This window comes from Mycobacterium sp. 852013-51886_SCH5428379 (assembly GCF_001665575.1).
GTDB lineage: Bacteria > Actinomycetota > Actinomycetes > Mycobacteriales > Mycobacteriaceae > Mycobacterium.
The window spans coordinates 1-228,869 of record NZ_LZSU01000017.1; the positions used below are offsets into that span (position 1 = coordinate 1).

Below are 228,869 nucleotides of genomic sequence, written 5' to 3' on the forward strand. Positions count from 1 at the left end.
GAGTCTGCGGAAGAGGCCCACGAGGCTGCGGTCGAGCGTGCTGAGGAGGCCGACGCCGTCGCGGAAGAAGTCGCCGCTGGGGACGCCGCCGAGCCGGTGGGCGAGGTGCCCGAGGTGGCCGCCGAGCCGTCCACGGCGCCTGGTGATGTCGAGGGCGACGAAGCGGTGGCCGCTGAGGAGTCTGCGGAAGAGGCCCACGAGGCTGCGGTCGAGCGTACTGAGGAGGCCGACGCCGTCGCGGAAGAAGTCGCCGCTGACGATGCCGAGGGTGAGGAAGCGGCAGCCGCTGAGGAGTCTGCAGACGAGCCGGTGGGCGAGGTCCCCGAGGTGGCCGCCGAGCCGTCCACCGCGCCTGGTGATGTCGAGGGCGATGAAGCGGTGGCAGTCGAGGAGTCAGCGGAAGAGGCCCACGAGGCTGCGGTTGAGCGTGCCGAAGAGGCCGACGCCGTTGCGGAGGAAGTCGCCGCTGACGATGCCGAGGGTGAGGAACCGGCAGCCGCTGAGGAGTCTGCAGACGAGCCGGTGGGCGAGGTCCCCGAGGTGGCCGCCGAGTCGACCACCGCGCCCGGCGACGTCGAAGGCGACGAGGCGGTGGCAGTCGAGGAGTCAGCGGAAGAAGCGCACGCGGCTGCGGTTGAGCGTGCCGAGGAGGCCGACGCCGTTGCGCAAGAGGCAGTCGCCGAAGAAGCCACGCCGCCTCGCAAAACCCCCTCGGCGGCCGACGACACGACCGCCCTGCCGCTCAGCTTCCGAAGCAAGTGGTGGCGTCGTCGCCGTAAATAGTTGGTCACAGTGGTGCGCAGCGGATCACCGCTGACCGCGGCAAGCCGCCTCTAGCCGCGCGCGCGGTAGCGGCGCTCAGGCCGACCCACGCCGCCATACTGCAGCCGCAATTCGAGTTCGCCGCTGTTCAGGTAGTGCTCGAGGTACCGACGTGCACTCACCCGTGAAATGCCGACCAGCTCAGCGCATTCCGCCGCCGAAACCTCGCCCGCCTCCCGAACCGCGTCCAGGACCAGGCGCCCGGTCTCCGCACCGAGACCCTTCGGCAGCACCGTAGCGCGGGCGCCGGCGCCGGGACGTCCGAAGAGCGCATCGATGAGGGTCTGGTCGGCACCCTGCGCGGACTCCAGCGCGTCGGCGCGGGCGGCGAACGTCTCCAGTTTGGTTCGCAGCTGCGGGAATTCGAACGGTTTGATCAGATAGTCCGCCGCGCCGCCATCCAGTGCGACACTCACCGTGTCCAACTCTCGCGCGGCGGTGATCATGATGACGCCCACCCGGTCACCCGACGATCGCAGGCGCTGCAGCACCTCGAGCCCCGTCATATCCGGCAGGTACACATCCAGCAGAATCAGCTGTGGTTGCAGGTCCCGCGCGGCCAGCAGCGCGTCCGCCCCCGTCCTCGCCACCCCGACCGCACGGAACCCGTCGACGCGGTCGACGAAGCGGCGATGTATGTCGGCGACCCGGAAATCGTCGTCGACCACCAGCACGTCACGCATGGGCCGCCACCCGGGTCGACGGCAGATGCACCGCGAACACCGCCCCGCCGCCCGGCCGGTCCGACACCTCGACGGTTCCGCCGTGCTGCGCCGTCACCAACCGCACTAACGCCAGCCCGATTCCTCGCCCTCCCGGCACCGACGACTTCGACGTCACTCCCCGGGCGAAGATGGCTTCCCGAAGATGTTCCGGCACACCGGGCCCCGTGTCCGACACCGTGATCGCCAACCCGTCCGCATCGGAGATGCCGACCACCACCCGGGCTGCGCCAGTGCCCACCGAGACGTCCACCGCGTTGTCGATCAGATTGCCCAACAACGTGATCACGTCCGTGGCCAGTGCCGGCTCCAGCGCACCCAAACGCGACGTGTCCGCCACCTCCAACGTCACGCCGCTCTCGGCCGCCAGCGTCGTCTTGGCGATCAGCAGCGCCGCCACCGCCGGATCGGCGATCCGCTGCGTCACCGCGTCGCTGATCGCCGCCCGCTGCCGCGTCAATTCACCCACCAGATCCCGGACCGCGTCGTACTCCTCCAACTGCACCAGCCCGGAAATCGTGTGCAGCTGGTTGGCGAACTCGTGCGTCTGCGCCCGCAGCGTGTCGGTCACGCTCTTGTGCGACGACAACTGCGCCTGCAGCGCCGCCAACTCCGTGCTGTCCCGCATCGTGGTGACCGTACCGATCTGCTCTTCACCGCTGGACGCCGCGCGCCGATTGAGCGCCAATACTCGGGCCCGCGTCGCGATCACCACATCCCGCCCGTCCTCACCCGAGAGCAGGAAATCGACGACTGCAGGATCCAGGCCCACCGCGTCGACCGGGCGGCCGACCGCCGACCCCGGAAGGTCGAGCAGTTCCTGTGCACTGTCGTTGAGCAGGGTGATCACCCCGTGGGTGTTCACCGCGACCACACCCTCACGGATGCTGTGCAGCAGCGCTTCTCGATGGTCGGCCAGACCCGCGATCTCCGCCACCTCCAGCCCCCGGGTGTGCCGTTTGATCCGCCGCGACAACAGCCACGACGCCAGCATTCCCAGCGCCGCGCCCAGCCCGAGATACACCAGCAACCGTTCGCCCGCGCCGCTGAGCAACTCCCACACCGACGGATAGCCCTCGCTGACCGACGCGATCGCCAGCACCTCACCCCGGGGCGACAGCACCGGAACCTGCCCGATCAGGCTGTGCACGCCGCCGATGTCCTCGTCACCGAACCATGCTCGCCCCTCGTCGGCACGCGATGTCAGCAGATTGACCCGCTGACCCACACGTGACGGTTCCGACGAGACCCGCACCACCCCGGTGGGGTCGAGGATCTCGGCGAGATCAGCCCCCGACAGCGCCACCGCGCGATCCACCTCCGGCGCCAGCAGTCGCGCGGCGAATGGATCGTCGAACCGGTCCCGCACGATCGGTGTCGACGCCACGTTCTCGGCAACGGCGATCATGCGCTGGCCGCGGACATCGCGGAACTCGCGGGTCGACTGCGTCACCGACACCGCCCCCACGGCCAGCAGCACGACCGCGACCACCAGGAGCTGGAAGACCAGGAACTGGCCCGCCAGGCTGCGACGGCTGAACACCCGTGAACTCAACGACCACAACCTTCTTTGCGTTCGAATGGGTGACTTGCGTCACTGTCGGTGTCCAGTATTGCTGAGAACCACACTGCGGCGATGGGGGACGACGGTGCACCGACTACGAGCCGGCTCGGCGAAGGCGCTGGCCCTCGCCCTGGCGGCCATGCTGCTCATCAGCGCCTGCGGCGTCACCCGCGGCGACGAATCGCAAGGGCTGCACCGTCTTCGCATGATGGTGCCCAACAGCCCCGGCGGCGGCTACGACCTCACCGCCCGCACCGCGGTGAAGATCATGGAGGACGACGACATCACCGGCCGCATCGAGGTGTTCAACGTCATCGGTGCCGGCGGCACCGTCGCAATGGCCCGGCTGATGAACGAGCGCGGCAACGACGACCTGATGATGACGATGGGCCTCGGCGTGGTCGGCGCCACCTACACCAACGGATCCGACATCAAGGCCTCTGACGCCACCGCGCTCGCCAAGCTGATCGAGGATCCCGGCGCGATCTTCGTGCCCGCCGACTCACCGCTGCGGACCGTGCAGGACTTCGTCGCGGCGTGGAAGGCGGACCCCGCGAGCGTGACGATCGGCGGCGGTTCATCCCCGGGCGGCCCGGACCATCTGTTCCCGATGGAGACCGCCGAAGCGGTGGGTGTTGATCCGAAACAGGTCAACTTCATCACCTACGACGGCGGGGGTGACCTGCTGACCGCGCTGCTCGGGAAGAAGGTCACCGTGGGCACCTCGAGCCCCGGGGAATTCATCGACCAGATCGATTCCGGCCAGCTGCGCGTGCTGGCCGTGTCCAGCGACGAGCGCGTGCCCGGCGTGGACGCTCCGACGCTTCAGGAGTCGGGCATCGACCTCACCTTCGTCAACTGGCGCGGCGTGCTCGCCCCACCCGGCATCTCCGACGACGCAAAGCAGGCCATGGTCGCTGCGCTCGAAGAGATGCACAGCACCCAGGGCTGGAAGGACGCGTTGGCCAAGAACGGCTGGACCGACGCGTTCCTGACCGGCCCCGCCTTCGAACAGTTCCTCAAAGACCAAGACAACCGGGTCTCCTCGACCCTGACCGAACTGGGGTTGGTGTGAGCATCACCGAGGAGAAGAAGCGCGTCGACAAGGCGCAGTACCTGGTCTGTGTGGTTCTGGTGGTGGTCGGCGCCTTCTTGATCGTCGACGCGCTGCGCCTCACCGCGGGGTTCGCCAAGGTAGACCCGGTCGGGCCGAAGATCTTCCCCGTGGCGATCGGCGTCGTGCTGATCCTGCTGGCGATCACGCTGGCGGTGGTGATCCCGCGGGGCTCGGTGGGGGAGGCCGACGCCGGCGAAGACGTCGACCCCGACGCCCCCAGTGACTGGCGCACCGTCGGCATGCTCGTCGGGCTGTTCGTCGCGCTGATCCTGCTCGTCGAACCGCTCGGCTGGGTGATCATGGCGACGGTGCTGTTCGCCGGCGCCGCGACCATCCTCGGTAGCCGGCACTACGTGCGCAACGTCGTGATCGGCGCGGCGATCTCGCTCCTCAGCTTCTACGCCTTCTACTCAGGGCTCGGAATCCCGCTGCCCGCAGGCATTCTCGACGGGATCCTCTGACATGAACAACTTCGACTGGTTGATGCAGGGCTTCGCCGAGGCCGCCACCCCGATGAACCTGCTGTACGCGGTGATCGGCGTGCTGCTCGGCACCGCCGTCGGCGTGCTGCCCGGCATCGGCCCCGCGATGACGGTGGCACTGCTGCTCCCGGTGACCTACAACGTCAGCCCCAGCGCGGCGTTCATCATGTTCGCCGGCATCTTCTACGGCGGCATGTACGGCGGTTCGACGACGTCGATCCTGCTGAACACCCCGGGCGAATCGTCATCGGTGATCACCGCGATCGAGGGCAACAAGATGGCCAAAGCCGGCCGCGCCGCCCAGGCGCTGGCCACCGCGGCGATCGGCAGCTTCGTCGCCGGGGTGATCGGCACCGCGCTGTTGGCGGCATTCGCCCCACCGATCAGTAGATTCGCCGTCACCCTCGGCGCCCCGTCGTACCTGGCGATCATGGTGTTCGCGCTCGTGGCGGTCACCGCTGTGTTGGGTGCGTCGAAGCTGCGCGGTGCGATCTCGCTGTTCCTCGGCCTGGCCATCGGCGTCGTGGGCATCGACTTCCTCACCGGGCAGCCGCGCGCCACCTTCGGGATCCCGCAGCTGTCCGACGGTATCGACATCGTCGTGATCGCGGTCGCCATCTTCGCCGTCGGTGAAGCCCTCTGGGTCGCAGCGCATCTGCGGCGTCGTCCGGCCGACATCATCCCGGTGGGCCGGCCCTGGATGAGCCGCAGCGACTTCGGCCGGTCCTGGAAGCCGTGGCTGCGCGGCACCGCCTACGGTTTCCCGTTCGGCGCCCTGCCCGCGGGCGGCGCGGAACTGCCGACGTTTCTGAGCTACATCACCGAGAAACGGCTCTCCAAGCACAAAGACGAATTCGGCAAAGGCGCGATCGAAGGCGTCGCGGGCCCCGAGGCGGCAAACAACGCGTCGGCCGCGGGCACCCTGGTGCCGATGCTGTCGCTGGGCCTGCCCACCAACGCCACTGCCGCGGTGATGCTGACCGCCTTCGTCTCCTACGGCATTCAGCCGGGTCCGACGCTGTTCGAGAAGGAGCCGCTGCTGATCTGGACGTTGATCGCAAGCCTGTTCATCGGCAACCTGTTGCTCCTGCTGCTCAACCTGCCGCTGGCGCCGCTGTGGGCCAAGCTGCTGCGCACCCCGAGGCCGTACCTTTACGCCGGCATCCTGTTCTTCGCGGCGCTGGGCGCGCTCGCCGTCAACATCCAACCGCTCGACCTCGCGCTGCTGCTGCTGTTCGGCCTGCTCGGCCTGATGATGCGGCGGTTCGGGTTGCCGGTGCTACCCCTGATCATCGGGGTGATCCTGGGCCCGCGGGTGGAACGTCAACTGCGCCAGAGCCTTCAGCTCGGCGGCGGGGACTGGACGAGCCTGTTCACCGAGCCGGTCGCGATCATCACCTACGTGCTGATGATCATCCTGCTGATCATGCCGTTGGTCCTGAAACTGATGCACCGCAGCGAGGAGACCCTGCTGATCGTCGAGGACGACCGGGACCAGATGGAGAAGGCGGCCAGGAAATGATAGTCGTCGGTTACAGCGCGGACCGGTTCGGCAGGGCCGCCCTCGAACACGGCATCGAGGAGGCTCGGCGGCGCGGTACGACATTGGTGGTGATCAACTCCACCAGCGGTGAGTCCTACGTCGATCGGCACTTCGCCGACCGCAACGAGGTGCACGACGTCGAGCAGCACCTGCAGGAGTGCGGTGTCGAGTTCGAGCTGACGCAGCCGGTCGGGGTGGACACCGCCGACGAACTGCTCCGCGCGATGGACCGCCCCGACGCCGAACTGCTCGTCATCGGCATCCGGGACCGCAACCCGGTCGGAAAGCTGTTGCTGGGCAGTGTGTCTCAGCGACTGCTGCTCGAATGCCCGAAGCCGGTACTGGCGGTCAAGCCGGCCGAGTAGCGCTCACCACTGCGCGAGCACCTTCTGCCCGATCTGCTCTGCGACCCGCACCGCCGAATCACCCGGATCGTGCGTGCAGGTGTTGACGTCGACGATGACGTTGTTGCGTAGCGCCAGCGCACGCCCGCACCCCCAGCCGGGAGCCTTGGCGTCCGCCATGGTGGCCGTGGTGCTCAAGATGCCGTCGACGTTGGAGATCTCGTTGACGCTCCACTGCGACCCGCTCTGGGTGTGGCTGTAGTCGTGGCAGGCGGGCCACTGCTCGACCGACTTCACGAAGAACTCCTCGGCCTTCTCGATGTAGGGGAACAGCACCACCGCCTGCTTGACGTAGTGGGTGAAATCGTTGCCGTTGTTGAGGCTCTCGTCGCGAGCAGCGACGAAGCCGCTGTCCGCGTAGACAAGTGATTCCGCGGCGGCGTCGATCGCCAGACATTCGATGGGCTCCATGATCTGGCTGCTGTCGCTCATCGTGGTCTGCGCCGAGGTGACGGTCATCGGTGTGGAACCCATCGTCGCCGCCACCTCCTCAGCGCTGAGCAGCAGCTTGGGCAGCTCACGCTCGACCAGCGGGCGCGGCACCATCGATCGAGTGGATTCACTCGACGTGGCGTTACTGGTGGTCGCGCACCCGGCGACCAACACGCAGATGCCCGCGATGACGACTGAATGACGCATGCGTGCATGGTGCAACATCACGGGCGACGGAAAAAGAGTCGCCTTCGGCGTGTCTAGATCACAATCGACGGGTGTTCTGATAACACGATCGTGATCCGGCCGTCGACGATCTCCGCACGGTGCGAGCGCACTGAAAGATCAGCGCCGCCGGCCTCATCACCCGTGCACAGGTTGAACGTGTGCCCGTGCAGCGGGCACACCACGACGATCCCGTCGGCCAGACCGTCGGCGAGCGGCCCGCCACGGTGCGGGCACACCGCGTCCACCGCGCGCAGGGTGCCGTCGCGCAATCGGAACACCGCGATCTGCTCGCCGTGCACGACGTAGGTGCGGCCCTCGCCGACCGGGATCTCGTCGACCGCGCCGACGTCCACCGCGTTCATCGCACAGGCACCTGGGGGAGCGGCAGCAACGGCAGCGACGGCCGGAACTGCCCGTCGGTCACCGGCTCGCGTCCGTCGGCCCAGGGATCACGATAGGCGGCAACCGATTTCGCCATCCGCGCATCCAGCCCCTCGGCGTCGTCGGCGATTGCGGCGCGGATCTGCTCGACCCCGATCCGCGGGACAAACGCATATGTGCGCTCCAACCAATTCGCGTTCTCGCGGTAGTACTGCAGGAACCGGCCGGTCTGGGTCATCACCTCCTCGGGAGAGTCGACGGTGGCCAGCAGATCGCCTTTGCGGACATGCGCACCGGCCGCGCCGCCGACGTAGATCTCCCAGCGGCCACCGTCCACCGCGACCACCCCGAGGTCCTTGCACAGCGCCTCGGCGCAGTTGCGGGGGCAACCCGTCACGGCCAACTTCATCTTCGCCGGGCTCGCCAACCCCTGGTAGCGCTCCTCGATCGCGATGCCGAGCGCCGTGGAGTCACCCACGCCGTATCGGCAGAAGTCGCTGCCTACACAGGTTTTGACAGTGCGGAAACTCTTGCCGTAGGCGTAGCCCGACGGCATGTCCAGATCCGCCCACACTTTCGGCAGGTCTTCTTTGCGTACGCCGAGCAGGTCGATGCGCTGACCGCCGGTCAATTTGATCATCGGAATCGCGTACTTGTCGGCGACGTCGGCGATGCGGCGCAACTGCCACGGGTTGGTGACACCGCCCTTCATCTGGGGGACCACGGAGAAGGTGCCGTCACGCTGGATGTTGGCGTGCACCCGGTCGTTGATGAACCGGGCGTCGCGCTCGTCGACAAACTCGTCGGCCCACATCGTCTCCAGCAGTGACGCCAGCGCCATCTTGGATCCGGCGTCCTCCCTGCCGTCGGGGGCCAATGCGGCGAACACCGACGACACCGAATGCAGCCCTAGGTCACGGATGTGACGCATCAGCGTCGGCTTGTCGTAGGGGATACCCGGCACGTACCAGGACGCCGACGGATCTTCAGTCACGGCGCCGTCGGCCGCCCATTCGACGATCTGGCCGACCAGTTCCTTACACGAGCCGCACCCCTTGCCCGCCTTCGTCTTCGCCATCACCCCGGCCACCGAGGTCTCCCCATCGCGCACACACCCCGTGAGCGTGCCCTTCGAGACGCCGTTGCAGTTGCACACCTGCGCGTCGTCAGCCAGTTCCGCGACCCCCACCCCGACGTCGGGCGTGCCGATGTCGAACATCAGCGACACCCGTTCCTCGGGCAGCGGCAACCCGGTGTCGAACGCCTGGGTGAGAAACGACACCTTGCTGACGTCACCGAGAAGCGTTGCGCCGACCAGCTTGCCGTCCCGGATGACGATCGTCTTGTAGACGCCGTGGCGGGGCTCGGAGTACTGCACGAACTCGTCGTCGGGCAGTTCCGGCGCCTTGAGACCCATGGAGGCGACGTCGACGCCGGCCACCTTGAGCTTCGTGGCCGTCCGCGATCCGTGATACGTCGCGGCAGGATCGACGCGGGTCAGGTGATCGGCCAGCACCCCGGCCTGTTCCCACAGCGGAGCGACCAGCCCGTAAACCTGCCCGCGGTGCTGCGCGCACTCGCCCACCACGTAGATGTAGTCGTCGTCGATCGAGCGCATGTGGTCATCGACGACGATGGCCCGCTCGACGGTCAGACCCGCCCGCCGCGCCAAGCCGACGTTGGGCCGGATGCCCGCCGCGATCACCAACATGTCGCATGCGATGGTCTCGCCGTCGTCGAAGACGATGCCGGTCATTTGTCCCGCCGGATCGGTGCGCACCTCGGTGGTTCGCTTCTGGATGTGCACCGTGATGCCGAGGTCCTCCACCGACCGCCGCAGAATGCGGCCCGCAGTGTCGTCGAGTTGGGCGTTCATCAGCACCGGTCCGGCGTGCACGACGTCGACGGTCAGACCCCGGTTCTGCAGGCCGCGTGCGGCTTCCAGCCCGAGCAGGCCGCCGCCGATTACGACGGCCCTGGTGCGGTGCTCGGCCTCGTGGATCATGCCCAGACAGTCGCCGAGGGTGCGGAACCCGAACACGCCGTCGGTCAGGGTCTTGTCATCGGCCCACAGACCCGTCATCGGCGGAAAGAACGACCGGCTGCCCGTCGCGAGGATGAGATCGTCGTAGCGGGTGGTCGAGCCGTCGTCGGCCTGCACCAGCCGCGCGTAGCGGTCGATGCGCACCACCCGCACGCCGGCGCGCAGATCGATGCCGTTCTCGGTGTACCAGTCAAGGGAATTGAGATAGATCTCGCCGGCGTCGGTTTCGATGTCCTGGCTGCCCGCCAGCACATTGGACAGCAGGATCCGGTTGTAGTTGCCATAGGGTTCGTCGCCGAAGACGATGATCTCGAACTGCTCCGCACCGCCGCGCGCAAGGATCTCCTCGATGGCGCGGACGCCGGCCATCCCGTTGCCCACCACGACCAGGGTGCGCATCAGACCTCCACCAGTCCGAGGTCAACGACCACCGTGCCGGTACAACCGGCCGGTGCGGCGACGAACAGTTCCAGGATGGTGTCTCCGAGCAGATCCTCGACCACCCGCAGGGCCACGTGGGTGGCGCCCTTGGCTGCGATGGGGAAGTACCGCATCGGTTTGCCGTCCCGGAACAGCACGACGGTGATCATGTCGTCGGTCGAGTTGCCGCCGCGGAAGTACACGGGCTGGGTCACCGCACCTGGCGGGACCCGGTAGCGCAGCGATTCATCGATCAGCAACGGTTTCTCCAGGCCGTTGCCCTCGAACTCGAAGGGACCCTGCAGGAATCGGGGGACGCTGCCGTCGCTCATGCTTCGCTGAAGTTAGGCGGAGTTTGTTTCCTCGCGGTTTCCCCGGCGAGTCCAGCGTGATTCCGTCTCATTCCGCACCCTCACCGCCGCCCGCCAGGTCAGGTGAGCACCCGTTTTCCTCCCGATAACCTCGGGGGAAACCAACCGGAACAGGCCCCGCCGACCATGGCGACATGGCGGTGACCAGGACTGCGTGCTCGTACTGCGGTGTCGGTTGCGGTATCGAGGTGCAGACTGACGGGCCGGTGATCGCCCGGGTTTCCGGGGACAGACTGCACCCCACCAACTTCGGAAGGCTGTGCACCAAGGGTGCCACCCACGCCGAGATGATGCGGGCCGACGAGGGCAGGCTCGAGTCCGCGCTGCTGCGCCCCGCCCGGGGCGACGAACCGGTGCCGGTGCCCGTGGACGACGCGATCGCCGAGGCCGGCAGGCGGCTGCGGGCGATCGTCGACAAGCACGGGCCGGATGCGGTCGCGCTCTACGTCTCCGGTCAGATGTCGCTCGAATCGCAGTACCTGGCAACCAAACTCGCGAAAGGTTTCCTGCGCACCAAGTACATGGAGTCCAATTCGCGGCTGTGTATGGCCAGCGCGGGCACCGGCTACAAACAATCGCTCGGCTCTGACGGGCCGCCGGGTTCCTACACCGACTTCGACCTGACCAACCTGTTCTTCGTGATCGGGTCGAACATGGCCGACTGCCACCCGATCCTGTACCTGCGGATGGTCGACCAGCTCAAGGCGGGCGCGAAGCTGATCGTCGTCGATCCCCGCCGCACCGCCACCGCGGACCGGGCCGACCTCTTTTTGCAGATCAAACCCGGCACCGACCTCGCCCTGCTCAACGGGCTGCTGCACCTGCTGGTCGAGAACGGCGACGTCGACGAGCGGTTCATCGCCGAACACACCCAGGGTTGGGAGCAGATGCCGGTCTTCCTGGCCGACTACCCGCCCGCAAAGGTCTCCGAGATCACCGGCATCAGCGAATCCGACATCCGGCTGGCCGCGGCGATGATCGCCGAGGCGGGCGACTGGATGACGTGCTGGGCGGTGGGGATGAACCAGAGCACACACGGCACGTGGAACACCAACGCGATCTGCAACCTGCACCTGGCGACGGGGGCGATCTGTCGGCCCGGCAGCGGACCGATGTCACTGACCGGGCAGCCCAACGCCATGGGCGGTCGCGAGATGGGTTACATGGGGCCGGGTCTGCCCGGGCAGCGGGCGGTGACCTCCGACGACGACCGGGCGTTCGTCGAGCGGCAGTGGGGTCTGGACCCCGGCACCATTCGCACCGACTTCGGTCCCGGCGCGGTCGACATGTTCGAACGCCTCGCCGCCGGCGAGATCAAGGCGTGCTGGATCATCTGCACCAATCCCGTGGCCACCATGCCGAACCGCAAGACCACGATCGCCGGCCTGGAGGCCGCCGAACTCGTCATCACCCAGGACACCTACCGCGACAACGCCACCAACCGCTACGCCGACATCGTGTTGCCCGCCACGCTGTGGGCCGAGTCCGATGCGGTCATGGTGAATTCGGACCGCACCATGACGCTGCTGCAGCAGTCGATCCCGCCCGCCGGGCAGGCCCGCCCCGACTGGCGGCTGATCTGCGACATCGCCGCCCAACTCGGCTTCGGTGAACACTTCAGCTACCGGGACAGCGCCGAGATCTTCGACGAGCTCCGGGAATTCACGAACCTGCGGACCGGGTGGGATCTGCGCGGCGCGAGCTACGACCGGCTCCGCGAGACACCGTTGCAGTGGCCAGTGCCGCCCGACAATCTGCCCGGTGGTGCCGACGACCGGCATCCGATCCGCTATCTGAACGACGGTGTCAGCCAACACCTGTTCATCAACGAGGACGGCGACCGGCCTCGGCTGGCGTTCGCCACACCGTCGCGGCGGGCCGTCTTCTTCCCCCGTCCGCACGTCGACGCCGCCGAACTGCCCGACGGCGACTATCCGTTCGTGCTGAACACCGGTCGACTGCAACACCAGTGGCACACCATGACCAAGACCGGCCGCGTCGACAAGCTCAACAAGCTCAACGGCGGACCGTTCGTCGAGCTGCACCCCGTGGATGCGGTCGCTCTCGAGATCGTCGACGGTGACCAGCTGGAGTTGACGTCGCGACGCGGACGGGCGGTGCTTCCAGCCGTCGTCAGCGACCGCGTGCGGCCGGGCAACTGTTTCGTGCCGTTCCACTGGAACGACGAACACGGCGAGTATCTGGCCGTCAACGCGCTGACCAACGACGCCGTCGATCCCGACTCACTGCAACCCGAGTTCAAGGTGTGCGCGGTCAGCCTGCGTCCGGTCCGTCCGCGCAGCTCCGGGGTGACCCGCAAGCCGTCGTTCTCCGAGGACGAGAAGCTCTACCTGGCAGGCTTTTTCAGCGGGATCGGCACCCAACCCGTCGGTGTTCCGGTCCTGCCCCCGACCGCCCCGGTCCGCGACGAGGTGCGGTTGTGGATCGACGGCACGCTGGCGGGCCGCTACTCCCGCGCCGACGCCGCCGAACCCGCCCGCCCCAGCGCGGCGACCGCGGACGGACCGTTGGTGGTGTGGGCCTCCCAGACGGGCAACGCCGAGGAGATGGCGGGGCGGGTCGCCGAAAAGGTCGGTGCCGCACAGGTACTGAACATGGATGACGCTGCGCTGAGCGACCTCGCCGGGCGCGACGTGCTGGTGGTCACCAGTACCTTCGGCGACGGCGGCCCGCCGGACAACGGCGCGGATTTCTGGTCGCGCCTGGAATCGGCGGAGGCACCCGCCCTGGACGGCGTCCGCTACGCGGTGCTCGGTATCGGTGACCGTTCTTACGACGACTTCTGCGGCCACGCGCGCGCACTGGACGACCGGTTCGCCGCGCTCGGCGCCACCCGACTGCGCGACCGGCAGGAGTGCGAGGCCTACGACGACGAACCGATGGCCCGCTGGGTCGACGACGTCGCGGTGCTGGTCGCCGGCCTGGGCGCGGGTAGCGGCGCCGCCACCCTCACCCGCCCGGCAACGAGCAAGGAGGCCGAACCGTTCACTCGCGCCAAACCGGTGCTTGCGCCACTGGTGCGCAACGTGGTGCTCAGCGCGCCGACGTCGGCAAAAGAGGTGCGCCAGTTCGGATTCGACATCTCCGAGCACGGGGTGTCGTACTCGGTGGGGGACTCCCTCGGCGTGTTCGCCCGCAATGATCCCGCGGTGGTCGACGCGTGGCTCGACGCGACAGGCTTGCGCGGAGACCAGGTCATCGAGGTTGACGGTGAAGCGCGGCCGCTGCACGACGCGCTGGCGACCTGCTACGACATCCGGCGCATCACCCCGGACCTGTTGCGCTTCGTGGCCGAACACAGCCGCGACGCCCGGGAACTGCGCGCCCCGACGAAGAAGCTCGACGCCTGGCTGAGCCGGCGCGACGGTATCGACATCGTGCGGCAGTTCGCCGTGCACGCCGGTCCGCACGAGTGGCAGCAGGTGCTGGTGCGGCTGACGCCGCGCAACTACTCGATCTCGTCGTCCCCGCTCGTGTCACCGCACGAGGTGCAGCTGACCACGGCGGTGGTCCGTTACCGCGGCGCCGACGGCGGCAGCCGCGGCGGCGTCTGCTCGACCTATCTGGCGGATCGGGCGGAGGGGGCGCCGGTGCCGGTGTTCCTGCAGCGCACACCCCACTTCCGGCCGCCGCAGGACCCCGCCACGCCGATGATCATGGTGGGACCCGGCACGGGGATAGCCCCGTTCCGGGGGTTTCTACAGGAGCGGCGCGCACTCGGCCACCGGGGACGTAACTGGTTGTTCTTCGGGGATCGGCACCGCAGTGAGCACTTCTACTACCGCGACGACCTCGAGCAGATGGTCCACGACGGCTTCCTGAACCGGCTCGACGTCGCGTTCTCCCGCGATCAGCGCGACCGGGTGTACGTCCAGCACAAGATGACCGACTACGGGGCCGAAATGTGGAGCTGGCTCGAGGACGGCGCCCATCTGTACGTCTGCGGTGACGCGACGAAGATGGCCAGGGACGTCGACGCGGCCCTCACCGCGATCATCAGGACCCACGGCCGGCTGTCGGAAGAGGCGGCACGCGACTACAAGCGCCGGCTGGTGGGGGAGAAACGCTACGTGCGGGACGTCTACTGACGTGTTCTGAAGGGGTGTCCGAGGGGGGACTTGAACCCCCACGGAGCTGGTGGGTATCGGCTTGAAAGTACGCTCTCACCGCGATTGAAGAACGCCGAGTTGGTCTAGCGGAAGTAGTTAAATGGTTTGTCATACCGATTACCAGCTTCAAGGAAACACGCGTCTCCGATCAGGCTCGGCCGTTCCAGAGAACTGGCCCAACCCCCGCATTCCATCTGCTTCGATGCAACTATAAAGCCGTTAAAGGCGAGGCACGCGGCGCTGTAAATCGCGAGTTGGTTCGAATATGACTGTCGCGGAGCAGCACAGCTGTTTGAACGGGGAGTGATTGTTATGCGGGGGACTTATCGGCTTTGGAGTCGCGACAGAGGCGACTGGTGCAGTTTCGACATTGTCGGTGAAAAATCCTACGGCGCTACTATCCGCGAGCTCATGCCGCAGGACTACACCGGTAAGGGCACCGAGGTCACCCGTGACTTTGAGTTGATCCCCGAACCCGACAACCGCCACGACCCCTGGGCCATTTCCGTACGGGCTGACGGACGAACGGTGGGGTACCTCCCACGCGAGCACTGCCGCACATTAGCGACTGTAGTCCGACGAGTTGTCGCGTCTGGGTTCACTCCCATCGTCCCAGGCAGGATTTACGCATACGACGCTAGCGACTGGGAAAATTGGGACGGATACGGCGATCCTCCGAGGGACTTCGCGGCGAAGGTCCAGCTCAAACTCGGCGAACCGCATGCGTTGCTACCCATCAATGATCCGCCGCCGGTTCCTCATACGCTGTTGCCACGGTCGGCGATCGTGCAAGTGACGAAGGAGGACCAGCACACCGCCGCTCTGTTGAAGCATGTCCCTCCAAGCGGGTACGGCCTGCTTTTCGTCACGCTCCATGAGGATGCGACGGGCGCGAAGACTCTGGTCGAGGTGCGCATCGACGGCGAGCGCGTCGGTCAACTGACGCCACAGATGAGTCAACGATTCCTGCCTTTGCTTCGACACCTTGAGTCGCGTGGGCTCGTGACGGCCTGCTGGGGAGACATCACGGGGTCGGCGGTGGCTGCGGAGGTCCGCATCGATGCGGTCAAGGCCAACGAGGCTGACAAAGCAGTACTCGATGGCCCGCCGGTCACGGTTCCGCGTTTGGTTGCCTGTCAGAGCGATCCGACTGGGTATGACTTAAGCGGGGTAACTGCAGAGGTACAGCCAGCCGCCCAATATTCCGATACTGGGGGACGGCATCGTCGTCTGGTGGCTCCGGCGCCATTGCCGCCAGCTGGATGGTACGAGGATGCACGCGTTCCGAGTCTGATTCGATATTGGAATGGCGATGCTTGGACTGACCATGTCGCTCCGAAGGCCCGATGACGGCCTGCGGAGCTGGGCGAGGCCGTCGGAGCCGCGAAGTGTTTCGATCCGCGCGAAGCGCTCCAGACCGTCGTCAGAGCAAAAATGCCCGAAGGACCGTCCGTTCTGCGGCACCCAAGCGAGGAGTCTGGCGGTCGGCCACTTCTGGCGCACACATTCCGGATCAAAGGCTTTAACCGGGGAAACTTCAGCGTCCGTTTGCGGGATCCATGGGAACTTACTGGACACAGACCTTGATGGCGTCAACCCAGTCGGCTACGACTTCCGGGGATCAATTACGCCCAGCGCCCGGTCGGTCGCCGTCTAGCAGCCATCAGCTGCGTTTGCGTAGATGTCTGTGTCCGAGGGGGGACTTGAACCCCCACGCCCGTTAATAGGGCACTAGCACCTCAAGCTAGCGCGTCTGCCATTCCGCCACTCGGACCCGACCCGCGTTCCCGCGGGCAGCTAAGGCTATCGGATCACGCTACGCAGATCCAAAACGCCCACACCTGGTACGAATGAGACTTGTGACCGCACCCCTCGATCCCGTCGCCGAGGTCGTCGATCTCGTCAGCGCCCTCATCCGGTTCGACACCTCGAACACCGGCGACCCCGCGACGACCAAGGGGGAGGGCGAGTGTGCCCGCTGGGTGCAGGAGCAGCTCGAAGAGGTCGGCTACGAGTGCGAATACCTCGAGGCCGGCGCCCCCAACCGCGGCAATGTGTTCGCCCGGCTGCCCGGCGCGGACCCGTCCCGCGGCGCCCTGATGATCCACGGCCACCTCGACGTCGTGCCCGCGGAACCGGCCGACTGGAGCGTGCACCCCTTCTCCGGGGCCGTGCATGACGGCTACGTGTGGGGTCGCGGCGCGGTCGACATGAAGGACATGTGCGGGATGATGATCGCCGTCGCCCGCCACTTCAAACGCGCGGGCATCGTCCCGCCCCGTGATCTGGTGTGGGCGTTCGTCTCCGACGAGGAGCACGGCGGCACCTACGGCGCGCACTGGCTGGTCGACAACCGGCCCGACCTGTTCGACGGCGTCACCGAAGCGATCGGTGAGGTCGGCGGCTTCTCGCTGACCGTGCCGCGCCGCGACGGCGGAGAGCGCCGCCTGTATCTGATCGAGACTGCCGAGAAGGGTCTGTCGTGGATGCGGCTGACCGCCCGTGGCCGCGCCGGCCACGGCTCGATGGTGCACGACGACAACGCGGTCACCGCGGTCGCTGAGGCGGTCGCCAAACTGGGCCGCCACGAGTTCCCGCTGGTACTGACCGACACCGTGGAGCAGTTCCTGACGACGGTCGCCGAGGAGACCGGATACTCCTTCGACGTCGACTCCCCGGATCTGGACGGCACGATCGCCAAACTCGGCGGAATCGCCCGCATCGTCGGCGCCACGCTGCGCGACACCGCCAACCCGACGATGCTCAAGGCCGGGTACAAGGCCAACGTGATTCCGCAGACGGCCGAGGCGATGATCGACTGCCGCGTGCTGCCCGGTCGCAAGGCCGCATTCGAGCGGGAGGTCGATGCGCTGATCGGCCCCGACGTGGTGCGCTCGTGGGAGCGTGACCTGCCGTCGTACGAGACGACGTTCGACGGCGATCTGGTCGACCAGATGAACGCCTCACTGCTGGCGTTGGACCCCGACGCCCGCACGGTGCCCTACATGCTCTCCGGAGGCACCGACGCGAAGTCGTTCCAGCGGTTGGGTATTCGTTGCTTCGGGTTCATCCCGCTGCGGTTGCCGCCCGATCTGGACTTCGCCGCGCTGTTCCACGGTATCGACGAGCGAGTGCCCGTCGATGCGCTCGAATTCGGTGTGCAGGTTCTGCAACACTTCCTCGAGCACTGCTGAGCGACATCACCCTCACGCGAAAGGACATCATGGCCGCCGCACCGTTCCGGTACGACCCGTACGAATTCCTCCCCGAGTTGCCCACGTTCACCGTGACCTCCGAGTCGTTCACCGACGGCCAAGCGTGGAGCAACGAACAGGTCAGTGGGCTGATGGGCGCCGGTGGCCAGGACGTCTCCCCGCAGCTGTCCTGGTCCGGTTTCCCGGAGGAGACGCGCAGCTTCGCCGTCACCGTCTACGACCCCGACGCCCCGACCGGGTCGGGATTCTGGCACTGGGCGGTGTTCAACCTGCCCGCCACGGTCACCGAGTTGCCCGCCGGCGTCGGCGACGGCAGCGCCAAGGGCTTCCCCGGTGACGCGGTCACGCTGGCCAACGACGCCGGTATGAAGCGCTTCATCGGCGCGGCTCCGCCGCCGGGACACGGCGCGCACCGCTACATCGTCGCCGTGCATGCGGTCGACGTCGAGAAGCTCGACATCCCCGAGGACGCCACCCCGGCGTACCTGGGATTCAACCTGTTCAGCCACGCCATCGCCCGTGCGTTGATCACCGGCACCTACGAGCAGCAGGGTTAGCGGCGGACTTCCGAGCCGACCGCGTCCGCGAGTGAGCTGAACCCGCCGTCGCGCAGGCGGCGGGCCAGCCCGTCGTGGATCTGCTTGGCCCACAAGCCGCCGCCGTAGACGAAACCGGTGTAACCCTGCAGCAGCGACGCGCCGGCGATGATGCGCTGCCACGCGTCGTCCGGCGTCTCGATACCGCCGACGCTGATCAGCACCAGCCGGTCGCCGACGCGGCGGTACAACCGGCGCAGCACCTCCAGCGACCGGTCGGCCACCGGTGCCCCGGACACCCCACCGGCGCCCAGCTCGGCGACACCGGGCGTGGCCAGACCCTCGCGGGAGATGGTGGTGTTGGTCGCGACGATGCCGACCAACCCCAATTCGACTGCCAGATCAGCGATCTCGTCGACATCGGCATCCGACAAATCCGGTGCGATCTTGACCAGCACCGGTGTCGCGGTCTGGGCGCGCACCGCGGACAGGATCGGGCGCAGCGACTCCACCGCCTGCAGATCGCGCAGCCCGGGAGTATTTGGCGAGCTGACGTTCACGACGACGAAGTCGGCGAACGGACCCAGTTGGCGGGCGCTGTCGGCGTAGTCGGTGACCGCGTCCTCGGGTGCCGTGGTCTTCGTCTTGCCGATGTTCACGCCGATGGGTCCGTCGCCGCGGTGACGGGTGAGCCGTTCGGCGAGCCGTGCGGCTCCCTCGTTGTTGAACCCCATCCGGTTGAGCAGTGCCCGGTCATCGGGGAGCCGGAACAGCCGCGGTTGCGGATTGCCCGGTTGCGGTCGCGCGGTGACGGTGCCGACCTCGGCGTATCCGAAACCCAGTGCGGGCCAGGTGTGCAGGCCTTTGCCGTTCTTGTCGAATCCGGCAGCCAATCCGAGTGGGCCGGGGAACCGCACCCCGAAGACGGTGCTGGAGAGAACGGGATCGCGGGGGGCGAGCCACCGGGCCAGTTCCCGCCGCAGGAGCGGCACCGCGGTGACGGCGCGCAGCACGGCGAATACCCAGGTGTGGATCCGTTCGGGGGAGACGAGGAACAGCAACCGCCGCAGCGCGGAGTATGCAGTCACTGGCTCGGTTGCTCCATGATCCTCGACGTCTTGCGGCGGCGCAGCAGCACGCGTCTGCTGCCGTCGGTGTAGGCCCGCACCCGGGTCAGTTCCCAACCCCGGTATTCGGCTTCGATGGAGAGCCGGAGCGACGCGGTGACCCGGGTGACGTCCGGCGGCAGCCGCAACGGCACCCACTCGTAGTCGTCGGACTCCTCGGCGACCTGCTTGTCCCAGGCGGCGGGCATCCGTCCCCGCATCGCGCTCATCTTGACACCGCCGCGTCGGGGATGACCTGCACGCCCGCGCCGGAACCCGACACTACATAGAGCGTGCCGGAAGCCTCGTCATAGGCGAGGGAGTTGGGTTGTCGCACGGTGGGGTGACGCACTTTCTCGACGGGGATGCCGGTGGCCAGATCGTAGCCAATGACGGTGTTCGTCGCCGTCTGTGACACCCAGGCAAGTTGCTCGGAGGCGGCCAGCCCGTACGGCGCACCCGGCACCGGATAGCGCTGCCGCATGATCAGCGGGTCTGTGCCGAACACCAGCAGTTCGCCGCCACGGGTATCGGCGACGAGCACACGTCCCATCGGATCGGCGGCCATCGTGGTGGCGCCGTCGCCGGCGCGCAGCGCCTGTGCGGCCTTCGTCCCCCCGGCGTCGACGGTGGTCACGGAGGTCTGGCCGCGGTCCAGCACAACCGTCGTGTCGCCCTGAGCCACCAGTGCGTCGACCCGCGCGAAGATCGCGAGCGACGCGCCCACGGTGTCCCGCGCATCCAGGGTCAGCACGGCGCCGTCGGCGGTGCCGAGTACCAGTCGACCGTCCGTGTGCCGGGCGATCGCGGTGAATTCGGTGTCGGACTGACCGACGACGTCCACCCGTTCGACGCTGCCGGCGAGTGGATCGACGACGAGATAGCCGCCGCGTGTCGACAGGTAGAGGTGTCCGTCGCCGACCGTCATCGCCGTCACCTCACCGGGGGTCAGCACCGTGCGCGGCGCGGACGTGGTGGGAAACAGCGCCACCGCCGACTGCCCCTCGGGGCCGGGCGTCAAGACGGCGAGCGTTCCGGTGGCCTCGTCCAGCAGTACGTTGTGGGCGCCCGTTGCGATCGGCCAAATGGTTCCCGGCGGCTCGCCGGTGACCGGCGGCGACGCCGCGGGCTGCGCTGCGGGGATCGTCGGCGGTGGCGGGTTGACCGGGTTGGACGAGCAGGCAACCAGCGCGGTTATTGCCACCGCTGTCAAACCGAGACGAAACGGCAGGAAAAAGATGTTTGAGATCCGGGGCAAGGGGTAGCTCTCGCTTTGTGCGCAGTTATTCGGCAGTTTTCCGGCAGGCGAACTGCCAGTGTATGCGGATTTGGACAGACCAATTGTCCGCTTATCACCACCCAACGTCCGTAACCGAAGGTATGGTGAGGCTATGACGCTCGTCACCGACCAAGGCCTGAGCCATGGAGCGTTCGAGTTCGAGGACATCTCCACCGGTGTACACGCCAGCGGATACGGACAGGTCGGCGACGGTCGCACCTTCTCCTTCCACGTCGAGCGTCAATTGCTTGTGATCGAGGTCTACCACCCGCGGCTGACGCGGCCGGTGCCCGAGCCCGATGACGTGGTCGCTGTCGCGACCCGTCGGCTCACCGACTTCGACATCACCGATGAGCGCAGTCTGGCCGCCGCCGTGCGGGACGCGGTCGCCGATGCGCAACCCGTGACACGCCCCGGCCGCTGACGCCCGGTACGGTCGTCGAGTGATCGACGCGCCGGCGATGTCCTGGGTTCAGGTCGTCGTCTTGGCGATCGTGCAGGGTCTCACCGAGTTCCTCCCGGTGTCCTCGTCGGGCCACCTCGCCATCGTGTCCCGGGTCTTCTTCGCCGACGACGCCGGCGCCTCCTTCACCGCGGTCACCCAGCTCGGCACGGAGGTGGCGGTGCTGGTGTACTTCGCCCGCGACATCGGCCGGATCGTGCGCGCCTGGTTCGCCGGGCTGCGCAACCCGCAGCGCCGGGACGCGGACTACCGCCTCGGCTGGTACGTGATCATCGGCACCATCCCGATCGGGGTGATCGGGCTGCTGTTCAAAGACGAGATCCGCACGGCCGCCCGCAATCTCTGGGCCATCGCGATCGCGCTCATCGTGTTCTCCGCCGTCATCGCCGCCGCCGAACACTTCGGCCGTCAGACCCGCCGGGTCGAGCAGCTCACCTGGCGCGACAGCCTCATCGTCGGCACCGCGCAGTGCCTCGCCCTGCTGCCCGGGGTCTCCCGATCCGGCGCGACGATCAGCGCCGGGTTGTTCCTCGGTATGGACCGTGAACTCGCGGCGCGCTTCGGGTTCCTGCTCGCGATCCCGGCGGTGTTCGCCTCCGGGCTGTTCTCGCTGCCCGACGCGTTCGACCCGGTCGGCGAGGGGATGAGCGCAACGGGTCCGCAGCTGCTCGTCGCGACGGTCATTGCGTTCGTCGTCGGATTCGCCGCGGTGTCGTGGTTCCTGCGGTTCCTGGTGCGGCACAGCATGTACTGGTTCGTCGGCTACCGGGTGCTGCTGGGCGTGGTGGTGCTCGTACTGCTCTCGACCGGGGTGGTGGCCGCCCAGTGACGGTCATCCTGCTGCGTCACGGTCGCTCCACATCCAACACCGCGCACACCCTGGCGGGTCGCAGCGCCGGTGTCGACCTCGACGAGCGGGGCGCCGAACAGGCCCGCGACATCGTCGACCGGATCGGCGAGCTGCCGGTGCGGGCCATCGTGCGGTCACCGCTGCTGCGCTGCGAGCGCACGGTCGCACCGTTGGCGGCGGCCCTCGGGCTGACGCCGGTGGTTGAGGACCGGCTCGTGGAGGTGGACTACGGCAACTGGACCGGCCGCGCGATCGGTGAACTCGTCAAGGAACCGCTGTGGGCGGTGGTGCAGCAGCAGCCCAGCGCCGCCGTCTTCCCCGAGGGCGAAGGCCTCGCCCACGTCCAGGCCCGCGCGGTCGCCGCCGTCCGCGAGCACGACCGCCGGCTGGCCGAGGAGCACGGCGCCGATGCGCTGTGGGTCGCGTGCACACACGGCGACGTCATCAAGTCGGTGTTGGCCGACGCGCTCGGCGCCCATCTGGACACCTTCCAGCGCATCACCGCCGACCCCGCATCGATGAGCGTCGTGCGGTACACCGACACCCGGCCGTTCGTCCTGCACATCAACCACACCGGACCGCGCCTGACCGGCGGTCTGGTCGCCAAGCCCGACGTGCCCGCCGGTGACGCGGTCGTCGGCGGGTCCTCCGGCTGACCCACCCGGTATTTTGGAAGGTGACATGCCCCGCGCAATCCACGTCTTCCGCACGCCCGACCGCTTCGTGGCCGGGACCGTCGGGGAACCCGGTAACCGCACGTTCTATCTGCAGGCGGTGCACGACAAACGCGTGATCTCGGTCATCCTGGAGAAGCAGCAGGTCGCCGTACTGGCCGAACGCATCGCCGCGCTCCTGCTGGAGATCAACCGCCGTTTCGGCACGCCCGTACCGCCCGACACCGGCGAGGTCGACGACCTCAGCCCACTGGTCACGCCGGTCGAGGCCGAATTCCGGGTCGGGACGATGGGTCTGGGCTGGGATTCCGAGGCGCAGACGATCGTGGTGGAACTGCTCGCGGTCTCGGAGACCGAATTCGACGCCTCGGTCGTCCTGGACGACGCCGAGGAGGGCCCCGACGCGGTGCGGGTCTTCCTGACCCCGGAATCGGCGCGCCAGTTCGCCACCCGGTCGAACAAGGTGATCTCCGCCGGCCGCCCGCCGTGCCCGCTGTGCGAAGAACCGCTCGATCCCGAAGGCCACATCTGCGTGCGGACCAACGGTTATCGACGCGGTGATCTCGCCGGAACCGACGATGACCCCACAGACTGAGGACGGGGCGCGGCACGACGAGGTGATGCGATGCGGCGATCTGAACGTCGTCGGCCGCATCCGGTCCGCGAGCAACGCCACCTTCCTGTGCGAGGCACATTTGGGCGATGCGCGCCTGCACTGCGTGTACAAACCGGTCGCCGGTGAGGCGCCGCTCTGGGACTTCCCGGACGGCACGTTGGCCGGCCGTGAGGTCGGCGCCTACCTGATCTCGGCCGCGCTGGGCTGGGGCGTGGTGCCCGAGACCATCCTGCGCGACGGGCCCGCGGGACCGGGGATGGTCCAGCGCTGGGTGGAACAGCCTTCCGACACCAGCACTGACACCGCCACCGATCCGCCCGAGGGCCCCGATCTGGTCGACCTCCTGCCGGCCGGTCACATCCCCCCGGGCTATCTGCCGATTCTGCAGGCCTACGACTACGCCGGCGACGAAGTGACCCTGGTCCACGCCGACGACGTGCGGTTGCGCCGGATGGCCGTCTTCGACGTGGTGATCAACAACGCCGACCGCAAGGGCGGTCACATCCTGGCCGGCGTCGACGGCCGGGTCTACGGCGTCGACCACGGGGTGAGTCTGCACGTCGAGGACAAACTGCGCACCGTGCTGTGGGGTTGGGCGGGCAAACCGGTCGACGACGAGGCGCTCGAGGATCTCGGCCGGCTCGCCGACGCTGTGGGCGGCGAGCTCGGCGAGCAGCTGCGCCCGCACATCACCCGCCACGAGATTGCTGCGCTGCGCGCGAGAATCATTGCGCTGCTACAGGATCCGGTCATGCCGACGCCGGATCGTCACCGGCCCATCCCGTGGCCGGCGTTCTGATGGCCACCGACGCCGAGCTCGCCGCGGAGATCGCCGCGGAGGCGGGCGAGATGCTCGTGGCGCTGCGTGAGACTTACGACTACTTCTATCCCTACGACCTCGGCGACGAAGGCGACAGCCGCGCGAACACGCTCATCCTCGACCGGCTGCGCCGGCACCGCCCCGACGACGCCGTGCTCAGCGAGGAGGCCGTCGACGACCTGCGTCGCGTCGACGCCGACCGCGTGTGGATCGTCGACCCCGTCGACGGCACCCGCGAGTACTCGCTGCCGCCGCATCAGGACTGGGCCGTGCACATCGCCCTGTGGCAGCGCGGTGCAGGCGGCGACGGCGGCCTCACCGACGCGGTGGTGGCCCTGCCGGCGCGCGGCGAGGTGTACCGCACCGACACCGTCACCCCGCCGCCACCGCGGCGGGACGGCCCCATCCTGGTGACGGCGAGCGCCACCCGCCCGCCCGCGGTGCTCTGGCAAATCCGCGACCGGCTCGACATCGAGCTGGTCCGCATCGGCTCGGCCGGTGCCAAGGCGATGGCCGTGGTGCGCGGTGACGTCGACGCCTACATCCACGCCGGCGGCCAGTGGGAGTGGGATTCGGCCGCACCGGCGGCGGTGGTGCGCGCGGCCGGGCTGCACGCCTCGCGGCTCGACGGGTCGCCGCTGGTGTACAACCGGCGGGACCCGTACCTGCCGGATCTGCTGATGTGCCGCCCGGAGCTGACCGACGTCCTGCTCGCCGCGATCCACTCCCGGCGATGACCACACACCGCAGGAGGCCGTCCTGACCGAACAACCTAGAGTCGACGTCATGCAATCGTGGCCGGCGCCGACCGTCCCGGCGTTGCCGGGCCGCGGCCCTGCGCTGCGCCTCTACGACAGCGCGGATCGACAGATCCGTCCCGTCGCGGCCGGGTCGACCGCCACGATGTACGTCTGCGGGATCACCCCGTACGACGCCACCCACCTCGGCCACGCCGCCACCTACGTGGCGTTCGACCTCGTCTACCGGCTGTGGCTGGACGCCGGGCACGACGTGCACTACGTCCAGAACGTCACCGACGTCGACGACCCCCTCTTCGAACGCGCCGCGCGCGACGGCATCGACTGGCGCGCGCTCGGCGACCGCGAGACCGACCTGTTCCGCGAGGACATGGCCGCGCTGCGGGTCCTACCGCCGCGCGATTACGTGGCCGCCACCGACGCGATCGCCGAGGTGGTGGAACTGGTCGAGAAGATGTTGGCCTCCGGCGCGGCGTACGTCGTCGACGACAGCCAGTATCCCGACGTGTACTTCCGCGCCGACGCGACCGTGCAGTTCGGATACGAGTCCGGATACGACCGCGACACCATGCTGCAGCTGTTCGGGGAGCGCGGCGGCGATCCCGACCGCCCCGGCAAGGCCGACGCACTCGACGCCCTGCTGTGGCGGGCGGAGCGACCCGGTGAGCCCAGCTGGCCGTCCCCATTCGGCCCGGGCAGGCCCGGCTGGCACGTCGAGTGCGCCGCGATCGCGCTCAGCCGCATCGGCACCGGCCTGGACATCCAGGGCGGCGGCAGCGACCTGACGTTCCCGCACCACGAATTCTCTGCCGCACACGCCGAGTCGGTGACGGGGGAGCGGCGCTTCGCCCGGCACTACGTGCACGCCGGGATGATCGGCTGGGACGGCCACAAGATGAGCAAGAGCCGGGGCAACCTGGTTCTGGTGTCCCGGCTGCGCGCCGACGGCGTCGACCCGTCCGCGATCCGGCTCGGCCTGCTGGCCGGCCACTACCGCGACGACCGATCCTGGAGCGACGAGGTGCTCGCGCAAGCCCAGACCCGACTCGACCGCTGGCGGCAGGCGACCGCGCTGGAGGCGGGTCCTGACGCCTCCGACGTCATCACCCGGGTGCGCACCTACCTCGCCGACGATCTGGACACTCCGAAAGCCCTTGCCGCTCTTGATGCCTGGGCAACCGAGGCGCTCGACCACGGCGGCAGCGACCGCGAGGCGCCGGGCACCGTCGCCACCGCGGTCGATGCGTTGCTCGGCGTACAACTCATCGTGGAGTAATTTCAGCGAATGACCTCGGTACGCGGGAAAGTCGTATTCATCACCGGCGGCGCCCGGGGCGTGGGGGAGGAGCTGGCCCGCCGGCTGCACGCCAAGGGCGCGAAGCTGGTCCTCACCGACGTCGACGAGACCCCGCTCAAGGAGCTCGAGAAGGCGCTCGGCGGGGACCGGGTGCTCACCGCGGTGGCCGACGTCTGCGACCTCGCCGAGATGCAGGCGGTCGCCGATGAGGCGGTGGAGCGGTTCGGCGGTGTCGACATCGTGATCGCCAACGCCGGCATCGCCAGCTACGGCTCGGTTCTGGTGGTCGATCCCGACGCGTTCCGGCGGGTCCTCGACGTGAACATCGTCGGCGTCTTCAACACCGTGCGGGCGACGCTGCCGTCGATCATCCAACGCAAGGGTTACGTGCTGGTGGTGTCGTCGCTGGCCGCATTCGCCGCCGCCCCCGGGATGGCGCCCTACGACGCGTCCAAGGCCGGCGTCGAGCACTTCACCAACGCACTGCGCCTGGAGGTGGCCCACCGCGGCGTGACGGTCGGCGTCGCGCACATGTCGTGGATCGACACCCCGCTGGTGCAGGACACCAAGGCCGATCTGCCGAGTTTCCGCCGGATGCTCGAGACGCTGCCGGGGCCGTTGAGCAAGACGACGTCGGTGGAGAAGTGCGGCGAGGTGTTCGTCAAAGGCATCGAGAAGCGCCGGGAGCGGATCTACTGCCCCGGGTGGGTGGGCCTGATCCGCTGGGTGAAGCCGCTGCTGACCACGCGCATCGGCCAGGCGTCCGTACTGCGCCATGTGCCGGAGATCCTGCCGCAGATGGACGCGGAGGTCACCGCGCTGAAGCGGTCACTCGGTGCCCGCACCCACGGGCACGGCAACCGGAAGGGTTAACCCTTGAAGCCGGGGCCGCGGCGGCGCAGGTAGCGCTCGAACTCTGCGGCGAGCGCGTCGCCGTCGATCTTGCCCAGCGCGTCGGTCATGTCGACCTCGGCGTCGCCGCGCTGTTCGAGGGACGCCACGTAGTCGGCGATCTCGTCGTCCTCGGAGGTCATCTCGCTGACCGCCTGCTCCCACTCCTCGGCCTCGGCGGGCAGATCGGCCAGCGGCACCTCGATATCGAGCACGTCCTCGACGCGGCGGAGCAGCGCGACGGTGGCCTTCGGATTGGGCGGCTGCGACACGTAGTGGGGGACGGCCGCCCAGAACGTCACCGCGGGGATCCCGGCCTGCACGCAGGCGTCCTGGAAGACCCCGGCGATGCCGGTCGGCCCCTCGTAGCGGGTCTCCTCCAGACCGAAGAACTTCGCCGACTCCGCCGAATACGCCGCCCCGGACACCGGTACCGGCCGGGTGTGCGGGGTGTCGGCCAGCAGTGCGCCCAGGATGACCACGGTCTGGACGTCGAGCTTGTCGGCGATCGTGAGCAACTCCGCGCAGAACGTGCGCCAGCGCATGTTGGGTTCGACGCCGTGCATCAGGACGATGTCCCTGTCGGCGCCCGGCGGGCGGCAGTGCGAGATACGCATCGACGGCCACACCAGCTCGCGGGTCACCCCGTCGATCTGCCGGATCTGCGGCCGGTTGACCTGGTAGTCGTAATAGCTCTCGTCGTCGATCTCGACGATCAGCTCGGCCTCCCAGATGGCGTCGAGGTGCTCGAGCGCGTCGCTGGCGGCGTCCCCCGCGTCGTTCCACCCTTCGAAGGCCGCGACGATGATGGCGTCGTGCAGTCCGGGCAGTTCAGGTCCCTTCGGTCCCGGGGTATTCGACGGGGTCACACCGCCAGCCTAAAGCCTGCTGGGGACGAGCGAGCCCCATCGCCCCGCCCGGCGGTTTGCGCTCGCGCACTACCCTGGGCGTGTCAGGTCAACCCTGGGAACGGATCCCGGCGATGAACGGGGCGTCCGGACGTCGATTCAATGACGACGACGTAGACTTTCCGAGGTCGAGAGGCGTTGCAACGGGTTCGGGCTCTGCCCGCGTCCGCCACGCTCGGCAGAGTCAAGGACGCCTTCCGTATGGAAGGAGCGCACGTGAACGCCGTTGAGTTCGAGCCGAACATCCGCCCTGACTGCACCGACGAACTGACGGCGACCCTGCGCGAGCGAATCATGGTGATCGACGGTGCGATGGGCACCGCGATCCAGCGCGACCGTCCCGACGAGGCCGGCTACCGCGGTGAGCGGTTCAAGGACTGGGCCAGCGACCTGCAGGGCAACAACGACCTGCTCAACCTCACGCAGCCGCACATCATCGAGGCGATCCACCGCGAGTATCTCGAAGCCGGCGCCGACCTGCTGGAAACCAACACGTTCAACGCGAACGCGGTGTCGCTCGGCGACTACGGCATGCAGGAGTTCAGCTACGAGCTGAACTACGCAGGCGCCACGCTGGCCCGCAGAGCCTGCGACGAGTTCAGCACCGCGGACAAGCCCCGCTACGTCGCCGGGGCGCTGGGACCCACGACGCGCACCGCGTCGATCTCACCCGACGTCAACGATCCCGGCGCCCGCAACGTCAGCTACGACCAGCTGGTCGCCGCGTACCTCGAAGCCGCCAACGGTCTGGTCGACGGCGGCGCCGACCTCATCATCGTCGAGACGATCTTCGACACGCTCAACGCCAAGGCCGCGATCTTCGCGATCGAGACCCTGTTCGAAGAGCGCGGCCGCCGCTGGCCGGTGATCATCTCGGGCACCATCACCGACGCGTCCGGGCGGACGCTGTCCGGTCAGGTCACCGAGGCGTTCTGGAACTCGGTCCGGCACGCCAAACCGCTCGCGATCGGTCTCAACTGCGCGCTCGGCGCGCCCGAGATGCGGCCCTACATCGCCGAGGTGTCCCGCATCGCGGACACCTTCGTTTCCTGCTACCCGAACGCCGGCCTGCCCAACGCATTCGCCGAGTACGACGAGACCCCCAAGCGGCAGGCCGGATACGTCGCCGACTTCGCCGACGCAGGCTTCGTCAACATGGTCGGTGGCTGCTGCGGAACGACGCCCGCACACATCGCCGAGATCGCCAAGGTCGTCGAGGGCGTCAGACCGAGGGAAGTGCCGCACATCCCCGTGGCCACCCGGCTGTCGGGCCTGGAGCCGCTCAACATCGACGACAACTCGCTGTTCGTGAACATCGGTGAGCGCACGAACATCACCGGCTCGGCCCGGTTCCGCAATCTGATCAAAGCCGAGGACTACGACACCGCGCTGTCGGTGGCCCTGCAGCAGGTCGAGGTCGGTGCGCAGGTCATCGACATCAACATGGACGAGGGCATGATCGACGGCGTTGCCGCGATGGATCGCTTCACCAAGCTGATCGCCTCCGAACCTGATATCAGCCGCGTCCCGGTGATGATCGACTCCTCCAAGTGGGAGGTCATCGAGGCGGGCCTGAAGAACGTGCAGGGCAAGCCGATCGTCAACTCGATCTCCATGAAGGAGGGCGAGGAGAAGTTCATCCGCGAGGCGAAGCTGTGCCGCAAGTTCGGCGCCGCCGTCGTTGTGATGGCTTTCGACGAACAGGGCCAGGCCGACAACCTGGAGCGCCGCAAGGAGATCTGCGGCCGCGCCTACCGCATCCTGACCGAAGAGGTCGGCTTCCCGGCCGAGGACATCATCTTCGACCCGAACTGCTTCGCGCTGGCGACCGGCATCGAAGAGCACGCCACCTACGGCATCGACTTCATCGAGGCCTGCGCGTGGATCAAAGAGAACCTGCCGGGGGTGCACATCTCCGGCGGCATCTCCAACGTCTCGTTCTCGTTCCGGGGCAACAACCCGGTCCGCGAGGCCATCCACGCGGTGTTCCTGTTCCACGCCATCAAGGCCGGTCTGGACATGGGCATCGTCAACGCCGGTGCGCTGGTGCCCTACGACTCGATCGATCCCGAGCTGCGGGAGCGCATCGAGGACGTCGTGCTGAACCGTCGCGCCGATGCGGCGGAGCGGCTGCTGGAGATCGCCGAACGGTTCAGCAAAGAGGCCAAGGACGAGAAAGATGGAGCTCCCAAGGCTGCAGAGTGGCGGTCTCTGCCGGTGCGTGAGCGCATCACCCACGCGCTGGTGAAGGGCATCGACGCCCACGTCGACGACGACACCGAGGAACTGCGCGCCGAGATCGAGGCCGCGGGTGGTCGTCCGATCGAGGTGATCGAGGGCCCGCTGATGGACGGCATGAACGTCGTCGGCGATCTCTTCGGCTCCGGGAAGATGTTCCTGCCGCAGGTGGTGAAGTCGGCCCGCGTGATGAAGAAGGCCGTCGCGTATCTGCTGCCCTTCATCGAAGCGGAGAAGGCCGAGGCCGGCACGACCGGATCGAAGGACACCAACGGCACCATCGTGATGGCGACGGTGAAGGGCGACGTCCACGACATCGGCAAGAACATCGTCGGAGTTGTGCTGCAGTGCAACAACTTCGAGGTGATCGACCTCGGAGTGATGGTGCCCGCGCAGAAGATTCTGGACGCGGCCAAGGAGCACGATGCGGACATCATCGGATTGAGCGGCCTGATCACGCCGTCGCTGGACGAGATGTCCAACTTCGCCGTCGAGATGGAACGTGCCGGCCTGGAGATCCCGCTGCTCATCGGTGGGGCGACCACTTCGCGCGCCCATACGGCCGTGAAGATCTCGCCGCGCCGCAGCGGCCCGGTGGTCTGGGTCAAGGACGCGTCCCGCTCAGTGCCGGTGGCCGCGGCGCTGCTCGACGACAAGCAGCGTCCGGCGCTGCTGGAGGCCACCGAGAAGGACTACGCCTCGCTGCGCGAACGGCACGCACAGAAGAACGACCGACCGATGCTGCCCCTGGAGAAGGCCCGCGCGAACCGCACACCGATCGAGTGGGACGGCTATACCCCGCCGGTGCCCGCGCAGGGTCTCGGCGTACGGGAGTTCCTGGATTACGACCTCTCCGAACTGCGCGAGTACATCGACTGGCAGCCGTTCTTCAACGCCTGGGAGATGAAGGGCCGCTTCCCGGACATCCTCAACAACCCGGCCACCGGTGAGGCCGCCAGGAAGCTCTACGACGACGCCCAGGAAATGCTCGACACCGCGATCAAGGAGAAGTGGCTGACCGCCAACGGTGTGATCGGCTTCTTCCCGGCCAACGCGGTCGGCGACGATGTCGAGGTCTACACCGACGAAAGCCGCACCGAGGTGTTGACGACGCTGCACAACCTGCGTCAGCAGGGCGAGCACCGCGACGGCATTCCGAACCGGTCGCTCGGTGACTTCGTCGCCCCCCGAGAAACCGGTTTGGCCGACTACGTCGGCGCCTTCGCGGTCACCGCGGGCCTGGGCAGCACGGAGAAGATCATGGAGTTCAAGGCGGCCCTCGACGACTACAGCGGGATCCTGCTGGAGTCGGTCGCCGACCGGCTCGCCGAGGCGTTCGCCGAGCGGATGCACCAGCGGGTCCGGACGGAGTTCTGGGGATACCAACCCGACGAGCAGCTGGCCAACGAGGAACTCATCGGCGAGAAGTACCGCGGAATCCGTCCGGCGCCGGGATATCCGGCGTGCCCGGAGCACACCGAGAAGACGACGCTGTTCTCGTTGCTGGATGTGACGGAGCGAACCGGAATCGAGTTGACCGAGTCGATGGCGATGTGGCCCGGTGCGGCGGTGAGCGGCTGGTACTTCTCGCATCCGCAGTCGCAGTATTTCGTGGTCGGTCGCATCGCCCAGGATCAGGTCGCCGATTATGCGAAGCGCAAGGGCTGGACGCTGAAGGAGGCCGAGCGGTGGCTCGCGCCGAACCTGGGCTACAACCCGGAGGATTGACGCCGAACGTGAACTCGTGCAGGAGAAATCGACGGTTTGTCGCATACAAGCTCACGTTCGGCGGGGGTTCGCGCCGATGAAAGCGGTGCTGTGGGATATGGACGGCACCCTCGTCGACTCCGAAAAGCTCTGGGACGTCTCGCTGGGCGCGCTGTATCGCGAACTCGGCGGTGAGATCAGCACGGAGCTGCGGATGGCCCTGGTCGGAAGTTCGGCGGAGAACACTATTCGCACGATCTACGCCGACCTCGGCCTCGCACCCGACCCCGCCGCGATGGCCGCATCCGACCGCTGGCTGCACGACTACACCGGCGAACTGTTCGCCACCCGCGGTCTGCCGTGGTGCGACGGTGCTCGGGAACTCCTGGAAGATGTTGCTGCCGCGGGCATTCCGATGGCCCTGGTGACCAACACTCAGCGGGAGCTGACCGAACAGGCGCTCGAGAGCATCGGACGGCACTTCTTCGTGGTGACGGTGTGCGGTGACGAAGTGGCCCAGGGCAAACCCGCGCCCGATCCCTACCGGAAGGCCGCAGATCTGCTCGGCGTCGACCCGGCGCGGTGTCTGGCTGTCGAGGATTCACCGACCGGCACCCAGGCGGCCGAAACCGCGGGGTGCCCCGTCCTGGTCGTGCCGAACGACGTACCGGTGCCGACGAGTCCGCGGCGCCGCCAGGTGGACTCACTGCGCGGATTCCACGTCGATGACCTACGCGAGATCCACCGCGACGTCGTGGACGGTTTTGCGCGCGACAGTTGAGGGAACCCGCGTCTTCGCACTCGTCGAAGTGCTTGAATGTGATTCCGGTCACGCATTGTTGCGCGGAAAGGACGTCCCATGGCTGGTCACGGTGGTGCTCCGGTAGGTGACGACCTGCCCATCAGCGACGATGACTTCTCGTCGGGTAAGACCGCGATCCGCATCGCATCGGTGGCCGCGCTCGGCGGCCTGCTGTTCGGCTACGACAGCGCGGTGATCAACGGGGCGGTGGACTCCATCCAGGAGGACTTCGGCATCGGTAACGCCGAATTGGGCTTCGCGGTCGCCTCAGCGCTGCTCGGTGCGGCCGCGGGCGCCATGACCGCCGGGCGCGTCGCCGATCGGATCGGCCGCATCGCGGTGATGAAGATCGCCGCCGTCCTGTTCTTCATCAGCGCCTTCGGGACGGGCTTCGCGCCGGACGTCATATGGGTGGTGGTCTTCCGCATCGTCGGTGGCATCGGCGTCGGGGTGGCCTCGGTGATCGCCCCCGCCTACATCGCCGAAACGTCGCCTCCAGGCATCCGCGGCCGGTTGGGATCGTTGCAGCAGTTGGCCATCGTCTCCGGCATCTTCCTGTCCTTCGTGGTCAACTGGCTGCTGCAGTGGGCGGCCGGCGGACCCAACGAGCCACTGTGGTTCGGGGTCGACGCCTGGCGCTGGATGTTCCTGGCGATGGCCGTGCCCGCAGTGCTCTACGGTTCGCTCACGTTCACCATTCCCGAGTCGCCGCGCTATCTCGTTGCCAGCCACAAGATCCCGGAAGCTCGCCGGGTGCTCAACATGCTGCTGGGCCAGAAGAACCTCGAGATCACCATCACGCGGATCCGCGAGACCCTCGAGCGCGAGGACAAGCCGTCGTGGCGTGATCTGAAGAAGCCGACGGGCGGTATCTACGGCATCGTGTGGGTTGGCCTCGGGCTGTCGATCTTCCAGCAGTTCGTCGGTATCAATGTGATCTTCTACTACAGCAACGTGCTGTGGCAGGCGGTCGGATTCAGCGCCGACGAGTCGGCGATCTACACAGTCATCACCTCGGTCATCAACGTGCTCACCACGCTGATCGCGATCGCTTTGATCGACAAGATCGGCCGTAAACCGCTGCTGCTGATCGGCTCCTCGGGCATGGCGGTCACGTTGATCACCATGGCGGTCATCTTCGCCAATGCGACACTCGACGCCGAGGGCAACCCGAGCCTGCCCGGCGCCTCCGGGGTGATCGCGCTGGTCGCCGCGAACCTCTTCGTCGTCGCGTTCGGTATGTCCTGGGGTCCGGTCGTCTGGGTGCTGCTGGGCGAGATGTTCCCCAACCGCATCCGCGCCGCGGCGCTGGGCCTGGCCGCCGCCGGACAGTGGGCGGCGAACTGGCTGATCACCGTCACGTTCCCCGGCTTGCGTGAGCATCTGGGGCTGGCCTACGGCTTCTACGGGCTGTGCGCGATCCTGTCCGGTCTGTTCGTCTGGCGGTGGGTGATGGAGACCAAGGGCGTGTCGCTGGAGGACATGCACGGCGACATCCTCAAGAGCGACACCGCGCCGACGGCCACCAAAGAGGGCTGAGGTCCGGGGCGGCTGCCCCGGCGTGGGAGAATGGCCGTCCGTGAAGACCTTCGATGCGCTGTTCGACGAGTTGACCGAGCGGGCCCGCACCCGGCCGGAGGGCAGCGGTACCGTGGCGGCCCTCGACCGCGGGGTGCACGGCCTGGGCAAGAAGATCCTCGAGGAGGCCGGCGAGGTGTGGCTCGCCGCGGAGCACGAGAGCGATGACGCCCTGGCCGAGGAGGTCAGCCAGCTCCTGTACTGGACCCAGGTGCTGATGATCGCGCGCGGTCTCACCCTCGGCGACGTCTACCGGAAGCTGTGACCGGCATGCTGCGCGTCGCCGTGCCCAACAAGGGCGCACTGAGCGAGTCGGCGGCCGAGATCCTCGCCGAGGCCGGGTACCGCCGCCGCCGCGATCTCAAGGACCTCACCGTCGTCGACCCGGCGAACAATGTCGAGTTCTTCTTCCTGCGGCCGAAGGACATCGCGATCTACGTCGGCTCGGGGGACCTCGACTTCGGGATCACCGGACGCGATCTCGCCGCGGAATCCGACGCCCCGGTCCGGGAACGGCTGGCGCTGGGCTTCGGCGGCTCGACGTTCCGGTATGCCGCGCCGGCGGGCACTGACTGGACCCCGGCCGATCTCGCGGGTAAGCGGATCGCCACGGCGTTCCCGAATCTGGTGCGGAAGGATCTCGCGGCCAGGGGAATCGAGGCGACCGTGATCCGCCTCGACGGTGCGGTGGAGATCTCCGTGGCCCTCGGCGTCGCCGACGCCATCGCCGATGTCGTCGGTTCCGGACGCACGCTGAGCCTGCACAACCTCGTCGCGTTCGGGGAGGCGCTGTGCGATTCCGAGGCGGTGCTCATCGAACGCGAAGGTGCTGACGACGCGAACGCCGCCGCGCGGGATCAACTCGCGGCGCGGGTGCAGGGCGTGGTGTTCGGTCAGCAGTACCTGATGCTCGACTATGACTGCCCGCGTGAGCTTCTCGACCGCGCAACGGCCGTCACGCCCGGCCTCGAGTCGCCGACGATCGCGCCGCTGGCCGATCCGGCCTGGGCCGCCGTGCGGGCGCTGGTGCCGCGCCGCGACGTCAACGCCATCATGGATCAACTCGCAGCGATCGGCGCCAAAGCGATCCTGGCCTCCGACATCCGGTTCTGCCGCATGTGATTGAGCGGGCCGAAGGCCCGCCGCCGTGTTAGCGTCCGGTGAACTCACCGCCGGTCGGAGGTCTCGATGACACACGTCCTTGTCCTGATCCTGGCTCTGCTGATCGGTGTGATCGCCGGTCTACGGGCGTTCACCGCGCCCGCCGCCGTCGCCTGGGCGGGCATGTTGGACTGGCTGGTTCTCGACGGCACCTGGGCGCAGTGGGTGGCCCATCCCATCACGGTCGCCGTGCTGACCGTCCTGCTGGTCGGTGAACTGATCACCGATCAGCTACCGAAGACCCCGAGCCGGAAGACCGCCATGCAGTTCGGCGCTCGGCTGGTCAGCGGCGGGTTCGCCGGCGCGGTCATCGGCACCGGCTTCGGCTATCCCATCGGCGGACTCGGCGCCGGGGTGATCGGCGCGGTGCTGGGCACCCTCGGCGGCTATGAGGCCCGCAAACGGCTCGTCGCCCGCAACGGCGGCCGGGACCTGCCGATCGCCCTGCTCGAGGACGGCATCGCCGTCGTCGGCGGCTTCGTCATCGCCTGGCTCACGACAGTCGTCTGACATGACAACGCAGCCAACGCAGTTCGACGCCATCATCATCGGCGCCGGACAGGCCGGTCCACCGCTTGCCGGACGGCTCACCGAAGCCGGTCAGACCGTCGCGCTGATCGAACGCAAACTCGTCGGCGGCACGTGTGTGAACTACGGCTGTATCCCCACCAAGACCCTGGTCGCCAGCGCCCACGCCGCGCACGTGGCCCGCCGCGGCGCCAAGTACGGGATCGGCACCGGCGAGGTGACTGTCGACATGGCAAAGGTCAAGGCGCGCAAGGACGAGATCATGCTCGGCGACCGCCACGGCGTCGAGTCCTGGCTCGAGGGAATGGACGGATGCACGTTCATCCGCGGCCACGCCCGCTTCGAGGATCCTCACACGGTTCGCGTCGACGATCAGGTGCTGAGCGCTGACCGCATCTACCTGAACGTCGGCGGCCGCGCGGTGGTACCCGACCTGCCCGGCCTCGACGACATCGACTACCTGACGAATGTCGGCATTCTCGACCTCGACACCGTCCCCGAACATCTGGTGATCGTCGGCGGCAGCTACATCGCACTGGAATTCGCGCAAATGTACCGTCGCTTCGGCGCGCGGGTCACCGTCATCGAACACGGACCCCGGCTGACGTCACGGGAGGACGAGGACGTCTCCGCCGCGATCACCGACATCCTGCGCAACGAGGGCATCGACATCATCGTCGATGCCACTGACATCCAATTCACCAAGCGGGACAACGGTTTCGACGTCGTCGCCAGAGAAGGTGCCGAACCGGTCACCGGCAGCCACCTGCTGCTTGCGGTCGGGCGGCGCGCCAACACCGACGAGCTCGGCCTCGAGAACGCCGGCGTGGAGACCGACGACCGCGGCAACATCGTCGTCGACGACGAACTGCGCACCACCGCCGAACACATCTGGGCGATGGGGGACTGCAACGGCAAGGGCGCCTTCACGCACACGTCCTACAACGACTTCGAGATCGTCGCCGCCAACCTCCTCGACGACGATCCGCGGCGGGTCAGCGACCGGATCACCACCTACGCGCTCTACATAGACCCGCCGTTGGGCCGCGCGGGCATGACCGAAGACCAGGTCCGCAAATCCGGCCGGAAAGCGTTGGTGGGCAAGCGCCCGATGACCCGTGTCGGCCGCGCCGTCGAGAAGGGCGAGACGCAGGGCTTCATGAAAGTCGTCGTCGACGCCGAGACGGAACAGATCCTCGGGGCTGCCATCCTGGGCGTCGGGGGCGACGAGGTCGTTCAGGACATCCTCGATGTGATGACGGCGAAACTGCCCTACACGGCCATCTCCCGGACGATGCACATCCATCCGACGGTCAGCGAACTCGTGCCGACGATGCTGCAGGATCTCAAGCCGCTGCAATAGGAGTCATCGACCGGCGGCGCGCAGCAGCCGCAGCATCCCGATCTCGGCGACGTTCTTGGTCAGCTCGACATGGGCCCACAGCGCCATGTCCTCCACCGACCGCCCTGCCGCCGGCGGCCAGGGAAACGGCGCCGGGCTCTGCAGATCGGCCAGGGCCCATGCCAGGTCGAACTGACCCGTCAGGCCCGTCACGGGCGGCGCTGTACCAGCAGCGTCTGCGCCGAGGTCCCGATGTATCCGCGGCGATCGAACAGTTCTGCGTTGGTGACGCCGACACCGTCCGGGCCGATCGACCCGCGGGCCCGCAACGCGAAGTCGGCGCCCTCGGGGAGTCGGTGCAGGTGCACGACGGTGTCGGTGTTCATGAACACGAACTGCTGCGGATCGAGTGCGGCGCCCAGACCGTTGGCCGAGTCGACGACCATCGCCAGTCGCTGCAGCGCCGTGGTCGGTTCGTCGTCGACGAGCGGTACGAGCGGGGTGAGCCACCCGACCGCCGACGACCCGTCGTCGGCCTGTTTGCGCCAGTCGACCGTCTCCAGATAACCCTGCGCACCCTCCCAGGCGTGCGCCTTCGGCACCGCGTCGCCCTCGGTGATCGGCGGACACCGGTCGGTCGCGGCGTCACGGGTATCGCTGGTGGCGATGAGCCAGGCGGTGACGCGCCCCACCGGCCGGGCGCCGTCCACCGGCGTCATCTCGGCGGTCATCATCGCGATGCGGGCGCCCGGGCGCGACACCCAGGCCCGCGCCTTCAGCGGGACGACCGGGATCGCGCCCAGCAGGTCGAGCGACAACCGGCCGATGCGCATCCCGGCGGGCGCCTGCTCCTCGATCAGCTTGGTCAGCAGCGCCAGCGGCGGGGAGCCGTGCTGGATCTCAGGGCCCCAATTGCTGCGGGTGTCCGCTGTCGAGTCGAAGACCTGAAACTCGCCGTCCGCGTCGTGAGTGCCGGGCAACCGGTGGTACAGGTGGCCGATCACGTGACCGGGTCCTGTGGCCAGCCGGGATACGGCGGCGGGGTTCCGCCGAACTCCGGGCACAGCGCACGGTGGCTGCACCAGTCGCACAACTTCGATTTCTTCGGTCGGAAGTCGCCGGTGACGCCGGCGGTCTGGATGGCCCGCCACATCGCGGTGAGCAGACGCTCGAAGCGGAGGAGCTCGTCGAGATCGGGCGAGTAGTCCAGCACCTGGCCGTCGGCCAGATAGAGCAGCCGCAACCGAGCCGGTTGCACGCCCCGCGACCGCAGCAGCGCCACGGCGTAGAACTTCATCTGGAACAGCGCCTTGGCCTCGGCCAGGGCCCACACCTCCGACGGCGCCTTCCCGGTCTTGTAGTCGACGACCCGCATCTCGCCGGTCGGCGCGACGTCGATGCGGTCGACGAAACCGCGCAGCAGTGTGCCGTCCTCGAGCTCGACCTCGATGTGCTGTTCACAGCCCTGCGGCTCGAAGCGGGTCGGATCCTCCAGGCGGTAGTACCCCGACAGCAGTGCCCGGGCCTCGCCCAGCAGGGCGTCCTGCACAGCCGGGTCGAGTTCGTCGGCGAGCGTCGGGTTCTCGGCGAGCATCCGGTTCCAGGCGGGCGTGACCAACTCCAGCGCGGAGTCGTGGTCGCGGTCGGCGGCGGGCAGCGCATAGAGCTGTTCGAGCGCGGCGTGCACCACCGTCCCGCGCAGCTGCGCCGTCGACCGCGGTTCGGGCAGCCGATCGATGGCACGGAAGCGGTACAGCAGCGGGCACTGCTTGAAATCAGCGGCCCGCGAGGGTGACAGCGCCGGACGCCGGGGCGGCGCCAGCTGTTCACTCATGCCCGAAAGCCTAGATCGGGCCCCCGACAATTCTGCGCAACCCCGCGCCCGCCGGTCTGTGAGTCAACTGGCAGGCTCATCAGCTATGCCACGTACCGGTCCGTTCGAAGTCGGAGACCGCGTTCAGCTCACCGACGCCAAGGGTCGGCATTACACGATGTTGCTCACACCGGGCGGCGAGTTCCACACCCACCGCGGGATGATCGCTCTGGACGACGTGGTCGGGCTGCCCGAGGGCAGCGTGGTCAAGTCGACCAGCGGTGACCAGTTCCTGGTGCTACGCCCGCTGCTGGTGGACTACGTGATGTCGATGCCGCGCGGCGCGCAGGTGATCTACCCGAAGGACGCCGCGCAGATCGTCCACGAGGGCGACATCTTCCCCGGCGCACGGGTGCTGGAGGCTGGGGCGGGTTCCGGAGCGCTGACGTGTTCACTGTTGCGCGCTGTCGGACCGCAGGGACACGTCACGTCCTACGACATCCGCGACGACCACGCGGTGCACGCCGAACGCAACGTGGTCACGTTCTTCGGCGAACGGCCGGCCAACTGGGACCTCGTGATCGCCGATCTCAACGATTACCCCGGCGGCGAGGTCGACCGGGTGGTGCTCGACATGCTCTCGCCATGGGAGGTGCTCGGCACCGTCGCCGACGCGCTGGTTCCCGGCGGAGTGCTGATGATCTACGTCGCGACGGTCACCCAGCTCTCGCGGGCGGTCGAGGCGCTGCGCGAACAGCAGTGCTGGACCGAGCCACGGGCCTGGGAGAGCATGCAGCGCGGCTGGTACGTCGTCGGGCTGGCGGTGCGGCCCCAGCACACGATGCGCGGCCACACCGCGTTCCTGATCAGCGCCAGAAAACTGGCGCCCGGCACAGTGGCGCCGATTCCCCTGCGCCGCAAGCGTCAACTGACCCAGCCGCTGACCGAGCCGGAGTAGCGCTCACTCGTCGGTGCTGCGCCGCAGCGCGCGATGGACCGACAGCAACTCCAGCTCCGGTCGTGTCGCGACCAGGCGTTCGGCCGCGTCGAGGACGTCCACCACATGCGCGCGGTCCGCGGCCACCACCGCGACGCCGATGCCGGCCCGTCGGTGCAGGTCCTGCGCGGAGGTCTCGGCCGCGGACACACTGAAGCGGCGCTGCAGTTCGGCGATCACCGGCCGGATCGCCGATCGCTTCTGCTTGAGCGAACGGACGTCGCCGAGCAGCACATCGAACTCCAGCCAGCCGATCCACATGCTCAGCGGGGCGGCTCTTTCGCGGCGCCGAAGTCCAGCAGCAGGTCCGCGGTGGCGCGGGTGAGCTGCCACCCGGAGCCGACGGGGGTGAAGTCCATCGGGAAGTCGAACTCCCCGGCCTGTGGGTTGGGGGTGGTGACCACGACGTTGGCCGTCACGTCACCTGACTGGGACGGTGACCAGGCGATGTCGCGCGCTTCGAAGGTCAACGGTAGGAAGCCGTTGTCCGCCAACGCCTTGCCGAAGCGGTCCAGCGCAGCCGCGTCGCCCGGTCCGCTGTCCTGCACCAGCTCCGCCCGCGCGGCGCCGGGAACGCCGATATCGGCCAGCCGGTAGAGCACGTCGGTCAACGCCTCCGGGGCAGGCAGCGGCGCGGCCGGCGGTGGGGCGGGGGTCGTCGAGATCGGTGCCGCGGAGGTCGGTGGAGGAGCCGGGGGCGGGGAGTCGTCCCCGCACCCGACAAGGCCGAACGCCGCCACCGTGACGGTGGCGGCGCTCAGGTACCTCGCGATCGTGGTGCGTCGCACCGGTCGAAAGATCAGCCGACCGCCGAGAGCAGGTTCAGGGCGGAGCCCTTCGAGACCTGCCAGCCGGTCGGGCTCGGGCCCGCGACGAAGACGATGTTCTGGGTGGCCGTGCCACCGGTGGCGGCCGTCGCGGTGACCGACGCGGTCGCGACGCCACCGTTCTGGTCGACGTTGGCGACGTTGAAGGTCAGCGGGAACTTCCCCTGGGAGGCCGCGTTGTTGTAGGCGCGGTCGGCGGTGATCGCCTCGAAGCGGCCGATCCCGCCCTGGATGTAGGGCGCCTTGCCGCTGAAGGAGCCGGGTCCGGCCAGCACGGCCAGCGTCTGGGTGAGCGGACCGGCCAGGTCAGGGGCGGGAACCTGGGGCATCGGCGTACCGAAGACCACGGGGGCGACGGCGGGCGCTGCCACCTGGGTCGATGCAATGGACGTCACACCTGCCGCGGCACCCGCTACTACGGCGGCTGTGGCGACGCCGGTCACGAGGGATTTCAGGGTCACGGCTTTCCTTTCGATCTGTCTTACTAGGCTTTGAGGTTAACAGTGGTGCGGGTGTGTCGAATTGCTAGACCGCACACAAAGTCTGAATCGCCGGTAGCGTTGAAGTCGTTACTGCACCACTATTCGGTGCGGGAGAGGGGCGCAACATGAGTGAGTCAGAGTCCGGCCTGTCCCGTGAGGACGCCGCCGAGTTGGAGGAGCTCCGCCGCGAGGCGGCCGCCCTGCGCGAACAGCTCGAGAATGCCGTCGGATCAGGCAGCGGATTGCGTAGCGCCCGTGACGTCCACCAGCTCGAGGCGCGGATCGACTCGCTCGCCGCACGCAACTCGAAGTTGATGGAGACGCTCAAAGAGGCCCGTCAGCAGCTGCTCGCCCTGCGCGAGGAGGTCGACCGGCTGGGCCAGCCGCCGAGCGGTTACGGCGTGCTGCTGTCCGCCCATGAGGACGACACCGTCGACGTGTTCACCTCCGGGCGCAAGATGCGTTTGACGGTCTCCCCGAACATCGACGTGAGCACGCTCAAGCAGGGCCAGACCGTCCGTCTCAACGAGGCGTTGACAGTGGTCGAGGCCGGCACCTATGAGGCCGTCGGTGAGATCAGCACCCTGCGCGAGATCCTGTCCGACGGACACCGCGCCCTGGTCGTCGGGCACGCCGACGAGGAGCGCATCGTCTGGCTGGCCGAACCGCTGGTGGCCTCCGAGGATCTGCCGGAACGCTACGACGACGACGTGCTCGGCGACGACCGGCCGCGCAAGCTGCGTCCCGGCGACTCGCTACTGGTCGACACCAAGGCCGGCTACGCCTTCGAGCGCATCCCCAAGGCCGAGGTCGAGGATCTGGTCCTCGAAGAGGTGCCGGACGTGGCCTACAGCGACATCGGTGGTCTGACCCGCCAGATCGAGCAGATCCGTGATGCCGTCGAGCTGCCGTTCCTGCACAAGGAGCTGTACCGCGAGTACTCACTGAGGCCCCCGAAGGGTGTGCTGCTGTACGGCCCGCCCGGCTGCGGTAAGACGCTCATCGCCAAGGCGGTCGCGAACTCGCTGGCCAAGAAGATGGCCGAGGTCCGTGGTGACGACGCCCGCGAGGCGAAGAGCTACTTCCTCAACATCAAGGGTCCGGAGCTGCTGAACAAGTTCGTCGGCGAGACCGAACGCCACATCCGGCTGATCTTCCAGCGGGCCCGCGAGAAGGCGTCCGAGGGCACACCGGTGATCGTGTTCTTCGACGAGATGGATTCGATCTTCCGGACCCGCGGTACGGGCGTGAGCTCCGACGTCGAGACCACCGTGGTGCCGCAGCTGCTCTCGGAGATCGACGGCGTCGAGGGCCTGGAGAACGTCATCGTGATCGGCGCCTCCAACCGCGAGGACATGATCGATCCGGCGATCCTGCGGCCCGGCCGCCTGGACGTCAAGATCAAGATCGAGCGGCCCGACGCCGAGGCGGCGCAGGACATCTTCAGCAAGTACCTCACCGAGGAATTGCCGGTCAACGAAGACGATCTGGCCGAGTTCGACGGCGACCGCTCGCTGACCATCAAGGCGATGATCGAGAAGGTCGTCGACCGGATGTACGCCGAGATCGACGACAACCGGTTCCTCGAGGTGACCTACGCCAACGGCGACAAAGAGGTCATGTACTTCAAGGACTTCAACTCCGGCGCGATGATCCAGAACGTCGTCGACCGGGCGAAGAAGTACGCGATCAAGTCGGTGCTGGAAACCGGCCAGCGCGGCCTGCGGATCCAGCACCTGCTCGATTCGATCGTCGACGAGTTCGCCGAGAACGAGGACCTGCCCAACACCACGAACCCGGACGACTGGGCTCGGATCTCCGGCAAGAAGGGCGAGCGGATCGTCTACATCCGCACCCTGGTCACCGGTAAGTCGTCGAGTGCCTCACGCGCCATCGACACCGAGAGCAACCTGGGTCAGTACCTCTGACCCAGGTCGGCTCCGGTCGGGATCAGGCGCAGAGGTTCGCAGCGGCCGCGTCGTAGAGCAGCTGTGCGTCTTCGGCGTTGATCTGGTTGCTGGTGTTCTGGTAGATCGCAACGACGGTGGTCCCTTCGGCGACCCCGTTGGCGATGTCCTCGCACACCGCATGCCCCAGGGCGATCGACGCATCGTTGACGACGATGCCGCCGGCCGAGATCGCCTCGCCGTAGGAGGCTTCGTCGGCGGCGGCGGGCGCGGCGAACGACAGTCCGAGCGCGAGGGCTGCGGCGGCGGGGAGGAGGAGCTTCTTCATGGTTCTTTTCCTTCGGGGAGGAGCAACGGAGCGCCCCTGCTCCAAGCGTGTTTCGCGGGGAGTTCGTGGCGTGCGAGAAGCGTAGAACCGCGCTTCGTTATCCGCCCGATATCGAAATCTGATCGAATCGTTGTGATTGCACCAGCAACGACATCGTTGACCCCATCGGCCCCACGCGTCACCATTTCTGCACTTCAGCGGCACCCCGTGCGGTGTTTGCCTGATTCGCGGGCCCGGTAATTCAGTTGGCGGTCAGATACCGGTTCTCGCCGGTCAGACGCACAACGAGTAACTGTTGGCGAAGTCGTCCTGCAGAACGCTGGCCTTGCGGGTGGAGGTGTCGACGCGTAACGGTGCGTCCAGCACCCTGGTCTCGTAACGCCAGCCCGCGGGGAGCTTGAGCTGGTCCGCGAGGCCGTACAGGTCCGCCAGGGTCAGGTCGGGATCGACCGTCTGACTCCAGGTCTGCATCACCCACCGGCGGCCCTCGGGATCGATCAGTTCGAAGACCGGACGGCCAGCGCCGAAGACGAAGACCGCCCGACGGTCGACCTCGTTGACCGAATAGGGCGCGGGGTTCATCGAGGAGAGGGTCACCGTGGCCTGCAGCAGCATGTCGATTCCGCCGAACGTCTCGGTGCGGGTGTCGGTGCCGCCGGGTTTGTCGATATGGCTCATCAGCCAATAGCGCGGACCGTTCAGCAGGGCCGCGGCGGCCCCGTGCTCCGCAGCGATCGCCGCAGGGTCGAGACGACGCCACAGATCGGCCGGACAGTCGTTGAGAGGGTAGGTGTTGTACACGCTGGCCTGCGGGCCGGACTCCGTCACCCGGACCAGGAGTACCTCGCCGTAACGCTTACCGAAGACGTCGTCCATGTGTGCGCTCCTTGTCTGACTCGACCTCGAGGTAGGCGTCGCGCCCGGCCAGGCTGACCGCGACGTCGGCGATCAGCGGTTCGAAGAAGCGCTGACGGTAGTGGGCGTCGACGCTGGTGCTGACGGTGAAGTAGAGACCCGACAGCACGGCGACGAACAGCGAGGTGTGCACGACGGTCTGCGGTACGGGTACGTGGATCCCGAACCATGTTCCGGCACAGGGTGGTTCACCGACCGCGCATGTCTGTTCGCCGGACCACAGCACGGTCACGTCGTCCGGGATCGCGATCATGCCGAGTGCGAGGAAGAACGCGAAAAGACCCGCGGTGAACAGCACCACCTGAATGGCCTGCGCCACCACCATGACCGCGACGATGTTGACCTGTTCAGCTGTCGACAGCGGAAACCGTTGCGGTTGCGGACGAGCCAGCACGGCCAGTGGCGTGCCGGCCAACATGGCGACGGGATCAGATTGCCCGGCCCGGTCGTCGCGCAGCGCGATGACCTCGTCGCGAATCGTGGTGACCATGAACGCGATCGCCACCACCGCCAGGAAGCCGATCGTCTGCCACAGTCGTTCGCGGGTCATCCGCGCGGAGAGCTGCCACAGCTCGCCGGTGAAATAGACGACCACAGTGAGCATGAGTAGCGGCAGCGCCCGGCTCATCAGCGTGGCCAACGCCCCGAGTTGGGTCCAGGCGAACCGGAAGGCCCACAACGCGATCGAGCCGAAACCCAGGTAGGTCAGCCAGATGGCGAGCAGCGAAACCAGCAGGAAGGCGGGTACCTCGGCCAGTGCGGCCCCGGACCAACCGTCCACCGTCACCGGCATGACGACCACGAACACGGCCATCACCAGGAGTGCGCCCGAGCGGCGGCCGGCCTCGCTGAGCCGGGTTCCGTTGCGGTGCAGCATGAACAGGACGAACGGCGCGGCAACCAGGACGGCAGTGATGATGCCGAGACGGGTGACGTAGCCGTAATCCGGGTGGCCGCCGGTGAGTTCGGCGAGCAGCATGGTCAGTGCCGTCAGCGCCCCGAGCCCGCTGACCATCGGTGCGGAGCGTTCGATCAGCGCATGGGAGCGCACCCGGCGCCGCAGCACGAGGGGAAGGCCGCGCCGCAGGAACCAGTCATGCACCTGCCGCATGTCGGACACGCGAACATTGTGCGTGATCGAACGGTCCGGACGGTGTCAGTCGGCGCGGCCGGTCCGATACGCGCCGCGGGTCTGCAGCGTCACCCGCAGGTCCTCGAACAGCGGGTCGAGGAAATCGGCGCGATGTTCGGGATCGCTGACCGCGCGCGCACTGAGGTACATGAACGTCAGGCCGCCGAGGAAAAGCGTGACGTGGGTCAGTGCCAGCGGCACCGGCAGGACGATGTCGAACAGGGACGCATGGGTGGTGACACCGTCGGTCCAGTGCTCCAGAACCGGTGGAGTCAGCACGATGAACCCGAGCGCCAAAAAGATGGCCATGGTCACCAGCGCAACGGTCAGGGTCTGGATGACCTGCGATCCGACGGCGACGAACAGGAGATTGGCGCGCTCCGCCAGACTCAGCGGGGCGACGCCGCTGTCCTGATCGACGCCGGCGGTCAACGCGCGCGTGCGCTCCCGCAGGCTCACCGTGAGGAACGAGATCGCGATGGCGGCCATGAACGCGGCCAGCAGCCAGAAGCGGTCGGTGGTCAACTTGGCGGCCATCGCCCACACCGGCCCGTTGAAGAAGGCCAGCACGGTGAGCAGGACGACGGGCAACGCACGGGCGGCCAGCCGCCCCGCGGACGCAAGATGGCTGACCGTCGTCCGGACGGTCCACGCCAGCACCGCCCCGAGACCGGAGGCGGTGGCGAGCAGGATCGCGGACAGCACCGCGATGTCGGTGACGGTGTCGGTGAGCGCGTCGAGCGGGCCGTCCTGATAGAGGTCGGACAGGGGGCCGAGCACGATTGCGGCGATCGCGACGGCGCGCCGTGCGCGGCGGTCCCGGAGGCGCGAGACCGCCCAGGCGGCGGCGCCCATCACCGGGGTGCACAACACGAGCAGCGCCAGGATCGTCCAGTCCCGCAGGGTCGGGTCCTGCTCGATGTGGATGTCGTCGCCGCCCGACAGGATCGCGATCGCGAGGCTCGCCACCATCAGCGTCAGGTAGGCCGCCAATCCCGGCGCGCTGCGTGACAGCACCCCGGACCATCGGTCGCGGGGCCGCAGCACGGCGGGTACGCCGCGGGCGAGGAACCATTCGACCGTGTCGTGTTGCGGAGTGTCCTGTTGCGCGACGGGCGGTGTCATTCGTGGCCTTTCAGTCGCGGAAGAGTCGCGGGTCGTCGGAGGCGCTGAATTGGCGCACCAGCCGCCACAGCAGTAACCCGAACTGCACACCGACAGCGATGGAGATCATCGAGATCAGCGTGGCGGCGAACACCGCCGTACTGTCGGTGCCCATCAGTTCGGTGACGCCCATCAGGCCGAGCGAACCGGGTACCAGCATCCAGAACCCCGGCAGGATCAGCGACACCGTCGCCGGCGTGCCGGGGCGGTGCGAGATGGCGAACGCGGTCAGCGTCAGGACGAGTCCGCCGACGAATCCGCTGGCATAGCTGCCCAGGACCGCGCCGCCGACGACCTGACCGGTGTAGGCGGTGCCGAGCATCAGCAGCATCCACGGCAGGAACCGGGCGGGCGGCCCGAAGAAGAGCAGGCCGCCGACCGCGTAGACGACCAGTCCGACCCACGGCGCCCAGGGACCCATCCGGTTGATCGGGGTGGTGATGAGGTGGTCGTCGGCGATGCCCGCCACCTGCGCGGCGATCAGGATGCCGAATGCCAGCTGCGCGATCCGCATGAATCCGGAGATCAATCGACTTGCGCCCGAGACCATCTGGCGGCTGGACAGTTCTATGACGGCGAGGGTGATCGCCGCGCCGGGCAGGAAGGCGGCCAGCGGCGGCGCCAGCGCGCGGAGGCTGGCGTCGCCGAGGTGCAGGTGGTCGACGGCGGTGAACGCTGCCAGTGACACCAGAAATGCGCAGATCGTGGGCAGGAGTTGGGCCAGCGCGTCGCTGCGCCGGCCCAGTTCGCACAGCGCGCCGACCACGGCGCCGAAGACAACGGCCAGCAGCAAGGTCAGCGGGGCGGGCTGCAGGATCAGCGCGAGCCCCGCAGACTGCAACGCGTAACCGATCACGCCGACCCAGGCGGGGTAGCGCATCGGTGTCGCCCAGATGCGCTCCAGTTCGGCGCTCCCCTCGACGGGGTCGATCGAACCCTTCTGCGCCTTGGCGATCAGGGTGGACAGCGCGAAGGTCTGGTCGAACCTCAGATCGCGGTCGGGGTGGGCGATGGACAGCGAGCCGGAGGCCGCGTTGCCGACCTGGACGTAGTTCGGCAGCGCCAGGTACTGATTGTCCAGACCGTAGGCCCGGGAGGCGGTGACCATGGTGTCGCGCACCATCGTCACCGGATAGTTCGCCGACGCCATGGCCGCGCCGAGCCCGGCGACGAAGTGCAGGGCAGCGGAATCGCGGTCGCCGGTCATCGGCAACAGTCCATCAACTGCGTTTGCGCACCGCAACCGCCGGTCATCGGCACCGGCGTGGCGTCACCTACGCTCTGTGTATGCAGCGGATCATCGGAACGGAGGTCGAATACGGCATCTCGTCGCCGTCGGACCCGACCGCAAATCCGATCCTCACCTCCACCCAGGCAGTCCTCGCGTACGCCGCGGCGGCCGGTATCCAGCGTGCCAAGCGCACCCGATGGGACTACGAGGTGGAGTCACCTCTGCGCGACGCCCGCGGGTTCGATCTGAGCCGTTCGGCCGGGCCACCGCCGATCGTGGACGCCGACGAGGTCGGCGCCGCCAACATGATCCTCACCAACGGCGCGCGGCTCTACGTCGACCACGCCCATCCGGAGTACTCCGCGCCCGAGGTCACTGATCCGATGGACGCGGTGATCTGGGACAAGGCCGGCGAGCGCGTGATGGAGGCCGCCGCCCGCCACGTCGCCAGCGTTCCCGGCGCGGTCAAACTGCAGCTGTACAAGAACAACGTCGACGGTAAGGGTGCGTCGTACGGCACCCACGAGAACTATCTGATGAGCCGGCAGACGCCGTTCTCCGCGGTGATCGCGGGTCTGACGCCGTTCCTGGTGTCCCGCCAGGTCGTGACGGGGTCCGGACGCGTGGGCATCGGACCGTCCGGCGACGAACCGGGTTTCCAGCTGTCCCAGCGCGCGGACTACATCGAGGTGGAGGTCGGCCTCGAAACCACGCTCAAGCGGGGCATCATCAACACCCGCGACGAACCGCACGCCGACGCCGACAAGTACCGCAGGCTGCACGTCATCATCGGCGACGCCAACCTGGCCGAGACGTCGACCTATCTGAAGGTGGGCACCACCTCACTGGTGCTCGACCTCATCGAGGAGGGGCCTGCGCACGGCCTTGACCTCAGCGATCTGGCGCTGGCGCGGCCGGTGCACGCGGTGCACGTGGTCAGCCGCGATCCGTCGTTGCGGGCCACCGTCGCACTCGCCGACGGTCGCGAGCTGACTGCGCTCGCACTGCAGCGCATCTACCTCGACCGGGTCGCCAAGCTGGTCGAGGCGCGCGATCCCGACCCGCGCGCGTCCCACGTGGTCGAGACCTGGGCGCACGTACTGGATCTGCTCGAGCGCGATCCGATGGAGTGCGCCGAGATCCTGGACTGGCCGGCGAAACTGCGGCTGCTCGAGGGCTTTCGAAACCGGGAGAACCTGGCCTGGTCGGCGCCGCGGCTGCATCTGGTCGACCTCCAGTACTCCGACGTCCGGCTGGACAAGGGGCTCTACAACCGGCTGGTGGCCCGCGGTTCGATGCAGCGCCTGGTCACCGAACAGCAGGTGCTCGACGCGGTGGACAATCCGCCGACCGACACGCGCGCCTACTTCCGCGGCGAATGCCTGCGCCGGTTCGGCGCCGACATCGCCGCGGCGAGTTGGGACTCGGTCATCTTCGATCTCGGCGGCGATTCGCTCGTGCGGATTCCGACCCTGGAGCCGCTGCGAGGCAGCAAGTCGCACGTCGGTGCGCTACTGGACTCGGTCGACAGCGCCGCCCAGCTGGTCGAGCAGCTGACGAACTGAGGCCCTGTCACCCGCGGCAATCCGGAGCCAGACCGGTAGTGTGAAAGAACGACGGGTGGTGGTCAGCCCGTTGATGACAAGTGCAGGAGGCGGCGATGGCGCAGGAGCAGACCAAGCGTGGTGGTGGCGGCGGCGATGACGACGATCCGACCGGCAGCACGGCCGCCGGGCAGGAACGTCGCGAGAAGCTGACCGAAGAAACCGACGATCTGCTCGACGAGATCGACGACGTCCTCGAGGAGAACGCCGAGGACTTCGTGCGCGCGTACGTCCAAAAGGGCGGACAGTGACCTGGCAGCAGTTCGAGCCGCTCGCCAATCCCTTCTCCCCGTCGACTCCCGGAGCTTCTTCGGTGACATCCGCGTTCCCTGGGAACCTGTCGTCGTTTTCCGACATGCTGCGTCACCAGGCGCCGCACCTGTTGCCCTTCGGCAGCCCTGACGCCCGTGCCGGCGTCACCGATGCGGTGCCGCACGGCACCACGATCGTCGCGCTGAAGTTCCCCGGCGGGGTGGTGATGGCCGGTGACCGGCGCGCGACCCAGGGGCACATGATCGCGAGCCGGGATGTGCAGAAGGTGTACATCACCGACGACTACACGGCGACGGGCATCGCGGGTACCGCGGCGATCGCCGTTGAATTCGCGCGGCTCTACGCCGTCGAACTCGAGCACTACGAGAAGCTCGAGGGAGTGGCGCTGACGTTTCCGGGCAAGGTGAACCGGCTCGCCACTATGGTGCGCGGAAACCTGGGCGCGGCGCTGCAGGGCTTCGTGGCGCTCCCGCTGCTGGCCGGCTACGACCTCGACGATCCGAATCCCGAAGCGGCGGGACGCATCGTGTCCTTCGACGCGGCCGGCGGCCACAATCTCGAAGAAGAGGGCTACCAGTCGGTGGGCTCGGGGTCGATCTTCGCGAAGTCGTCGATGAAGAAGCTCTACAGCCGCGTGGTCGACGCCGAGTCGGCACTGCGGGTGGCGATCGAGGCGCTCTACGACGCCGCGGACGACGACTCCGCCACGGGCGGACCGGATCTCGTGCGCGGGATCTTCCCGACGGCAGTCATCCTCAGCGCGGACGGCGCCGAGGAGGTCGGCGAGGAGCGGATTGCCGGACTCGCCCGCGAAATCATCCAAAGTCGTTCGCGCGCCGATACGTTCGGCCCCGACGCCGAGTAGGCAGGCACTTCGTGAGCTTCCCGTACTTCATCTCGCCCGAACAGGCGATGCGCGAGCGTTCCGAACTCGCGCGCAAGGGCATCGCGCGCGGCCGCAGCGTGGTGGCGCTGGCCTACGCCGACGGCGTGGTCTTCGTCGCGGAGAACCCGTCGCGTTCGCTGCAGAAGGTCAGCGAACTCTACGACCGGGTGGGCTTCGCGGCCGTCGGCCGGTTCAACGAGTTCAACAACCTGCGTAGCGGCGGTATCCGGTTCGCCGACACCCAGGGCTATGCGTACTCGCGCCGCGACGTCACCGGCAGGCAGTTGGCCAACGTCTACGCGCAGACGCTCGGCACCATCTTCACCGAGCAGGCCAAACCGTACGAGGTCGAGCTGTGCGTGGCCGAGGTCGCCCACTTTGGGGAGACGAAAGCCCCTGAGCTGTACCGCATCACGTACGACGGATCGATCGCCGACGAGCCGCATTTCGTGGTCATGGGCGGCACCACCGAACCGATCATCGCCAAGCTCAACGAGTCCTTCGCCGAGAACGCCGAGCTCGGCGATGCGGTGCGCATCGCGGTCGAGGCACTCGAGGTCGGCAGCGGCAACGGCGCCGACGCCAAGGTCCTGGATCCGTCGACGTTGGAGGTCGCCATCCTCGACGCCAACCGGCCGCGCCGGGCCTTCCGTCGGATCACCGGCTCGGCGCTGGAACCGCTGCTGCCGCAGCGCGCCGCGGAGGCCGGCGAACCGGCCGAATAGCCTTCCCGGCACACGTCCACCGAAAGCCGCCGACCGCCTGACGGTCGGCGGCTTTTCGCGTGTCCACCTTGCGGAGGTGGCCGATGAGGTGAATGATCTGTGTTGCGTATTAAACATTGCGTTGCGTATCGCGCAACACCACAGTCCAGTCCTCGGAAGAGGTCGTGCCATGCCCAAAGTCGTCGTGATCGGTGCCGGAATCGTCGGCACCTCACTGGCCGACGAGTTGACGGCCAGAGGGGTCACCGATCTCACGGTCGTCGACCGCGGCCCCCTGTTCGCCACCGGCGGCTCGACCTCGCACGCGCCAGGACTGGTTTTCCAGACCAACCCTTCGAAGACCATGACCGCGTTCGCGCGCTACACCGTCGAGAAGTTCCGCGCGCTGGACCATCCGGACGGGTGGGCGTTCAATCCGGTCGGTGGCCTCGAGGTGGCCACCACCGCCGAACGATGGGCGGATCTGCACCGCAAGGCCGGGTGGGCGCAGGCATGGGGGATCGATGGCCGGCTCGTCACCGCCGACGAATGCGTCGCGCTGCACCCGCTTCTCGACCGCGACCGCATCCTCGGGGGCTTTCACACCCCCGGCGACGGGCTGGCCAAAGCGGTGCGCGCGGCCGAGGCCCAGGCCCGCCGCGCGATCGCCCGTGGCGCGACATTCCGCCCGCACACCGAGGTGCTGGGGGTGACCGACCACGCCGGTCGGGTCACCGGCGTGCGCACGTCGTCCGGGGACATCGAGGCGGACATCGTGGTGTGCGCTGCGGGATTCTGGGGCGCCCAACTCGCCGAGCAGGTCGGGTTGGTGGTCCCGCTGGTGCCGATGGCGCATCAGTACGCCCGCACCGGTCAGATCCCGGCGCTGGTCGGCCGCAACACCGAACTCAGCGAGGCGGGTCTCCCGATCCTGCGCCACCAGGACGCCGATCTGTATTTCCGCGAACACGTCGACCGCATCGGCATCGGTTCGTACGCGCACCGGCCCATGCCGGTCGACATGTCCACCCTGATGGCCGACACCGCCGACGAGGCCATGCCCTCGATGTTGCCGTTCACCGACGACGACTTCAGCCCCGCGTGGCGCGATGCCGTCGAATTGCTTCCCACGCTGAATGATTCGAAGGTCGAAGAGGCGTTCAACGGCATCTTCTCGTTCACCCCGGACGGCTTCTCCATCATGGGCGAACACCGCGACCTGGCCGGCTTCTGGGTGGCAGAGGCGGTGTGGGTGACCCACTCGGCGGGTGTGGCGAAAGCGACGGCCGAGTGGATCGTCGAGGGCACCCCGTCGCTCGATGTCAGCGAATGCGACCTCTACCGTTTCGAGGACGTGGCCCGCAGCCCTGAGTTCGTCCTGCAGACCAGTTCGCAGGCGTTCGTCGAGGTGTACGACATCGTCCACCCCCATCAGTACCGGGAGGCGTTGCGCGGCCTGCGGACCAGCCCGTTCCACGACCGGCACCGCGATCTCGGCGCTCACTTCTACGAGGGTGGGGGATGGGAGCGACCGGCCTGGTTCGGGGCCAACGCCGGATTGCTCGACGGCCTGGAGATCCCGCCGCGCGACGACTGGGCCGCGCGGTTCTGGTCGCCCATCTCGATCGCGGAGGCGAAGGCGACCCGCGACCGGGTGGCGATGTACGACATGACACCGCTGACCCGGTACGAGGTCGCTGGTCCCGGCGCCGCGGCGTTCCTGCAACGGATGACCACCAACAACGTCGACAAGAGCGTCGGGTCGGTCACCTACACCCTGATGCTCGACGAGGCAGGCGGTATCCGCAGCGATCTGACCGTCGCCCGACTCGGTCCGACCATCTTCCAGGTGGGCGCCAACTCGCCGCGCGACTTCGACTGGCTGGAACGGCACCGGCCCGACGACGTGACACTGCGCGACATCACCGGAGCCACCTGCTGTGTCGGCGTATGGGGCCCGAGCGCGCGGGACATGGTGGCGCCGCTGTGCCGCGACGATCTGTCCCACAGCGCGTTCCGCTACTTCCGCGCCGTGAGCACCCATCTCGGCGCCATCCCCGTGACGATGATGCGGGTGTCCTACGTCGGCGAACTGGGCTGGGAGATCTACGCCGGCGCGGAATACGGCGCCGCGCTGTGGGATCTACTCTTCGAGGCGGGCCAGAACCACGGTGTGATCGCGGCGGGCCGCGTCGCCTTCAACAGCCTGCGCATCGAGAAGGGCTACCGCAGCTGGGGCACCGATATGACGACCGAGCACCGGCCCGACGCCGCCGGGCTGGGGTTCGCCGTCCGGATGGACAAGGGCGACTTCATCGGCCGGGCCGCCCTCGAGCGGGCCGCTGCGTCACCGAAGTCGTTGCGCAGCATCGTCTTCGACACAGCGGATGCGGTCGTTCTCGGTAAGGAGCCGGTGTACCTGGCCGGTGCCTGCGCCGGATACGTGACCAGCGCCGGATACTCGGCCACGATCGGGCGCACCATCGCCTACGCGTGGCTGCCCGCAGGCGTCGGCACCGGCGCCGCGGTGACGGTCGACTACCGCGGAGACCACCTCTGCGCCACCGTCTGCGACGAGCCGGTGGTCGACCCCGACATGCTGCGAATCCGGAGATAGCCATGGCCCACACGTCGCACGCGGACGTCATCGTGATCGGCCTGGGCGGGATGGGCAGCGCCGCCGCCTACCATCTGGCCGCCCGCGGGCAACGGGTCATCGGGCTGGAGAAGTTCACCCCGGCCCACGATCGCGGTTCGAGCCACGGCGGTTCCCGCATCATCCGGCAGTCCTACTTCGAGGACCCGGCATACGTGCCGCTGCTGCTGCGCGCCTACGAACTCTGGGACAAGTTGGCCGCGGATTCGGGCCGCGAGGTGTACCGGATGACCGGCGGTCTGTTCCTCGGCGCCCCGGACTGTCTGACGGTCGCCGGCAGCCTGCGGGCGAGCCGGGAATGGGGGCTGCCGCACAAGATGCTCGACGCGGCCGAGATCGCCTCGCGGTTCCCGACGTTGACCCCGAACCCGGGTGATGTGGCGCTGTACGAGGCGAAAGCCGGTTTCGCCCGGCCGGAGACGACCGTGCAGGCGCACCTGGATCTCGCCGCGCAGGCCGGGGCCGATCTGCGCTTCGGTGAGGAGGTGACGGGCTGGGCCGAGACGCCGCACGGTGTCGCGGTGACGACCGCGGCAGGCACCTACCGGGCCGGTCAGGTGGTGATCTGCCCCGGCGCTTGGGCGCCGAACCTACTGGCGCAGTTCGGGATTCCGATCACCGTCGAACGGCAGGTGCTGTACTGGTTCGATCCTGTCGGCGGCACGACGCCGTTCGAGCAGCACCCGATCTTCATCTCCGAGGACGCGGCCGGCGCGCAGGTCTACGGATTTCCCGCCATCGACGGTCCGGGCGGTGGTGTCAAGGTGGCCTTCTTCCGTAACGGTGTCGAGTGCACCCCCGAGACGATCGACCGCACCGTGTACGACGAAGAGGTCGACGAGATGCGCCGGGAGATCGTGCGCCTGCTGCCGGCGCTGGACGGGCCGCTGCTGCATTCGGCGACCTGCATGTACTCGAACACCCCCGATCAGCATTTTGTCATCGCGCGCCATCCCGACGCGGCCAATGTGACCGTGGCGTGCGGATTCTCCGGCCACGGCTTCAAATTCGTACCGGTGGTAGGGGAGATCCTCGCCGACCTGGCCAGCACCGGCACCACCGCACATCCGATCGCGCTGTTCGACCCCCGCAGGCTGGTGACCTCATGACCGAACTGGCAGTCAATCCGACGTCGGCGCTGCTGGCCACCCTCAGCGGCGAGTACTACACCAGTCCGGCAGTGTTCGCCGCCGAGCAGGAGCGCATCTTCGAGAACATGTGGTTCTGCGCGGCCCACTCGGCGGACCTGGCGTTGCCCGGCAAGTTCAAGAAGGTTCAGGTGGGCCGTGAGAGCATCCTGATCCTGCGCGCGCGGGACGGCGTACTACGGGCGTTCCTCAATGTCTGTCGGCATCGCGGCGCACAGCTGTGCACCGAGTCCGAGGGCCAGGTCAAGCGCAGCATCCGCTGTCCGTACCACTCCTGGAACTACGCACTGGACGGCAAGCTGATGGCCGCCCCGAACATCGGCACCCTCACCGACGAGACCGGCGCGGGGATCGACCGCTACAAGTACGGCATGGTGCCGGTGGCGCTCACCGAATGGCTCGGATACGCCTGGGTGTGCCTGTCGGACACACCGCCCCCGTTCGACGACGTCGTCGCCGACGTGACGAGAACCCTGGGAGACGCTGAGGCCATCGACCGCTACGGGATCGGCGGTCTGGAGGTGGGCCGGCGGATCGTCTACGACGTCGCGGCCAACTGGAAATTGATCGTCGAGAACTTCATGGAGTGCTACCACTGCAGCTCCATTCACCCCGAACTCGTCGACGTGCTGCCCGAGTTCGCCCGCGGTGTGGCCGCGCAGGCCAGCGACGGCCAGGGAGCCGAGTTCGGTTCGGAGATCGATGGGTTCACCATCGACGGTTCGGAGGGATTCGACCGGCTGCCCGGCATCTCACCCGAGCAGGACCGCCGCTACTACGCGATCACCGTGCGGCCCAGCGTCTTCGTGAACCTGGTGCCCGACCACATCATCTTCCACCGGATGTATCCCCTGGCCGCCGACCGCACCGTGGTCGAATGCGACTGGCTCTATGCCCCGGACGTGGTGACGACGGGCCGCGACGTCTCCCACTCGGTCGAGCTGTTCCACCGGGTGAACCAGCAGGACTTCGAGGCGTGCGAACGCACCCAGCCGGCGATGTCGTCGCGCGCCTACCGGCACGGCGGTGTGCTCGTACCTGCCGAACACCACCTCGCGGAGTTCCATCAATGGGTAGTGTCCCGTCTCGGCACGTCGGACGGCAGCGCAAGGGGCTAGACCCATGGACGGTGAACCGGACCTCCTGATCGGGGGGTCGTGGCAGTCGGCGTGCGACGGCGGCCGACGGGACATCGTCAACCCGGCCGACGGAAGCATCGCCGCCACCGTCGACGAGGCCCACCCCGACGACGCCACCGCAGCGATCGCCGCCGCCCGCTCCGCGTTCGACCACGGCGCGTGGCCGGCCACCCCGGTCGCCGAACGCTGCGCACTGCTTGACCGGGTCGCCGACCTGCTGGCCCGGGACAAGGAAGCACTATCCCTGCTGGAGACCCGCGACACCGGAAAGACCCTCGCCGAGAGCCGGATCGACATCGACGACGTCATCTCGGTGTTCCGGTACTACGCGCGACTGGCGGCCGTGCAGGCCGACCGCGTCGTCGACGTCGGCGATCCCGAGGTGATCAGCCGGGTGGTCCGCGAACCGATCGGCGTCTGCGTGCTCATCGCACCGTGGAACTATCCGCTGTTGCAGATGTCCTGGAAGGTCGCGCCCGCGCTCGCTGCCGGGTGCACGCTGGTCATGAAACCCAGCGAGGTCACCCCACTGTCGACGATCGCGTTCACCCGGCTGCTCGAAGAGGCCGGCAGTCCCGCCGGCGTGGTGAACCTGGTGCAGGGCAGCGGAGCCCGCCTCGGACCCGCTCTGACCGACACAGCGGACGTCGACCTCATCTCGTTCACCGGAGGTGTGGCCACCGGCCGCGTCATCGCCGAGACCGCTGCCAAGCACGTCACCAAGGTCGCGCTCGAACTGGGCGGGAAGAACCCGCACATCGTGTTCGCCGACGCCGTGACCAACGACGCCGATTTCGACGCATCGGTCGACCACGTCCTGACCGGTGTGTTCCTGCACTCCGGTCAGGTGTGTTCGGCCGGCACCCGGCTGATCATCGAGGAGTCCATCGCCGACGACTTCGTCGCCGCACTCGCCGACCGCGCGGCGCGCATCCGTGTCGGCGACGGCCTCGACCCCACCAGCGAGACCGGGCCGCTGGTCTCCGAACAGCACCGCGCCAAGGTCGAAGACTATGTCGCGCTGGGTCTTTCCGAAGGGGCCACGCTGGTGTGTGGGGGCCGGCGGCCCGATGATCCGGCGTTGGCGACAGGCAGCTTCTACCTGCCCACGATCTTCGACGGGTGCGACCGGTCGATGCGCATCGTCACCGAGGAGACCTTCGGCCCCATCCTGACCGTCGAACGGTTCACCGAGGAGGCCGAGGCGATCATGCTCGGCAACGACACGCACTACGGTCTCGCGGCGGGCGTCCGGACCTCCGACGCCGCCCGGGGCGAACGGGTCGTACGCGCTCTGCGGCACGGCACGGTGTGGCTCAACGACTTCGGCTACTACACCGCCGCCGCGGAGTGGGGCGGCTACGGGAAGTCGGGCAACGGACGTGAGCTCGGTCCGGCTGGGCTCGCCGAATACCAGGAACTCAAACACATCTGGCACAACACGGCGACGCGGCCGGCGGGCTGGTTCAAAGGCTAGGAGACACGTCATGGTCATCAAGGACGCGCATGCCGACAGCGGGATGGAGGACTTCGGTTACCGCGAGTCGCTCGACCGCAGCATCGGCAAGTTCGCCAGCTTCGCCGCCGGGGTCAGCTACATCTCGATCCTCACCGGCACCTTCCAGCTGTTCTACTTCGGCTTCGGCACCGCGGGCCCGGCGTACCTGTGGTCGTGGCCGATCGTCTTCGTCGGCCAGATGGCGGTCGCGCTGTGCTTCATGGAACTCGCCGCGAAATACCCGGTCGCGGGCTCGGTTTACAACTGGAGCAAGAAGCTGGCCAGCAGACTCGTCGGCTGGGTATCGGGCTGGCTGATGCTGACCGCCTCGATCGTCACGATCTCCGCGGTGGCGCTGGCCTATCAACTGAACCTTCCGCGGCTGTGGAGCGGCTTCCAGATCATCGGCGACGGCAGCGACAACGCCTCCTATGCCGCCAATGCCGTTCTGCTCGGCACGATCCTGATCGCGTTCACCACCCTGGTGAACGCACTCGGCGTGCGGCTCATGGCGATGATCAACAGCAGCGGCGTGTTCATCGAACTCATCGCCGCTGTTCTCATCGTCGTGCTGCTGGCGGTCAACCTGCAGAACAGTCCCGAGGTCTTCTTCTCCACCAACGGTTATGGCGCCGGCGAGAGCATGGGATACCTCGGCGTGTTCCTGATCGCGTCGCTGGCGTCGGGTTACGTGATGTACGGATTCGACACCGCCAGTTCGCTCGGTGAGGAGACGGTGGAGCCGCGGCGCACCGCGCCCAAGGCGATCGCGCGGGCGATTCTCGCGTCGTTCGTGATCGGCGGCGGCATCCTGGTGTTCGCGGTGCTGGCGGCCCCGAACCTGGAGGATCCGCAGTTGGGCGAGAGCTCCGGCGGTCTGCAGTACATCGTCGAGCAGGTCATGTGGGGACCGCTGGGCAAGATCTTCCTGGCCTGCATCGTCATCGCGGTGACGGTGTGCACGCTGGCGGTGCACACCGCGGCTATCCGGCTGACGTTCGCGATGGCGCGCGACAACGCGCTGCCGTTCGGCGAACGGCTGGCCACCGTCCATCCCAAGACGCAGACGCCGATCATCCCCGCCGTCACGATCGGTGTCATCTCGGTGATCATCCTCGTCATCAACATCGGTCAGCCGAAGATCTTCACGGTGCTCACCTCGATCGCGATCATCATGATCTACCTGGCCTACCTGATGGTGACCGGTCCGCTGCTCAAGAAGCGGTTGCAGGGACAGTGGCCGCCCAAAGATCTGAAGGAGGGCGGCTATTTCACGATGGGCAGGTGGGGTCTGCCCGTGAACATCGTCGCGGTGGTGTGGGGGGTCGGGATGGCCCTCAACCTCGCGTGGCCGCGCGCGGTGGTGTACGGCGAAGGGTGGTACTACGAGTGGGGCGCCTTCATCTACATCGGCGTGATCCTCGGCGCCGGTCTGCTCTGGTATTTCGTCAAGGGCCGCAACCACATCGGGTGTCTGAAGTCCCACGCCGCGGAGTCGGTTGATGGCTGACGCCTTCGATTACGTCATCGCCGGTGGCGGAACTGCGGGATGTGTTCTGGCCGCGCGATTGTCGGAGGATCCCGACGTCACGGTATGCCTGGTCGAGGCGGGTCCCTCCGACGTCGGTGACGACAAGATCCTGGTGTTGTCGGACTGGATGCACCTGCTGGACTCGGGCTACGACTGGGATTACCCGGTGGAACCGCAGGAACGCGGCAACTCGTTCATGCGGCACGCGCGGGCCAGGGTGCTCGGCGGCTGCTCCTCGCACAATTCGTGTATCGCCTTCCACCCGCCGGCCGAGGCGCTCGACGAATGGGTCACCATGGGCGCCGAGGGCTGGAGCGCCGCGGAGATCCTCCCCCTCACCCGGCGACTCATCGAGACGGTGGGACTGCGCGACGTGCCGCCCAACGATCCCTGCGGCGTCGCGGTTCTGGAGGCGGCAGCGCTGGTCGGGCTGCCGACCGTTGAGTTCAACCGCGGCGAGACGGTGCGCAACGGCGCCGGCTGGTTCCAGATCAACGCCGACGACGACGGCATCCGCAACTCGACGTCCAAGTCGTTCCTGCACCCGATCCTCGACAGCCGTCGCAACCTGGAGATCCGTACCGACTGCTGGATCGCCGAGGTCCTGTTCGACGAGCAGCATGAAGCGACAGGTGTGCGCTATCAGCGGCCCGATCTGACCGGATACGACACCGTGACAGCGCGGCGCGAGGTGATCCTGTGCGCCGGCGCGATCGACACCCCGAAGTTGTTGATGCTGTCCGGGATCGGCCCGACGGCTCATCTGCGCGAGATGGGCATTCCGGTACGGGTGGACTCGCCCGGCGTCGGCGCGAACCTGGACGACCACGTCGAAGGACTGGTGTTCTGGGAGGCCGCCCGGCCCATGGTCGACACCTCCACGCAGTGGTGGGAGATCGGGCTGTTCGCGACCGTCGACGACGGTGTGGCCCAACCGGATCTGATGATGCACTACGGCAGCGTGCCGTTCGACATGAACACTCTGCGGCGCGGCTATCCCACCACCGACAACGGATTCTGCCTGACGCCCAACGTGACCCAGGGCCGCAGCAGGGGCACAGTACGGCTGCGCACTCGGGACTTCCGGGACCGCGCCCGGGTTGATCCGCGCTACTTCACCGACCCGGACGGTTACGACGAACGGATCATGCTGGCCGGGGTGCGGTTGGCTCGCCGAATCGCCGAACAGAAGCCGTTGGCGCAGTGGGTGGCCCGCGAACTCGCGCCGGGACCGGACGCCACCACTGACGACGAACTGCTCGACTACATCCACCAGTGCCACAACACCGTCTACCACCCGGCGGCCACGGCGCGGATGGGCGCCGTGAACGACCCGATGGCGGTCCTTGACCCGCAGCTGCGTGTCAAGGGGGTGTCGCGGCTGCGGGTCGTCGACGCCTCCGCGATGCCGAAACTACCTGCGGTCAACCCGAATATCACCGTCATGACGATGGCGGAGAAGTGCGCTGATCTGATCCGGGCGGGCTGACCGGACGTGGATCTGCGCGCCTTCCTGGCCGAGCACACCCCTTTCCAGTCGATGCCCGAGGACGAACTCGAGCGGCTGGCACAGGAGGCGACGGTGGAGAGGTTCGCCGCGGGTCAGCAGATCGCGGACTACGCGCAGCGGGCGCCCGATGACGTCCGGATGGTGCTCGACGGTCAGGTCTCGCTGCAGGCCAGCGGTGACGGCGCGGTGCTCGACACCGTCGGGGTAGGCGGGATCTTCGGCTACACACCGCTGCTCACCGGCGGCGGTATGCAGTTCGAGGCGTACGCCGCGGTGCCGAGCTCAGTGGTCCGATTACCGGCAAGCCGGGTGCGGGACCAATTCGCCCGGCCGGCGGGGCTGGCGTTCCTCGCGTCATCGGCGTGGACCGCGACCGCTCCCGAGACCAGCGGATACCGGCCGACGCTGACCGCACCCGAGAGCGACGGCCGGGTCGTCGGCGACCTGATTCGCGGTGATCCGTTGATCGTCGACCCGGATACCTCGGTGCGCGACGCCGTAATCGCAATGACCGGGAGGCATGTGTCATACGCCTTGATCCGGCTGCGCAACAATCGATTCGGGATCTTCACCGATCGCGATCTGCGCACTCGGGTGGTAGCGGCGGGTGCGTCCGTCGACGTGTCGGTGGCCGCGGTGATGAGCGCACCGGTGCGCACCGTCACCGCGGACCTCACCAGCGAGACGGTCCTCATGGAGATGCTCGAGGCGGGGTTGCGGCACATGCCGGTGGTCGACGCGCGCGGCGTGGTCGTCGGCGTACTCGAAGACGGCGACCTGCTCGCCGCGTCCGCACGCCAGAGCTTTCTGCTGCGCCGGGCCATCGGATCGGCGTCCGACGCCGACGAACTGCAGCGCGCGAGCCGCGGCGTCACAACACTGGCCGGCGAGCTGTTCCGCAACGGCACCAAAGCCTCGGCTGCGAGTGCGATCTTCTCTGTCGTCATCGACACCCTGGTGCGCCGGGCGCTGCAGGTGGCGCTCGCGGAAGCCGGGCACCCGCCGCAGGAGGGCGTGGCGTGGCTGACGCTCGGCAGCGTCGCCCGCCGGGAGGCCATGCCGTCCTCGGACGTCGACAGTGCGCTGTCGTGGCGCCCCCAGGTCGCCGGCGAGGCGGGACGGTTGCGGGCGATCGCCGCCCGCACCCACGAGATCCTCGACCGCTGTGGACTGGTCTCGGACCGCAACGGGGCGGTCGCATCGGCACGCGGATTCTCCCGATCCGCCGCGGAATGGTCTGCCGCAGCACAGCAGTGGCTCGATGATCCGCTCCGCGACCGGGGCCTGATCCTGTCGTCACTGCTGATCGACGGCCGGGTGGTGTGGGGCGATCCCGCATTGCACACGGTGCCTGCCGCGTACCGCCGGATGCGCGACGAGTATCCGAACGCCCTGCGGCTACAGCTGTTGGACGCGCTGTCGGGGCGGGTGCGGACCCGATCGCTGCGAGATGTGCTGGCGCGTCGCGGTGGGACGTTCGACCTGAAGAGCCACGCCGTCACCCCGATCGTCAACCTGGCGCGCTGGGGCGGGCTGGCCGCGGGCGTGACGTCGGCGAGCACCCCGGCGCGCCTGTCGGCGGCGGCAGCGGCGAAGGCGATCAGCGAGCCGGACGCGACGATGCTGTGCGACGTCTTCTTGATGCTGCAACGGTTGCGGATGGCCCATCAGGCCGAGCAGATGGTGGCGGGCCACACCCCCGGCGACGTCATCACCATGTCGGAACTGTCGCCGCTGAACCGCAGTCTGCTCAACGACGGACTGCGGGAGATCGCGGCTGTGCAGCGCCGGGTGCGCCACTTCGGGATCGCGGCGGTCTAGGCTTCCGGCGATGGCACGGGACGACGAGAGACCCGCGGCGGCGGTGCAGTCTGTCGACCGCGCCCTGCTCGTCTTGGAGATCATCGCCCGATCGGGACAGGCCGGGGTCACTGAAATCGCGGCGGAACTCGACGTGCACAAATCGACGGTGTCACGGTTGATCGCGGTCCTGGAGGGCCGCGGCTTCGTCGAGCAGATCTCGGGCCGGGGCAAGTACCGGCTCGGATTCGCGATCGCCCGGCTGGCCCGGGCCGCCAGCGGCCACCTCGACCTCGGCCGGCTGAGCCAGGACATCTGCGACGGGCTCACCGACGCGCTCGGGGAGACCACCAACGTGGCCATTCTCGACGAGGACCGCATCGTCAACGTCGTCGAATCGATCGGACCAGGAGAGATCACGCTGCGCACCTGGGTTGGGCAGAACTGTCCGGCGCATGCCACGTCAAGCGGCAAGGTGCTGCTCGCGGCGTTGGATGTCGCCGAGGTGCGGGCCCGCCTACCCGTGGAGCTGCCGAAGTTCACCCCGGCCACCATCGACACCCTCGACGATCTGCTGACTGAACTGACGGAGGTCCGCGAACGGGGCTGGTCGACGGTCTGTGAGGAGCTCGAGGTGGGCCTCAACGCGGTCGCGGCTCCGGTGCGCGATGCGAATGATCAGGTGATCGCGGCGCTGAGCGTGTCGGGTCCGGCGTACCGAGTGGGTGAGGACAGCTTCGCCGAGGTGGCCAAGCAGACGGTGGCCGCAGCCGACGCGGTCAGCCGTCGGCTGGGCTGGATCGACACACCGCGTTGACGTGACAGTCAGACGCCTCGGTGTCAACACACACCGCGTCTGATCCCGGCCATGACGACCGTTTGACGGGACGACCCCGTAAGCTCGTTGACGTGCAGCGACGAATCATGGGCATCGAAACTGAATTCGGCGTGACCTGCACGTTCCATGGTCATCGCCGGCTCAGTCCGGATGAAGTTGCCCGCTATCTCTTCCGTCGAGTGGTGTCGTGGGGCCGCAGTTCCAACGTGTTCCTGCGCAACGGTGCCCGGTTGTATCTCGACGTCGGCTCGCACCCGGAGTATGCGACGGCCGAATGCGACAACCTGCACCAGCTCGTCACCCATGACCGGGCCGGCGAGCGGGTGCTCGAAGATCTGCTCATCGACGCCGAGCAGCGCCTCGCCGACGAGGGCATCGGCGGCGATATCTACCTGTTCAAGAACAACACCGACTCGGCCGGCAATTCGTACGGCTGCCATGAGAACTACCTGATTGTTCGAGCCGGCGAGTTCTCGCGGATCTCCGATGTGTTGTTGCCGTTCCTGGTGACGCGCCAGCTGATCTGCGGCGCGGGAAAGGTGCTGCAGACGCCCAAGGCGGCGACGTTCTGCCTCAGTCAGCGCGCCGAACACATCTGGGAGGGCGTGTCCTCGGCGACCACGCGTTCGCGTCCGATCATCAACACCCGCGACGAACCGCACGCCGACGCCGAGAAGTACCGCAGGCTGCACGTCATCGTCGGCGACTCGAACATGTGCGAGGCCACCACCATGCTCAAGGTGGGCACCGCGTCGCTGGTCCTGGAGATGATCGAGGCCGGGGTGCCGTTCCGCGACTTCTCGCTGGACAATCCGATTCGCGCGATCCGCGAGGTCAGCCACGATCTGACGGGTAGGCGGCCGGTGCGACTGGCCGGTGGCCGGCAGGCCAGCGCCCTGGACATCCAGCGGGAGTACTACTCGCGGGCGGTGGACTATCTGCAGACGCGGGAGCCGAACACCCAGATCGAGCAGGTGGTGGACCTGTGGGGCCGCCAGCTCGACGCGGTGGAGAGCCAGGATTTCGCGAAGGTCGACACCGAGATCGACTGGGTGATCAAGCGCAAGCTGTTCCAGCGCTATCAGGACCGCTACGACATGGAGCTGTCGGACCCGAAGATCAGCCAGCTCGACCTGGCTTATCACGACATCAAGCGCGGGCGCGGGGTGTTCGACCTGCTGCAGCGCAAGGGTCTGGCGACGCGGATCACCACCGACGAGGAGATCGAGGCGGCGGTCAACACGCCGCCGCAGACGACGCGGGCCAAGTTGCGGGGTGAGTTCATCAGCGCTGCGCAGGAGGCCGGCCGAGACTTCACGGTCGACTGGGTGCATCTGAAGCTCAACGATCAAGCCCAGCGCACAGTGCTCTGCAAAGACCCTTTCCGGTCGGTCGACGAGCGGGTGAAGCGGCTCATCGCCAGTATGTAGCCCACGATCAGTTTGGTGCGGCGACCCCTGGCGGGCCTCGGGTAACATTTGCTGCACGGTTACTGGTGGGGCTGCCGGTGCGTGTTCACGGGTCGGCGTCGCTGCGCGCTGGGCGATTGGGGGCATCGATGGAAGAGTTGCGGGTCAACACCGGAGAGCTGGCCAGCGGCGGTAATGGCCTGGTTGACGGGGCCAACGCGATTCCGGACCCGTTGCCCCCGCTCGTCGTCGAAGGCACCGACGCGCTGTCCCGGGCGATCCAGAACCGTACCCAGCAGATCGAGCAGCCGTTGATCGACGGGTTGCCGCGCACCAGGGAAGAGGCGCTGGCGACGGCGCGGAACATCATCAAGGCAGCCGGGATGTACGAGCAGACCGACCAGCAGGTCGCTGACCAGGTGGCGCGCGCGCTCGAGGCACAGGGTGTCGGCGGTGGCGGCGCTGCGGGTGCGGGCGCGGGTGGTGCCGGTCAGGCTGGCCAGATGATGGGCATGCCGATGCAGATGGCGCAGCAGGCGGCGCAGATCCCGATGCAGCTGGCGAGTATGGCGGCGCAGATCCCGCAGGGGATCATGCAGGGCATCCAGAGCGGGATGCAGCAGATGAGCCAACTTTCGGGTCAGATCGGTGAGATCGGCGGGGCGGGCAAGGGCGACGAGTCGCGGCTGGCCGAGGAGCTGCGTGAGGCCGACGAACGCGACGATGAGAAGGACGAGCGCCCGAAGGCCGATGAAGGTGGGGCCGGGCCGGAGCAGGGGACCGGCGAGCGCGCGCCAGACGTGGGGCCGAGCCAGCCGGCGCCGGCTGTGCCGCAGAGCGGACCGGTGCCTGAGGCGCCGCCCGCACCGAAGCCGGCGCCGACGAGGCCGGCTGGATCAGATTCGATTGTGTTGTGACAGTGAGCTTTCCTGACGCGAAGGTGCGTATATGACTTTGCCTCCTCCTCCCAACACTCCGTATGGCGGGCCGCATGGGGATGGCTTTGGTGGTGGCCCGCAGTGGGGGAGTCAGCAGCAGCCGGCACCGGCGGGGGGCCAGTTCGGTGGACCGCCGCCGTGGGGTCCGCCGCCGGGACAGCCGCAGTGGGGAGGCCCGCCGTCCGGTCCGCCGCCCAAGGGTGGAAAGAGCAAGTGGATCCTGGGCGGGATCATCGTGGCGCTGGTGGTTGCGTTGGCGGTGACGGTCACGGTGTTGGTCATGCGCACGGATTCAGATGCGCCGACGCCCGCCGATGGCGGTGATTCGGAGTTCGCGAGTGCGGGCGACACCGGGCCGGTGAATATCGTTACTGAGGATCCGACGTGTGATGCGTGGGGGAGGATTTCACGAGACTATTCCTCACGCACTCAAGCCGTTGGGTGGGGGGACCGTGACCAGTCAGTCCCCGAAAGCGAGTGGACCCCTCAGCAACGGTCAATGTATGAGTCGGTGGTGGACGCACAGGAAGACGCCTCCGCGCAGGCTGAGAACTTGCTTAAAGAAACGCCCCACAGAGTAGTCCGCGAATTGATTGAGCAATTCCGAGTTTACTCGAAAGCATTTGCCGAAAAAGTTCCCACCTACGTCCAGGCAGATGACGACCTAGCAGTGGTTACGGATACTATTGCGTCTGCCTTATCTAACATTTGTTCTGCTGTAAACCAAGGTTCGGCCCAGTCGGTCGCACCGATGATTCCAGCGCCGGACGCGCCGACATCCCCTCTCAAGCCAGGTAGCGATCGAGCGGAGTCGCGATTCATTGCAGTATCCTCGAAGTCCTGTGATGAATGGCGGTCGCGGTCCGATAAGTTTACGGAGCAGACTCAGGATTGGCGTCTAGTCAGCCCAAGCCTAAGCGCAAGGGAGTGGACCCCCTCACAAAGAGCAACCGTAGATGCTGTCATACCAGTAATGGCAGCGAACGCCGAAAAAATGCAAATGCTTGGTTTCTCGAGCGACAACCCACTTTTCGAGGATTTTGCTGTGCTAGCAGCACAGTACCAGCGTGCCTATATTGAATCCATACCTGGCTTCACAAGTAAAGACGCGCACCTAATGGAAGCGGCAACCTATCTGGCTAACACAATTTTCTGGGCTTGCAGAGCAGTTCAGCGGTGATACCTATGGGAGTGCAGCGCCCATCAGGGCCATATGCGGCGGAAATGACTGGCGCTGGAGCATGGCCGGAGGTAGACGAAACCGCATTCACGGAACGTGCAAATGAGCTCAGCGGCAAGTTATCGGAGCTGACGAACGCATCGGAGACATGGGGCACGAATCACTCGACGATCTTCAATGGCCCAGATGTCTGGACCGGGAAAAGCGCGGGAAAGGCGGGAGATCGCGTCAGCAAGCACGGTGCAGCCCTAAAGGAGCATGAACAGCAATTGCGCGATGCTGTGACATGGTGCAACGAAGCCGCAGCTAATGTTACAGGCGCTAAAGAAGCAATCAAAGATAATGTCAAAGTAGCTCAAGAGGAAATCGGCCGTCTAGAACGTGAAGCCGCGAATGCTAATGAAGATGCGACCAGTGCGATCAAGACCCTCGTCAATCAAAAATACTTTGAGAACTTCAACACTGTAAGTAATCATGCAGCTTCGTTCGGCGGCCATCCGGGCGTGCCCGAGGCTCCATTCGAAATGTCGGAAGACAACTCCGAAGTCGGTCCTCAACTCGAAGCCGATGACGGCGATCAGACAGTGCTCGCTAGCTGGAGCGGGCGCGGAGAACGCGCGACCCAACCTTCATCCACACCACAAGCCGCGACGACACCTGCAGAAGCCGACTCGACGCCTGTGAGCGCATGGGCAAAGGACGGGCAGCGCAGTAGCGCGGCTGCTGCGACACAAGAACCGTCCGCGCCGGGCGTTCTTGGCAGCGGCCCAGAGCCTGTGCCCGCGTGGGCTGCTGATGGAGGACGGACGTCCCCACAGGCCAGCGTGCCCGCGCCCAGTGGAGCGGCACCTGCCCCTTCACAGGGACCGAGGTCGCCTGGCGGTACGCCGCCAACTTTGGGAGTGTCCCCCTCACCCGCAAGCTCCAGCGGATCATCACCCACTGCAAGCCTCGGCGGCGGCAGTGGTATCAGCAGCGGTTCCGGCGTGTCGACCAGCCCGGGCGGTGCTGACGCCATGAGCGGTCTGTTCGGCAACCAATCTGGTTCGGAGACAACCGGATTCGATCCCAGCCAGGCCGGCGCCGGCGGACATCCGACAGCGGCAACTGGTGCGCAACAGCCGATGCCCATGGCGCCTGTCGCGGATGCGTTGTCGAACATCGGGCCAGCGGTGCAGGCGGCGTCTACTCCCATGCCCCCGCCGTCTATTCCGATGGACCTTGATGCGACGGCGGCCAGTTCTGCCGCCACTCAGCAGGCCAGTGCGCCCGTCGCTCCCACGGCGCCACCCGCAGCGCCCGTGGCTCCGCCGCCTTCGAGCGCGGGTTCGTTTGCCGGCGGTGGAGCGCCAATGCCGCCTTCGATGCCGCTCGGCCCCCCACCCACACCGTCGCCGGCGGCTCCGGTCGCGCCAGCCGCGGCGGTGGGTCCCGCCCCGGTGGCTCCCACCTCGAGCGCCTCGTCGGTGGTGGGCGCTCCCGCCCCACTGCCCGTATCGACCGCTCGCGCGCAGCGCGATCTCATCGCTGGGGTGACCAGCCGTGGGTCAAGCGGCAACCCAATTCAGGTCGCCCGGCGAATCGGCGCTGCGCTCAACGCCATTCAATCTCCCGACTTCGGATTCTTCTGGGTTGTCGGCGTCGCACAAGACGGCGCCATCCTCGCGGCGAACAGTTACGGCGTCGGGTACAGCCCCGAAGGCGTCAAGCTGCCCGAACCGGTTCGGATGGTCAGCGCCGATGAGTCGATCCCCCTCGAGGAGCGAGCGAAGTGGGCGACGTATCCCATGCTGGCCCTGCACGGTTGGGCTCAGCACCACGAAACCTCGCTGCGCGCCGTCGTCGCTACAGCCGAGCAGTTCGCCGGCTTCGATCCGGGAGCGCCGCGGGTCGTGCTGGAACCCGACGACATCCCGGAGAAGGGCGACATGGCCGGGCGGTCGAGGTTGGAAGTAGTCGCTCCATCCGCGGCGAAACAGCTCGCTTCAATGCCAGACAGCGCACTCGCCGATCTGCTACCGCCAGCGCCCGCGGACACGACACCGCCAGTCGATGACTCGGCAATGCTGTGGTTCGACGTAATGAAACCGTTGATGAGCGCAGCACCTGACCGCGGAATCCCACACCTGCAAGCCATGGTGACCTACGCCGACCACGCGCAGGTGCTCGCCTTGCATGCCGCCCACGTGGCAACCGATGCCGCAGCTCTGCGAGCAGCCATCACCGACTGGATCTATTGGCAGCACGTAAGTGTCATGAGCGCCGACGCCATCGCCGTAGGCAAGTAAGTCGTAACCGGTCCAGGTGAGGTAGCCGCAATGAGTGTGATCGACGGGTTCTACGCCACGTGGAACAATGCGCGCGAGACGTTCGGTCAGGGGGCGCCGCAGACCGGGGCCGACTTCGACAACAGTGCGCAGCTGCGCAATCTGGGTTCCGGCCTCGACGACGCCAAGCCGGGCGAGAAATGGTCCGGGGCCGCGGCGTCCGGATACGAGAAGGCCAACACCGACCACCAACAGGTGTTCACCAGGCTCGCCGAGCTGGACCGCAAGCTCGCCCAGCAGGTCGACCGGTCCGCGCAGGTGGTCGACGCGGGCCGGCAGAACCTCGACGCCGTCAGGCAATGGGTGACCGACGCGGTCAACAGCGTGCCGCCCGGCAAACAACGCGACGCGATGCTGCTGCAGATCGCCAACCGCGGCCTCGGTCAGCTCAGCGAGGTGGTGAAGACCTCCAACGACGACCTCAACGGCGTCGGGCAGGACATCCGCAAGCTCCAGAGCGAGTACGACGACGCGGGGAACCAGAAATTTAGCGATGACGGCAAGAAGGCGGGCGAGGGCGACGATAAAGGCGAGGAGAAACCGCCCGAAATGCACGCCGTTCCCGAGGAGGAGCGGGCGCGCGAAGACGTCGAGGCAACGCTTCGGGGGGAAGAAACGGCCGCCGGCCGCGTTGAGAGAGTTCTGGGTTCGATCACACCCGGCCAACCGCTCACCCCTGAACAGGCTCTGTACCTCGGCCAAATGCAGTCCCAACAGCACGGAATGAGCGTTGATCGGCTTCACGAGGTCGAGCAGATGCTCGGCGACAAGAAGGACGTCATCGGTGATTCGTGGCAGCTGATGAGCAACGATGACGTGTACTACCCGAAGGACCCCAACGCACCACTCGACATGGCGAACAAAGACGCGACCCCTGCGGGCTCATTCGACCGGCTACCTCAGAGCGTGCAGGACACTCTGAACAACGCGGGCGACACCAAACCAATTGGCGATTCGGACGTTCTGGAGAACTATCAGAACCTTCAAAAGGTGTCGGAGATCGTCCAGGACGGCAACGACCACCTGCAGACCGGGACTGAGGTCGACCGCGGAATGATGAGAGCAGCCGACGCCGTTATGGACGCCGACGTGCCCGCGACGCACAAGGCGGTCGCTGCTCAAGCCATCTTCGAGGCGGTCGCTCCGGACCACCAGATCATCCACGACCACATACTCGGCACCCATGGCAGTGACGGACAAGATTTCCTTCGCGACGTCAACCACATGCCCTGGACCGATGACGGCAAGGCAGCGGGCGCGCTGTTCAGCTGGACGCACGACAACCACGTGAATGCTGACATCGCGGACGCGACGGCGCAGGAATACGCCCGATACCTGGGTGCCCACAAGGGCGACTTGATGGATATCGCCGGCCAGACGTTGGGCGAATACAACCCCGAGTTGGTCAAGGCCTATGCCCACGGCCTTTCGCCCTATGTCGACGACATTGCCGGTGTGGGCGGTGATGACGGGGATGGGTTCGACGACCTCGACGGCAGCAACTCAGAGCGTCCCCTCGCGAAAGGCATCTTTTCCCTCATGAGCACCCAAGAGGATGCCTACGTTGAATTCAACAGCGCGGCAGACGCACTCGCGGTCGACCGGTCCCTCGACTGGGCCACCGACGTCAAGAACGGGGTGCCGGTCTCGGAGGATGACTCGCGAATGGCGGACGCAGCGATAGTGAAGGGCCTCGTTTCGGCCGGCACTGCGGACGCAGCACATGAAATGCGGCAGAACGCCGCAGAGGCACAGCAGTGGCGGGAAACGGCGTACAAAACCGGAATCGCAGCACTGAGCGGCGTAAGCGGACCAGTTGGTGGACCGATAGTCGCCACATTTGGCGAGGCGATGGAAAGCTCGTTCGTTGGGCCGCCGATTGATACGTCGAATCCCGTGCTTCCTGACATGAAGCCGGACGAAGCGTCGCGCTTTGCCGCCAATGCGCTGTTGGCGACGGGAGCCATACGGCCGGAAGATGTCGATCGGGACTATCTCCTCAACGGGGGCCTAGGGTCTCGCGAAGATCTCCGCGACGCACAAAGAGACGCTCCGAGGGACACGGTCTACAACGAGACCTTGAACGGCTACATCGATCGGGCCCTAGGAGGCTCCAGCTCGAACCCATCCGATGACTTTTTGTATTGGTACAACATGACGGTGAAGATTCCGGGTGGGGGCGGGTGATGCGCGCAGGCAGTCCCGTCACCATCTGTCTACTCATCTGCTTGCTCTCGGCGTGCACACAGGAGCGCGGCATCGAACGCTGGGAGGGAACAAATGCAGGTCTCCGGTACTTGTGGACCGCCGGCCCGGGGATCGACATCACCACCGGCCCGGCTGTCCCGATACGGGCGTTCATGGAGTCTTTCGAGCTGAGTCAAGACGCAGGCGATATGTCCTATGCCTATCCCGGCTTCGAACAGGCAGTGCCCGACAGCAGTTCGGACCTCTGGCAGACGAGGCCAGCGCTCGACGTCCCCAGCAAGACGCCCGCGGTCGGTAACGTCAACAACCTCATTCTGTCCCTCGACCGCGTCAACGATGTGGTGAGTGCTGTGGTCTGCCGCTACACCTACCGGGTCGCTACTGAGACCGAAAACGGGTTCTACCGCAGCGTGGCGCGCGTTGGCGCCATGGATGAACGAGGAATCGACGTCTCGAAAGTTGAACTTTCCGGGCGGTCATCGCAGCCAGAGCTAGCTCAAGCCGGTCCACGGCCAGATCCGATCGGCAATGTATTCGGGGAGTGGCGCGTCCGCGGCATGTTGGCTTACTTCTCGAAGAATGAGCCCGGCTTCGACCAAGCGTGGCCGACGTACGAGGCCGACAGGCAGGCGTGTGTGGACAAAGCGCCCGACCCATTACCCGTTCGCAATGCGATCATCGACGGCACTCATCCGCGCAGCGAGTTCCCGACCGCGCCCGCAAGTCCCGGATGGCCCGAGAATCCTTCCGAGTAAACGACAGAGCCGAGTTAAGGTGCAGGGACAACAGCTCCTGAGCCCCCGACCGCACGGTTGTTGTACGCGTCGCCCGAGAAGACCTGTCAACAACCGTGCACTCGACGCATTCAATGAACGGCAACGCCCCCGCACTCGTACGCCGTAAAGTACCTTCCGGCCGAATCACTGCCAGTCGAGGGAGACTTGTGATCATCGGATATGCACGGCCCGCGCGGATTTCGGCGGCGAAGATCTTCCTGGCACTGTTCGTCACGATGTCTCTCGCTGCGTGCGGCAGCACGAACACCCCGCCCCCACCGGCCTCAACATCCGCCGACGACACGTTCCGTCAACTCACCGCAGAGATCCTCGACTTCGTCTACGAATCCGATCCGTCGACGGCCACCTACCTCGGCATCCACGACTACGACGACAAGATCGCCGACCGCTCCGCCGCCGCGGTCCAGAAATCCTCGGACGCCGCACGCGACTTCCGTTCGCGCCTCGACGACATTGCGCAACAGGACCTTTCACCCGAAGCTCAGCTCGACCTCGAACAGACCAAGCACACCCTGGACGGGATCCTGCTGCGGAACGACGTCGTCCGCTCCTGGGCCAAGGACCCCGACATCTACAGCAGCGGCATCACCGACGACGCGTATGTTCTGATGTCGCGCCCCTTCGCGCCGGCAGAACAACGCCTCAGATCGCTCGTCAGTCGTCTCGATGCGATGCCGACCGCGTTGGCCCAGGCCCGCGAGAACCTCGACAATCCGCCGCGGATCTACACCGACATCGCCATCGAGCAGATCGACGGCAATCGCGACTTCTTCGCCGAAGACGTGCCCGCCGCGTTCAGCGATGTCAAAGATCCCGCGCTGCTGGCCGAGTTCAAGACAGCCAACGACGCGGTGATCGCCGCGCTCGAGGACTACAAGATTTGGCTGGAAAGCGATCTCGTCAACCGGTCCAACGGAACGTTCGCCTACGGCGCCGACACCTACCAGAAGGTGCTCGCTGCCGACGAGATGATCACCACCCCGCTCGACGAACTCCTCCAGACGGCCCGCGCCGACCTCGAGCGCAATCAGCAGGCCTTCGCCGAGTCGGCCAGGAAGATCGACCCGACCAAGCCCGCCCCCGAGGTGCTGGCCGACGTGGCGAAGGACCACCCGCCCGCCTCGGAGCTGCTGTCCGTCACCCAGGACAACCTCGACGGTCTCGCCCAGTTCATCCGCGACCGCGACATCATCGACCTCCCGCCGGCGCCGCCCGCCAAGGTCGTGGAGACACCGCCGTATCTGCGCGCCACCACCTCGGCCACGATGGACACCCCGGGGCCGTTCGAAAAGAGCTCCACCGAAGGGCTTTTCACGATGACGTTGCCCGACCCGTCGTGGCCCCAGGCGGAGCAGGACGACTACATGACCCGGTGGTACCGCGCCGCCATCAGCAACGTCTCCGTCCACGAAGTATGGCCCGGCCACTACGTGCAGTTCCTCAACGCGAAGGACTACCCCTCTGACGTTCGCAAGGTCTTCGGTGCCAGAACCAACTCCGAGGGCTGGGCGCACTACTGCGAGCAGATGATGCTCGACGAAGGCCTCCACGCCGACGATCCCCGCTACCGGCTGGCGCAGATCCAGGACGCGCTGCTGCGCGACGTCCGCTTCATCGCCGGCATCGAAATGCACACCCGCGGCATGACCGTCGATCAGGCCACCGACATGTTCGTCACCGAGGCCTACCAACCCCGATCGGTCGCAGAATCGGAGGCCAAGCGGGGGACCTCGGACGCCACGTACGGCTACTACACCATGGGCAAACTCATGATCTTGAAGCTGCGCGAGGACTACCGGACGAAGAGGGGCGACGACTTCTCACTGAAGGACTTCCACGACGAGTTCGTGGCGCTCGGCCCACTGCCGGTGCCGCTGATCCGGAAAGCGATGCTCGGCGAGATCGGCACCCCCTTCTGACGGGAAACCAAGCGGCCACGACCGCAATGCGCGTCGCCGCACCGACCCCACCTCCGGACGCCTTAAGCTCGGAGGAGTGGCGACCTCCAAAGTCGAACGGCTGATGAACCTGGTCATCGCGCTGCTCTCGACCCGTACGTTCATCACCGCCGAACGGATCCGCCAGGTCGTCGCCGGCTACGCCGACAGCCCCACCGACGAAGCCTTCTCCCGCATGTTCGAACGCGACAAGAATGAGCTGCGCGACCTCGGCATCCCGCTGGAAACCGGCCGCGTGTCCCAGTTCGACCCCACCGAGGGCTACCGCATCAACCGCGACGCCTACGCGCTGCCCGCCGTCGAACTCACCGCCGACGAAGCCGCCGCCGTGGCCGTGGCCACCCAGCTCTGGGAGTCACCCGAGCTCATCACCGCCACCCAGGGCGCCCTGCTCAAACTCCGCGCCGCCGGCGTGGACGTCGATGCCGCCGACGGCGTCACCATCTCCACCGCCACCCTGCCCGGCGTCCGCGGCAACGAGGAGACCCTCCGCGTCCTGCTCGACGCCATCGACAACGGTCAGGCCGTCCAGTTCGGCCATCGCAGAGATCGCAGCGAGCCCTACATCACCCGCACCGTCGAGCCCTGGGGCGTCGTCACCCACCGCGGCCGCTGGTACCTCGTCGGCCACGACCGCGTCCGGGACGACGTCCGTACCTTCCGCCTGTCGCGCATCGGCGATGACGTCATTCCGCTCGGCGAGCCCGGCAGCGTCCGCAAGCCCGACAACCTCGACCTCAAAGACATCGTCCGGCGCGCGGTCGCCGACTGGCCCACCGGGGCCAAAGCCCGCATCTGGGTCGCCGACGGCCGCGCCACCGCCCTGCGCCGTCAGGCCGTCATCGAGGCACGGATGGCGCGACAGGGGCGCGACGGCGACGTCCTGAGCGTCGACATCGGCATGTTCGACCAGCTGGCCCGCGAGGTCGCCAGCTACGGCGCCGACGCCGTCGCCCTCGAACCGCAAACCCTGCGCGACGACGTCATCGGCCGACTGCAGGCCCAGGCCGCCGGAGCCCACGCATGACCGCCGTCTCCAACCGGCTCGTCCGGCTGCTCAACATGGTCCCGTACTTCCAGGCCAATCCCCGGATCACCTACGACGACGCGGCCACTGACCTCGGCGTCACCGTCAAACAGCTCCGCGAAGACCTCAACCAGCTGTGGATGTGCGGGCTGCCGGGCTACGGTCCCGGCGACCTCATCGACTTCGAGTTTTCCGGCGACAGCATCGAGGTCACCTTCTCCGCGGGCATCGATCACCCGCTGCGCCTCACCTCCCCGGAAGCCACCGGTGTCCTCGTCGCGCTCCGCGCGCTGGTCGACGTCCCCGGCATGGTCGACCCCGAGGCGGCCCGCAGCGCCATCGCCAAAATCGAGCAAGCCGCCGGCACCGCCAGCCACGACACCGGCGACACCGTCACCGCTGTCGACGAACCCGCACCCGTCGAAAGCGAGGCCGCCGCAGCCGTGCGGACCGCGGTGCGCAACGCCCGCGCCGTCGCCATCGAGTACTACTCGGCCTCCCACGACGTGCTGACCAGCCGCGTCGTCGACCCCATCCGCGTCATCCTCGTCGGCGACCACAGCTACCTCGAGGCCTGGTGCCGATCCGCCGAAGGCGTCCGCCTGTTCCGGTTCGACCGCATCGTCGACGCCCGCACACTCGACGAACCGTCCGCCCCGCCACCACCCGCGGTCGAGGCCGGCCCCGACACCTCGCTGTTCGACGCCGACCCCGCGCTGCCGTCGGCCACCCTGCTGATCGACCGGTCGGCGTCGTGGATGTTCGAGTACTACCCGCTGCGAGTGGTCCGCGAGCTCGACGACGGCGCCTGTGAAGCCGCGATGACGTACGCCTCCGACGACTGGATGGCCCGTTTCGTCCTGGGCTTCGGCTCCGCGGTACGCGTCCTCGACCCGCCCGCACTCGCCGACAAGGTGCGTGAATCCGCGGCTCGGGCCCTGCGCGCCTACGCCGAGGACGACGTCGGCGGGTAGACTCAGCGGCGACTCGGAGGAGGTGCACATGGGCGCTATGCAACCCTGGCATTGGTTGATCGTGATCGTGGTGTTCGTGCTGCTGTTCGGCGCCAAGAAGTTGCCGGACGCCGCGCGGTCGCTGGGCAAGTCGATGCGGATCTTCAAGTCCGAGATCAAGGAGATGCAGACGGACGGAAAGCCGGACACCCCTCCGGCCACCCCGATCGCCTCCGAGCGCGTCGATGCGGCCGATCCGGCCACCACCGCCGATCCGCGCGCCGACAAGCGTTCGGCCTGACCCGACACTCCCGTTCGCGCGGCCTGTCGCCGCGCCGTCAGGCCGCGTCCCGAAGCGGCCGCTAGGCAGCACACGTGCAAACCCCCGGCATCTTCAAGAAGCTCAACCCGCGTAACCGCCGATCCCGGGTCAATCCGGACGGCACCATGTCGCTGGTCGAGCATCTGCACGAACTGCGAAACCGCCTCCTGATCGCCGCGGCGGCCATCGTGGTCACCACCGTCTTCGGTTTCCTCTGGTACACCCACAGCTTCTTCGGGCTGCCCAGCCTCGGCGAATGGCTGCGCGGCCCCTACTGCGCGCTGCCCGACTACGCCCGCGCCGACATCACTGAGGACGGCGGCTGCCGCCTGCTGGCCACCGCGCCGTTCGACCAGTTCATGCTGCGACTCAAGGTCGCGCTGATGGCCGGCATCGTGCTGGCCTGCCCGATCTGGCTACACCAGATATGGGCGTTCATCACTCCGGGCCTGTATCGCAACGAGAAGCGGTTCGCGTCGGCGTTCGTCGCGGTGGGCAGCATGCTGTTCATTGCCGGCGCCGTGCTCGCCTATGTCGTGCTGGCCACGGCGTTGGGCTTCCTGCTCACCGTCGGCAGCGACGTCCAGGTCACCGCCCTGTCCGGTGACCAGTACTTCGGGTTCCTGATCAACCTGCTGCTGGTGTTCGGGTTCAGCTTCGAATTCCCGCTGTTGATCGTCATGCTCAACTTCGTCGGGATGCTGTCCTACGAGAAGCTCAAGGCGTGGCGGCGCGGGCTGATCTTCGCCCTGTTCGTCTTCGCCGCACTGTTCACCCCGGGTTCGGATCCGTTCTCCATGCTCGCGTTGGCGGCTGCGCTCACCGTGCTGCTCGAGTTCGCGATCCAGATCGCCCGTCTCCACGACAAGCGCAAGGCCAAGCGCGAGGCTGCCGAGACCGTCTCGGACGAAGAGGCTTCACCCATCGCACCCGCCGAGCCCATCGAGCCGCCCAGCGCGGTGTCCACTCCGTCGCACGTCCATCTGCATGACGAATCCACCTGACACCCAGCTCGCCGCCTTCACCGCTGAGCTGTCCTTCACGCTGGACGACTTCCAGGTCCGGGCGTGCCAGGCCCTCGAGACCGGCCACGGCGTGCTCGTGTGCGCGCCGACCGGCGCCGGGAAGACGGTCGTGGGGGAGTTCGCGGTCCACCTGGCACTGGCCGCCGGGACGAAATGCTTCTACACCACACCCATCAAGGCGCTGAGCAACCAGAAGCACGGTGACCTGGTCCGTCGGTACGGACCCGAACGCATCGGTCTGCTCACCGGCGATCAGAACATCAACGGCGACGCCGACATCGTGGTCATGACCACCGAAGTGCTTCGCAACATGCTGTACGCGAACTCCCCGGCCCTGCAGGGACTTTCGCATGTCGTCATGGACGAGGTGCATTTCCTGGCCGACCGGATGCGCGGTGCGGTCTGGGAAGAGGTGATCCTGCACCTGCCCGACGAGGTACGGCTGGTCAGCCTCTCGGCGACGGTGAGCAACGCCGAGGAGTTCGGCGGGTGGATCAAGACCGTGCGCGGGGACACCGCAGTGGTGGTCGACGAACACCGGCCGGTCCCGCTGTGGCAGCACGTGATGGTCGGGAAACGACTGTTCGATCTGTTCGACTACCGCTCCGGTAGAGCCGCACGGGGTGGGCGTGAACTCGTTGTCGATCCGGAACTGCTGCGCCACATCTCGCATCGCCGCGAAGCCGACCGGCTGGCCGACTGGCAGCCCCGCGGTCGCGGCAGAGGCGCGCAACGCGGCCGCCCGACGATGTACCGGCCCCCGGCGCGGCCCGACGTGATCGGCATGCTCAACAACGAGGGCCTGCTGCCCGCCATCACGTTCGTGTTCTCCCGCGCCGGCTGCGACGCCGCGGTGAAGCAGTGTCTGCGGTCCTCGCTGCGGCTGACCACCGAGGAGGAACGCAAGCGCATCGCCGCGGTGATCGACCGCCGCTGCGCCGATCTCGATGACAACGACCTCGTCATCCTCGATTACCACCAGTGGCGCGAAGGGCTGCTGCGCGGCCTGGCCGCCCACCACGCGGGCATGCTGCCGGTGTTCCGCCACACCGTCGAGGAACTGTTCGCCGCCGGTCTGGTCAAAGCCGTATTCGCCACCGAGACACTGGCTCTGGGCATCAATATGCCCGCCCGCACCGTGGTGCTCGAACGGCTGGTCAAGTTCAACGGCGAACAGCACATGCCGCTGACGCCGGGGGAGTACACCCAGCTCACCGGGCGCGCCGGCCGGCGCGGCATCGATGTCGAAGGCCACGCCGTGGTGTTGTGGGGTCCGGAGGTGGAACCCACCGAGGTCGCCGGACTGGCGTCGACGCGCACGTTCCCGCTGCGCAGTTCGTTCGCCCCGTCGTACAACATGACCATCAACCTGGTGCAGCAGATGGGCCCTGCGCAGGCCCGCGAACTCCTCGAGCAGTCGTTCGCGCAGTACCAGGCAGACAGGTCGGTGGTCGGATTGCGCCGCGGCATCGAACGCGGCGAGAAGGTGCTCGACGAGATCGCGGCGGAACTCGGCGGCCACGACGCCCCGGCACTGGACTATGCGCGGTTGCGGGCGAAGATCTCCGAACGCGAACGCGCCCAGTCGCGGGCGTCGCGGGTGCAGCGCCGCGCGGCCACAAACGACGCGCTCAGCGCCCTGCGCCGCGGCGACATCATCACCATCACCCAGGGTCGGCGCGGCGGACTGGCCGTCGTGCTCGAATCGGCCCGCGACACAGACGATCCCCGGCCGTTGGTGCTGACCGAACACCGCTGGGCGGGGCGGATCTCGTCGGCCGACTATTCCGGGGCCACCCCTCGCATCGGCACCATGCCGCTGCCCAAACGCGTCGAACACCGCAACCCGCGGGTGCGGCGAGATCTGGCCTCGGCGCTGCTGTCGGCGGCCGAGGGGTTGTCCGTGCCCTCGGAGCGGCGCCGGCGCGGACAGCAGGCGCAGGAGCACGACATCGACCCCGAACTCGTCGCGCTGCGGGAGAAGATGCGCCGCCACCCGGTGCACAACGCCCCTGACCGCGAAGAGTCCGCCCGGCTCGGCGAGCGGTATCTGCGCATCGAGCGCGACAACGAGCAGATCCGACAGAAGGTGGCCGCCGCGACCAACTCGCTGGCCCGCACCTTCGACCGCATCGTCGTGCTGCTCGGCGAACGCGGCTTCATCGACACCTCGGGTGAGGTACCCACCGTCACCGACGACGGCCGTCTGCTGGCCCGCATCTACAGCGAGAGCGATCTGCTGGTGGCCGAATGCCTGCGCGCGCAGGCCTGGGACGGGCTGGATCCCGCCGAGCTGGCCGCCGTGTTGTCCTCGGTGCTGTTCGAGTCACGGGGCGACACGCCCGGGACACCTGCCGGATCTGAGGCGCCGACGGCGAAGGTGCGACGTGCGCTGGTGGCCACCCGACGGCTGTCGGCGCAGCTGCGTGCCGATGAGCAGCGCCACCGCATCGCACCCAGCCGGGACACCGACGACGGCTTCGTCGCCGCGATCTACCGGTGGGCCACCACGGGTGATCTGACCACGGCGCTGGCCGCGTCGGACGTCACCGGCAGCGGGGCGCAGCTGTCTGCGGGCGATTTCGTCCGCTGGTGCCGGCAGGTTCTCGACCTGCTCGACCAGGTGCGCAACGCGGCGCCGACACCGGGGCTGCGGACCTCCGCGAAACGCGCGATCAACGACATTCGACGTGGCGTCGTCGCAGTTGATGCGGGGTAGTGTGTGGCCCAGCGAGCCGACCGAGGATCAAGGGAGAGACGATGAGCGGACCGCAGGGATCTGATCCGAATCAGCCGTGGACCGGTCAGCAGCCGGAAGCCGGTCAGGATCAGCCGGGCGGGGACCAGTCGGCTTGGCAGTCGGCGCCCACGGGCGGCGATCAGCCGCCCGCCGACACCTCCTGGCAGCAGCAGCCGCCCGCGTACACGCCGCAGCAGTACGGGCAGTACCAGCCGACTCAGCAGCAGCCGGCATACCAGCCGTATCCGCAGCAGCCCTACGGTGCGCCCGACCAGTACGGCCAGCCCCAGTACGGGCAGCCGCAATACGGTCAACCCCAGTACGGCCAGCCTCAGCAGTACGGGCAGCCGACTCCGCAGTACGGCCAGCCGCCCTACGGGCAGCCCACTCAGCAGTACGGCCAGCCGGGTCAGTACGGGACGTATCCGCAGCCCGGTTCGGATGACGGCTCCAAGAAGTCCATGAAGGTCATCGGCGGGGTCGTCGCCGCACTGGCCGTCCTCATCATCGCCGTCGTCGGCATCCTCGGCTTCGTCACGCCTGGCTTCTTCGTCACCACCAAACTCGACATTGACGCCGCCCAGTCTGGGGTGCAGCAGATCCTGACCGACGAAGCGAACGGCTACGGCGCCAAGAACGTTCGTGACGTCAGGTGCAACAACGGCGACAGTCCGGTCGTGAAGAAAGGTGAAACCTTCGACTGCGAGGTCAGCATCGACGGCACCAAGCGCGAGGTCACCGTGACGTTCCAGGACGACGACGGCACCTACGAGGTCGGCCGGCCCCGCTAGGCGCTGTCAGTCCAACCCGTCGAGAGCCTTCTGCAGCCGTCCCAGTGACGACGTGACCCCGAAGTCGCCGGCCAGTTCGGCGACCTTACGAGGATGCGCTGCGGCCAAGGGCAATTCGTCGGTCTTCGTCGACATCTTCACGGGCGCTTCGGTGGCGACCCGCACGACCGGTTCAGCGGCCTCGATGTAGTCCGTTGCGGCCAGCAGTTTCTTTCGATAGGCCTTGGACATCTTGGACTTCGGGTCCTGGGCGGCCGCGACGATCGCCTCGAGCGAGCCGAACTGGCCCAGCAGGGTGGCGGCGGTCTTCTCGCCGATGCCGGGCACCCCGGGCAGGCCGTCGGAGGGGTCACCGCGCATCAGCGCCAGCTCGGCGTAGGCCGCACCGGCCCGATCCTTGGGCACCGCATACTGTTCGGCGACCTCGGCCGGTCCGAACAGCGTCGCCTTGCTCATCCCGCGACCCAGGTACAGCACCCGCACGGCGACCGGATCGTCGGCGACGACCTGCAGCATGTCGCGATCGCCGCTGACCACGATGACCGGGTCCCGCTTCTCCGCGGCGGCCAGCGTGCCGAGCACGTCGTCGGCCTCGTATCCCGGCGCACCGGCATGCGCGATGCCATAGGCGTCCAGCATCGCCATGATCATGTCGACCTGCGGGGTCAGCTCGTCGGGCACCTCTTCGACGTCGGTGCCCTCAGGGTGGGGTTCGGCGACACGATGCGCCTTGTACGACGGGATCAGGTCGACGCGCCACTGCGGGCGCCAGTCGTCGTCCCGGCACACCACCAGCCGGCCGGGCCGCTCCCGTGCGATGAGCATCGCGACCGTGTCGAGGAAACCGCGCAGCGCGTTGACCGGACGGCCGTCCGGCGCCGTGATCGACGACGGCAGCGCGAAGTAGGAGCGAAACCACATGCTGGCGCCGTCGAGAAGCAGCAGGGGAGAGCGGGCTGACACGAGTCGACAGTAGCCTGGTCGCCATGACCGGCAGCCGCTTTGACACCGACGTGTACGCCCGACGCCTGCGCAGCGCCGCCACCGCGGCCGGTGAGGCCGGACTGGCCGGCCTGGTCATCACGCCCGGCTACGACCTGCGCTACCTCGTGGGCTCGCGCGCCCAGACCTTCGAGCGGCTCACCGCCCTGGTGCTGCCCGCCGACGGCCCGGCGACCGTGGTCGTGCCCCGCCTCGAGCTGGCGGCGCTGGGGCACTCCGCGGTCACCGAACTGGGTCTGGCGGTACAGGATTGGGTGGACGGGCAGAACCCGTATGCGTTGGTGGCCGAAGCACTCGGGGGTGCGCCCGCGCGGGTCGCGGTAACCGACGCGATGCCCGCGCTGCATCTGCTGCCGCTGGCCGGTGTCCTCGGCGAGGTACCGGTCCTGGCGACCGACGTGCTGCGGCAGCTGCGGATGCGCAAGGACGCCGCCGAGATCGACGCGCTGCGCAAGGCCGGCGCGGCCATCGACCGCGTGCACGAGCGGGTGCCCGGCTTCCTGGTCGCCGGCCGTACGGAGGCCGACGTCGCCGCGGACATCGCCGAAGCCATTGTCGCCGAGGGCCATTCGGAGGTGGCGTTCATCATCGTCGGATCGGGTCCGCACGGGGCCGATCCGCACCACGAGTGCTCGGACCGCGAACTACGCGCCGGCGATGTGGTCGTCGTCGATATCGGCGGACCCTACGAACCGGGCTACAACTCCGACTGCACCCGCACCTATGTCCTCGGTGAACCCGATCCGGAGATCGCGCGCCGCTACGCGGTGCTGCAGCGCGCCCAGCAGGCCGCGGTGGCGACGGTCAGGCCCGGGGTCACCGCCGAACAGGTCGACGCCGCCGCACGGGACGTGCTGGCCGAGGCGGGCCTGGCCGAGGCGTTCGTGCACCGCACCGGACATGGCATCGGCCTGTCGGTGCACGAGGAGCCGTACATCGTCGCGGGCAACGATCTGCCGCTGGAGCCGGGGATGGCGTTCAGCGTGGAGCCCGGCATCTATTTCTCCGGCGAGTGGGGCGCGCGGATCGAGGACATCGTGATCGTCACCGAGGACGGTGCCGAACCGGTCAACCACCGGCCGCACGATCTGGTGGTGGTGCCGGCGGGTCCGGCCGCGACGGCGTGACTGTCAGTCGTCGCCGCGGTCCAGCAGCGACGAGGCGCCGAGCACACGTTCGACGCGCACCTCGATCACCACGCGCTGCGGGTTGACCCGCGGGGTGCGGTAGCGCTGGGCGTAGCGCAGTTCGGCGTCGCGCACGGCGTCCGGATCGCTGTTGACCGTCGATGTGCCCTCCAGCGACAGCCAGCGGGCGCCGTCGACCTGGCTGAGCACCGCGACGCCGCGCTGGTCGGCGTTGACGGCCTTCTGCGAGCCGCCGGTGGTGATCACCCGGGCGATGTGGGTCTTCGGATCGAAGGTGAAGCCGACGGCGACCACGTGCGGTGAATTGTCTGAGCGCAGCGTGGTGAGCATGGCCAGGTGGCGTTCGGTGAGGAACGCCAGCGCGTCGCTGGTGAGCCGGGTGGTGGCCCTGCGGCCGGAACTAGCCATCGGAGCCCACGCTAGCGCAGGACATAATCACAGCCGTGGAGGACACGGGCGGGTTGGTGGTGATCTTCGGTGGACGCAGCGAGATCGGCGTCGAAGTGGCGACACGGCTGGCGCAAGGCGCGACCGTCGTCCTTGCGGCGCGCGGCGCCGACCGGCTCGACGAGCAGGTGCGTGCGGTGCGGGCGGCGGGCGCCGCGGCAGTGCACACGACGGAGTTCGACGCCGACGACCTGACCTCTCATGCGCCGCTGGTCGCCCGGTTGATCGCCGAGCACGGCCCGATCCGCACGGCGGTGCTGGCGTTCGGCATCCTCGGCGACCAGGCCCGGTCCGAACGGGACGCCGCGCACGCCGCGGCCGTGGTGCATACCGACTACGTCGCGCAGGTGAGCCTGCTGACGGTGCTCGCGGCAGCCATGCGGGAGGCGGGCTCCGGGTCGATCGTCGTGTTCTCGTCGGTGGCCGGTGCGCGGGTGCGCCGGGCGAACTACGTCTACGGATCGGCCAAGGCGGGACTGGACGGGTTCGCCAACGGGCTGGCCGACGCCCTGCACGGCTCCGGGGTGCACCTGCTGATCGTGCGGCCGGGTTTCGTGATCGGCCGGATGACCGCGGGGATGGACCCGGCACCGCTGTCGAGCACGCCCGCCCAGGTCGCCGACGCGACGGTGCGGGCGCTGCGCCGAGGCCGCGCCGCGGTGTGGGTGCCCTCGACGCTGGCTGCGCTGGTGGCGGTGATGCGGCTGCTGCCGCGGTCGGTGTGGCGCAGGATGCCGCGATGACGCGCGTGGTGGTCGTCGGGATCGGCGCCGACGGGATGGCCGGGCTCACGCCCGCCGCGTCGGCCGAGCTGCGGGGCGCCTCGGTGGTCTACGGGTCGGCCCGCCAACTCGCCCTGCTCGACGATTCGGTGCGGGCAGAGCGGCGGGAGTGGCCGAGCCCGCTGATGGATGCGCTGCACGCCTTGCGCGACGCCGAGCACGATGTGCACATCGTGGCCAGCGGTGACCCGCTGCTGCACGGGATCGGCGCCTCGGCCATCCGGGTGCTCGGCGCCGACCGCGTCACCGTCCTACCGCACGTGTCGTCGGTGACGTTGGCGTGCGCGCGGCTCGGCTGGGCGGTGCAGGACACCGAGGTGATCAGTCTGGTGACCGCACCCGAACACACCGGGGTGCGCCGCGGCGGCCGGGCCGTCGTCCTGTCCCGCGACGCCTCGACCCCAGCGGCGCTGGCGCGGCTGCTCACCCAGCACGGCCGCGGCGATTCGGAACTGACGGTGCTCGAGCAGCTCGGCGGACCGGCCGAACGCCGGCGCGACGCCACCGCCCGCGCCTGGGCCGCCGACCCGCCCCGCGATGTCGACGCCCTCAACGTCGTTGCGGTGCGGTATCTACCCGACGAGGCGCGGGTGTCCACACTGCCCGACGACGCGTTCGCCCACGACGGTCAGCTCACCAAACAGTCGATGCGGGCGGTGACGCTGGCCGCCCTCGACCCGCGTCCCGGCGAGGTGCTCTGGGATGTGGGCGCCGGCTCGGGCAGCGTGGCGATCGAGTGGTGTCGCACTGCAAGCGGCTGTCGCGCGGTGGCTTTCGAACGCGACGACGTCCGCCGTCGCCGGATCGCCGAGAACGTCGCCGCGCACGGGGTCCGGGTGGACGTGCGGGGTGCGGCTCCCGACGCGTTCGACGCCCCCGGCATCCCGGCGCCGTCGGCGATCTTCGTCGGCGGCGGCCTCACCGGCGCCGGTCTGCTCGACTCTTGCTTCGACCGGCTGCCCTCCGGCGGGCGGCTGGTCGCCAACGTCGTCACGGCGGAGTCCGAAGCGGTTCTGGTGCAATGGCATACGAAGAGGGGTGGCGAACTTCGGCGGTTCCAGCACTACCGGGGTGAACCGGTCGGGCGGTTCACCGGATGGCGGCCGGCGATGCCGGTGACCCAGTGGGCGGTGGTCAAGCCGTGACCGTGTACTTCATCGGTGCCGGACCCGGCGCGGCGGATCTGATCACCGTCCGCGGCCAACGGCTCCTGCAGCGCTGCCCGGTGTGCCTGTACGCGGGCTCGATCATGCCCGACGACCTGCTCGCGCTGTGCCCGCCCGACGCGCGCGTGGTGGACACCGGCCCGCTGAACCTCGACCAGATCGTCGACGAACTCGCGCGGGCGCACGCCGCCGGACAGGACGTGGCGCGGCTGCACTCCGGCGACCCCGCCATCTACAGCGCACTCGCCGAGCAGTGCCGCCGCCTCGACCTGCTGGGGATCGACTACGAGGTGGTCCCCGGGGTGCCGGCGTTCGCCGCCGCCGCGGCCGCACTCGGCCGGGAACTCACCGTGCCCGGTGTCGCTCAGACGGTCACGCTGTCCCGTGTCGCGACCCTGTCGACGGCGATGCCGCCGGGTGAGGATCTCGCCACGCTGTCCGCGCCGGGTGCGACCCTGGTGCTGCATCTGGCCGCCGCGCAGATCGACGCGATCGTGCCGCAGCTGCTCGACGGCGGCTACCGACCCGAAACCCCCTGTGCGGTGGTGGCATTCGCAAGTTGGCCGCAGGAGGTGGTGTTGCGCGGCACGCTGGCCGACATCGCGGAGCAGATGCACGGGGCGGGGGTGACCCGCACGGCGGTGATCGTGGTGGGCGACGTGTTGGCCGCCAATGCCTTCACCGACAGCTACCTCTACTCACCGGACCGGGTCCGGCGCGGCAGGCACTGATGCGGATCCTGCTGCTCGGCGGCACCGCTGAGGCCCGGGCGCTCGCCGCGGAACTGCACCCGCAGGTGACGGTGATCAGTTCGCTCGCCGGGCGCGTCCCGCATCCCGCTCTGCCCGTCGGCGAGGTGCGGATCGGCGGATTCGGCGGCGTCGACGGGCTGTGCCGGTGGCTCACCGAGACACCGGTCGACGCCGTCGTCGACGCGACGCACCCGTTCGCGGCGACCATCACCGCGAACGCCGCCGAGGCCTGCGCCCGGCTCCGGCTGCCGCATCTGGTGCTGGCCCGGCCCGCGTGGCCGACCGGCGACGCGATCGTCGTCGGTTCCGACCGCGACGCCGCCGACGTCGTGACCCGCGAGGGTTTCGGGCGGGTCTTTCTCACCACGGGCCGAAGCGGCACCGCGGCCTTCCGCACGGTCGACGCCTGGTTCCTCATCCGTGCGGTGACCGCACCGGACGCCGGCACCCTGCCCGATCGTCACGAACTGCTGCTCTCGCGGGGACCGTACGACTATGCGGGGGAGCGGGAGCTGTTGTCCGACAGGCGGATCGATGCGCTGGTGACCAAGAACAGCGGCGGGGCCATGACCCGCCCCAAACTCGACGCCGCTGCCGATCTGGGCGTGCCGGTGGTGATGGTGGACCGCCCGTCCCTACCCTCGGGCGTACGGACGGCCGGCACGGTGGCCGACGCCGCGGTATGGGTCAGCTCGCTGGGGTGATCAGGTCGAGGCTGCCGAGGTCGCGGATCGCCTGACACCCGCGGGCGGCCATCGCCAGCATCATCTCGTCGCCACGTTCCGTCGACGTCGCGAACGCCACCCCGAGCACCGTGATCAACGGGGCCTGCAACATACCCAAACGGTAGTCGCGCCAACAGGTGTCGAAGTCGTAGTCGGCGACATCATGCGTGAGCAACCGATTGTGGTACGCCTCCACGAGCGAGCGCTCCACGGCGGCGCGGGTATCGGGCTGCATGCTGGTGCCGGTGAAGTACGACAGGTCCCGGGCGGGCAGTCCGCTGCCGAGGGTCTGCCAATCCACCACGGTGATCCGCGAGCGGTCCGGATCGAACAGCATGTTGTCCAACCGGTAGTCGCCGTGCAGCACCGCGAACCGGCCGGCTTCACTGAGCAGCCAAGGCGTCACCACCGACATTGCGGCGGAGAGTGTTTCGCGGTCCTCGGCCGACATCCGGTCGCCCAGTTTGTCGATCGTGATGTCGGCGGCCATCTTGGCCACCTCGCCGAAACCCTGCGCGGATGCCGCGTCGGGCTTGGGCATCGCGATACCGGGGAAGTCGGCCCACTGCGGATCGCACCAGGTCGGTCCGTGCAGATCGGCCAGGGCCTCCACCGCCAGTCGCGCCTCGTCGGTGCTGCAGCCCGCGATCTGGTCACCCTGTTCCGCGGGCGCCATGTCACCGAGTAGCAGCACGAAATCGAAGCCGTCACCAGCGATCTCGCAGTGGTAGCACGGCGGGATCGGGATCTGCACCCGCTCGGCGAGGTGGGTGTAGAACGCGTGCTCGGAGCGGTATCCGATCGCGACGCGATCGCGCACCGTCTCGTCCTGGGAGGGCAGTTTCACCGCGAACGAGGTCGGCAGATCGGGCTGCGGATCGGCGTAGGTGACCGAGACGCGGTACGTGGCGCCGGTCTGGCCGGTGCCGATCGCGACGGTGTCGACTGCGGCCACCTCGACGGGCACGCCGTCCCGCGACAGTGCTGCGCCGAGCCACTGGGGGGTGACGTCGGCGGGTTTACAGGGGATGAGGGCCTGCACGGCACCACCTTTCGTCACGCTGTGACGCGTGACACTATCACCCCGGGTAGTAACGAGGCGTGAACACCCGATCGCCGGCGTCCGCCGGGTACCACTGCGTCTGGGATGAGCCGACGATCAGCAGACAGCGCATGTCGACGGCGGCGGGGTCGAGGTCGGCGAGCCGGACCACCGTGATCTGTTCCCGCGGTCCGGACACGTCGCGTCCGATGATCACCGGCGTGCCGGGGTCGCGGTGCTCGAGCAGGATGTCGCGCATGGCGCCGACCTGCCAGGTGCGCGTCTTCGACGCCGGGTTGTAGATCGCCAGCACCAGATCGGCGGCCGCGGCGGCGGCGAGCCGCTTGGCGATGATGTCCCACGGCTTGAGCCGGTCCGACAGCGAGACCACCGCATAGTCGTGGCCGAGCGGGGCACCGACGCGACTGGCGACGGCCTGGGCCGCTGTCATCGCCGGGATCACCCGCACGTCGACGCCGGGCCACTGTTTGGCCTCCTCGAGCACCGCGGTGGCCATCGCGAAGACTCCCGGGTCCCCGGAGGACACCACGGCCACGGCGCGGCCCTGTTCGGCCAGGGTGCAGGCCAGCCGGGCGCGGGCGGGTTCGTCGGTGTTGTCGCTGGGGTGGCGGCGCTGTCCCTCGCGGGCGCCGACGCGGTCGAGATAGGGGCCGTAGCCGATGAGGTCGGTCGCCGCGGCGAGTTCTCTGCGGCTCTGCGGTGTCATCCACTCGACGGCGCCGGGGCCCAGTCCGACGACGGTGACGCTGCCCGACGGCGCGGTGCGGTCGGTTCCCCCGGGGATCATCGCGAGCGAGAAGTACGGCACCTTGTCCTCGCCGTCGACGTCGGCGGCCGACAGGACCCGCTGATCGGGGGTGCTGGCACGTTCGACGTAGTAGGCCTCGCCCAGCCGTCCGGTCGATTGCAGCGCGGCCCGCACGGTGGGGTAGGACCGGCCGAGTTTGAGCACGACGGCGGCGTCGGTGTCGGCGAGGCGGCGCTCGAGCTCGTCGAGCGGCAGCGTGCCCGGCAGGATCGTCAGCACCTCCTCGCCCTGCACCAGCGGCGTCGAGATCGCCGCGGACGCGGCGCTGACCGACGTCACGCCCGGCACGATCACCGCAGTGAACCGTTCGGTCAGCCGGGTGTGCATGTGCATGTAGGAGCTGTAGAACAGCGGATCGCCCTCGGCGAGCAGGGCGACGTCGCGCCCCGCGTCCAGATGGGCGGCGATACGGTCGGCGGCCTCGCGGTAGAAGTCCTCGATCGCCCCGGCGTAGCCGCCCGGATGGTCGGTGACCTCCGTCGTCACTGGATACACCAGGTGCTCCTCGAGCTGGCCCGCTCGCAGATACGGTTCGGCGATGCGGCGGGCGATGCTGTGCCCGTGCCGCGCGCTGTGGTAGGCCACCACGTCGGCCTGTCCGATCACCCGGGCGGCCTTGACGGTGACCAGTTCCGGGTCACCCGGGCCGAGGCCGACGCCGTAAAGCGTGCCGCGCTCGCTCATTCGCGCTCACTCGCGATCGCGTTGACCGCGGCGGCGGCCATCGCCGAGCCGCCGCGCCGGCCGGTCACCACGAGATAGGACATCCCGCGCGGCCGGTCGACCAGTTCCTCCTTGGACTGCGCCGATCCGACGAAGCCGACCGGGCCGCCCAGCACGGCGGCCGGCACCGGCGCCCCGTCGTCGAGCAGTTCCAGCAGCCGGAACAGCGCGGTCGGCGCGTTCCCGATCGCCACCACCGCACCGCCGAGCCGGTCGGCCCACAGGTCGACCGCCGCCGCGGAGCGGGTGAAGCCCAGCCGGGCGGCCAGTTCGGGCGCCCGCGGATCGGCCACCAGCGACACCACCTCGTTGTCGGCGGGCAGCCGTGAGCGGGTGATGCCCGCCGCGACCATCGAGGAGTCGCACAGCACCGGCGCGCCGGCGGCCAGCGCGGTGTGCGCGCGGGTCACCACGTCGTCGGTGAACGCCACGTGGTCGGCGACGTCGACCTGGCCGCAGGTGTGGATGAGCCGCACCACCACCCGCGCCACGTCGTCGGGGAACCGCGCCAGATCCGCTTCGTCGCGGATCGTCGCGAACGACTGCCGGTAGATCTCGGCGGCGTCGCGGATGTAGTCCAGCACGCCGCTCACCCTACGACGGGCGCTTCCGGAGCCGATAACCCTCCGGACCGGCCACCAGCACGTCGCCGACCGGCGGGCTGCCGCAGGCGCGTTCACAGCCGACGAAGTGGCGGTGGCCTTCGGCGGGGTCGTCGAGCGCCGCGGCGGCGTCGCTGCGGACGTCGGCGACCGAATGCGCGCAGCCCGGGGTTCCGGTGCAGGCGCTCACGTCCAGCCACGGCGAGTTCTCGTCGAACACCAAACCCATCGGCGCCAGCACCCGCAGCGCCACGTCGGCGACTCCCTCGTCGAGGTCACACACCAGCAGCGAGCGCCACGGGGTGATGACGATCGGGGCGTCCACGGCGCCGACGAACTCGGCGGTGCGAGCGGGCAGGACACCCAGTGGCACGGCCGCGCCGAGGGTGACGCGAGCGTCGTCCTGGGGAATCCAGCCCACCGCCGGACGATCCACCGGCGCCCAGGTGGCTCCCGGTTCCGCAGTGGCCCGTAGCCCGGCCAGCACCACCGTCGGATCGTCGAGTTCGACGATGCGCCAAGCGGTTTCGCGGATTTCCGCGAATCGGACCGCCACCGCGACCAGGGTCGGAACGACTGCGTCGAGACCCACTCGAACCCCGGTGTCGCGTCCGGCGAGCAGCAGCGCCGCCGTCTCGGCGTCGAGCAGGTGTACACCGGCGTCCGCGCCCAGACCGGACACGTCACCGCGTCCGTCGTCGAGCCCGAACCAGAAGCGTCCCGACAGACCGGCCAGTGCTGGTTCGTTCTGGATCGCTTCGTCGAGGTCGCAGATCAACCCACGCACGTCTCCGGCGCCTCCGGAGCGACCGGACAGCGGTGAGGCGACGATGTTGCGCACCCGTTCGTGGGTCGGTGAGGGGAGCAGACCCGCTGCGGCCACCGCGTCGGCGACCGCGCCGGGATCGTCGACCGCCCGGATCTGGATGTTGCCCCGCGAGGTCAGTTCCATGTCCGGGGAGCCGTACGCGGTGGCGGCGTGTGCGAGTGCGGTCAGCTGCTGCGCGGTGAGGAGGCCGCCGGGTAGGCGGATGCGGGCCAGCGCACCGTCGGCCGCCCGGTGCACCGACAGGGCACCGGGGCATGCGTCCTGGTCGCGGGACCTCGCGGTCCTGAATTGGTCGATGCGGCCATTCTCTCAGCTCGCGAGCGCTTCGCTCCCGCGGGAGAGGGGCACGACCACGTCGGAGTAGCCCGAGGCGTCGCCGGCGATGACTCGGCTGCGCCGGCCGAGGACGTCGACGGGCACATCACCGGCGAGGGTGACCCGGCTCAGCCGCCGGTACTGGTCGTCATAGTCGGCGACCGCGTAGTGCTGAGTGGCACGGTTGTCCCAGATGGCGAGGTCACCGGGGGCCCAGTTCCAGCGCACCGTGTTCTCCAGCTTGGTGACGCGCTGCTGCAGCAGCGCCAGCAGGGTCTGCGACTCCGCGGGTCCGAAGCCCACGAACTGTTTGATGAAGTGCCCGAGCACCAGCACCTTGCGGCCGGTCTCCGGATGGATCCGCACCACCGGATGCTCGACCTCGAAGTAATCGGAGTAGAACTCCTCGCGGTATTCGCGTTCGGTGTCGGTCAGCGCCTCGCGGCGGCCGTCGAAATCGGCGGCGTAGTCGAACAGGTTGGTGTGCACCGCCCACAGGTTCTCGACCAGCGCTTGCAGCGCCGCCGGGAGACGGTCGTAGGCCGCCTCGGTGTTCGCCCAGGTGGTGGTGCCGCCGTATTCGGGCAGCGCCACCGCCCGCAGCAGCGAGGCCTTCGGGATGCGATCGACGAACGTGACGTCGGTGTGCCAGCTGTTGGCCTTGTCGTAGCGCGAGTCGATCGGCAGGACCCGGTGGCCGCGTGACGTGACCGTCGGATGCGCGGTGGTCGGCGTGCCGAGCAGACGGGCGAACTCGAGCTGACCGTCGTCGTCGAGGTGGTGCTGATCGCGGAAGAAGATCACCTTGTGCTCGAGCAACGCGTCGTTGATCCGGCTCACGGTCACCGGATCCAGGCCGCCGCCCACTTCGACACCGTCGATACGCGCGCCGATATGGGCGCCGAGCTTCACCACACGCAAAGACATGTCCGCCAGGATGCTCATCGCCGCCGGCCGGCGACAGGGTTGAAATCAGCGCGAACACAACCGGCCCCCGTCGTTTCGGTCCCGCGATCTCGGGGTACGAGCAAATGCTGCGGGGGACAGGCGACAACTCGGAGGTGGCGTGCGCGCACTGTGGGACTACGTCACCACGCACCAGTCGCAGCTGCTGTTCGATTCCTATCAGCACGTCAGCGCCGTGGTGCAGAGCGTGCTCATCGCGACCGTGATCGGTGTGGCGATCGGCGTGCTGACCTACCGTTCCGGCCTTGCGGCGAATCTCGCAACCTCGGTGTCGAGCGTGATCCTGACCGTCCCGGCGTTCGCCCTGCTCGGCCTGCTCATCCCGCTGTTCGGGCTCGGCGTCGTGCCCAGCATCACGGCGCTGGTGCTGTACTCCCTGCTGCCCATCGTCCGCAACACCATCGTGGGCCTCAACGGCGTCGATCCCGCGCTGACCGACGCCGCGCGCGGGATCGGGATGAGCCGGCTCGCCACGCTGAGTCGCGTCGAGCTGCGGTTGGTGTGGCCGTCGATCCTTTCGGCCATGCGCATCAGTACCCAGATGTCGATGGGTGTGCTCGCGATCGCGGCCTACGTCAAGGGGCCGGGGTTGGGGAACCTGATCTTCGCCGGCCTCGCGCGGGTCGGCAGCCCGACGGCGATCCCGATGGCCGTCACCGGCACGTTGCTCATCGTGATCCTGGCCCTCGCGCTGGACGGTCTGCTCGTACTCCTCGGCCGGCTCACCACGTCGAAAGGCATCCGATGACGACCACGGCAGCAGAATCCGACACGGCGACGGGAACGCCGTCGGGGGTGCGCATCGAACTCGACCACGTCTCGAAGATCTACCCGGGTGCGTCCGAGCCGGCGGTCGACGACGCGTCGCTCGACATCCCGGCCGGCGAGATCGTGGTCTTCGTCGGCCCGTCCGGCTGCGGGAAGACCACCATGATGCGGATGATCAACCGGCTGTCGGAGCCGACGTCGGGCAGCATTCGTATCGGCGACGTCGACGCGCTGGCGATCAAACCGACCGAACTGCGCCGAAAGATCGGCTACTCCATCCAGCAGGCGGGTCTGTTCCCCCACATGACGATCCGGCAGAACGTCGGATTGGTGCCCGGCCTGCTGCGCTGGGACCGCAAACGCATCGACAACCGGGTCGATGAGCTGCTCGACCTCGTCGGCCTCGAACCCGGCCAGTACGCCGACCGCTATCCCCGGCAGCTCTCCGGCGGTCAGCAGCAGCGCGTCGGGGTGGCGCGCGCACTGGCCGCCGACCCGCCGGTGCTGCTGATGGACGAGCCGTTCGGCGCGGTCGACCCGATCACCCGTTCCACGCTGCAGGACGAACTGTTGCGGCTGCAGAGCGAATTACGCAAGACGATCGTGTTCGTCACCCACGATTTCGGGGAGGCGGTCAAGCTCGGCGACCGGATCGCCGTGCTGGGCCCGCGGTCCAAACTCCTGCAGTACGACTCCCCGCAGAACATCTTGGCCAGCCCCGCCGACGACACCGTGGCCGGCTTCGTCGGCTCCGGCGCCTCGCTGCGTCAGCTGGGTCTCACGCGGATCAAGGATGTCGATCTGCGTCAGGCCGCCACCGTGCACGCCGACGATTCTGTCGACGAGGTACGAAATCGGTTGGCGGGCAGCGAATTCAATTGGGCCGTGGTGCTCGACGCGCGCGAGCGGCCGGTCAGCTGGGTACGGGAGTCGCGGCTGCGCCACGCCGGCACGCTCGCCGACGTGGTCGAGCACCTCGACGTGGTCAGCACGCAGTCGACGCTGGAAGACGCGCTCGAGGCCATCCTTGCCGAACAGCACGCCTCTGCCGTCGTTACCGGCGCCGGCGGCCGCTACGTCGGCGTGGTCACCCTCGACACCCTCATCGACACCATCAACCGGTTGCGTGAAGACGCCAACGCGGAGACCGCCGACTCGTGAGCACCGTGACCGCCGACCGGGCGCAGAACAGCAAGGCGTCCGCCACCACCACCGCCGAACGGCTGCGTCTGCTGATACAGCCGGCGCTGGTGCTGGTGGTCGCGGCGGCGGTGGTGTTCTGGGCGTTCAACCGCGATCTGACCGCCACCCAGCAGGAGAACATCAACCCCGGCAACGTCGCGACGCTGATCTGGCAGCATCTGCTGATCACCGGCGCGGTCACCGCGATCGTGCTCGCCGTGGGGGTGCCGCTCGGGGTGCTGGTCACTCGGCCGGGCGCGAAAGCGTTGCGGCCCTTGTTCATCGGGGTGGCCAACATCGGGCAGGCGGCGCCGGCGATCGGTCTGCTGGTGCTGCTGTTCCTGTGGACGGCGAAGACCGGCTTCTGGATCGGGGTGCTGCCGATCGCGCTGTACTCCTTGTTGCCGGTGCTGGCCAGCACGATCCTGGGCATCGACCAGGTGGACCGATCGCTCATCGACGCCGGTCTCGGCCAGGGCATGTCCCGCGGTGGCCTGCTGATGCGGGTGGAACTGCCGCTGGCCGTGCCGTACATCCTCGCCGGTTTGCGCACGTCGCTGGTGCTCGCCGTCGGGACCGCGACGCTGTCGTTCCTGGTGAACGCCGGCGGGTTGGGAATCCTCATCGACACCGGATACAAGCTGCAGGACAACGTCACACTGATCCTCGGCAGCGTGCTCGCGGTGTGCCTCGCGCTGCTCGTCGACTGGCTCGGCGGCCTCGCCGAGTACTTCCTCAACCCCAAGGGTCTGCGATGAGGCGCGATTTCGGTGTACTTCGTCGCGGTCAGCGCGACCGACGACACCGAAATCGCGGGGTGTCCGTCGCGGTCGCGTTGGTCTTGTTGCTCACGTCGTGCGGGCTGGGGTCCGGCAGCACGGTGCCGCTACCGGTCGCGCCCGGCTCCATCCAGCCCGCCCCCGGGCTGGAAGGGGTGCAGATCACCGTCGGGTCGAAGGAGTACACCGAACAGGTCATCCTCGGGTACATCCTCGAGTTCACACTCGCGGCGGCAGGCGCGGACGTCCGGGACCTCACCGGCATCGTCGGCTCGCGCAGCACCCGGGAGGCGCAGCTGTCCGGTCAGGTCGACGTCGCCTACGAGTTCACCGGCAACGCCTGGATCAACTACCTCGGCCATGAGAAGCCGATCCCGGACACGGCAGCGCAGTTCGAGGCGGTGCGCGCGGAGGATCTGGAGCGCAACGACATGGTCTGGTTACCGCCGGGCCCGATGGACGACACCTATGCGCTGGCGGCGAGTAAGCGGGTGATCGAGAGCACCGGAGTGCGCACCCTGTCCGAATACGCCGAACTGGTCCGGACGAATCCGGCCGCCGCGAAGACCTGCGTGGACACCGAGTTCCGGGCCCGCCAGGACGGCTTCCCCGGGATGGCCGCCGCGTACGGCTTCGACCCGGCGCGGGCGCAGACCCCGATTCTGCAGGTCGGCATCATCTACCAGGCGACCGCCGACGGGAACCAGTGCGATTTCGGTGAGGTGTTCACCACCGACGGCCGCATCGCCGCGCTCGACCTGGTGGTGCTGACCGACGACAAGCAGTTCTTCGCTCACTACAACCCGTCGGTCACCATGAAGCGCTCGTTCTTCGACGCCCACCCCGAGATCGCCGACGTGACCGCGCCTGTCACCGCCGCACTGACCAACGAGGCGATCATGGACATGAACAAGCAGGTGGACGTCGAGGGCCGCGATCCGAGCGTCGTCGCGCGCGACTGGATGGTCTCGATGGGCTTCGTCACCATCCCCTAGCAGGGGGTTCACCCCCTGCTTGTGACATCCGTCACTCGTTGTCCGATCTTGTCTCCTCACGCACAGAAACGCCTGCTCGGGCGCACGACGCCGTAGCTTTCACGTTGAACCGATACCGCCGGTATCAGGTACATAACGGAAAGGAGACGACCGTGATCGCCATCTTCGCCATCGCGTTCGTGCTGCTCGTGCTCATCGCCGCGCTCGGCATGCCGTACTCGCAGTCCTGGTATGCCCGCTGGGGCGGCTACGACCGCTGACCGCCGTGGGGTACGAATGACGGGTGACCGACCCGCACCCACCGACCGTCCTGCTGCTCTCGACCTCTGACACCGATCTCATCACCGCGCGGGCCAGTGGAGCGGGGTATCGCTGGGCGAACCCCTCCCGCCTGGTCCCCGGTGAGCTCGAGGAGCTGATCGGGCAGGCGGACGCGGTGGTGGTCCGCATCCTCGGCGGATACCGCGCCTGGGACGAGGGCATCGACACGGTGCGCGCCAGCGGACTGCCGACGGTGGTGGTCAGCGGCGAACAGTCGCCCGACGCCGAACTCATGGGCCACTCGACCACCCCCCAGGGCGTCGCCCTGCAGGCCCACGTCTATCTGGCGCAGGGTGGCACCGAGAATCTCGCCAACCTCCACGCCTTCCTGTCCGACACGCTGTTGATGACCGGGTTCGGCTTCGAGCCACCGGCGCCGACCCCGAAGTGGGGTGTGCTGGAGCGCGATTCGACGCAGATGGAGGGCCCGACCGTCGCGGTGCTGTACTACCGCGCTCAGCAGCTCGCCGGGAACACGGGCTACATCGATGCGCTGTGCGCGGCCATCGAGGCGGCGGGAGGGCGCGCGCTACCGGTGTACTGCGCCTCGCTGCGCAACGCCGACCCCGACCTGCTCGCGCTGCTCGGCGAGGCCGACGCGCTCATCACCACCGTGCTCGCCGCGGGCGCCGCCACCCCGGCGAGCGTCGGCGCGGGCGGCAACGACGACAGCTGGGACGTCGCCCATCTGGCCGCGCTCGATGTGCCGATCCTGCAGGGGCTGTGCCTGACGAGTTCGCGCGAACAGTGGAACTCCAACGACGACGGTCTGTCGCCGCTCGACGTGGCCACGCAGGTCGCGGTCCCGGAGTTCGACGGCCGCATCATCACCGTCCCGTTCTCGTTCAAGGAGATCGACGACGAAGGCCTGATCTCCTATGTCGCCGACCCGGAACGCTGTGCGCGGGTGGCGGGCATCGCCCTGCGCCACGCGCGCCTGCGTCGCATCCGGCCCGAAGACAAGCGGGTCGCAGTCGTGTTCTCGGCGTATCCCACCAAGCACGCCCGCATCGGCAACGCCGTCGGGCTCGACACACCAGCCAGTGCCGTCGCGCTGCTGACCGCGATGCGCGAGGCCGGATACGACATCGGTGACGTGCCCGGAATCGAGGCGCAAGACGGTGACGCGCTGATCCACGCCCTCATCGAGCGCGGGGGCCAGGATCCGGCGTGGCTCACCGAAGGTCAGCTGACCGGCAATCCGATCCGGTTGTCCGCCAGAGACTATCGCGCATGGTTCGCCACCCTCCCCGAAGAGCTGACCGATGCGGTCACCGAGCACTGGGGACCACCACCCGGAGAGCTGTTCGTCGACCGCGGCACGGACCCCGACGGCGAGATCGTCATCGCCGCAATGCAATCCGGCAACGTCGTGCTGATCGTGCAGCCGCCGCGCGGATTCGGCGAGAATCCGGTCGCGATCTACCACGACCCCGACCTGCCGCCGAGCCACCACTATCTCGCCGCCTACCACTGGATGACTGGCGGATTCGGCGGCTGCTTTCAAGCGGATGCGATCGTGCATCTCGGCAAGCACGGCAACCTGGAGTGGCTGCCCGGTAAAACGCTCGGCATGTCCGCGGCATGCGGCACCGACGCCGCGCTCGGCGATCTGCCGCTGATCTACCCGTTCCTGGTCAACGATCCGGGGGAGGGCACCCAGGCCAAGCGGCGGGCGCACGCCACGCTCGTCGACCACCTCATCCCGCCGATGGCGCGCGCCGAGACCTACGGCGACATCGCCCGTCTCGAGCAGCTGCTCGACGAACACGCCAACGTCTCCGCACTGGACCCCGGTAAGCTGCCCGCGATCCGCCAGCAGATCTGGACGCTGATGCGGGCGGCGAAGATGGACCACGATCTCGGGCTGTCCGAACGCCCCGACGAGGATTCGTTCGACGACATGCTGTTGCACGTCGACGGCTGGCTGTGCGAGATCAAGGACGTGCAGATCCGCGACGGGCTGCACATCCTGGGCGCGGCGCCGGCCGGTGAGGCTCAGCTCGACCTGGTGCTGGCGATCCTGCGCGCCCGCCAGCTGTTCGGCGGGGAACAGACGCTGCCCGGACTCCGCCAGGCCCTCGGCCTCGCCGAGGACGGACAGGACGAGCGGGTGACCGTCGACGCAGTCGAGGCGCGGGCCCGTGGCCTGGTGGCCGCGCTGCAGGACGCCGCCTGGGATCCCGCGGCCGTCGACGGGATCACCGACAATCCGGACGTCGCCGCGATCCTGCGGTTCGCCGCCACCGAGGTGGTGCCGCGGCTGGCCGGTACCTCCGAGGAGATCGCCCAGGTGCTGCGTGCCCTGGACGGCCGGTTCATCGCGGCGGGCCCGTCCGGGTCACCGCTACGCGGGCTGGTCAACGTGCTACCCACCGGCCGCAACTTCTACTCCGTCGACCCGAAGGCGGTGCCGTCACGGTTGGCGTGGGAAACCGGTGTGGCGATGGCGGATTCGCTGCTGACCCGGTACCGCGAGGATCACGGCGCGTGGCCGCGCTCGGTGGGACTGTCGGTGTGGGGGACCTCGGCGATGCGGACCTCGGGTGACGACATCGCCGAAGTCCTCGCCCTGCTCGGGGTACGCCCGGTGTGGGACGACGCGTCGCGCCGGGTCGTCGACCTCACCCCGATGTCGCTCGAGGAACTCGGCCGACCACGCATCGACGTCACCGTGCGTATCTCCGGCTTCTTCCGCGACGCGTTCCCGCACGTGGTGGCGATGCTCGACGACGCCGTCGCGCTGGTGGCCGGGCTCGACGAATCCGACGAGGACAACTACGTCCGCGCCCACACCCAGGCCGACATCGCCCAGCACGGCGATCAAAGACGAGCCACCACACGGATTTTCGGCTCGAAGCCGGGAACCTACGGGGCCGGGCTGCTGCAGCTCATCGACAGCCGCAACTGGCGTGACGACGCCGACCTCGCCGAGGTGTACACGGCGTGGGGCGGCTTCGCGTACGGCCGCGGACTGGACGGCCGGCCCGCCGCGGAGGACATGGCCAACAGCTACCGCCGAATCGCGGTGGCGGCCAAGAACACCGACACCCGCGAACACGACATCGCCGACTCCGACGACTACTTCCAGTACCACGGCGGAATGGTCGCCACCGTGCGCGCGCTGACCGGTAAGGCGCCCGCTGCCTACATCGGCGACAACACCCGCCCGGACGCCGTGCGCACGCGCACACTGTCGGAGGAGACCACCCGCGTGTTCCGCGCCCGCGTGGTGAACCCCCGCTGGATCACCGCGATGCGCAGGCACGGCTACAAAGGCGCCTTCGAGATGGCGGCCACCGTCGACTACCTCTTCGGCTACGACGCCACCGCCCATGTGATGGCCGACTGGATGTACGACCGGCTGTCCCAGGAATACGTCCTCGATGCGGAGAACCGCAAGTTCATGGAGGAGTCGAATCCGTGGGCGCTGCACGGGATGGCCGAACGATTGCTGGAGGCCGCCGGCCGCGGGATGTGGGCCGAACCCGATCCGGCGACCCTGGACGGTCTGCGCCAGGTGCTGCTCGAGACCGAAGGGGATCTCGAAGGCTGACCCGCGCCGGCGGCTAGATTTGATCACATGGCCGCCACCTTCGCCGACGTCGCGAAATCCGAATACATCCTGCTCACCACGTTCACCAAGGACGGCAGGCCGAAGCCGACGGCGATCTGGGCCGTGCCCAAAGGCGACGGCCTCATCGCGATCACCCAGGAGAAGTCGTGGAAGGTCAAGCGGATCCGCAACACCTCGCGGGTCACCATCGCACCCTGCGACCGCGCCGGGAAACCGAAGGGTGAGGCCGTCGAGGCGGTCGCGTCGATCCTGGACAAATCCGCCAACGGCGCCACGTACGACGCGCTGGGCCGCCGCTACGGTCTGCTCGGTAAGACGTTCAACGTTTTCTCGAAGCTGCGCGGGGGCATGAAGAACAACGTGACCATCGAGATCAAGCCGGCCTGACTCCGGTGTCCGAGACCACGCCCACCTTCAAAGACGTCTACGGCGAGAAGTATCTGCTGCTGACGACGTTCACGAAGGACGGCAGACCCAAACCGACGCCGGTGTGGGGGGTGCCCGACGGCGACCGCCTGCTCATCAGCACCGACGCCGGCTCATGGAAGACCAAGCGCATCAACAACACTCCGCGCGTGACGATCCAGAAGTGCGGTGTGCTCGGCAAACCCAAAGGCGACCCCGTGGAGGCGGTGGCCCGCAACCTGCCGGCCTCCGAAACCCGCCGGGTCTTCGACATGGTGACCAGACGCTACTGGTGGCACGCCTGGTGGTGGATTCCGCAGGCGCTCATCCGCGGCGGCGTCGACAAGGTGCACGCCGCCATCGAGGTGAAGCCCGCCTAAGCGGGCAGGTGTGCGTCGAAGAACGCGAACACCCGCCGCCAGGCGTCCTCGGTCGCGGCGTCGTCGTAGCCGAATCCGGTGACCCGTAGCAGCGGCTGCGCCGGCAGGCGATTGGCGAAGCTGTGTCCCGCCTGGGGATAGACCTTGATGTCTGCGGGCACGCCCTTGGCTCGGACGGCAGAGGCGAGCTTCTCGGGCGCTCCGCGGCCCAGCGGGTCGCGCCGGCCGTAACTCGCCACGATCGGGCACGACACATCGAGCAGATCGTCCAGGTTCTTGGGCAGCGGCACCCCGTAGAACGGAGCGGCGGCGCCGAAGTTGCCCGCCCCGAGCAGCAGCGCGAACTGGCCGCCCATGCAGAAGCCGGCGATCGCCACCGCCCCCGAACACTCCGGCAGCGCGACGAGGTGGTCACGCGTGGCGAGCAGGTCGTCGAACACGCGACCCTGCTGGGCGAGCAGCTCGCGGAACACCCGGGTGATGCAGCGCGCCCGGCCGCCACGGCTGTACAGGTTGGGTGCGAGCGCAACGTATCCCGCCGCGGCGACGCGCGCCACGATCGCCTCGTTGTCGGCGCTGATCCCGGCCGCGTCGTGCACCACGACGACGCCGGGGCGGGGGCCCTGCTGCGCGGTGACGCCGTCGGGTCGGCCGAGCAGCGCGTCGATGCGTCCGTCCGGGGTGTCGACGCGGACCGTGGTCACCGTTTCCGTCACGGATCAGAATCTACGGCCCGCACCCGGAACCACCACGGAAAATCGCACGTTGAACGGATATGGCAAAGCGGCTGTTCCTGCTGTACGCGTTGGTCGAACTCGCGGTCGTTGTCGCGCTGGTGGCGACGATCGGGCTCGGCTGGACCCTGCTGCTCGCACTCGGCGCGTCCGTCCTGGGGCTGCTGTTGGCCGGATCACAGCTCAAACGTCACCTGCAGCGGCTGCGTTCCGGACTGACCGCCCAGACCGCGCAGGGTGCCGTCACCGACGGCGCGCTGGTCGCGCTCGGCTCGGTACTCGTCATCGTGCCCGGACTGGCCAGCACTGTGCTCGGCGCCCTGCTGCTGCTCCCGCCGACCCGCGCGGCCGCCCGGCCCGTGGTGACCGCGATGGCCGGCAGGCGGATGCCGCTGATCGTCACCACCACCTCGTCGGGCGCTCGCCGCCCCGACTACATCGACGGTGAGGTCATCGACGTGGTGGACGTCGAACAGACCGCGGTGCAGCGTCGCGCGGACTGAACCGGTTAGCCTGTCGGCGCCGTGACGACACTGTTCATCAACGGGCGGGTGCACACCCCCGCCCAACCCGACGCGACCGCGATGGCGGTCCGCGACGGCACCGTGGCCTGGCTGGGTAGCGACGACGTCGGACGCGCCCAGTTCCCCGACGCCCGGGTCGTCGATCTCGACGGTGGTTTCGTCGCGCCCGCCTTCGTCGACAGCCACGTCCACCTCACCGCCACCGGCCTGACGCTCGCCGGTCTCGACCTGCGCACCACCACCTCGCTGCGCGACTGCCTGGACCGGATCACCGACCACGCCCGCCGTCACCCCGACGGCGTGCTGTGGGGCCACGGCTGGGACGAGACGCGCTGGCCCGAACCTACGGCGCCCAGTACCGACGATCTCGACCGCGCCGCCGGCGGACGGGCGGTGTACCTGTCGCGCGTCGACGTGCACTCGGCGGCGGCGTCGACAGCGCTGCGTACGCAGACGCCCGGACTGGAGACGGCGCGCGGCCACCATCCGCAGCGGCCCGTCACCGCCGACGCCCACCACCTGGTGCGTGCCGCCGCCCGCGCCGCCCTGACACCCACCCAGCGGGATCAGGCCCGGCGCGCCGCGCTCGACGCAGCGGCCGCCCACGGGATCGTCGCGGTCCACGAATGCGCGGGGCCGCAGATCGGCGGTCTGGACGACTGGCTGGAGCTGCGCGCGCTCGATCACGGCGTGCAGATCACCGGCTACTGGGGCGAGCCGGCCACCGACGCGGCGCATGCCCGGGAACTGCTCGACCGCAGTGGCGCGCACGGGCTGGCAGGGGACCTGTTCGTCGACGGCGCACTCGGCTCGCGCACCGCGTGGCTGCACGAGCCGTACGCCGACGCACCGGGCGAATGCGGTAACACCTATCTCGACGCCGAGGCCGTCACCGCCCATCTGCGCGCCTGCACCGGCGCGGGAATCACCGCCGGATTCCACGTCATCGGCGACGCCGCGGTGACCACGGTCGTCGACGCCCTCGCCCGCGTCGTCGACGAGTTCGGCGGCCCGGCGGTGGCGCGGTGCGGCCACCGGCTCGAGCATCTGGAGATGGTCACCGCCGAGCAGGCCGACCGGCTCGGGGCCTGGGGCGTCATCGCGAGTCTGCAGCCGCATTTCGACGCGCTGTGGGGCGGTCCCGACGGGATGTACGCCCAGCGGCTCGGGCCGGACCGAGCGGCCGGATTGAACCCGTTCGCGCTGTTAGCATCCCGAGGCGTGCCCCTCGCGTTCGGCTCGGACTCGCCCGTCACCGACATGAATCCCTGGTCCAGCGTGCGCGCAGCCAGCAGGCACCAGACGCCGGGCAGTGCCATCTCGTTGCGTGCCGCGTTCGCCGCGGCAACCCGGGGCGGCTGGCGCGCCGGCGGCGTCCGGGACGGCGTGACCGGCACGCTGGTGCCAGGTGCGTCCGCCTCCTACGCCGTCTGGGACGCCGACCACCTCGAGGTCAGCGCACCGGCCGACTCGGTGCAGCGCTGGTCCACCGATCCGCGGGCGCGGGTGCCCGCGCTCCCACGCCTGGGCCCCGAGGATGCGACGCCCCGCTGCCGGCAGACGGTGCACCGGGGTGTCGTGATCCATGGCTGACGTCGTTCAGGCGCTCGACGCGGCGGAGTCTCCGCCCCGGCGGTGGGCGCAGCGGGCCCGCCGGCTGGGCCGCGGCACCCTCGACCGGATCGTGCAGCTGGGCGTCACCGTGGCCGCAGGGCTCCTGCTGTGCGTCAGCTTCCCGCCCTTCGGCTGGTGGTACTGCGCATTCCTCGGCCTGGCCCTGCTGGCGTGGGTGCTGACCCGCGACACCACGACCACCGCGGGCGGCTTCGGGTACGGCTACCTGTTCGGGCTGGCGTTCTACATCCCGTTGCTGCCGTGGATCAGCGGGCTCGTCGGCGCCGGACCCTGGCTCGGGCTGGCCGCCGTCGAAGCGCTGTTCCCCGCGCTGTTCGGGGCGCTGGCGGTGATCGTGCGCCGGCTCAAGGGCTGGCCGCTGTGGTTCGCGGCCCTGTGGGTCGGCCAGGAGTGGCTCAAGTCGAGCGTGCCGTTCGGCGGCTTCCCGTGGGGAGTCGTCGGCTTCAGCCAGACCACCAGCCCTGTGCTGGCGCTGGCCCAGCTCGGCGGCGCTCCGCTGGTGTCGTTCGCGGTCGCCCTCGTCGGCTTCAGCCTGACCGCGCTCACCGTCGAGATCGTCGCGTGGCTGCGGCACAGCGACACCCACCGCGCGGCTCCGCCCGCCGTCGTGCTGCCCGGCCTGGCGATCGCGGTAACGATGCTCGGAACCGCCGTGATCTGGCCGCAGGTCCGGCACGCGGCGACCGGCGCCGTGGACGATCAGCCGGTCACCGTCGCCGCGGTGCAGGGCAACGTGCCGCGGCTCGGCCTGGACTTCAACGCGCAACGTCGCGCGGTGCTGGACAACCACGTCGAGGAGACCCTGCGGCTCGCCGAGGACGTCCGGGCGGGAAGGGCGCCGCAACCCATGGTGGTGGTGTGGCCCGAGAACTCCTCGGACATCGATCCGCTGGCCAACCCGGACGCCGCGGCGCAGATCTCGGCCGCCGCACAGGCGATCGACGCACCGATCCTCGTCGGCGGCGTCGTCCGCGCACCCGACTACACCCCCGAGCATCCGGTGTCGACGAACACGGTCATCGTGTGGAATCCGGACACCGGTCCCGCCGACCGCCACGACAAGAAGATCGTGCAACCGTTCGGCGAGTACCTGCCCTGGCGGGACTTCTTCAGCAAGCTCTCCCCGTACGCCGAACGGGCGGGCTACTTCCGGCCCGGCGACGGCGACGGGGTGGTGACCGCGGCCGGCGTGCCGATCGGCGTCACCACCTGCTGGGAGGTGATCTTCGACCGGGCGGCGCGGGAGTCGGTGCTCGGTGGCGCGCAGATCCTTGCGGTCCCGGCCAACAACGCCACCTTCACCGAGGCGATGAGCGAACAGCAGCTCGCGTTCAGCCGCCTGCGCGCGGTCGAGCACGACCGGTTCGTCGTGACCGCGGGCACGACCGGTATCAGCGCGATCATCGCGCCGGACGGCCGGGAGCTGGCCCGAACCCAGTTCTTCGAACCCGCCTACCTCGACCGCCAGATCCGGTTGAAGACGGATCTGACACCGGCGACGCGATGGGGCCCGGCGCTCCAGGCGGTGCTGGTCGCCGTCGGTTTTGCCGCTGTGGCAGCGGTTGTGATCGCCGCCATACTGCACAATGGACACTTCGTATCCGCGATGCGGCGTCGCCGCAGTGCCGCCCTGAGCCCGACTGAAACCGAGCCGCCCCGAGCGGGTGGCGACGATGGAGGACCGTCATGACCAGTCCCATGCCCGGGGCTGCCCGGCCGAGTCAGCGCACGCTGGTCATCATCCCGACCTACAACGAACGGGAGAACCTACCGCTCATCGTGCGCCGCGTGCACGACGCGTGCCCCGGTGTGCACATCCTGGTGGTCGACGACGGCAGTCCCGACGGCACCGGTGAGCTGGCCGACGAACTCGCGCTCAACGATCCTGACCGGATTCACGTCATGCACCGAAAGTCCAAGGACGGACTGGGGGCGGCGTATCTGGCCGGATTCGCCTGGGGGATGAACCGGCAGTACTCGGTGTTGGTGGAGATGGACGCCGACGGCAGCCACGCTCCCGAACAGCTACACCGGCTGCTCGACGCCATCGACGGCGGCGCCGACCTGGTGATCGGGTCGCGCTACGTGCCCGGCGGCGCCATCCGCAACTGGCCGCGACGTCGCTATGCGTTGTCGAAGACGGCCAACACCTACGCCCGGGTGTTGCTCGGGGTGGGGATCCGCGACATCACCGCCGGCTACCGCGCCTATCGCCGCGAGGTGCTGGAAAAGCTCGACCTGTCGGCGGTCGACTCCAAGGGCTACTGCTTCCAGATCGACCTGACGTGGCGCACCATCAACAACGGGTTCACGGTCGTCGAGGTGCCCATCACGTTCTCCGAGCGGGAACTCGGACAGTCGAAGATGAGTGGGTCGAACATCCGCGAAGCGCTGTTCAAGGTCGCGGATTGGGGAATCCGCGGACGCCTCGATCGCGCCCGCGGATTCGACTACCGGCGGTAGCTCAGCTGCCCCGGCGCTTGGACTTGATCAGGTCGAGCCGCTCCTTGAGCAGCTCTTCGAGTTCCTCGACCGAACGACGCTCCAGCAGCATGTCCCAGTGCGTGCGCGGCGGCTTCACCTTCTTGGGCTCGGGCACGTCACCCTCGATGAGGGTGCCCTCCATACCGTTGCGGCACAGCCAGGTGCCGGGGATCTCCGCGTCGTCGGCGAACGGGACGTCGAATTCCTCACCGTTGTCGGTGCGGTAACGGGCAACCTGACGCGGCGCCAGGTCATGGTTGCGGTCGGTCTCATAGCTCACGGCGCCGAGACGACTGCCTCGCAGGACACGATCAGCCATCGTCATCACTCCTCTTCAACTGCAGACTTGCCGGATATACAACGCGACAAACGCGCGCGGAGTTCCCGACTCGACCGACGATGCTACCGGGATCTGTCGGACACCCCGTCTACAGTCGGCCCTGTGGCGACACCTGTGGCAGCACTCAACAGACGCCGTGGCCGGCCGCAGCCCTGCCGCTGGTGCGGCCGCGAGGTCGCTGACGCCGGGATGGGCCGGCGTCGCCAGTACTGCAGACAGTCCTGCCGGCAGCGGGCCTACGAACAGCGGGCGCTGGTGAAAGGCACCTCACTGTCACCGGATGCGGTGGTGCTGACCGCCGACGAGGCCGCCCAGCTCTCCGACCGGGTCTTCGAGGTCCGGTGTGCCGCAGAGGACGTCGCGACGGCGGTGGAGGAAGGGGCGGGTCCCGACGAGCTGCGGCAGTTGTGTGATGCGCTGATGCGCGCGGCGAAGGCCGCCGACGGCTGGCGGTAGGTTTTCCCGCCGATCGCCCGGGTAACTGGTCGCGGTGGTTGACGAAGACACCGGTCGAGACACCGGCGAAGAAGCCTGGACCCGACAGCTCTGCGACACCGCCCAGCGGGTGTTCGGCTGGGCGGAACTCCATCCCGAACAGCTCGAGGCCATGCAGGCGATCATGGCGGGCCGCGACGTCCTCGCGGTGTTGCCGACGGGTTCCGGGAAATCCGCGATCTACCAGGTGCCCGATGTGCTGCTGGACGGCCCGACACTGGTCGTGTCGCCGCTGATCGCATTGCAACAGGATCAGATCGCCGGACTCGCCGACACCGCCGCCCCCGAGGCGGTGGCGATCAACTCGCAGCTGCGCGCCGCCGAGAGCGAAGACAACTGGGCAGCGGTGCGCAGCCGCGACGCCGACTACATCTTCGTATCCCCCGAACAGCTCGCCAACGATGACGTGGTCGGCCGGCTGGCCGGATCGGCGGTGTCGCTGATCGTCGTCGATGAGGCGCACTGCGTGTCGGCGTGGGGTCACGACTTCCGGCCCGACTACCTCCGGCTGGCCGACGCGTTCGGTCGAATCGCCCCCGACGCGCCGGTCGCCGCGCTCACCGCCACCGCGTCGGTGGTCGTCCGGAGGGAGATCTCCGAGCGGTTGCGCCAACGCGATCCGCTGGTGGTCGTGGGCGACTTCGACCGGCCGAACCTGCGCCTGGAGGTCGAGCAGTTCCTCGACGACGACGACAAGCGTTCGGCGGTGCTCGACACCGTCACCGGTCTGACCGGCCCCGGGCTGCTCTACACGGCAACCCGTAACGACGCCGAACAGTACGCCGAGACACTGAACGACCGCGGCGTCCGGGCGGCGGCCTATCACGCCGGGCTGTCGGCTGCGCAACGTCAGGCGGTGCACGACGGCTTCCGGAAGGACCCCGGCGAAGAGGACTTCGATGTGGTCGTCGCGACGTCGGCCTTCGGCATGGGTATCGACAAACCCAACGTCCGCTTCGTCGTCCACGCCTCGATCCCGGATTCGCTGGACTCGTACTACCAGCAGATCGGCCGGGCCGGCCGGGATGGTGACGACGCCCTGGCGCGGCTGTTCTACCGCGCCGAGGATCTCGGGCTGGCGCGGTTCTTCACCACCCACCGGCCCGACGAGGAGCTCATCAAAGTGGTCTTCAAGGCGCTCGACCGCAAGACGCCCAAGCGAATCAAGCGGTTGCGCGACGATCTGGGCGTCAAGGGCCGCAAGCTGACCAATGCCATCAACCTGCTCGAGCAGGCCGAGGCGATCAGCGCAACCGCCAAGGGTTTCATCGCAGGCAGCCGCCGAACCCGGGACGCGGTGCGTGGCGCCCTCGAGGTCGTCGACATGCGGGAGCGGGTGGACCGCAGCCGGGTGGAGATGATGCGCGGCTACGCCGAGGCCCGCGACTGCCGCAGGCAGTTCCTGCTCGACTACTTCGGTCAGGGCCTGCCGGAGCCCTGCGGCAACTGCGACCGCTGCGCCGCGACCGCGACCGCCGCCGCCGCCGCCGAAGATTCCGCTGTGGACGACACCTCCGAGGCGCAACCTGCGATCCCGCGCCAGACCGTGGTAACCCACAAGCAGTGGGGTTGCGGCGTGGTGATCGGCGGGGACACCGACCGCATCACGGTGCTGTTCGACGAGCACGGCTACCGCACGCTGGCGATGGAGGCGGTTCGGGAGAACGATCTGCTGACCGTGGGCTGATGCCGAACGAGTAGAGCTACTCATGTGCGCGGCGCATTTCCTGGGTGAGACTCGCCGACATGAGGATCCGCAGGCTCCACCTGGTGACGGCCGTGCTGGCCGTGCTGCCGTCGGCCGTCGTCATCGGGTGTGCGGCCGACCGTAGCGCCGATGCCGCCCGCATCCGCGCTGAGCTGGGCACCATGCCGGGAGTCAGCGTCGTCGATGTCGGCTACGTCAACGACTTCGAGAACGGTCCGAACATCAACATCAGCCTCGAGATGCCCGAGGCGACGGAGGTGGACATCGGTGCGGCCGCGCACCGTATCGGTGAACTCACGGGAAGCTTCGACGACCACCGTCGACGCACCGAGATCACCGTCGCGCCGATGACGGTTCTGAAGTACAGCGCGGACATCGGCGAGGAGGTCGCCTATACCGACGTCGCTACCGAAGCCCGTGTGCTGCGGGCGATTCGGCCCCGGCTGAGTGCGAGCTGGGTCCGATGGGAGCACTACGACGGCCGATCACGGGTCGAGCTGTGGAGCGCCGCGACACCGGATCAGGATCTCCGCGCGGCGCTCGACACGTCACTGGCCGGCGCGACGGAGGTGTACGTACGATCCGCGGTGCCGGCAGAGCGCGGCTCGTGGGAGGTCGAGCTGCCGTTGACCGATGCGGAGCTGAGCGGGTTGCTCCAGCAGCTGTCACCGGTTGCGCCGATTAACGCGCCGTGAGCATGTATCGAGCGCTCCCAGGCTTTACGATGAGGCGACCGTACGCCCGAAATGGATAGCTCTTGTCGCTGTCGCCGCCTGACTCCACCGCCGAGACGCCCGCGGACGAGACCCGCCGCGTGTGGCGGTTCGGCGACTTCGTCCTGGACACGCTCCGGTACGAATTGCGCTGCGGCACAACGGTGATCAAGGTCGAACCGCAGGTGTTCGACGTCCTTACCGAGCTCGTGCGCCACCACGACCGCTTCGTCAGCAAAGAGGAACTGTTCGATTCGGTGTGGGGCGGGCGGTTCGTGGGGGAGGCCGCGCTGACCAGTCGCATCAAGGCCGCCCGGCGGGCGCTGGGCGACGACGGCGAATCGCAGCGTTTCATTCGCACCGTCCGCGGCCGCGGATACCAGTTCGTCGGCGAGATCATGGGGGACCGCACCGCCGACGCACCGCGACCGCCCGAGGCGCCGGTGCGCCAGCACATCGCGTTCTGCCGGGCGGCCGACGGCGCCCGATTGGCCTACGCGATGGCCGGAGACGGTCCGCCGCTGGTGCGTGCGGCGAATTGGATGACCCACCTGGGCTACGACATCGAGAGCCCGGTGTGGCGGCACTGGGTGCGCGACCTGTCGCAACGTCACTGCTTCGTCCGCTACGACGAACGCGGTTGCGGATTGTCCGACTGGGAGACAACAGATTTCTCGTTCGACGCGTGGGTGACCGATCTGGAGACGGTGGTCGAGGCGGTCGGCCTCGACCGGTTCCCCCTGCTCGGGGTGTCTCAGGGCGGTGCGGTCGCGGTGGCCTACGCCGCCCGCCACCCGGACCGGGTCTCCCGGCTGGTGTTGTGCGGGGCCTACGCCCGCGGCCGCGCGGTCCGCGCCGCCGACGACGTCGAGAGGCAGGCGGCGGCACTGGACCTCGACCTCGCCCGGGTCGGTTGGGGGCGTGACGATCCGGCGTTCCGGCAGGTGTTCGCCGCCCAGTTCCTCCCCGACGGCACCCGTGCCGACTGGGCCGCGTTCGATCAGCTGCAGCGACGCACCACCTCGCCGGACAACGCGGTGCGCTTCCTCACCGAGTTCGGCCGCATCGACGTCCGCGACGAAGCCCAGCAGGTGACGTGCCCGACGCTGGTGCTGCACTCCCGTGACGACCACCGGGTGCCGATGCGGTACGGGGAAGAACTGGCGGCGTGCATACCGCGGGCGGAGCTGGTCGCGCTGGACAGCAACAACCATCTGCTCACGGCCGCGGAACCGGCGTGGCCGGTGTTCTGCGGCGAGGTCGAGGCCTTCCTGGCCGCGACCGACTGATCTCCACGCAATCTCCACACAATCTCCATGTGCGGCGCTGCCCGGCGATTCATGCTGGTCACATGAGTACGCACCCCCGCATCCTGCTACTGGGCCTGAGCGCGGTGTTCGCCCTCGGCACGGTGTCCGCCTGTGCCGGTGGGTCTTCCACCGAGACGGCGCCGTCGTCGGCCACCTCCTCCGGCAACCCGTCCGGCACCCCGACCGCCGCCGCATTCCCGCCGTCCGCCAAGTACATCGCCGACATGGAGAAGGACGGCCGGACGATGACCATCGGCATCGCGGTCGACGGAGACAGCGTCGCCGCGTACGCCTGCAACGGCAGCGACGACGAGGCCTGGTTCTTCGGCGCCGACGAGAACGGCTCGATCGACCTCACCTCGCGCTTCCGGGACACCCTTTCCGCCTCGTTCGACGGCACCGACGTCGACGGCAACCTGACGATGGACGGTGTCACCTACACGTTCACCGCCGCTGAGGTGCCCGCACCTGCCGGGATGTACACCGCCGCACTGAACGGCGTACGCGAGTCCTGGGTGTTGCGCCCGAACGGGTCTGCGGTGGGCGTGCAGTTCGGCGGCATGGGCGGGGGATCGGACTTCGGCGAGTTCGAACGTCAGCAACTCGCCGACGCCCAGTTTCGCGCCGAGGTGCGCAACCGCCGCCTGCTGCGCCCGGCCGGCGATCTCGAGCAGCGCCCCGACGGCACGTGGGGCGCGACCATCGACGGACAGCCGGTCGAGGCCGTCGTCGTCGACGGGAACTTCCGACTGGGCTGACCGGGGTTAGCGTCACGGCGAATCTAAACCTTCGCCACAGTACGGCGCCGCCGTAGCGTCGGCTCACCGTGACCAGTTCCATCGACGTGCCGTCCGCCGCCCCCGCGGGGGTGACGACACCGAAACGCCCACGCACGGAACGTAAGTGGACTTATATCCGCTGGGCGTCACCTGTCGTCATCCTCGCGCTCTGGCAGCTGGGTAGCGCGCTGCGGATCATCGCGCAGGACGTGTTGCCCGCACCGTCACTGATCTTGGAAGCCGGCATCGAGCTCATCGGCAACGGCCAACTCGCCGCCGCTCTGCACGTCTCCGGCGTCCGGGTGGTCCAGGGGTTGGTATTGGGCGGTCTGGTCGGTGTCGCCCTGGGCACCGCGGTCGGTCTGTCGCGCTGGCTGGAATCCACCGTCGATCCGCCGATGCAGATGGTCCGCGCGCTCCCGCATCTGGGGCTCATTCCGCTGTTCATCCTGTGGTTCGGGATCGGGGAGACCCCCAAGGTCCTGCTCGTCGCGCTGGGTGTGAGCTTTCCGCTCTACCTGAACACCTTCTCGGCGATCCGCCAGGTGGACCCCAAGTTGTTCGAAACCGCTCAGGTGCTGGGATTCTCGTTCTGGCAGCGGTTCAGAAGGATCATCGTGCCCAGCGCCGCCCCCCAGGTGCTCGTCGGGCTGCGGCAGTCCCTGGCGATTGCCTGGCTGACGCTCATCGTCGCCGAACAGATCAACGCCGACAGCGGTATCGGGTTCCTGATCAACAACGCCCGCGACTTCCTGCGCATCGACATCATCATCTTCGGTCTGGTCGTCTACGCACTCCTGGGCATCGGCACCGACGCCGTCGTCCGCGCACTGGAACACCGATCCCTGAGGTACCGCACATGACGCTGACCGCACCTGCCACGAAGACCGCCCGCGACACCGCGGCCGAACTGCGCCACATCGACAAGTGGTACGGCGACAAGCAGGTCCTGACCGACGTGTCCCTGCAGGTCGGCAGCGGCGAGATCGTCGCGCTCATCGGCCGCAGCGGATCGGGGAAGTCCACGGTGCTGCGCGTCCTCGCGGGGCTGTCCACCGATCACGGCGGTGAGCGGATCGTCGCGGGGGCACCGGCTGTGGCGTTCCAGGAGCCGCGGCTGTTCCCGTGGCGTGATGTGCGCACCAACGTCGCCTACGGCCTGACCCGAGCCCACGTCTCGAAGGCCGATGCGCTGCGGCGGGCCGAGCGGGCACTGGGCGACGTCGGTCTGTCCGACTTCGCCGGCGTGTGGCCGCTGACGCTGTCCGGCGGTCAGGCGCAACGGGTTTCGCTGGCCCGGGCGCTGGTCGCCGAGCCGCAGCTACTGCTGCTCGACGAACCGTTCGGCGCGCTGGACGCGCTGACCCGGCTCACGATGCGCGCCCTGCTGCTCGACCTGTGGCGCGAACACGACTTCGGGGTCCTGCTGGTCACCCACGACGTCGACGAAGCCGTGGCGCTGGCCGACCGCGTGTTGGTGCTCGAGGACGGACGCGTGGTGCACACCCTCGACATCGACCGTCCGCGCCGCGCCCCGGGCGATCCGTCCGGCGACGCCGAACGCCACCGCACCGCCCTGCTCGACGCCCTCGGCGTCGGCGTCTGACCATCCCGACAACCCCCGAAGGGACCATCCATGCCCGGAATTCGCCGGACACTGCTGTTCGCTCTCGTCGCGATGACGGTGCTGGCCGGCTGCGTCTCCCGCGAGGAGGCCGGCGGCACGCAGGAAGCGCCCGAGACCGTACCGCTGTCGGATCTGGCGGGGTTGACGCTGCGCGTCGGCGATCAGAAAGGCGGTACGCAGGCGCTGCTGACCGCGGCGGGCGCACTCCAGGATCTGCCCTACGCCGTGGAGTTCTCCACGTTCACCTCCGGCCCGCCGCAGATCGAGGCCGCCACCGCGGGCAAGATCGACTTCGCGATCACCGGCAACACCCCGCCCATCTTCGGCGCCGCGTCGAACGCGAAGGTGAAGGTGGTATCCGCCTACGACGGCGGAGGATTCGGCGATCAGGTGCTGGTACACGCCGACGCGCCGATCCAGGCCGTCGCCGAACTGCGCGGTAAGAGCGTCGCCGTGGCCAAGGGCAGCTCCGCGCACGGCCACATCCTGGTGCAGCTCCACCGCAACGGGTTGACCCCGGCCGACGTGAAACTGGTGTTCCTGCAGCCGGCCGACGCGCTGTCGGCGTTCACTCAGCGTCGCGTCGACGCCTGGGCGGTGTGGGATCCCTACACCGCGCAGGCCGAGACCGAACTCCCGGTGCGCAGCATCGCCCGCGCCACGGGTGTGACCAACGGCGCAGGCTTCGGGGTGGCGTCCGACGAGGCGCTCGCCGACCCGAAACGCAACACTGCCCTCAGCGATCTGCTGGTCCGTTATGCCGAGGCCGTGCGGTGGGCCCACGACAACCGCGACGAGTGGGCGCAGCGGTACGCCGCCGAGGTGGGGCTGGATCCGGAGGTGGCCGCCCTGGCCCAGGGCCGCAGCCTGCGCCTGCCGGCCGACCTGTCGGACTCCCTGGTGGCCAGCGAGCAGGAGATGGCGGATCTGTTCGCCGAATCCCAGCAGATCGCTGCGACACCCGACTTCTCGCAGTGGGTCGACCGGCGCTACCGCGACGTGCTGTCCCCGCTCTACCTCGACCGGAACTGAGGACGACATGACATCTCCCGCACGGTTTTTCTGGTTCCTGCCCACCGCCGGGGACGGTCGCTCGATCGTCGGGTCCTCCCACGCGTCGTCCCAGCAGATTCAGCCGGACGGCTACCGGGCCCCCACCCGCCGGTATCTGGCGGAGGTGGCCCGGGCCGCCGACCGGCTGGGGTACGAGGGCGTGCTCACGCCGACCGGCACGTGGTGCGAAGACGCCTGGCTCACCTCGGCGGCACTGCTGTCCGAGACCGAGCGGCTGAAGTTCCTCGTGGCATTCCGCCCCGGGTTGGTTCCGCCCACGCTGGCCGCCCAGCAGGCGGCGACCCTGCAGCGGTTCTCCGGCGGCCGGGTGCTGCTCAACATCGTCAGCGGCGGTGACGACACCGAACAGCGCCGCTTCGGCGACTGGCTCAACCATGACGACCGCTACGCCCGCACCGGGGAATTCCTGCACATCGTGAACTCGGTGTGGCGCGAGGAGTCCGTGGACTTCACCGGCGCGCACTACCGGGTCTCCGACGCCCGGGTGTCCGACCCGCCGGATCCGTTGCCGGGCATCTACTTCGGTGGTTCGTCAGCGGCCGCGCTGCCGATCGCCGCGCAGTACGCCGACACCTACCTCACCTGGGGCGAACCCCCGCTGGACGCGGCCGCGAAGATCGACAGGGTGCGGGCCCTGGCGGCCGAACGCGGCCGAAACCTGCGCTTCGGCATCCGGTTGCACACCATCAGCCGCGACACCTCCGAGGCCGCCTGGGCGGTCGCAGATGAGCTGGTGGCGCGCCTGGACCCCGCTCAGATCGCGGAAGCGACTGCGCTGCATGCCAAGTCACAGTCAGAGGGGCAGCGACGGATGACCGCGCTGCACGGTGGGCGCCTCGACCGTCTGGAGATCTATCCGAATCTGTGGGCCGGGGTGGGTCTGGTCCGCGGCGGGGCGGGTACGGCTCTGGTCGGCAGCCATCAGGAGGTCGCCAACCTGATCTACGAGTACCACTCCGTGGGCTTCGACGAGTTCATCCTGTCGGGCTATCCCCACCTCGAAGAGGCGTACTGGTTCGCCGAGGGCGTGTTGCCGATCCTCCGGCAGAAAGGCGTTGCCTGACAACACCCGAGCGCGGTCAGCAGCTGAACCGGGCGCCGACATCTGCGGGCGTCGGCTCCGGCTGTAGACAGCCGAAGGTGCCGACGCCCGTGTTGCTGAGCCGGACAGCGGAGCGGTGCGCGTAGTTCACACAGAACAACCCCTCCTCATCGGCGCGGCACCGATAGTCGCCGAAGTTCAGCGCCTGACCGTAGGGCAGTTCGGCGCCGAAGCCGGCGGCGAACGGACCCGCATCGGCGTGTGCGGATCCCACGGTCAGGGTGGGGCCGGGGTAGTCGACCCAGCCGCCCTTCCACTCGCCGTACACGTCGGCAGGCTGCGGCGGCGGATCGCTGAGGTCCACCAGGCAGGTCAGCGCGCCGCCGGCCCGGCCGTCGGTCACGCACTTCGAGGTGCCCGACGGCGTGACGAACGCGACGCCGTCGCCGAGATCCGTTGCGGCGCCGTCGCGGCTCACCGAGCGGAAGCCGTCGACCGGGGCAGGTGGGGCGGCTTCGATCCAGGTGATCACCTCGCCGACCGGGGCCGCGGCGGCGGGTGGCAGCGACGGAGACGCCGGTGGGGAGCTGGTCACCGTCGGCTGGGCCGCGGCGGCCGCGGACTGCTGTGACGGTTCCGGTTCCGGTTGGCCGTCGACCCCCTGCGAGCACCCCGCCGCGAGCACCGCGGTCGCGACGAGAACGGCTATCCGCATGCGGGCCAGGCTAGCGGCCCGGCTCGCCGAGGGAGGTCAGGCGCGACGGAGTGGGGCCGCGTTCGCTAACGTCAAAAGATGCACGAACGTACCATCCGTACGACCATCAGCACGGGAACGCTGGAGGGCTTCACCCGCGACGGGGTGCACCGCTGGCGGTCGATCCCGTATGCGCAGCCTCCGGTGGGCCCGTTGCGCTTCCGGGCGCCGCTGCCCGCGGAGCCGTGGCGCGGCGTGCGGTACTGCCACGGATTCGGCAATTGTGCGCCGCAGCCGCGGCGCTACACGCTGCTCGGTGTCGGAAAATATCAGCCGATGGGGGAGGACTGCCTGACCCTCAACGTCGTCGCGCCGGAGAAGCCGCAGGCAGGACCGCTGCCGGTGATGTTCTTCGTGCACGGCGGCGGGTACTTCATGGGCAGCTCGGCCACCCCGATCTACGACGGTGCGGCGCTGGCCCGGCGTGGCTGCGTCTACGTGTCGGTGAACTACCGGCTCGGGGCGCTGGGCTGCATGGACATGTCGTCGTTGTCCACGCCTACGCATCCCATCGAGGACAACCTGATGCTGCGCGACATCGTCATGGCGTTGCGCTGGGTGCGGGACAACATCGCGGTCTTCGGCGGCGATCCGGACAACGTGACGATCTTCGGCGAGAGCGCCGGGGCGCACGCGGTGGCCACGCTGCTCGCCGTCCCGCAGGCCGCCGGCCTGTTCGCACGGGTCATCTCCGAGAGCCCGGCCAGCGGCATGATCCGGTCGGCCGACTCCGCCGCCCGCTTCGCGGCCCGGTTCGTCGAACTGCTGGGCGCCGAACCGGGCGAGGGCGCCGCCACCTTGATGTCCGCGCGATCGTCGGACCTGGGCAAGACGCTCGAGGCGTTGGTCGGCAACGGTCAGGAAGAGCTTCCGGGGTCCTTCCCGGTCGGCCCGACCTACGGCACCGAGTACCTGCCCGTCGATCCCGTGGAGGCGATGCGCCGCGGCACCGCGCACCGGGTTCCGCTCATCGTCGGCAACAACGCCGACGAGGGCCGCTTGTTCACCCGGTTCCTGCCGCTGTTGCCGATGGACGAGTCGATGATCGAGCTGCTGCTCGCCGACGCCGACGCCGAGCGCCGGGAACGGATCACCACCGCCTACCCCGGCTATCCGAACTCGGCGGCGTGCGTCACGCTCGGCGGCGACTTCGCGTTCGGTACCGCGACCTGGCAGATCGCCGAGGCGCACTCCCGCCACGCGCCGACCTGGGTCTACCGCTACGACTACGCACCGCGCACCCTGCAGTGGACCGGATTGGGCGCCACCCACGCCACGGAACTGTTCGCGGTGTTCGACACCTACCGGACGCGGTTCGGGTCGCTGCTCACCGCCGCCGCCGACCGGCGCTCCGCGCGCCGGGTGAGCAAGGATGTGCAGCGCCGCTGGCGGTCGTTCAGCCGCACCGGCGACCCCGGCGACGGCTGGCCGCGATACAGCGAGGACACGCGTGCGGTGCTGGTCTTCGACCGCACGTCGCGCGTGGAATACGACCCGCACGCCGACCGCCGTCGTGCCTGGGAGGGCTTCACCCTCGCCTCGCCGTGACCGCAGCGCCGGATCGCCTGCGAGCCGGCCCGTCATGTGATTGCGTAGCGGCGTGGCGCACCCTCTCGATCCGCTGTCCGCCGATGAATTCGCCGCCGTCGCGGCCATCCTGCGGCGCGAGCACGGCGTCGGCGACGGTTGGCGCTTCGCGTCGATCGAGCTGATCGAACCGGACAAGGCGGCGCTGGCCGGCCACGACCGGACCGGGTCGCACCCGCCGCGACGCGCGATGGTGCGCTGCCTCGACCGGGCGGCCAACGCCACCTACCGGGCCGAGGTGTCGCTGACCGACGACCGCACCGAATCGTTCGTCCACATCCCCGGCGTCCAGGCCAATTTCACCGTCGACGAGTTCACCGAGTGCGACCAGATGCTGCGCGCGCACCCCGACGTGGTGGCCGCGCTGGCCGCCCGCGGCATCGACGACATGGACAGTATCTTCATCGACACCTGGACCTACGGCGCGGCCGTCGCCCCGCCGCAGTACCGCGACCGCCGGATCGGCTGGGCCGACATCTGGCACCGGGACGCGCCGGGCGCGAACCCGTACGCCCACCTGATCAGCGGTCTGCACTGCGTGGTCGACCTCAACGCGATGACCCTGCTGACACTCGAGGATTCCGGTCCGTTCCGCGGCGGTGCGGTCGAGATTCCGCCGGTGATGGGCGAATACGCGCCCCGGCACGTGCCGGAACGCATCCGTGCGGCATCGCGGCGCGCACCGCTCAAACCGCTGCACATCGTGCAGCCCGACGGTCCGTCGTTCGACCTGGACGGCAATCTGCTGACCTGGCAGAACTGGTCGGTGCGTATCGGGTTCAACCACCGCGAGGGGATGACCCTGCACCAGCTGCGCTACCGCGACGGGGACCGCGAGCGATCGGTGGCACACCGCCTGTCATTCGCGGAAATGATTGTGCCGTACCGCGACTCGTCCGAAGATCACTACCGGCGCACCGCCTTCGACATCGGCGAGTGGGGGCTCGGCTTCATGACGACGTCGCTGGAGCTCGGCTGCGACTGTCTCGGTGAGATCCGCTACCTGGACGCCGTGCTGCACAACAGCCGCGGCGAGGCGTACACGATCGGCAACGCGATCTGCATCCACGAAGAGGACGGCGCGGTGCTGTGGAAGCACGTCGACCACGACGCAGGCGCCGAGGTGCGCCGCATGCGCCGGTTGACGGTGTCGTTCCACGTGACCGTCGCCAACTACGAATACCTGGTCTATTGGCGGCTCTACCAGGACGGCAACATCGAATGCGAGGTGCGCGCCACCGGCATCATGGTCACCACACCGCTGCCGCCCGGCGCGCCGCACCCCAACGGCACGCTGGTCGACGAACGCACCTACGCACCGTTTCACCAGCACTTCCTCGTCGCCCGCCTGGACCTGGACATCGACGGCACCGACAACACCGTCGTGATGTCGGAATCGTTCGCCGAACCGGTCGGGCCCGACAACCCCTACGGGTTGTCACTGGTGCAGCGCAACGTGCCGCTGCGCACCGAAGAGGAGGGCAAACAGGATGTGGACTGGTCCACCCAGCGGGCGTGGAAGGTGGTGAACACCAACGTGACCAACGGTCTGGGCACCCACCCGTCCTACAAGCTGGTGCCCACCGGGGCGATCCCGCCGATGTTCGACCCCTCCTCACCGGTGCTGCAGCGCGCCAACGTGATCGGCCACACGCTGTGGGTGACGCCGAACCGCCCTGACGAACGTTGGCCCGCAGGTGAGTTCGTCAACCAGTCCGCGGACGACGCCGGACTGGGCGAGTGGACCAAGGCCAACCGCTCGATCGACAACACCGACGTGGTGCTCTGGTACGTCTTCGGCATCCACCACATCACCCGCCCCGAGGACTGGCCCGTGATGCCGGTCGACGTGGTGTCGTTCTGGCTCAAACCGTTCGGGTTCTTCGACCGGAATCCGGCGCTCGACGTCGCCGCCGCTGCCCCGGACACCTGCCACACACCGTCGACCAGCGCCCACCACTGACACTGCGGCGCGCTTTGACACCCGTCAAATCTGTGACACAGCCCACTGCTACGGTCGTGGCGTGTCCGACAGTGCAGACCTCGTCATCGAGCAGCCCGCCGACCTCACCGCCGCCTGGCTCACCACCGCGATAGGCCGGGGCGAGATCACCGACTTCGCGTACGAGCGGATCGGCACCGGACAAATGAGCCTCTGCTACCGCGTGACGCTGACCTACGCCGACTCCTCGGCAGGCGGTCCAGAATCGGTGGTGCTCAAGGTCGCGGCCACCGACGACGCCAGCCGGCAGACCGGTCACGCGCTCGGCCTCTACGAACGCGAAGTGCGGTTCTACACCGATGTCGCCCCGCGGCTGTCCGGGCCGGTCGCCCCCTGCTACCACGCCGCCTTCGACGTCCAGACCGGGGTGTTCACATTGCTGCTCGGCGATGCCTCACCCGCGGAGGTCGGCGACGAGATCCGCGGCGCCACGGTCGACCAGGCGCGGCTGGCGCTGTCCGAACTCGGCCGCATCCACGCGCCGCTGATCGGCAACAGCACGCTGGCCGACGCCGACTGGCTCAACCGCGAGGCGCCGGTGAGCCAGGCCCTGCTGGCTCAGCTGTGGGCCGGGTTCTGCGAACGCTACGCCGACCGGATCGCCTCCGAGCACCGGATCGTGTGCGAGCGACTGGTCGAGAGCTTCGACGCCCACCTGGAGGCGGAGGCGGCAGCGGACCGCCCCGACGGCCTGGTCCACGGCGACTACCGCCTCGACAACATGCTGTTCGGTCAGGCCGGCGCCGACCGCCCGCTGACGGTCGTCGACTGGCAGACGGTCACCTGGGGCCCCGCGTTCACTGACGTCGCCTACTTCCTCGGCTGCGCACTGCCGAGCGACGACCGGCGCGCGCACTACGACGACCTGCTGGGCGCCTATCACACGGAACTCGCCGCGCACACCGCCGTCGATCTGGACACCGTCCGCGACGGCGTGCGCCGGCAGAGCTTCTTCGGCGTCATGATGGCGATCATCTCCTCGATGCTGGTCGAACGCACCGACCGCGGCGACGAGCTGTTCATGACGATGCTCGCCCGGCACTGCGCACACGTCCTGGACACCGACGCGCTGGCCATCTTGCCCGAACCGACTGTCCCCGAGCCGCTTTCGCCCGAGGCCGCCGACGAGGGTGGCCACGATCCCACCGACGACGAGCTGTGGAACGAGAGCTGGTATTTCGACTTCGCCGACGACCGCCAGGGCATCGGCGGCTGGGTCCGGCTCGGCCTGTACCCGAACCAAGGCAAGGCCTGGGTCAACGCGCTGCTGTGCGGGCCGGACATGCCCACCATCGCCCTCGTCGACTTCGAGGCGCCGGTGCCCACCGACATCTCCGACGTCGCCGCGGAAGGGGGCCGGCTGACGTTCCAGACGGTCGAACCGCTCAAGACCTACCGGGTCACCGTCCGCGGCACCGCCCTGGCCTACGACGATCCGGCCGGGCTGCTGCGCGGCGAGGAGGGCCGACCCGCCGACCTTGCCATGGACCTCACCTTCACCACGGCGAGCTCTCCGTACCAGTACCGCATCACCCCGCGGTACGAGATCGCCTGCACCGTGTCGGGCTCGGTCAGCGCCGACGGCCGCGATCACACCCTCGACGGCGTCGCAGGGCAGCGCGACCACTCCTGGGGGGTGCGTGACTGGTGGTCGATGGAATGGGTCTGGAGCGCACTGCATCTCGACGACGGCACCCACCTGCACGGCCTCGACCTGCGGATCCCGGGCGCGCCCCCGTTCGGTATGGGCTACGTGCAACCGGCAGGGAGGCCGCTCGCCGAGCAGTCCGCCGTCACCGCGGAGGCCACCTTCGCCGACACCGGTCTGCCGGTCACCACGTCGCTGCAGATGGCGCCCGCGGGATTGACCCTCGACGTCGACATCCGTGGGTACGCCCCGGTGCTGCTGACCGCCGAGGACGGCCGCGTCAGCCAGTTCCCCCGCGCCTGGGGCCGGATCACCACCGCCGACGGCCGCACCGGGGTCGGCTGGCTGGAGTGGAACCGGCAGGTCGACTAGATGGTGGTGGCCAAGTCGATCGCGCTGTTCGCCCTCGCCGCCCTGCTCGAGATCGGCGGCGCCTGGCTGGTGTGGCAGGGCGTGCGCGAACACCGCGGCTGGCTGTGGATCGGTGCGGGCGCGCTCGCGCTCGGGGCGTACGGCTTCGTGGCGGCGTTCCAGCCCGACGCGAACTTCGGCCGCGTGCTGGCCGCCTACGGCGGCGTGTTCATCGCCGGATCGCTGATCTGGGGCATGGTCGCCGACGGCTTCCGCCCCGATCGCTGGGACGTCACCGGTGCGCTGGTCTGCCTGGTCGGGGTCGGGCTCATCATGTACGGCCCCCGCTGACGCCGGGAAACATTACGGATCCTTGACCCGCGCGGTGACCGGCCGGATGCGGGGTATCCGCGTTCCATGAGCGACAAGGAATTCAGCAAGGGCGACAAGGTCACCTGGCAGAGTCACGGTAGCACCGCCGAGGGTGAGGTGGTGGAGAAGATAACCTCCGACAAGCAGGCGGCGGGCCGAAAAGTCAAGGCTTCCAAGGACGATCCGCAGTACCGGGTCGTCAGCGACAAGAGCGGTGGCGATGCGGTGCACAAGCCGGACGCTTTGAAGAAGAAGTAGGAATGGCCGAGCACCCGCCGGAGGACCAGGACCACCAGCAGACCTGGTCGGAGTTCTCCGACATCGTCAACATGACCGCTGGGGAACTCAAGAAGTGGCTGGACAGTGACGAGTCGAAGTCCGTCGGTCAGAAGTCCGGCGGAGGCGAGGCCACCGGCCACGCCAGCGGCCGGCACATCGTGAAGATCCTCGAAGCGAAGAAGGCCGACCTCGGCAACGACGACTACGCCCACATGCGCAAGGTGGTCGGTTACGCGAAACGCCATCTCGCGCAACGACCCTCGGGCGACATCGAGGACACCGCCTGGCGATACTCGCTGATGAACTGGGGCCACGACCCGCTCGAGAAGTGAGCGGTGGCGCTCACCTCAGCTGCGCGCTGTCGTCGTCGAGATCGTCCCGGCTCAGACCCATCGGGGTCGCAGCCGGCACGTCGCCGCCGGCGACCACCGCGCGGGTGATGGGCGTCAGCGCGGCGAACAGCGCCTCGACCTCCGCGTCGTCGAGCGCGTCGAGTGCGCCCAGCGCCAGCGCGTCGGTGGCGTCCTCGATGTGCTGTTTGAGGGCGCGCCCGGCGTCGGTCAGGACCCCGTCGCCGTCGAGCAGACCGCGCTCGGCCAACCGGCCGGTGACGGCGGCCCACTGCGCATCGTCGTAGTCCCGGCCACGCATGATCATCTCGCGCGGAACCCGCCCGGCCGCGGCGTGCAGGACGTTGCATTCGCGCCCACTCAACCCGGCGGTGCTCAGCACGGCGACATGCCCGTCACCGCGGTGTTCACGCAGCAGGGTGGTCGCATGCCACAGCTTGGCGACCGGCTCGTCCGGCCACGTCAGGGCCCGGTTGGCGGCGAACAGCGCGCGGCCGTCGACAGACAGGCTGCAGGCGGCCTTCTCCAACAGGTCGGCGGCGGTGCGGACGCCGTCCGCGGTGAGGCCGTACCGGGTGAGCGCGGCAGTCGCCGACCGTTCCCGCACCTGCAGCGCCGCGTCGGGGGGCGCGGCACCCCACGCCGCCGGCAGCGCCTTGGCCACCCGTTCGGGGGCGAAGTTGTAGAACAGCGCGGTCACGACGTCGGCGGGCACCCGGCCCAGGGGAGCGGACCGGGCCGCGAAATACCCCATCCAGAAGCCCCGGTAACCGAGTCCGTCCAGCGCGGCACGAGCCTCGGGCGCGAAGTAGGTGACCGCGTGTACGGGCTCGAAGCGATCGAAGAAGCGGCGGGCCAACAGTGGATGTCTGCTCACCCTCGCAGTCAACCACGCGCGGGTCAGAGCCCTCCAAGTGTGGCTCGGGCCACGTTAGGGTAGGCCATGATGGTGCCGTCGCCAGTGGTAGTCATGGGTGTCTCGGGGTCCGGAAAATCCACCGTCGGCGCCGCCCTGGGGCAGCGCCTACGAGTGCCCTTCGCCGACGCCGACGATTTCCATCCCCCTGCCAACATCGCCAAGATGAGCGCCGGCATCGCGCTGGACGACGTGGACCGCGAACCGTGGCTGGAGAGCATCGGGCAGTGGCTCGCCGCCCACCCCGACGGCGGCGTGATGAGCTGTTCGGCGCTCAAACGCCGATACCGCGACGTGCTGCGGCAACACTGCCCCGACGTCGGCTTCCTGCATCTGTTCGGCTCTCCGGAGGTGATCGGCCGCCGGCAAGCGAGTCGGCCCGGGCACTTCATGCCGGCGTCGCTGTTGGCGTCGCAGTTCGCGACACTCGAACCGCTCACGCCCGACGAGATCGGCGTCACCATCGACGTCGACCAGAGCATCGACGCGATCATCGACGCCTACGTCGAACTCACCTCGCCGGATCCGGACTGACAAGCCGCTAGATCAGCCCTTGAGAACCTGCGTGCCGCCCGCGAGCTGATCGTGCTTGCCCTGCTTGGTCGGGCTGCCGTTGATGGTCACCGCGATCACCACGATGGCCACGACACCGAGCAGCCCGCCGATGATCGGGATGATCGGCAGAAGCGTGAACGCGTTGCGGATCGCGGACTGGGCGAGCGTGGGCTTCGCCGCGCCGGCCGGGCCGTGCACGCTGAGTCCCAGGACCTTCTTGCCGGGCGTCCACCCCTGGGTGACCTCGAAGACCAGGAAGTACAGGAATGACAGGCCTCCGGTGAACAAGCCGGTGACCAGATATTCGTCCCAGGTGTCGGTGACGAAGAAGAACAGACCGCTGACCAGGAAGACGATGATGCCGTCGATCAAGCGGGCCAGCCAGCGCAGCCCCAGGCTGCCGGGCTGCTGACCACCCGGAGGTGGATAGCCGCCCGGCTGCCCGTACTGCGGCTGGCCGTACGGAGATTGCCCATATTGCGGTTGACCGTATTGCGGTTGCCCGTACTGGGGCTGCTGACCGTACTCAGGTTGTCCGTACGGGGGTTGGCCCGGCTGAGGCGGATAGTCACCGGTTGTCATCGCATTCGCTCCTGACCGCGTAGTGGGTGGAACGAATGTACCGCTGAGAAGGGGCGATCCGGGCTTTTCGCGCCCGGATCGCAACATCAGCGCAGTCGGCGGTCGGCCTGCTTCTTACCCTTCTTGGCCTGCTTCTTGGCTTCTTTGCGCGTGGTCTCGGCGAGTTCGGCGGCCCGGGCCCGGGCGATCTCGGCGAGCTCGGCGCTCCGGCGCGACGCGTTGTCGGCCAGTTCGGGGGCACGCTTCTGCGCCGCCTCGGCCAACTCGTAGCCACGCTCGCGCGCCACGTCGGCCCACACCGCGCTGCGCTTACCGGCGACGTCGGCGAGCTCCGCGCTGCGCTTACCGGCGACGTCGGCGAGCTCCGCACCGCGTTTGCCGGCGACCTCGGCGAACTCCGCACCGCGTTCTCTGGCCACCTCGGCGAGTTCGGCGCCGCGCTCGCGGGCGATCTTGGCCAGTTCCGCACCGCGCTTGCCGGCGATGCTCGCGATCTCCTGACCGCGTTCGGCGCCGACATGCAGACCGTGGCCCAACTTGTCGGCGAGCTCGCTGTCGGTCAGCGAGCCGCCGGCAGCCGCCCCGACGGGCAGCGCGGCCGTGACCTTGGCCGCGGCCCGGCGACCGCGCCAGCCCAGTGACGGCTTGCCCTCGGTGTCGACCGCGGCGATGATCAGGCCGCCGATCAGGCTGACGTCGGTGAGGAAGGCACGCCGCTCGTCGGCCTTGCGCTGTGGGTCCGTCTCAGACCAGAAGGTGTGTCCGCCAAGGCTTCCCGGCACGACGCTGAGAGCCAGTGCGGCCGAGGCCAGCCGGGGCAGCTTGCCGGTGGCCAACAGCAGACCGCCACCGATCTGGACCGCCGCGGTGATCTTGGCGACGGTCTCGGCATCGGTCGGGACGTTGGGGCCGACCGGTTCGGGCAGCTTGCTCAGTCCGTCCAGGGTCGGCCGGGCGGCGTCAGCAGCGGGTTTGGGGCTGCGGAGCGCCTCCACTCCACGGCCGATGAACACAGCAGACAACATGGGTCGCGCGACACGTCGGATCAACATGCTGAGCATGTTCCCCAGCCGATCGGCTCACAAACGCCTCGGATGCAGCATCGCCACGCTGGTTAGGCTGGAACTCCAGCAGATCGAGGAGGTCGCGTGGCACTGGTTGCCGGAATCGATTCGTCGACGCAGTCGTGCAAGGTGATGGTGTGTGACGCCGACACCGGCGACGTCGTGCGGTCCGCGACGGCGCCGCATCCCGACGGCACCGAAATCGCTCCGCAACAGTGGTGGGCCGCGTTGCAGGCCGCCGTCACCGCCGCGGGCGGGCTGGACGACGTCGCCGCGATCTCGGTGGGCGCCCAGCAGCACGGGATGGTGTGTCTGGACGAGCGAGGCTCCGTGGTCCGGGACGCCCTGCTCTGGAACGACACCCGCTCGGGTCCGGCCGCCGCGGACCTCGTCGACGAACTCGGCGGCCCCGAGGCGTGGGCCGACCGCATCGGCGTGGTGCCGGTCGCGTCGATCACCGCGGCGAAGCTGCGGTGGCTGGCCGACGCCGAACCTCGGCACGCCGACGCCACCGCCGCGGTGTGCCTGCCGCACGACTGGTTGACCTGGCAGCTCTCCGGCTCCACCGACATCGGCGACCTGCGCACCGACCGCAGCGACGCCAGCGGCACCGGTTACTTCTCCGCCGAGACCGGACAGTACGACCCCGAACTGCTCGAGCTCGCGATGCGCGGACGCCGTCCCGCACTGCCGACGGTCCTCGGGCCGCGCGACGACGCCGGCCGGACGTCGTCGGGTGCGGTGCTGGGCCCGGGCGCGGGCGACAACGCCGCGGCAGCGCTCGGTCTGGGCGCCGGACCGGGGGACTGCGTGGTGTCGCTGGGCACCTCCGGCGTGGTGAGTGCCGTCGGGACGACCGCACCGCACGACCCGGAGGGGCTCGTCGCGGGATTCGCCGACGCGACCGGACGCCAGCTCCCGCTCGTGTGCACCCTCAACGGCGCACCCGTGCTCGCAGCGACCGCAGGCATGCTGCGGGTGGACTTCGACGAACTCGATCGGCTCGCGTTGACCGCACCCGTCGGCGCCGGGGGACTGACCCTGGTGCCCTATTTCGACGGCGAACGTTCTCCGAACCTGCCCGCGGCCGCCGGCGCGCTGCACGGCTTGACGACGCGGAACTTCACCCAGGCCAATGTGGCGCGCGCCGCGGTGGAGGGACTGCTCGCCTCGATGGCCTTCTGTATCGACAAGATCGCCGCACAGGGCATCGCCGTGGAACGCATCATCCTCGTCGGTGGCGGAGCCCGGTCCGAAGCGGTGCGGCGCATCGCCCCGGCCGTGTGGGGGCGGCCCGTCCACGTTCCGACGCCGGCCGAGTACGTGGCGCTGGGGGCCGCGCGTCAAGCGGCGTGGGTGCTCAGCGGTCAGGACTCCGCACCGGCGTGGTCGTACGGACTGACCGCGTCCTACGAGGCGGACCCGACGCCGGAGGTTCTCGACCGGTACCTCACCGCACAGACGCTCACCCTGGGGCAGTGACGCATCACCTCCGCACGGGCATGAAACGATGACGCCATGAGCGCGTTCTCTCTCGAATTGCCCGACGACGTCGTGTCCGTTCGCGACTGGGTCCACGACTTCGCCCAGGATGTGGTGCGCCCCGCCGCCGCCGAGTGGGACGAACGCGAGGAGACCCCCTGGCCGATCATCGAGGAGGCGGCGAAAGTCGGCCTCTACACCCCCGAGCTGTTCGCCCAGATGTCCGGCGAGGAAAGCGGTTTGGGCCTGATCACGGTGTTCGAGGAATTGTTCTGGGGTGATGCCGGCATCGCGCTGTCGATCCTGGCCACCGGCCTCGCCGCCGCCGCGCTCGCCTCCAACGGCACACCGCAACAGATCGGCGACTGGCTGCCCGCGATGTTCGGCACCCCCGGCGACACCAAGGTCGCGGCGTTCTGCTCGTCGGAACCCAACGCCGGTTCTGATGTGGGCGCCGTGCGGGCCCGCGCGGTGTACGACGAGGCCGCCGACGAATGGGTGCTCAACGGGACGAAGACCTGGGCCACCAATGGAGGCATCGCGAACGTCCACGTCATCGTGGCGTCCGTGTACCCCGATCTGGGCACCCGCGGTCAGGCCAGTTTCATCATCCCGCCGGAGACCCGCGGGCTCTCGCAGGGCCAGAAGTTCAAGAAGCACGGCATCCGCGCGTCACACACCGCGGAGGTGGTACTCGACAACGTCCGCATCCCCGGCGACCTCATCCTCGGCGGCCGCGAGAAGTTCGAACAGCGGGTCGCGCGGGCGAAGGAAGGCCGGCGCACGTCGAGTCAGGCCGCCATGGCGACCTTCGAGCGCACGCGACCGTTCGTCGGCGCAATGGCACTCGGGGTGGCGCGCGCCGCCTACGAATACGCCCTCGACTACGCCTGCCAGCGGGAGCAGTTCGGCCGCAAGATCGGCGAGTTCCAGGCCGTCGCCTTCAAACTCGCCGATATGAAGGCGCGGGTCGACGCGTCCCGGATGCTGGTGTGGCGGGCGGGATGGATGCACCGCAACAACATCCCGTTCAGTTCCGCGGAAGGGTCGATGGCGAAGCTGTATGCCAGTGAAACCGCGGTCTACGTCACCGACGAGGCGATTCAGATCCTCGGCGGCAACGGGTACACCCGGGATTATCCGGTGGAGCGCATGCACCGGGACGCGAAGATCTTCACCATCTTCGAGGGCACCAGTGAGATTCAGCGCCTGGTGATCGGGCGGGCGCTGACGGGGCTACCGATTCGCTAGGCCTACCTGGCGGCTCACCGGGTGGTCTGCCGTCGAGTCGGCCGCGACTTTCGAGGTGGCGCGGCCTTTTTCGCAGGCGCACGCTTCGCAGGGCGCGCCGAGTTGTCCGACTGCTGGACCGGACGCAGCGGGGGCGGCGCCGGTTCGCCGTCGGTCCGCCTGCTCAACTGGTGGACCACCAGCGCGCCGCCACCGACTGCGAGCAGCAGCGGCCACTCCACCAGACCGGCCGCGCCGATCGCGCCGATCGTGATGGCGGCCGCCGCCGGCGATTGGCTACCTTTGCCGAGCCCGTCACGGATACCTGCTGCCGTGCCCTGCAGACCCCCAGCGATTCCGTTCACCACCGCGCCGCCCACGGCACCCGCAGCCGCCGTGGTGGCGTCTGCGGTGCGGGTGACGAGGTGGACCGCCCCATTGACGATGCTCATGGCTGCCCCCTCACGGGTCGTTCATCGTCGATATACCTCGCGTTATACACCGCGAAGGTGAACAGCCCCGGCGCTCGGGAGATCCGGCGCTCAGGAGTAGGGCGGGTACGGATGCTCCCGCAGGAGCCGGGCCAGATAGACGGCGTTGCGGGCGGCGTTCTGCGTGGTGGACGCGACGGCCTCCGGAGTCTCGTCGAGATCCTTGAAATCCCGCCCGCCCATCGCCTCGTCGTTCCAGTACGTGCAGCCCTGCGCGGCGATGGTGTAGCCGATGTCGTTGAGCGCCTGGAAGAGATCGGCCTGGATCTTGTGGGCGCCGTCCTCGTTGCCGACGACGGCGGCCATCGCCACCTTCCCGACCTGGCGGGGCCGGCCCTCGTCATCGGTCTCGGACAGTTCGGCGTCCAGCCGCTCGAGCACCCGCTGCGCGACGCTGGACATGTGGCCGACCCACGTGGGGGTGGAGACGATCAGGATGTCGGCGGCGACGATCTTCTCGAGGATCGCGGGCCACTCGTCACCCGCACCCATATCGGCCTCGGTGCCGGGGGCGACCGCGTAATCGACCACGCGGATCTCTTCACACTCGACCCCCTGGCTGCGCATGGGTTCGAAGATCTGCTCGAGGATGACGGCGCTGCTCGACGGTGCGGGGCTCTGCTTGAGTGTGCACACCAGCCCGAGGGCGCGCAGGGGCGTGTCGGTCGTTGAAGTAGTCATGCTCGGTCCGTACCCCGGCACCGCACGATGAACCACCCTCGCGGCGACCGTCCGACTCCCGTCAGAACTGCTGTGCGACGATGCCGGGATGAGCGACCGGCCCTTCCACTTCGCCCGCACCGACGACGGCGAGTTCCTGCCGACGCAGTTCGCGCAGAGCCACTGGGGGGAGGACCACCTCAACGGTCCGGCTGTCGTCGGGTTGGCGGCACGGGCCCTCGAGGAGGAGTACGGCCTCGCCGACTTCCTGCCCTCCCGGCTCACTGTGGACCTGTTCCGGGCCGCGCGCGGGGTCCGCACCACGATCAAGAGCAACCTGATCCGCGACGGACGCCGCGTGCGCAACTCCGAATGCGAACTGGTGCAGGAGGGCGTCACCGTCGCCCGCGCGACGCTGGTGCAGTACCGCCGCGCCGAACCGCCGCGCGGGCAGGAGTGGGTGCGAGACGACCGATTCGAGCCTCCGCGAGAGCTGAACTCGCCGAACGGAATCCACCTCGGTAGCGACGGAAACGGCTGGACCTCGGCGATCGTCGACCACCAGAACGCCGCGCGCAAACGCACGCTCAACCGGGTGATCGACGTCGTCGACGGTACGGACAACAGCCCGTTCGTCCGCGCGGTGATGGCGGCCGAGGGCACCAGCCTGGTCACCAATCTCGGTACCGCGGGCGTCGGCTACATCAACGGGGATCTGACCGTCGCGCTGGCCCGCCTGCCGCTCGACGAGTGGATCGGTGTGGAGGCCGATTCACACTGGGCGGCGGACGGGATCTCGGTCGGGACGGCGACGCTGTTCGACCGCGCCGGGGCGTTCGGGTCGGGGATGGTGACCGCGGTGAGCAACCCGGCCGCGCAGATCGATTTCTCCGACGATCCGTTCCCCGACAGGACCCGCTGACGCGGGCCGCCGGCACGTAGGGTTCATCCGTGGACCTGCTGCTCGGTATCGACCTCGGCACGGGGAGCTCCAAGGGGGTGCTCGTCGACGCGGCGGGCACCGTGCTCGCCTCCGAGACCGTCTCCCATGCGATGAGTCTGCCCCGACCCGGGTGGGCCGAGGTTGACGCCGACGGCCTCTGGTGGCGCGAGGTGTGTGACATAAGTTCGGCGCTGATGACGCAGGTGCCCGCCGGCGCGACCGTGGCGGGGATGTGCGTCAGCGGCGTGGGGCCGTGCCTGGTGCTGTGCGACGCCGCGCTGCGGCCCCTGCGGCCGGCGATCCTCTACGGAATCGACACCCGTTCTACCGCGGAAATCGATTCTCTGACAGCGGAATTCGGGGAGCAGGCCATACTCGAACGGGCCGGCACCCGATTGTCCAGCCAGGCCGTCGGTCCCAAACTGGAGTGGGTGCGCCGACACGAACCCGAGGTGTTCGAACGGGCCGCCGGCTGGTACGGGTCGAACTCGTACGTGGTCGCCAAACTCACCGGCGAGTACGTGCAGGATCACCACACCGCCAGTCAGTGCGATCCGCTCTACGCCACCCGTTCATTCGAGTGGAATCGCGAGTGGGCGGACCGCATCTGCGGCCACCTTCCGCTGCCGCAGCTGGTCTGGCCGAGTGAGGTCGTGGGTACGGTGACCCGCACCGCGTCCGAGCAGACCGGTGTACCGGAGGGCACACCGGTGTGCGCGGGCACCGTGGACGCGTATTCGGAGGCCTTCTCGGTCGGTGTGCGCCGGCCCGGTGACCAGATGCTGATGTACGGCTCCACCATGTTCCTGGTCCAGGTCATCGACGAGTACTACAGCGACCCGACGCTGTGGACCACCACCGGTGTCGAACGTGACACCCTCGCGCTGGCCGCCGGGACATCGACGGCAGGCAGTCTGATCCGGTGGCTGCAGGAGACCACCGGCGGCCCGTCGTTCGATGAACTGGTGGCCGAGGCACAACAGGTACCGCCGGGCAGCGAAGGCCTGCTGATGCTGCCGTATCTGGCCGGCGAGCGGACCCCGGTGTTCGATCCGCATGCCCGCGGGGTGGTGGCCGGCCTGACACTGCGCCACACCCGCGGGCATCTGTTCCGCGCGGCGTACGAGGGGATCTCGTTCGGCATCCGCGAGATCCTCGAACGGTTCGACGACGCACATTCGGGACTGCGGACCGTCGCCGTCGGCGGCGGCCTGCAGAGCCCGGTCTGGACACAGACGCTCAGCGACGTCACCGGGCGCACACAACTGGTGCCCGAGCAGGCGATCGGTGCGTGTTACGGCGACGCTCTGCTGGCCGCGATCGGCACCGGGCTCGTCGACTCCGGAACCGACTGGGCCAGGGTCGCACGGGAGATCGAACCCGACCCCCGGCACCGCGGGCTCTACGACGAGTTGTACGCCACGTGGCGTGAGCTGTACCCGGCGACGCGGACGCAGGTGCACCGCCTCGCGGCAGCCGATCCGGATTAGGTTGCCGGACCGGGCCCTTCACCGCTGTTCACGGCGTCGAGGATCGCCGCCGCCGTCGACGGGTCGGTCACGAGCTGATTGAAGTAGCCGCCACGGGCGCCCGCGATGATCGAGGCCACCTTGTCCGGCCCGACCGCGACCGCAATCGTGACCGGGATGTGGCGCAGCGCCTCGAGGCCCACCGCGATCAGACGGTCGCTGCCTTCGAATTCCACCTCATCGCCGCGGGAGTCGTAGAACCGTGAACACACATCGCCCACCGCAGCGCGCAGCGACGACGACCCCGTCGGCACGAATTGCGGGATGTCCGAGCGCATCAACGGCGGTGCGCCGACTCCCATCAGCGCGCAACGCGCGTGCGGCCACAGATGCAACACCCGCTGGATGCTCGGATCGTTGAGCAGTGACTGATAGAGGTCGGGGCCTGGCAGCGCGGGGGCGAACAGATAGTTGGGCCTGCCGTTGACGCGGTTGGCGACGCGCCGGGTGATCTCGTTGGTCTGGTACCACTCCTCGGGCTGATCGTTCCCGCCGACGGTCGGCGCCACCAGCACACCCGGTAACGGCACCAGATCGTACTGAGCGACCTCGTACACCGTGCGTCCCGACGACACCAGCAGCACGTCCCCCGGAAGCAGCCCCGCCGCGGACAGCGCACGGCCGACCACCGGCGCCAGCGCAGCACCCATCACGTCGACGATGCCGCGGCCCGGCCCGGGGTGTGGCAGCGGATGACTGAGGAACACTGTCGCCAGCGACAGCGCCCGCGCGACACGATCGGCCAGATCGCCGCTCGTGACCTCCGCGGGCGGAACCACCTCGATACGCACGATGCCGCGCCGCTTGGCCTCGGCCAGCAACCGGCTCACGGTCGCCCGGCTGGTGCCCAGCTGTGTGGCCACCTCCGCCTGGGTGGCGTCCTCGGTGTAGTACAGCTTCGCCGCCGCGTAGAGCAGCGACGCGGAGACATGCCCGGCGTCACCCTCGGGAGCAGGGTTTTCGTCACCGGCGGGAAGCGCGGACTGTGCGGACCGTGGCACCCGAGAAGTATGACACTGAACAGTTGTTGCTGCGCCGATTCTCATTGAACCGATGTTCTGGACATCTGTGCACGGCCTGGTTTAATGTGAGCCCAGCCACACTCTGAGGAGCCACCCGATGACCGATCCGATACCGGAGAAGATGCAGGCCGTCGTCTGCCACGGACCCCGCGACTACCGCCTCGAGGAGATCGCCGTACCCACCCGCGGGCCCGGGGAGGCGCTCATCCGCGTCGAGGCGGTGGGTATCTGCGCCAGCGACCTGAAGTGCTATCACGGTGCCGCGAAGTTCTGGGGCGACGAGAACCGTCCGGCCTGGGCCGAGACGATGGTCATCCCCGGCCACGAATTCGTCGGCACCGTCGTCGAACTGGACGAAGAGGCGGCGCGGCGGTGGGGGATCGAGGTGGGCGATCGGGTGGTCTCCGAGCAGATCGTCCCGTGCTGGGAGTGCCGCTTCTGCAAACGCGGCCAGTACCACATGTGCCAACCGCACGACCTCTACGGATTCAAGCGACGCACGCCCGGCGCCATGGCGAGCTACATGGTCTATCCGCGAGAGGCTCTGGTACACAAGGTGTCCCGGGACGTGGCCCCGCAGCACGCCGCATTCGCCGAGCCGCTGTCCTGTTCGCTGCACGCCGTCGAGCGCGGCCAGATCACCTTCGAGGACACCGTGGTCGTCGCGGGCTGCGGACCGATCGGTCTGGGCATGATCGCCGGAGCGCGAGCCAAGAATCCGATGCATGTGATCGCCCTGGACCTCGCCCCCGACAAGCTCGAGCTCGCCGAGAAGTGCGGGGCCGACATCACCATCAACATCGCCGAAGAGGACGCCGTCTCGATCGTGCGGGAGCTCACCGACGGCTACGGCGCCGACGTCTACCTCGAGGGCACCGGCCATACGTCCGCGGTCCCCCAGGGGCTCAACCTCCTTCGCAAACTCGGCCGCTACGTCGAGTACGGGGTCTTCGGCAGCGACGTCACCGTTGACTGGAGCATCATCAGCGATGACAAGGAACTCGACGTGCTCGGCGCCCATCTGGGCCCGTACTGCTGGCCCGCGGCGATCAAGATGATCGAGTCGGGCGTTCTGCCCCTGGACGAGATCTGTTCTCACCAACTGCCACTGACCGAGTTCCAACAGGGGCTCGATCTGGTGGCGAGTGGTCAGGAATCGGTCAAGGTCTCGCTCATTCCGGCCTGAGAGGCATCGAGTACATGAATCGCAACCCTGGGCGCCGCGTCACCGGCCCGACCCTGTCGCGGCGGAACATGTTGGCCGCCATGGGCGCTGCCGCGGCGGCACTTCCCGTGCTGTCGGCCTGCGGCGTGGGCGGTACGGCCGGCGCACCCAACGGCGCCGGCGAGGTGTCCGGCGGATTCGACTGGCGCAAGGCGGCCGGGTCGACCATCAACATCCTGCAGACGCCACACCCGTACCAGCTGTCCTATCAGCCGCTGCTCAAGGAGTTCACGGAACTCACCGGGATCAACGTCAACGTCGACCTGGTACCCGAGGCCGACTACTTCACCAAGCTCAACACCGAACTCGCAGGCGGCTCGGGAAAACACGATGCGTTCATGCTCGGCGCCTACTTCATCTGGCAGTACGGTCCGCCGGGTTGGGTCGAGGATCTGACGCCCTGGCTGCAGAACAGCTCGGCGACCCACGCGGAGTACGACTTCGAAGACATCTTCGAGGGCCTGCGCACCTCGACTCGGTGGGATTTCACGCTCGGCAATCCGCTTGGCACCGGCGGCCAGTGGGCGATCCCGTGGGGGTTCGAGAACAACGTCGTGGCCTACAACAAGCGGGTGTTCGACGAGAAGGGCATCACCAGGCTGCCCGACAACCTCGACGATTTCATCCAGCTCGCCGTGGACCTCACCGACCGTGCCAACAACCAGTACGGCATCTCGACGCGCGGATCGAAATCGTGGGCCACCATCCACCCCGGGTTCATGACGCAGTACACCCGTCAGGGCGCCGTGGACTACAGCTGGAACGGGCGCGAGCTCATCGCCGAGATGGACAGCGATCAGGCGGTCGACTTCACCGAGAAGTGGATCACCATGCAGCACGAAGCGGGCCCGACGTCGTGGACCACCTACGACTACCCGAATGCCACCGGCGACCTCGGTGACGGCAAGGCGATGATGGTGTTCGACGCCGACAGCGCCACCTATCCCAAGAACAAGCCGGGAGCCAGCCGGGAGGCCGGCAACATCGCCTGGTACGCGGGTCCGGCGGGTCCCGACGGCAACTACAAGACCAACCTGTGGACCTGGAGCTGGGCCATGAGCGCCGCCTCCCGGAACAAGCTGCCCGCCTGGCTGTTCATCCAGTGGGCCACCGGCAAGGACTCAATGAACAAGGCCGTAGAGGGCGGCACGTACGCAGACCCGGTGCGCAAATCGGTCTTCGACACCACCTTCAAGCGGGTTGCTGCCGACCAGTACGGCTACCTCGAGGCGTTCGAGACCGTGATCGGTCAATCGCGGATCCAGTTCACGCCCCAGAAGAAGTTCTTCGACACCACGCAGAACTGGGCGGTGGCCCTGCAGGACATCTACGGCGGGGACGACGCGCGTTCGCGGCTCGCCAGCCTCGCCAAGACCAACACCTCCAAGGTCAACCTCTAGGAGCCGGGATCGTATGACAACTCAGACGTCGAAGGCTCCGGCGACCTCACCGGAACAGCCTGCCGCGCAGGGCGATCGCTCGCTCCCGGAGGTGCCGACCTGGCGGCGCAGGCTGCGGCCCTACGTGCTCTCGGTGCCCGCGGTGGTCATCGTCATCGGGATCCTCTATCCGTTCGCAGTGGGCGCCTACTACGCCTTCCTCAATTACGCCGCGGTGAACCCGGATCCGCATTTCGTGTGGTTCCAGAACTTCGCCTCGGTGCTCGGCGACCAGGTGTTCTGGAAGAGCGTCCAGGTCACCGCGACGTTCGCGGTGCTCGCCACCCTCATCGAGACCGCTCTCGGCGTCGGGCTGGCACTGCTTCTCAACCGGTCGTCGATCATCGGCAAGATCTTCGAGAAGGTGCTGATCCTGCCGCTGATGATCGCCCCGGTGATCGCAGGCGTCATCTGGAAGCTGATGTTCAACCCGCAGTTCGGCATCCTCAATCACGTTCTCGGACTGGGCAACACGTTCGACTGGCTGTCCGCGGGCAACGCTCTGTTCTCGGTCATCCTGGTCGACATCTGGATCTTCACGCCGTTCGTGGCGATCCTGGTGCTCGCCGGTATCCGCTCGCTGCCCCGCGAACCGTTCGAGGCCTCCGAGGTGGACGGCGCCAACTGGTTCTACATGTTCCGCAAGCTGATGCTGCCGATGCTCTGGCCCTACATCCTGGTGGCCGTCATCTTCCGGTTCATGGACAACCTCAAGGTGTTCGACCACATCTACGTGCTCACCGCGGGCGGCCCCGGCGTCGCCACCCGGACCCTGCAGATCGGCGCGTTCGAGGACTCGATCATCAACCTCGACTACTCGCGTGGCAGCACCTACATGCTGCTGCTCTGGATCATCGTGTTCATCACCGCGCGCTATCTGGTCAGCGTGCTCGGTAAAGCGCAGCGGCGTGCTGCCGGAGCGGAGTCCTAAATCATGGCCTTCACACGAAATGAACTGCTGCCCGGCCAGAAGCGGGTGTCGATCGGCTCCGTGGCCGCCGACGTCGGTCTGGTCTTCTGGTTCGTGTTCTCTCTGTTCCCGATCTTCTGGATGCTGATGCTGGCTCTGAAGAACGCCGAACAGCAGACCACGACGTACTTCTCGTTCAGCCCCACGTGGTCCAACTTCGCGACCGTGTTGTCCGACAAGGGCACTCAGATGACGAGTGTGGACTTCAAGGCCAGCTTGCTGACCAGCCTGCTCAACTGCGGTGGCGCGGTGATCGTCTCGCTGGTCATCGGAATCCCGGCCGCCTACGCCGCGGGCCGCTGGCAGTACCGCGGTTCCAATGACCTGATGTTCACCATGCTGTCGTTCCGGTTCGCGCCGGAACTGATGGTCATCGTGCCGCTGTTCGTGATCTACAACCAGATCGGTCTGTTCGACACCAAGGTCGGCATGATCTGGGTGCTGCAGCTGGTGACGATGCCGCTGGTGGTGTGGATCCTGCGGTCTTACTTCCAGGACCTACCCGAGGATCTCGAGCAGGCCGCGCTCCTGGACGGGTACACCCGACGGCGGGCGTTCCTGATGGTGGCGTTGCCGATCGTGCGCCCCGGTATCGCCGCCGCGGCGTTGCTGGCCTTCATCTTCGCCTGGAACAACTACGTGTTCCCGCTGATCCTGGCCGATACGAACGCCGGCACGGTCACCGTCGCGATCACCAAGTTCCTCGGCGGCGGCGGGCAGGCCTATTACAACCTCACAGCCGCGGCGGCGATCATCGCGGCACTCCCGCCCCTGATCCTGGCGCTGACCATTCAGCGCTATCTGGTTCGGGGCCTGTCGTTCGGGGCGGTGAAAGCCTGATGGCCACGGTATCGATCTCCGGTCTGCACAAACAGTTCGGCAAGGTCCGAGCGGTGGACGGTCTGTCGGTCGACATCGACGACGGCGAGTTCTTCGTCATCCTCGGTCCGAGCGGCGCGGGCAAGACCACCACCCTGAAATCGGTGGCCGGTCTGGTCGACATCGATGCAGGCTCGGTGCACATCGGCGGGCGGGACGTCACTCGGGTCGAGCCGTACCACCGCAACGTCGCGATGGCGTTCGAGAGCTACGCGCTGTACCCGCAGAAGACCGTGAGCGACAACCTCGCGTCTCCGCTGAAGTCGGGCCGCACGGGCCGCTACAGCGAGGCCGAACGCACCGAACGCATCAAGCAGGTCACCACGACGCTGGGCATCGACCACCTGCTGGGCCGCTTCCCACGCGAGCTGTCCAATGGACAGCGTCAACGCGTGGCGCTGGGCCGGGTGCTGGTGCGGCCGGCCGACGTCTATCTTCTCGACGAGCCACTCAGCCACCTCGACGCCAAGCTGCGCGCGCAGATGCGGGCCGAACTCAAACAGCTTGGTGCGATGTCGAACACGACGACGATCTACGTCACCCATGACTACCAGGAGGCGCTTGCGCTCGGCGACCGGATTGCCGTACTGCAGGACGGGCGGCTGGTCCAGATCGGCACTCCCGACGAGGTGTGGCGACGCCCCGCCGACACGTTCGTCGCACGATCCCTCGGCCAGCCGGAGATCAACCTGCTCGACGGCGTGGTCGACGACGGCCGTATCCGATTCGGTGACGGCTCGCTGGATGTGGCGATCCCCGCCGACGTTGCGGTTGATCGCGGCGACCGGGTGCGGGTCGGTCTGCGGCCCAGCGACATCCACGTCGCCGGCGACCAGGAGGGGTCACTGCACGGTCGCGTCCTGCTGGCCGAGCGACTGGGCCGCAACATCGAGCTGACCGTGGAATGCGGTGGTACCCAGCTGATCGTGCTGACGTCAGGCCGGCACGGTGTGCGGGAGGGGGACACCGTCAACATGACGGTCGCCGAAGCCGACGTCCACGTCTTCAGATCGGGCGACGGCGACACCCCGCGTCTCGACGATGACAAGACCCTGGAGGCAGCACAGTGACGGCCACCGCGGAGGCGCCGACGACCACGGCCCAGAGCCTCACCCTCGACAAACTGGTCAAGACCTATGCCGCACGCGGCCGGGAGAGCGTCACCGCGGTCAAGGGCATCGATCTCGCGATCGAGCCCGGCGAACTCGTGGCGCTGCTGGGACCATCGGGCTGCGGGAAGACCACCACGCTGCGGATGATCGCCGGGCTGGAGACCGTGACGAGCGGGTCGATCAAGATCGGTGATCGCGAGATCTCCCGGCTGCCCGCCGCCAAGCGGGGGATCGGCGTCGGCTTCGAGAGCTATGCGCTGTATCCGCCGATGTCAATCCGGGAGAACCTGCTCTACGGACTGCGGGCCCGCAAGGTCAAGAACGCCGAATCGATGGTCGACGCGATCAGCCGGCGCCTGGAGATGGACGATCTGATGGGTCTGCGGCCCGCCGGGTTGTCCAGTGGCCAGAAGCAACGCGTCGCGCTGGCGCGGGCGCTGGTCCGCAACCCGCCGGTGGTGTTGCTCGACGAACCACTGAGCCACCTCGACGCGTCGGCCCGCCAGCGGGTGCGCCGCGAACTCAAGGTGCTGCAGCGCGAATTCGGCTACACCACGATCGTGGTCACCCACGACCAGGTGGAGGCGTTGTCCCTGGCGGACCGGCTCGCGGTGATGGACGCCGGCGTGGTGCAGCAGTTCGGCACGCCCGACGAGGTGTTCGACGATCCGGCGAATCTGTTTGTCGCGCAGTTCGTCGGTGAACCGCAGATCAATGTGCTGCCCGGTGTCACGAAGGTCCGCGACGGTCGCGTCCGGGTCGAGATCGGCTCGGGTGCAGGCGATCTCGATACCACCGTCGGCGATGTCGCGGACGGTACGCGGGTGTCGGTTGGGGTCCGTCCGCAGGACTGTGCGATCGGCCCCGCCGGCGCCGACGGTATCGCCGCCACCGTCGCCTATTTCGAGCATCTCCTCGAATTCGGGCTCGCCACCAGTACGGTGGCCGGCATGGAAGAGGGCATCGTGGTGCAGACTCCCGCCGCCGACCGGTACGAGGCCGAACAGCAGGTCGTGGTCACCGCCCCGCCCGAACGGGTGTATCTCTTCGACAGCGATACGGGGAACCGACTTCGATGACCAAGCTGTACAACGACCCGGCCCGCTTCACCGAGGACATGCTCGTCGGTTTCCTCGACGCCAACGCCCGCTACGTCACCGGGGTGCCTGGCGGCGTGGTGCGGGCGCACACGACGCGGCCCGGCAAGGTCGCGGTCGTGATCGGGGGCGGGTCCGGGCACTATCCGGCGTTCTGCGGCACGGTGGGCGCCGGCTTCGCCGACGGTGCGGTGGTCGGCAACATCTTCACCTCACCGTCGGCCGAGGAGGCTGCGTCGGTGGCCCGTGCTGCACATGGCGATTCCGGGGTGCTGCTCACCACCGGCAACTACGCCGGCGACGTGATGAACTTCGGCTTGGCCGTGACGCAGTTGCGCAGCGAGGGTATCGACGCGCACTACTTCGCGGTCACCGACGACGTCGCCAGCGCGCCGAAGGGCGAGGAGGCCAAACGGCGGGGTATCGCCGGCGATTTCACCGTCTTCAAGTGCGCATCCGCCGCCGCGGAGGAGGGTCTCGACCTGGCGGGCGTGGTCCGGGTGGCCGAGGCCTCGAATGCCGCCACCCGCACCCTGGGCGTCGCGTTCGACGGTTGCACGTTGCCCGGCGCCGACCACCCGCTGTTCACCGTGCCCGACGGCAAAATGGGTGTCGGACTGGGCATCCACGGTGAGCCCGGTGTCGCGGAGGAGTCCATGCCCACCGCCGCCGCCCTCGCCGCGACCCTCGTCGACGGCGTCCTCGACGACAAACCCGCCGGCACCACCTCGCAGCGCATCGCGGTCATCCTCAACGGGTTGGGCCGCACGAAATACGAGGAATTGTTCGTCGTCTGGGGTGAGGCGGCCCGACTGTTGCGCGACCGCGGTTACGAGATCGTCGAACCCGAGGTCGGTGAACTGGTCACCAGCCTGGACATGGCCGGATGTTCGCTGACGGTCATGTGGCTCGACGAGGAACTCGAACGTTATTGGCGCGCACCGGCGGACACTCCGGCCTACCGTAAGGGGGCGGCGCAGGCGTCGGGCGACAAGCGCGACGAATCCGCGACCCGGACGGTGGCCGCCGCCCCGCCGGTGCGGGATCAGGCCGACGACGCCGGCCGCGACGGCGGCAGGTTGGTCGCCGGGCTTCTCGAGGCGCTGGCGGCGATGCTCGCCGACGCCGAAGACGAACTCGGCCGCATCGACGCGGTCGCCGGCGACGGCGACCACGGCCGCGGAATGGTCAAGGGATCGGCCGCGGCCCGTGCCGCCGCGGCGGAAGCCGTCGACGACGGCGCCGGACAGGGTTCGGTGCTCACCGCCGCGGGACGCGCGTGGGCGGCCAAAGCCGGCGGCACCTCCGGCGTGTTGTGGGGCGCTCTGCTCGGAGCGCTCGGCGCCCGGTTGGGCGACACCGGCAGGCCCGATGCCGCCACCATCGCCGCGGGTCTGCGCGACGGCTACGACGCCCTGATCCAACTCGGCGGCGCTGCACCCGGCGACAAGACGATGCTCGATGCGCTGCTGCCCTTCGTCGAGCACTTCGAACGGCAGATCAGCGACGGTGAGCGGTGGCGCGAGGCGTGGGCGGCGGCGGCCGACACGGCGACCGGCGCCGCACAGGCCACCGCGGACCTGCGCCCCAAGGTCGGCCGGGCACGCCCGCTGGCCGAACGCAGCGTCGGCACCCCCGACGCCGGCGCGACGTCGCTGGCGATGTGTGCCCGCACGGTGGCCGAACAGCTGGCCGCCAAGAGCGACGGTTAGGCGCTCTCGCAGTCCCGGCCCGGCGGCGTGTAGTCGGCCAGATAGCTGGCCTTGGAACGCAGGAACGCCGGGCGGGCGGGCAGGCGCCAGTCCGGCCGCAATGCTGCCGGACCGATCGACGTCCACACCGTGGAGGCCGTTCCCTTCGTGGCCTCGATGCCGAAATCCCTGGCCAATCGGGACTGATACGGCATCCCCGGCCCCAGAAGCACGTTGCCCGAATGGTTTTCACCGGTGTCGACCTGATAGACCGTGCCGCGGAACGGGAGCGGACGCAGCTCCCGGCCGTGTTGCCGCCACCACTCCAGCGCGTAGCGATGCTCACCAAGCACGGTCTCGAACAGTTCCCCGACGGCCTCGAAGATCTCCAGTTGCGTCGCGTCGACGGTCAACGCCGCGGGCACCGGATAGGCCTCGGGCGGGACGATGAACGTGGATCCGCAGATCCGGAACAACTTCCACTTGGGCGCATAGGTGTTGCGGGCCCGCGAGTACATCCAGCCGCGCTTGACCACCCAGCCCGGCTGACCGGGGTGGTCCCGGCAAAAGCCGGCCAGATCGCGGTGCACGAAGTCGTCGGCGTCGACGAACATCACGTAATCCGGCGCGAACTCCCGCGCGGCGACGAGTCCGACGGTCGCCTTGGTGCTCTTGTCCCAGATGACCGACGGCATCCCGGTCTGCGGCCCGTTGCGCGGCGACGGCGGCGGATAGTCGACCGGAACGAAGTGGGTGCGGGCGGGCAGGGGGAACCCCGGTCTGCGGTTGCCGACGACGAGGATCACATAGTCGTCGCACACCTGCCGGGCGATGGAGGCCAACGTGCCCTGGAGCAGAGTCTCCACCCGGTCGTAGTCGGCCGAATTGTGCGGATGGCGCACCGTGGTGATGAACGCGAGCATCGTCGGCTCCTTCCCCTGGGCCCGTTCGGGAATACCGGGATCACCTCGAGTTAGGCTAGCCTGCGCTAAGCCCGTGTAGCCAATCGAATCGGAGTTCGCCATGTTCGACGCCCGCCGCACCGTCGGGTGCTCCGGACAACGGTGAACACCAGCTCGGCCACCCTCGTCGGCGCCCTCGTCACGCTTGTCTTCGTAGCCCTCGTCGTCGCCCGGAGGTGGAGGCGTCGGCGGCCGCCGAGCGGGCCCGACCAGCAGCGCCACGATCCGGCGGCAGCGCCCGTCGTCCGCGATTCGGGCGGGTACAGCGCCCCCGAGGTCACGGGCCGGCCGCTGGAGCACCCGTCAGTCCCCGCGGCGTTCGAGGCCGCCGCACTCGGCCGCCTCGACCAGATCGCCATCCGCACCGCCACGGAGACCGCCACCTACGGCGCCTTGCTGGCCGGTGCCCAAGCGGTCGCGGCAGCTCGGACGGCCGGCACGGACGGGGTCGTCCTCGTCCCGGCGGTGCTGCGACCCGCCACCGTGTCGACGATCCTCGGCCTCTTCGCCTGCGGCGCGACATCGGTGATGCTGGACCCGGCCCTGCCGGAGAACCGGGTCCGGGCGATCCGCGACATCCTCACCGACCACCACTACGGCGTCTCGGCGGCGGAGGTGCCCGTCGACCTACCGCCGGCCGTCACTGCTGCACCGACCGGTCTGGGCGCACGACGAGGCCCGTCCGACGTGACGAGCATCCAGTTCACGTCGGGATCCACCGGGGCCCCGAAAGCCGTCCTACATCCGCACGGCATGTGGCTGTGCGACGCCGAGCTGTTCGCCGCCCGCTTCGGCATCACCGGCGGACGGCGCATCGCTCTCGGGCTGCCGATCAGCTTCGGCGCCGGACTCAACGTGCTGATCGGCTCCCTGCTCTGCGGCGCGGAGATCGTCGCCATCGAACCCCGCGACGTCACCGCAGCCGACGCCCTCGAACGCATCCGCTCATCGCAGGCCCGCGTCGTGATCTGTACGCCGGCGTTCCTGGTGGCCCTGCACGACGCCGCCCGGGGATCCGGCCTGCCCGCGGTCGAACGCATCGTCACCACGGGTGAACCGCCCTACGCGCGCCACGTGCGGCTCGCCAGAGAGCTTGCGCCGCAGGCGATCTTCACCAACTGGGTCGGCTCGTCGGAGGCCAGCGCCATCTCCGCGCACGACATCGGTCCCGACGACCCGCTACCGCAGGGCGTGATCCCGGCCGGCGTTCCCGCACCACACAAGACGATCACGCTCGCCGCCGACGGCGCGGTCGCCATCACCTCGCCCCATCTCGCGCTCGGCTACCTGGATCCGGCCGCGGCCACCAGCCGGTTCGTCACCCATGCGGACGGCTCCCGGACCTTCTTCGGCGGCGACATCGGACGGTACGACCAATCGGGTGCGCTGATCCTGGCCGGACGCAGCGACTCGGCGGTGAAGATCCGGGGGTATCTCGTCGAACCGGCCGAGATCGAGTCGGCGTTGCTGCAATACGACGACGTGCGCGAAGCGGTCGTCACCGCAGCCGATGACGGGGCCGGCCTGATCGCCTATGTGGCGCCCAGTTCGACGACGCGCACCCCCGCGGTCGCCGACCTGCGCGGCCGGCTGCACACCGACCTGCCGCCGTGGATGGTGCCGACGCACATCGTGATCCTGCCGGCGCTACCGCGCACCGAACGCGGCAAGGTCGACCGGCTGGCACTGCCCGCACCGGTGTCATTCGGCGCGGAACCACCCCGCGGGGAACTCGAGACGGCGCTCGCGCGGATGTGGCGCTCGATCCTCGGCGTCGACGCCGTCGGCCGCACCGACAGCTTCTATGCGCTCGGCGGCGATTCGCTCACCGTCACCAGGATGCTGCGGGAGATCAGCAGCGAGTACGGGGTCGATCTGCGCCAGTCCGACATCGCCGGCGCACCGTGCATCGCCGATCTCGCCGAGAAGGTCACCGGGGCGCGCCTGCGTGATGTGCCCACGGCGGGGGGACCGCAGCTCGGACCGACCACGGTGCCACTGCGCCCCCTCTCGTCGCAGACCACCGGGCAGCCGTTGCACTGTTTCACCGGGGCAGGGGCGTCGTCGCTGTGCTTCGTACCGCTGACGGAGCGGTTCGGGCCGGCCACCGCGGTCTACGCCTACGAACCCAAAGGTCTTGAGCGACGGTCGATTCCGGACCTGTCCGTGGAGCGGGCCGCCCGCAGGCACCTGATCGATGTGCGCCGGGTGCAACCGCACGGCCCGTACGTCCTGCTCGGCCACTCGCTGGGGGCCCACATCGCCTTGGAGACCGCCCGTCTGCTGACCGACGCGGGGGAGCGGGTCGAGCTGCTGGTCATGCTCGACCCGTGGCTGCCGCCCCGAGTGGCGCGCGAGGCGCGACGCGAGCTGCCCGACGTCTCGGTCACTCTCGAGGAGACCGTCCCGACCGACGTGAAATCCTGGTGGAACCACCAGAAGTCGGTCCCGCTGGCCGGTCTCGTCGTCGGTGGGCAGCGCCGGCGGTCCGCGGCCATCGAAGAGGTCGGAATCATCACCGGAATGCGGTATCGCCCGCGGCCGTGGCCGGGCCGGGCGCTGCTGGTGCTCAGCCACCTCAACCTCGACGACCCGCGCATGTGGCCGCGGATCGTGACCGGTGATCTCGCCGTTCGCGTCGTGGACTGCGATCACGACTCCATCGTCCGGGAGCCCTATGTCGGCGAAGTGGTCGAGGCGATCACCGCGGCCAGGACCGGTCGCCCCTCGCGCCGGCGGCCCGTCAGCGGAAGGTAGCCCGATCCACCACCGCGAAGCAGCGCGCGGTGTTGGTCATGATCAACACCTCCTGCACCGCGTCGGTCCGGATGTCGGGAAAGTCGAACAGCCGCAGATCGTTTCGGCCCAGTACGGCGCGCTCGGCGACGTCGGCACCCGTGCGGGTGCGCACCAGCACGGTGACTGTCGTCGGATTCCTGGTCAGCACCGTCACCAGCACACCGGAGCCCTGCGGCTGTTGACCCCAGGCCAGCGGCGATGCGCATGCCGGGTCGCCCTGGGCGTTGGGTGGGACGGTCTGATCGACCTGGATCGGCGCAGAAACGTCCGAGCCCGTGCGGATCGCCGCGGCGGCGGTTGCGGTGACCTTCACCGGATCCGAGGGGACCGCGGGCGACACCGCACCCATGCGGTAGCCGCATCCGGAAACCGTCACGGCGACCGCGACGGCCGCCGCAACGGTGGCCCCCCTGGTGTTCACCCCACACCCCCCAGCGTTGTCAGCAACGCGTGTGTACCCCATCATCGGCGCCTGAACCATGCGCGGGGGCGAGTCTGCGCAAACTGGACGAAGTAAACACGGTGGACGCGGCGGGCAACGGTCCCGTTGAATGCACCGATGCCCAGTCAATCGGCCCGCGCCGGCACGTTGATGGCCGTGACCGCCATGCTGTCAGTGCAATTGGGCGTCGCGGTGGCGGTCGGGCTGATCGACCGTATCGGCGCCGAGGGGGCGGCGTGGCTACGCCTGGCCTGGGCAGGTCTGCTGTTCCTGCTGTTCCTGCGGCCCCGCGCGGCCGGTTTCACCCGCCGCAGTCTGGCGACCTGCGTGGCATTGGGCGTGGTGACGGCCATGATCACGCTGTTGTTCATGGCCGCGCTCGACCGCATCCCGATGGCGACGGCCAGTGCGCTGGAGTTCCTCGGGCCGCTCGCGGTGGCGGCGTTCAACGGGCGGGGCGTCCGGGCGCTGATCTGGCCGGGACTGGCCGCGATCGGGGTGCTGCTGATGACGCAGCCGTGGTCGGGCGCCGTCGATCCGGTCGGGGTCGCGTACGCACTCGCCGCCGCGGTGTTCTGGGGTTGCTACATCCTGCTCACCCAGAAGGTCGGCGACACCGTGTCGGGCATCAACGGGTTGGCCGTGTCGATGCCGGTCGCCGGGCTGGTCGCGACGGTGGCCGTCGGTCCCGTCGTCTTCGATCGGATGACCCCCGAGCTGCTGCTGATCGGGCTGGGGCTGGCGATCATGCTGCCGATGTTCCCGTTCGCGCTCGAGTTCCTCGCGCTGCGGCGGCTGACCACCGCGGCGTTCGGCACCCTGATGAGTCTGGAACCCGCGTTCGCGCTCGTGATCGGCTTCGTCGTCCTGCACCAGGTGCCCGGCCCCGCCGCGGTGACCGGGATCGGGTTCGTCGTCGCCGCGGGGATCGGGGCGGCCCGCACCGGTGCCCGCCCCCGACCACTGCCCGCGGAGGTCGGCTGACCCTCTCGTTTGGCGCGAAACAGCATTCCCTGCTGCCAAGCGACATGCTTGACGACCGGGAATGCTGTTTCGCGGAAAACTGGGTCAGGCGTCGAGGCGCTTGCGCCGGTAAAGCGTCCCGACGGCGAGCAGCAGCAGGCTGACCACCAGGATCGCCGTTGCGATGACGTTGATCTGCGGCGGCACCGCGGCCTTGACGGCCGCGTTGACGTACAGCGGGTAGGTCACCGTGGAACCGCTCACGAAGTAGGTGATGATGAAGTCGTCGAGCGACAGCGCGAACGACAGCATCGCCGCGGCCACGATGCCGGGAACGATCAGCGGCAGGGTCACCTTGAAGAACGTGCGGGTCGGGCTCGCACCCAGATCCATCGACGCGTCCTCCAGCGTCCAGTCGAAGCCGCGGACCCGGGCGCGCACCGTCATCGCGATGAAGCTGACCTCGAAGGCGATGTGCGCCAACAGGATCGTGGTGTATCCGGTCGCCCAGCCGAGGTCGAGGAACAGCACCAGCAGCGATGCGCCCATCACCACCTCGGGCGCGGTGAGGGGGAGTACGAGGAAGGTGTCCACCGCGCGCTGACCGCGCCACCGCTGACGCACCAGCGCGATCGCGACGAGGGTGCCGAGCACCAGCGCGACGGCCGTCGACACGGCGGCGACGTTGAGGCTCAACTTCATCGCCTCGGTCAGCGCCGGGTACTTGAACGGGTCCAGCCAGTTGTCGAGCGTGAAACCCTGCCAGCTGTAGTTGAACTTGCCCTTCGGATCGTTGAACGAGAACAGCACGATCACGAAGATCGGGATGAACAGGTACAGCAGCACCAGGCCCGCGACGATCCGCAGACTCCAGTCACCCCATTTCGGCGTGCCCTTCACCGTCTTGGGCTGCGGCGGCTGCTCGGCGGCGACGGCGACGGCCGCTCCGGCCTGGGTGGTCATACGAGGTCCTCCGAACCCAGCGCACGGGTGTAGAGCAGGACCCCGGCCAGGATCGTGCCCATCAGCACCAGGCTCAGCGCGGCCGCGGCCGGATAGTCCTTGACCACGAGGAACTGCTGCTGGATCACGTTGCCGATCATGGTGGTTTGGGTACTGCCGAGGTATTCGGCGTTGATGAAGTCGCCGGCTGCGGGGATGAACACCAACAGGCTCCCGGCCAGCACACCCGGAATCGACAGCGGCAGGATCACCTTGGTGAAGCTGCGGACGTTCGACGAGTACAGATCCTTCGACGCCTCGATGAGCCGGGGATCGATCTTCTCGAGGCTGACGTAGAGCGGAAGGATCATGAAGATGATCCAGTTGTAGATCAGCCCGCCGATCACCGCCCAGCTCGTCGACAGCAGCCGGCCGTCGCTCGGCAACAACCCGATCGCGTCCAGCGCGGTGACCACCCACCCGTTGTCGGCCAGGATCGTCTTCCAGGCGATGGTGCGGATCAGGAAGGTGACGAAGAACGGCAGGATCACCAGGCCCAGGATCAGGTTCTTGAACCGCCCGGCCTTGAACGCGATCACATACGCAAGCGGGTAGGCCAGCAGCAGACACACCACCGTCGCGGTCAGCGCGTAACCGAACGACCGCATGATCTGGTCGGAGAACCGGCTGAACGCCTCACCGTAGTTGGCGAAGTCCCACGAGAACGTGAGCGTCGGCAGGAACACCGAGCCGCCCGTCGAGGACAGCGACGTGCGGGTCAACGAGATCAGCGGCCATACGAAGAACACCGCGAGATAGGCCAGCGCCGGCAGGATCATCAGATACGGGGCGATCCTGCTGCGCTGCCTGCTGCTGCTGGCTACACCTGCCATGGGTGGTTCGTCAGCCTCCGGTCACGGCGGCGTACATGGTGTTGTACTCCTGGGTCTGCTCGTCGGTCAGTGCCGCCCACGACTTGAGGTTGTCCACGGTCGACTGCGGCGGGTTGATCAGCGGGTTGGACGCGACCTCGGGATCGACCCTGTTCAGCTCATCGGTCATCTCGGACAGCACCGGTACGAACTGGGTGAAGGCGATCAGCTTCGCGTAGTTGGCCCGGTCGTAGACGTAGTCGATCCACGCCTCGGCCGCACTCTGGTTCTGGGTGGTGTACGGGATCACCATGGTGTCGATGAACCACGTGCCGCCGGCCTCCGGAACGATGAATTCCAGATCCGGGTTGTCCGCCTTCAGCTGCACCACGTCACCCGAATACGCCTGGGCGATCGCGACATTGCCCGAAGCGAGGTCGTCGGCGTAGTCGTTGCCGGTGAACCGGCGGATCTGCCCGTTGTCCTTCTGCTCGCGGATCAGGTCGACCGCCTTCTGCACCGACTCTGTCGACGGGCTGGCCGGTGAGGCGCCCTGGGAGAGCATCACCATGCCGAGCCCGTCCTGGGTGTCGGAGAGCAGGCTGACGCGGCCCTTGAACGCCGGATCCCACAGATCCTCGATCCGGGTGATCTCGCGTCCGGTGGCGGCCTTGTTGTAGGCCAGCCCGACCATGCCCGTCATGTAGGGCGCGGTCTTGGTGCGTCCCGGATCGATCGACGAGTCGAGCAGATCGGGGCGCAGGTTCTTCTTGTTCGGCACCCGGTCGGCGCGGATCTCGTTGAGCCAGCCCAGCCCGTTGATGCGGGCGGCCATGAACTCGGTGGGGATGACCAGGTCCGCGCCGATGTCCTGCTTACGCGACAGTGGCTCCTTGACCTTGGCGAACCACTCCTCGTTGTCGTTGAAGTCCTCTTTGTAGTCCACGGTGAGGCCGGAGGTCGTCTGGAAGGCCGCGATGAAACCCTCCGCCATGTACAGCGGCCAGTTCGAGATCCGCAGCGTGCCGCTGGCGGGTCCGCCGTCGTCCTGGGGGGTGGACTGGGAGCTGCCGCTGTCCGAACTGCAGGCCGCGAGGACCGACGGTCCGAGCGCGAGCGCGGCAGCAGCTGCGGCGCCGCCGCCGAGGAACCGGCGGCGGGTGGTGCGGTTGGCGGCGAAGCGGGCAGCCAGTTGGGAATCGAACGCTCGAGAGTTCTCGCGGGCCATGGCGACTGTGCCTTTCGTGGATTTCCTGGAGGGAAAAGCGGCGGAACAGAACAGACGGGACTAGATGGGGACGGTGCGCGGGTCAGGACTCGTCGAGCATCTCCTCGAGGTCCGAGGCGGTCGGGATGTCGGCCGCGGGCAGCACCAGTGACGCATCCGAGGACCAGCACACGTGCACCTGATCGCCGGGGCGCACCGTCGGCAGCTGCTGTTCGGGGCCGACGTGGGCGACGATGGGGGAGCCGTCGGGAGCGGCCAGCGACAGCCGCACCACCGGACCTTGGAACGTCATGTCCTGCACCGTGGATTGGACGCAGGAAACGTCTCCCGCCGGCGGCTCCAGAGACACCCGGACCCGCTCGGGACGCACCATGAGGGTGGCGTGTCCACCGGTCTCGATGGCGGTGTCGCCGGGCCGTGCCCGCAGTTTCGTGCCGAGCACCTCGACCTCGACGTGGTCGGCGTCGATCCGTGCGATCTGCCGGCCCGCCCACAGGTTGGCCTGTCCGATGAAGCTGGCGACGAACACCGTCGCGGGCCGGTCGTAGATCTCGGTGGGGCTGCCGATCTGCTCGACGTTGCCGGCGTTCATCACCGCGATCCGGTCGCTCATCGTCAGCGCCTCCTCCTGGTCGTGCGTCACGTAGACGAACGTGATGCCGACCTCGCGCTGGATGCGTTTGAGCTCGAACTGCATGGCGTGGCGCAGCTTGAGGTCGAGTGCGCCGAGCGGTTCGTCGAGCAGCAGGGCGCTCGGATAGTTGACCAGGGCGCGCGCCAGCGCGACCCGCTGCTGTTGACCGCCCGAGAGCTGACCGGGTTTGCGGTTGGCGAAGTCGGTGAGGCGGACCACCTCGAGCAGTTCGTCGACGCTCCTTTTGACCTCTGCTTTGTCCTTCTTCTGGCTGCGGGGTCCGTATGCGACGTTGTCCCACACCGTCATGTGCGGGAACAGCGCATAGTGCTGGAACACCGTGTTGACGTTGCGTTTGTGCGGCGGGACCCGCGAGACGTCGGTGCCCTCGAGCCGGATGGCCCCTGTGGTCGGGGTCTCGAAACCGGCGATCATGCGCAGCGTCGTGGTCTTACCGCAGCCGGACGGGCCGAGCATCGAGAAGAACTCACCCGACGCGATCGAAAAGTCCGCGTCGGCGACCGCGACGTAGTCGGTGAAGGTCTTCGTCACATGGTCGATCTCGATGACCGGACGGCCTTTCGGCGACGATGATGCGCCGGTACCGCGGTCAACCTCGGTGGTGTGTGAGCCGGTCAGAAGGCGCCTCCTCGACGAACTACCCGCGGACTGTGCGTTAACAATCACCCATCACAACCCGACGCGCAAGCGATTCCGCAACGATTTAACATTCGAACGAGCGAATCCTTCGTTCAGACCGGTGCCGAACAGAAGAATCCGCGCAAATCGGGACGGCATGTTTAAAGCGGCGCCGACCCGCATGCCCCTCGGTGTGAGCAAATCCCCCTGGGGCGTCCTGAGCCGCCCGTTTACCTCTACGCCCCGGTCGGGTAGTGATTGGACCATGGCCTCCGTCGATGTCACGGTTTCGTCCGATCTCACGCCCGAACGCGCCTGGGAGCTCGCCTCCAATCTGCGCCGCTTCGACGAGTGGCTGACGATCTTCGGTGGGTGGCGCAGTGATGTGCCCGCCGAGATCGAGGTCGGCACCTGCGTGTCGTCGTTGATCAAGGTGAAGGGCTTTCGCAACACGATCCACTGGCGAGTCACCCGGTACGACGAGCCCAAGGACATCGAGCTCGTCGGCACCGGGTTCCCGGGCGTGTGCATCGCGCTGTCGCTCCACGTCGAGGAGCGCAAACCGGAGGGCACCAAGTTCCGGGTGGTCGCCGATCTGTCCGGCGGCCTGCTCAACACCCGCATCGGCACGCTGGTGGCCCGGGTGATCGAGTCCGACGTGAAGAAGTCGGTGAACAACCTGGCCGCGTTGCGCTGAGCGCCGCTAGGGCGTCTTGCGCCGACGCCCCGACAGAACGAAGAACAGCACGGCGCCGACGGCCAGCACACCGCTGACAGCCGCCGCGATCACGAGCGGTTTGACCCAGCTCTTCTCCTGCTGGGCCGCCGGGGCCGTCTGAGCGCTGGTCAGTTGTACCTGATAACCGGGGACCGGCCCCTGCGACGGTTGCGTCAACCCCGGCAGCTGCTGGGTGCTGGTGACCTGGAAGAGACGTTCGCCGCCGGCGGTCCTGGTCCAGGTGCCCCACGCCGGGGTCTCGTCGTCGAGCAGCACACGGTGCCCGCCGACCGCCGGATCGTCGCCGAGGTCGGCCAGCGTCTTCACCCGGAACGGCTTCGACGACCCGTCCTTGTACTTCAGCTGCACCAGCACATTCTTGAAGCTGGTGGGCGGCTTCGGCTTGCTCGGTGGCGGCTGGCCCGGACCCGGGCGATAGCCGCCGCCGGAGAAACTGCCGGTGGAGATCGTGGCGGGCTTGCCCGAGGCGTCCCGGTTCACGGCGGTGAAGCTGTAGACGCCGGCCTTGGGCGCGGTGAGGACGGCCCGCTGCATCGGTGGGACCTGGACGATGCGGGGGGCGTTGTCGTACAGGTAGATCAGCTGCAGCGGAGTGCTGTAGGGGTTGGTGAAGACCGGCCGGTACCAGTTGTCGTAGCCGACCCAGGACGAATTCCACTGGGTCACCTGGCTGGTCCAGGTGGTCGACTCCGACCACGTGGTGGTCTCGCTGACCACCGACTCCAGTGATTCGGTGATCTCGGTGATCTCGGTCTCGGACGCGGCGGGGGGCTCCGGGACGTCGACCGCTGGGGCGCGCAGCGCCTCGTCCAGCGTCTCCTGCGGGACGTCTGCAATGTCGGGTTCGGGGGTGTCTGCCTCGATCGCGGGGTCAGAGACGTTCGATTCGGGATCACCCGGATCGGCGAACTCACCCAAACCGTCGTCGCCGGCCGGATCGCCCGGCTCGCCGGGGGCACCGGGGTCACCCGGTTCGCCGGGGTCACCTGGTTCGCCGGGGCTACCCGGTTCGCCGGGGGCACCCGGTTCGCCGGGGGCACCCGGTTCGCCGGCCTGACCGGCGTCGGAGCCCCCCTCGGGACCGGGCGCGGGCGGCTCGTCGGCGGGCGGCGCGTCGGGCGCTGGTAGGTCGGCGTCGGGCGCCTCAGGTGCGGGTCCCTCATCTGCCGGCGCAGCAGGTTCAGCCGGTTCCGGCTCAGCCGGTTCGGCCGGCTCCGGCGCTGCGGGTTCCTCCGCCGGCGGATCGTAGGACCCGGAATCGTCAACGACCTCCGACGAGTCACCATCGTCATAGGGATCGGCCAACGCCGGGGCGCTGACGCCGACACACAACGCCGTTGTGAGTGCCACGGACGACAGAGCGAGGGCGATGCGCCGGTACAGGGCGCCTGGATCGTCGTTCAAAGTCATCCTCCTCATCACGTGCCGTCCGACGCGGCGTGCAGCGAGCGTCGAGCAGGGATCTTGCCGGATCCTTGGCGGATTCTTGGCGTACAACGGCAAACACACGGAGCAACGTCGGCCGTGGTGGACCCCGCATGATCGAATGAGCGGATGCCTGACGGGTCGACGACGAGCGCCTTGAACGCCAGCACATTCAGCGGACGACGTCCGAGCGGCGCCGGCGACCTGGCCGTGGAGACGCACGGTATCGCCCCGCTGGGGCCCGACCAGCGCTACGGGCACCCCGCTCGATTGTTCACCGTATGGTTCGCCCCACAGGTGAACATGGCGGGCGTCTTCACCGGCACCCTCGCAATCGTGCTGGGGCTGGGTTTCTGGCTCGGCCTGCTGGCGATGGTCATCGGCACGGTGCTGGGCTCGCTGGTGGTGGCCTATCTGTCGACCTGGGGCCCTCGGACGGGCACCGGCCAACTACCGCATGCCCGAATGGCGTTCGGCGGCGGCGTGGTGCTGCCTGCCGTACTGCAGTGGGGTTCGTCGATCGCGTGGGATGCGTTGGTCGGCCTGTTCGGCGGCGAGGCACTCTCGTTGCTTCTGGGCATCCCATTCTGGGTGGGCGTGCTCATCGTCCTGGGCGTCCAGGGCGTCGTCGGGTTCTTCGGCTACGAGGTGATCCACCGGTTGCAGGCGGTGCTCACTGTCATCCTGTTCCTGACGTTCGTGGTGTTCACGATCAAACTGGTCGGCGGTCATGAGGTGATCAGTCCGGCCACCCTGCAGGGCGCCGACCTCGCCGGCGCCTTCGTCCTGGAGGTGACGATCGCGTTCAGCCTCGCGATCTCGTGGGCCAGCTACGCCGCGGACTTCAGCCGGTATCTGCCGGCGAGCTCACCGTCGGCACAGGTCTTCGGCTACACCTTCGGCGGGATCGTGCTGGGCTACGTCTTCGTTCAGGGCATCGGAATCGCGGCGGCCGAATCGCTGGGCGAGCACACCGCCGCGGGCGTGCAGGCGGTGATGGGCGGTGGTGTGCTCGGCGCGGTCGCGCTGCTGGTGATCGCGGTGGCCTCGATGGGGTCGGGGGTGATGAACGACTACAGCGGATCGCTGGCGCTGCAGACGATCGGCGTGCGCGTACGCCGACCGGTCTCGGCGCTGATCGTGACCGCCCTGGCGTTCGCGCTGATCCTCTGGTTGCACGCGGCCGACACCGCGACCCGGTTCCAGGACGTCCTGCTGCTGGTGAGCTACTGGATTCCCGCGTTCGTCGCCGTCACGGCCGTGGACTGGGTGCTGCGCCGGGGGTCGAGAGCGACGCTGAACCCGGCCGAGGAGCCCACGGTGCGCCGCGACGCCGCTGTTGCCGTGGCGGCCTTCGTCATCGCCTACCTGGCGGCGGTGCCGTTCATGAACACCTCGCTGATCCAGGGTCCGGTCGCGCAGGCGTGGCACGGTGCGGACATCGCCTACTTCGTCAACTTCCTTGTCGCACTGCTGATCTACGGCGGACACCGTGCGATATCGCGGCGCGGGCGCCGGTGACGTCCCGGTGACGCAACGGTTCACCGGCGCATCGGGCGGGTACGCAGTCGGGACCCCTTCCGGGGCTCCCAGGAAAGGATTTTCATGCGTGCCTCAACCCTCGCCAAGACCGCAGGCGCCGTCGTCGCCACCGGAGCACTGGGCGGGCTGGCCAGTCGCCCGTCGCAGTCGGTCTGGTACGCGCGGCTGAAGAAGCCCAGCTTCCAGCCGCCGCGGCAGGTGTTCCCGATCGTGTGGCCGGCGCTCTACGCCGACATCGCAGCGGTCTCGGCGGCGACCATCGACCGCTACAACGACACCGGACAGCCCGAGAAGGCGCGCGCCTACACCGCCGCGCTGGCGGCCAACCTGGTGCTCAACGGCAGCTGGTCATGGCTGTTCTTCAGCCAGGGCCGGCTCGGGCCGGCCGCGCTGGGCGCCGGCGCATTGACCGCGAGCAGCGCCGACCTGACCCGGCGGGCGGTCCAGGCGAACGGTGCGGCGGCCGCGCCGCTGGCGCTGTATCCGATGTGGTGCGCCTTCGCGACCGTGCTCTCGTCGCGGATCTGGTTCCTCAACCGCTGATCTGCGGTCAGCAGCCGTCGAGCACGGCCAGGACGTGTTCGGTGAACCCCGTGGTGGTGCTCGTGCCGCCCAGATCGGCGGTGTGCACGCCGTCGTCGAGTGCGCGGGTGACCGCGTGCTCGACGAGCCCGGCCGCCTCAGACAGGGCGCGGCGATCGTGATGTCCGGCCAGCCAGTTCAGCAGCATGGCCGTGGACATCATCATCGCCACCGGATTGGCGGCGTTGCGGCCGGCGATGTCCGGGGCCGATCCGTGCGCCGCCTGCGCCATGGCCTTGTCGGCCGACGAATTCACCGACGGCGCCGTGCCGAGTGAGCCGGCGAGTTGACCGGTGAGGTCGGACAGGATGTCGCCGAACATGTTCTCGGCCACGATGACGTCGAACTCGGTGGGCCGCGCGACCAGAAGCGCCGCCAACGCATCGATGTGCTCGAGGCGGACCGAAACGTCGGGGTACTGCTCGGCGACCTGCAGACAGCTGTCGCGGAACAGGCCGGTGGTCTTCGACAGCACGTTGGCCTTGTGCGCGATGGTGACCGAGCGCCGCCGCGTCATTGCCAGTCGGAAAGCCTCGTGCGCGATGCGTTCACAGGCGTCGCGGGTGAATACGGCGACCGCCAGCGCGACATCGGGGGTGGGCATGAATTCGCCTGCGCCGTCGTGCATGTTGCGGTCGGCGTAGAACCCCTCGGTGTTCTCCCGGACGACAACCACGTCGAGGCCGGGACAGACCGCCGGGATGGTGTCGCTGAGCCGGCGGGCCGGCCGGATGTTGGCGAACAGGCTGTACCGCTTGCGGATCGCGCCGCCGGGGGAGAGACCGGCCCGGAACGCGGCGGGATACCCGGCGTTGTCGTGGGGCCCCAGCAGCCAGGCGTCGAGCCGGTCGAGTTCGTCGAGGGTGCGCTGCGGTAGCGGGGTGCCGTCGCGGGTGATCGCCTCGGCGCCCATCGGCAGGCGCCGCCAGATCACCGGTACCGACACCGCGGCCAGCGCACGTTCGGTGACCTGCACTGTGGCGGTGACGATCTCGGGTCCGATGCCGTCGCCGGCGAGTACGCCCAGCGCAAGGGGGTCCATGGCGGGACGGGTCAATCCAGGCCGCCGATGAGCGCTTCGGTGACCTGCGAGGTCGACGCCCGGCCGCGGAGATCCGCGGTGCGGCTCTCCGGGTGGGCCAGCGTACGTTCGATCGCGGTCATGATGGCGGCGGCCGCGGCTGGGTGCCCGAGGTGGTCGAGCATCATCGCTGCCGACCACACGGCTCCCACCGGGTTGGCGATGCCCTGTCCGGCGATGTCCGGGGCCGAGCCGTGCACCGGTTCGAACATCGACGGGTACTGCTTGGAGGGATCGAGGTTGGCCGACGGCGCGATACCGATCGACCCGGCCACGGCGGCTGCGAGGTCGGACAGGATGTCGCCGAACAGGTTCGAGCCGACCACGACGTCGAATCGTCCGGGCTGCAGGACGAACTTCGCGGCGAGCGCGTCGATGTGCTCGCTGTCGACACGCACCTGCGGATACCGCGCCGCCCGCTCGGCGACCACCTCGTCCCAGAACGGGAGCGTGTGCACGATGCCGTTGGACTTCGTGGCCGACGTGACGTAGCCGCGGCGGGTCGCGGCGAGCTCGAAGGCGTAGTCGGCGATACGGCTGACGCCGGCGCGGGTGAAGACCGACTCCTGGACCGCCATCTCCTCGGGGAGACCGCGGTTCAGCCGGCCTCCGATCTCGCTGTACTCGCCTTCGACGTTCTCCCGCACCACCACGAGGTCGACCGACGTGGCGTCCCGCAGGGGACTCTGCACACCGTCGAAGACGCGGATCGGCCGTAGATTCACGTATTGGCGGAAGGCACGACGAATGGGGATCAGCAGACCCCACAGGGACACGTGGTCGGGCACCCCCGGCCATCCGACCGCACCCAACAGGACGGCATCGAATCCGCGCAGCGTGTCGATCCCGTCCGCCGGCATCATCGCGCCCTCGCGCTGATAGCGCTGGCACGACCAGTCGAACTGCTCGTACTCGAGGTCGACGCCGTGGCTGGCGGATACGGCGTCGAGTACGGCACGCGCCGAATCGATGACATCCACGCCGATTCCGTCGCCGGGAATGACCGCGATGCGCTGCGCGGTCATGAACCCAGGCCCAGGACCGCGACCATGATGGGCAGGAGCGCGATGATGAGGATCGCGCCCGCGACGTCGAAGGTGATACCCGAGCGGATCATCGTGGTGATCTTAACGGCCCCGGATCCGTAGACGATCGCGTTCTGCGGGGTGGACACGGGCAGCATGAAGCCGAAGGACGCGGCGAAGGTGGCGGCCAGGGCGGGGATGAACGGGTTGACGCCCGCGGCCACCGCGACCGGGATGATGATGGGCACCACCACGGCGGCCGATGCGGTGTTGCTCGTGGTCTCCGAGACGACGATGGCGAGCAGGACGGCGAAGACCGTGATCGCGATGACGCTTGTCATACCGAGGGTTTCGGCCACCGAGGTGCCGATGGTCTCGGCGAGGCCGGTGTCGGCGAGCAGCGATCCGAAGATGATGCCCGTACCGAACAGCACGATCGTGCCCCAGTCGATGGCGGCGGCGTCCTTCCAGCGCAGCGTGAATTCGCGGCTCTGCCAATCGGTGGGCAGCAGGAACAGCAGCGCGGCGCCGAACACGGCGACGGTGCCCTCGTCGAGCCGGTCACTGACCGTCGTGTAGATGTCGGAATCGTTACCGAAGAAGAGCGCGATGACGCCGGGGAATATCCACAGCGCGACGGTGATCCCGAAGGCGATGAGGGTGTTCTTCTCCGCCCGGCTCAGCGAACCCAGCTTCTCCCGCTCGCTCGCAACGTATTCGGTGACACCTTCGATGCGTTTGATCTCCGGCTTGTTCAGTTTGAGCAGCACGAACGCCAGGACGATGAACATCAGCAGGCAGATCGGCGCGGCCAGCACCATCCACTGCCCGAAACTGATGCGCTCGCCGGTGGCCTCTTCGATCAACCCGCGGCCGATCAGGTTGGGCGGACTGCCGACGGGGGTGAGCAGGCCCCCGACGCTCGCCGAGTAGGCCAGCATCAGCATGATCGCCGCGCCGACCTTCAGCCGCAGCGGATCGAAGTCGTCGGCGACTTTGCCCTGAACCTGAAGGAGTTTCGCGATGACGCCGATGATTCCCAGCGCGGTCGGCAGCAGCATGGCGACGGTGGCGGTGTTGGAGACGAACGCCGAGAGCAGGCACGTGATGCCGCCGAACGCCACGATGACGCCCGTGGTGGATCGACCGACGCGGGGCAGCGCGAGGATTCGGAACGCGAACCGGCGGGCCAGCCCGTGTTTGAGCATCGCCTGCGCGAGGATGAACGCGCCGATGAAGGTGAACACCGTCGACGAGCCGAACGGGCCGAGCACTTCGTCCGCCGGCGCCACTCCCATGAAGACCACGACCGCCACGCCGAGCAACCCGCCGATGGGGATCGGCACCGCCTCGGTGACCCACAGGACGATGACGCCGAGCAGGATGCCGGCCAGCGTCTGCTGTTGGGTCGGGACGTCCAGCGGCAGCAGCAGGAAGACGATGGTGACGAGGGGAGCGAGGAAGAGTCCGATCGTCCGCCGGCCCCTCTCGAACCGCTCCTCTCGGGGGGACAGCTGCTGCTCGCCCAGACTGCGATAGGTGGCGCTGCCCAGCAGCGCCTTGTCGACGTCGGTCCGCGTGACCGGATCCTGGCTGGTCATGACTTTTCCGCGCCGGCGGGGATTGTGAGGCCCATCACAGGCCGAGGATGCCCAAGTGGCGAGGAAATCTAACCTCGGATGTCAGGAGGTCGCGAGGACGCGGCGGTCGCCGACCGGGGCGTCGAGATCCACGTCGATCGCGGCGAGGACGCCGTTGGCGGTGCACCGACGGTTGGCCGCTTCGGGGAGTAACCCCTCCTGCAGTCGGACGGTCACCGCGTCAGCAGTCTCGGTGGCGGTGGCGTGCACGCCGTAACACGTGGGTGTGCCGGCCAGGAAGTACACCCGCATCCCGTCGTCGAGGCGGCTCCAGGAACTGAAGGTCAGCGGCGCGGCGTCGACGATGTCGGAGCGGTCACCGAACATGACCTCGCTCGAACTCAGCGGCCGCTCAACGGGTTCGGTGGTCGTCGGCGCGGCCACGGCGACCGCAGGCACACCGAGACTCAGACACAGGCCCGCGACGATGGCGGACAGGGCAACCCGCATGGCACGACGGTAGATGTCGCCAGGCGGGTGGCACGGTCGCCGGCCCCGCGCGTCGGATCACGGTTGAGCTTCGGTTCGGCAACGGGACCGCCGCTACAGCCCAGCGCTACAACCCCAAGCGCTCGAGGGCGTCGTCGTACTCCTCGGCGGCGACCTTGGCGCCCTTACCCTCCGCGAGTGCCCGTTCGTAGACGGCGAAGACCTGGTGACCCACCGCGGCGAACCTGGCGTCCCAGGTCTCGCTGTCGAAGCGCCAGTAACCGGTGATGTCGTACTGACGGCGGTCCCAGCCCCGGTCGCGGAGGTACTTGCGGACGGCCCGCGACTCGGCGGCCTCGCCGGCGAACCAGGAGTATCCGCGGCCGCGGGGGAACGGCAGGGTACGTACCGCATCGGCGAGCCGACTGGGCGCCAGCCCGTTTCCGGTGCCGACGATGGGCACGGTCCGGAGGTCGGGATGCGCGGGCAGGTAATCGAGGTCGTCGCGGTCGGCGACCTCGACGATCGCCGTGAGAGGACTGCCGGCGGGATGTTCTTCGATGATGCGGGCTGCGGCCGGCAGACCGGACAGGTCGGCGACCAGGAGCCGCCACGCGCTCGCGGGATCGGGCGCATACCAGGACCTCGCGTGGTCGAGGCCGACGCGGTCGCCGGCCCGGGTGGTGCGGGCCCAGTCCGTACCGGTGCCGGTGGCGTGCAGGAGGACGTCGAGATCGATGCAGTCGCCGTCCTGGTGGCGCACGGAGTAGTTGCGGCCGGGGGAGTTGGTGGATGCACCGAAGTAGACGCCGACGGCCGAATCGGCCGCGTCGGCGATCTGCAGCGCGTCGGGGTCGTCGATGTGCAGGGTGATCCGGCGCAGACGCCGGGTGATCTGTTCGGTCGCGATCACGGCGGCGAGGGAAAAGCTCACCGCCGCACCGTCAGTCGCGTGACCAGACCGCGACGTAGCCGAGCGGGATGCCGGTGTGCCGCGCGATGAGTTCGCGGGCGGCGATCTCGACCTCCGCCCGGTCGTGGCGGCGGGTGGCCGCGCCGAGTTCGGGGATGGTGACGGTCCAGCCCGTGGCGTCGGGTGTCACGGCGATCTCGAAGGCCTGTCCGGCCATCGGGGGCAGCGCGCGGCGACGGCCGCTACGGGGTGCGATTCGGGGGCGGCATCCGTGTGAACTCCGAAGCGAGGCAGACATGTCGGGGTGCTTTCTGCAGCGGTGATCTGGGCCGCCGGACAATGTACTTCTCTGCGTGGGGCTTCACCAAATCACCGCTCGTCGGACACCTCAGAACGGGCTGCTGTTGGCCTGCCAGCGGGCTTCCTCGGGGCGGGGACCGTAGCGGCGGGCGTAGTCCTCATGAATGTGTGCGTCCTTCTGGCGCTTGAGCACATCGACGAGATTGGGGTCCAGGCCGTGCTGGGCCAGGCGGTGTCGCCGCCACACCTTGTTCAGCGCGATCGCCATCAGGATCGCCCACGTGTAGATCGGCACCGTCATCTCCAGGTGCACGTACAACGATGCGGGCAGCAGCCAGAACGGCCCCAGGATGAACAGCGGCGGAATGGCCATGCGGATCATGTGCCGGCGCACGGCGCCGGGACCGGCGAGGTCGTGCGCCACCCAGTCGCGCATCGACGCGGGCAGGCGTCGTCCATACGAGTAGGCGATGTACTGCAGCAGGTTCGGTCGCGAGGCGGCCATGGTTCTCCTGTTCGATTCGGTGTGGTCAGTCGTGGGCGCCGGCGGCCAGCGCGGCCGCGTTGATCCGGGTCAGTACGCGGTGCAGCTCTTCGAGCTCGGCGATGTCGACGCCGAGGCGTGCCACCACCGCCGGCGGGATGTCCAGGGCCCGCTCGCGCAGAGCGATTCCCGCGACGGTGAGCGCGACCTCGGTCGACCGTTCGTCGACGGCGCTGCGGGTGCGGGTGATCAGCCCGAGCGCCTCGAGGCGCTTGAGCATGGGCGACAGCGTGGCCGGATCGAGCTGCAGGGCCGTCGCGATCCTCTTGACCGACAACGGGCTGTCGGGAGAACTCTTGCGGTGATCCCACAGCGCCAACATCACCAGATACTGCGGGTGGGTGAGGCCGAGCGGCTCCAGTAGCGGCCGGTAGATGGCCAGCACGGCGCGATTGGTCACCGCCAGCGCGAAACACACCTGGCGCTCGAGGGCCAGGGGATCGATATCCGAGGCGGGCGGTGCGGTCACACTTTCATTGTCCGCTAATAGTTAGTGCACTAGCAATGTCGAACGCGTCACGTCGCCCGCCATACTCGAGCGTGTGCTGAGCCCTCTCGACATCGCCGCGCGGACCGATCGCGCCGTGGCCGCAGCGGCGGCCGCCGGGCGCCGTCTCGGACTGACCGTGAACGACCCCCGCGTGCTCTACGACGTCTTCTCCGTCATCGTCCATCTGCGGCCGGCGCCGGTGATCGTGCGCGTGCCGACGGTGCTGCCGCCCTCCTACCGGGCGGCGCCGGCCCAGCAGACAGCGCAGCAGCAGGCCGAACTGACGGTGACGGGCTGGCTGGCCGAACGCGGGCATCCAGTCGTCGCTCCGAGCCCGCTGGTCCCTCGGAAACCTGTTCGCGTGGACGGCTTTTCGATGACGTTCTGGGAGTACGTCGAGGAGGTGCCCGACATCGGCGATCCAGCTGACCGGTTCGAGATGACCGCCCGGTTGCACGCCGCCCTGCGCAGCTACCCCGGTGACGAACTGGGGTTCTGGACGCCGTTCGGCACCTTCATCCCCGAGGGGCTCAACGCTCTGGACCGGCAGCCGGACCTGTTGGCGCCCGCCGATCTGCACCGCGCACAACGCGAATGGGCCACCATCGCACCGCTGCTCGCCTCACCGGCAGCGCTGCGATCGGCGTTCGACGGGGTCGACGTGCAGACCATCCACGGCGATGCGCCGTTCCACAATCTGATCCCGACCGCGGACGGCCTGAAGTGGTCGGATTTCGAGCTGGTGACTGTCGGCGCCGTCGAATCCGACCTCGCCATGGCAGGGCCCGAGGGGGTGGCGGCCTACGACGACGCCGCGGCACGTCTGGGGTTGCGGCGGCTGGATCCGCGACTCCTGCGCATCACCGAGACGGCGGGCCGGCTGGCGGCGGTGGCCGCCCTTGCGATGGCCCCAGACCTGCCGATGCTGGTCGACGGTGTGAAACCGGTCCTCGACATGTGGCGCGCCGAACCAGAGGTCGACGTCGGCTGAGCGACTAGGTGATGCTGACGACGGCCCGGTGCCCGAGCGGCGACTGCAGGGGGATGGCCATCGTGCCGACGACGCCGATCGCAATACAGGCCCGCCCCACCGCCTCGGGCACAGTGCCCGAGCGCATCTTGACCGCCACGATGTCGGGCGTCTCCTGAACCTCGGCCTGTACGCCGTAGCACTCCGGGGTGCCGGTGGTGAACTGCACGGCGATCCCGTGGTCACCGGGGAGGCGGCTCCACGACTGGACCGCCATCGGGTGGCTGTCGACGATCGCCGGATTGTTCGCGAACCGGGTCGCGGCGTCAGCGGGTTGCTCGGGCACCACCGTGATGGTCGGCGTCGGTGAACCGGGTTGCGCCCCTGCACCGGGAGCGCCGAGGGCGAGAGATCCCGCGGCGGCGAGGGTGGCGAGGGTGGTGACGATGACGCGGCGACTGCGACGCATACATCCACTGTACGAGTCCCGGTGAGGTTCCGATTCCGGCACGTGCCAGACGTCGAGGTGATATGCACGGACACACCACCGAGCCGCAGGAGACCTCATGCCCCATCCAAGATTCGCGGCGACCCTGGCCGTGACCGCCCTCGGGGCGGGCTTCCTGATCGCCCCCGCACCCCTCGCCCTGGCGCAGCCGTCACCGAATGTGCCGGCGCCGACTCAGGACAGCGCCGAGAAGACGATCGTCGACGGCTACATCGCCAAACAGATCGATTGCACGCCGGACTCCCCGCCGCAGTTCGAGTCCCTCACCTGGTATCCGCCCGGCTTCGTCTACGCCGTGGGTGGCGCGGGGATGATCTCCGACGCCAACCCCGCACTGGGCGGTGAGTTCACCGCCACCTGGACCGGCAGCGAATGGGCGGTCGAATACCTGTACTGCTGAGCAGAATTCACTGCGGCGCGGGTATGTTCTCCCGTTCGGCGGCATGGTCCTCGATGGCCTTGCCGATCGCGTGCGCGGCCCGGTCCACGAACTCGGTGCCGCGTCCGGTGACCCAGTCGCGCGAGGCGACGGGTGCCGCCAGCTGACCGGTGAAGTGGGGGATCACGTACTCGGCGAACAACTCGTAGCTGCGCAGCTTCGCCGCGGGTGCCGCCCAGTCGTGGTCGAAGAGCAGGAACGCGCCGAAGCCGCCGGCGCTCGCCTCGACGAGTTCCTCGATCTTGGCGACGGCGTCCTCCGGGGTGCCGATCACGGCGAAGCCCGAATTCCGGTTGTTGGCGATGATCTCGGCCACGGTGTCACCCTGCACGGGGCCCGCGGGCAGGACGTGCGAAAAGTAGCGGGAGAACTCGGCGATGCCGTATTCGACGTCGCGCTCGGCCTGTTCACGGGTCTCGGCGAGATGCATGGGACCGACGAGCCGCCACTTCGAACGGTCGGCGACGTGGCCGTGCTCCCGGGCGACCTCCTCCCACGTGGTCCAGTGCTGGGCCAGCAGGTCCATACCCTGCTTCGCGGTCGCCGCGATCGACAACATGCCGATACCGTGCCTGCCCGCGCCGCGGGGGCCGGTAGGGGAGAAGGACGCCGCCACCGCGACGTCGAAACACGGGTCGCTGTAAGGCCTCAGCTGTAGCCGCGCGTCCTGCAGCGTGAAGCCGTCGGTGTGCATGGTGACCGTCTCCCCGCGCAGCAGGCGCATGATCGCCTCGAGACACTGCTCCATCCGGGGCCGTTGCTCGTCGGCGGGGATGCCGAGCATGTGCGCATCGGAGGTCAACTGGCCCGGTCCACACCCCAGCATCACGCGCCCCCGGGTGAGGTGGTCGAGCAGCACCATGCGGTCGGCGAGCATCAGTGGGTGGTGGTAGGGAAGGGAACTCACGCCCGTGCCGAGTTTGATGTGTTTGGTGCGCTCGGCGGCGATGCCGATGAAGACCTCCGGCGAGGCGATGATCTCGAATCCGGCGGAATGGTGTTCGCCGACCCATGCCTCGTCGAAGCCCAGCCGATCCATCGCCACGATCAGGTCCAGATCTCGTTCCATGGCGAGCGTCGGGTTGTGCCCGGTCGGGTGGAAGGGCGCCATGAAGTTTCCGAAACGCATCGGTGATTCCTTTCTCAGGCCCGTAATGGTGCCAGCAGGGCGTTCAATCCGTACTCGAACACCGCGTCGTAATCGGTGGGTGCCTGCAGCGCCTCGACCAACTCGCGGTCGTCCCAGGCGTCGGCCCACAGCGACGGATCCTCTTCATCGTGTTTGGCCCCGCGTACTGCCGAGAACTGCATCACCGCCGACGAGATGACGTGCACCTGGACGGTCCGCAGGATCAGTGCGGCGTCGTTCCCCGTCACGCCCTGTTCTGCCAGCTGCGCGGCCAAGGCGCGCTGGATGGGTAGGAACAGTTCCGGGGTGCGATCGCGTTCGTGGGCGATACCGAGCAGGTGCTGACGCTCGATGAGCACCCGGCGCTGCGAGCGGGCGAGGCAGGCGATGCGGTCGACGGGGGTGTCGCCGTCGGCAGGTAGGTGCGCCAACTGCCGGAGCAGCCGCTCGACCAGCGCGTCGAGGAGTTTGTCCCGGCCGCCGATGTGCCAGTAGATGGAGGTGACCGCGACGCCGAGTTGTTCGGCGAGGCGCCGCATGGTCAGTGCTTCCACGCCGTCGAGTTCGATCAGCCGGGCCGCGGCCTCCAGGATCGATTCGGCACTGACCCCGGGGTCAGTGGGCGGTTGGCGACGCGAGGGCGCCATCGATGTCACCTCCGGTCATGCGGTCCGAGGCACCGAGGTCGAGATAGCGCTCCAGGTTGCGGTGCATGTTGATGATGCGCCGCTCCTCGTTCGAGAGGACGAGGTGGGTGAACCCAGGCTGGCGCAGGCCGCGCTGCAGCCCGGGCAGCACGGCAATGTCCTGGGAGAGCACGAGTCCGGGGTGCGCGTCGTCAGCGCTCATGCGTACATCGGCGGGGCGGCTGCGCGGCGCGCCGGGGGCCAACCGTGTCCACAGCGTCATGACCAGTTCGCCGACGTCGGGGTCGGCGCCGGGTAGGGAGCTGAGCACGGTCATGTGGTCGGCGTTGGCCAGCACCGAAAGATTCGGGAACACGTTGTACTGGTGCAGCCGCATCATCTGGTCGGTGGTGGCCCATCCGAGGTCGACGCCCCGTTCGGCGGCGTGGGCGCGGGTGCGGTCTGCGATGACGTCGGCCACCGACTGCCCTGCTCCGCGCTCGTCGGCCGGGAACGGCGTGCCTTCGGCGACGCCCATGAGCGCCCCCTGGGTGGACACGTAGGCATCCCACACCGCGGCATCGTGAACGTCCCCGTTGAGATGCGGACTCGGAACGCCGTAGAGCTGTTCGGACTTGCCCGAGTGCTCCCAAATGACCTGCGGTGCATGGACGTCGTCCATGCACCGGTGCAGCTCGGGGTGCAGCGTCTGGATATGGTAGGTCTCGCTGAAGCCGTCGGCGATGGTCTTCCAGTTAGCGTGGACGTCGATGGTGAGCGTGGCGTAGCAGCGGAAGTCGCCCAACCGGTTCCAGGCGATGTCGTCGACCATCGGCCCGAGATAGTCGCGCAGGGGCATCGCGGCGGGGTCGAGATTGACGAACACGAGGCGTTCCCAGGTGTCCACTTGCACTGTGTGCAGGGGAAATTCGCGCATCGGCAGGGCGCCGAAACCCTTGCGGTGCGGCACCCGTCGCAACGTGCCGTGCAGGTCCCACGTCCACCCGTGGTAGCCGCATCGGAGCTCACGCAGTTCTGCCCCGGATCCGGTGCACAGCGAGTTCCCGCGGTGGCGGCACACGTTCTGGAACGCGCGCAGCTCGCCGTCGTCATCGCGCAGGACGATTATCGAGTAGGGGCCGCAACGGTATTCGACGTAGTCACCGGGCTCGGCGACATGGTCGACCGTGCAGGCGAACTGCCACACCCTCGGCCACATCCGCTCGACCTCCAGCCGAGCGAACTCGTCCGAGTAATAGCGGTCCGCCGGCACCAGCGTCGGCCGCGCCGGCGGCGTCCCGATGGCGTCCTCACGCTTGACCGTCCGCGTCATGAATCGACCTCCGGTTTCGGCTCGAACGCTCTGTAACGGTGTTACATTCACGACCATATCGGCTGGCGCGACGTTCGAGGGAGAGATCACCGTGTTCGACCTGAAGATCACCGGCGGCACCGTGGTGGACGGCACGGGAGTGGACCGCTTCACCGCCGATGTCGGCGTCCGGGACGGCAAGATCGTCGAGGTCCGGCGCCGCGGTCCGCACGACCCGCCGCTCGAGGGTGAGGCCGCCGAGATCATCGACGCCACCGGCAAGATCGTCGCACCGGGATTCGTGGACATTCACACCCACTACGACGGCCAGGTCAGCTGGGACAGCGTGCTGGAGCCGTCCAGCAATCACGGGGTGACCACCGTCGTCGCCGGAAACTGCGGAGTCGGTTTCGCACCGGTGCGGCCGGGCAGCGAGGAGTGGTTGATCGCGCTGATGGAGGGTGTCGAGGACATCCCGGGCACCGCGCTGACCGAAGGCATCACCTGGGGGTGGGAGAGCTACGCGCAGTACCTCGACGTCATCGGGCAACGGGAGCTGGCCGTCGATTTCGGCAGTCAGATCGCCCACGGCACCGTCCGGGCGTACGCCATGGGTGAGCGGGGCGCCCGCAACGAACCCGCCACCGCCGAGGACATCGCGGCGATGAGCCGGCTGGTGCAGGAGGCCGCCGAAGCCGGTGCGCTGGGCTTTTCGTCGTCCCGCACGATCGCGCACCGCGCCATGGACGGTGAACCGGTGCCCGGAACGTATGCCGCCGAGGACGAGTTGTTCGCACTCGGCCGGGCGATGGCGGCCGGTGGCGCCGGGGTGTTCGAGCTGGCGCCGCAGGGGGCGGCAGGTGAGGACATCGTCGCGCCGAAGAAGGAGCTGGAGTGGATGCAGCGGCTCGGCGCCGAGATCGACTGCGCCCTGAGCTTCGCGCTGATCCAGGTCGACGCCGACCCGAACCTGTGGCGCGAACAACTCGACATCTCCGCGGCCGCGCACGAGGCGGGCAGTCGGCTGCACCCGCAGATCGCCGCCCGCCCATTCGGGATGCTGCTCGGCTTCCCCGGCCACCACGCCTTCACCCACCGGCCGACGTACCGGCGGCTCAAGGCGGAGTGCAGCAGGGAGGAACTCGCCGCGCGGCTGGCCGAACCGGCTATGCGAGCGGCGATCCTGGCCGAGGACGACCTGCCGATCGATCCGACGAAGCTGTTCGACGGCATGTTCGCGCTCGCGCAGAACGTGACCGAACGGCTATACCACCTTGGCGAGCCGCCGAATTACGAACCCACCGAGGAGGATTCGGTCGCCGCGATCGCCCGGCGGCGGGGACAGGATCCGTTGGCGGCGATGTATGACCTGATGCTGGAAGCCGACGCCGGGAACATGCTGATGTACCCGATGTTCAACTATTCCGACGGCAACCACGACGCGATCCGGGAGATGATCACCCATCCGGCCGGGGTGATGGGGCTGTCGGACGGAGGCGCGCACTGCAGCATGATCTGTGATGCGTCGTATCCCACGTTCCTGCTGACGCACTGGGCGCGGGATCGTCACCGCGGCGCGACGCTGCCGCTGGAGTACGTCATCCGCAAACAGGCCCATGACACCGCACAGCTCTTCGGGCTGACCGATCGCGGGGTCATCGCGGTCGGGAAGAAGGCCGACGTCAACGTGATCGACATGGATGCGCTCACGCTGCACGCGCCGCGGATGGCGTTCGATCTGCCGGCTGGGGGCCACCGGCTGGTCCAGGGCGCGTCGGGCTACACGGCCACCATCGTCAACGGGGTGGTCACCCGCCGCGAGGGCGTCGACACGGGTGCGCGGCCGGGCCGGCTGGTGCGCGGCGTGCGTTGAGGCTCAGCCCCATTCGTGAATCATCGCGCGTGAGTCGACAGTGGTGGCGCTGCGCTTCCGTCCGCGCGTCAGGGCGATGAGCAGCGTCGCCACGGCAGCGGTGCCCGCGCCGGCGATGAAGACGATGATGAACGACCGCTCCGGGGGCAGACCGGTGGCCGGTGTCGGGTGGCTGAGCAGTACGGCCACGATCGCGGCGGCGATCGCGCTGCCGACGGTCCGGGCGATCGCGTTCATCCCGGTCGCCACGCCGGTCTCGCCGCTGTCGACCTCGCTGACCACGAGGGCGGGCAGTGCGCCGTAGGCCAGGCTGATGTAGGCGTTGATCAGAATGTTGGTGGCGATGACCTGCCAGACCAGGTCGTGGGCGACGGAGAGCGCCGCGAAGCCGACGACGCCGGTCACCGCACCGATCATCAGGACGGGGCGGGCTCCGTACCGGTCGATGAAGCGGCCGCTGAGGGTGGCCGTGACGAATCCCGCAAGCGCACCGGGCAGGAGGAAGACGAGGCTGGCGTAGAGCACCGAGGCGTTGAACCCGTAGCCCGCGATCGCGCGATCGGTCTGTACGAACTGCGTCACGCCGAGGAAGCCGAAATACAGGCCGGTGCCGACGAGGATCGTGGCGAGGTTGGTCAGCATGACGGCGCGGCGGGTGAGCATGGCGATCGAGACGAGCGGATACGGGCGGCGGTCTTCCCACCACCACCACCCGACAAGGACGAGCACACCGGCGACCGCGACGGCGATGGTGGCCGGGGCGGCCCAGCCCCAGGTATTGCCCTGAGTGATGGCCAGCAGGACGCCGGACAGTCCGAGGGCCAATCCGCCGGCGCCCAGCCAGTCGATGCTGCCTTCGGATTCGGCGGCCCGCGAGGGGATGACGACCACCGCGAGCACCATGATGATCGCGGTGAACCCCGCGGTCAGCCAGAAGACGCGGTGGTAGCCGGCGTCGCCGTTCATGAGCAGTCCGGTCACCACCAGACCCATGCCGCCGCCGAACCCCAGCGTTCCGGACAGGATGGCCAGGGCGCCGCCGACGGCTTCCTCGGCCACCTCCTCTCGCAGGATCGCGACGCAGATGGGATAGAGCGCGAAGGAGACGCCCTGAAGGACGCGGGCGGCGACGAGGAGCGCGAGGGAGGACGTCGTCGCGGCGAGGATGGAGCCGATGAGGACGACGGCGAGCACCCCGAGCAGGACGCGCTTCTTGTTGTAGAGGTCAGCCAAGCGGCCGAGCAGCGGTGTGGAGGCCGCGGCGGCGAGGAGGTTGCCGGTGACCGCCCAGCTGACGGCGACGGGGCTGGCGTGGAGTTGTTCGGCGATGACGCCGAGCACCGGCACCACGGCGGTCTGCAGTACGGCGACCGTCAACGCGACGAGCCCGAGTCCGACGATGAGCAGGCGGGGCGTGCTCACGGTTCGCGACAAACGGGGACTCCTTCGGACGGCTACTACTTAGCCTATGCAACAGGTTAGGGGAGGTCCGCTCGGGGGCAGCAACGGCAGCCGGCGTGTAGCACACCGGTTGCCGGAACGGATCAGCGTTGCGGCCCGTCGTGGGTCAACGCTCTTCTCAGGCCTGGAGAATGACCTTCAGCGCTTTGGTCTCCGCGGCGCGCGCGAAAGTGTCGTAGGCGTCCATGATGTCGCCGAGCGGGAACCGGTGGCTGATGAATCCGGTGACGTCGAGCTTCTTCTGCGCGAGCAACTTGATCAGCATGGCCGAGCTGTCGGTGTTGACCAGACCGGTGGTGATCGTCAGGTTGTCGATCCAGACCCGGTCCAGAGGTAAGTCAACCGACTTCCCGTGGACGCCGACATTGGCGATGTGACCGGCCGGCCGCACGATCGACAGCGCCATGTCCCATGTGGCGGGGATGCCGACGGCTTCGATCGACACATCGACACCCAACCCATCGGTCAGCGCCAGCACCTGCTCCTTCCAATCCGGATCAGACGCCACGACGCCGTCGCTCGCACCGAACCGTTTGGCCTGTTCGACCCGGTTGGCATCAAGGTCGATCGCGATGACGCGACTAGGGCCGTACAAGCCGGCGGTGGCGATCGCCGCCAGACCCACCGGCCCGGCGCCGACGACGGCCACCACGTCGCCCGGCTTGACCTGTCCGTACTGGATCCCTATCTCATGCCCCGTGGGCAGGATGTCGCTGATCATCACTGCCTCTTCGGCGGGTACCCCGGTCGGTACGCGGTAGAGGGACGTCTCGGCGAAGGGCACACGTACGAACTCCGCCTGGGTGCCGTCGATGAGATGGCCGAATATCCAGCCGATTCCCGTAGCGCCCTCATCGGCTTGGCAGTGCGAATAGACACCCTTCTTGCAGTAGACGCACTTTCCGCATGCCGAGATGCAGTTGATGATGACCTGATCGCCCGACGGCGAGGTCTGTGACCGCGGAGCCCACCTCGGTGATGGTGCCGACGCCCTCGTGGCCAAGGATGCGGCCGTCGGTCACCGCGGGGACATGACCTTTCAGGATGTGCAGGTCGGTGCCACAGATCGTGGTCGTCTCGACGCGAACAATCGCGTCCGTGGGTTTGAGGATGACGGGGTCAGTTACCGTTTCCCACGCCTTGGCGCCGGGGCCGTGATAAACAAGCGCCTTCACAGGTCGCTCCCTCCGTTGGAAACGTAGACCTGACACCGACGTACGCGCTCACGTCGCGGTGCGGGTTCGACGAGTTGACGGCGCATGACCTGCTGTCAGTCAGGGATCGCAGCCATCGTTCCGAGATGCGGCACGCGATCATGCCCGCGCGCGGCTTGGGCAGGTGCCCTTACACCCCACCGCGGCGCAGCATTCGGCCCTGCGGGGTCTTGAAGTCGATCCTGCTGCCGCGCAACCAGGTGCTCTTCACGACACCGGCGAGGGCACGTCCGTCGTACGGGCTGATCGGGTTCTTGTGATGCAGCTTGTGCACGTCGACGACCTGCGCGGAGTCGGGCTCGAAGATCGCGAAATCGGCGTCGTAGCCGAGGGCGATCTTGCCCTTGTTGTTCAAGCCGGCGAGCGCGGCGGGTTTGGCCGCCATCCAATCGAGCACCTGCGTCAGCTGCACGCCCCGGCGCTTGGCCTCGGTCCAGATCAACGACAGGCCGAGTTGCAGCGAGGCGACGCCGCCCCATGCCACGCCGAAGTCGCCATTCTCGACGTCCTTCAGGTCGATGGTCGACGGCGAATGGTCGGAGACAATGCAGTCGATGGTGCCGTCGATCAGGCCCTGCCACAGCAGTTCCCGATTCGACGCCTCGCGGATCGGTGGACAGCACTTGTACGCGGTCGCGCCGTTCGGGATCTCCTCGGCGAGCAGCGTCAGATAGTGCGGACACGTTTCGACGGTGATCCTGACGCCGTCGCGCTTGGCGGTCGCGATCATCGGCAGAGCGTCCGACGACGATAGGTGCAGGATATGGGCACGGGCACCGGTCCAGCGGGCGCGCTCGATGACTTCGGCGATTGCGACGTTCTCGGCGCCGCGAGGCCGCGAGGCGAGGAATCGACTGTATCGGTCGCCCTCGGCCGTGGGGGCATGGTCGATGGCGCGGGAGTCCTCGGCGTGCACGATCATCATGGAGTCGAAGCCCACCAGCACGGCCATGTCCTTCTCCATCTCATCGGCGTCGAGATGGGGGAACTCGTCCACGCCGGAGTGCAGCAGGAAGCACTTGAAGCCGAACACGCCTTCGTCGTGCAGACCCCGCAGGTCGCCGGTGTTGCCGGGGATGGCGCCGCCCCAGAAACCGACGTCGATGTGCAGCTTGCCCGAAGCCGCCTGGCGCTTGGCGTTCAGTGCGTCGACGTTGACCGTCGGCGGAATCGAGTTGAGCGGCATGTCGATCAGCGTGGTCACACCGCCCGCCGCCGCCGCTCGCGTGGCGGAGTCGAACCCCTCCCACTCGGTGCGTCCCGGCTCGTTGACGTGGACGTGCGTGTCGACCAGGCCCGGGATCATGACCTGCTCGTCGGTGAGCTCGACGATCTCGGTTCCGGTGAGGCCGCTGCCCAGCGGCTCGATGGCGACGATCCGGCCGTCGCGAATGCCGATTTCGCGGTCGACGATGCCCGCCGTGGTGAGCGTGCGTCCACCGCGGACGACCAGGTCGAAATCAGGCTGTTCGGACTGCTCAGGGACGTCGGCGGTCATGGGCAGCCTCCGTTGCGCGAGAGTAATTCCTCATCGTGGAACTGACATTCCACATGAGGCGACTTTAGATGTGATCGCAGGCACAGTCAATCGCGTCAGAGGCTTGACAGGCAGCGTCCGCATGCGCCTTACTTACCGCATCTGTGGAATAGCATTTCCACAGCGTGGAATTTAGCGGCGACGCCCGGCGTCGGCGCTCCGACCGTGACAGGCGTGTCCATGAGCACAGGATCCACCGGGCTGATCGGCGACTCCAGTCGTGACGATGCAACCCCGTTCGCCGGCGTGAGTCCGACGTTGTACAACCCCGATCTCGCGCCCACCAAACGCGAAGGTCGACGGTGGGGTGGGTACAACATCTTCACGCTGTGGGCGAACGACGTGCACAGCCTCGGCAACTATTCGTTCGCCATCGGGCTGTTCGCCCTCGGCCTAGGTGGGTGGCAGATCCTGCTCGCCCTCGGACTCGGGGGAGTCTTCCTGTTCCTGCTGCTCAACCTCTCCGGGTTCATGGGGGAGAAGACCGGCGTCCCGTTCCCGGTGATGAGCCGCATCGCGTTCGGCGTTCGTGGTGCGCAGATCCCGGCCCTCATCCGCGGTGCGGTCGCGATCGCCTGGTTCGGCATACAGACCTACCTCGCGTCGGTGGTGCTGCGCATCATGATCATCGCGCTCGCGCCGTCCGCCGAGACCCTGGACTCGAACAGCTTCCTGGGGTTGTCGACGCTCGGCTGGATCTCGTTCGTCGCGCTCTGGGTGATCCAGGTGGTCATCGTCAGCTACGGCATGGAGATGATCCGCAGGTACGAGGCGTTCGCCGGCCCGGTCATCCTGTTCACCATGATCGCGCTCGCGATCTGGATGCTCAACAACGCCGACTGGAGCATCGCCTGGAGTACACCGGACTCTCTCACGGGTCTCGATATGTGGCTGAAGATCATCGGCGGCGCCAGCCTGTGGGTCGCGATCTACGGCACGTTCGTCCTCAACTTCTGCGACTTCACCCGCAACGCGACATCGAAGCGGGCCATCGTGGCGGGCAACTTCTGGGGCATCCCGCTCAACATGCTGGTGTTCGGCGGAATCGTGATCACCATGGCCGGCGCTCAGTTCCGCATCGACGGTCGCATCATCGAGGCGCCCGCCGACATCGTCCAGGAGGTGCCGAACACCCTGCTGCTGGTGCTCGCAGCACTCGCGCTGCTGATCCTGACCATCGCCGTGAACCTGATGGCGAACTTCGTCGCCCCGATCTACGCGCTGAACAATCTGTTCCCGAAGCACCTGAATTTCCGTCGTGCAGCATTCATCTCGGCCGTCATCGGCCTGGTGATCCTGCCGTGGAACCTGTACAACACCCCCGCGGTCATCAACTACTTCCTCGGCGGACTCGGTGCCATTCTCGGTCCGCTGTTCGGCATCATCATGGCCGACTACTGGCTGGTGCGTCGTTCGCGGATCAACGTGCTGGCCTTGTTCACCACCGATGCCAACGGCGAATACCACTACACGAAGGGCGTCAACGTGCGGGCCGTGGTGGCCCTCGTCGTCACGGCGGTGGTCGCACTGCTGCTGGCGTTCGTTCCGGCGTTCGCGATCGTCTCGGAATTCTCCTGGTTCATCGGTGCAGGCCTCGGTGCGATCGTCTACCTGGTGGTCGCGGATCGTCGTGGACCGTTCAACGATGTCTCCGGTGAGCCCATCGCCGTGGCCAGCACGCACTAAGGAACGCGACATGAGAATTCTCGTAGCCAACGTCAACACCACCGCGTCGATGACCGACGCGATCGCCCAGTCGGCACGCACCGTCGCGTCCCCGGGGACTGAGATCGTCGGCGTGACACCGCGGTTCGGTGCCGACTCATGCGAGGGAAACTTCGAGAGCTATCTCGCCGCCATCGCTGTCATGGACGCCATCACGTCCTATGCCGAACCGTTCGACGCGGTGATCCAGGCCGGCTACGGCGAGCACGGACGCGAAGGTCTGCAGGAGTTGCTCGACGTTCCGGTGGTCGACATCACCGAGGCCGCCGCATCGACGGCGATGTATCTCGGACACAAGTATTCGGTCGTCACCACGCTTGATCGGACCGTCCCGCTGATCGAGGACCGCTTGAAACTGGCCGGTCTCGACGCGCGATGCGCATCGGTGCGGGCGTCCGGTCTCGGTGTGCTGGAACTCGAATCGGATCCGGACCGTGCGGTCGAGGCGATCGTCCGCCAGTCACGCGAGGCCGTCGAGAACGACCACGCCGAAGTGATCTGTCTCGGCTGCGGCGGGATGGCCGAACTCGAGGACAAGGTGCGGGCCGCTACCGGCGTCCCGATCGTCGACGGAGTCCGCGCGGCGGTCACTATCGCCGAGGGACTGGTGCGGATGGGCCTGTCCACGTCGAAGGTTCGGACTTACGCGACGCCGCGCAAAAAGCAGGTCATCGGCTGGCCATTCCGGTTGTAGGCCAGCCGATTCCGCTGCCTCTCAGAGCATGATCTGGCGGTTGACGTCCTTGTACAGCAGGTAACGGAAGTTCGACGGTCCACCCGCGTAGCAGGCCTGCGGGCAGAACGCGCGCAGGGACAGGAAGTCGCCTTCCTGGACCTCAACCCAGTCGCCGTTCAGGTGATACACGGCCTTGCCTTCGAGCATCAACAGGCCGTGCTCCATCACGTGGGTCTCGGCGAAGGGAATGGTTGCGCCCGGCTCGAAGGTGACGACGTTGACGTGCATGTCGTACGCCAGGTCCTGCGGATCCAGCATGCGTGTCGTGCGCCATTTGCCGTCGGTCCCCGGCATGGCTGAGGGGGCGATGTCCTGCTCGTTGCCGAACTTCACCGATGGGGTATGGCCCTCGATGGCCTCGTAACGCTTGCGGATCCACACGAACGTCGCGTCGGCATCGCCGTTGTTGTGGGCCGACCAGTCGGTACCGGCCGGGAGGTAGGCGAACCCACCCCCGGTGAGCACCTGCGACTGGGCTGCCGCGTCGACGGTGAGCGCACCGGAGGTGACGAACAGGAAGCTCTGCACCTCGGGTTGCGGCTCGGGTCGCTGCGCACCACCGCCCGGCTTGACCTCGACGATCGCCTGGAAGTACGTCGTGGCACCGCCGGCGACCGGTCGGTTGATGACCCAGGCGCGGGTATCGGTCCACTCCGGGAATACCGAGGTGACGATGTCGGAGAGGACGCCGCGGGGGATCACCGTGTAGGCCTCGGTGACGATCGCGCGGTCGGTCAGCAGATCTGTCTGCGGGGGCAGCCCGCCGCGGGGCGTGTAGTAGGACGCAGTGCTCACTGATCACTCCTGGTTGGGCGGCCGAGCGCGATGTCGCGCACGGTGGATATGGGGAGATCGACGGCTGTCTCGATCTCGTCGACGGTCAGGGCGCCGCACACGCTGCCGCGGCGGATCACGTTGGCGAGTGCGCGGGCGGTGGCCGGCTCGTCCATGACGGTCGAGTCGAGCTCGTGGACGTAGTTGCGCAAGCGTGCGGCGGCCGGCGCGAAGGCGCCACGGTAGAACGCGTAGGTCGCCAGGTATCGGGTGACGAGTTGAGCCGGGTGCATGTCCCAGCCCTGGTAGATGCCGCGTTCCAGGTGACGCCGGACCAGGCGCGCATGCAGCTTCCACGCCATGGCGACGTTGTGGGGTTCGCCGACCGGGAGGATGTTGGTCGATCCGTCGGACATGTGGACACCGGTGCCTGCGACGGCGAGCTGCATGACGTTCTTGGCGTGATCGGCCGCCGGATGCTCCATCGACTGGTAGGCGGCCGCGATCCCGAGGGACGCCGAGTAATCGTAGGTCCCGTAATGCAGCGAGCTGACGCGGCCGCCGCCGACGTGGATGAACTGGGCGACCGGTGCGCGGCCGTCGGCGCCCAGAATCGCCTGCGGTGTTTCGATCTGGATCTCGAAGCGGATGCGGCCGGTCGGCAGTCCGTTCGCCGCCTCGAGCGCTGCGGCGACGCCGACCATCGCCTCGACCTGGTCGACGGACGTCACCTTGGGGAGGGTGAGAGTGAGGCCGTCGGGGAGGCCGCCGGAGTCGACGAGTCCGCTGACGAACATGTCGAGTGTGCGCAGTCCGCGCGCACGGGTGCCGGCTTCGAAGCACTTGAACCGGGTGCCGACGAACGGTGTGGACGTGCCGGCGTCGAGCGCGACCCGCAATGCGGCGGTTGCCTGCGCGACGTCGGCATCCTCGGTCGCGTCGTCAAAGGTGCCATCCGAGGGGGTGTAGCCGTCCTCGAAGTCGATGCGGAGGTCTTCGATCGGCTCGGTGGTCAGCTTGTTCTCGACGAGGGTTGCCAGAGTTTCGGGTGCGCAGTCGGTTCCGCTACTCGCACCGACGAGTGCGGCAACTGCGTCGAGTCCGCCAGCGTCGTTCGCAGCTTCCAGAGCGGTGGATCCCCACTCTGCGGGCATCGTCGCCGAATATCGGTTGCCCGGGATGTAGACCGTATGGACCGGTTGGCGACGGCCGTCGTCGCCGGGATATCGGGTCGCCAGGTGTGCGTCGGCGGCGGACAGGCGCCGATCGACGTCGGCCAGCACCGCATCGTCGAGGCGTCGCAACACGTAGGTCCCTTCTTTGGCCGACAGCGTGGACACAGAATTCCACATTGTGGAGTTTAGTGGCTGAGCTGTGAAAAGTACACGTCTCGATGCCTAGCCATCTCCGTAGTTCCATATTGTGGAATGAATTCTGGCGATGTTGAATGGAATCCACATCGGCAGCCAGGAGCAGACGTATGGCGGAGAGATCGGGCGGCGTGCAGTCGGTCGAGCGTGCATTCGAACTGATGGAATTGATCGGACGGGCGGGAGGGGAGTGCTCGCTGACGGAGTTGTCGGCAGAGTCACCGTTGCCGCCGCCGACGATCCACCGTCTGTTGCGCACGCTGGTCGGCCTTGGCTACGTGCGCCAACTTCCGAACCGCCGGTACGCTCTGGGCCCCAGGTTGATTCGACTTGGCGAAGTCGCGAACCGCCAGTTGGGCGCCGTTGCCGGTCCGGTGCTGCAATCGCTGGTCGATGAACTTTCAGAGACGGCGAGTCTCGCGGTGCTCGACGGTGACATGGTGATCTACACCGGGCAGGTGCCGTCTACACAGATGATGCGGGCCAACAATGAGGTCGGCAAGCGCGTCGGTCTGCACACGTCGGGCGTGGGCAAGGCCGTCTTGGCTGAATTGGACGATGCTCGGGTTCTGAAACTGGTTACGCAGTCCGGACTTCCGGCACCGACGGACAACAGCGCGTCAACCCTTTCCGCAGTGTTCGCGAACGTCGAGCGCGTGCGCGCCGACGGCTACGCCATCGACGATGAAGAGTGCGAGATCGGTGTTCGCTCCGTCGCAATGGCGGTACCGGGCGCTCCGACTCCGATGGCGATCGGCATTTCCGGCCCGTCGGCTCATATGGGCAAGGATTTGATCGCGCGCGCCGTTCCCGCGCTGAGAACGGCGACCGGTGTGATCTCTGAAGCGTTGATCGGGGCGAAGGAGGTGTAATGGCCGTTCGCAGGTCCATCGAAATGCCGTGAGTGCGCGGCGGGACGACGGCCCGGCGACATCGTCCTGACGAGCACTTTCAGCCGCGCAAACGCGACCGTTAGGGTGTCCGGCATGACCGGACAGCTCGACGCCACCCATCCAGACCTTGTCACCGTCGAGGTGCCGACGCACTGGTACAACCTGGCGGCCGAGCTGGACGAGCCGATACCCCCCCACCTGCACCCCGGCACCAAAGAACCGGTCGGCCCGGATGACCTCGCGCCGCTGTTCGCCAGCGGGTTGATCGCGCAGGAGGTGGCCACCGAGACGTACATCGAAATCCCCGACCCGGTGCGGGAGATCTACACGATGTGGCGTCCGGCGCCGCTGATCCGCGCGCGGCGCTTCGAGGAGGCGCTGAACACCGGGGCCCGCATCTACGTGAAGTACGAGGGTGTCAGTCCGGTGGGCAGTCACAAGACGAACTCCGCGGTCGCGCAGGCGTATTACAACTCCGTCGACGGCGTCCGGAAGCTGACCACCGAGACCGGCGCCGGACAGTGGGGGAGCGCGCTGTCGTTCGCGGGGGCGCAGTTCGGCCTCGAGGTCGAGGTGTGGCAGGTCCGCGCCTCCTACGATTCCAAGCCCTATCGCGGGCATCTGATGCGGACCTACGGCGGCACGGTGCACTCGAGCCCGTCGACGCTCACCGCGTCGGGCCGCGCCATCCTGGCCAAGGATCCGAACACCACCGGCAGCCTCGGCATGGCGGTCAGCGAGGCGGTCGAGGTGGCCGCGGCCGACCCCGAGGCCCGCTACGCACTCGGCAGCGTGCTCAACCACGTGGTGCTGCATCAAACCGTCATCGGCCAGGAGGCCGTCGCGCAGCTGGCGTTGGTGGAACCGGACGGCGCCGACATCGTATTCGGTTGCGCCGGGGGCGGTTCCAATCTCGCCGGGCTGTCTTTCCCGTTCCTGCGGGAGAAGATCCACGGCCGGTCGAACCCGCGGGTCGTGGCCGCCGAGCCGGCCGCGTGCCCGTCGATCACCGAAGGGGAATATCGCTACGACCATGGCGACGTGGCCGGGTTGACCCCGTTGCTCAAGATGCACACGCTGGGGATGGACTTCGTGCCGGATCCGATCCACGCCGGCGGGCTGCGCTACCACGGGATGGCGCCGGCGCTCAGCCACACCGTTGAGCTCGGTCTGGTCGAGGGCGTGGCGGTCACGCAGCTCGACGCGTTCGCCGCCGGGGTGCAGTTCGCGCGGACCCAGGGCATCGTGCCGGCGCCGGAGTCGACGCATGCCATCGCAGCGGCGGCCAAGCATGTCGCCGACGACCCGCGTGAGCAGGTCGTGGTGATCGGGCTGTCCGGGCACGGCCAGCTGGACCTGCCGGCCTATGCGGCCCACCTCGACGGGAAGCTCTGAGTAGGCGGCTTGTGAGCGCCACTATCCTCGACATCAGGAGTTCCTCGAGGAGGTGAGCCCCGTGTTCCGTCTGCGGTCGCGCGACCAGTCGGTGGAGGCGACCCTCAGACAGATCGAACACCGGGTCCTCGACGACGTATATCTGCCGCTGTGGGCACGACGCGCGGCGTGGGTGGCGACCACGGTGCTGATCATCACCGGGACCACCGCATGGGTCGGAGGAGCGGGCTTGCCTCTGGCAGCAGCCACGCTGGGCTTCGGCGCCGCGCTCTGTTCGATCACGTCGTTGTGGCGTCGCCGGTTCCGGTGGTGCGTCGCGGCGGCTTACTTGTCCGGGGTGTCGACGGTCGCGGGCGTCGGCGCGTTCTGGTGGTCACGGACTGGCTCGGCGAGCCCGATCCTCACGACATCGACGGTTGTGGCTGCGGTGGCCGCGTCGACGCTCACGGCGGTATGGGTCTCGGTGGCGATCACCCCGGTGTCCGATTCGCACCCAAACATGCGCAAGCCCGCCAAGCGCAGGTGGGGCGTCCATGAGAGCGGCGAAACGATCACCTGGCCGCCACCGAGCGCTGGGCCGCACCGTCCCGATCGGATGTAGCTCGTCGGCGTAGGCCACAGCCCAATCGATTTCGCCGAAGGCCTGATTTCGGCCGTCGCCGACGATTGTGTCCAGATTTCATATCAAAGGTTCGCTCGACGTTCATTTGAACATCTCGACCGGACCAGTTCCAGCTGGGGTTTATAGGGTGCGCGCGGAGTCGGCCGCTCCGTGTGACGCGGGATGCGACGATTCCTTCAGTCCAGCAACGTAAGTCCGATGTCCCACAGGCGTGCAGCATTGTTGCGGTCAAGGGCGTACGGAGCAACGCCTCCGCTGAAGTCGTTCGGTCGCTTCGCGACGACCGGTGCTTCGTTGCAGTCTTCGAAGTAGCGACCACCGATTCCTTCGAGCAGCGGTGACGCCGCCAAAAGTACTGAGGTTGCCGCCCCCTGCTCGACGGTCTTGCGGCGGTCGACGGGGGTCTGCAAGCCACCGGTGTGCTTCTGTAGGTTGGTCGCGATCGCACCCGGATTGAGCGCGTTGCCGAAAATCAGATCGCCTCCCCAGTGTTCGGTCACACCGACCGCGAGGAGCACATCGGCTGTCTTGGACTGTCCGTACGCCGTCCAGGGATCGTATGGCCTGAACTGATAGTCGAGGTCATCGAAAACCACGGGTGAGAACAAATGTCCACTGGAGCTGACCGATACGACACGCGCTCCACCGGCGGAGCTCAGCGCGGGGTAGAGCAACAGTGTCAGGGCGAAATGGCCGAGATAGTTGGTGGCGAACTGTAGCTCGCGTCCCTCCGGAGTTCGGGTCAATTCCGGCAGCGCCATGATGCCGGCGTTGTTGATCAACATATGAACCGGTTCGGATGCAAATCGGTCGGCGAAGTTGCGGATAGACGTGGGATCGGCGACGTCGAGGAGGGCCGGTATGACCGCGTCGTTTCCCGTGGACACCGCAATCTGGGCGGCGATCCGACGGCCGGCATCGAGCCTGCGGGCGCCAAGGACGACGGTAGCGCCGGCCGCTGCCAGGGCGCGCGCTGTCTCCACGCCGATGCCGGAGGTGGCGCCGGTGACGATGGCGCGGCGTCCGGCGAGGTCGAGGCCTGCAAGGACCTCGGCGGCGGTCGAGGTGAACCCGAACGGAGTGGTGAGCAGTGTCATCGAGTGCCAGTGTTGCTTGCCGGCGGCGTCGCTGCGCGCATCGCGTCGACGACATCGTCGGTCCAGACGACTCCGTGGGCGAGGAAGGCATAGTTGACGAGCGCGGCCTGGTAGCCGTCACCCCATTCGGGGTGGCGGGGCCCCGCAATGGCGTCGCGGACGACATAGACTTCGAAGCCTTGTTCGAGAAGGTCGCGGAGGTGCGATTCGACGCACATGTTGGCGAGCATTCCGCCCAGAAGAACTTTGTTGATGCGTCGTTTCCGGAGTTGCAGGACGAGGTCGTTGGTCTGTGATCCGAACACCTTGTGCGGACTGACGACGACAGTGCGTGGGTCCTCGATGTAGGGCTTGAACTCCTCGAGCCAGTCGGCGCCGGAGCCGAGTAGGCCGTCCAGGTTCAGTGGGCCTGGTCGGTCGAAGGTGCGGGTACGCAGTTCGTCGGCTTCCAGTGCACCGTTGAACAGCCAGCGGTGATCGGTGGGGTAGAAGTAGTGCGGTGAGATGAACATCCCGAACGACGAGGCTTGCGCGGCTTCGAAGATGGCGAGCATGTGTGCGACGGTGTTGTTCTCGGTGACACTGGCTCCGGTTGCTGCCCAATTGATTCCGGTTGGACTCAGGACGTCGTTTTGTGGATCGATGAATACCACGGCGGTGTCGATTTGGTTCCACTTCATCGGATAGCCCTTCTTCGTGTGTCGGGTGATGGGGCGTCAGGGCTGTCTAGAGGTTCGGCAGCACGATGACCTTCCCAGTGGAGGTGCCGTTCTCGACCAGTGTGTAGGCGTCGTTGACCTCGTCAAGGGGGAAGGCGGTCGAATGCAGCCGCGGGATCAGCCGTCCACTGTCAGCCAGAGCGGCGGCGTGGGCGAGGATGTGGCCATGGTGTTCGCGGCCGCGTCCTGTCAGCAAGGGCAATAGCGTGAACACGCCAGAGTAGGTGGCGCCCCGGAACGATAAGGGAGCCAGGCTGTGTGCGCCCCAGCCCAGCGCGCTGACGACGTGACCGGTGTAGCACTTGACGGCGGTGAACGAGGCATCCAATGCGGCACCGCCGACATTGTCGACGATGATGTCGAAGCCTTCGCCGCCGGTGTATTCCTCGACGTATTGATCAACGGTTTGATTTGTGTAGTCGATGGCGGTGCTCCTGTCTGACGGATCGTCTCGAGGCTGGCGGGATTGCCGCCCGTGGCGAAGACATGGGCGCCGCGCGCGAGGGCGAGTTGCACGGCGAGGAAACCGACCCCGCCTGCGCCCCCGTGGATGAGCACTTGCCGGCCGGTGGGGACGCCGGCGCGGTCGACGAGCCCTTCCCATGACGTGATGAACCCCAGCGGTCGGGCCGCAGCCTCTTCCATGCTCAATGCCGCGGGTTTGTGCGCGATCAACCGGGGATCGACGGCGATCAGTTCGGCCAGCGACCCTGGCACGCCACCGATGCCGCCGGTCATGCCGAACACTTCGTCACCGACCCGGAACCGGTCGACGGCCCCGACGGCGTGAACCACGCCGGCCATGTCGATACCGAGCACCGCCGGTGGTGCCATCTTCGCGTGTGCGCCCTCACCACGGCGGATCTTGGTGTCAAGCGGGTTCACCGCACTTGCTTCGACCCGAACGACGACCTCTGCGGGACCGGGCGTGGGATCGGGGAGTTCGTGAATCTGTAACGGACTGTTGTAAGCGGTCAGGACTGCAGCGCGCATGGTGTCTCCTCGGGAGTCACTTGTCATCGTCATCCCAGCGGTGGATGCGCCGCGCGGTATCCGCTCGACCTTGGTCCGGGTGGTGGATCGGATAAGCGCCCGGTCGAGCACGTTGATCTCGCGGTGACCGATCCCGAGGGCCGCCGTGACCGAGTCGATGTCGCTGAGCGTGAATGTCAATGCCTCGAGCGCGTGGCCGTCGGACCGGAGCCGACCATGTTCGTGGGCCAGTACCCGACCCTCTCGGCGGTGCCAATTCATCACGTGATGATTTGATCGCCAACCGCCCACCGCCGCAGAGCGGAGGATCGTCAACACCCTCAACCGAACGACGCAATAGATCGACTGCATTGACGGGGGCGCTGAGAACGCGCGCGTCGGCGGCGCAGACTTCGAAAGCGCATCCACGTCCCGGGCGGCGGTCGCAACCGAACCTGGTAGCTCGACACCGTTGAGAAGCCGAGCGGCCCAGAACTATTCGTCACAGTGACGTATTGAGGCGAGCGGTGGTAGGTGGCGAAAGGGCGGTGGCCGGACGTCTCGGCGCGGTCGGACGTCGCGTGCTCAGCGCGGCAGATTCGATCAGCAAGGCGGCCGCCGCCGGCATGGATAGTGAACGACCTGGGCGGGTGGCACTGTCAGATAGTTCTGGAACGCAGGGCGAGAAGTCGGATAGCTCTCGGGTTTCCCGCATTACTCGCAACTAGTTCCGGATCGAACACCGGTGCGTAGCACCGGACGCTTCGCCACGACGTGGCTGCTCACCGAACTACCGATAAGCCACATTATGTCAATTAAACCACTGCATATTTCATCAGATGAATCATCACCCGCCTACCCGTCAGCCACCGCTCCTCCCTCGGCTACTAGCCCGCCGGCGGATGTAATTTTGGACAATATGCAGGGATCGAATATGCAGGGTTACCAGTAACTGCTCAATTCCATTGTAGGAACAGATCATTCGGCTGCTCTTCTTGTTGTCCGGTCTCTTGATGCGGCCAGTTCGTGCTGACCGCAGGGCAGCTGCCCCGGTCTGCCAACTCAATTGAGGAGGAGAGCATAAGGATTTTTTTCTCACTCGGGTCGGCAGTTCGCTGTATTACGCCGTCAAATCAGCCGTTAACGGACACCGGCCTCGTGCGGCCATAGCCCTCCCGTCGTTCGTTCTTCCCGTGTTGCGATACTTCCCGGCAAAGGCCGTGCTCAGCGGGACTCGTGTCGGCTGCAGCGCCGGGTAATGCGCGAACTTGCTCGCTTCAGTGGCAGGTCGCGTCACGTCGCGGGTGCGGCCGGCAGGTAGATCCGGGTGTTGTCATTGCGAGATCGGCGCGGCGGCGCTGACCAGGCGGACATCCGTGCTGGCCGCCGCGGTACCGTCACGGTGCCGGAAGCCTGCGATGACTGGCTCGCCATTGCTGTCGACGAATCGATACGGCGTGCCTTTGCTTCGGTCTGCGTGTTTGTAGCCCCACTGGCCGATTGCTCCAAGGACCACGACCAAGTCGCGACCGGATTGCGTCAACTCGTAACGGCTGCGGGTGCGGTCGCCCGGCTCGCGGTATTCCACGGTCTCCAGTACGCCGGCCGACACAAGTTCGGCCAGCCGGGCGCTGAGGATATCCGAGGCAATTCCTAACTGCTCCTTGAACTCCGAGAATCGGGTTCTGCCGAGGAATGCTTCGCGAATGATCAGCATCGACCACCGCTGCCCGATGACCGCCATAGCGCGCGCGATAGGACAGGGATCGTCGGACCACGGATCGGTACGCATCGCCACACCCTATCTGAGTTGGCATCTCCAATCCAGGGTGGTACCGTCGGCACGTGATCGGCCGCGACAACGAGCTGGAGGCGATCACCGCCGCCGCCACCGCGTTGGCAGAGCGCGGATGTGCATTGGTCGTAGAAGGCGAGCCTGGGATCGGGAAGACCACCCTGCTGGCGGCTGCCACAGGGTGGGCGAAGCGCCAGGGGTTCATCGTCTTGTCGTGTGCCGGGGTGCAGTCGCAGGCCACGGTGGGCTACGCGGGTCTGCACGAATTGGTGCACCCGATTCTCAGTAGCGCCGACGCGTTGCCAGAGCACCAGCGGACGACCCTGCTGGCCGCCCTCGGCCTCGCTGAGGCCGGCGTGCCCAACCCGCTGCTGATCGGCGTCGCGACGCTCGGGCTGATCGAGGAGGCCGCGGCCACCCGACCCATGCTGCTCGTGATCGACGATGCGCAGTGGCTCGACGATTCCACGCTGCACGTTGTGACCTTCATCGGGCGCCGCATCACGAACTCGCCGGTGATGATGCTGTGCGCCGCAAGGCCCCGCATCGACGGGGAATCGTCACAACTCTCGTCGTTGCCGCACCTCCAGTTGGAGGCACTGGATATCGCGACGTCGCGCGTCCTGATGGAGGAGGCGCTGGCCGGTGTCGACGGGCACGGGGTCAGCGCGCTTACCCAACGGCGCGTCTTGACCGAAGCTGCGGGAAATCCGTTGGCCATCGCCGAACTCACGAAGGCACTGTTGGCCGGCGGCGAGGAACAGAGAAACCCGTCGCCGACGCCTCTGCCGACGACGCGTCGCATCGAACGCGCTTTCCGGGAGCAACTGGATGGCGTTCCTGAACCCAGTCGCCGGATGCTGGGACTGATCGCCGCCGGCGGAGATACTGCAATGGCTGAACTTGCCGACGCGGCGCGGCACGTCGGTCTGTCAGATGCCGATCTGGATCCACTCGAGCGGTGCGGGCTGATCACAGTCGTCGCCGGATCGCTCCAGGTGCGCCATCCCCTGATCCGGTCTGTGGCCTACCGGGCGATACCTCTGACGCAACGCTCGGCCTTCCACCAGGCGCTGGCCGACGCGACCACCGATGCGATGAGAGCCGCCTGGCACCGGTCGGCGGCGGCCTATAGATCCGATGAGGGGGTCGCCGCCGACCTCGAAACCGCGGCCCAGACCGCACAACTTCGTGGCGCCAATGCAGAAGCGGCACGCGCATGGCGGCGTGCGGCCGCGCTGTCGCCGTCGGCGAACGATCGCATCCGCCGCCTCGTCCGCGCAATCGAACCCGCGTACCGGGCAGGGCTGACCGCCGAAGCGATGGACATCCTCGATGAGGCCGAGCCGTTGGCCATTGATCTCGGGCACCAGTTCGATCTTGCGTTCGCGCGCTTCACCCTCGCCGTCACAACCGGCGTAACGGCGCCGCCGGTAGAGGATCTGGTGGCGCTGGCGGACCGGTTGGGAAGCCACGGTGAGTTGGACACCCATATCCGCCTGCTCGCCGCCGCGGCAGCGCAGTGTCGGATGCACGGACTCGACGAACGTGACCGTGATCTGATCGCCGAGCGCCTGCACCAAATCGAGCACCTGGACCACCCGGCAGTCGAAGTGGCCTTGGCGACCCTTGAGGACACCAAGTATGCCCGCCAGTTCCGTTGCCGCGCCGCAACATTGCAGGATGCCCTGAGTGATGATCTGACGGCGCTGATGTCGATGGGGTTGGCCGCCGAGTCGGCTTCTGATCTGGCGACCGCTCAGTCATGCTGGGACGGTTCCATCAAGGTGGCCCGAAGGACAGGTGCGCCCGCGATCGAGTGTGAGGCGCTGCGCGGCTCAGCGCGATCGCAGATCATCGCCGGGCAATTGACCGAGGCCGCCGTCAGCGCGCACAACGCATTCCGGATCGCCACCGATGCGGATCTCGGGCTCAGCATGGGCGCTGCAGCCGCCCTGCTGGCGCGGATCCAAGCATGGCAGGGCGATACCAAATCCGCTCAGCAGTCACTGGCGACAGCGCAACAGAACCTGCCCAGCGACACTCCCCTACTGTGGCTCGACGACCTGGCCTGGGCCAGTGGCCTGCTTGCTCTGAGCACACACGACAGCGAGCGCGCCTTCACCGAACTTTCGCAGATGAACCGTGACCGCAGTTCCCGTCGCTGGGCTATCGCCGACCTCACCGAAGCCGCCGTCGCCAGTGGCCACACCCGAGTGATCTGCCAGCTTGTCGACGAGATCGACACCGAGGCGAGCGCGCTGGGTTCCCCACACATCGTCATGCTGGTACACCGCAGCCGGGCCTTGATCGCCGGTACGGACCAGCACGCAGAGCACCACTTCCACGCCGCGCTGGACATCGAGGACGCCGAGGCCCAAGCGCCGTTGGAGTACGCCCGCACCCAGTTGAGCTACGGCGAATGGCTCCGACGACAACGACGCATCATCGACGCACGCACCCAGTTAGCCGCAGCACTAAGATTTTTCGAACACCGCGGAGCAGCGCCCTGGGCTCAACGCACACGAGGCGAACTGCGCGCCGCCGGCGTGCAGGTGCCAGGCGTGGCATCGGCAATCGACGTGCTCACGACCAAACTCTCGCCGCAGGAATTACAGATCGCACGGCTCGCAGCGGCCGGACTGACCAACCGCCAGATCGCCGACCAAATCTACATCTCACATCGGACGGTTGCGGCGCACCTGTACAAGATCTTCCCCAAGCTCGGCATCACTCGCCGCGCTCAACTACGAGACGCCATCGAACTCGACAACGCCACGCCCGCCGGCGAGTAGCCGTACTTGTGGTCAACGTACTTATGCCGCGACGCCGCTGGAGCTGATGGCATGGATACATGAACTCTTATCGGGCATATCAGGTCACTAAACATCGCGAATTCTCCCTCGTCGACCGCGAACTGCACGACCCCGCCCCCGGGCACGTGCGGATCCGGACGGCCGCGTGCGGGGTATGCCACAGCGATGTTCTGGCCGTGGAGGGACAGCGCCCAGACCCGACGACCCCAATGGTTCCCGGTCACGAGGTAGTCGGGACCATTGATGCCATCGGCGCCGGGGTGGAACCTCGGTGGCAGGTCGGTGACCGCGTCGGGGTGGGATTCCTGGGCGGCCAGTGCGGTCAGTGCGACTTCTGCCGCCGCGGTGACTTCGTTAACTGCACCGACCAACCCCAGCCCGGGACAACCGTCGACGGCGGGTATGCCGAGATCGTCTACGCCAGGGCCTCTGGGCTGGTGCGGGTTCCGGAGGCCTTCGACGCGCTGACGGCCGCACCCCTGTTGTGTGCCGGGGTGACCGTGTTCAACGCCCTGCGCGTCGCCCAGGCGCCGGTGAACTCCCTGGTGGCGGTACAGGGTATCGGAGGATTAGGACATCTGGGCGTGCAGTACGCCAAGAAAATGGGTTACCGCGTCGCCGCACTAGCCCGCGGCACCGAAAAGGCGCGACTGGCCTCGACTTTGGGCGCCGACCACTACATCGACAGCGCCGCCGAAGACCCCGCCGCCGCGCTAACCGCACTCGGCGGTGCGACAGCGATCATCGCCACGGCCGCCAACGGAGCATCGATGGCCGGACTGGTAGCCGGACTCCAACCACGGGGCAAAATGATCGTCGTCGGAGCCTCACCAGAACCGGTACCGGTCCACACCCCCGATCTGATCTTCGGCGGGCGCAGCATCATCGGAAGCCTCACCGGATCCGCCATCGATAACGAAGACAACCTCGCATTCAGCCTCACGCACCAGATCGCCCCGATGATCGAACCACTCCCCTTTCACGAAGCACCGCGCGCCTACGACCGAATGATGTCCGGCCGCGCACGATTCCGCGTCGTCCTCGACTTCACCCTCGCTCAGTGATTCATGCCGCGCCGGTCATCGCCGAGACGATTTCTCCGGTCGGCAACACCGCGTGCGCGAGAAACCGATAGTTCACCAGCGCTGCCTGATACCCGTCGCCCCAGGCGGGGTGACGGGGGCCCGCCACCGCATCCACGGCCACCGCAACTTCGAATCCGTCCTCGAGAAGGTGACGCAGGTGAGACTCGACGCACATGTTCGCCAACATCCCGGCGAGGATGACGCGGTCGCATCCTCGCTTCCGTAGCTGTAAGACAACGTCGTTGGTCTGCGGCCCGAAGACCTTGTGGGGGCTCGCGACGGTGGTGGTCGGGCGGTTGATATAGGGCGCCAGCGCAGGTAGCCAGTCTGCGCCCGAACCCGCGAAGTCGGTCAAATCCAGGGCCCCAACGCGGGCGAACGTTCCGGTGGCGAACTCGTCGGACTCCAGCGGCCCGTTGAACAACCACTGCGAATCAGACGGATAGAAGTAATGCGGCGAGATGATCAGCGGATACCCCTGGGCGACGGCGGTTTCCATGAGTTGGGCGAGGTGGGCCACTGTGTCGTTCTCGGTGACACTCGCGCCGACGGACGCCCAGTTGCGTGCGGTGGGACTCAGGACGTCGATCTGCGGATCGATGACCACGACCGCGGTGTTCGTAGGGTCGAACTTCATTGCAGCAGTCCTAACAGCTGGTTGAAACACTCCGACATGGACGGATGGGTGTAGATCTCGTCCCGCAATACCGATGCGGTGATGCCGTGGCGCATCGCCAGGGCGACGATGTTGATCACCTCCTGTGCGTCGTGACACAGCAGGGCAGCGCCGAGAATCCTGTCGGTTTCCGCGTCCACCACCACTTTCATCATCCCGGCCGTGTCATCGACGATGCGGGCTCTTGCCACGGTGGCCAGGTTCACCACCGGGCTGGCCGCCACTTTGAGGTCGTAACCCGCGGTGCGCGCTTGGTTTTCGGTAAGGCCGACACGTGCCAGTGGGGGGCTCAGGAACAGGCAGTTCGGAACTGCTCGGCGCTGGGCGGCAGACCTGGGTTCGGCAGCACCGCCGAGCTGATCGAGCACGATGCGGTAGTCGTCGAGAGAGATGTAGGTGAACTGCGGTCCGCCGTTGACATCCCCGACCGCATAGATGTGGGGTTGGCTGCTACGGCGGTAGTCATCGACCACGACGGCACCGGTGTCGGTCATCTCCACCCCGGCCCGATCAAGTCGGAGATAGGCGGAGTTGGGCGTGCGTCCGAGCGCGATCAGCACGACGTCGGCCTCGACGGTGGCGGCGCGTCCGCCGATGCGATACGCCACGCGTGCCAATGGGGGGGCGCCCGGCCGCGGAACAGTCTGCACTTCAGTGACTTCGGCGCCGGTGAGGATCGTGGCTCCCCTCCCGGACAGGACAGAAACTGCAGCGTCGGCGATGTCTGGGTCCTCATGTGCCAGAACGGCCGGACGTTGCTCCAGAACGGTCACGGAGGTGCCGTATCCGGCGTACATCGACGCGAACTCCAAACCGATGTAGCCGCCGCCGAGAATCACAAGCCGGTCCGGGCGCGAGGCACGCCGCAGCAACTCCGCACTGGTGACCACGACCGGACTATGCCGCACGCCGGGTAGGTCGGGAATCACCGGTGTTGAGCCGGTACCGATGACGATGTCGCGCGCCACCACCGTGGCGAGACCGTCCTCGGTCTCTACCGCGACCGAGTTCGCATCGATGAAGCTCGCCCGACCGGTGAGCACCCGCAATGACGGGACCGACTGCAGTGCCGCGAGATTCGTAGCCCGCAACCCGGTGGTCAGCCGCTCTGTGGCAGCGACCGCATCCGCGTAAACCGACGTTCCGGACGAGCCGCGGGGCGAGTGCTCACTGCGGTACACCATCGACTTCGTCGGCACACAGCCCGTGTTGATGCAGGTGCCGCCGTACATCTGCGCCGACTCCTCCACCAGCACGACACGCTGACCTTGTCGGCCCACCTCAGTCGCCAACGTCTTGCCGCCCTTGCCGAATCCGATGACGAGCAGATCGACCTCAATCACCTGCGGGGTCACGCGAGGAACTCGACGATCTCGCGGGCGAAGTCCGTGACGTGCTGGAAGAGGAACCCGTGCCCGGCATCGCTGTACAGAATGGCCTTGGCATTGGGCATCCGGCCCACCATCGCGAAGGTGGCGTAGGCATCGATCATCCGGTCGTGCGCACCGTTGGCAACCAAGGTCGGAATGGTGATCTCCCTCAGGCGATCCCAGATACTCGAACCGGTCGAGGCAATGACGGCCAACTGCGCCTGCATCGTCTCGATCGACACCGGAACATGCTCCGGCGACAGGACACGGTCGTCCAACCTCCGCAACGACTCCAGTCCCCGCTTGCGACCCGGATCCTCATCGGGAAAGAACAGATAGAGAAAGTCATCGTCGTCGTTTACAGGCTTGGTGGCAACCTGCCAGATCTTCGGATCGGGTTGCGGCATGCCGGGGACACCACCACCGGGAGAGCTGCCCGCGACGATCAGCCGGCGCACCAGATCAGGACGTTGCAACGTGGCCGCCTGCACCACGATCCCGCCCAACGACCAACCGAGCAGATCGACCTCGGACAGCCCCAAGGTGTCGACGAACTCGGTGAGTCCGCCGGCCAGGGCGGCCATGCTGGCCGGCGCGACGCCACTGGTCCTACCGTGCCCGATGTTGTCGAAAAGGATCACCTCACGTTCGGCTCCCAGTGCGTCCAGGAACGCCGGATCCCAGTGATCCATGGTGCCGCGAAAGCGCAACGCCAGCACCAACGGGACACCGGTACCCGCACCGAAGCGACGGTAGGCGAACCGTGCGCTCGGCCCATCCAGATAGCGGGTCTCGGCCATCAACGACAACGAATTCTCCATATGCTGTGCACCCTTCATCGATCGCTCGCGAGATCGCCTCGGATCCGCGTCATCTCCGGATTCTCTTGCCTGCAGACCGCGAGAGCCATAGGCACATTGACTGTCTTCCATCCGGCGACGCCGCCGTCGGATCTGACCACCCGTAAGCAGGATGTGTCGCCTACGGTTACTCGAACGCGAAGTCGGATAGGTCCACCGAGACGATCAGCGGATCAGCGGCCGCCGTGTTGTCATCGTTGCGCGGGAAGATGCGCAATCTGGAGGGCAACACGATTCCCTGCACGGTGACAGGATCGAGCAGATAGCGAGCGGCGGGATTGCTGCCTTGGATATCCACGTCGTAGTCGTGGCGACGCAACAGCCCCGTGTCGTCGACATAGAAGGTCTGGACCGTGCTGTGGGTGGCGATGTCCCGGGGGAAGGTCACGCGCAGCCGTCGCCAAGTCTCTCCGTTCTCCGCCCACGGCTCAATCTCGTCGGTCAACACCCCCGGTCGGGCCAGGATGAACGGAGATGTCAGGTAGGTCCACATCGTGTATCCGGCGAAGTAGGCGACCTGCGCGTTACTCCACGGGGTCTCCATGACGTACCCGGCAAATGAATCACGGGGTTCGTCGAGTTGCTCGACGACCTCGCCCGCGGGTGTTTCAATGGTGACTCGCTTCGGGGTGAACTGGGACCGGTGATCGGTGGGGGCGAAAGGCCAGTGCGACACCCACTCTCGGTTGAGGTCGACGCGGACGTTGGCCTCCTGCAATACCGTCGGCTGACCCTTGACTCCCCACAGCACACCGCCCTGGTGCAGTCGGGCGTTCAGGAACGCGAACCGGCGGAACCGGTCGAGACCGCCGTGCGCATCAAGCATCACATCAACCAAGTCAGACATCTTGTCTCCTCGAAAGGCACATCCCCGGTGGGATTCACGATGGAAAGGAGCTGATTCAGTTCAGCTCCACACGATGACTCTGGGCCATCGTCAGCCGACCAGGCATCCGTCAGATGACTACGTTTCGGCGCTTTCGGACGGTGGTCAGCGCAACGAGGAGCGGTTGTGCCGGTTAATACCGCGCGTGGAATGCGTCTTCTGGACGTGAGCCCGCGCGGTGCTGTCGCCATCGCACAGCTCACCCTTAATCAGCCGTCAGTGGAGCCGGGTGAAAGAACCACGAGGCGTACGGAGACTGTTATGCCGGTTCTACACATCGGGGAATATGCAGAAATCGAATATGCAGTGTTACCAGTAGGCGAGTCATGCCGCAGCCGAACAGACTCCCCGCATACTCCTAGAGTCCGGACGGCACGACGTTGCCGTTGACCGTCACCTCGACCTCACCGGTCTTCGGATCGAACGTAATTGTGCCGTGCTCGAAGGTCGTCACAAGAAGATCGCCGACGGGGTTCTCATCGCTTGTCGGTACGCCCAGCGGGCCCGGCGAACCGTTCTTGCCCCCGATGTCGGGAACGCCGTCCTCGTCGCGTTCGATGTTCCACGCCTCGCGAATCTTCCCCCAGGTGATGTACGCCGGTGTGCCGACTTCGTCATTCTTGGCGACGATGACGCCGCCCTGAAACTGTTGGAACACCACCCCGCTGTCGCGGGTGCCTGCATTGTGGTCACCGGTCAGCGGCTTACCGAGCGCCTGCTTCTGCATGTCGGTCGCTGTCGAGTACTTCGCCGCGATCGGACCGGTAAGCGTTACCTCGACGTCCCGCTCCCCGATCAGCTTAACCTCGGCCGGTGGCGCCTCCACCTCGGAGGTAGAAATCAACTCGACCTGCGGCGGCGTGGACGCGTCGACGCTCTCGCCACTGCCACACCCCACGGTTATCAGCGCCACGGCGGCTAGACCGACGATCGCCGGAGAACGGTATGTGTTCGTACGCATGGAACATCCCACTTTCACGCCTCGTCTCGCGGCAGACCCTCGCAGGTCCGGACTTACTCGTTGACCAACCTACGGGAAGCCGGCACCCGCCGGACTCAGGCGGAAGCCTTGCCCGAACCCTCGCTGCCTCGTCTAGCGTTGCTCCGTCGAGCGAATGGCGATTCCGGCCGGAAGCGTGCGCCGTGGTGGGTGTCGGCGATCCCGCGGCCGATGATCGGCTCATTGCTGAACGGGCCGTGGAGCACCACGTCCTCGTCGAGCAAGCTGGTCAGGGTGTCAGTGTCTGCGCCGCCGTTCATGCAGTCGGCGACGGACTCCAGGGTGGCGCGATGCGGGGCGAAGGTGGTCATGGTTCCCTAGTGGTGGCGAGTGAGTTTCATTGTTGGGCAACAGACTTGCCGCTCTCGGCAACGTAGTGGCCGTTGTCCAGATCGTCGAGCAGGCGACGCTGAGTGGGTTCCCAGCCGAGTGTCTCGCGCGTGATCAGGTTTGAGGTCGGCAGGTTCATCGTGACCAGATTCGTGAACATTCCGAAGTATCCCGGCAGCATCAGTTCGTCCACGGGCACGCTGACGGTGGGCAGACCCAGACGGCTGCCGATGCAACGAACGAATCCTGCACCACTTGGCCACAACCCATCGCGACGCCCCCATCGAAGACCAGACCTTCTGAGAACCGACCGACGCCGGGTTTTCAGCGTGCGTCGAGCGGCTCCCCTGCCCCGGGAATGGCGTTGTCGATGAGGACCGCGGCGATGCCGGCGGCGGTGGCGAAGCTTTCGGAGTTGAGGACTCGGTTTCGCGCCGAGGCGCCGTCGAGGAGCAGCGCCAGCTGTTCACCGAGTTGTTCAGGGTCGGTGGCGCCGGCCTCGCGGGCGGCTTCGGCGAACCGCGCGGCAAAGGCTTTCTTGTAGTCGCGGGCGTGCAGGCGGGCCGGGTGGTCCGGGTCGTTGATCTCGACGGCCGCTGCGATGAAGGGGCACAGTGGCCCCTCGAGGTCGAACGCGGCGAGGAGCCTGTTGCGAGGCGTGAGGTCGGTGCGGTCGAACACCTCGGGCAGGACGTCGGGGTCGAAACGGCGGAGGTGCTCGGCGATCAGCGCATCCTTGCTCGCGAAGTGCTGGTAAAAGGTCCGCTTGGACACCTGGGCCACCGCGCAGAGCTGGTCCAGGCCGGTGCTGTTGATGCCGTGATCGCGGAACAACTGACGCGACGCGTCGAGAATGCGCTCTCGTGCACCCCTGCCGCGGCGTAGGCCTTGCGGCCCCTTCTCCAACTGCGTCATGAGCCCAGAATAGCGCCGTCGGGTACCCATCGGTGTACATAACTTGTGCCGCACACCACGATGCGCGTAGGTTAGGTATACCGATCGGTGTACATAACATCGGCACAACGGATGGACGAGATCATGGGAAAGCTCGAGGGCAAGGTCGCGGTGATCACCGGCGCGACCAGCGGTATGGCACTGGCCGGGGCCGAGCTGTTCGTCAAGGAAGGTGCTCACGTCTTCATCTCGGGCCGACGCAAGGACGCGCTGGACGAGGCCGTCGAATTGATCGGCCGGAATGTGACTGGTGTACAGGGTGATTCGGCCGACCTGGACGATCTGGACCGTCTGTTCGACACGGTCAGGCGGGAAAAGGGCGCGATCGACGTGTTGTGGGCGAGCGCCGGGATGGGGATACAAGGCAGGCTCGGCGAGATCACCGAGGAGCAGTTCGATGCCACTTTCGGGCTGAACGCGCGCGGCACGCTGTTCACGGTCCAGAAGGCACTGCCGCTGTTCAACGACGGCGGCTCGATCTTCATGACCGGCTCGAACGCTTCGCTCAAGGGTTACCCCGAGTGGAGTGTGTACGCGGCGAGCAAGGCCCTGCTACGCGCCTACGCACGGGTCTGGGTATCGGAGCTGAAGGACAGGAAGATCCGGGTGAACGTACTGACCCCCGGCCAGGTCGCCACACCGATACAGGAGCAGTTGTTCGACGAGGAAATGAAGGCGCAGTTCGAATCCCTGATCCCGCGGGGAAAGATGGGCCAACCCGGGGAACTCGCGTCGGCCGCGTTGTTCCTCGCCTCGGACGACTCGAGCTACGTCAATGGCGTGGAACTAGTTGTCGACGGCGGCACCTCAGCGATCTGAGGAGTGAACATGACCGGGATCGCTCCGCACCGCGACACCGTGAAACTTTTCGTCGACTGTATGCATGGCGGTACAGCCCGCTCTACGACCCGGTCACCGGCCGCGAGGCAGTTCTGGAAGCCATCCAGACCGTCAGCGCGGTGGCCGCCGATCTCACCTACACCGAAGTCTCAGCGGAGAGACCCACCACGCCGCGCACTTTCGACTTCAGGTCAAATACACCGTGGTCAACGGAATGGATTACATCCAGCTCGACGCAGATGGCAAGATCGCCGAGGTCACCACATGGTGGCGACCCCTGCCGGCCGGCGTCGATATGCAGGGGCGGCTCGCGAGTCTCCTCGGTATGCAGACCTGGGCGCTCCGCACTGATGCGGACTGACGGCGAAAACCCGATCTCGAACCTCAGCGCCCGAGACTCGGCGCGGTTTCGGTTGTGACTCAGAGGCTTTGGATATCTGTCCGCTAGGGTCGGTGGCTTGGATCCCGGCCATTCCAGGCGACGAGGCGGTCGATGGCCGGCGCGTCATCCGAGATCGGGACGGTCTCGGCGAACGGGACGCGGACCTCGTCGAGACCCATCGCGGCCGACACTTCCTCATAAAATGCTCGGCGGTTCTCGGCCGGCAGGAAGTGGCGCGCCTCGAGCGCCGCGGCGACGACCGTGTCGTCCCAGTCCGGTTCCTGACCGGTCGCCGTCGCAAGATCCCACGTGTGGACGGTCAGCTCGGAGAAGTAGGTCGCCAGCACCTGCGCACCGGTGCCTGCGATCCACGGCAGCGCCATGGGTCGCTCGAGCACGGCGTCCTCGCTCCAGGCATCTACGGCTAGCCTCCCCGACTCCCTCCATGCATCGGACCAACGGTCGTCGGAAACGGTCGTCTCGGTGACCGCGAACGGGTCTCCGCCGTTGCCGAGGGCGGCAATTCGGCCAAGCACACCGATGAGGTGGGCGAGCATTGCTCGCACGTCCATGTCAGTGCACGGCGTCGGGTGCGTGAGGTGCTCCGGCCGGACGCCGGCGATGACGACACCGCCGGTCGCGATGGCACGGTCGAGGATCGGCCGGGGATCTTTGAGATGGTCTGTAGCGGAACTGGTCGACGTGGTCATGGCGCCATTGTTGCGGCTCAAACTGGTCACCTTCTGGCCAGTTTTATGTGGAAGTGTGGTGGCATGCGAGCCGACCGGCTAGTCGCCATCCTCCTTCTGCTGCAACAGCGCGCGCAGATCACAGCACCGGAGGTCGCCCATGAGTTGGAGGTCTCCGAGCGCACCGCCCGCCGCGACCTCGAAGCGTTGAGCGCGGCCGGGTTGCCCGTGTACTCCACGCCGGGCCGAGGGGGCGGGTGGCGTCTCTTGGGCGGCGCTCGCACCGACCTGTCCGGGCTGACCGCGAGCGAGGCCCGCGCGCTGTTTCTGGTGGCCGGCCCCGCCTCAACGACAACCCCGGGTGTGAAGGCCGCGCTGCGCAAGCTCGTACGCGCCTTGCCCGAGCCCTTCCGGGAACAGGCCGAGGCGGCCGCGGCATCGGTCGTCGTCGACCCACGACGCTGGGGCTCCAGCCAGTCCGAGCCCCGACCACCCCGGTTTCTCGACGAACTTCAGGACGCCGTGATCCGCGGTGTCCAGGTGCGGCTCGGCTACGTCGACCGCAAGGGTGCGGAAACCGTTCGGACCGTCCACCCACTGGGCATTGTCGCCAAGGGCCCGACGTGGTACCTCGTCTCCGATACGGAGGCGGGTCGACGGACCTTCCGGATCGACCGTGTCTCCTTGGTCGAGTTGACGGCTGATGCCGTCCAACGCCCCGTGGGATTCGACCTGGCCGAGAGCTGGCGTGAGATTGCCGACGAAGTCGACCAAAGGCGCACTCCCCTCGAGGCCCAGGCCATGTGCGCTCCCGACGGGCTCGACCTACTCCGCAGGATGTTCGGGAGCCGCCTTCACATTGGCGGTTCCACGCCAGACCGCCGGATCGAGATCGTGATCCGCGGCCCCGACGAGTACGCCCTCGCAGGCGAACTTGCCTGGCTCACTGACTATCTCGAAGTCACCGGCCCGCAGGGCGTGCGCGACCACCTCGCATCGATCGGCGGCGCGCTTGTTGCGCGGTACAGCTGAGCCGGGCACCCAGTCGCCGCGGCGATCGAATTCGCAGCTGCCGGCGTCCGCTATTGAGCTTCGCGGAAATACGGTTCGACCGTGCCACTGACCTTGACGACCATGGGATTACCCCGTCGATCCTTCGCAGTAGGGACTTCGACACGCACCCAACCCTCGGACACGTTGTATTCGTGAACGTTGGTTTTCTCGACGCCATTGAAACGGATACCCACATCGCGCCGGAGCACCTCTTCGTCGTAGAAGGCGCTGCGCGGATCGATGGAGAGGTGATCGGGTGGAACGTCTGTGTTCTGGCTCTCGGTCATGATGGCCTCGTTGCATGCTGCGTTGGATACTCGGATTTTCCTCGAAGAATCTACGCGATCGGTGACGACTCGATCCGACTGCTCGGAGAACACCACCAGGGTGGACACTATGACGTGGCCCTTTCCGCAACAGTGTTCAAAGTCGAACTCGGCGTCTCCGATGTCGATCACGGGTACTACGCCGATCACGCTCTGACGGTGGCTCGTCATCCTAGCGAGAACGACGAGCGGATGGTGGTGCGGTTGTTGGCCTTTGGGCTTCGCGCCCACCGACTCAGCGACGTCGACGGTGAGTTGGCGTTCGGACCGGGCCTGTCCACCCCCGGCGTACCGGACTTGCGGCTCGTGGACTACACGGGCCGGATCCTGGAGTGGATCAACGTCGGACAGCCCGATGACCGCGTTTTGGGCAAGGCGGCCGGCCGGGCCGACCAGGTGTTGCTGTACCCGTTCGCCGCCGGCGCGCCCACCTGGTGGCGCGCTGTAGGGCCCAAGGTGGCCGGGCTGCCGAACCTGTCGGTGGTGCAGATACCGCACGCTGCGGTGCAGCAACTGGCCCAGACGGTCGATCGACGGGTCTCGGCGCAGGTGATGGTCATGGAAGGTGAGGTGACGATGTCTGTGGGCGGTGTCGACGTCACCTTCACGCCCGAGCCACTCATGTGACTTCATACGGCCTCACAGGTCGAGTGCGGCGATGGCGGCGCCCGGATGTGGACCCAGGAGTGCCGCCAATCGCGGGCTGAGGTCTCGGCTCGCGCCCTGCAGTGGAATTGCCAAGTGATTCAGGGCTTTCGCGGTCAGGCGTTCCGCACCAAGGTCACTGCCCGCGGAGTGCTCACAGGAACTTTCAGCCGTTAGTACGGGCGAATGACCCATCCGGCCTCTCGAAAGCGGACACTGTGGCTATGTCTACTGCATTCTGGATCATCGGAGCCGTCATCGCCGTCGGCACGGTCGCCGGCGGTTTGGTGCGGATGCGGACGTGGCTTCAGCGGCCAGTCCCGCCCGAAGTGATCGAAACCGCGCGCCGCCGCGAAGAGGAGGACGCCGATTAGGTGCGGAATAATCTCCGCGCCGGTGCGCTTGGCTCAAGAGTCGCCCTCCCCGACTCAGGAGCCTGCTATGACCCGTCCCCTTCGCGTCGCCGTTCAGATCCAGCCTGGCGGTGCGCCCGACTACCGCACGTGGCGAGATGCCGTACTGGCCGCCGACGATCTCGGCGTCGACGTGATCTTCGGCTACGACCACTTCCACCGTCCGGCCATGAAAGCCCTCGTCGACGGCAAGCCCGTGTTGTTCGACGAGCAGCCTGACGTCGTCAACTTCGAGGGCTGGACTGCGCTGGCGTCGTGGGGCGAGATCACCTCGCATGCCGAGATCGGGCTTCTCGTCACCGGTGTCGGCTACCGCAACCCCGACCTGCTCGCCGACATGGCCCGTACCGTCGACCACATCAGCGGCGGTCGGCTCATCCTCGGCCTGGGCGCCGGCTGGTACGAAAAGGACTACACCACCTACGGGTACGACTTCGGCACCTTCGCCTCCCGCTTCGATCTGTTCGACGAGAGCCTGATCCGCATCGAGAACAGGCTCGCGGCACTGAATCCGCCGCCCATGCGCAAGCTACCCATCCTCATCGGCGGCACGGGGCCCAAGCGCTCGCTGCCTGCCGTGGCCCGGCACGCCGACATCTGGCACGCCTTCCAGGAGCTCGACGGCTTCCGCCGGTCCAGCGACCGCGTCGACGAGCTGGCCGCAGCCTTCGGCCGTAGCGGCGCCGATATCGAACGCTCAACGCTGTGGCAGGACGCGGACAGTGCCGATGCGTTCCGCGAGGCAGGCGTCACGTTGTTCCAGACCGAATTGACCGCCGACGACGGTTACGACCTCACGTCGCTCAAGCAGGTACTCATATGGCGGGACAACGGATAGCCGGGGACCGAGGTGCGCCCCTGTCACTCCGACGTCGGGCCGGCGGATCCCCGACGTGTAGACGAGCTCTCGGTGAAACGTGAGATCGACTCCGAGGGCACCGGCACAAAGACCCCGCGGTGCGTTCGGAGACGAGCAGGCCCTGCTCGGCGGGACGCTTCAAGGCTCGCGAACCGGACCCCGTGACACGTGGACCGCGGCTGCGATCGATACTTCGGTGAGCTGCTCCCCCGGGGCGAACACTGGAACTGTCGACAATCCGCACTGAAGGAGACCCACCCGTGGGTGTTGAAGCACGCGTCGCCATCGTCACCGGCGCCACATCCGGCATCGGTGCCGAGATCGCCCGGCGACTGCACGCCGACGGCCTTCAGGTCGTCATCGTCGGCCGGTCCCAGCAGCGCGGAACCGCCCTGATCGGCGAACTCGGCGAACGGGCGCTGTTCACGGCGGCCGATCTGACCGAATCGGGTGCGACGGAGCACATCGTCGCCCGCACCATGGAACACTTCGGGTCGGTGGACGTGCTCGTCAACAACGCCGCCATCGACCACACCGGTGATCTGCTGACGGTTCCGGCCGCCGAGATCCGCACCACGTTGGAAACGAACGTGGTTGCCGCCGTTGCGATGTTGCAGTCGGCCGCACGGGTGATGGCGCAACACGACGGGGGCGCGATCATCAACATCACCTCCAGGCTGGCCAGCGCCGGCGTCGCAGGCCTCGGGATCTACAGCGCCACCAAAGGCGCCATGGAGGCATTGACCCGATCCGCTGCCATCGAGTTGGCCCCCTTCAACATTCGGGTGAATGCGGTGGCTCCCGGATTGACTCGCACACCCCTCTATGCCGAGTGGATGGCGGGGCTGCCCGACGCCGACCAGGTGGCCAGAGAGCAGGCGGCGAACATTCCACTCGGCAGGATCGCCGAACCGGCTGATGTTGCGGCGGCCGTCTCGTTCCTGGCGTCCCCCGGCGCCGCCTACATCACCGGAACCTCGCTGCCGGTGGAGGGCGGATTCCTCGCCGGCTGACGGCCCCGGCCGTGACGTGGCGTCGTCGAGCAGGCTGTCCGGACCGACGGTCGGCGAGGCACACTGGGACGCGTGGTGGACACGAAACCTGCAGCCGAATTCGACTTCATCATCGTGGGCGCGGGTAGCGCTGGCTGCCTGCTCGCCAATCGGCTCAGCGCCAACCCCGACCACCGGGTTCTTCTGATCGAGGCGGGCGGGAAAGACAACTGGTTCTGGATCAGGGTGCCCGTGGGCTACCTGTTCACGATCGGCAACCCCCGCACCGACTGGTGTTTCAACACCGAACCCGATCCGGGGCTGGCCGGCCGCAGCATTCTCTACGCGCGGGGCCGCGTCATCGGCGGGTGCTCGTCGATCAACGCCATGATCCACATGCGCGGGCAGGCCAGCGATTACGCACTGTGGGCACGCGCCACCGGTGACGAGCGCTGGCTATGGGGCGGCGCGGACGGTCCGGGCGAAACACTGTCGATCTACCGGGAATTGGAGAACTATTTCGGCGGAGCCGACGAGTGGCACGGAGTCGATGGCGAGATCCGCGTCGAGCGACCACGCGTGCGCTGGAACATCCTCGACGCCTGGCAGGCCGCGGCCGCCCAGATGGGCATCGAGCCGATCGAAGAGTTCAACCGCGGCGACAACTCCGGCAGTGCGTACTTCCACGTCAACCAGCGGCGCGGCCGGCGCTGGTCGATGGCCGACGCCTTCCTGCACCCCGTAAGCCACCGCCCCAACCTCACCGTCTACACCAAGACTCAGGCCATACAGCTGCTGACCGACGATCAGGTCCAGGAGAATCAGCGTCACGGCGCCTGGACCACCGCCCAGCACCGCGTCACCGGCGTCCGGCTGCGCAAAGACGGCCGGACCATCGACGTCCGGGCCCACCGGGAGGTGATCCTGACAGCCGGCGCCATCGGGACCCCCCATCTGATGCAGCTCTCGGGTCTCGGCCCCGCCGGATTGCTCGACCGGCATCAGGTGCCGGTGGCCGTCGATCTGCCGGGCGTCGGTGAGAACCTCCAGGACCATCTGCAGCTCCGAACCGTGTACCGCATCCGCGGCGCCAGGACCGTCAACACCCTGTACCGGAACTGGATCACCCGCGCCGGCATGGGAATTCAGTACCTGATCTTCCGATCCGGACCCATGACGATGCCGCCGTCCACCTTGGGGGCATTCGCCAAGAGCGATCCGGAGCTGGCCAGTCCCGATCTGGAATGGCATGTGCAGCCCCTGTCGCTTCCGAAATTCGGTGAACCTCTGCACCCGTACGCAGCCATCACACCCTCGGTCTGCAACCTGCGGCCGACCTCGCGGGGTCATGTCCGATTGGCCGACGCGAACCCATCGAGCGACCCGAAGATCTCCTGCAACTATCTGTCCACCGACGACGATCGGCGGCTCGCCGTACAAGGCTTGCGAATGACTCGCCAGATCATGGCGGCGCCGGCTCTGAGCCGCTATCAACCTGAAGAGATGCTTCCCGGGCCGGACGTGGTGAGTGACGAAGACCTGCAGACGGCGGCCGGTGAACTGGGGACGACGATCTTCCATCCCGTCGGCACGTGCGCGATGGGCGCCTTCGACTCTCACGGTCGGCCGCGTTCGGCGGCCACAGTGATCGACACCGACTTCCGCGTGTATCGCGTGGCCGGCCTTCGCGTGGCCGACGCGTCGGCGATGCCCACCATCACGTCCGGTAACACCAATGCGCCAGTCATGCTGATCGCCGAGCGCGCAGCGCGGGCGATCCTGGGATGAACCGACCCCGCACCTCCGTCTGGGACATTTCGCACACACACGTATGACCAGAACTGGACCGCGACCGTCCCCATCTTCCGTGATTGGGCGAATCACTGCGATTTGAGCCGCGAGGTTCTACGATGGTCATACATCATGTCGCAACATGTCCGGTAGAACCTCGGACGTCAGCGAAAGCCTGGTTCAACGATGACTGTGAACACCGCCGCTCCCAGCGTCTTCGACGCCGCACTCCCCACGCTGGAGTACGGCTTGGACGCCGCTCCACACGACATCCTCGACGACGTCCGACGGGCGCAGTCGTGCGCGCCCATCGCCATGGGGCCTCTCGGGCCGGAGATCCTGTCCTACGAGCTGTCCCGAGAAATATTGCGGGACAACCGCTTTCGACTACCCCCTGGAATCACCCTGGCCGCTCAGGGCATCACCTCAGGGCCGCTGTACGACAAACTCGTCAACAGTCTCCTGGGTCTGGACGGACCACCACACGTCCGGTTGCGCAAGCTGGTGTCCAAGGCGTTCACGCCGCGTGCCACCGCGCGCCTGCAGGAGACGATTCACGAGATCGTCAACGGGTTGATCGACCGGGTGGCGGAGGCCGGACGGTGTGACGTCGTGACCGACATCGCCCGGCCCTACCCCACGCCCGTCATCTGCGCACTGCTCGGGGCGCCTCGAATGGATTGGGAGCTGTTCGCGAACTGGACAGAGGAGATCTTCCAGGCCTTCAATTTCCGGCCCGATGCCGATTTCGACGAAGCGGCGATCATGCGGGCGTGGAACGAACTCGACGCCTATGTCGACGATATGGTCGCCGCCCGCAGAAGCAAGCTGACCGATGACCTGCTCTCGGAGCTCATTCGCGCCGAAAGCGACGGTGACCGGCTCAATCTCGACGAGCTGCGCATGCTGGTGGCCGGGTTCCTCATGGCCGGAACGGACACCACGCGCAACCAACTTGCCGCGTCGGTCCAGGTGCTCTGCGAGCATCCGGATCAATGGGCAAAGCTGGGAGATCATCCCGAACTCGCGATGCAGGCGGTCGAAGAGACCATGCGCCACTCGCCCGCCGGCAGTATCGTGCCCCGTGCCGCCGTCGAAGACGCCGAATTCGGTGGCTACCTGTTCCCGGCGGGAACATTCGTCCTGGCCAACACCTTCGCGGCCAACCGAGATCCTGCGATCTACGACGACGGCGACCGGTTCGACATCGCCCGCGAGGGCGCCAAACCGATTCTCACCTTCGGCGGCGGTGCCCACTACTGTCTCGGGGCCAATCTGGCCCGCCGCGAGTTGGCGGAGGCGCTCGTCGTTCTCACCCGCCGGTTGCCGACGGCCCGGCGCGCCGGCCCGGCACCGTGGAAGTCCCTGCTCGGAATGACCGGTCCGACCACACTTCCGATCGAGTTCGCCGCGGCTAACTCGGTGCCGGCGGATGCGTAGTCGCGGCTGGGCCGGTTCGACGCCCGCCACCGATGAGGAAGCGATTTCCCGGATCCTGGACGCGGTCGACCGAGAAGTCGCCGAACACGGTCCAGCGATACATCTTGCGGACGTCGCCCGCCGCCTCGGGGTCACCCGACAGACGATCTACCGATACTTCCCGAACGCCGACGCCCTGCTGATGGCCAGCGGTGTGCGTGCGGTCGACGGCTTCATCGATCAGCTGGTGGACCATGTCCGCGGAGTCCGAGACCCGGTCGTCGCGGTGGTCGAATGTGTATCGAGGGGCATCGAAATCCTGGGCGGAGATCCGCAGTTGGAAAGCCTGCTGACCCGCCGACCGGACGGCCACGCCGTCACCTCGCTGACCTCGGATACGGCCAAGACCCTCTGCCTGTCGTTCTTCCACCGCCTCGACGTCGACTGGCCGTTGCACGGATTCGACACCGCCGGATGTGACGATCTCGCCGAAATGACCCTTCGCACCGTTCAATCCATGCTGACCGATCCCGGTCAGCAACGCACCGGCACCGAACTGCGCCACTTCGTCAGGCGCTGGCTCGGACCCGCCATCGTCTACCCGCGATGGGCCTCGCTGAAGATTGATCCGGCGCTCGGCTGAGCGATCAGGCCGACATCTCGCCGGCCTTCGCGTGGCCGATTTCCGCGTCACACCGCGGAGATGTGCAATTGTTCCCGCGCGGCGCGAACAACCGCCGCGCGCTCGACGTCGCCGAACGGAGTGGTGGCCAGGAAGTACGTCGAAGGTCTGGTGCCGACGATGATCACCACCACGTCATCGCCAAGGATGGTCGGATCCGGCACCCGGACAGAGACCGGTACCTCGATCGTGCTCGTGGGCGTTCCGTCCAGACGCCCCGCGGTCGGTACGCCGTCACCCGCCACCGCGGACGTGTCCGCATAGAGGTCGCTCCGCAGAACGCATTTCAGCAACAACCGGGCTTGGTCGGCGAGCGACATCGACGGATCGAAATTGGTGATACCCACGGTCAGCTGTCCGATCCAGCCACGGTCACCCATGTCGCTGATCTTCTCGTCCAGCGACACCGCGTCGATCGAATTGGGCACTCGGTGTTCGGGTTTGGCACGCCAGTCCGGCGCCACGCTGCGCGGAAAGGACAGTCCGCCCGCCGACACCATCGACAGGTCACCCGGAGGAACTTCGCCACTGGTCACGCTGTTCGTACAGTCGGTGGCTGAATGCTCGACCGGCGCGGGCGCAGGTTCGACGCTCAGACTCTCAGCAGCCGGTCCTGAGTCGTTGGTACGCCACAGGAGCAGGGCTGCCGCGACTGCGACGACCGCGACGACGGCCACACCGATCAGTGCAGCAGGCGGCTTCCGGCGCCGATCGTTCAGCGACGCAGGTTCGCTCGGCGCAGTCTCCGGAAACGGAACCGCCGGCGGATCCGGTGGCGCGTGCGGCGACGGCCACGGCTCGCCGGCGCCCCACGCGGGCAGGTCGGGACCCGGCGAGCCCCCCGCTCCGGCGCCGTCACCGGACGAACTGCTCATCGATCGATCAGGCGGACGTCTCTGCGGCGAGCCGGGCCAGCGTGTCGGCCAGATCGTCCTCGCTCACCAAGGGGAACTTCACTTTCTCGAGCAGCTTCTTGTCGGTGACCTTCGACCAGTCGTAGGTGTGCCGCACCAACGTCTCGCCAGGTCCCTGCGCCTCGAACTCCCATACCCACTCCCACCCGGGCGGTTCGGTGCCGGCGGGCGCGGTCTTCCAGGCCAGCAGCTTGTCCTTGACGTAGCCGGAGACGTGGTTGTCGGTCTTGTACTCGCCGCCCATGTGGTCGCCCTGCATGTTCATCGTGAACACCTGGCCCACCTCCTGGATCCGGTCCGCGTGGTCGACGCTGCGGACGAAACCCGAGCCGTCAAGGGCCACGTGGCGCTCCGGATTCGACAGAATCTCGAAGATGGTGTCGACGGGTGCATTAATCGTGCGTTCGACGGTGACCTTCGTGTTGTCGCTCATCACCCCACCCTGCCGAATCTCCGGCGGCACGGCAACGTGCGTGTCCTCAACCGCCGAAACCCGCAAGTCCGCCGCTCCCCCGCATACCGTGTACCGGAGTGTCCTGCAGTCGGGGTGGACCGGAGGGTTTCGTTTGTCTGGCTTGACTCACGGTGGCTTCAGAAGCCCCGAAGCGCGACGGCGCTACCTCGCGGTGTACGACGAGCTGCGGGGACTGAGCCCGCCGGCCGACGTCGTGCACGACGTCGGCACGACGTTCGGCACCGTTCGGGTCTACCAACACGGGCCCGACGGCGGCGTGCCGATGGTGTTGATCCACGGCTTCTTCCTGACCTCGGCAATGTGGTGGCAGCAAGTGGCCGAGCTGACAGACGAGTTCACCGTGTACGCGCTGGACATGCTGGGCCAGACCGGGGCGAGTTCTCAATCGAGATCGGTGCTCACGCCCGCTGCCGGTGCGCGCTGCATCGACGCGGTTGCGGAAGCTCTCGACCTGCGCGGTGTACACCTGGTCGGACATTCGTACGGCGGTTGGCTCGCCACGCATACCGCTGCGCGGATGCCTCAACGGTTGGCGACACTGACGCTCGTCGACCCGGCCAGCACGGTCGCGCGTCTCCACGGGCGTTTCTGGCGGAGTTTCGCCCTCCTGTTGTTCCGCCCCCATTCCGCGTCCGCACGACGGGCCGCGGGGTACATCACCGGATTTCCCGCCCCGGGCAGCCGCGTCGATGCGCTCACCGACCTGTTCGTCGCCGGGTTCGCCTCCTGCGCACCACCCCGGCACACACCGCCCCTGCTCCTCGCCAGTGATCGCCTGCTTCGCTCGGTGCAGATACCTACCCAGGTTCTGCTGGCGGGCAACACCATTCATGACTCGGCGCTGGGCATTCGGCGCATGCTGTCGGTGGTGCCCCACTGGCGATATCACCTGTGGCCCGACGCCTCACATCTGCTTCCCGCCGAGGTGCCCGACGAGGTGAATGCCTGTATCCGTCAGTTCGCCATCAGCCGTTGAGGGAGCAATCGACGGTGAACCCTTCGCGCAACGCGGTCATGGCTACCCGGGTCGAGACTGCGCCCATGGCACCAGTTCGACAGGCGGTCGGCGTCGGGCAGGACTACGTTGATCGGACGCCGCGAAAAGGAGTTCTCTCATGAGCACGCCGACACGTGCCACCTACCGGATGATGTCCGAGGGCACCGCCGAGGATTACGCGCTGATCAGTCGCGCCGAGGAGAAGAACAACGCCGGCCTGGTACCGCGGGTTCTGTCATTGGTCGAAGCGCTCGACGACGGCGAGCAGGCCTATCCGATCAGCCGCCTGGACCACTCACTGCAGTCGGCGACCCGGGCCTACGATGACGGACGATCGGTCGAATACGTTGTCGCGGCGCTGTTGCACGACATCGGCGACACGTACGCGCCCCACGCCCACGGCGCGTTTGCCGCCGCAGTCCTGGCGCCGTACGTGTCGGAGCGGATGGCCTGGATCGTGAAGGTCCATCCGGAGTTCCAACAGTATTACTACGCCCCGCACATGGGTGGCGTTCGAGATGCCCGCGAGAGGTACCGCGACCACCCGTGGTTCGACGACTGCGTCGAATTCTGCGAGCGCTACGACCAGAACTGTTTCGATTCGCGGTTCTCACATCGTCCACTCGAGTTCTTCCGCCCGATGGTCGAGGAGGTCTTCGCCCGCGAACCGTGGACCGCTGTGCCGTGATCAAGATCTGTCGACGTCCGTCAGCTACGCACCTCCGCTCGTTCGGCGAGGCGCTTGAGGTTGAGGAGCTGGCGGCGGGCCATCACCAGATCGCCCACGGACAGCAGCGGAACGACCGGGCCGGTGAAGCGTGCTGCTGGAACAGCGATCTTCAACAGCAGCCGGGTGCCGCCCGAATCCGGTTCGAGCACATAGGACATCACGGCGCCGAGGATCCGTCCGGTCACGTGGCGCCCGGGTTCCACCGACAGAATTCTGCCGAGCCGTCGACCACCAGCGGTCGAGAAATTCTCCCCCACAACCGGATTCGGCAGTCCGAGAAGCACCTGAGGCGACCGACGACCGCGGTTGTCCAGCCAGTCGTAGGAATACGGCGCCACCCTGATCTGGGTCAGCCAAGGCCATATGTGTTCAGGTGCGGCCGCCACAGAGACACCGCGCCAGAACTGCCCGGCAGGCTCGGGCACCAGGTCATCGCAGGGATATCGCCGTGCGACCTCGGCGTCGGTCACGCCCCACCGGTCCGCGATCATCAGGCCTCCGACATGTCTGCCATTGGATCGTACGTCGTGGTGGTGTGCTCCTACGCCGCAAACAGCAGCGCGGTGGTCAGAAGCATAACGGCGGCAGTCCCTCCGTGCACCCCCAGAGCCACTGCCCTGGTACCGCCGTTGCGCAGCACGATCACGGCGTCTCCGAGCGGGATGGTCGTAGCCGCCAGCATCATCCAGCCGAGGAGATGCGTTGCGCCCGCGGCGATCAGAATGAGCACGAACAGTCCGGTCGCGACGTCGCGGACGCCCTTCACCGACAGGTAGGCGCCGGCGTAGGGCTGGCTGAGGTCCGGCTGCACTCCGTACCCGGCCGCGGCGACGCGCGGCGCGACGAGAAACCGTATGCCGATGGCGATGATGGCGACGGCGAGCAGCCCGGCAAGAACATGGGCGATGGCGGTGATCATGCGGGCTCTCCCGAGGGTGTCATCGGATCGGTGAAAACGGTGCCGGTTCAAGCGCGATCGCTCGGACGTCGATGATCTCCCCGACATCGAATCCGGTCATGTCTGTGGCGAAGTCGGGGTGGGCCATGACCTCGCGGGTGAGCTGCTCCGGGTCCGCTCCCTGCGGGTAACGGATCAGCGCAACAAGTCGATTCGCTCCACCCTCGAGCTCGATCCACACCCCGTGGGTGGTGATACCGAACTCGCCGAACGTCGCGATGTGGCGTGCCCAGTGCACGGTCGCGTAGCGGTGCAGCGCCTGCGGCGACCGCAGGGAGTAGATCCTGAGTTGAAACATCGATCTGCCTCAGACCGTCAGGGCCACACACAGCGCGGCGACGGCCGTGCCCTGCAACAGCGCACGCCCATTGATGACGTGGTCCCATTTGGACTGCAGCGCAAGGCTGTTGGGCGGTGTAACACCGGCGTCAGCGGCCGCCGCCAGCTGCCGGTTGATGGGCGCACTGACCAGGATCATGGCAAAAAGCCTCTCGATTGCCGTTGCTAGCGACGCTAACCCCGACCGTGCGCACTGTCAATAGCGGTGCTAGCACTACTATCAGTGCTATCTTCGAGTATGGCCATCGAGGCTCGGCGAGACCGAGAGCGCAACGCCCGACGGCGATTGATCGTCACCACCGCACGCAGACTCGCTGAGACCGAAGGGTGGGACGCCGTCACCACCCGCCGACTGTCCACCGAGATCGAGTACAGCCAGCCGGTGCTGTACAAGCATTTCTCGGGCATGGACCAGATTGCCGCAGCGGTCGCCGTCGACGGCTTCGGTGAGCTCACGCAGGCCATCCGGGCCGCTCGCGCCGACGCGACCTCGGCCGACGATGCGCTGAAGCGAATCGCCCACGCCTACAACGATTTCGCTCATACCCACCCTGCGGTATACGACGCGATGTTCACCCGCACGACGACCCTGCCCTTCGCCACTGAAAACACGCCACCGGAACTCGCGGCTGCCTTCGCCGAACTGCGCGACGTCGTCGGTGCGGTCACCGGCGAGCACGAGGTGGACTCGCTCACCGAAGTGCTGTTCGCCGCACTGCACGGGCTGGTCGTGCTCGGTCGCGCCGGCCGCATCCGACCCGACCTCGAGTCCGAACGCCTTCGCCTGCTCGTCGCGCGGTTCACCGGCGTCGCGGACCCCAACTAGAACGCATAGACGTCGTCGATGCTGACGAACATGCCGTGTCCGGTGCGGTCGTTGGTGAACAGCGTGCCGTTCGCGTCCGGATAGATGGTCCAGTTGCCCCGGTGGTATTCGGTGCCGTACTGCATGGTCGTGGTGGGGTTGTCGACGGCGAGGTTGGCGTCCTGCCACTGCAGGTCTCCCTCGCCGTGGGTGACGGCTTGGAATTTGGCGCCGGGCTGGGTGAACGCACCCTGGCAGACGACGGCGTCCTGGCCCGGGTCGGCGATCGTGGAGTCCGGCGTCACCGCGCACAGCATCCGGCCGGACTGGGTCACGTAGTTGTCGGCGGCGGCAACCGGCGCTCCGACCAGTGCGACGATGACGAGTGCTGAGGCCAGCAGGGTCTTCACGGTGTCTCCTCGGGAGTCAGGGCACTTGACGCCGTTGACTCTCCCGTTCGGAGCTTCTCAATTCCTTGGTGGATTCTTGGCAATCGAACTGACGGCCCGTCGGCGATCGCCGAGATCGACGAAATGCCGGAAACTACTCGCATTTCTGCGCCCATTTGATCATTTGGGCGCGGTGGCGATCCCCTTTCAGGATATGCCGCCCACCGGGGCTTGCGGCAAGGCCACCGGTGTGCCGCACAATCGTCCGGCCACGACGTTTCCGACGAGGGGAGAAACCGGTGCCGGCCATTCCGAAACCGTTCGAAGTCCACGAGTCCGGCGCATATCTGCACGGGACCAAAGCCGATCTGAGCGTGGGTGATCGGCTTGTGCCTGGCCACCCGGCGAACTACGGCGAGAACCGCATCGCCAACCACGTGTACATGACGAAGACCCTCGACGCCGCGGTCTGGGGCGCCGAGCTCGCCCGAGGCGACGGCCCGGGCCGGATCTACCTCGTCGAGCCGGAAGGACCCGTCGAGGACGATCCGAACGTCACCGACAAGAAGCTGCCGGGCAATCCGACGCGCTCCTACCGCACCCGCGAGCCCGTGCGGGTGGTCGGCGAACTCACCGACTGGGTCGGTCACACCCCGCAACAGCTGCGGGCCATGCAGGACACCCTGGCCGATCTCGAGCGTCGGGGCCTGGCCGTGGTTTACGACTAGCGTGACCGACCCGGCTGTAGCGTGGCGACCGTGAACATCACCCGACTGCCTTCCTCCGTCGCGCTGCTGACCGGCACGGCATCGCTGGCCCTCGTGCTCTCCGCGTGTGGCTCCGACGCTGCGGAGACCGCGCAGAGCACATCGTCGTTCGACGATCTGTTCTCGTCGTCGGTCACCGAGCAGTCCGCGGACTTCTGCCCCTCCGCAGCGCCGGCCCAGGGCGGGGCGCCCGAGTGGACGCTGCCCGGCGCCACCGGCAGCGTGGCGGTCACCGGCTCCACCGACGCGACCGCACCGAAGGTCGAGGTCACCGCCCCGTTCAGCGTGACCGAAACCCAGGTGCAGACCCTCAAGCCCGGCGACGGACCGGTCGTCGCCGACACCGCGTCGGTATCGGTCTGCTACATGGGCGTCAACGGCCGCGACGGACGGGTGTTCGACAACAGCTACGAGGGCGGCGCGCCGGTCGACTTCCCGCTCGACGGCGTCGTGCCCGGTTTCCAGAAGGCCATCGCGGGGCAGAACGTCGGCTCCACCGTCGCGGTGGCGATGATTCCGGCCGACGGATACCCGCAGGGTCAGCCCGCGGCCGGGATCGAACCGGGCGACACGCTCGTCTTCGCCATCAAGATCCTCGACGCCACGAACTGAAGTAGCGCACCCGGCGGCAGCCGAGCACAGCCGCCGGGAGCAGTTCCGACGCCGATGGACTCGCAACCCTGCCCGGAAACATCGCGATAGCTACCATCGAGACGTTCCGGTGGCGCGACCGGGGATGTCGGGAGGCTGGCAGGTGATGGTCTGGATCAGGGAGTGGTGGAACCAGCCCGACCAGTTCGACAACATCACCGATTTCCTGCATCAGCGAGACCTCATGCGGTCCGCGCGGATGATCATGGCCGTGGTGGCGTCCGCGTCCGGCTCCATTCCGTTGACCGTCCTCGCCAGCGAGCGCCAGTACAGCGTCGGCGCGGTGCTGGTCGGCGTTCTCGGGGTGCTTTTCACCGCCGGAATGGTGCTCTTCTGGCTGACGCGGTGGCCGACCCGCCGCCAATCGCGGGCGGCGGTGGTAGGCGGCGCGATATGTGTGGCGCTGTGGACCGTTACCCAGGACTCCGCCGCGATCGCGACCCTCGGCTGCACGGCGATGACCGTCACCGGCGGGTACATCGCCGTCTTCCACAGCGGCCGGGTGATGATCGCCAACTCCGCCCTGGCCATGGCGATCACGGCCGTCACCACGCTGGAGTTGGCCCGCAATAGCGGCGCCGCCGCCGCGGCCGCCGCCTTCGGCCTCATCTTCCTGCTGAACCTCTCGGCGCCCCTGACCATTCGCGCGTTGTCCCGGGCGCTGGTGCTCTACGCCCAGCGCTCCGAAGAGGATCCGCTCACCGGCCTGCTCAACCGCCGCGGGTTCGTCGACGCCGTCACCCGGCGCGCGTCCCTGGCGCCGTCGACGCACACCCACCTGACCGTGTTCATGCTGGACCTGGACCACTTCAAGATGGTCAACGACACCTACGGTCACGCGGTGGGCGACCGCACTCTCCTCGGTGTCGCCGACGTCCTCAAACAGCGGTGTCCGCCGGAGGCGGTGATCTGCCGCGCGGGCGGCGAGGAGTTCCTGGTGGCCATGACAGGCCCGGCCGGCGCGGAAACGGTCACGGCCACCGCAACCGAACTCTGCGCAGGTATCAGCGAGGTGCGGCGGGACGTGACAGCGAGCATCGGGACGGCGCGCATCGCGCTACCCGAACTGACCGGCCCCGACTCCGCCCGCCGGATCGCCCGCCTGATCGAGATCGCCGACAAAGCGATGTACTCGGCCAAACACCGCGGCGGCAATCAGGTGCGTCACGCCTGACCGCGGACGTCACGACCGGGGCGGCTCACCCGGCGCGTCGACGTGGACCTGCCAGCGCGCCCGCCGCTGGGCGTCGGTCTGCTCCCACCACGGCGGGTCGCCCCGCTCGCCCAACGCCACCTTGGCGGCGTGCACCCCGGCGCGGGCGGTCTTCTCCTGCGCGGTGCCCTTCACCCGACGCACCTCGCGACGCCACGCCATCAGGATGCGGGTCAGTTCGGCGCGCCGATCCTCGGGAATCGCCGGATCGGTGGCGCGCCAGCGGCGACCGTTGATGACGATGTGATGCCCGTCGTCGGTGGTCTGCGGCTGCGCCATGGCGCCAGCGTAAGGGCCTCGCCGAGGCGCCGACTTGCTTAGCCGTACTCGCCGATGGGTATGCCCGGGTGGCACGTATACGCCTCGAGCACAGGAGACGCACCGAGCCATGAAGACTGATCGCCGTACCCGTCGCGTCCCGTTTGTCGCGGGAGTCGCCGCCGCCGCCATCGCGGTGAGCTTCACCGCAGCATGCGGTTCGAGCGACAGCGGAAGCGAAGAATCGACCTCCACCTCCACCTCCACGTCGTCGGTCACGACGACGCCGCCGGCCACGACCAGCGCTCCCGCGCCGGCTCCGGGCGGCACCGGCGAACCGGGCGGCGCCCCGGGTGATCCCGGTGGCGCTCCGGGTGCCGGTGCCGGACCGGGCGGCGCGACCGCCGAGGTTCCCGGCGCCGGTGCCGGCGCAGGACCCGGCGGCGCCTCGGCCGAGGTCCCCGGCGCAGGCGCGGGTGCCGGACCCGGTGGCGCGTCGGCCGAGATCCCCGGCGCGGGCGCAGGTGCCGGACCCGGTGGCGCCTCGGCGGGTGTCCCCGGCGCTGGAGCCGGGGCCGGACCCGGTGGCGCCGAGGCCTGCGCGGGCGGCATCTGCGTCGGCACTGGCGGCTGACGCCTCGTCCAACGACCACCCGGGTCAGAATGAAGAAGTGGAATCGACCCGGGTGGATCGCTGGCTCTGGGCAGTCCGGCTGACGAAGACCCGGCCGGACGCCGCAGCCGCCTGTCGCGGCGGCCACGTGCGGGTCAACGACCGGCCCGCGAAACCTGCGACGACGGTGTCGCCCGGCGACGAAGTGCGCGCCCGGATCGGGGACCGGGAACGCATCGTCGAGGTCGTGCGGGTGATCCAGAAACGGGTCGGCGCGCCCGACGCCGCCACTTGCTTTCTCGACCGGACGCCACCGGCACCGCCGACGACGTCGGTGCCCCTGGCAGTCCGCGATCGTGGCGCGGGGCGGCCGACGAAACGCGAGCGGCGGGTCCTCGACGCGTGGCGGGCCGGCCAGCGGCAACAATGGTGAGGTGACAGACCACGGTTCGACCCGCGTGTTGATCATCGGCGGCGGCTTCGGCGGGCTGTTCTGCGCGCGCCGGCTCGGCCGGACCGACGTCGAGGTCACGCTTCTCGACCGGTCCGCCTGCCACGTCTTCCAACCACTGCTCTACCAATGCGCCACCGGCACTCTCAGCATCGGACAGATCAGCCGCTCGCTGCGCGAGGAACTTGCCCGCCACCGCAACGTCACCCCCCTACTCGGGGAGGCGTGCGACATCGACGTCGACGCGCGGCGGGTCACGGCCTGCCGGCCCGACGGCACGACGTTCAGCCTCGACTACGACGTCTTGATCCTGGCCGCCGGTATGCGGCAGGCCTACTTCGGGCGCGAGGACTTCGCGCAGTGGGCGCCGGGGATGAAGACCCTCGACGATGCGGTGACCATCCGGCGTCGAGTGTTCGGCGCGTTCGAGGTCGCCGAAACCCTGCCGCCCGGTCCGGACCGTGATGCGTGGCTCACCTTCGCCGTCGCCGGGGGCGGGCCGACCGGCGTCGAACTGGCCGGCCAGATCCGCGAGGTCGCCACCCGGGCGCTGGCCGACGAGTTCCACAGCATCGACCCGCAGGACGCGCGGGTCATCCTGTTCGACGGCGGCGAGCGGGTGCTCAGCAGCTTCGCGCCGGCGCTGACCACCAAGGCCACCGGCGCGTTGGAGGCACTGGGTGTCGAGCTGCGGATGGGGGTGCACGTCACCGATGTCCGCTCCGACGGCATCACCGTCTCACCGAAAGCCGGTGGGCCCGATGAGGATTTCGCGACGCGGACCGTGCTGTGGACGGCCGGCGTCGAGGCGGTCCCCTTCGCCCGGCGAGCGGCCGAGGCGCTTGGCGCCACCACCGACCGTGCCGGGCGCATCGCCGTCGACGCCGACCTGTCGGTGCCCGGACATCCGGAGGTGTTCGTCATCGGTGACCTCGTCGGACGGGACCATCTGCCGGGTGTGGCCGAGAACGCCATGCAGGGCGGGCTGCACGCCGCCGCCTGCATCCGGCGCGATCTGGCCGGTAAGCCGCGCAGACCTTACCGGTACCGCGATCTGGGATCCGCGGCGTACATCAGCCGGGGCCACGCCGTTCTGGAGGCCGGCCCGCTCAGGTTGTCGGGTCTCCCCGGATGGCTCGCGTGGGGGCTGCTGCACATCGCGTTCCTCACCGGACTGGAGAACCGGATCAGCACCGTGGCCAGCTGGCTGGCCGCGACCGGACGCACCCGCCGTACCGACCGGACGTTCATCCTCGGCAACACCACCTCACCCGAACACCCCTACACGTGGATGACATCCGTGCACCCCAACATGATTCATCCGACGGACGACGAGACCTCCTCGGCGCCGGGCGGCGGCTGACAGCGTCAGCCCTCGGCAAGCGTTGCCAGCAGCGCCGACATCTCGTCGCCGGGACCCGCCGGCACCGTGTGGCCGGCAGTGTCCCGGATCTCGTCGAGATGCGCGTCGATGTCCTCCATCGACAGCGACGGGTTGTAGTACCCCTTGGTCCTGCCGATGAAGAACCGGGCGACCTGACCCGCGCCCACGGTGTAGATGTCCCCCGACACCGCGCAGATCGCATGCGCGAGGTAGCCGACCACCGGCGCCACGAGCGCGGGATCGAGTCGTGCGAAGAACGGTCGCATGACCTCGTCGGCGGCAGCCGCGGCCTCGTCGTCGGCGAGGTCGAGGACGCTCCGCATCGAATAGTCCAGCATCCGCGTCGCCGCGATCGGCGCGACCGCATTGACCTTGATGTCGGCGTCACCGGCCTCCGCGGCCAGCACCCGTGTCAGCCCGATCAGCCCGGTCTTGGCCGAGCCGTAGTTGCTCATCCGCGGCGCTCCCAAGATGCCGGCCGCCGAACAGGTGTTGACCACACGCCCGAAACCATTGTCGCGCATCACCTTCCAGGCGGGTCGAGTGACGAAGAACGCCCCTCGCAGGTGGACGTCGAGCAGTGGATCGAGCCGATCCTGCGACATGTCCTCGAACGCCGCGTCATCGACGGTGCCCGCGTTGTTGACGAGGACGTCCACCGTTCCGAAGGCCTCGAGCGCGGTGTCGATGACGGCCCGGCCACCCTCAGGGGTGACGACGCTGTGGACGTCGGCGACGGCCTCGCCACCGCGCGCGACGATATCCCGGACGGTTTGGGCCGCCGCGTCCTCACTGGCCCCGTGGCCGGTGACCGATCCGCCGCGGTCGTTGACCACCACGCGGGCGCCCCGGGAGGCGAGCAGGAGCGCGTACTCGCGGCCGAGCCCTCGCCCGGCTCCGGTGACGACCGCGACCTGGCCGTCGAACCGCAGTTCGCTCATCCTGGCCAGCTCTCGGCATGCGGCGGGTACTGGATCGAAACGCACGGCGGTAGCGCGCGCGGCTGCGGCGAGGTGGTGATGCCGTCGAGCATCAGGGCGACGTAGCGCCGCCAGCCATCCGAGGTGGGATCCATGGTCCACAGCACGCTGTTGAGCATCACCACGATGCGCCGCAGGTCATCCCCGACCACCTCCGCGCGGATGAGCCCGGCCTCCCGCGCCCGCGTCGTGAGCTCGTCGAGCGCAGCGTCCAGCTGCGCGGAGATGCCGGCCAGCGAGTCGGCCTTGCGGGCAGCGGTGAGCACACCGTGTTCCCGCGCGCCGAGCGCGACCGCGCCTTCCACCAGCTCGGTCAGACCGCGCAGTGGGTTACGCCGCCCCAGCGCACGCTCGATCACGGGGGTCAGATGCCGGGCGATGCTGTGGTCCAGCACGGCACGCGTCAGGTCCGCCTTCGTCGGGAATCGCCGGTAGAGCGTGCGCTCCCCGACTCCGGCGCGCCGCGCGATCGCCTCCATCGGGGCGTCCGCTCCCAGCTCGGCATACACCTCGCCGGCCGCGATCAGTATGCGTTCGGCGTTGCGGACAGCGTCCGCGCGTAGCCGCCGCTCTCCGGCGAGAGTCACCACACCACCATATCCGACAGTTGACTGCCAGTACGGCTGGTGGTTAATGTGCCGGATAAGTGGCAGCAGGCTGTCGATTGGGGGGTCATGACGTCGGAATCGGCCGTGGACGTTGGCGGGGGCCACATCACCGTCCCGGTGCCGCGCGACCCGCGCTGCCCGCTGGAACCGCCGCCGCAGTTCGCGGAGTGGCGGGATGCGACCGGTTTGCAGCGGGTCTTGTGGAGAGGTCGGCCCACCTGGCTGATCAGCCGCTACGACGACATCAGGGCGGCACTGATCGACCCGCGACTGAGTGCGGACATCTTCTCGGACAGCACCCGAACCAGAACCGCCGACGACACCGCCCCCGTGGTGTTCGCCCGGATCGATGATCCCGAACACAACCGGCTACGCCGGATGATGACCCGCGACTTCACCTATCGACGGGCCGAGTCGATGAGACCGCAGATCCAGCAGTTGGTCGACGACTTCCTCGACCGGATGATCGACGCCGGACCGCCCGCCGACCTGGTACGCGACTTCGCGCTGCCGGTGCCGTCGTTGGTGATCTCGCTGCTGTTGGGTGTGCCCCACTCCGACCACGAGGAGTTCCAGCTCTACAGCACCAGGGGCCTTGACTCCCGGTCCACCGCCGAGGAGAAGGCCGCCGCGGGCACGGCCATGTTCGAGTACATGCGCAGGCTCGCCGCCCAGAAGCAGCGTGAACCCGGTGACGACCTGATGAGCCGGCTCGTCGTCGACCATGTCGCGACCGGAGAACTCAACCCCGAGACCGCGGTGATGAACGGCGTGATCCTGCTGCTGGCCGGCCATGAGACGACAGCGAGCATGATCGCCCTCGGCACCGTTGCGCTGCTGCAGAATCCGGCGCAACTCGATCGGCTGCGTGATTCCACCGACCCGAAGACCGACGCCCTCATCGTCGAGGAGCTCATCCGCTACCTCACGATCGTCCACAGCCAGGTGGATCGTGTGGCCGTCGAGGATCTCGTCATCAACGGCCAGCCGATCCGTGCCGGGGAGCAGGTGCTGATGAACCTGCCCGCGGGAAACTGGGATCCCGCCTTCGTCGACGATCCGCACGTTCTCGACGGTGACCGCAACCCGAAAGGCCATTTGGGTTTCGGCTACGGCGTCCATCAGTGCATCGGCCAGAACCTCGCCCGCGTCGAACTCCAGATCGCGCTCGGCACGCTCGTGCGCCGCCTGCCGGGGTTGCGCCTGGCGGTGCCACCACAAGATCTGCGGTTCGCCGGCGAACAGGAGATCTACACCATCCACGAGTTGCCGGTGCGCTGGTGAGCCGACGTCGAACGGCACCGTCCACAGCATGACGTCATGGACTCGACCGCGCCGATTCCGTCGGCCCGCCCTGGTGGCGGGATAACATTCGGCGACGGCGATGGTGCGAATCGCCATGCGCGGGGATGGGACATATTCGTCGATGGCGTGGGTCGGCATGACGTGGCTCGGCAGATGGTGGCGTCAGCCGGACCACTTCGAGTGGCTCAGCAACTACCTGAAGGCCCGCGGTCTCGCCGACCCGGTACGCCGGGGCATGGCGCTGGTCGCCGCGTCGCTGTTTCTCGTCCCGCTGAATGCGCTGTGGGGGCCCCAACCCCTGAACCGCACCATCGCCGTAGCCGTGTCGGCCGTGGTGGGGCTCGCGGGCGTGGCGCTGGCAGTGCTGTGGTTGACGCGGTGGCCGACCCGGATCGAGTCCGTCACCTTCGCCCTCGTCGGGAGCGCGAGCATCGCATTCGGTTGTCTGTGGCAGGCCGAACCGTTGATCGGGTTGATGTCGGCGACCGCCCTGGCCGTCTCGGGCGGCTACATCGCGTTCTTCCACACCTCGCGCTACATGCTGGTCAACTTCGTGGTCGCGGTGGCGCTCGGCGCCTGGGGAGCGATCCGGGTGGCCCAGGACGGTGAGCTCCTCCTCGGCCTCAGCGGATACTTCCTCGTCCTGGAACTGAACGTCGCGGTGCCCTTCTTCATCCAGAGCGTCGTGCATTCCCTCGGCGCCGATCTGCTGCGGTCAGACCGCGACCCACTCACCGGCCTGCTCAACCGGCGGGCGTTCTCCGACGCAGTGGTGGGCCGCCTGGTCGCCGGCACCCATCACGACCACCTCGCGGTGGCGTTGATCGACCTGGACCGGTTCAAGGCGATCAACGACACCCACGGCCACGCCCAGGGTGACGCCGCACTGGTGGCCGTCGCGAAGGGTCTGATCGACGCGGCCAGCGAGACCGCGTTGGTGTGCCGGATGGGTGGCGAGGAGTTCCTGGTCGCCGACATCGTCGAGGAGCAGAACCCCGTGGACTGGGCCAAGCGCCTGTGCACCGCGGTGTCCTCTGGCCCCATCGAGGTGACCGGCAGCGTGGGCACCGCGACCGTGCCGCTGCACCGGATCCCCGCAGAGGACGCCCTGACCACGTTCCGGCGGCTCATCGACCAGGCCGACTCGGCCATGTACACCGCCAAGCGGCGCGGCGGGAATCAGACCCACCACGCCGACTAGCCCCACCGACGGCGGACGCGGGCTCAGCCGTGGCCGGACGTCTTCATCAGCTGCTCGGAGACCATCGCCAGCAGGGGCCGCGGCGCGATCCGGTAGCCGAGCGCCATGACCCGGTTGTGCAGACCGGACACCACGGTGGGGAACGGCCGGTCGACGGCCTTGAGCGCAGTGTCGACCACCTGCGCGGAGGTCTGCCGACCTCGCGTCATGAACGACTTCCCGGTCCGATCGAAGAACTCGGTGTCGGTGGCGCCGGGACACAGCGTCAGCACCTTCACACCGGTTCCGCGGGTCTCCTGCCACAGCGCCTCGGTGAACGACAGCACGAACGCCTTGGTGGCGCCGTAAACCGCCATGCTCGGCACCGGCTGGAAACCGGCCGTCGATCCCACGTTGATGATCAGACCGTGCCGCCGCTGCACCATGGCGGGCAGCAGATGACCGGTGAGTTCGACGAGCGCGACACAGTTGAGCTGGATCATCGCGGCGTTCTCCGCCGGATCCTGCTCGGCGACCCGGCCGTGCAGGCCGATACCCGCGTTGTTGATGAGGACGTCGACGTGTCGGCCCAGCGCCCCGATCTTCGCTGCCAACTCCGCCGCGGCGCCGGGCTCGGCGAGGTCGGCGGGGATGACGTCGATCTCCAGCCCGGGCTGGGCGGCCAGCAGCCGGCTGCGCAGCGCGTCGAGCTTCTCGGTGCGCCGGGCGACCAGGATCAGGTTGACGTGCTGCGCTGCCAGACGGTTGGCGAATTCTTCGCCAATGCCACCGCTGGCGCCGGTGACGAGGGCGGTGCTTCCGGTGAGTCTCATGTCTGCAACGTAGCGTCCCCGCGTCACGGCATCCGCAGCACCTCGTCGAGGGCGACGGTGACCCGAAACCCGCACAGCACCAGGATGTGCAGCAGGTAGAGCCACAGGGCCAGCGCCGAGACGGCGCCGACGATCGGCAGGCCGCCGAACGGCGCCGACCAGGGAATCGGTATCGCCAGGAACAGCACGAACCCCTGCAGGAACCCGGCGAGGATCGCGCCGGTGCTGAACGAGCCGATTGCCAGCGCCCGCCACCCGATCCGACCGGGTCCGATGAGGCCGAACACCCCGAGCAGCGCTGTGGACACCGTGACCCAGACGATGTGGAAGGCCACCACGATGCCCCAGATGAGCGATCCCCCGCCGCGGTCGTAGAGCGGGGCGACGTAGGGCGCCGACGCCAGGACGGCCAGGACGAGGAATGGGGCGCCGGCGGCTACGCCGAGCAGCCCGGCCCGCCCGCGCCACCCGGTCAGGGTGTCGGGCGCCGCGGACATCTGGACGAAGGCCCGGCGCAGGCCCTCGCCGTAGAGGCTCGCCGGGAACAGCACGACCAGCGCCTGCACCCACGACATCGACAGCGCCACCGACGTCAGCGTGCGCAATGCCTCGGGCGTGCCGTGCCCGTCGGGCAGACCACTGATCGCGGACTCCATCGCGCGGGTGACGGCCTCGTGGCCGACGAGCCCCCCGACCGCCCACAGCGACGCCAGGGCGAGAGGCACCAAACCGATCACCCCGAAGAACGTCGCACCCGCTGCCCAGAGGGACAGGTCGCTGCCGGGAAAGGTCTTGCGCACACCCGACGCGAGACTCCGCAGTCGGCTCATCGCCGTCTCCGGTCGGACGGCGGGCCGTCCTGGCAGGCTGGGGACATGGCGTCGGAGAGTCGGACCGGCGGTACGCCGGACGACAGGGAATGGTCGGCGCTGCACGGTGGGGTGCAGCCGTCGCCGGTGGTCCGCGGATGGTTGCGGATGGTGTGGTTCCTCTCTTCCGGGCCGGTGGCCAGGATTCCCCCGGACGCGCTCTCGGCCGCCGGAGTGCTGGCGCTGGTCGGTGCGTGGGCGGCCGTCGCCGGCCCGAACTGGCCGGCGTTGGCGGTCGGCCTGATCGTCGCGGCGGGGGTGCTCGACGGCCTCGACGGTGCGGTCGCGCTGCGGACGGGGCGGGCGCGTCCGCTGGGCGCGGTGGTCGATGCGGTCGCCGACCGGCTGGGTGATGTGGTGCTCGCGGCGGTCCTCGCGGCGCTGGGCGCTCCTTTGGTGTGGGTGTTGCCGGCGATCGCGCTGGTGTTGCTGCACGAGTATGCGCGGGCGCGCGCCCAGGCGGCCGGGATGCCGGGGGTCGGTGCGGTCACCGTGGCCGAGCGGCCGACCCGGCTGATCATCGTCGGGATCGCGGCGGCGGGCGTGGCGGTATGGCCCGCGGGTATGCCGGGGCCGGGCTGGGACTGGGCCGGGGCGCTGGCCGTCACGTGGATCGCCGTCGGGGTCGTCGGAGGCGTGCAGTTGCTGGTCGGGGTACGGCGGTCGATTCCGCGGGCGTTCCCGCCGGACCGATGAGTGTGGCGGTGATCTCGGCGGACATCAGCACCAGCGGGATGCCGCCACCGGGATGCGCCGAGCCGCCGACCAGGTACAGACCCGGCAGCGGACTGCGGTTGGCGGGCCGGCGCAGCGCCGCGCGCGGGCCATGGGACGCGGTGCCGTAGATCGCGCCCCCCGGCGCCCCGGTGCGCCGCTGCAGATCGGCGGGGGTGATGGTCTCGGCGAACCGGATGCGGTCCTCGACGTCGGCGCCGCGGGCTGCCAGGGTGTCGAGGACGAGGCGGGTGTAGCGCTCGCGCAATCCGGGTGCGTCCCAGTCCACACCGCGCCCCGGGTCGTGCGCGGGTGCGTTGACCATGACGAACCAGCCTTCGGAGTCGTCGTCGGGGCGCAATGCGGGGTCGTCGGGGGCGTGGACGTAGACCGTCGGATCGGGCACCGGATGCGGCCGCCGCCCGAAGATCGCGTCGAATTCGGCGTCGTAGTCGGCCGGGAAGTACACCCGGTGTGCGGCACCTGGCTTCCGCTGCGAAAGTCCCAGCAGGACCACGAATCCCGCCATCGAGCGCGGGGTGCGTCGGACCTGCCTGCGCATGCGGGTTGCCGCGTGTGGCGGCAGCAGCCCGTCGTAGAGGGTGGCGGCGTCGGCGTTGCACACCACCGCATCGGCGGGCTCCTGCGCGCCGCCGACCCGGACCCCGCGGACGCGACCGCCCGCGACCGTGATCGCCTCGACCGGCGTATCGGTCACGATGTCGACCCCGAGGTCGACGCACCGCGCCGCGAGGGTCTCGACGATGCGGCGCAGACCGCCGGGCACATACCAGGCACCGAACTCCTGCTCGACGAACGACGTCACGCCCAGCACCGCCGGGGTGCGGCGCGGATCCGACCCTGAGTACGTCGCATACCGGTTGAGCCACATGCGCATTCGCGGGTCGGGCAGCATCCGCCGACCCACCCCGTCGATCGTGCGCCACGGCGCGACCGCGCGCAGGTCGGCGGGCCGCGCGCTCATCCGGATCAGGGCGGTCAGCGAGATCGGCCGACGCAGCACCGGTTCGCCGACGAGGTCCCACAGCCGGCGCGACCGCTCGTGCAGCCGCCGCCACGCCTCCCCCGCATCGGCTCCGAGCGCCGCGTCGAAGGCGGCGGGCACCTGCGCCGGATCGTGCGGCAGGGTCAGCCGGGTGCCGTCGGGGAAGACGTATGCGCACGCGGGGTCGACGGCGATCGGCGACAGGCCGGACGGCCCGCCGGTGTCGCGCCACAGTTCGGTCAACAGGTCGGGAATGGTCAGCAGCGACGGGCCGGTGTCGAAGGTGAATCCGTCGCGTTCGACGACGCCGAGTTTTCCGCCGACGGTCGGGGCGCTCTCGAATACGCGCACCCGGTGGCCTGCTGCGGCCAGTCGGGCCGCCGCCGCGAGCCCGCCGAGGCCGGCGCCGATCACGACGACGCCGCTCACACCGGCCTGCCCTTCCACGTCAGCGAGCCGCGCACCCGGCCCACCCACGACGACACGAGCAGCCAGAGCAGCAGCAGCACCGACACCGGATGCGCGGGCGCACTCCACGCCCCCGCGCACCACCGCGCCGCCGCCGTCCGTCCGACGACGGCCGCGACGTAGCCGAGCGCGCCGATGCGGGAGCCGGTCAGCGCCGCGACCGGAGGCAGCACGTAGACCACCGCCAGCGCGGTGCCGACCGCGACGGCGCCGGCGGGCGACCCGAACGCCGCCCACAGCGATTTGCGGTAGCCGTCCCGCAGTTCGAGACCGGTGGCGTACATCTGGCAGGTGGCCAGCGCCGACCCGTCGGCGATTCCGGTGCGACCACCGGCCAGCCGCACCGCGCGCGCGAGTCCGATGTCGTCGAGCACCGCACCCGAGACGGACTCCCAGCCACCGGCCCGGGCAAGCGCGCCCGCCTCGACGACCAGGAACTGCCCGTTGGCGACCGCCATCGACGGACGGGGGGATCGTTCGGCGATCCGCAACGGCAGCGTGGTCAGCCACGACCACGCCAGCAGCGGTTGCACCAGTCGGCCGGCGGCGCCGGCCGGAATCTGCCGCGGCCACGGCGACAGCAGGTCCAGCGGACGCGGGCCGCGCAGCACTGCGACGGCCGCTGCCACCGCGTCCGGGGCGAGCACCACGTCGGCGTCGACGAAGACCAGGATGTCGCCGCTTGCCGCAGCGGTGAGCTGGGCGCAGGCATGCGGTTTGCCGAGGCGGCCCGGCGGCGGCGCGGTGCCGGTCAGAACGCGCAGCCGGGGGTCGGCGTCCGCGGTCCGGCGGACGACGTCGGCGGTGCCGTCGACCGAACCGTCGTCCAGGACGAGGATCTCGGCGTCGGCCAGTCCCCGCTGCGCGAGTAGCGACCGGATGGTCGGCGCGATGCGGTGCGCCTCGTCGCGGGCCGGGACGAGCAACGACACCTTGGCGGTGACCGGGGCGGGGTCGGCGGGTGGGCGGCGCAGCAGCCGCTGGTTGAACAGCTGGTGCAGAGCACCCGCACAGGCCAGTGACGAACCCGTGACCACCAGGGCGCGTAGGGTTTCGGCGAAGCGCGCATCGGGCACCTGCAAACTCTACGGAAGCGCGCCCCACCACATTGTCGACGGGTGTGGAAGCAGCCGTTCTGACCGCGGAGGTATCCCTTGGCGTTGGCCGTGCCAGATGTGCGTCGACGCACGACGTCGGTGGTGTGGGCGCTGGTCGCCACGGCGATCCTCGTCCAGATTGTCTATCCGCTGATGCCGGAGCCGTGGCGCACGCCGATCACCGTCACCAGCGTGGCGGTGTTCTTCCTGGCCGCCGTCGCCGACGCCGGCCGGGTCCACGGCCTCAGCGGCGCCGCACTGCTCGTCGCCGTCGCCGGCGGTGGCGGTCTGCTGGCCGAGGCGGTCGGGGTCGCGACGGGCTGGCCGTTCGGTGACTACGCCTACACGGGCACGCTCGGCCCGGAAGCGTTCGGAGTGCCGGTCGTGGTGCCGATGGCGTGGGTGATGATGGCCTGGCCGGCGCTCGTCGTCGGGCGCACGCTGGCCTCGCGCCCGGCCGCCGTGATCGCGGTCGGCGCCTTCGCGCTGAGCGCCTGGGACGTGTTCCTCGATCCGCAGATGGTGGCGGCCGGCCACTGGACGTGGTTCAACCCGGAGCCGTCGCTCCCGTTCATCGACGGCATTCCGCTGACCAACTACGCCGGCTGGCTGTTGGTGTCGGTCGTGCTCATCGGCATCCTCGACACTGTGCTGCGCCGGGATCGCTACGACGCACCCTCGGCGCCCGCCGCGACGCTGTACCTGTGGGTGTACTTCTCCTCCGTACTTGGCCACCTCGCGTTCTTCGGCCTGCCCGGCTCCGCGGTGACCGGCGGGATCGTCATGGGCGCGGTCGCCGTACCGTTCGCGGTCACGCTGCTGCGGCGGCGGACGCGGTCCACCGGGGCGCACGCGTGATGAGCGATCCGATGACCAGCAGGGCTGCGCCGCTGCGGATGCGGCCCCGTCGCCTTGTGACCGCGGACCCGCTGTTGCCGCGCCAGGTGCCCGCCGGAACCGAGGCCGTCATCGTCGGCGGCGGCATCGCCGGGATCTCTGCGGCAGTGGTGCTCGCCGAGCGCGGAGTCGACGTGACGGTGCTGGAGGCGGCCGACCATCTCGGCGGACGGCTCAACGCCTGGCCGGAGACGTTGCCGGACGGTACGGAACAGATGATCGAGCACGGCTTCCACGCGTTCTTCCGGCACTACTACACATGGCGGTCGATCCTGCGCCGCGCCGATCCGCAGCTGTCGTTCCTGGCGGCGGTGCCGAGCTATCCGGTGATCTCCGCGCACTGGCCGGACGAGGATCTGTCCGGGCTGCCCGCCGCGCCGCCGCTGAACCTGCTCGCGCTGGCGGTGCGCTCGAAGAGTCTGGGCCGGCGCGATCTCCTGTCGGCCGACGCCGACACCGGACGGGCGCTGCTGGCTTACGACCGCGCCACCACGTTCGCCGAATTCGACGACCTCGACGCCGCCACGTTCCTCGACCGCTTCGGAATGAGCGAACGCACCCGCACGATGCTGTTCGAAGCGTTCGCCCGCTCGTTCTTTTGCAACCAGGGTGAGCTGTCGGCCGCCGAACTGGTCGCGATGTTCCACTACTACTTCCTGGGCAATCCCGAGGGCATCGGATTCGACGTACCGGACACCGACTACTCGACGGCGATCTGGCAGCCGCTCCGCCGGTATCTCGACGGACTCGGCGCTACCGTGGCCACCGGCGCGCCGGTGCACTCCGTCGCACCCGACGGACAGGGATGGCAAGTCAGCGCGGCGGACCGACAGCTGCACACGAAGAACCTCGTCCTCGCGCTGGACCCGGGCGCGCTGCGGACCCTGCTCGCCGACTCCCCCGAGACTGCCGCCGCCGCACCGCAACTGGCGCAGCGCTGCGAGTCCTTGCGCGTTGCGCCACCGTTCGCGGTCAGCCGGCTGTGGTTCGACCGGGACGTCGCCCCGGTCCGCCCGGGCTTCAGCGCCGTCAGCGGGCAAGCGAACCTCGACTCCATCGCGGTGTATTCGCGGTTGGAGCGGCCGAGTATCGAGTGGGCCCGGGCGACCGGCGGATCGATCGTCGAATTGCATTCGTACTCATGCCGATTGACCGATGCCATCGAGGCAGCCGACGCCCTGCGGGCCGAACTGGCGACGCTCTGGCCGGAGACGGCCGACGCGGTGGTGCTGCATCGCCACGACCGGCTCGAGGCCACCGCACCGGCGTTTCCGCCCGGTTCCGCGGGCACCCGACCCGGGGTGCGCACCGATGCGCGGGGCCTGCGGGTGGCGGGCGATTTCGTCGAACTGCCTTACCTCTCCGGATTGATGGAGCGCTCCGCGATGTCCGGTGTGCTGGCGGCCAACGACGTGTTCGCCGAAGTCGGCGTCGCGGCCGAACCGATCATGGGTGTGCCGCAGCGCGGCCTACTGGCCGGGATCCCGCGGATCCCCCGCTGACCCGCGACGTTTCACGACCGTGCCCCCCGGGTAGAGGTGGTCATCCGTGTGACGACGATGGAGGTCCGGGCCCATGACGTCTTCCGACAGCGCGGCACCCGACTCCGCCGAACGCCGGAAGGACGCCCCGGGCCAGCTGACCGGCGCGGTTGTGATCGTCGCTCTGGTGTCGGCGGTGTCGGGGATGCTCTACGGCTACGACACCGGCATCATCTCCGGGGCGCTGCTCCAGATCACCAAGGACTTCGAGATCGAGGAAGGCTGGAAGCAGGTGATCACCGCCAGCATCCTGCTCGGCGCGGTCATCGGGGCGCTGACCTGTAGCCACCTGTCCGAGAAACGCGGCCGCAAAGGCACATTGGTGATGCTTGCGGTCGTCTTCGTCGTCGGGTCACTGTGGTGCGCGCTGGCTCCCGAGCCGATCATGCTGTCACTCGGCCGACTGGTTCTCGGCTTCGCCGTCGGCGGGGCCACCCAAACCGCCCCCATGTACGTCGCCGAACTGTCCCCGCCCAAATATCGCGGCCGGCTCGTCCTGTGCTTCCAGATCGCCATCGGCGTCGGCATCGTGATCGCCACCATTGTCGGTGCCTCGGAGTCGATCCCGTGGCGATGGGCGATCGGGGCGGCCGCCGTGCCCGCGGCTGTCATGCTCATCCTGATGCTCCGCCTACCGGAGAGCCCGCGTTGGCTGATCAAACAGGGTGACCGCGACCGGGGCCGCGCAGTACTGGAACGGGTGCGGCCGGAGAACTACGACATCGACGGCGAAGTCGCGGAAATGGTGGATCTGGCCCGAGAGGAACGTCGATCGACCACGCGGGGCTGGTCCGGGCTCCGCGAGGCGTGGGTGCGGCCCGCGCTGATCCTCGGATGCGGCATCGCGATCTTCACCCAGCTCAGCGGCATCGAGATGATCATCTACTACTCCCCCACGATCCTGACCGACAGCGGCTTCGACGAATCTGTGGCCCTTCAGGTTTCGGTCGCACTGGGGGTCGCCTACCTCGTCGCCCAGCTCGTCGGTCTGTCGATCATCGACAGGGTAGGTCGCCGCAAGCTCACCTTGATCATGATTCCGGGTGCGGCGGTGAGCCTGTTCGTCCTCGGCACCCTGTTCGTC

The 228,869-nt window shown here is 68.0% G+C and carries 221 protein-coding genes, 1 tRNA gene and 3 pseudogenes (1 of these 225 running past the window's edge); 134 read left to right on the plus strand and 91 right to left on the minus strand.

Going from position 1 to position 228,869, the window contains the following annotated elements; translation table 11 throughout:
• A pseudogene (locus A5757_RS23380) lies at positions 1–783 on the plus strand (prolipoprotein diacylglyceryl transferase); the annotation flags it as partial.
• A 50-nt stretch (positions 784–833) separates the two neighbouring features.
• Here A5757_RS23380 and A5757_RS05380 read toward each other — a convergent pair.
• Both A5757_RS05380 and A5757_RS05385 read right to left on the minus strand, forming a co-directional pair.
• Positions 834–1,505 carry a response regulator gene (locus A5757_RS05380; protein WP_066829778.1) on the minus strand — a complete coding sequence of 224 codons (672 nt, stop codon included), beginning with the start codon at positions 1,503–1,505 and terminating at the stop codon, positions 834–836.
• A complete protein-coding gene (locus A5757_RS05385) occupies positions 1,498–3,126 on the minus strand; it encodes a sensor histidine kinase (RefSeq protein ID WP_082929328.1) in 1,629 nt (542 codons plus the stop codon). Before A5757_RS05385 ends, A5757_RS05380 begins: the two co-directional genes overlap by 8 nt.
• A gap of 121 nt (positions 3,127–3,247) precedes the next feature.
• Here A5757_RS05385 and A5757_RS05390 point away from each other — a divergent pair, with 121 nt between their 5' ends.
• From A5757_RS05390 to A5757_RS05405, 4 genes are read left to right on the plus strand one after another with little or no spacing between them, the layout of a single operon-like run.
• Entirely contained in the window at positions 3,248–4,183 is a 936-nt protein-coding gene (locus A5757_RS05390) for a tripartite tricarboxylate transporter substrate binding protein (protein WP_197497275.1), read from the plus strand.
• Positions 4,180–4,686, plus strand: coding sequence for a tripartite tricarboxylate transporter TctB family protein (locus A5757_RS05395; protein ID WP_066829784.1), 507 nt, complete (start codon positions 4,180–4,182; stop codon positions 4,684–4,686). Before A5757_RS05390 ends, A5757_RS05395 begins: the two co-directional genes overlap by 4 nt.
• Before the next feature lies 1 nt (position 4,687).
• Positions 4,688–6,229 carry a tripartite tricarboxylate transporter permease gene (locus A5757_RS05400; protein WP_066829788.1) on the plus strand — a complete coding sequence of 514 codons (1,542 nt, stop codon included), beginning with the start codon at positions 4,688–4,690 and terminating at the stop codon, positions 6,227–6,229.
• Positions 6,226–6,615 (plus strand): universal stress protein, encoded by a 390-nt coding sequence (locus tag A5757_RS05405; RefSeq protein ID WP_066829791.1) that lies wholly within the window; start codon positions 6,226–6,228, stop codon positions 6,613–6,615. Before A5757_RS05400 ends, A5757_RS05405 begins: the two co-directional genes overlap by 4 nt.
• A 3-nt stretch (positions 6,616–6,618) precedes the next feature.
• On the opposite strand, the gene A5757_RS05410 is transcribed toward A5757_RS05405, so the two are convergent.
• The 4 genes from A5757_RS05410 to A5757_RS05425 are packed head-to-tail and all read right to left on the minus strand — an operon-like array spanning position 6,619 to position 10,491.
• Positions 6,619–7,293 (minus strand): sensor domain-containing protein, encoded by a 675-nt coding sequence (locus tag A5757_RS05410; protein WP_066829794.1) that lies wholly within the window; start codon positions 7,291–7,293, stop codon positions 6,619–6,621.
• Between the two features lie 53 nt (positions 7,294–7,346).
• Positions 7,347–7,676 (minus strand): Rieske 2Fe-2S domain-containing protein, encoded by a 330-nt coding sequence (locus A5757_RS05415; protein WP_066829797.1) that lies wholly within the window; start codon positions 7,674–7,676, stop codon positions 7,347–7,349.
• Entirely contained in the window at positions 7,673–10,138 is a 2,466-nt protein-coding gene (gene nirB / locus A5757_RS05420; protein ID WP_082929330.1) for a nitrite reductase large subunit NirB, read from the minus strand. Before nirB ends, A5757_RS05415 begins: the two co-directional genes overlap by 4 nt.
• A complete protein-coding gene (locus tag A5757_RS05425; RefSeq protein ID WP_066829803.1) occupies positions 10,138–10,491 on the minus strand; it encodes a molybdopterin oxidoreductase in 354 nt (117 codons plus the stop codon). Before A5757_RS05425 ends, nirB begins: the two co-directional genes overlap by 1 nt.
• A 173-nt stretch (positions 10,492–10,664) precedes the next feature.
• Here A5757_RS05425 and A5757_RS05430 point away from each other — a divergent pair, with 173 nt between their 5' ends.
• Entirely contained in the window at positions 10,665–14,639 is a 3,975-nt protein-coding gene (locus A5757_RS05430; protein WP_066829806.1) for a bifunctional nitrate reductase/sulfite reductase flavoprotein subunit alpha, read from the plus strand.
• 432 nt (positions 14,640–15,071) lie between these two features.
• Positions 15,072–16,010 carry a DUF2510 domain-containing protein gene (locus A5757_RS22675; protein WP_197497265.1) on the plus strand — a complete coding sequence of 313 codons (939 nt, stop codon included), beginning with the start codon at positions 15,072–15,074 and terminating at the stop codon, positions 16,008–16,010.
• A 338-nt stretch (positions 16,011–16,348) separates the two neighbouring features.
• Here A5757_RS22675 and A5757_RS05440 read toward each other — a convergent pair.
• Positions 16,349–16,434 (minus strand) — tRNA-Leu (locus A5757_RS05440).
• 76 nt (positions 16,435–16,510) lie between these two features.
• Here A5757_RS05440 and A5757_RS05445 point away from each other — a divergent pair.
• Together A5757_RS05445 and A5757_RS05450 are read left to right on the plus strand one after the other, a co-directional pair.
• The gene (locus tag A5757_RS05445) at positions 16,511–17,854 is read left to right on the plus strand and encodes a M20/M25/M40 family metallo-hydrolase (protein ID WP_066829811.1); all 1,344 of its coding nucleotides are present in this window, start codon (positions 16,511–16,513) and stop codon (positions 17,852–17,854) included.
• A gap of 29 nt (positions 17,855–17,883) precedes the next feature.
• Entirely contained in the window at positions 17,884–18,432 is a 549-nt protein-coding gene (locus tag A5757_RS05450) for a YbhB/YbcL family Raf kinase inhibitor-like protein (RefSeq protein ID WP_066829812.1), read from the plus strand.
• Here the strand turns inward: A5757_RS05450 and A5757_RS05455 are convergent.
• Genes A5757_RS05455 through A5757_RS05465 form a run of 3 tightly spaced genes read right to left on the minus strand, consistent with a single transcriptional unit; the run spans position 18,429 to position 20,730 of the window.
• A complete protein-coding gene (locus A5757_RS05455) occupies positions 18,429–19,499 on the minus strand; it encodes a quinone-dependent dihydroorotate dehydrogenase (protein WP_066829814.1) in 1,071 nt (356 codons plus the stop codon). The genes A5757_RS05450 and A5757_RS05455 overlap by 4 nt on opposite strands.
• Entirely contained in the window at positions 19,496–19,747 is a 252-nt protein-coding gene (locus tag A5757_RS05460) for a DUF5703 family protein (protein WP_066829817.1), read from the minus strand. Before A5757_RS05460 ends, A5757_RS05455 begins: the two co-directional genes overlap by 4 nt.
• Positions 19,744–20,730: a YncE family protein gene (locus tag A5757_RS05465; protein WP_066829820.1), complete on the minus strand. Its 987-nt coding sequence runs from the start codon at positions 20,728–20,730 to the stop codon at positions 19,744–19,746. Before A5757_RS05465 ends, A5757_RS05460 begins: the two co-directional genes overlap by 4 nt.
• Before the next feature lie 178 nt (positions 20,731–20,908).
• Between A5757_RS05465 and A5757_RS05470 the strand changes: the two genes are divergently transcribed.
• The 8 genes from A5757_RS05470 to A5757_RS05505 are packed head-to-tail and all read left to right on the plus strand — an operon-like array spanning position 20,909 to position 27,147.
• Entirely contained in the window at positions 20,909–21,220 is a 312-nt protein-coding gene (locus A5757_RS05470; protein WP_066829822.1) for a hypothetical protein, read from the plus strand.
• Between the two features lie 37 nt (positions 21,221–21,257).
• Positions 21,258–22,088, plus strand: a complete 831-nt coding sequence (locus A5757_RS05475) for an undecaprenyl-diphosphate phosphatase (protein ID WP_066830342.1) — start codon at positions 21,258–21,260, stop codon at positions 22,086–22,088.
• Positions 22,085–22,765, plus strand: a complete 681-nt coding sequence (locus A5757_RS05480; protein ID WP_066829825.1) for a histidine phosphatase family protein — start codon at positions 22,085–22,087, stop codon at positions 22,763–22,765. The genes A5757_RS05475 and A5757_RS05480 overlap by 4 nt, the downstream gene beginning before the upstream one ends.
• Positions 22,766–22,790: 25 nt before the next feature.
• On the plus strand, positions 22,791–23,378 hold the full coding sequence (locus A5757_RS05485; RefSeq protein WP_066829826.1) for a DUF3090 domain-containing protein: 588 nt from the start codon (positions 22,791–22,793) through the stop codon (positions 23,376–23,378).
• Complete coding sequence (locus tag A5757_RS05490) at positions 23,362–24,198, plus strand: SCO1664 family protein (RefSeq protein ID WP_066830345.1); 837 nt, start codon at positions 23,362–23,364, stop codon at positions 24,196–24,198. The genes A5757_RS05485 and A5757_RS05490 overlap by 17 nt, the downstream gene beginning before the upstream one ends.
• On the plus strand, positions 24,198–24,956 hold the full coding sequence (locus A5757_RS05495) for a 3'(2'),5'-bisphosphate nucleotidase CysQ (RefSeq protein ID WP_066830348.1): 759 nt from the start codon (positions 24,198–24,200) through the stop codon (positions 24,954–24,956). The genes A5757_RS05490 and A5757_RS05495 overlap by 1 nt, the downstream gene beginning before the upstream one ends.
• A 49-nt stretch (positions 24,957–25,005) precedes the next feature.
• On the plus strand, positions 25,006–26,253 hold the full coding sequence (gene mshC / locus A5757_RS05500; protein ID WP_066829828.1) for a cysteine--1-D-myo-inosityl 2-amino-2-deoxy-alpha-D-glucopyranoside ligase: 1,248 nt from the start codon (positions 25,006–25,008) through the stop codon (positions 26,251–26,253).
• A 9-nt stretch (positions 26,254–26,262) separates the two neighbouring features.
• Positions 26,263–27,147, plus strand: coding sequence for an SDR family oxidoreductase (locus A5757_RS05505; protein WP_066829831.1), 885 nt, complete (start codon positions 26,263–26,265; stop codon positions 27,145–27,147).
• Here the strand turns inward: A5757_RS05505 and A5757_RS05510 are convergent.
• On the minus strand, positions 27,144–27,995 hold the full coding sequence (locus A5757_RS05510; protein WP_281498302.1) for a PAC2 family protein: 852 nt from the start codon (positions 27,993–27,995) through the stop codon (positions 27,144–27,146). The two genes, A5757_RS05505 and A5757_RS05510, sit on opposite strands and share 4 nt — an antisense overlap.
• Positions 27,996–28,274: 279 nt before the next feature.
• Here A5757_RS05510 and metH point away from each other — a divergent pair, with 279 nt between their 5' ends.
• The 7 genes from metH to A5757_RS05545 all read left to right on the plus strand — a co-directional run bounded on the left by metH (position 28,275) and on the right by A5757_RS05545 (position 37,450).
• Positions 28,275–32,039 (plus strand): methionine synthase, encoded by a 3,765-nt coding sequence (gene metH / locus A5757_RS05515; protein ID WP_066829837.1) that lies wholly within the window; start codon positions 28,275–28,277, stop codon positions 32,037–32,039.
• 76 nt (positions 32,040–32,115) lie between these two features.
• A complete protein-coding gene (locus tag A5757_RS05520) occupies positions 32,116–32,799 on the plus strand; it encodes an HAD family phosphatase (RefSeq protein WP_066829840.1) in 684 nt (227 codons plus the stop codon).
• A 78-nt stretch (positions 32,800–32,877) separates the two neighbouring features.
• Positions 32,878–34,359, plus strand: a complete 1,482-nt coding sequence (locus A5757_RS05525) for a sugar porter family MFS transporter (protein WP_066829843.1) — start codon at positions 32,878–32,880, stop codon at positions 34,357–34,359.
• A gap of 22 nt (positions 34,360–34,381) precedes the next feature.
• Positions 34,382–34,663 (plus strand): phosphoribosyl-ATP diphosphatase, encoded by a 282-nt coding sequence (locus tag A5757_RS05530; RefSeq protein ID WP_066829846.1) that lies wholly within the window; start codon positions 34,382–34,384, stop codon positions 34,661–34,663.
• A gap of 5 nt (positions 34,664–34,668) precedes the next feature.
• Entirely contained in the window at positions 34,669–35,520 is an 852-nt protein-coding gene (hisG, locus tag A5757_RS05535) for an ATP phosphoribosyltransferase (protein WP_066830351.1), read from the plus strand.
• Between the two features lie 66 nt (positions 35,521–35,586).
• Positions 35,587–36,069: a DUF4126 domain-containing protein gene (locus A5757_RS05540; protein ID WP_066829849.1), complete on the plus strand. Its 483-nt coding sequence runs from the start codon at positions 35,587–35,589 to the stop codon at positions 36,067–36,069.
• A 1-nt stretch (position 36,070) separates the two neighbouring features.
• Positions 36,071–37,450, plus strand: coding sequence for an FAD-containing oxidoreductase (locus tag A5757_RS05545; RefSeq protein ID WP_066829852.1), 1,380 nt, complete (start codon positions 36,071–36,073; stop codon positions 37,448–37,450).
• A 3-nt stretch (positions 37,451–37,453) separates the two neighbouring features.
• Here A5757_RS05545 and A5757_RS23110 read toward each other — a convergent pair whose 3' ends face one another.
• From A5757_RS23110 to A5757_RS05560, 3 genes are read right to left on the minus strand one after another with little or no spacing between them, the layout of a single operon-like run.
• On the minus strand, positions 37,454–37,642 hold the full coding sequence (locus A5757_RS23110; protein ID WP_066829853.1) for a hypothetical protein: 189 nt from the start codon (positions 37,640–37,642) through the stop codon (positions 37,454–37,456).
• Positions 37,639–38,433 (minus strand): thioesterase family protein, encoded by a 795-nt coding sequence (locus A5757_RS05555; protein ID WP_066829857.1) that lies wholly within the window; start codon positions 38,431–38,433, stop codon positions 37,639–37,641. The genes A5757_RS23110 and A5757_RS05555 overlap by 4 nt, the downstream gene beginning before the upstream one ends.
• Complete coding sequence (locus tag A5757_RS05560; protein WP_066829861.1) at positions 38,430–39,263, minus strand: RecB family exonuclease; 834 nt, start codon at positions 39,261–39,263, stop codon at positions 38,430–38,432. Before A5757_RS05560 ends, A5757_RS05555 begins: the two co-directional genes overlap by 4 nt.
• A gap of 85 nt (positions 39,264–39,348) precedes the next feature.
• On the opposite strand from A5757_RS05560, the gene A5757_RS05565 reads away from it, so the two are divergent.
• Positions 39,349–40,200, plus strand: coding sequence for a tRNA (adenine-N1)-methyltransferase (locus A5757_RS05565; protein WP_066829864.1), 852 nt, complete (start codon positions 39,349–39,351; stop codon positions 40,198–40,200).
• A 3-nt stretch (positions 40,201–40,203) separates the two neighbouring features.
• On the opposite strand, the gene A5757_RS05570 is transcribed toward A5757_RS05565, so the two are convergent.
• From A5757_RS05570 to A5757_RS05580, 3 genes are read right to left on the minus strand one after another with little or no spacing between them, the layout of a single operon-like run.
• Complete coding sequence (locus tag A5757_RS05570; RefSeq protein WP_066829867.1) at positions 40,204–40,500, minus strand: DUF503 domain-containing protein; 297 nt, start codon at positions 40,498–40,500, stop codon at positions 40,204–40,206.
• A 2-nt stretch (positions 40,501–40,502) separates the two neighbouring features.
• Complete coding sequence (locus tag A5757_RS05575) at positions 40,503–41,027, minus strand: hypothetical protein (RefSeq protein ID WP_066829870.1); 525 nt, start codon at positions 41,025–41,027, stop codon at positions 40,503–40,505.
• An 11-nt stretch (positions 41,028–41,038) separates the two neighbouring features.
• Positions 41,039–41,527 carry a hypothetical protein gene (locus A5757_RS05580; RefSeq protein ID WP_156618186.1) on the minus strand — a complete coding sequence of 163 codons (489 nt, stop codon included), beginning with the start codon at positions 41,525–41,527 and terminating at the stop codon, positions 41,039–41,041.
• 146 nt (positions 41,528–41,673) lie between these two features.
• Between A5757_RS05580 and arc the strand changes: the two genes are divergently transcribed.
• Positions 41,674–43,476 carry a proteasome ATPase gene (gene arc / locus A5757_RS05585; RefSeq protein ID WP_066829873.1) on the plus strand — a complete coding sequence of 601 codons (1,803 nt, stop codon included), beginning with the start codon at positions 41,674–41,676 and terminating at the stop codon, positions 43,474–43,476.
• Between the two features lie 22 nt (positions 43,477–43,498).
• On the opposite strand, the gene A5757_RS05590 is transcribed toward arc, so the two are convergent.
• The 5 genes from A5757_RS05590 to A5757_RS05610 form a co-directional block, all read right to left on the minus strand.
• Positions 43,499–43,783, minus strand: a complete 285-nt coding sequence (locus A5757_RS05590) for a DUF732 domain-containing protein (protein ID WP_066829876.1) — start codon at positions 43,781–43,783, stop codon at positions 43,499–43,501.
• 273 nt (positions 43,784–44,056) lie between these two features.
• Entirely contained in the window at positions 44,057–44,659 is a 603-nt protein-coding gene (locus A5757_RS05595; protein ID WP_066829880.1) for a hypothetical protein, read from the minus strand.
• Entirely contained in the window at positions 44,640–45,809 is a 1,170-nt protein-coding gene (locus tag A5757_RS05600) for a hypothetical protein (RefSeq protein WP_066830355.1), read from the minus strand. Before A5757_RS05600 ends, A5757_RS05595 begins: the two co-directional genes overlap by 20 nt.
• 45 nt (positions 45,810–45,854) lie before the next feature.
• Entirely contained in the window at positions 45,855–46,955 is a 1,101-nt protein-coding gene (locus A5757_RS05605; protein ID WP_066829883.1) for a hypothetical protein, read from the minus strand.
• Positions 46,956–46,965: 10 nt separating this feature from the next.
• Positions 46,966–48,201, minus strand: coding sequence for a threonine/serine exporter ThrE family protein (locus A5757_RS05610; protein ID WP_066829886.1), 1,236 nt, complete (start codon positions 48,199–48,201; stop codon positions 46,966–46,968).
• An 80-nt stretch (positions 48,202–48,281) separates the two neighbouring features.
• On the opposite strand from A5757_RS05610, the gene dop reads away from it, so the two are divergent.
• From dop to A5757_RS05730, 25 genes are all read left to right on the plus strand, one after another.
• Complete coding sequence (gene dop / locus A5757_RS05615) at positions 48,282–49,790, plus strand: depupylase/deamidase Dop (protein WP_066829889.1); 1,509 nt, start codon at positions 48,282–48,284, stop codon at positions 49,788–49,790.
• A 95-nt stretch (positions 49,791–49,885) separates the two neighbouring features.
• A complete protein-coding gene (locus A5757_RS05620; RefSeq protein WP_066830357.1) occupies positions 49,886–50,080 on the plus strand; it encodes a ubiquitin-like protein Pup in 195 nt (64 codons plus the stop codon).
• A gap of 104 nt (positions 50,081–50,184) precedes the next feature.
• Positions 50,185–50,967, plus strand: a complete 783-nt coding sequence (prcB, locus tag A5757_RS05625; protein WP_231983904.1) for a proteasome subunit beta — start codon at positions 50,185–50,187, stop codon at positions 50,965–50,967.
• An 11-nt stretch (positions 50,968–50,978) separates the two neighbouring features.
• Entirely contained in the window at positions 50,979–51,713 is a 735-nt protein-coding gene (gene prcA, locus A5757_RS05630) for a proteasome subunit alpha (RefSeq protein ID WP_066829896.1), read from the plus strand.
• A gap of 169 nt (positions 51,714–51,882) precedes the next feature.
• Positions 51,883–54,309 carry an FAD-dependent oxidoreductase gene (locus A5757_RS05635; protein WP_066829899.1) on the plus strand — a complete coding sequence of 809 codons (2,427 nt, stop codon included), beginning with the start codon at positions 51,883–51,885 and terminating at the stop codon, positions 54,307–54,309.
• 2 nt (positions 54,310–54,311) lie between these two features.
• The gene (solA, locus tag A5757_RS05640) at positions 54,312–55,457 is read left to right on the plus strand and encodes an N-methyl-L-tryptophan oxidase (protein WP_066829903.1); all 1,146 of its coding nucleotides are present in this window, start codon (positions 54,312–54,314) and stop codon (positions 55,455–55,457) included.
• Positions 55,454–56,614, plus strand: coding sequence for an aromatic ring-hydroxylating dioxygenase subunit alpha (locus A5757_RS05645; protein WP_066829906.1), 1,161 nt, complete (start codon positions 55,454–55,456; stop codon positions 56,612–56,614). The genes solA and A5757_RS05645 overlap by 4 nt, the downstream gene beginning before the upstream one ends.
• 4 nt (positions 56,615–56,618) lie before the next feature.
• Positions 56,619–58,112, plus strand: a complete 1,494-nt coding sequence (locus tag A5757_RS05650; protein ID WP_066829909.1) for an aldehyde dehydrogenase family protein — start codon at positions 56,619–56,621, stop codon at positions 58,110–58,112.
• A gap of 10 nt (positions 58,113–58,122) precedes the next feature.
• Positions 58,123–59,643: an APC family permease gene (locus tag A5757_RS05655; protein ID WP_066829912.1), complete on the plus strand. Its 1,521-nt coding sequence runs from the start codon at positions 58,123–58,125 to the stop codon at positions 59,641–59,643.
• On the plus strand, positions 59,636–61,153 hold the full coding sequence (locus A5757_RS05660; protein ID WP_066829915.1) for a GMC family oxidoreductase: 1,518 nt from the start codon (positions 59,636–59,638) through the stop codon (positions 61,151–61,153). Before A5757_RS05655 ends, A5757_RS05660 begins: the two co-directional genes overlap by 8 nt.
• 51 nt (positions 61,154–61,204) lie before the next feature.
• The gene (locus A5757_RS05665) at positions 61,205–62,995 is read left to right on the plus strand and encodes a putative nucleotidyltransferase substrate binding domain-containing protein (protein WP_066830359.1); all 1,791 of its coding nucleotides are present in this window, start codon (positions 61,205–61,207) and stop codon (positions 62,993–62,995) included.
• Positions 62,996–63,005: 10 nt separating this feature from the next.
• Positions 63,006–63,791, plus strand: a complete 786-nt coding sequence (locus A5757_RS05670) for an IclR family transcriptional regulator (protein WP_066829916.1) — start codon at positions 63,006–63,008, stop codon at positions 63,789–63,791.
• Between the two features lie 92 nt (positions 63,792–63,883).
• Positions 63,884–65,242 carry a Pup--protein ligase gene (pafA, locus tag A5757_RS05675; RefSeq protein WP_156618190.1) on the plus strand — a complete coding sequence of 453 codons (1,359 nt, stop codon included), beginning with the start codon at positions 63,884–63,886 and terminating at the stop codon, positions 65,240–65,242.
• A gap of 65 nt (positions 65,243–65,307) precedes the next feature.
• A complete protein-coding gene (locus A5757_RS05680) occupies positions 65,308–66,138 on the plus strand; it encodes a hypothetical protein (protein ID WP_231983894.1) in 831 nt (276 codons plus the stop codon).
• Positions 66,139–66,403: 265 nt separating this feature from the next.
• The gene (locus A5757_RS22680) at positions 66,404–67,339 is read left to right on the plus strand and encodes a hypothetical protein (protein ID WP_231983895.1); all 936 of its coding nucleotides are present in this window, start codon (positions 66,404–66,406) and stop codon (positions 67,337–67,339) included.
• Between the two features lie 1,532 nt (positions 67,340–68,871).
• Entirely contained in the window at positions 68,872–69,627 is a 756-nt protein-coding gene (locus A5757_RS23585; RefSeq protein WP_231983896.1) for a secretion protein EccK, read from the plus strand.
• 30 nt (positions 69,628–69,657) lie between these two features.
• Positions 69,658–71,853 (plus strand): EspA/EspE family type VII secretion system effector, encoded by a 2,196-nt coding sequence (locus A5757_RS05690; protein WP_066829926.1) that lies wholly within the window; start codon positions 69,658–69,660, stop codon positions 71,851–71,853.
• Positions 71,853–72,629: a hypothetical protein gene (locus A5757_RS05695; protein ID WP_156618192.1), complete on the plus strand. Its 777-nt coding sequence runs from the start codon at positions 71,853–71,855 to the stop codon at positions 72,627–72,629. Before A5757_RS05690 ends, A5757_RS05695 begins: the two co-directional genes overlap by 1 nt.
• Positions 72,630–72,817: 188 nt before the next feature.
• On the plus strand, positions 72,818–74,590 hold the full coding sequence (locus tag A5757_RS05700) for a DUF885 domain-containing protein (RefSeq protein ID WP_197497266.1): 1,773 nt from the start codon (positions 72,818–72,820) through the stop codon (positions 74,588–74,590).
• A 76-nt stretch (positions 74,591–74,666) separates the two neighbouring features.
• The gene (locus A5757_RS05705; protein ID WP_066829931.1) at positions 74,667–75,656 is read left to right on the plus strand and encodes a YafY family protein; all 990 of its coding nucleotides are present in this window, start codon (positions 74,667–74,669) and stop codon (positions 75,654–75,656) included.
• Positions 75,653–76,630 carry a YafY family protein gene (locus tag A5757_RS05710; RefSeq protein ID WP_066829934.1) on the plus strand — a complete coding sequence of 326 codons (978 nt, stop codon included), beginning with the start codon at positions 75,653–75,655 and terminating at the stop codon, positions 76,628–76,630. Before A5757_RS05705 ends, A5757_RS05710 begins: the two co-directional genes overlap by 4 nt.
• Positions 76,631–76,658: 28 nt before the next feature.
• On the plus strand, positions 76,659–76,910 hold the full coding sequence (gene tatA, locus A5757_RS05715) for a Sec-independent protein translocase subunit TatA (RefSeq protein WP_066829936.1): 252 nt from the start codon (positions 76,659–76,661) through the stop codon (positions 76,908–76,910).
• 74 nt (positions 76,911–76,984) lie between these two features.
• The gene (gene tatC / locus A5757_RS05720) at positions 76,985–77,935 is read left to right on the plus strand and encodes a twin-arginine translocase subunit TatC (RefSeq protein ID WP_066829943.1); all 951 of its coding nucleotides are present in this window, start codon (positions 76,985–76,987) and stop codon (positions 77,933–77,935) included.
• Positions 77,919–80,675, plus strand: a complete 2,757-nt coding sequence (locus tag A5757_RS05725) for an RNA helicase (protein WP_066829945.1) — start codon at positions 77,919–77,921, stop codon at positions 80,673–80,675. Before tatC ends, A5757_RS05725 begins: the two co-directional genes overlap by 17 nt.
• 41 nt (positions 80,676–80,716) lie before the next feature.
• Positions 80,717–81,487 carry a DUF4333 domain-containing protein gene (locus A5757_RS05730; protein ID WP_066829948.1) on the plus strand — a complete coding sequence of 257 codons (771 nt, stop codon included), beginning with the start codon at positions 80,717–80,719 and terminating at the stop codon, positions 81,485–81,487.
• Positions 81,488–81,493: 6 nt separating this feature from the next.
• Here the strand turns inward: A5757_RS05730 and A5757_RS05735 are convergent, their stop codons facing one another.
• Positions 81,494–82,450, minus strand: coding sequence for a 5'-3' exonuclease (locus A5757_RS05735; RefSeq protein WP_082929334.1), 957 nt, complete (start codon positions 82,448–82,450; stop codon positions 81,494–81,496).
• Between the two features lie 23 nt (positions 82,451–82,473).
• Here A5757_RS05735 and A5757_RS05740 point away from each other — a divergent pair, with 23 nt between their 5' ends.
• Positions 82,474–83,616, plus strand: a complete 1,143-nt coding sequence (locus A5757_RS05740) for a Xaa-Pro peptidase family protein (protein ID WP_066829951.1) — start codon at positions 82,474–82,476, stop codon at positions 83,614–83,616.
• Between the two features lie 3 nt (positions 83,617–83,619).
• Here A5757_RS05740 and A5757_RS05745 read toward each other — a convergent pair whose 3' ends face one another.
• Positions 83,620–84,045, minus strand: a complete 426-nt coding sequence (locus A5757_RS05745) for a F420-dependent biliverdin reductase (protein WP_066829955.1) — start codon at positions 84,043–84,045, stop codon at positions 83,620–83,622.
• Between the two features lie 35 nt (positions 84,046–84,080).
• Here A5757_RS05745 and A5757_RS05750 point away from each other — a divergent pair, with 35 nt between their 5' ends.
• From A5757_RS05750 to A5757_RS05765, 4 genes are read left to right on the plus strand one after another with little or no spacing between them, the layout of a single operon-like run.
• Positions 84,081–84,827 (plus strand): SDR family NAD(P)-dependent oxidoreductase, encoded by a 747-nt coding sequence (locus A5757_RS05750; RefSeq protein WP_066829957.1) that lies wholly within the window; start codon positions 84,081–84,083, stop codon positions 84,825–84,827.
• Positions 84,824–86,011, plus strand: coding sequence for a bifunctional cobalt-precorrin-7 (C(5))-methyltransferase/cobalt-precorrin-6B (C(15))-methyltransferase (locus A5757_RS05755; protein WP_066830374.1), 1,188 nt, complete (start codon positions 84,824–84,826; stop codon positions 86,009–86,011). Before A5757_RS05750 ends, A5757_RS05755 begins: the two co-directional genes overlap by 4 nt.
• Entirely contained in the window at positions 86,008–86,763 is a 756-nt protein-coding gene (cobM, locus tag A5757_RS05760) for a precorrin-4 C(11)-methyltransferase (protein ID WP_066829959.1), read from the plus strand. Before A5757_RS05755 ends, cobM begins: the two co-directional genes overlap by 4 nt.
• Positions 86,763–87,488 carry a cobalt-precorrin-6A reductase gene (locus tag A5757_RS05765; RefSeq protein ID WP_066829962.1) on the plus strand — a complete coding sequence of 242 codons (726 nt, stop codon included), beginning with the start codon at positions 86,763–86,765 and terminating at the stop codon, positions 87,486–87,488. Before cobM ends, A5757_RS05765 begins: the two co-directional genes overlap by 1 nt.
• On the opposite strand, the gene A5757_RS05770 is transcribed toward A5757_RS05765, so the two are convergent.
• Genes A5757_RS05770 through A5757_RS05790 form a run of 5 tightly spaced genes read right to left on the minus strand, consistent with a single transcriptional unit; the run spans position 87,472 to position 92,776 of the window.
• Positions 87,472–88,551 (minus strand): phosphotransferase family protein, encoded by a 1,080-nt coding sequence (locus tag A5757_RS05770; protein ID WP_066830372.1) that lies wholly within the window; start codon positions 88,549–88,551, stop codon positions 87,472–87,474. The genes A5757_RS05765 and A5757_RS05770 overlap by 17 nt on opposite strands.
• Positions 88,552–88,588: 37 nt before the next feature.
• The gene (locus A5757_RS05775; RefSeq protein WP_066829965.1) at positions 88,589–90,064 is read right to left on the minus strand and encodes a precorrin-2 C(20)-methyltransferase; all 1,476 of its coding nucleotides are present in this window, start codon (positions 90,062–90,064) and stop codon (positions 88,589–88,591) included.
• Entirely contained in the window at positions 90,061–90,687 is a 627-nt protein-coding gene (locus tag A5757_RS05780) for a precorrin-8X methylmutase (protein ID WP_066830376.1), read from the minus strand. Before A5757_RS05780 ends, A5757_RS05775 begins: the two co-directional genes overlap by 4 nt.
• Before the next feature lie 10 nt (positions 90,688–90,697).
• Positions 90,698–91,831 carry a precorrin-3B synthase gene (cobG, locus tag A5757_RS05785; protein ID WP_066829968.1) on the minus strand — a complete coding sequence of 378 codons (1,134 nt, stop codon included), beginning with the start codon at positions 91,829–91,831 and terminating at the stop codon, positions 90,698–90,700.
• A 12-nt stretch (positions 91,832–91,843) separates the two neighbouring features.
• Positions 91,844–92,776 (minus strand): TauD/TfdA family dioxygenase, encoded by a 933-nt coding sequence (locus A5757_RS05790; RefSeq protein WP_066830381.1) that lies wholly within the window; start codon positions 92,774–92,776, stop codon positions 91,844–91,846.
• Between the two features lie 139 nt (positions 92,777–92,915).
• Here A5757_RS05790 and A5757_RS05795 point away from each other — a divergent pair, with 139 nt between their 5' ends.
• From A5757_RS05795 to A5757_RS05825, 7 genes are all read left to right on the plus strand, one after another.
• Positions 92,916–93,563, plus strand: a complete 648-nt coding sequence (locus tag A5757_RS05795) for an ABC transporter permease (protein WP_066829969.1) — start codon at positions 92,916–92,918, stop codon at positions 93,561–93,563.
• Positions 93,560–94,744 (plus strand): ATP-binding cassette domain-containing protein, encoded by a 1,185-nt coding sequence (locus A5757_RS05800; protein WP_066829971.1) that lies wholly within the window; start codon positions 93,560–93,562, stop codon positions 94,742–94,744. Before A5757_RS05795 ends, A5757_RS05800 begins: the two co-directional genes overlap by 4 nt.
• Complete coding sequence (locus A5757_RS05805; RefSeq protein ID WP_066829973.1) at positions 94,741–95,523, plus strand: ABC transporter permease; 783 nt, start codon at positions 94,741–94,743, stop codon at positions 95,521–95,523. Before A5757_RS05800 ends, A5757_RS05805 begins: the two co-directional genes overlap by 4 nt.
• Positions 95,520–96,539: a glycine betaine ABC transporter substrate-binding protein gene (locus A5757_RS05810; RefSeq protein ID WP_066829981.1), complete on the plus strand. Its 1,020-nt coding sequence runs from the start codon at positions 95,520–95,522 to the stop codon at positions 96,537–96,539. The genes A5757_RS05805 and A5757_RS05810 overlap by 4 nt, the downstream gene beginning before the upstream one ends.
• Positions 96,540–96,822: 283 nt before the next feature.
• On the plus strand, positions 96,823–100,416 hold the full coding sequence (gene cobN, locus A5757_RS05815) for a cobaltochelatase subunit CobN (protein WP_066829982.1): 3,594 nt from the start codon (positions 96,823–96,825) through the stop codon (positions 100,414–100,416).
• Between the two features lie 27 nt (positions 100,417–100,443).
• Entirely contained in the window at positions 100,444–100,824 is a 381-nt protein-coding gene (locus A5757_RS05820; protein ID WP_066829984.1) for a PPOX class F420-dependent oxidoreductase, read from the plus strand.
• A 5-nt stretch (positions 100,825–100,829) separates the two neighbouring features.
• Positions 100,830–101,222: a PPOX class F420-dependent oxidoreductase gene (locus tag A5757_RS05825; RefSeq protein ID WP_066829987.1), complete on the plus strand. Its 393-nt coding sequence runs from the start codon at positions 100,830–100,832 to the stop codon at positions 101,220–101,222.
• On the opposite strand, the gene A5757_RS05830 is transcribed toward A5757_RS05825, so the two are convergent.
• On the minus strand, positions 101,219–101,926 hold the full coding sequence (locus tag A5757_RS05830) for a dienelactone hydrolase family protein (RefSeq protein ID WP_066830383.1): 708 nt from the start codon (positions 101,924–101,926) through the stop codon (positions 101,219–101,221). The two genes, A5757_RS05825 and A5757_RS05830, sit on opposite strands and share 4 nt — an antisense overlap.
• A gap of 71 nt (positions 101,927–101,997) precedes the next feature.
• Between A5757_RS05830 and A5757_RS05835 the strand changes: the two genes are divergently transcribed.
• From A5757_RS05835 to A5757_RS24015, 4 genes are read left to right on the plus strand one after another with little or no spacing between them, the layout of a single operon-like run.
• On the plus strand, positions 101,998–102,459 hold the full coding sequence (locus A5757_RS05835) for an FxsA family protein (RefSeq protein WP_066829990.1): 462 nt from the start codon (positions 101,998–102,000) through the stop codon (positions 102,457–102,459).
• Between the two features lie 21 nt (positions 102,460–102,480).
• Positions 102,481–104,073: an amidohydrolase gene (locus A5757_RS05840; RefSeq protein WP_066829993.1), complete on the plus strand. Its 1,593-nt coding sequence runs from the start codon at positions 102,481–102,483 to the stop codon at positions 104,071–104,073.
• Positions 104,066–105,805, plus strand: a complete 1,740-nt coding sequence (lnt, locus tag A5757_RS05845) for an apolipoprotein N-acyltransferase (protein WP_066829995.1) — start codon at positions 104,066–104,068, stop codon at positions 105,803–105,805. The genes A5757_RS05840 and lnt overlap by 8 nt, the downstream gene beginning before the upstream one ends.
• A complete protein-coding gene (locus A5757_RS24015; protein ID WP_066829999.1) occupies positions 105,802–106,578 on the plus strand; it encodes a polyprenol monophosphomannose synthase in 777 nt (258 codons plus the stop codon). The genes lnt and A5757_RS24015 overlap by 4 nt, the downstream gene beginning before the upstream one ends.
• A 1-nt stretch (position 106,579) precedes the next feature.
• On the opposite strand, the gene rbpA is transcribed toward A5757_RS24015, so the two are convergent.
• Positions 106,580–106,918: an RNA polymerase-binding protein RbpA gene (rbpA, locus tag A5757_RS05855; protein WP_026255985.1), complete on the minus strand. Its 339-nt coding sequence runs from the start codon at positions 106,916–106,918 to the stop codon at positions 106,580–106,582.
• Between the two features lie 123 nt (positions 106,919–107,041).
• Between rbpA and A5757_RS05860 the strand changes: the two genes are divergently transcribed.
• The 9 genes from A5757_RS05860 (at position 107,042) to A5757_RS05900 (ending at position 115,708) form a co-directional block, all read left to right on the plus strand.
• Positions 107,042–107,395 carry a hypothetical protein gene (locus A5757_RS05860; protein WP_066830002.1) on the plus strand — a complete coding sequence of 118 codons (354 nt, stop codon included), beginning with the start codon at positions 107,042–107,044 and terminating at the stop codon, positions 107,393–107,395.
• A gap of 34 nt (positions 107,396–107,429) precedes the next feature.
• Positions 107,430–109,121: an ATP-dependent DNA helicase RecQ gene (locus A5757_RS05865; RefSeq protein ID WP_066830008.1), complete on the plus strand. Its 1,692-nt coding sequence runs from the start codon at positions 107,430–107,432 to the stop codon at positions 109,119–109,121.
• Between the two features lie 59 nt (positions 109,122–109,180).
• The gene (locus A5757_RS05870; RefSeq protein ID WP_066830012.1) at positions 109,181–109,837 is read left to right on the plus strand and encodes a hypothetical protein; all 657 of its coding nucleotides are present in this window, start codon (positions 109,181–109,183) and stop codon (positions 109,835–109,837) included.
• A 62-nt stretch (positions 109,838–109,899) separates the two neighbouring features.
• Positions 109,900–111,144: an alpha/beta fold hydrolase gene (locus tag A5757_RS05875; RefSeq protein ID WP_066830014.1), complete on the plus strand. Its 1,245-nt coding sequence runs from the start codon at positions 109,900–109,902 to the stop codon at positions 111,142–111,144.
• 62 nt (positions 111,145–111,206) lie between these two features.
• The gene (locus A5757_RS05880; protein WP_066830017.1) at positions 111,207–111,923 is read left to right on the plus strand and encodes a hypothetical protein; all 717 of its coding nucleotides are present in this window, start codon (positions 111,207–111,209) and stop codon (positions 111,921–111,923) included.
• 155 nt (positions 111,924–112,078) lie between these two features.
• Positions 112,079–112,807: an ABC transporter permease gene (locus tag A5757_RS05885; protein ID WP_082929343.1), complete on the plus strand. Its 729-nt coding sequence runs from the start codon at positions 112,079–112,081 to the stop codon at positions 112,805–112,807.
• Positions 112,804–113,550, plus strand: a complete 747-nt coding sequence (locus A5757_RS05890; RefSeq protein WP_066830019.1) for an ABC transporter ATP-binding protein — start codon at positions 112,804–112,806, stop codon at positions 113,548–113,550. Before A5757_RS05885 ends, A5757_RS05890 begins: the two co-directional genes overlap by 4 nt.
• Before the next feature lie 30 nt (positions 113,551–113,580).
• A complete protein-coding gene (locus A5757_RS05895; RefSeq protein WP_066830021.1) occupies positions 113,581–114,603 on the plus strand; it encodes an ABC transporter substrate-binding protein in 1,023 nt (340 codons plus the stop codon).
• Positions 114,604–114,610: 7 nt separating this feature from the next.
• Entirely contained in the window at positions 114,611–115,708 is a 1,098-nt protein-coding gene (locus tag A5757_RS05900) for an LLM class flavin-dependent oxidoreductase (protein WP_066830024.1), read from the plus strand.
• 16 nt (positions 115,709–115,724) lie between these two features.
• On the opposite strand, the gene A5757_RS05905 is transcribed toward A5757_RS05900, so the two are convergent.
• Positions 115,725–116,402, minus strand: a complete 678-nt coding sequence (locus tag A5757_RS05905) for a hypothetical protein (RefSeq protein WP_066830025.1) — start codon at positions 116,400–116,402, stop codon at positions 115,725–115,727.
• A 78-nt stretch (positions 116,403–116,480) separates the two neighbouring features.
• On the opposite strand from A5757_RS05905, the gene A5757_RS05910 reads away from it, so the two are divergent.
• The 6 genes from A5757_RS05910 to A5757_RS05935 all read left to right on the plus strand — a co-directional run bounded on the left by A5757_RS05910 (position 116,481) and on the right by A5757_RS05935 (position 123,012).
• Positions 116,481–117,989: a carboxylesterase/lipase family protein gene (locus A5757_RS05910; RefSeq protein ID WP_066830027.1), complete on the plus strand. Its 1,509-nt coding sequence runs from the start codon at positions 116,481–116,483 to the stop codon at positions 117,987–117,989.
• A 52-nt stretch (positions 117,990–118,041) separates the two neighbouring features.
• Complete coding sequence (locus A5757_RS05915) at positions 118,042–119,991, plus strand: primary-amine oxidase (protein WP_066830028.1); 1,950 nt, start codon at positions 118,042–118,044, stop codon at positions 119,989–119,991.
• Positions 119,992–120,052: 61 nt separating this feature from the next.
• Positions 120,053–122,050 (plus strand): phosphotransferase, encoded by a 1,998-nt coding sequence (locus A5757_RS05920; protein ID WP_066830030.1) that lies wholly within the window; start codon positions 120,053–120,055, stop codon positions 122,048–122,050.
• A gap of 3 nt (positions 122,051–122,053) precedes the next feature.
• Positions 122,054–122,380 carry a YnfA family protein gene (locus A5757_RS05925; protein ID WP_304440362.1) on the plus strand — a complete coding sequence of 109 codons (327 nt, stop codon included), beginning with the start codon at positions 122,054–122,056 and terminating at the stop codon, positions 122,378–122,380.
• Between the two features lie 66 nt (positions 122,381–122,446).
• Positions 122,447–122,659 carry a DUF2945 domain-containing protein gene (locus A5757_RS05930; RefSeq protein ID WP_066830038.1) on the plus strand — a complete coding sequence of 71 codons (213 nt, stop codon included), beginning with the start codon at positions 122,447–122,449 and terminating at the stop codon, positions 122,657–122,659.
• A 2-nt stretch (positions 122,660–122,661) separates the two neighbouring features.
• On the plus strand, positions 122,662–123,012 hold the full coding sequence (locus tag A5757_RS05935; RefSeq protein ID WP_066830041.1) for a DUF3140 domain-containing protein: 351 nt from the start codon (positions 122,662–122,664) through the stop codon (positions 123,010–123,012).
• A 10-nt stretch (positions 123,013–123,022) separates the two neighbouring features.
• On the opposite strand, the gene A5757_RS05940 is transcribed toward A5757_RS05935, so the two are convergent.
• The gene (locus tag A5757_RS05940; protein ID WP_066830043.1) at positions 123,023–123,907 is read right to left on the minus strand and encodes a hypothetical protein; all 885 of its coding nucleotides are present in this window, start codon (positions 123,905–123,907) and stop codon (positions 123,023–123,025) included.
• Positions 123,908–123,979: 72 nt separating this feature from the next.
• Here A5757_RS05940 and A5757_RS05945 point away from each other — a divergent pair, with 72 nt between their 5' ends.
• Entirely contained in the window at positions 123,980–124,480 is a 501-nt protein-coding gene (locus A5757_RS05945; RefSeq protein WP_066830387.1) for a gluconokinase, read from the plus strand.
• A 12-nt stretch (positions 124,481–124,492) separates the two neighbouring features.
• Here the strand turns inward: A5757_RS05945 and A5757_RS05950 are convergent, their stop codons facing one another.
• Both A5757_RS05950 and A5757_RS05955 read right to left on the minus strand, forming a co-directional pair.
• On the minus strand, positions 124,493–125,083 hold the full coding sequence (locus tag A5757_RS05950; RefSeq protein WP_066830046.1) for an RDD family protein: 591 nt from the start codon (positions 125,081–125,083) through the stop codon (positions 124,493–124,495).
• An 86-nt stretch (positions 125,084–125,169) separates the two neighbouring features.
• Complete coding sequence (locus tag A5757_RS05955) at positions 125,170–126,135, minus strand: DoxX family protein (RefSeq protein WP_066830389.1); 966 nt, start codon at positions 126,133–126,135, stop codon at positions 125,170–125,172.
• Positions 126,136–126,231: 96 nt separating this feature from the next.
• Here A5757_RS05955 and A5757_RS05960 point away from each other — a divergent pair, with 96 nt between their 5' ends.
• A complete protein-coding gene (locus tag A5757_RS05960) occupies positions 126,232–127,629 on the plus strand; it encodes a xylulokinase (RefSeq protein ID WP_066830049.1) in 1,398 nt (465 codons plus the stop codon).
• Positions 127,630–127,665: 36 nt separating this feature from the next.
• Positions 127,666–128,880 carry an acyl-CoA dehydrogenase family protein gene (locus A5757_RS05965; protein ID WP_066830050.1) on the plus strand — a complete coding sequence of 405 codons (1,215 nt, stop codon included), beginning with the start codon at positions 127,666–127,668 and terminating at the stop codon, positions 128,878–128,880.
• 14 nt (positions 128,881–128,894) lie between these two features.
• Here A5757_RS05965 and A5757_RS05970 read toward each other — a convergent pair whose 3' ends face one another.
• Both A5757_RS05970 and A5757_RS05975 read right to left on the minus strand, forming a co-directional pair.
• The gene (locus A5757_RS05970) at positions 128,895–129,311 is read right to left on the minus strand and encodes a hypothetical protein (protein ID WP_066830052.1); all 417 of its coding nucleotides are present in this window, start codon (positions 129,309–129,311) and stop codon (positions 128,895–128,897) included.
• Between the two features lie 90 nt (positions 129,312–129,401).
• On the minus strand, positions 129,402–130,031 hold the full coding sequence (locus A5757_RS05975; RefSeq protein WP_066830053.1) for a flavodoxin family protein: 630 nt from the start codon (positions 130,029–130,031) through the stop codon (positions 129,402–129,404).
• A gap of 88 nt (positions 130,032–130,119) precedes the next feature.
• On the opposite strand from A5757_RS05975, the gene A5757_RS05980 reads away from it, so the two are divergent.
• Together A5757_RS05980 and A5757_RS05985 are read left to right on the plus strand one after the other, a co-directional pair.
• Positions 130,120–130,932, plus strand: a complete 813-nt coding sequence (locus A5757_RS05980) for an acyl-CoA thioesterase domain-containing protein (protein ID WP_066830056.1) — start codon at positions 130,120–130,122, stop codon at positions 130,930–130,932.
• A gap of 29 nt (positions 130,933–130,961) precedes the next feature.
• Complete coding sequence (locus tag A5757_RS05985; RefSeq protein WP_066830059.1) at positions 130,962–132,443, plus strand: FGGY-family carbohydrate kinase; 1,482 nt, start codon at positions 130,962–130,964, stop codon at positions 132,441–132,443.
• On the opposite strand, the gene A5757_RS05990 is transcribed toward A5757_RS05985, so the two are convergent.
• Entirely contained in the window at positions 132,440–133,483 is a 1,044-nt protein-coding gene (locus A5757_RS05990; protein WP_066830062.1) for a sugar-binding transcriptional regulator, read from the minus strand. The two genes, A5757_RS05985 and A5757_RS05990, sit on opposite strands and share 4 nt — an antisense overlap.
• Before the next feature lie 118 nt (positions 133,484–133,601).
• On the opposite strand from A5757_RS05990, the gene eltD reads away from it, so the two are divergent.
• From eltD to derK, 7 genes are read left to right on the plus strand one after another with little or no spacing between them, the layout of a single operon-like run.
• Positions 133,602–134,690, plus strand: a complete 1,089-nt coding sequence (gene eltD / locus A5757_RS05995) for an erythritol/L-threitol dehyrogenase (RefSeq protein WP_066830065.1) — start codon at positions 133,602–133,604, stop codon at positions 134,688–134,690.
• Between the two features lie 14 nt (positions 134,691–134,704).
• Positions 134,705–136,129 (plus strand): ABC transporter substrate-binding protein, encoded by a 1,425-nt coding sequence (locus A5757_RS06000; RefSeq protein ID WP_066830067.1) that lies wholly within the window; start codon positions 134,705–134,707, stop codon positions 136,127–136,129.
• Positions 136,130–136,142: 13 nt separating this feature from the next.
• Positions 136,143–137,099: a carbohydrate ABC transporter permease gene (locus tag A5757_RS06005; protein WP_066830069.1), complete on the plus strand. Its 957-nt coding sequence runs from the start codon at positions 136,143–136,145 to the stop codon at positions 137,097–137,099.
• Positions 137,100–137,102: 3 nt separating this feature from the next.
• Entirely contained in the window at positions 137,103–137,978 is an 876-nt protein-coding gene (locus A5757_RS06010) for a carbohydrate ABC transporter permease (RefSeq protein WP_066830076.1), read from the plus strand.
• A complete protein-coding gene (locus A5757_RS06015; protein ID WP_066830079.1) occupies positions 137,978–139,087 on the plus strand; it encodes an ABC transporter ATP-binding protein in 1,110 nt (369 codons plus the stop codon). Before A5757_RS06010 ends, A5757_RS06015 begins: the two co-directional genes overlap by 1 nt.
• A complete protein-coding gene (locus A5757_RS06020; RefSeq protein WP_066830082.1) occupies positions 139,084–140,208 on the plus strand; it encodes an ABC transporter ATP-binding protein in 1,125 nt (374 codons plus the stop codon). The genes A5757_RS06015 and A5757_RS06020 overlap by 4 nt, the downstream gene beginning before the upstream one ends.
• Positions 140,205–141,938 (plus strand): D-erythrulose 4-kinase, encoded by a 1,734-nt coding sequence (gene derK / locus A5757_RS06025; protein WP_066830084.1) that lies wholly within the window; start codon positions 140,205–140,207, stop codon positions 141,936–141,938. The genes A5757_RS06020 and derK overlap by 4 nt, the downstream gene beginning before the upstream one ends.
• On the opposite strand, the gene A5757_RS06030 is transcribed toward derK, so the two are convergent.
• On the minus strand, positions 141,935–142,840 hold the full coding sequence (locus tag A5757_RS06030; protein WP_066830087.1) for a hypothetical protein: 906 nt from the start codon (positions 142,838–142,840) through the stop codon (positions 141,935–141,937). The two genes, derK and A5757_RS06030, sit on opposite strands and share 4 nt — an antisense overlap.
• A 141-nt stretch (positions 142,841–142,981) precedes the next feature.
• On the opposite strand from A5757_RS06030, the gene A5757_RS06035 reads away from it, so the two are divergent.
• Complete coding sequence (locus A5757_RS06035) at positions 142,982–145,636, plus strand: alpha/beta fold hydrolase (protein ID WP_082929337.1); 2,655 nt, start codon at positions 142,982–142,984, stop codon at positions 145,634–145,636.
• Here A5757_RS06035 and A5757_RS06040 read toward each other — a convergent pair.
• On the minus strand, positions 145,623–146,099 hold the full coding sequence (locus tag A5757_RS06040; RefSeq protein ID WP_066830089.1) for a hypothetical protein: 477 nt from the start codon (positions 146,097–146,099) through the stop codon (positions 145,623–145,625). The two genes, A5757_RS06035 and A5757_RS06040, sit on opposite strands and share 14 nt — an antisense overlap.
• Before the next feature lie 138 nt (positions 146,100–146,237).
• Here A5757_RS06040 and A5757_RS06045 point away from each other — a divergent pair, with 138 nt between their 5' ends.
• A complete protein-coding gene (locus tag A5757_RS06045) occupies positions 146,238–147,104 on the plus strand; it encodes a DMT family transporter (RefSeq protein WP_066830091.1) in 867 nt (288 codons plus the stop codon).
• 84 nt (positions 147,105–147,188) lie between these two features.
• Here the strand turns inward: A5757_RS06045 and A5757_RS06050 are convergent, their stop codons facing one another.
• The 4 genes from A5757_RS06050 to A5757_RS06065 all read right to left on the minus strand — a co-directional run bounded on the left by A5757_RS06050 (position 147,189) and on the right by A5757_RS06065 (position 151,311).
• Entirely contained in the window at positions 147,189–148,046 is an 858-nt protein-coding gene (locus A5757_RS06050; RefSeq protein ID WP_066830094.1) for an ABC transporter permease, read from the minus strand.
• Entirely contained in the window at positions 148,043–148,918 is an 876-nt protein-coding gene (locus A5757_RS06055) for an ABC transporter permease (protein WP_066830100.1), read from the minus strand. Before A5757_RS06055 ends, A5757_RS06050 begins: the two co-directional genes overlap by 4 nt.
• A 10-nt stretch (positions 148,919–148,928) precedes the next feature.
• Positions 148,929–150,125: a spermidine/putrescine ABC transporter substrate-binding protein gene (locus tag A5757_RS06060; protein ID WP_066830103.1), complete on the minus strand. Its 1,197-nt coding sequence runs from the start codon at positions 150,123–150,125 to the stop codon at positions 148,929–148,931.
• An 82-nt stretch (positions 150,126–150,207) separates the two neighbouring features.
• A complete protein-coding gene (locus tag A5757_RS06065) occupies positions 150,208–151,311 on the minus strand; it encodes an ABC transporter ATP-binding protein (RefSeq protein WP_066830106.1) in 1,104 nt (367 codons plus the stop codon).
• 352 nt (positions 151,312–151,663) lie between these two features.
• On the opposite strand from A5757_RS06065, the gene A5757_RS06070 reads away from it, so the two are divergent.
• Positions 151,664–152,095, plus strand: coding sequence for an SRPBCC family protein (locus A5757_RS06070; RefSeq protein ID WP_066830109.1), 432 nt, complete (start codon positions 151,664–151,666; stop codon positions 152,093–152,095).
• 6 nt (positions 152,096–152,101) lie between these two features.
• On the opposite strand, the gene A5757_RS23590 is transcribed toward A5757_RS06070, so the two are convergent.
• On the minus strand, positions 152,102–153,541 hold the full coding sequence (locus A5757_RS23590; protein WP_066830395.1) for a collagen-like protein: 1,440 nt from the start codon (positions 153,539–153,541) through the stop codon (positions 152,102–152,104).
• A gap of 150 nt (positions 153,542–153,691) precedes the next feature.
• On the opposite strand from A5757_RS23590, the gene A5757_RS06080 reads away from it, so the two are divergent.
• Positions 153,692–155,083 carry a cytosine permease gene (locus tag A5757_RS06080; RefSeq protein WP_066830112.1) on the plus strand — a complete coding sequence of 464 codons (1,392 nt, stop codon included), beginning with the start codon at positions 153,692–153,694 and terminating at the stop codon, positions 155,081–155,083.
• A gap of 84 nt (positions 155,084–155,167) precedes the next feature.
• Positions 155,168–155,647 carry a TspO/MBR family protein gene (locus A5757_RS06085; RefSeq protein ID WP_066830115.1) on the plus strand — a complete coding sequence of 160 codons (480 nt, stop codon included), beginning with the start codon at positions 155,168–155,170 and terminating at the stop codon, positions 155,645–155,647.
• A gap of 7 nt (positions 155,648–155,654) precedes the next feature.
• On the opposite strand, the gene A5757_RS06090 is transcribed toward A5757_RS06085, so the two are convergent.
• The 8 genes from A5757_RS06090 to A5757_RS06125 all read right to left on the minus strand — a co-directional run bounded on the left by A5757_RS06090 (position 155,655) and on the right by A5757_RS06125 (position 162,087).
• Positions 155,655–156,728, minus strand: coding sequence for an isocitrate/isopropylmalate dehydrogenase family protein (locus A5757_RS06090; protein WP_066830118.1), 1,074 nt, complete (start codon positions 156,726–156,728; stop codon positions 155,655–155,657).
• 11 nt (positions 156,729–156,739) lie between these two features.
• Positions 156,740–157,792 carry a tartrate dehydrogenase gene (locus tag A5757_RS06095; RefSeq protein WP_066830121.1) on the minus strand — a complete coding sequence of 351 codons (1,053 nt, stop codon included), beginning with the start codon at positions 157,790–157,792 and terminating at the stop codon, positions 156,740–156,742.
• The gene (locus A5757_RS06100; RefSeq protein WP_066830123.1) at positions 157,789–159,393 is read right to left on the minus strand and encodes a DASS family sodium-coupled anion symporter; all 1,605 of its coding nucleotides are present in this window, start codon (positions 159,391–159,393) and stop codon (positions 157,789–157,791) included. Before A5757_RS06100 ends, A5757_RS06095 begins: the two co-directional genes overlap by 4 nt.
• A gap of 81 nt (positions 159,394–159,474) precedes the next feature.
• A complete protein-coding gene (locus A5757_RS06105; RefSeq protein ID WP_066830124.1) occupies positions 159,475–159,882 on the minus strand; it encodes a hypothetical protein in 408 nt (135 codons plus the stop codon).
• Between the two features lie 106 nt (positions 159,883–159,988).
• The gene (locus A5757_RS06110) at positions 159,989–160,795 is read right to left on the minus strand and encodes a siderophore-interacting protein (protein ID WP_066830126.1); all 807 of its coding nucleotides are present in this window, start codon (positions 160,793–160,795) and stop codon (positions 159,989–159,991) included.
• Between the two features lie 10 nt (positions 160,796–160,805).
• On the minus strand, positions 160,806–160,991 hold the full coding sequence (locus A5757_RS06115) for a long chain fatty acid-CoA synthetase Faa4p (RefSeq protein ID WP_066830129.1): 186 nt from the start codon (positions 160,989–160,991) through the stop codon (positions 160,806–160,808).
• A 171-nt stretch (positions 160,992–161,162) separates the two neighbouring features.
• On the minus strand, positions 161,163–161,579 hold the full coding sequence (locus tag A5757_RS06120; protein ID WP_066830132.1) for a DUF5313 domain-containing protein: 417 nt from the start codon (positions 161,577–161,579) through the stop codon (positions 161,163–161,165).
• Positions 161,580–161,604: 25 nt separating this feature from the next.
• The gene (locus A5757_RS06125; RefSeq protein WP_066830135.1) at positions 161,605–162,087 is read right to left on the minus strand and encodes a MarR family winged helix-turn-helix transcriptional regulator; all 483 of its coding nucleotides are present in this window, start codon (positions 162,085–162,087) and stop codon (positions 161,605–161,607) included.
• A gap of 73 nt (positions 162,088–162,160) precedes the next feature.
• Between A5757_RS06125 and A5757_RS06130 the strand changes: the two genes are divergently transcribed.
• Complete coding sequence (locus A5757_RS06130) at positions 162,161–163,099, plus strand: phosphotransferase (protein WP_066830138.1); 939 nt, start codon at positions 162,161–162,163, stop codon at positions 163,097–163,099.
• 4 nt (positions 163,100–163,103) lie between these two features.
• Here the strand turns inward: A5757_RS06130 and A5757_RS06135 are convergent, their stop codons facing one another.
• Entirely contained in the window at positions 163,104–163,547 is a 444-nt protein-coding gene (locus tag A5757_RS06135; RefSeq protein WP_066830141.1) for a hypothetical protein, read from the minus strand.
• A 97-nt stretch (positions 163,548–163,644) separates the two neighbouring features.
• Here A5757_RS06135 and A5757_RS06140 point away from each other — a divergent pair, with 97 nt between their 5' ends.
• Positions 163,645–163,986: a hypothetical protein gene (locus A5757_RS06140; RefSeq protein WP_066830143.1), complete on the plus strand. Its 342-nt coding sequence runs from the start codon at positions 163,645–163,647 to the stop codon at positions 163,984–163,986.
• A 7-nt stretch (positions 163,987–163,993) separates the two neighbouring features.
• Here the strand turns inward: A5757_RS06140 and A5757_RS06145 are convergent, their stop codons facing one another.
• From A5757_RS06145 to A5757_RS06155, 3 genes are read right to left on the minus strand one after another with little or no spacing between them, the layout of a single operon-like run.
• Positions 163,994–165,154: an LLM class flavin-dependent oxidoreductase gene (locus A5757_RS06145; RefSeq protein WP_066830146.1), complete on the minus strand. Its 1,161-nt coding sequence runs from the start codon at positions 165,152–165,154 to the stop codon at positions 163,994–163,996.
• Between the two features lie 14 nt (positions 165,155–165,168).
• Positions 165,169–165,801 carry a TetR/AcrR family transcriptional regulator gene (locus A5757_RS06150; RefSeq protein WP_066830155.1) on the minus strand — a complete coding sequence of 211 codons (633 nt, stop codon included), beginning with the start codon at positions 165,799–165,801 and terminating at the stop codon, positions 165,169–165,171.
• Positions 165,770–167,113, minus strand: a complete 1,344-nt coding sequence (locus tag A5757_RS06155) for an SRPBCC family protein (protein ID WP_066830158.1) — start codon at positions 167,111–167,113, stop codon at positions 165,770–165,772. The genes A5757_RS06150 and A5757_RS06155 overlap by 32 nt, the downstream gene beginning before the upstream one ends.
• A gap of 91 nt (positions 167,114–167,204) precedes the next feature.
• Between A5757_RS06155 and A5757_RS06160 the strand changes: the two genes are divergently transcribed.
• A complete protein-coding gene (locus tag A5757_RS06160; protein ID WP_066830161.1) occupies positions 167,205–168,965 on the plus strand; it encodes an amidohydrolase family protein in 1,761 nt (586 codons plus the stop codon).
• 3 nt (positions 168,966–168,968) lie between these two features.
• Here A5757_RS06160 and A5757_RS06165 read toward each other — a convergent pair whose 3' ends face one another.
• The 3 genes and pseudogenes from A5757_RS06165 to allB all read right to left on the minus strand — a co-directional run bounded on the left by A5757_RS06165 (position 168,969) and on the right by allB (position 173,138).
• Complete coding sequence (locus A5757_RS06165) at positions 168,969–170,387, minus strand: MFS transporter (protein WP_231983898.1); 1,419 nt, start codon at positions 170,385–170,387, stop codon at positions 168,969–168,971.
• Positions 170,388–170,544: 157 nt separating this feature from the next.
• Positions 170,545–171,601 (minus strand): annotated as a pseudogene (locus tag A5757_RS06170) (zinc-dependent alcohol dehydrogenase family protein).
• Positions 171,602–171,770: 169 nt separating this feature from the next.
• Entirely contained in the window at positions 171,771–173,138 is a 1,368-nt protein-coding gene (allB, locus tag A5757_RS06175) for an allantoinase AllB (protein ID WP_066830166.1), read from the minus strand.
• A gap of 219 nt (positions 173,139–173,357) precedes the next feature.
• Between allB and A5757_RS06180 the strand changes: the two genes are divergently transcribed.
• Positions 173,358–174,863, plus strand: a complete 1,506-nt coding sequence (locus A5757_RS06180; protein WP_066830168.1) for an NCS1 family nucleobase:cation symporter-1 — start codon at positions 173,358–173,360, stop codon at positions 174,861–174,863.
• Positions 174,864–174,873: 10 nt separating this feature from the next.
• Entirely contained in the window at positions 174,874–175,596 is a 723-nt protein-coding gene (locus tag A5757_RS06185; RefSeq protein WP_066830170.1) for an aspartate/glutamate racemase family protein, read from the plus strand.
• Positions 175,597–175,617: 21 nt separating this feature from the next.
• On the opposite strand, the gene A5757_RS06190 is transcribed toward A5757_RS06185, so the two are convergent.
• Positions 175,618–176,433: a bifunctional allantoicase/(S)-ureidoglycine aminohydrolase gene (locus tag A5757_RS06190; protein ID WP_066830172.1), complete on the minus strand. Its 816-nt coding sequence runs from the start codon at positions 176,431–176,433 to the stop codon at positions 175,618–175,620.
• The gene (locus A5757_RS06195; protein ID WP_066830174.1) at positions 176,430–177,719 is read right to left on the minus strand and encodes an aldolase/citrate lyase family protein; all 1,290 of its coding nucleotides are present in this window, start codon (positions 177,717–177,719) and stop codon (positions 176,430–176,432) included. The genes A5757_RS06190 and A5757_RS06195 overlap by 4 nt, the downstream gene beginning before the upstream one ends.
• A gap of 173 nt (positions 177,720–177,892) precedes the next feature.
• Here A5757_RS06195 and A5757_RS06200 point away from each other — a divergent pair, with 173 nt between their 5' ends.
• From A5757_RS06200 to A5757_RS06210, 3 genes are all read left to right on the plus strand, one after another.
• Positions 177,893–178,654, plus strand: a complete 762-nt coding sequence (locus tag A5757_RS06200; protein ID WP_066830177.1) for an IclR family transcriptional regulator — start codon at positions 177,893–177,895, stop codon at positions 178,652–178,654.
• A gap of 114 nt (positions 178,655–178,768) precedes the next feature.
• The gene (locus A5757_RS06205) at positions 178,769–180,070 is read left to right on the plus strand and encodes a TrpB-like pyridoxal phosphate-dependent enzyme (RefSeq protein ID WP_066830180.1); all 1,302 of its coding nucleotides are present in this window, start codon (positions 178,769–178,771) and stop codon (positions 180,068–180,070) included.
• Positions 180,071–180,131: 61 nt separating this feature from the next.
• On the plus strand, positions 180,132–180,671 hold the full coding sequence (locus A5757_RS06210; protein WP_066830184.1) for a hypothetical protein: 540 nt from the start codon (positions 180,132–180,134) through the stop codon (positions 180,669–180,671).
• Positions 180,672–180,868: 197 nt separating this feature from the next.
• On the opposite strand, the gene A5757_RS06215 is transcribed toward A5757_RS06210, so the two are convergent.
• The 5 genes and pseudogenes from A5757_RS06215 to A5757_RS06230 form a co-directional block, all read right to left on the minus strand.
• The gene (locus A5757_RS06215) at positions 180,869–181,789 is read right to left on the minus strand and encodes an SDR family NAD(P)-dependent oxidoreductase (RefSeq protein ID WP_066830187.1); all 921 of its coding nucleotides are present in this window, start codon (positions 181,787–181,789) and stop codon (positions 180,869–180,871) included.
• Positions 181,786–182,469, minus strand: a complete 684-nt coding sequence (locus A5757_RS06220) for an isochorismatase family protein (protein ID WP_066830191.1) — start codon at positions 182,467–182,469, stop codon at positions 181,786–181,788. The genes A5757_RS06215 and A5757_RS06220 overlap by 4 nt, the downstream gene beginning before the upstream one ends.
• Positions 182,470–182,515: 46 nt before the next feature.
• Positions 182,516–183,112, minus strand: coding sequence for a zinc-binding dehydrogenase (locus A5757_RS23595; RefSeq protein ID WP_231983906.1), 597 nt, complete (start codon positions 183,110–183,112; stop codon positions 182,516–182,518).
• Positions 183,113–183,309: 197 nt separating this feature from the next.
• Positions 183,310–183,852: pseudogene (locus A5757_RS24020) on the minus strand (hypothetical protein); the annotation flags it as partial.
• Between the two features lie 961 nt (positions 183,853–184,813).
• The gene (locus A5757_RS06230) at positions 184,814–185,272 is read right to left on the minus strand and encodes a helix-turn-helix domain-containing protein (protein WP_066830397.1); all 459 of its coding nucleotides are present in this window, start codon (positions 185,270–185,272) and stop codon (positions 184,814–184,816) included.
• A 53-nt stretch (positions 185,273–185,325) separates the two neighbouring features.
• On the opposite strand from A5757_RS06230, the gene A5757_RS06235 reads away from it, so the two are divergent.
• Positions 185,326–188,070 carry an AAA family ATPase gene (locus A5757_RS06235; protein WP_082929338.1) on the plus strand — a complete coding sequence of 915 codons (2,745 nt, stop codon included), beginning with the start codon at positions 185,326–185,328 and terminating at the stop codon, positions 188,068–188,070.
• A 59-nt stretch (positions 188,071–188,129) separates the two neighbouring features.
• Positions 188,130–189,155 (plus strand): alcohol dehydrogenase catalytic domain-containing protein, encoded by a 1,026-nt coding sequence (locus A5757_RS06240; protein WP_066830193.1) that lies wholly within the window; start codon positions 188,130–188,132, stop codon positions 189,153–189,155.
• A gap of 1 nt (position 189,156) precedes the next feature.
• On the opposite strand, the gene A5757_RS06245 is transcribed toward A5757_RS06240, so the two are convergent.
• The 8 genes from A5757_RS06245 to A5757_RS06280 all read right to left on the minus strand — a co-directional run bounded on the left by A5757_RS06245 (position 189,157) and on the right by A5757_RS06280 (position 195,213).
• The gene (locus A5757_RS06245; protein ID WP_066830195.1) at positions 189,157–189,813 is read right to left on the minus strand and encodes an isochorismatase family protein; all 657 of its coding nucleotides are present in this window, start codon (positions 189,811–189,813) and stop codon (positions 189,157–189,159) included.
• Positions 189,810–191,207, minus strand: a complete 1,398-nt coding sequence (locus A5757_RS06250) for an FAD-dependent oxidoreductase (RefSeq protein WP_066830198.1) — start codon at positions 191,205–191,207, stop codon at positions 189,810–189,812. Before A5757_RS06250 ends, A5757_RS06245 begins: the two co-directional genes overlap by 4 nt.
• Positions 191,204–192,022 carry an alpha/beta fold hydrolase gene (locus A5757_RS06255; RefSeq protein ID WP_231983899.1) on the minus strand — a complete coding sequence of 273 codons (819 nt, stop codon included), beginning with the start codon at positions 192,020–192,022 and terminating at the stop codon, positions 191,204–191,206. Before A5757_RS06255 ends, A5757_RS06250 begins: the two co-directional genes overlap by 4 nt.
• A gap of 187 nt (positions 192,023–192,209) precedes the next feature.
• Positions 192,210–192,929 (minus strand): hypothetical protein, encoded by a 720-nt coding sequence (locus A5757_RS06260; RefSeq protein ID WP_066830205.1) that lies wholly within the window; start codon positions 192,927–192,929, stop codon positions 192,210–192,212.
• Positions 192,930–193,326: 397 nt separating this feature from the next.
• Positions 193,327–193,929: an LGFP repeat-containing protein gene (locus A5757_RS06265; protein WP_066830208.1), complete on the minus strand. Its 603-nt coding sequence runs from the start codon at positions 193,927–193,929 to the stop codon at positions 193,327–193,329.
• A gap of 95 nt (positions 193,930–194,024) precedes the next feature.
• Positions 194,025–194,279, minus strand: coding sequence for a hypothetical protein (locus tag A5757_RS06270; protein WP_066830211.1), 255 nt, complete (start codon positions 194,277–194,279; stop codon positions 194,025–194,027).
• 26 nt (positions 194,280–194,305) lie between these two features.
• Complete coding sequence (locus A5757_RS06275; RefSeq protein WP_066830214.1) at positions 194,306–194,491, minus strand: hypothetical protein; 186 nt, start codon at positions 194,489–194,491, stop codon at positions 194,306–194,308.
• A 131-nt stretch (positions 194,492–194,622) separates the two neighbouring features.
• Positions 194,623–195,213: a TetR/AcrR family transcriptional regulator gene (locus tag A5757_RS06280; RefSeq protein ID WP_066830218.1), complete on the minus strand. Its 591-nt coding sequence runs from the start codon at positions 195,211–195,213 to the stop codon at positions 194,623–194,625.
• Between the two features lie 123 nt (positions 195,214–195,336).
• Between A5757_RS06280 and A5757_RS06285 the strand changes: the two genes are divergently transcribed.
• Both A5757_RS06285 and A5757_RS23605 read left to right on the plus strand, forming a co-directional pair.
• The gene (locus tag A5757_RS06285) at positions 195,337–196,071 is read left to right on the plus strand and encodes an SDR family NAD(P)-dependent oxidoreductase (protein WP_066830402.1); all 735 of its coding nucleotides are present in this window, start codon (positions 195,337–195,339) and stop codon (positions 196,069–196,071) included.
• A 235-nt stretch (positions 196,072–196,306) separates the two neighbouring features.
• The gene (locus A5757_RS23605; protein WP_231983900.1) at positions 196,307–196,453 is read left to right on the plus strand and encodes a hypothetical protein; all 147 of its coding nucleotides are present in this window, start codon (positions 196,307–196,309) and stop codon (positions 196,451–196,453) included.
• 83 nt (positions 196,454–196,536) lie between these two features.
• Here A5757_RS23605 and A5757_RS06295 read toward each other — a convergent pair whose 3' ends face one another.
• Entirely contained in the window at positions 196,537–197,184 is a 648-nt protein-coding gene (locus A5757_RS06295) for a TIGR03086 family metal-binding protein (RefSeq protein ID WP_197497270.1), read from the minus strand.
• 63 nt (positions 197,185–197,247) lie between these two features.
• Here A5757_RS06295 and A5757_RS06300 point away from each other — a divergent pair, with 63 nt between their 5' ends.
• Positions 197,248–198,195 carry a YafY family protein gene (locus tag A5757_RS06300; RefSeq protein ID WP_066830405.1) on the plus strand — a complete coding sequence of 316 codons (948 nt, stop codon included), beginning with the start codon at positions 197,248–197,250 and terminating at the stop codon, positions 198,193–198,195.
• A gap of 50 nt (positions 198,196–198,245) precedes the next feature.
• Here A5757_RS06300 and A5757_RS06305 read toward each other — a convergent pair whose 3' ends face one another.
• Positions 198,246–198,503 carry a DUF3297 family protein gene (locus A5757_RS06305; protein WP_066830408.1) on the minus strand — a complete coding sequence of 86 codons (258 nt, stop codon included), beginning with the start codon at positions 198,501–198,503 and terminating at the stop codon, positions 198,246–198,248.
• A gap of 114 nt (positions 198,504–198,617) precedes the next feature.
• On the opposite strand from A5757_RS06305, the gene A5757_RS06310 reads away from it, so the two are divergent.
• The 7 genes from A5757_RS06310 to A5757_RS06335 all read left to right on the plus strand — a co-directional run bounded on the left by A5757_RS06310 (position 198,618) and on the right by A5757_RS06335 (position 205,304).
• Positions 198,618–199,169: a YaeQ family protein gene (locus tag A5757_RS06310; protein ID WP_066830222.1), complete on the plus strand. Its 552-nt coding sequence runs from the start codon at positions 198,618–198,620 to the stop codon at positions 199,167–199,169.
• A 242-nt stretch (positions 199,170–199,411) separates the two neighbouring features.
• On the plus strand, positions 199,412–199,561 hold the full coding sequence (locus tag A5757_RS23395) for a hypothetical protein (RefSeq protein ID WP_197497271.1): 150 nt from the start codon (positions 199,412–199,414) through the stop codon (positions 199,559–199,561).
• 67 nt (positions 199,562–199,628) lie between these two features.
• Positions 199,629–200,438 (plus strand): LLM class F420-dependent oxidoreductase, encoded by an 810-nt coding sequence (locus A5757_RS06315; RefSeq protein ID WP_066830225.1) that lies wholly within the window; start codon positions 199,629–199,631, stop codon positions 200,436–200,438.
• A 281-nt stretch (positions 200,439–200,719) separates the two neighbouring features.
• Positions 200,720–201,472: an SDR family NAD(P)-dependent oxidoreductase gene (locus A5757_RS06320; protein ID WP_066830228.1), complete on the plus strand. Its 753-nt coding sequence runs from the start codon at positions 200,720–200,722 to the stop codon at positions 201,470–201,472.
• A 72-nt stretch (positions 201,473–201,544) separates the two neighbouring features.
• Positions 201,545–203,239, plus strand: a complete 1,695-nt coding sequence (locus A5757_RS06325) for a GMC family oxidoreductase (protein ID WP_066830230.1) — start codon at positions 201,545–201,547, stop codon at positions 203,237–203,239.
• Between the two features lie 189 nt (positions 203,240–203,428).
• Positions 203,429–204,682: a cytochrome P450 gene (locus tag A5757_RS06330; protein WP_066830233.1), complete on the plus strand. Its 1,254-nt coding sequence runs from the start codon at positions 203,429–203,431 to the stop codon at positions 204,680–204,682.
• Positions 204,675–205,304, plus strand: a complete 630-nt coding sequence (locus A5757_RS06335) for a TetR/AcrR family transcriptional regulator (protein WP_066830236.1) — start codon at positions 204,675–204,677, stop codon at positions 205,302–205,304. The genes A5757_RS06330 and A5757_RS06335 overlap by 8 nt, the downstream gene beginning before the upstream one ends.
• A 47-nt stretch (positions 205,305–205,351) precedes the next feature.
• On the opposite strand, the gene A5757_RS06340 is transcribed toward A5757_RS06335, so the two are convergent.
• Positions 205,352–206,218, minus strand: a complete 867-nt coding sequence (locus A5757_RS06340) for a hypothetical protein (RefSeq protein ID WP_066830244.1) — start codon at positions 206,216–206,218, stop codon at positions 205,352–205,354.
• Between the two features lie 7 nt (positions 206,219–206,225).
• Positions 206,226–206,690, minus strand: a complete 465-nt coding sequence (locus tag A5757_RS06345) for an SRPBCC family protein (RefSeq protein ID WP_066830246.1) — start codon at positions 206,688–206,690, stop codon at positions 206,226–206,228.
• 193 nt (positions 206,691–206,883) lie between these two features.
• On the opposite strand from A5757_RS06345, the gene A5757_RS06350 reads away from it, so the two are divergent.
• Complete coding sequence (locus tag A5757_RS06350) at positions 206,884–207,708, plus strand: alpha/beta fold hydrolase (protein ID WP_231983901.1); 825 nt, start codon at positions 206,884–206,886, stop codon at positions 207,706–207,708.
• Positions 207,709–207,847: 139 nt separating this feature from the next.
• Positions 207,848–208,417, plus strand: a complete 570-nt coding sequence (locus tag A5757_RS06355) for an HD domain-containing protein (protein WP_066830250.1) — start codon at positions 207,848–207,850, stop codon at positions 208,415–208,417.
• 20 nt (positions 208,418–208,437) lie between these two features.
• Here A5757_RS06355 and A5757_RS06360 read toward each other — a convergent pair whose 3' ends face one another.
• The 4 genes from A5757_RS06360 to A5757_RS22690 are packed head-to-tail and all read right to left on the minus strand — an operon-like array spanning position 208,438 to position 209,895.
• A complete protein-coding gene (locus A5757_RS06360) occupies positions 208,438–208,950 on the minus strand; it encodes a polyketide cyclase (RefSeq protein WP_066830253.1) in 513 nt (170 codons plus the stop codon).
• A gap of 50 nt (positions 208,951–209,000) precedes the next feature.
• The gene (locus tag A5757_RS06365) at positions 209,001–209,378 is read right to left on the minus strand and encodes a DUF4267 domain-containing protein (protein WP_066830255.1); all 378 of its coding nucleotides are present in this window, start codon (positions 209,376–209,378) and stop codon (positions 209,001–209,003) included.
• A 19-nt stretch (positions 209,379–209,397) separates the two neighbouring features.
• Positions 209,398–209,715 carry an NIPSNAP family protein gene (locus A5757_RS06370; protein ID WP_066830259.1) on the minus strand — a complete coding sequence of 106 codons (318 nt, stop codon included), beginning with the start codon at positions 209,713–209,715 and terminating at the stop codon, positions 209,398–209,400.
• Positions 209,716–209,724: 9 nt separating this feature from the next.
• Complete coding sequence (locus tag A5757_RS22690) at positions 209,725–209,895, minus strand: hypothetical protein (protein ID WP_197497273.1); 171 nt, start codon at positions 209,893–209,895, stop codon at positions 209,725–209,727.
• A 99-nt stretch (positions 209,896–209,994) separates the two neighbouring features.
• Between A5757_RS22690 and A5757_RS06375 the strand changes: the two genes are divergently transcribed.
• Positions 209,995–210,582, plus strand: a complete 588-nt coding sequence (locus A5757_RS06375) for a TetR/AcrR family transcriptional regulator (protein ID WP_066830262.1) — start codon at positions 209,995–209,997, stop codon at positions 210,580–210,582.
• Here the strand turns inward: A5757_RS06375 and A5757_RS06380 are convergent.
• Positions 210,579–210,971, minus strand: coding sequence for a hypothetical protein (locus A5757_RS06380; RefSeq protein ID WP_066830265.1), 393 nt, complete (start codon positions 210,969–210,971; stop codon positions 210,579–210,581). The two genes, A5757_RS06375 and A5757_RS06380, sit on opposite strands and share 4 nt — an antisense overlap.
• A 278-nt stretch (positions 210,972–211,249) precedes the next feature.
• Here A5757_RS06380 and arr point away from each other — a divergent pair, with 278 nt between their 5' ends.
• From arr to A5757_RS06395, 3 genes are all read left to right on the plus strand, one after another.
• Positions 211,250–211,678, plus strand: coding sequence for an NAD(+)--rifampin ADP-ribosyltransferase (gene arr / locus A5757_RS06385; protein ID WP_066830268.1), 429 nt, complete (start codon positions 211,250–211,252; stop codon positions 211,676–211,678).
• Between the two features lie 21 nt (positions 211,679–211,699).
• Positions 211,700–212,329: an FKBP-type peptidyl-prolyl cis-trans isomerase gene (locus A5757_RS06390; RefSeq protein WP_156618196.1), complete on the plus strand. Its 630-nt coding sequence runs from the start codon at positions 211,700–211,702 to the stop codon at positions 212,327–212,329.
• Between the two features lie 145 nt (positions 212,330–212,474).
• On the plus strand, positions 212,475–213,542 hold the full coding sequence (locus A5757_RS06395; RefSeq protein ID WP_197497274.1) for a diguanylate cyclase: 1,068 nt from the start codon (positions 212,475–212,477) through the stop codon (positions 213,540–213,542).
• 9 nt (positions 213,543–213,551) lie between these two features.
• Here A5757_RS06395 and A5757_RS06400 read toward each other — a convergent pair whose 3' ends face one another.
• Positions 213,552–213,860 (minus strand): hypothetical protein, encoded by a 309-nt coding sequence (locus A5757_RS06400; protein WP_066830274.1) that lies wholly within the window; start codon positions 213,858–213,860, stop codon positions 213,552–213,554.
• Between the two features lie 109 nt (positions 213,861–213,969).
• Here A5757_RS06400 and A5757_RS06405 point away from each other — a divergent pair, with 109 nt between their 5' ends.
• The 3 genes from A5757_RS06405 to A5757_RS06415 are packed head-to-tail and all read left to right on the plus strand — an operon-like array spanning position 213,970 to position 216,266.
• Positions 213,970–214,473 carry a hypothetical protein gene (locus A5757_RS06405; protein WP_066830277.1) on the plus strand — a complete coding sequence of 168 codons (504 nt, stop codon included), beginning with the start codon at positions 213,970–213,972 and terminating at the stop codon, positions 214,471–214,473.
• 37 nt (positions 214,474–214,510) lie between these two features.
• Positions 214,511–214,885 carry an RNA-binding S4 domain-containing protein gene (locus A5757_RS06410; protein WP_066830279.1) on the plus strand — a complete coding sequence of 125 codons (375 nt, stop codon included), beginning with the start codon at positions 214,511–214,513 and terminating at the stop codon, positions 214,883–214,885.
• A gap of 1 nt (position 214,886) precedes the next feature.
• Positions 214,887–216,266, plus strand: coding sequence for an NAD(P)/FAD-dependent oxidoreductase (locus A5757_RS06415; protein ID WP_066830281.1), 1,380 nt, complete (start codon positions 214,887–214,889; stop codon positions 216,264–216,266).
• A gap of 5 nt (positions 216,267–216,271) precedes the next feature.
• Here A5757_RS06415 and A5757_RS06420 read toward each other — a convergent pair whose 3' ends face one another.
• Positions 216,272–217,228, minus strand: coding sequence for an SDR family NAD(P)-dependent oxidoreductase (locus A5757_RS06420; protein WP_066830284.1), 957 nt, complete (start codon positions 217,226–217,228; stop codon positions 216,272–216,274).
• Complete coding sequence (locus A5757_RS06425; protein ID WP_066830415.1) at positions 217,225–217,854, minus strand: TetR/AcrR family transcriptional regulator; 630 nt, start codon at positions 217,852–217,854, stop codon at positions 217,225–217,227. Before A5757_RS06425 ends, A5757_RS06420 begins: the two co-directional genes overlap by 4 nt.
• Before the next feature lie 87 nt (positions 217,855–217,941).
• On the opposite strand from A5757_RS06425, the gene A5757_RS06430 reads away from it, so the two are divergent.
• A complete protein-coding gene (locus A5757_RS06430; protein ID WP_066830286.1) occupies positions 217,942–219,159 on the plus strand; it encodes a cytochrome P450 in 1,218 nt (405 codons plus the stop codon).
• A 157-nt stretch (positions 219,160–219,316) separates the two neighbouring features.
• Complete coding sequence (locus tag A5757_RS06435) at positions 219,317–220,381, plus strand: diguanylate cyclase (RefSeq protein ID WP_066830418.1); 1,065 nt, start codon at positions 219,317–219,319, stop codon at positions 220,379–220,381.
• Positions 220,382–220,404: 23 nt separating this feature from the next.
• Here the strand turns inward: A5757_RS06435 and A5757_RS06440 are convergent, their stop codons facing one another.
• Together A5757_RS06440 and A5757_RS06445 are read right to left on the minus strand one after the other, a co-directional pair.
• Entirely contained in the window at positions 220,405–221,193 is a 789-nt protein-coding gene (locus tag A5757_RS06440) for an SDR family oxidoreductase (protein ID WP_066830290.1), read from the minus strand.
• Between the two features lie 23 nt (positions 221,194–221,216).
• Positions 221,217–222,023: a YihY/virulence factor BrkB family protein gene (locus A5757_RS06445; protein WP_066830293.1), complete on the minus strand. Its 807-nt coding sequence runs from the start codon at positions 222,021–222,023 to the stop codon at positions 221,217–221,219.
• 45 nt (positions 222,024–222,068) lie between these two features.
• On the opposite strand from A5757_RS06445, the gene A5757_RS06450 reads away from it, so the two are divergent.
• Positions 222,069–222,758: a CDP-alcohol phosphatidyltransferase family protein gene (locus A5757_RS06450; RefSeq protein WP_082929340.1), complete on the plus strand. Its 690-nt coding sequence runs from the start codon at positions 222,069–222,071 to the stop codon at positions 222,756–222,758.
• Here A5757_RS06450 and A5757_RS06455 read toward each other — a convergent pair.
• Both A5757_RS06455 and A5757_RS06460 read right to left on the minus strand, forming a co-directional pair.
• Complete coding sequence (locus A5757_RS06455) at positions 222,667–224,211, minus strand: NAD(P)/FAD-dependent oxidoreductase (RefSeq protein ID WP_082929345.1); 1,545 nt, start codon at positions 224,209–224,211, stop codon at positions 222,667–222,669. The genes A5757_RS06450 and A5757_RS06455 overlap by 92 nt on opposite strands.
• A complete protein-coding gene (locus A5757_RS06460; RefSeq protein ID WP_066830306.1) occupies positions 224,208–225,326 on the minus strand; it encodes a glycosyltransferase family 2 protein in 1,119 nt (372 codons plus the stop codon). The genes A5757_RS06455 and A5757_RS06460 overlap by 4 nt, the downstream gene beginning before the upstream one ends.
• Positions 225,327–225,425: 99 nt before the next feature.
• On the opposite strand from A5757_RS06460, the gene A5757_RS06465 reads away from it, so the two are divergent.
• The 3 genes from A5757_RS06465 to A5757_RS06475 all read left to right on the plus strand — a co-directional run.
• Positions 225,426–226,205 (plus strand): carotenoid biosynthesis protein, encoded by a 780-nt coding sequence (locus A5757_RS06465; RefSeq protein WP_066830309.1) that lies wholly within the window; start codon positions 225,426–225,428, stop codon positions 226,203–226,205.
• The gene (locus A5757_RS06470; protein WP_156618200.1) at positions 226,205–227,746 is read left to right on the plus strand and encodes an FAD-dependent oxidoreductase; all 1,542 of its coding nucleotides are present in this window, start codon (positions 226,205–226,207) and stop codon (positions 227,744–227,746) included. Before A5757_RS06465 ends, A5757_RS06470 begins: the two co-directional genes overlap by 1 nt.
• A 73-nt stretch (positions 227,747–227,819) precedes the next feature.
• On the plus strand, positions 227,820–228,869 hold the 5' portion of the coding sequence (locus tag A5757_RS06475; protein ID WP_066830311.1) for a sugar porter family MFS transporter. 375 nt of this gene lie beyond the right edge of the window; 1,050 of the gene's 1,425 nt are visible here — the first part of the coding sequence; its start codon is at positions 227,820–227,822; its stop codon lies off the right edge, out of view.

Coding starts and splice junctions, on each gene's coding strand:
- A5757_RS05560 (WP_066829861.1), bottom strand. CDS start 39,263: ATGAGTGAACAGCTGGCGCCGCCCCGGCGTCCGGCGCTGTCACCCTCG.
- A5757_RS06245 (WP_066830195.1), bottom strand. CDS start 189,813: ATGAAGTTCGACCCTACGAACACCGCGGTCGTGGTCATCGATCCGCAG.
- A5757_RS06220 (WP_066830191.1), bottom strand. CDS start 182,469: ATGAAGTGGAACCAAATCGACACCGCCGTGGTATTCATCGATCCACAA.
- A5757_RS05955 (WP_066830389.1), bottom strand. CDS start 126,135: ATGTTGATCCGACGTGTCGCGCGACCCATGTTGTCTGCTGTGTTCATC.
- A5757_RS05950 (WP_066830046.1), bottom strand. CDS start 125,083: ATGACAACCGGTGACTATCCGCCTCAGCCGGGCCAACCCCCGTACGGA.
- arc (WP_066829873.1), top strand. CDS start 41,674: ATGAGTGAGTCAGAGTCCGGCCTGTCCCGTGAGGACGCCGCCGAGTTG.
- A5757_RS06305 (WP_066830408.1), bottom strand. CDS start 198,503: ATGACCGAGAGCCAGAACACAGACGTTCCACCCGATCACCTCTCCATC.
- A5757_RS06255 (WP_231983899.1), bottom strand. CDS start 192,022: ATGGCCGAGACCCGCTATCTGGATGGGCCGAGCGCACGGTTCGCCTAC.
- metH (WP_066829837.1), top strand. CDS start 28,275: ATGGAAGGAGCGCACGTGAACGCCGTTGAGTTCGAGCCGAACATCCGC.
- A5757_RS06105 (WP_066830124.1), bottom strand. CDS start 159,882: ATGCGGGTTGCCCTGTCCGCCATCGTCGCGGGCCTGTGTCTGAGTCTC.
- A5757_RS06000 (WP_066830067.1), top strand. CDS start 134,705: ATGAATCGCAACCCTGGGCGCCGCGTCACCGGCCCGACCCTGTCGCGG.
- A5757_RS06240 (WP_066830193.1), top strand. CDS start 188,130: ATGAACTCTTATCGGGCATATCAGGTCACTAAACATCGCGAATTCTCC.
- A5757_RS06010 (WP_066830076.1), top strand. CDS start 137,103: ATGGCCTTCACACGAAATGAACTGCTGCCCGGCCAGAAGCGGGTGTCG.
- solA (WP_066829903.1), top strand. CDS start 54,312: ATGGCCCACACGTCGCACGCGGACGTCATCGTGATCGGCCTGGGCGGG.
- A5757_RS05660 (WP_066829915.1), top strand. CDS start 59,636: ATGGCTGACGCCTTCGATTACGTCATCGCCGGTGGCGGAACTGCGGGA.
- A5757_RS06280 (WP_066830218.1), bottom strand. CDS start 195,213: ATGACGCAGTTGGAGAAGGGGCCGCAAGGCCTACGCCGCGGCAGGGGT.
- A5757_RS05910 (WP_066830027.1), top strand. CDS start 116,481: ATGCACGAACGTACCATCCGTACGACCATCAGCACGGGAACGCTGGAG.
- A5757_RS05980 (WP_066830056.1), top strand. CDS start 130,120: ATGAGCGACCGGCCCTTCCACTTCGCCCGCACCGACGACGGCGAGTTC.
- rbpA (WP_026255985.1), bottom strand. CDS start 106,918: ATGGCTGATCGTGTCCTGCGAGGCAGTCGTCTCGGCGCCGTGAGCTAT.
- A5757_RS06270 (WP_066830211.1), bottom strand. CDS start 194,279: ATGACCACCTTCGCCCCGCATCGCGCCACCCTGGAGTCCGTCGCCGAC.
- A5757_RS06265 (WP_066830208.1), bottom strand. CDS start 193,929: ATGCGTACGAACACATACCGTTCTCCGGCGATCGTCGGTCTAGCCGCC.
- A5757_RS06100 (WP_066830123.1), bottom strand. CDS start 159,393: ATGACCAGCCAGGATCCGGTCACGCGGACCGACGTCGACAAGGCGCTG.
- A5757_RS05740 (WP_066829951.1), top strand. CDS start 82,474: ATGACCGGCAGCCGCTTTGACACCGACGTGTACGCCCGACGCCTGCGC.
- A5757_RS05725 (WP_066829945.1), top strand. CDS start 77,919: ATGACGAATCCACCTGACACCCAGCTCGCCGCCTTCACCGCTGAGCTG.
- A5757_RS05755 (WP_066830374.1), top strand. CDS start 84,824: ATGACGCGCGTGGTGGTCGTCGGGATCGGCGCCGACGGGATGGCCGGG.
- A5757_RS05810 (WP_066829981.1), top strand. CDS start 95,520: ATGAGGCGCGATTTCGGTGTACTTCGTCGCGGTCAGCGCGACCGACGA.
- A5757_RS05405 (WP_066829791.1), top strand. CDS start 6,226: ATGATAGTCGTCGGTTACAGCGCGGACCGGTTCGGCAGGGCCGCCCTC.
- prcB (WP_231983904.1), top strand. CDS start 50,185: ATGCTGCGTCACCAGGCGCCGCACCTGTTGCCCTTCGGCAGCCCTGAC.
- A5757_RS05690 (WP_066829926.1), top strand. CDS start 69,658: ATGAGTGTGATCGACGGGTTCTACGCCACGTGGAACAATGCGCGCGAG.
- A5757_RS06370 (WP_066830259.1), bottom strand. CDS start 209,715: ATGTTTCAACTCAGGATCTACTCCCTGCGGTCGCCGCAGGCGCTGCAC.
- A5757_RS05450 (WP_066829812.1), top strand. CDS start 17,884: ATGGCCGCCGCACCGTTCCGGTACGACCCGTACGAATTCCTCCCCGAG.
- A5757_RS06070 (WP_066830109.1), top strand. CDS start 151,664: ATGGCCTCCGTCGATGTCACGGTTTCGTCCGATCTCACGCCCGAACGC.
- dop (WP_066829889.1), top strand. CDS start 48,282: ATGCAGCGGATCATCGGAACGGAGGTCGAATACGGCATCTCGTCGCCG.
- A5757_RS05475 (WP_066830342.1), top strand. CDS start 21,258: ATGTCCTGGGTTCAGGTCGTCGTCTTGGCGATCGTGCAGGGTCTCACC.
- A5757_RS05775 (WP_066829965.1), bottom strand. CDS start 90,064: ATGAGCGAGCGCGGCACGCTTTACGGCGTCGGCCTCGGCCCGGGTGAC.
- A5757_RS06005 (WP_066830069.1), top strand. CDS start 136,143: ATGACAACTCAGACGTCGAAGGCTCCGGCGACCTCACCGGAACAGCCT.
- A5757_RS06355 (WP_066830250.1), top strand. CDS start 207,848: ATGAGCACGCCGACACGTGCCACCTACCGGATGATGTCCGAGGGCACC.
- lnt (WP_066829995.1), top strand. CDS start 104,066: ATGGCTGACGTCGTTCAGGCGCTCGACGCGGCGGAGTCTCCGCCCCGG.
- A5757_RS05545 (WP_066829852.1), top strand. CDS start 36,071: ATGACAACGCAGCCAACGCAGTTCGACGCCATCATCATCGGCGCCGGA.
- A5757_RS05425 (WP_066829803.1), bottom strand. CDS start 10,491: ATGAGCGACGGCAGCGTCCCCCGATTCCTGCAGGGTCCCTTCGAGTTC.
- A5757_RS06445 (WP_066830293.1), bottom strand. CDS start 222,023: ATGAGCCGACTGCGGAGTCTCGCGTCGGGTGTGCGCAAGACCTTTCCC.
- A5757_RS05975 (WP_066830053.1), bottom strand. CDS start 130,031: ATGACTACTTCAACGACCGACACGCCCCTGCGCGCCCTCGGGCTGGTG.
- A5757_RS06420 (WP_066830284.1), bottom strand. CDS start 217,228: ATGAGCGAACTGCGGTTCGACGGCCAGGTCGCGGTCGTCACCGGAGCC.
- A5757_RS06200 (WP_066830177.1), top strand. CDS start 177,893: ATGGCGGAGAGATCGGGCGGCGTGCAGTCGGTCGAGCGTGCATTCGAA.
- A5757_RS22690 (WP_197497273.1), bottom strand. CDS start 209,895: ATGATCCTGGTCAGTGCGCCCATCAACCGGCAGCTGGCGGCGGCCGCT.
- mshC (WP_066829828.1), top strand. CDS start 25,006: ATGCAATCGTGGCCGGCGCCGACCGTCCCGGCGTTGCCGGGCCGCGGC.
- A5757_RS05430 (WP_066829806.1), top strand. CDS start 10,665: ATGGCGGTGACCAGGACTGCGTGCTCGTACTGCGGTGTCGGTTGCGGT.
- A5757_RS05880 (WP_066830017.1), top strand. CDS start 111,207: ATGAGTACGCACCCCCGCATCCTGCTACTGGGCCTGAGCGCGGTGTTC.
- eltD (WP_066830065.1), top strand. CDS start 133,602: ATGACCGATCCGATACCGGAGAAGATGCAGGCCGTCGTCTGCCACGGA.
- allB (WP_066830166.1), bottom strand. CDS start 173,138: ATGACCGCCGACGTCCCTGAGCAGTCCGAACAGCCTGATTTCGACCTG.
- A5757_RS05965 (WP_066830050.1), top strand. CDS start 127,666: ATGAGCGCGTTCTCTCTCGAATTGCCCGACGACGTCGTGTCCGTTCGC.
- A5757_RS06295 (WP_197497270.1), bottom strand. CDS start 197,184: ATGACCACGTCGACCAGTTCCGCTACAGACCATCTCAAAGATCCCCGG.
- A5757_RS06085 (WP_066830115.1), top strand. CDS start 155,168: ATGCGTGCCTCAACCCTCGCCAAGACCGCAGGCGCCGTCGTCGCCACC.
- A5757_RS05870 (WP_066830012.1), top strand. CDS start 109,181: ATGAGGATCCGCAGGCTCCACCTGGTGACGGCCGTGCTGGCCGTGCTG.
- derK (WP_066830084.1), top strand. CDS start 140,205: ATGACCAAGCTGTACAACGACCCGGCCCGCTTCACCGAGGACATGCTC.
- A5757_RS06340 (WP_066830244.1), bottom strand. CDS start 206,218: ATGAGCAGTTCGTCCGGTGACGGCGCCGGAGCGGGGGGCTCGCCGGGT.
- A5757_RS05485 (WP_066829826.1), top strand. CDS start 22,791: ATGCCCCGCGCAATCCACGTCTTCCGCACGCCCGACCGCTTCGTGGCC.
- A5757_RS05490 (WP_066830345.1), top strand. CDS start 23,362: ATGACCCCACAGACTGAGGACGGGGCGCGGCACGACGAGGTGATGCGA.
- A5757_RS05410 (WP_066829794.1), bottom strand. CDS start 7,293: ATGCGTCATTCAGTCGTCATCGCGGGCATCTGCGTGTTGGTCGCCGGG.
- A5757_RS05610 (WP_066829886.1), bottom strand. CDS start 48,201: ATGACCGGCGACCGCGATTCCGCTGCCCTGCACTTCGTCGCCGGGCTC.
- A5757_RS06135 (WP_066830141.1), bottom strand. CDS start 163,547: ATGCGTCGCAGTCGCCGCGTCATCGTCACCACCCTCGCCACCCTCGCC.
- A5757_RS23395 (WP_197497271.1), top strand. CDS start 199,412: ATGTCTACTGCATTCTGGATCATCGGAGCCGTCATCGCCGTCGGCACG.
- A5757_RS05415 (WP_066829797.1), bottom strand. CDS start 7,676: ATGAACGCGGTGGACGTCGGCGCGGTCGACGAGATCCCGGTCGGCGAG.
- A5757_RS06115 (WP_066830129.1), bottom strand. CDS start 160,991: ATGGCCGGACAGGCCTTCGAGATCGCCGTGACACCCGACGCCACGGGC.
- A5757_RS06470 (WP_156618200.1), top strand. CDS start 226,205: ATGAGCGATCCGATGACCAGCAGGGCTGCGCCGCTGCGGATGCGGCCC.
- A5757_RS06215 (WP_066830187.1), bottom strand. CDS start 181,789: ATGACACTGCTCACCACTCCGTTCGGGTTCACCTCGACCGCCGCCGAG.
- A5757_RS06060 (WP_066830103.1), bottom strand. CDS start 150,125: ATGGCCCGCGAGAACTCTCGAGCGTTCGATTCCCAACTGGCTGCCCGC.
- A5757_RS06155 (WP_066830158.1), bottom strand. CDS start 167,113: ATGACGCGGACGGTCAAGCGTGAGGACGCCATCGGGACGCCGCCGGCG.
- A5757_RS06150 (WP_066830155.1), bottom strand. CDS start 165,801: ATGGCGCCCTCGCGTCGCCAACCGCCCACTGACCCCGGGGTCAGTGCC.
- A5757_RS06015 (WP_066830079.1), top strand. CDS start 137,978: ATGGCCACGGTATCGATCTCCGGTCTGCACAAACAGTTCGGCAAGGTC.
- A5757_RS23595 (WP_231983906.1), bottom strand. CDS start 183,112: ATGGGAAGGGCTCGTCGACCGCGCCGGCGTCCCCACCGGCCGGCAAGT.
- A5757_RS05525 (WP_066829843.1), top strand. CDS start 32,878: ATGGCTGGTCACGGTGGTGCTCCGGTAGGTGACGACCTGCCCATCAGC.
- A5757_RS05505 (WP_066829831.1), top strand. CDS start 26,263: ATGACCTCGGTACGCGGGAAAGTCGTATTCATCACCGGCGGCGCCCGG.
- A5757_RS05710 (WP_066829934.1), top strand. CDS start 75,653: ATGACCGCCGTCTCCAACCGGCTCGTCCGGCTGCTCAACATGGTCCCG.
- A5757_RS05565 (WP_066829864.1), top strand. CDS start 39,349: ATGCCACGTACCGGTCCGTTCGAAGTCGGAGACCGCGTTCAGCTCACC.
- A5757_RS05400 (WP_066829788.1), top strand. CDS start 4,688: ATGAACAACTTCGACTGGTTGATGCAGGGCTTCGCCGAGGCCGCCACC.
- A5757_RS22675 (WP_197497265.1), top strand. CDS start 15,072: ATGCCGCAGGACTACACCGGTAAGGGCACCGAGGTCACCCGTGACTTT.
- A5757_RS05390 (WP_197497275.1), top strand. CDS start 3,248: ATGCTGCTCATCAGCGCCTGCGGCGTCACCCGCGGCGACGAATCGCAA.
- A5757_RS05520 (WP_066829840.1), top strand. CDS start 32,116: ATGAAAGCGGTGCTGTGGGATATGGACGGCACCCTCGTCGACTCCGAA.
- A5757_RS06030 (WP_066830087.1), bottom strand. CDS start 142,840: ATGCTCGCGTTCATCACCACGGTGCGCCATCCGCACAATTCGGCCGAC.
- A5757_RS05730 (WP_066829948.1), top strand. CDS start 80,717: ATGAGCGGACCGCAGGGATCTGATCCGAATCAGCCGTGGACCGGTCAG.
- A5757_RS06090 (WP_066830118.1), bottom strand. CDS start 156,728: ATGGACCCCCTTGCGCTGGGCGTACTCGCCGGCGACGGCATCGGACCC.
- A5757_RS05790 (WP_066830381.1), bottom strand. CDS start 92,776: ATGTCTTTGCGTGTGGTGAAGCTCGGCGCCCATATCGGCGCGCGTATC.
- A5757_RS06330 (WP_066830233.1), top strand. CDS start 203,429: ATGACTGTGAACACCGCCGCTCCCAGCGTCTTCGACGCCGCACTCCCC.
- A5757_RS05895 (WP_066830021.1), top strand. CDS start 113,581: ATGCCCGGAATTCGCCGGACACTGCTGTTCGCTCTCGTCGCGATGACG.
- A5757_RS06440 (WP_066830290.1), bottom strand. CDS start 221,193: ATGAGACTCACCGGAAGCACCGCCCTCGTCACCGGCGCCAGCGGTGGC.
- A5757_RS06345 (WP_066830246.1), bottom strand. CDS start 206,690: ATGAGCGACAACACGAAGGTCACCGTCGAACGCACGATTAATGCACCC.
- A5757_RS05540 (WP_066829849.1), top strand. CDS start 35,587: ATGACACACGTCCTTGTCCTGATCCTGGCTCTGCTGATCGGTGTGATC.
- A5757_RS06365 (WP_066830255.1), bottom strand. CDS start 209,378: ATGATCACCGCCATCGCCCATGTTCTTGCCGGGCTGCTCGCCGTCGCC.
- A5757_RS05745 (WP_066829955.1), bottom strand. CDS start 84,045: ATGGCTAGTTCCGGCCGCAGGGCCACCACCCGGCTCACCAGCGACGCG.
- A5757_RS06045 (WP_066830091.1), top strand. CDS start 146,238: ATGCCCAGTCAATCGGCCCGCGCCGGCACGTTGATGGCCGTGACCGCC.
- A5757_RS06180 (WP_066830168.1), top strand. CDS start 173,358: ATGAGCACAGGATCCACCGGGCTGATCGGCGACTCCAGTCGTGACGAT.
- A5757_RS23605 (WP_231983900.1), top strand. CDS start 196,307: ATGGATTACATCCAGCTCGACGCAGATGGCAAGATCGCCGAGGTCACC.
- A5757_RS06140 (WP_066830143.1), top strand. CDS start 163,645: ATGCCCCATCCAAGATTCGCGGCGACCCTGGCCGTGACCGCCCTCGGG.
- A5757_RS06230 (WP_066830397.1), bottom strand. CDS start 185,272: ATGCGTACCGATCCGTGGTCCGACGATCCCTGTCCTATCGCGCGCGCT.
- A5757_RS06395 (WP_197497274.1), top strand. CDS start 212,475: ATGGTCTGGATCAGGGAGTGGTGGAACCAGCCCGACCAGTTCGACAAC.
- A5757_RS05935 (WP_066830041.1), top strand. CDS start 122,662: ATGGCCGAGCACCCGCCGGAGGACCAGGACCACCAGCAGACCTGGTCG.
- A5757_RS05650 (WP_066829909.1), top strand. CDS start 56,619: ATGGACGGTGAACCGGACCTCCTGATCGGGGGGTCGTGGCAGTCGGCG.
- A5757_RS05645 (WP_066829906.1), top strand. CDS start 55,454: ATGACCGAACTGGCAGTCAATCCGACGTCGGCGCTGCTGGCCACCCTC.
- A5757_RS05835 (WP_066829990.1), top strand. CDS start 101,998: ATGGCAAAGCGGCTGTTCCTGCTGTACGCGTTGGTCGAACTCGCGGTC.
- A5757_RS05460 (WP_066829817.1), bottom strand. CDS start 19,747: ATGAGCGCGATGCGGGGACGGATGCCCGCCGCCTGGGACAAGCAGGTC.
- A5757_RS05445 (WP_066829811.1), top strand. CDS start 16,511: ATGAGACTTGTGACCGCACCCCTCGATCCCGTCGCCGAGGTCGTCGAT.
- A5757_RS05600 (WP_066830355.1), bottom strand. CDS start 45,809: ATGCGGCAGGTGCATGACTGGTTCCTGCGGCGCGGCCTTCCCCTCGTG.
- A5757_RS05495 (WP_066830348.1), top strand. CDS start 24,198: ATGGCCACCGACGCCGAGCTCGCCGCGGAGATCGCCGCGGAGGCGGGC.
- A5757_RS05765 (WP_066829962.1), top strand. CDS start 86,763: ATGCGGATCCTGCTGCTCGGCGGCACCGCTGAGGCCCGGGCGCTCGCC.
- A5757_RS05930 (WP_066830038.1), top strand. CDS start 122,447: ATGAGCGACAAGGAATTCAGCAAGGGCGACAAGGTCACCTGGCAGAGT.
- A5757_RS05900 (WP_066830024.1), top strand. CDS start 114,611: ATGACATCTCCCGCACGGTTTTTCTGGTTCCTGCCCACCGCCGGGGAC.
- A5757_RS06405 (WP_066830277.1), top strand. CDS start 213,970: ATGAAGACTGATCGCCGTACCCGTCGCGTCCCGTTTGTCGCGGGAGTC.
- A5757_RS06360 (WP_066830253.1), bottom strand. CDS start 208,950: ATGATCGCGGACCGGTGGGGCGTGACCGACGCCGAGGTCGCACGGCGA.
- nirB (WP_082929330.1), bottom strand. CDS start 10,138: ATGCGCACCCTGGTCGTGGTGGGCAACGGGATGGCCGGCGTCCGCGCC.
- A5757_RS06300 (WP_066830405.1), top strand. CDS start 197,248: ATGCGAGCCGACCGGCTAGTCGCCATCCTCCTTCTGCTGCAACAGCGC.
- A5757_RS06055 (WP_066830100.1), bottom strand. CDS start 148,918: ATGGCAGGTGTAGCCAGCAGCAGCAGGCAGCGCAGCAGGATCGCCCCG.
- A5757_RS05670 (WP_066829916.1), top strand. CDS start 63,006: ATGGCACGGGACGACGAGAGACCCGCGGCGGCGGTGCAGTCTGTCGAC.
- A5757_RS24015 (WP_066829999.1), top strand. CDS start 105,802: ATGACCAGTCCCATGCCCGGGGCTGCCCGGCCGAGTCAGCGCACGCTG.
- A5757_RS06315 (WP_066830225.1), top strand. CDS start 199,629: ATGACCCGTCCCCTTCGCGTCGCCGTTCAGATCCAGCCTGGCGGTGCG.
- A5757_RS06260 (WP_066830205.1), bottom strand. CDS start 192,929: ATGTCTGACTTGGTTGATGTGATGCTTGATGCGCACGGCGGTCTCGAC.
- A5757_RS05800 (WP_066829971.1), top strand. CDS start 93,560: ATGACGACCACGGCAGCAGAATCCGACACGGCGACGGGAACGCCGTCG.
- A5757_RS06120 (WP_066830132.1), bottom strand. CDS start 161,579: ATGGCCGCCTCGCGACCGAACCTGCTGCAGTACATCGCCTACTCGTAT.
- A5757_RS05635 (WP_066829899.1), top strand. CDS start 51,883: ATGCCCAAAGTCGTCGTGATCGGTGCCGGAATCGTCGGCACCTCACTG.
- A5757_RS05590 (WP_066829876.1), bottom strand. CDS start 43,783: ATGAAGAAGCTCCTCCTCCCCGCCGCCGCAGCCCTCGCGCTCGGACTG.
- A5757_RS05470 (WP_066829822.1), top strand. CDS start 20,909: ATGACGCTCGTCACCGACCAAGGCCTGAGCCATGGAGCGTTCGAGTTC.
- A5757_RS06285 (WP_066830402.1), top strand. CDS start 195,337: ATGGGAAAGCTCGAGGGCAAGGTCGCGGTGATCACCGGCGCGACCAGC.
- A5757_RS06050 (WP_066830094.1), bottom strand. CDS start 148,046: ATGACCACCCAGGCCGGAGCGGCCGTCGCCGTCGCCGCCGAGCAGCCG.
- A5757_RS06400 (WP_066830274.1), bottom strand. CDS start 213,860: ATGGCGCAGCCGCAGACCACCGACGACGGGCATCACATCGTCATCAAC.
- A5757_RS06430 (WP_066830286.1), top strand. CDS start 217,942: ATGACGTCGGAATCGGCCGTGGACGTTGGCGGGGGCCACATCACCGTC.
- A5757_RS06205 (WP_066830180.1), top strand. CDS start 178,769: ATGACCGGACAGCTCGACGCCACCCATCCAGACCTTGTCACCGTCGAG.
- A5757_RS06375 (WP_066830262.1), top strand. CDS start 209,995: ATGGCCATCGAGGCTCGGCGAGACCGAGAGCGCAACGCCCGACGGCGA.
- hisG (WP_066830351.1), top strand. CDS start 34,669: ATGCTGCGCGTCGCCGTGCCCAACAAGGGCGCACTGAGCGAGTCGGCG.
- A5757_RS05890 (WP_066830019.1), top strand. CDS start 112,804: ATGACGCTGACCGCACCTGCCACGAAGACCGCCCGCGACACCGCGGCC.
- A5757_RS05380 (WP_066829778.1), bottom strand. CDS start 1,505: ATGCGTGACGTGCTGGTGGTCGACGACGATTTCCGGGTCGCCGACATA.
- A5757_RS05605 (WP_066829883.1), bottom strand. CDS start 46,955: ATGACACCGCCCGTCGCGCAACAGGACACTCCGCAACACGACACGGTC.
- A5757_RS06185 (WP_066830170.1), top strand. CDS start 174,874: ATGAGAATTCTCGTAGCCAACGTCAACACCACCGCGTCGATGACCGAC.
- A5757_RS06095 (WP_066830121.1), bottom strand. CDS start 157,792: ATGACCGCGCAGCGCATCGCGGTCATTCCCGGCGACGGAATCGGCGTG.
- A5757_RS05695 (WP_156618192.1), top strand. CDS start 71,853: ATGCGCGCAGGCAGTCCCGTCACCATCTGTCTACTCATCTGCTTGCTC.
- A5757_RS05905 (WP_066830025.1), bottom strand. CDS start 116,402: ATGCGGATAGCCGTTCTCGTCGCGACCGCGGTGCTCGCGGCGGGGTGC.
- tatA (WP_066829936.1), top strand. CDS start 76,659: ATGGGCGCTATGCAACCCTGGCATTGGTTGATCGTGATCGTGGTGTTC.
- A5757_RS05570 (WP_066829867.1), bottom strand. CDS start 40,500: ATGTGGATCGGCTGGCTGGAGTTCGATGTGCTGCTCGGCGACGTCCGT.
- A5757_RS05620 (WP_066830357.1), top strand. CDS start 49,886: ATGGCGCAGGAGCAGACCAAGCGTGGTGGTGGCGGCGGCGATGACGAC.
- A5757_RS06435 (WP_066830418.1), top strand. CDS start 219,317: ATGACGTGGCTCGGCAGATGGTGGCGTCAGCCGGACCACTTCGAGTGG.
- A5757_RS06335 (WP_066830236.1), top strand. CDS start 204,675: ATGCGTAGTCGCGGCTGGGCCGGTTCGACGCCCGCCACCGATGAGGAA.
- A5757_RS05655 (WP_066829912.1), top strand. CDS start 58,123: ATGGTCATCAAGGACGCGCATGCCGACAGCGGGATGGAGGACTTCGGT.
- A5757_RS06450 (WP_082929340.1), top strand. CDS start 222,069: ATGGCGTCGGAGAGTCGGACCGGCGGTACGCCGGACGACAGGGAATGG.
- A5757_RS05665 (WP_066830359.1), top strand. CDS start 61,205: ATGCCCGAGGACGAACTCGAGCGGCTGGCACAGGAGGCGACGGTGGAG.
- A5757_RS06080 (WP_066830112.1), top strand. CDS start 153,692: ATGCCTGACGGGTCGACGACGAGCGCCTTGAACGCCAGCACATTCAGC.
- A5757_RS05595 (WP_066829880.1), bottom strand. CDS start 44,659: ATGGACGACGTCTTCGGTAAGCGTTACGGCGAGGTACTCCTGGTCCGG.
- A5757_RS05970 (WP_066830052.1), bottom strand. CDS start 129,311: ATGAGCATCGTCAATGGGGCGGTCCACCTCGTCACCCGCACCGCAGAC.
- A5757_RS06145 (WP_066830146.1), bottom strand. CDS start 165,154: ATGCGTTTCGGAAACTTCATGGCGCCCTTCCACCCGACCGGGCACAAC.
- A5757_RS05820 (WP_066829984.1), top strand. CDS start 100,444: ATGGCCGCCACCTTCGCCGACGTCGCGAAATCCGAATACATCCTGCTC.